This window comes from Tissierella sp. (assembly GCF_031460495.1).
GTDB lineage: Bacteria > Bacillota > Clostridia > Tissierellales > Tissierellaceae > JAVKTS01.
In genome coordinates, this window is sequence record NZ_JAVKTS010000003.1 from 57,672 (window position 1) to 288,357 (window position 230,686).

Sequence of the window (230,686 nt, forward strand, 5' to 3'; positions counted from 1 at the left end):
ATCCATTTGTTATAATACCAGCATCATATTTAACTCCATTTTTATCGCACAAGGCAATTATTTTCTGACTCATTTGGTCTATCCTCTTACACTCTAAAAGAGGTTCACCACCATACCATGTAATACTTAATTCTTGAATGCTATTTATTTTAGAGTTAATAAAACTAATAATCTTAGCTTCTACATCATCTGTCATAACTTTGTTTTCTAAAACATTCTTTTCGTAACAATAAGGACATCTGAAGTTACAATCTGCTGTAGGAGCGATTGTTAAATTTAAACTTTCTGATGAAAATCGTTCTTTATACATATCATGTTTAATAGATGCAAGTTCATCAAATTGATCTAGAATCAAAAAACCTCCATATAGCAGATTTTGCTTAAGATTATTATCATATTCTTCATTTGGGTTATCTAGTATTTTTAGAATTGAATCATATTGTTGATGTGATACTTCCGCTAAAGCAGATGTGCGAGAATTATACGCTAGAAAATTATCATCGTTTTTTATGAATATATTGTATTTTGAACTTTTCATGAAACTCCCCCATCCAATAAAGTATTTTTTTTAAATTATCATGAAATTATTCTTAGTGAAGCAATGAATAGAATGTTTTTGCACCTAATAAATAGATTAAATACAAGAGTAAAAGCTAATATTAGATATTCAATTGCCTATCTAAAAATATGCAAGTTAACTTGATTAATATCCTAAGTTAAAGTATCAATCTTAAAGTGCCAAAGTTAATATTTTTAAGAATATCACTAAAACTAAAATCAGTAGTATCTGTTAATTATTCTCCAGTTTATTAAGATGTAAAAAAATATAAAAATAGTAGCATAACTATATGTATTCTAAAGGAATACAAGATGTATTTATGGCACCATATAGAATTGGTGGTTCTTCAGGATCACTTACAATTACAGCTGAAAATAGAATAAATGAATTGAGAATGATTACTATAGACATCAAAATAAACCTAGAACATCTTAGTCGTTTTTCCATATTATTACCTCCTTCGTGAATTTAATTTACCCATCTTAGGTGTTTTTAATAATACTGTTTGAATTGTTTCACTTTTTTGTTGAATTTGATTTACCCTTATTATATATTAATTTTATTCACTTTTCAATTTGAAATTTTCGACAACTTATTACATGATTTGATAACACTAGAATACTATATTATACTTCAAAATCAATATTGATTAATCATAAACAATTTGATATAATATGTAAATGTAATTCACAATCGGAGGTGATTCAAATTACAACAAATCTAACATTTGGACAAAAAATTAAAAAGGCACGATTAGAAAAGAATTTTACTCAAAGTGAGTTGGTAGGGGATTTTATTACAAGAAATATGCTAAGTAAAATAGAAAATGATGCTGCTAATCCATCATTAAAAACAATTGAATATCTTGCATACAAGTTGGAAAAGCCAATTTCCTATTTTCTTGACAATTCATTAACTATTGATAATAAAAAAAAGAATAATATTGAGTTAGCATTTGAACACTCAGCCTACTTATTTAAAAACAAAGAATATAGTAATTGTATAGATTATATAGAAAATTTATTAGAAGAGTACGACCGCTCAATAGACAAGATAATTTATCCTAGAACTTTAAGCATTCTAGGAAGATGTTATATTCATGTAGACAAACTTGATAGTGCATTAAAAGCTATTGAAGAGTGTATTAAACTACTAGATATAAATAAAGATCATTATTATCTTATTGTTTCATACTTAAATCTTAGTTACATTTATTTTAATAGCAATCAATTTGTTAAATCAGAAAATTCTTCTAGAAAAGCTATAGAGATTCTTAATAATTCCCCTATAGATAGTGAATTGATTGAACTTAAGCTGTATTATGTTTTAGGATACTCTTTATATAAGCAGCTTAAGTATAATGAAGCAATACCCCCTCTTCTATATTCTTTAGAAATATCAAAAGAATATGATTGCTTCTATAATGTTGGTAGTATTCACATGCTTTTAGGTATAGTATATGAAAAAAATAATAGTATTAGAAAAGCAATATTTCATACACAAAAATCAATTACTTTTTTTGATTTTTCAGAAAAACTCGAACTTAAGTGGGCAAGTCAAATTAACTTAGGTAATCATTATATTAAGAATGGTGATTATGAAGAGGCAAAACTATGTTTATATGAATGCCTGAAATACTATGAACAAATTAATAATCTGCTAAAAGTAAATACAATAAAAACTGATATTATAGAAGTCTTAACCAAAGAATGTAAATATATGGATGCAATTGATTACTCAAAAAAAATAGATATTGATATTATAAAAGATACTGATAGAGCTTCCATATTTAAAAACCTGGGTAAGTGCTATATATCTTCCAATAAATTAGTCGAAGCAGAAAGTTATCTTCATAAAGCTTTAGAAATATTAAAAGAGAATGAACGACTTGATATTATTTATGACACCTTAACATTTTTAGCAGAATTATATTCTTTAGCTGGTGATTTCAAGAAAGCCTATGAGTTTTCTAATAAATCGAAGGAAATACTTGAGAAATCTTCTAGAGATAATAAATAGTAGAAAAGGTCCTCTAGGGACCTTTTCTTTAATCATTCCATCTATTGTTTTTCTTAGAAGTATTTTTCTTTGGCTCATTGCCTCTTCTTTCTCTTCTTATCTTGCCAGTCTTAGGAGGCTTTCCTTTAGAATTACTGGAAGATGAAGGTTTGGATGAAGAAGGCCTTCTATTGGATTTTGTCTTTGGTGTAATAGTTGTATCCATCAATGGATAAGGATGGTCTTTCACTTCTGGTATTGTTTTTGATATTAACTTTTGAATATCACGTAGCAATGATTTCTCTTCAAAATCACAAAACGAAATTGCTATACCACCAAGCCCTGCTCTTCCTGTACGGCCAATCCTATGAACATAAGTCTCAGGTACTTCTGGTAAATCAAAATTAAACACATGAGAAAGTTCTGCAATATCCAGTCCACGAGCTGCAATATCTGTGGCCACCAGTATTCTAGTCTTTCTTTCTTTAAAATTTTTCAAAGCTAATTGTCGTGCATTTTGAGACTTGTTTCCATGAATAGCTTGTGCTTTAAGTCCTTCTTTTTCTAAGGATTTAACTATTTTATCCGCTCCATGCTTTGTCCTCGAAAATACTAAAGCAGAGATAATGTCCTTATTTTTTAGTAAATCAATTAGTAGATTTACCTTATTTCCTTTGTCTACGAAATATACTTCCTGCTGAATAATATCAACTGTAGATGACACAGGAGTTATTTCTACTTTTACAGGATTCTTTAAAATAGAATTTGCAAGCTTTGCAATTTCATCAGGCATGGTAGCTGAAAAACACATCGTTTGTCTCTCTTTAGGTAGATAAGTAATAATTTTTCTTACATCCTTCAGCATTCCCATATCAAGCATCTGATCTGATTCATCCAATACAAAATATTTAACTTGCTTTAAACTAACGAATCCTTGGTTTATTAAGTCTAAGAGCCTACCTGGAGTTGCCACTAAGATGTCTACTCCCTTGGCTAGTTCTCTAGTTTGTGGATGTTGAGTTACTCCACCATATATTACTAATGTTTTAAGACTTAGGTATCTTCCATATGCCCTAAAACTATCTCCAATTTGAATAGCTAATTCTCTAGTAGGTGCTATTACCAATGCTTTTATTTCTTTTCGTCCCTTTGATGATCTTTGTTCGTATGATAAACCTTGAAGTATAGGAATAGCAAAAGCCGCAGTCTTCCCTGTACCTGTTTGAGCACAACCTAACAAATCTCGCCCCTCAAGTAATGGAGGAATAGCCTGTATTTGAATAGAAGTTGGTTTTGTATATCCTTCAGTTTTTAAAGCCCTCTGAATAGGCTCAATTAAATTTAATTTCTCTATTTGCAATATAATTTCTCCTTTTATCTTAATGCATTATACTTAACTTCTTATTATAACACATTATCTCAATTAGGCATAATATTTATACGGGAACCTTAAAGGAGCAAGGAACTATAGTAAGGCATTTCCCGCATACTTGTGCCTCTCCACCTAATTCATTATGAATATTATCGTTTTCTAGACACATGTCAAAGCATTTAAATCTATCAAACTTATCCTTGAATAAAGCATCATTAACACATCTATCTACACAATATCCACAGGAACCATCATATTTATATAGGCAATATTCCCTATCTGGCCTTTGTGTTGCCTCAATTTTCATATTGGTAACTACATTGCCTAAACGACCACAGCAGCCACTCTTTGTAATCAGCATATTATTTAGACCAAAGGTACCAAGTCCTGCAATATACGCCACATGCCTGTTAGACCACAGGCTTATTAACTTTTCATAATCCATATTCAGGGCTGGATTTAGCTTTGCAGCTTTATAGTCCATCTCTTCAATTGATTCAATTAAGTAATCATTAAGACTTCCAATTAATTTATTAGTCTCAATATATGCCCTAGCCCACTCCTTGGAGCTGTTTCTTCCTTCTATATTACTATTTGGAATAGATTCATCAAAAGGTAAAAAATAAGTGATGACAGTCTTAGCTCCATCTAGAATATCCCTAGGGAAAAAATGTTCAGGATTAGCTACTTCTCTTAGCTTATGAAACAGTGGATCCCCTGCATCAGCAAAAGCAATCAGGGGTTTCTTCCATTTAGTCTTTACCTCAGGATTTTCCATATATTTATTTACATAATCACTAATTATCTTTTCAATTGTTTTTTCCATATGACTACCCTTCTCCCATATTTATTGTTTTTGATATTAAGTTAACTCAAAATAATCCATTTTCGATTTTATTTCAAATCCAGTGGATTTATAAAGATTTAATGCATTTTCATTAGATACTGATACTTGCAGCACTATTTCTTTTGAATCTGTTTCTTTTAGTTTCTTGACTGACCAAGTAAGGATATCTCTCCCATATCCCCTTCCCCGATATTCTGGAAGTACGCCTAAACCATAAATTCCTCCAAAATTAGAAATCGTTTCTAATCTAACTTTTCCAATTATTTTATTGTCAATTTCAGCCATATAAGTATTCATACCATCCATTCTCTCTTCATCAGATATCGATGTACTATCTTCATCATATTCTGAATCAAAATATATAGAATTCTGTCTGCTAATTTCTTTTAGATCCTTATCCGCAGCTTTTCTAAAACAAATATTATTTGATAGCTCAAAAGCTCTGCTGTGACTATTATAAAACATTTCATACTCAGAATGAACATGCTTAGCTCCTAAAGAACTAATAAACCCAAGGCCTGTAATTGACTTGCTATCGCTTAGTAAAAGTATCCTTTTAGGTTTTCTATTTTCCCATTCATTTTTTACCAAGCTAAATAATTTTGTGAAAATCCTTCTCCTTCTATACTTAGGGTGTACCATACCATTTACTTCTATGGCATCTCCCCCAAAATCACATATACCGATATATCCAACAAGCCGATTGTCATCATAATAAAGGAACTCATTGATATGATCTAGCACATCTTTTTCTTTATCATTTATACTTAGCTTGTAGTCAATCTCCAGCTTTAATGTGATTTTATCCTTTTCCAAGCATATATTCTGTAGATTGCTTATGTCTACAGAATCTTGATGGTTTATTTTTTCTTTTAATACAATTTTGCTGTTCTTTATTTGCACATAATCACCTCTCTCTTATAACTGGTATTTACTTTAGTTATATTGTATTCTTACTTTTTGGCTATAGCAAGGTAACATTTTCAAATATATTCCTATACATTTCCTATTCGCCACAAATCTCAAAAGTCCTTCTTTTTTCCCAACTTATTCCTCAAATATCCCAAATACATATCTTATATATTGACTCCTTCTCTTATCGAATTTAAATCCTTGTATCATGAATGATTGTAATATATACTTGTCAAGCCTATATGGACCAATAGGACCTTTCAGTTCTTTTATTTTATCCTTGGTTAATTCTAGTGAAAACTTATTAAAGAATACTAAGAAATTCCCTTTAAAAACCTCCATTATTGTAACTGGAGTTTCAAATTCTCTTCCTATAATATCTCCAACAGTAAACAAAAACTTTTCTTCATCATAGTTTGATGCCATTATTGATCTCATCCATCCTGAACTATTCATTATCCCACTCTCCTTTTAATTTTTGATAACAAAAAAGTCTCCTTATCAATAATAAGAAGACATAATATCTTTTCCACCTCCTTATCGTTATTAGCTGGACCACCTTGCAATTATGCAGGTTGGTATAGGGTTATAGAGCTAATTCTCTACCCTAACTCTTGATAATTTATTTAATTGTAGCTTTATTATATCATTATATAGAATATCTTTCTATACCTGGTGATCTTTTACTTTATTAGTCTTAGCGATATTTTTACTCAATAAATATAGGCAATACTGGTTCATACTAATTCCTTCTTGCTTTGATTGTTCTGCTAAATCCATGTGTAAGGATTTGGGAATTCTTAGTTTGAATTGACCTGAATATTTTTCTAATGTATTAGGTTCAGGTATTTCATATTCACTTTCTATTGCTGCTTTTATCCATTCCCATTTTGCATCTTCTATAAGTTCCATGCCTTTTTCTATATCATCAGAAGATGTAATGCATCCTTTTAACTCTGGTATTGATATTACATATCCCCCTTCCGATTCTTCTTTTACAACTTCAATCTTATAATTTAAATTCATATAATAATCTATATTCTTCACGATTCATTCCTCCTCACTCTCAATTATATCTTTTACCATTTTAACATATGTTAATTTTATCGGTTCATCTTTAGGTATAGTAATAGGAGGTTTCCCTTGTTTTCTAAATGTCCAATGGCTACTCCCACTACTAGGATTATTAGCAGTATATCCATAGCTCTCAAGGACCTTTTTAATCTCTGAAAACCGAACATCCTTAGACATACTGTTAATCTTATTTAATAATTTTTGCCATTTGGACACTGTTATCACCTCTTGATTATATTATATATGGTGTCATATTTGGTGTCAACAAAAAAGTCTCCTTAGCTAGTATAAGAAGACTTTTTTACTTATTTAATTATTAATTTGCTCTACTTAGTCCCATTTCTACTATTTCTTTTATTAATTCATCATATTCTATATCTGCAGAATATGCCATCTTACATATATCACTATTATTTTTATCTAATCCAGGTAAAGAATTAATTTCTATCACATATGCCTTCCCATCTCTTAACCTTATATCTACCCTTGCATAGTCCCTTAGTCCAAGACTTTTAAATGCATTGATAGCAGTTTCAGAAATGTTTTTTCTTGTATCTTCATCTACCCTTGCTGGTATATGATAAATGGTATCATCAGCATAATTGAATTTTACTTCAAAGCTATATATTTTATTTAACCCTTTTGGCAATTTAGAAAAGTCTATCTCTAATATAGGGAGTACTTTTATATCTTCGTCATTTCCTATAATTCCTACGGTAAATTCCCTGCCTTCAATATATTCCATAATCATTATAGGTGGATTATATAATTCAAGGCTTTCTTCTACCTTTTTCATCAAAGATTCTTTATCGTATGTTAAACTATCATCTTGAATACCTCTACTTGAACCTTCATCTTTAGGTTTTACTAGCAACGGGAACTTTAGGTCGATATTCTCAATCTCTTCAGTATTATAAACATATGTGAATCCTGGTGTAGGTATGTTTGAAGCCTTAAATATCTTTCCTGAGAATATCTTATTATAAGCCAGACCATGAGCTAAAGGTGCAGATCCCGTATATGGTATACCCTCATACTCCAACATGGATGGTAATTGTGATAGACTTGATTCCCCTTGAATTCCATTACATAGGTTAAAGACTAGGTCAACTTGTTCTTCATTAATATTTTCTATTAATTTTTTGTCCATAACTAGGTTAATGACTTCATACTCATCTGATAATGCTTTTTTAATATGTTTCATAGTTACTTTATGTTGCTTATCCTCTTGTATTCCTTCTTCCCCTGGAAGAAACTCTACTCTTGGTTGATCCGTCACTATTGCAATTTTCATATTTACAACTCCTATCTATGTAAATATCATATCACAATCTACAGTTAATCCAAAATTCTCACAGTAAATGATAGTTATCAATCTAATATTGTTATCTCTATCCTTCTATTATTTGCTCTGCCTTCTGCTGTGTCGTTTGAGTCAATTGGCCTTTGTTCACCAAATCCACTGACTGATATTCTTTCTTCACTAATACCCATATCATCAATCATAAATTTTGCTACTCCAATCGCTCTAGCCACTGATAGTTCCCAGTTTGATGGAAATTCACTAGTTTTTATAGGAACATTGTCTGTAAATCCTTCAATTATTATTAGATTAGGTAAGTTCTGTATTTTCTCTGTTATTTCATTTAGGACAGTAAAACCTCCCTTAGAAATACTTGCCTCTCCACTTTCAAATAATACACCATCTTTAAATCGAATAACCATACCTTTGTTGCCTTCAATTATATTTACAGATTCCATTAGGCTGTTTTCTTTCAAGAAATTTAGAAAGCTGTCAGCTGAGTCTGGTATATCATTCTCTTCCAATAATAATGAATATAAGGATTCTTTCTCTTCCTTCAATTTTTCATTCTCTTGATTCAAGCCATCTACTTGTGAAGTCAAACTTTCTTTAATGGTTTCTAGCATACTAGCTTCTTCTGCTGTAAATGTAAAAAACACAATAAAAAAACACAGAATAATTGTTATCATATCACTATAAGTTATAAGCCAAGATCCACCATAATCAACTTCATACTTTTTATTAAAATTCTTTGAATTCATAGTTTTCATAATCCCTTTCCTGGCTGTAATCCCTAGGATAGACTAACCGTTTATTTTCCTTAAGCATTACATTCATCTTGTCAAATACATTTCTGGTTGAATCATCTTTTGAAATTAGAAGAATTCCTTCTTTAATCATTCTATATTGCAACAATCTTTGTTCTGTCTGTTCCTGTATTCTAGCCATCAGTGGAAATGCAATAAAATTGGAAACTAGAGACCCATATAATGTACTAACTAGGGCATATGCCATATTACCCATAATCTCTTGGGGACTATTGAGCTTAGCAAGCAAACCTATCATTCCTACTAAAGTACCCACAAGTCCAAAAGCAGGAGATATATTGGCAACCATTTTCATTACATTATAGGGTTTAAATAGCTCCATATGTCTTGACTCTATATCATTGTCCATGATATCCGCTATTACTTCTGTCCTTTTATAATCATTCAATAAAATCATTGCATCTCTTAAAAAAATGTCATCTTCATATTCTATATCACTTTGAATAGATAGTAATCCTTCCTTCTTAATTTTTATGGATAAGTTATAGACTTTGTTAATTGTTTGCTCATAATCAATCTCTTCAGTAAAACTATCTTTTACTGAATTTACAGTATTTATTAATACCTCCATTGGGAAACTAATAAAAATAGAAATAAAAATTCCAGCAAAAATAATTTGAAATGCATTTAAATTAAATAACATTTTATAAGAAATAGTTCCAATTAGGGCTTGTATCATTATTGCCATAAATACTGCCATAATTGGAATCTTAATATTCTTCCCTTTTAAATCAAACTTTCTTTTCTTGTAAAAATCCACTATCTATGTCCCCCTTTATCTTATATCAAACTTCTCTATGGGCTCAGGGCCTCTTAAGACTGCTTTGCTAATCTGTAAAATTCCTTCTTCATTTACTAAAGTCTTCCATCTGATTAGCTGAACATTACCCTCTGATATTTCAATTCCACTTATTATTGATGGATAAATGCAACATCCAGTGTTAAAATATGGCAGCTCCCTTTTTCTTGGAAATTTGAATCTATGAGTATGTCCACATATAAGCATCTTCTTGTTTTTTCGAATCCATTTATTATAATTTCTTTCAATTTTATGGCGTTTATAAGTATTCTTAACTGGGCTGGCAGGGTTTTTTATGCCAAAGGAATGCAAGTGTTTCCAGAAATACTTTAACGATAGCATAGTCATAGACCAAAGTTGATCGTTGGCAAAATCCCCCTGATGGCCATGTACTACAAATATTTCTTGATTAGTATTTTTGTTCTTTAATACCACTGCTTCACAAGGTTTTAATCCTGGTAAAAAATCAGATGTTTCTTCTTTATATTCATTATAATGGCTATAATAATTTCTCTTTACATAATCTTCGTTTTTTAGGTAAATATTATGATTTCCATAAATCATGATAAATCTATCAGCATTATGAAACTTTTTTATAGTTTCAAATATATCAAAATGTGCATTCTTAATATCCTTAACTCTAGGATATTCCCACAGTTCATCCCCATCTCCTGCTTCTACATAGGTATAACCATTTCTAAAATAGTGTTCAAGGGCATATTTAAAAACATTCTGATTTTTGCTAAACTCATCAGCATGGCCTCCTGTCCCTCTATGACAGTCACTAAAAAAAATATATTTGGAATTTTTATCGAAGTATTCAATTCTAGCGCTATTATACGCATTAGTAAGTCTTTCATCTGTTCGCATGTTTATCACCTCTTATTATTTCAATATATTTTATTATATCCCTAATCTTTAGATATATTTAAATATAATTGCTAATAATTCCAAATCATGAGTGAACTTGTATAATGGAGTTTCTTTTAGCTTTTCTCTTAATGTACTTCTTCTATTCCATTCTTTTTTGATATATAAATACTTCTAAGTATAACGGCAGTAATTACTATTACACCACCTATTACAGCATAAATACCTGGCTTTTCTCCAGAAAAAATATATACCCATACTGGATTTAATAATGGTTCTATTACTGTAAGTAGTATTGCTTCCAATGCTCCTAACTGTTTTGATGCATAAACATAAAATATATAGGATATTCCAAGTTGAAATATTCCCATTATAACGATAAAAAACAAGCTTCTTATATCAGGTAATCCTTTTAATATAAATGGTATGGCTATAGCAAAGGTTAATACATTTCCTAACAATGTGGTTTCAATAGCTGAGCCATCTTTTTGCATTCTTAAAGAGATTGTTACAAATGCTAGTGTAAGTCCAGATAGAATTGCTAAGATATTACCTAGCATATTGCCTGAGCTCACATCATTAATAAAAAACATAGCCATCCCCAATATTACGGCTAGAATTGCATATATATCATAGGAATGAATCTTCTCTTTTAATATCCATATACCTAAAACTGCTACAAATATAGGTGCAGTATATTGTAAAAGTATTGCATTTGCTGAAGTAGTCAACTTGTTTGCCATAACATATAATATAACTGTTAATGCATAGGCTATAGCCCCTAGAACCTGGGGTTTTGATTTAGTTATTTTGGGCTTTCTTATGTAAGCCAATAAAACTAGTGCGGCTACAAAGCTCCTTGATCCAGCTATAGCCACTGGATTCCACTGAACTAGCTTAATTAATATACCTCCTGTACTCCATAAAAAAGACGCTATTAAAGCTGCTATAATACCCTTATATCTATTGCTGATTCCATGGATCTCTGTCAAAATATTCACCTCATATTAGTATGATTATACTAGATTAATTGTATTCTATATATAGAATACATAAAAATTTTAGCATTGTCATGTAATTTTTTATTTATTATTAAATATTAAAATCTTCTTACTCTAAGAATAAGAAGATTTTTACATTATTTTAATTTATTTATGCTCGTTTCTCCAAAGCACTTCGTATCTAATTGCATTTTGCTTTACTGTTTCTATCTGCTCTAGGCTTACTTCTTTTTTTACTTTTCCTGGTGATCCCATGACTAAAGAATTTGGTGGTATTACTGTTCCTTCTGTAACTAAAGCTCCAGCCCCTATTATACAGTTGTCACCTATTACTGCACCATTTAAAATAATTGAACCCATTCCAATTAAAGAATTATTCCCTATTTTACAACCATGTACTACTGCATTATGTCCTATAGTCACATAGTCTCCAATCTCACATGGTTGATTAGTATCTACATGGACACTGGCATTATCTTGGATATTGGTACATTTTCCTATAATAATATAGCTCATATCCCCACGTGCTACGGAACTATACCACATACTACTTCCTTCACCTATGGTAACATCCCCTAATACATCTGCTGATTCTGCTATAAATGTATCATCGTGGATTTTAGTCTTTTTTTCCCTTAAATCTCTTATCATTAACATCTCTCCTTACTGTGCTTTCTTAGCTTCTTCCAAATATTTCACCGATAGATTCCAATCCTCATATCCCTTTAATAGTATTTGATAGTAGTGATCAGGTGGTAATTCTAAGTTTTTTTCTACCATAGCATAAGCGAAGGCATCATACTTGTTGCCTTTTTCATCTTCTACCTCTATATCAATCCTATCATATAAATCAGGATAACCCTCTAATTTATCTAATTGCTCCAAATGCTGCTTAGAAATTACATAAATTGCTCCAAATACATCTTTTTCCTTTTCAGCTACTATATCAGCTAATTGGTTAAATACTAATTTATAATCTTTTAGTACAGCTCTCTTGACAGGTGTTGCATCAGGGCATCTAGATAACATATATTCCTTACTTAAATTACTCGCATAAGCAAAATACAACATAAAATACACCTCCTATTTTGTGCCAAATCTTTGCAACCTTATTAGCATTATACCCCAAAACTTACTAATGTAAATGTTTGAATAGAAAAGTATTGGGTTGTAATATCTCCTTATTCATTTGCCCTATTTACATTACGCAATCTGCCCTTAATAGGTGTTGTTTGCAATCTTTCTAATACCATCTCGCCTTTATTATTCAAAATCTCCACAAATGTAGATATATCCAATATATTGATAATCCCTATATCATTAGCTGTCATACCTTCAATATTGCAAAGTGTACCTACAATATCCACTGCTCTCATTTTTGTTTTCTTTCCAGCGTTAATGTGTATTTTCATAATCTCTTTATTGAGTTCTTCACCTTTACTATCTTTAATTTTTAATCTAGTACTCATCTTTTCTTCAAATGAGCCCATTAAACTATTCACTGTTTCTTTCTCAGGTCTTTCTTTTAGTGGGATATCCTTATCTATATAACTCATGATAGCATTTAGATACCTTTCTTCTTGACCAGTAAGAAAAGAAATTGCTTTACCTGTACTATTTACCCTTCCAGTTCTCCCTATTCTATGAACATAGGATTCAGTTTCTCTTGGTATATCATAGTTAATTACATGGGTTATATTATCCACATCAATTCCCCTTGCTGCAACATCTGTAGCTACCAAATATCTAAAATAACCTTGTTTGAAACTTTCCATTACCTTAGTTCTATCCTTCTGTTCCATTCCACCGTGGATTTTATCACAAGAATAGTTAGCCCTTTTAATCTCAATATAAACTTCATCTACCTTTTCTCTTGTATTACAAAATATTATACAACTATCTGGATTTTCGATTATGGTTATGTCTTTCAAAAGTTCTATTTTATCATTTTCATTTACTATATATCTTTCCTGTATTATTCTATCTACCGTTAAATTCTGCGCTTCTATGTCTACATATACTGGATCTTTCATATGATTGCTACTTAAAAATTCTACAGTTGAAGGCATGGTAGCAGAAAATAGCATTGTCGTACGTTCCTTTGGCAAACTATCTATAATGGTTTCCACTTGTTCAAGAAAACCCATATTAAACATTTCATCTGCCTCATCTATGACAAGGTATTTAATATTTGATGTATCAAAGCTACCTCTTTCTATATGGTCAATTATACGTCCTGGTGTACCAATTACTATATGAGTTTTCTGTTTTAATTCTCTTTCTTGATTATAAATAGGTGCCTTTCCATATACTGCTAATGCCTTTAACCTTTTAAATCTACCAATATTAAAAAAATCTTCTCTTACCTGCATCGCTAATTCTCTAGTTGGTGTAATAATCAATGCTTGAGGTTTATTTTCATCCCAATCTACTAGTTGGCAAATAGGTATGGCAAATGCAGCTGTTTTTCCACTTCCGGTCTGAGACTTTACTACTATATCTTTTTCTTTCAATGCAATAGGTATAACCTGTTTTTGTACCTTAGTTGGCCCTTTGAAATTTAATAATTCAATTGCCTTTAGTAGTTCTTTACTTAAGTTATAATCCTTGAAATTTATTTCCATCATTTAATCAACTTTCCTTTCCCTTTAAGGATAACCTTACCATATTAACAGTACCACCTTTATTATAAGCATTATATCATAATTACATCCTAGTCCATATCACCAATTATCTAGAGTTATAATTTTAACCTATTATTACAATAAAAAAGCTGCAGTTATGAAGAATTAAATCCTTCACGACCACAGCTACTGATAATTTTACTAACCAAAAATCTTTATATCGCCTACCTAAATTGTTCCCTTGATTGCTGCCTGAGCTACACTTAATGGTGATGCAAGATAAATTTCTGCTTCTTTAGCACCTATTCTCCCAGGTGAATTACGAATAGTGGTTGTAATAGCCACATCATTAGAGGACAATAATCCAAAATGTTTTCCCGGACAAGGTCCACATCCTGGTGGCATAATAACTGCTCCACTATTCCTTAATGTTGAAGTCAACCCCATTTCATCCATTTCATTAGCAATCTTACTGGAAGCAGGGGTAATTATTAAGGTAACTTCGGGATGAATAAACTGCCCCTTCAAAACATCTGCCACTGCTACCATGTCTTCCAACCTACCAGCCGAACAACCACCTATAATGGCAACAGTAATCTTCTTTCCTTCTAAATCCTTAAGAGATCTAACAACAGTAGGTCCCGGCGGAATAGCCACCATTGGTTCTATTGAGTCAACATTGATATTAATCACATTTCCTTCTTCCTCTGAATCTTCTGGAAGGATAAAGGCTGTAACCACACCAGCTTCAGGAAGTAAGTTGCATAATGTCATCTTGCTGTCGATACTAGCTTTTTGAATAAAAGAACCTTTTAGAGCTACGGCTTTTCCTTCTATTTCCTGATTACCTAAAATGTAAAGAGCAATATCTCTAGCCATCGTATCATCTCTTAAATCTCCATCCAGATTTATGATAACAACTTCAGGAACTTTTAAATTATAATTGCCTGTTTCCAATACTGGAACAAGTTCTTCAGCAGATACTGAAAAAGCAAGTGCTCCAAAGGCACCAGAAGTTGCTACATGTCCATCTGCTCCTACAATGATCATGCCCCGTTGAATGTCAACATTCTCTGCAACTACTTGATGTAATACCCCCTCACCGTGATTGTAAAGTTGGCAGTTTTTTTCCTTACAGACCTCAGCCATTTCCTGTTGAAGGGCACGATCCTCTATAGTAGGTGCAGGGAAAGCATGATCTACTGTAATTAAAAATTTATTGCCTTCAGCCATCTTATATTCTCCCTGTTTCCAAGCAGAAAGCATTTTTGGCCATGTTCCATCATGTCCTAGAATCAAATCAACTTTAATGCTTATTTCCTGCCCCATAGCAACTTCAGATAAAGATGCGGCTTTTGCAAGAGAATGCATGAAATGTTTCACTGTCATAATCATTCCTTTCTTTTCACTCAAATCATTGAGTATATAATAATCAATATCTTATCATAGCAAACCCCAGATTTTATAGAAAAATCTAGGGAGCTCACTACTTAACAGAAATAAAATATATTTTATACAATTCTAAATACTGTAAACAGTAACCAACAAAGAATCGAACCAACTATGGACATTGCGAATCCCCATGCCATCATCCCTTTATATAACGGTTTTGAATCAATATGGTCAGGTGAACCAGAAATAAAGACTGCACCTGTAGTGGAAAGTGGGCTCATATCAGTTAAATGTCCAGCAACTATAATAGTAGAAATCAGCGGCATCAAATCAGTTGCAGGAGCACCGATCTGTGCTAACAATAGTGGTGCCATTGGCAAGAAAGCAGGCATAATAACACCAGAAGTACTAGCATAAGCAGAAACGATGGCTGCGAAGAATCCTATAACCAAGGTAGCTGTAAATGGAGTGGAGAAGTTAGCCATAATATCTGCAAAGAGATCCATTCCACCTATATCTTGCATAAGTTTAACCATTACAGTTACCCCAGTAACTAATATTATAGCTCCCCATGGCATTGTTTTAAATGCAGCTTTTTCATCTCCAGCTTTCATAAGGATAAGAATAGAGCTAAGTACAAAGGATGTAAATCCAATATCTAATTTAAGTATAAGAACTGCAATCACTAGTAATCCTATTGCACTTAAAGTAGCCATTTGTTGGAAACTAAAAGGCTCAACTGTCATTGTCGCTAAGGCATTGACCTTATCATTATCTTTAACTTTCCATAATTTAAGTCCTCCATATAGAAAATAAGCAATTGCAGCTACAATAATATGAACAATTAGCATATTCATCCAAAGAGTCATTTCCATACCTACTATTCCCATTTCTGCCAAAACACTATTACCTACAATTCCATTTGGTGCTAATGGGGACATTGCTCCAGCTTGGGCACCATTACCAACTACAAGGGCCATAAGAAGGGGTGGTATCCCTACTTCAGCAGCTAAAACCATAGCAGGCGCAGCCAAAAGCGCAGAAATAGCAATTTGTCCTGGTCCAAGGGAAGAAAGAATAAAAGCTAAAACGAATAAAACTATTGGAAGGAGTGCTACTTTTCCTTTTACCATTTTAACCGAATACTTAGTTATCTTATCTAAAGTACCGTTACTCTGGGCAATACCGAATAAAAAGGTAACACCTACTAACATCAGTAAAAGACTTGCTGGATAACCTGCAATTAAATCCTTAACCTTCATTCCACCTATTAAATGACCAACTACATATGCCAACCCAAGAGACAAAATCCCAAGATTGATGTTTTTCCAAATACTAATAATAATTGCTAATACCAACACTACTAAAGAGAGTATATCTAAATGACTTGCTAAAAATTCTAACATAATAACACCATCCTCCTTATTTAACTTCTGTAAAAACTAAGATTTAATAAATGACTTTTATCCTCCTTTCTGATTGGTTTTTTATATTTATCCTTCAATAATAAAAGCATTATTGAGGAATAGAAAACAATTTTAAATCAATTATTTTAAGAAGGTTTGTCCCATTGATTGTGCAGCTGTTCCAAGTTTGACCTTATATCCAAGTTCAAATAAAGTCATTTCTATGGCACCTAGAACTGCATAAACATCTAATTTATAAATAGCACCTAAATGTCCTATCCTGAAAATCTTTCCTTGTAGCTTTTGAAGTCCACCACCTATGACCACACCATATTTTTCTTTTAATATTCTTGCAAACTCCTTATACTGTATCCCGTCAGGCATATTAACAGTAGTTACAGTATCAGATTCATATCCTTCTTCCGAAAATAGTCTCAGTCCCATTGCCTTCATTGCATTTCGTGTTGCTTCTGCCATTAAAGCATGTCTGTCCCAGATATTTTCCAAACCTTCTTCTTCAATAATGTTCAGGGACTCCTTTAACCCAAACAACAATGTCGTTGGAGGTGTATAGGGAAATTGCTTCTCTCCCATTTTTGCCCTTACTGCTTTATAATCCCAATACCACTTTGGCATTGTAGATTTCTCTGAAAGTTTCCAAGCCCTTTCACTTACAGCAACCATACTAAGCCCTGGTGGAAGCATAAATCCTTTTTGAGATGCAGTTATAGCAACATCTACTCCCCATGCATCCATTTCAAATGGAATGCATGCAAGGGAACTAACTACATCTACAATCAATAATGCTGGATGTCCACTTTCCTTCATCATTTTTCCAACTGATTCAATATTGTTTACAATTCCAGAGGTTGTCTCATTTTGTGGTATACATACTGCTCTTATCTTTTTATCTACATCTTTCTTGAGAACTTCTTCGATCTCCTCAGTCTTTACAGCCTGACCCCATTCCTTTTGAATTCTAATAACATCAACACCATATTTTTTTGCTATATCCGCCACTCTTTCACTAAAGACTCCATGACAAGCAGCTGCTATAGTATCTCCAGGTGAAAAGAAATTAACTATGGCTGATTCTAAAGCCCCGCTACCTGAACTTGGAAACATTAGAATGTCATTTTCAGTCCTATATACCTTTTTCAAGCCTTCTACACAGCATGTTATTAATTTTTCAAATTCTGCCCCTCTATGATTTATAAGCGGCATTGAAAGGGTTCTTAGTATTCTCTCTGGTATATTAGTTGGTCCTGGAATTTGTAAATATTCTCTTCTCTCCATGTCTTCACTCTCCTATAAATTATCAACAATGTCTTCTATTATTTTAATTACCTCATAAATATGACTTTCTTCAATTCCATAATGAGTTATCATCCTAAAAGATGTTTTAGAAATTCTTTTAGCCTTGATACCGTTTTGCATCAATTTATCAAGAAATGCTTCAATTGTAACTGGTAAATCTTCAACTGAACCTGTAATTATATTTGTATGGATTCTTGATATATCCACATTTAACCCATTGATTTTTGCTAATCCACTTCCTAAAATTTGAGCATGTTTATGATCTATTTCAATCTGCGGCATCATTGTATTTAGTGCAACAATTCCAGGTGCAGCTAAGAAACCAGCTTGCCTACATCCTCCACCTATCCTTTGTTTCATCCATCTTGCCTTTGCAATTATATCCTTATTTCCAGCAAGTATGGCTCCATATGGTGCAGCAAGACCTTTTGTCAACGCAAACATAACTGTATCTGCATCTTTTACAATCTCTTTTACTGGAGTTTTAGAGGCAACTGCCGCATTAAATACTCTTGCACCATCAAAGTGAACATATATATTATTCTTTTTTGCTAAGCTGCAAACATCATTTATATTCTCTTGTGGTACAATAAATCCTGCATTAAGATTGTTTGTATTTTCTATGCATATTAGTGAAGTTTTTGCTCTTTGGATACCCTCCTCTTGAATTAAATCCTCCATTTTATTGATATCATATACTCCATTTGGCACTTCTATGGCTCTTGTTTGAACCTGAGAAATTGCAGCAAGTCCTCCAACTTCCAAATTATATATATGTGAAGTGTCCCCTATGATTACTTCCTCTCCACGGTTTGTTAAAGCCATAACTGCTATTTGGTTGCCCATAGTTCCTGAAGTAACAAATAATCCCTCTTCCTTCCCTAGTATATCTGCTGACATTCTTTCCAGCTCTCTTACCGTTGGATCTTCCCCCATAATATCATCTCCAACTACGGCATTATACATTGCCTCTCTCATCTCTTGAGAAGGTTGTGTCACCGTATCAGAACGAAGATCAATAAAACCTTTCATATTATCACCTTCCATTTCTCATTAATGTTCTCATTAAGCCAAGTTTTATTATAACTTACCTATATAATTATATTTTTAACAATACAATTATATAAAGCAAGAACCATGCCAAATCTTGGCATGGTTCTTATCAGCAGTATTCATCCGATGTTTTAGACTTTGATATAGTTGTATTCCAGATGCCCTTCATTTATTGAAACATTTTCGTTTCAGATATGTTGCATCATTTGAAACATTTTTGATTCAATTTCAAGATTTTATTCTATCGTGACAGATCTAAATCATATTTTTTTATTTTTCTCCATAAGGTGGTTCTAGATATCCCCAATTCCTTTGCTGTCAAATTAATTATACCCTTATTTTCTTCTAAAGCATGTAAAATTGCGTCTTTCTCAGAAATATAGTTCTTTTTATATTCTTCTAATTCTACATTCTTCTCATTAATTATTGTTTCTTTATCATCTAATTGATATATAGTTGTATCACTTTTAGTATCTTCTACTGTAATAAATTTGTTTTCAATATCTTCACGTTCTATACATTTCTCCTTTGCAACAACCATTAATCTTTCCACAAAGTTTTTAAGTTCCCTAATGTTACCAGGCCAGTTGTACAAACTCAAATATTGTATTGCCTTTTCACTTAGAGTTATTGATGGTCTATCTAATCTCTGGCTGTAATATTGGATAAAATGATTTATAAGATATGGAATATCTTCTTTTTTATTTCTCAAAGGATACATCTCTATCTTTAACACATTAAGCCTATAAAATAAATCTTCTCTAAACTTTCTTTCTAATACTAGGCTATGAAGGTTTCTGTTTGTTGCAGTAATAACTCTTACATCTATGGGAATTACCTTATTATCACCAATCCTCATAACTTGTTTTTCTTGTAACACTCTTAATAATCTTCCCTGAATCAAGGGATTCATTTCACATATTTCATCTAAGAAAATCGTTCCACCATGGGCAAGCTCAAACAAACCTCGTTTCCCTTTTCTATCAGCCCCAGTAAATGATCCAGGTGCATATCCAAACAGCTCAGATTCTAGCAGACTTTCCGAAAGTGCTGCACAGTTAACTGCTACAAATGGACCATTAGCCCTGTTACTATAATTATGTATACTTTGAACCATGACTTCTTTACCTGTTCCTGTTTCACCCTCTATTAAAATCGTCGAATTTACCTTTGCATATTCCTTACCTATTCTTATTGTTTCTTTTGATTCTTTACTAACTCCAATAACATCATCGAATGTGTATTTAGCATAAAGTCCAGTAGTAGAGATTTCTCTCCTTATCTGCTCCTCCATCTGCTGAATCCTATTTACATCCTGCAACATTGCCACGGCATCAACGACTTCTCCATTCACCTTTATAGGTATATTAGATACCATTATCTTATTTTCCTGAATGTATTTAATAACCTCCATTTCACCAATACCACTATACAATATATCAGTCAATTCAAGCTGTGGAAGTACATTATCTATATGCTTACCAACAACATCTTTACCATTTAATTTTAACAGTTTTTCAGCTGTTGAGTTAAAAATGCTTATATATCCATTTCTATCAACTGATATAATCCCATCCTTAGAGTTCTCTACTATTGTTCTAAATCTTTCTCCTCTTTTATTCTCCTCACGGGTAGCTATTGCTACCCTCTTTGCCTCCTGGATTGCACTAATAATAGCTTCTCTTCCCGTTTTTATAACTATCGGTTTGATATCATATTTAGGAGCATATCGAACAATAATGCCTCCCCCAATCACAACTTTGACTCCTCGGCTTGAAATATCAGCCATTTTTTCCTCGACTTCTTTTTCATTGGTGACCTGTATTACCTGATATCTTATTCCTGATATCTTTATGAAACTTTCACTTGCCGTAAGCATATTATCAAAGGCTATTATTGCAATATTATCATTCACTTTTTCAGCTTCATTAATAGCATTAAATATGTCCATTACTGTTATTGGAATAGGCACGGTAGGTATATTTAAGCCACAATTCTTTAATAGTAGCTGTGTACCACCCCTAGCAATAATAACATCGAATCCCTTACCCTCATACTCTTTTGCTAATTCAAGTCCTATTTCCATGGAACCTTCAATTATATGGATACTCTCCTGAAATTCAGAAGCTGCTGCTTTCGCTATCTTTAGCAAATCCTTTGGAACTATTATTGCAATTTTAACCATAAGAACCTCCTAATATATTGACTAATAAGTTATTGAAACAAGATATCTTTATAGAAACTATTTTTTACATTAGAATATAAGACATACGATAGTAGCATGTCTTAATCAATTATACTCAATATACTCTACTTAAATTATAACACAGATTAAAATTAATACTAAATCCGTATTCAACTTAATGATTAATATACAAAACAAAAGGCAGCCTATATCCAAGTATCTCCAATGGCTATAGGCTGTTTTTTATTTGTTAAAGTTTAACTGTTGATACTATTTCTTCAAGCTTCATAGATACTTCTTTATTTCCTTCCATTATTGTATTTATATTATTTATAGCCTCAACTATATTCATATTCTTTTCAGCTATAGTTGTAGTTGCAACTGTTGATTCTTCAACTGTAATAGATATCTCCTTCATTGATGTGGATATTTCATTTACTGTAGCAGCTAACTCTTCAGAAGTTGCACTTAAGTCTGAAATTATATTATTTAAGAAATATCCATCCTCTTTATAATTATTTACAGCGTCTACCATCAAGTCATAGTCCTTCATAACATCTATTTCTAAGAAATCCATTACTGATGATACTCTGTCTATAAGCTGCTCCACTGCTTTAGTTATATTATCTGTTACAGCTTGAATCTCTCCTACTGTTGAATTAGAATGTTCAGCAAGTTTTCTGATTTCATCTGCTACTACTGCAAATCCTCTTCCTGATTCTCCTGCTCTTGCAGCTTCTATAGCTGCATTTAAAGATAATAATGAGGTTTGTTCTGATATAGATAATATTGCATTTGACAATAATGTTATCTTTTCTACCTCTTTCGATGCTTCTATTGCTTTTCCGATTTCTCCTCTTGCCTCTTCATAGATATTCACAGATTTATCTTTTGCCATGATAAACTGATGTCTTAGTTCTTCAGCTTTAGTGCTAATTTCAGAAGATGTATTATATCCGTCTTGAACTTTTTCAGCAAAATCAGTTATTGCCATATCTATTTCATTAGCGGATTCATTGATGGATAAAGTGGCTGCAGCTGTTTCTTCCATTCCAGCTGAAAGCTCCTCAGTAGTAGCAGAGGTATCTTCTGCTTGCAATACTAAGAAACCAAGCTTGTCTAAAGTCTCTTTATATACTTCATGATTAATTTCAATTGATGAATCCATCTCTTTCATAAACATTCTCAGTTTTTCAATAATCAGTTGATAGGATCTATACATTTGTCCTATTTCATCTTTTCTTTCAAGTTTACTTTCTTCAATAGATAAGGATAAATCCAAATCACTTATATTTTCTGCAATATTAACTGAATTTATAATTGGTTTTGATATTGTCCCAGCTATATAATTTGCAAATACAAGGGCAATAGCAACTACAACAATTGTTGCTATTATAGTATATCGGATAACCATATTGATAGTTCCCATGGCTCTATCACTAGGAAATCCTACTCCTACTTTCCAATTTGATTCTACTACATCTGCATAGAAGAACATTCTATCTTCATTATCAAAGTCCTTCACTCTTCTTTCCCTAATACTCAAATCTTTAGACATAATACTTTGAATCTTGCCATCTAATACATCGCCTATATTTGTTAATTTATCTTCAGTAGGATTAAAAGACTCATTAATATGAGTAATTATATTTCCATTATCATCTAGTAAAAAAGAATAAGCACCTTCTCCAAGGTCTACATTGGATATTAAATCTACTATAAAATCAATTGTAATATCTGATGCCATTACTCCTTCTTTACCACTAGAAGTTTTGAAAAGCTTTGATATGGTAATTACCATTTTACCCATATCTGAATCCAAATAAGGTTCAGTAATATGGATGCCATCCGTTTCTTTGGCTCCTACATACCAATCTCTTGTAGTAGCATCATAGCTACTATCAGGTATCCACCCTGACCCAGCTATCAAGGACTTGTCCGAAAAAGCAACATAATACTCATTCCCATCATTCATCTTGTTTTTATCAACAAAATACTTATGCACATAATTATATTCATAATTGTTATTATATAGGAGTCCTTGAAGTACTTCCTCTAAGGAATCTTTTTGTAATGCCATCCATTTATCAGAATCCTTCGCAATATTTACAGTTTCAAGTTGAATGTTTTTATTTACCTCTTCTTCTAAATTTTGAATAGACAAATTATAATTAATCAATGCAATTGCCATAACACTAATAATACAAACCAAAACTGAAAATATGACTAGTTTCCCTTTTAATTTCATAGACATCACTCCCCTTATGTTTTTTTACACATATTTCCACATTATTATACATTAAAACACAAATGTATTCAATGAGTCTTTCGACTAGAATATCAACTTAAAAGAAGAGTCTATCTCAAAATGATGACAATCATTTTAAGATAGACTCTTCTTGATTTTTATAAACTTCCCTTTAATCCTATCTCTTCTGCTACTTTTCTCATAGCATTTATTGTTTCTTGAATAACATAATCCTTTTCCATTCCTAGCATATTAATACCATTTTCTATAATAGTTCTATCTACTCCTGCTGCAAATTTGCTATCTTTCCACTTTTTCTTAACTGATTTTGGCTCTAGATCTAACACAGATTTACTTGGACGAAGCAATACTACTGCTGTAATTAATCCCGTCAATTCATCTATGGCATATAGAACCTTCTCCATCTTTTCTATAGGTTCAATATCACAACATATTCCATAACCATGACTTGCTATGGCTCTTATATAATCTTCTGGATATCCTTCTTCTTTAAGTATTTCCTGCACCTTTATACAATGTTCATCAGGATACATTTCATAATCTAAATCATGAATCAATCCTACTATTGTCCATTTTTCAACATCAGGCTCATTAAGGAGCTCTGCAAAATGTTTCATAGTAGCTTCAACTGACAATGCGTGTCTAAGCAGGCTATCACTTTTATTATGTTTTTTGAATAATTCCAAGGCTTCTTCTCTAGTTGGTTTTTTACTTGTCATTTGTATACCCTCTTTCTTTATCGCTTTAGTATATATAATAATAGAGTAGGCTTGTGGTGTCAAGCCTCTCATGGATTAGTACTAATGTCTATTTCAACCTTTGGTCGTATAAAACCCATTTGAAGAAGATACATAAATTTTGATAGTACCTCACCATCTTCACCATTATTTATAAATGCCTTACATGCTAGAAAATAAATGTATAAATATTTTATTCATTTCTATTGCAAATTATTACCAAATAGTATAATCTAAGTAAATATATTATCATATTTAATGGTAATATGTGGGATTTTGTTACCAGGGTAAGGTCGGTCTGTTAAGTAAAATAGTGAGGGGAAAATATCATAGTAGAGGGGATAATAGCATGGAGCTGGACTTAGTGTTTGAAAAATTAGTTAAGGCACAAGCGAAATATGAGTCAGCTAGCCTGGGTCTGAATCTGTTAATTACCAGGTTGCAGAGAAAGTATTCTGCTAATCAGTCAACGGAAGAATTAAATAACTGTTTGCAGGAAATAAAAGCATTTTTTAAAAAATATGCTTTAGTAGTAGAAAAAGATATCGAAGCATTGAAGAAAATATAGGAGGTAAAGACCATGTTTGTTAATCTTGATCAGGCAACAAAATTAGTCCAAGAAGGTAGAATTTTGCATATTGCAGCTGACGAGTCTTTGTTGAAACAATTACCGAAGGGCAAATGGATTGCGGGAACTACTCCATATTTTATTACGGAGCAAGGCGGTATCACTTGCAAAGATAAATTATTTATTAATGAAATAGTAGATGCAGTGGATTGTAAAACCATAGTGTACGATAGAAATAATATATTAGACATAACAAAGGATTCCTATCTTAACGGGATGTCATTTTTAATTATGCCTTTTGCGAGTGATGTTGCTGTATTTTATGCTAAGGAAGCACCAAATTCAATTGATATATTAATGAATCCAACAATTGGTTGGATCTCAGGTTTTGATCTATCTACCAACTCTAGTGCGAAGGTATATGATGGCGTTACTGGTGTATCATATGACGACAAAGCGGTTGCATTACACATTTCCTTGCCCGATGATAAGGTAGCATCCCTTGGAATAGTAAATATTTTTAATATTGACGAGAATGATACGAAAATCGAGTTTAAGGAAGATGCTTTATCAGTAAAGAAATGCTTAGTTAACGGAAAAGAAGTTTTATTTTCAGATTATTTATCCGAAAATAATATTAATACACAATTACCATTAGTAGCAGATTATAACAGTGTATTGGTAAATGTGTCTATTAAATCCGTTTCTGAAGAAAACAAGACTGTTGATTTTTATGCTCCTGTATTTGCAGGAAAAGAGTATCGTTTTGCTCACCCTGTCAATAATTATGGTACAAGCTTCACAGAACATTTACAAGGGTTTGAAAATATTAAACCAATCTTTTCTTGCAACTGTATCCTCAATTACCTTTATGGTGAACTTGATGGTAAATCAACAGCGCCGTTTGCAGGACCGGTAACTTTTGGAGAAGTCGCATACCAGTTACTAAACCAAACACTAGTATATGCAGAGATAATTAGTAAATAACAAAAGATTATATGAAGTGTCCTATAGGATTAATCTCCCGTAGGGCACTTTCTTTTTAAGACAATATATAATTACAAGATTGGTTACAAAAAATTGATATAAGCCAAACATTCCACATAGTATACTTTTTGCGAAATAGTAATGCTTACATCAACATACGATCCAATTACTATGATACAATCACCCTCTTTCTTTAGTGCTTTACTAAATATAATAAAGTAGTAGCCTCATAGTGTAAAGTCTTCTATAGGATAAAAGCTTACTTTTCTAGAATAGAAAAAAGAATCTACAGTGTATCTGATATAATACCAAGGATTCTTTCTTCTATTGCTTCAACAGTAGTATTTAATGGAAGTGCCAATTCTGAGAATAGAATATTTTGAACTGAAATTAAGAGTTTCTTATCTCTTTCATCAAATTTCTTCCCATTGTTTTCTGTTTTAATCTTTTCCCTCATCAAAGTATTGACTATCATAGAAATTTCTTTACGATTCCCCGTCTTTACAATATTTGAATATACTTGATTTCTATGGTTTACTTTATCAATCCATTCTATTCCTGCTAACTTAAAGGTTTCTATAATCTCTTCGGCTTCTTCTCTATCCATAAGCCTTAGCATCACTACATCTTGACTATCTACAGGGATGCTAATTTTCAACTTATCATTTTCAACGGGGTGCAAAACATAATAGCTTTTAGTGACACCAAAGTATTCTCTTTCACAAATCTCATCTATACAGCAAATTCCCTGGCCAGAATAGATAATTAAATCTCCAATATCAAACATTTGAGTTTCTCCTTTACTAATTCTTTACCATTTAATGTGACTTCATTCAATATAGTTTGCTATAATCAAATAATCCTTAAGATTCTTTCTTAGTTTTTTTTGTTGCAGTCTTTTTTGTTGTTGTTGTTTTTGTTACGGTCTTCTTTGCAGGTGCCTTTTTTGCTGTTGCTTTTTTTAATGCTTTTTTATTTTCTATCTCAGCTAGTCTTAACTCTTCTCTTAATTCAATAGCTATTCGTTGTCTTTCTTCACGCTCTAACTCTAGTCGTTGTATTTTCGCTTTTAGTTCTCCTTGGATATAATCTGCCAATACTAAATTTTCAGTCTTTAAAAATTTATCAAAAGCCTCTGGATATTGAAATGACTTAGTTCCAATATCACCTTGAAAATCTACCAATACCTTGTTGTCTTGCATTTCTTTCACAATCCCTGAACCAAACTTAATATGTTCTACACTTTCATTTAACAAATTCATTCTTTATACCTCCATAATCTATTTCATGTTTTATAATATTAATGATTTTCAACCATGCAGATATGTTTTATATTTAATAAGGAATTCTTACACATGATTTTTTACATAATTTAACGCAACATATCTTAAATAACTCTCTTCCTATATTTTATCACATTGAAAAAGTTAAATGTAAGTAAAACTTTTAGTATATAGCTTATTCTAGGCATTATATATTATACCCAAAAGGATCAATTGATATTATTGTGCTTCGTAAAGTTCTCTATAATAACTGCCTTTTTTCATGAGCTCATCATGATTTCCTATCTCAATAATTTTACCCTTGCTTAATAAAATTATTTTATCTGCATTTCGAATTGTAGATAGTCTATGAGCAATAATTAAAGTAGTACGATTTTTAGATATATTCTCAATAGATTTTTGAATTAATTGTTCTGTCTTTGTATCAATGTTGGCAGTTGCCTCATCCAGCACAAGAACTGATGGATTGTGGGCAATAGCTCGTGCAAAGGATAGAAGTTGTCTTTGCCCTGCAGAGAAGGTGCTACCCCTTTCCCTTACAGGTTCATTGATTCCAAGGGGTAATTCATCTATAAAATCCGATGAACATGATAATTCCAAGGATTTTGATATTTCATCATCAGGGATATTAGTATTAAGACTTATATTACTTTTAATATCTCCTGAAAAAAGAAATACATCTTGTAAAACTACTGCTACATTCTTTCTTAAATCCTTCAGCTTATATTCTTTAATATTTACGCCATCAATTAAAATTTCACCCTTCTGAATCTCATAGAATCTAGAAATCAGATTAATAATCGTAGTCTTCCCTGCTCCTGTAGCTCCTACAAAAGCTGCAGTCTCACCTGGTTCAATATTAAAGCTTAGGTTTTTCAATATCCATTCCTCTTCATTGTAAGCGAAATAAACATTCTTAAATTCAATTTTTCCCCTAAAACTTTCTATAGGTAAACCTGCATCTAAATCTTCTAGTATATCCTCCTGATCCAACAACTCAAATATACGATCTGCAGATACTATGGCAGACTGGATAGTATTATAGTTTTCTGCTAAATCATTAATAGGTGCAAAAAACTGCTTGATATAGTTTGTAAATGCAAATACCACACCTAGCTCAAGAGTTTGGTTCATAATCTTGCCCATGCTATACCATACTAATACAGCAATAGTTACATTTTGCAATATCTCAATTATAGGCCTTAGCAAGCTATTCATCTTTATTTGAAATAGTGTGGCTTTATGATATTCATCATTTAATTCCTTGAATTCCTTTTGCTTTTCTATTTCTCGATTAAATACTTGTACCAATTTCATTCCAGACAAGTTTTCCGCAAAAAAACCATTTATTCTACCAATCAAGCTTTTTACCACTTGAAAGTTCTTTTTGATTTTATTCTTGAAATAATATGTTACTAAGAAAATAAGTGGTACTGCTACAAATCCTATTAATGCTAAGCTTACATTCATTTTAAACATTATAACTACAATTCCAATTAATAAGAATATATCTCTAAAAAGATTAATCAAAACATCAGTAAACATTTCGTTAAGAGCTTCAACATCATTAGTAGCTCTTGTTATTAACCTTCCTGAAGAAAATTTATCTAAATAAGATAATGGTAGATGTTGTATATGACTGAAAACTTTTTTTCTTAAATTGCTAACAATATTCTGCCCAACACGATTCATAAGATTTATCTGTGCAAATGTGAACAATGAGCCTAAAGCTATGATTACCATATATAGGATACCCATGGAAGTAATAGAATAGAACCCTATCTCAGGCCTTTTAAGAATTAGGAAATCATCTATTACAATCTTTAAAATAATTGGTTTTAAAAGCTCTGCTCCATTTGCTAATAGTACGCAGATAGCTGCCAAAACTACGGTTCTCTTGTGGGGTATCATTAACTTTAATAATCTTAAAACACTATGACGCTTCATGGTTCACCTTCTCTCGCATTTCTTCTTTATATTGCTCCTCATAAATTTCAAAATATGCTCCTTCTTTTTCTAGAAGCTCTTCATGGGTTCCACTCTCTACTATTTCCCCATGGTCCATTACAATAATTTCATCTGCATGTTTTATAGCTGAAATACGATGAGCAATAATGATGCCTGTCTTACCAATTAATATATCTTTAAAATGGTCAATAATGCTCTCCTCTGTTTTTGTATCAACAGCAGATAAAGCGTCATCCAAGATAAGTATACTTGGATTTTTTACAATTGCCCTTGCAATTGAAATCCTTTGTTTTTGACCTCCAGAAAGATTTACTCCCCTTTCACCTATTACAGTATCAAATCCATTAGGAAAATCTATAATATTATCATAAATGCAGCTTGATTTAGTAGCATCTTCAATTTCTTCATCCGAGTATATATCTCTAAAGAACTGAATACTTTCTTTAATAGTGGATGAAAAAAGGAAATTATCTTGTGGTACATATCCTATATTTTCACGAAGAACTTTCAAAGGATAATCATTGATATCTTGCCCATCTATGAATATCTTTCCTCTTTCAACATTATAAAGCCTTAGTAAAAGGTTCACCAAAGTAGTTTTTCCACTACCCGTTTTACCTATAATTCCTACTGTTTTTCCTTCACTAATTTTAAAACTAATATCTTTTAAAGCTAACTCTTCTACTCCTGGATAATTAAATCTTAAATTCTTTATTTCTATACTCCCTTTTATTTCTTTTAAAGACTGATCTCCAGTTTCATGAGTAATATCTGATTTTGTTTGAAAAATTGCATCTAGTCTTTTAAATGAAGCTAAGCCTTTTTGAGTTATATTAATTACTCTACCTATTGATGTAATTGGTTTTACAATCAAAGTAAGATATCCATTAAAAGCAATAAAATCTCCAAGGGTAATTACATTGTTTTTCACCATATTACTACCGTAGATAAGACTAATCATAAAGCTTATACCAAAGCACAGTTCAATCATTGGTGAAAGAATAGAAGAAACCCTAACCATTTTTATATTAGATTCTTTCATTTTTTCATTTAAATCATCAAATCTATGAACTTCGTCCTTCTCCTGTACATAGGATTTGATTACTCGAATGCCTGAGATGTTTTCTTGTACACGATCTGATATAGCTGCAAAATTTTCTTGAACTGTTCTAAACCTCTTTTGTACTAGTCCACCAATTTTAATCATTAAGAGCAAGATTACTGGAATAGGCAAAAGAGCTAATATAGTTAATCTCAAGTCTATGGTTCTAGCCATGGATGCAATAACCACTATACACATTCCTGTACCGTGAATTATATGGGCTAAACCTGGCCCAAAGGACATTCTTACTGCAGAGATGTCATTAATAGCATATGCTAGTAGATCTCCCGTTTTCCTCTCGTGATAGAATTGTACTGGAAGTGTTTGAAAATGGGCAAACAAACTTTGTCTCAAATAACACTCCATATTTCTTGAACTCCCTAAAATGAGATATCTCCATATATATCTTGTAAAAAATGCTGCTACTGCAACGACGATCATCATCCATAAATAGAAGAATATTTGCCCCCTATCTATATTTTCTAATCTTAATAGGTCTATAATTATGCCCAAAAGCTTAGGCCCAAAGGTCTGGATATAGGTACTTAACATTAGAAATACAACCCCTATGGTGTAATGTATCCAATGCTTCTTGAAAAAATTTATTATAGCATTTCCTTTCATATGTTGCCTCCATTATGTATAAAATTTGTTTAGACTCTCTAAATATTATATCATAATATTATAATAATTGGGATTTTTTATATAATAAAAAATTTTCTTGCACATAGGTAGTGAGAGAAGGTGTGTAACTGTAACCATATTGTTACTGGATTAATGCTGATAAAATAGAATATACTATTGTTAATAAGTAAAAGTGAGGGGATAATAAAAGTGAAAAAATCTATATCATTTCTACTATTGTTAATAATTTGTGTTTCTATATTTTCTTTTGTAGTTGCAGAGGATGATTATACTGTAAAAAACAGTACAATTACTGAGACAGGAGATTTTTTAAGTATTAATATCTCTGTACCTTATTTTGATGGCTTTAAGGGTGCTGACAAGGTAAACAAGGAAATTGAAGTCCTAGTTAAAAACTCCATAGAGGATATCAGAGCTACGGCGACTTTAATGAAGGAATATCATGAAGAGAATCTTGACAGCAGTGCGGTATTCTGGACTCAAAAAGCTATTTTAGATATTTCCTATGACTATTTTTTGAACAAAGATTTACTATCTCTACAATTAAACTTCTCTAGCTATTCAGGTGGTGCCCATGGAATGTATTATGTTATTCCTATAAATGTCAATACTTTTACTGGTGAAATATACGAATTTAAGGACTTATTTAAATCTAACTCATCTGTTGAAGTAATAGAAAAAAAGATTATTGAAACTATGGATAAATCTCCGAATAATTATTTTGAGGACTATGATAAAGTAGTAAAAGACAAGAATGGTGATTTTTTATTCTATATTGATGGAGACAAAATAGTTGTTTATTTTACCCTTTATGAAATAGCTCCTTATGCAGGAGGAATGCATCGTTTTGTATTTGAGGGAAATGAATTAAAGGAACTACTAAAGGATGAGATTTATAACTCTATGAAAGAAGAAAAATCTCTAGATGCAATTAGGTTTAATGGTCTTAGTTTATCTGCACAAGAAGTTGTATTGGATGATTATGTTCCTATGATTCCTCTTCGTGTTGTTGCTGAATCTCTTGGCTATAAGGTTGATTGGAATAAGAAAGATGGCCCTACTGTAGCAGGTAAGCCTCTTAACGATATTGAATATAAAACAATAAAAGGCACTAGCTATGTTCCTATGGAATATTTTACTGAATTATTAAAAGAAAATGTAAGTTTCGGTACTTCACAATATATTAATACCAATAATAAAAATTATGATTTAATTGATAGCACTATTATAAGGATATTTAAAGAAACTAATTAATTTTAATATATAAACTAGAAAATATCAAAAAGGGATAAATAGCTAATTAAAGCTATTTATCCCTCTTTGATATTAAATATCTATTCTATGCTTGTTTGCCTTCTGCTTTTTTCTCATATTTCTTTACTTCATTGTTTTTATAAACAAAAACTCTAGTACCATCTTCTAATACTTGTTCTTCCATTTTCTGTCCATTTATATAGCTTCCATCTTTATTCACTTGTATATCTAAATTTCTATCATCCATAGCTAATTTATAGTTTCCAATTGATGGTACCAATGAATTATAACTATCAAAAACAGGAACAACAAACACACTAACTTGAGTTGCATCTATTTCAACAGATGTTGAAGCATCTCCACTTGTGTTAGGTCCAGAAATACAACTTCCTGATATATCTTTGTTAAATGCATTTGATTCTGCACTGGCTTCTACTTTAATACTGTTACTAAGATCTATTTCACATGAACCTTGTTTCCCTGGTCTTTTCCAGCTATTGCAAGGATTGTTATTATACCAAGAGCCATAGTTTTGAGGTCTAGCCATACTAATATAATTATCATTGTTTTCAGTTTCAGTTATCCACATATGATATCTTTGCTCATCCATTTTTATTCACCCCCTTTCTATGTAAGATATAAACTATTAGTTGCTCAGAAAAAGGGTTTTTTATCTTTATAAAGTATTCATCTATTATATATTATGGTATGTCTCAATTTTTGTGCATTATTTTTTACTATCTACATAAACAATGGCTATGGAAATGGAATTTACTCCCATTTGCATAGCCATAACCTGTTCTATTTTACAGTATATTAATAAATTTTTTTATTGCCTCATTATCCCCTTAATACTTCAACTTCATATCCGTCTGGATCAGTTACAAAATAAAACCTAGGTGGACTTCCTGGAAGACCCATTAATTCTGTAACTTCATATCCCATTTCCATATGTTTTTCTCTAGAAGCTTCTAGATCATCTACGGAAACTGCTATATGACTAAACCCATCACCTATTACATATGGTTTTTCTGGATTATAATTATATGTTAATTCTAATTCATATTTTCCTGATTCATCTGATAGATAAACTAATGTAAATTCATCTTCTGGATAATCCTTCCTGCGTGTTTCTGTTAATCCTAAAGCTTCTGTGTAAAATTTAAAGGATTTTTCTAAATCCATTACTCTTATGCAAGTGTGAAGCATTTTGCATTTCATAAAATAACCACTCCTTTTTTATTGTTAATTAGCTTATATACATATTATACCCTTAATAATATCAAATAAATAGGGAATAATAATTTAAAACTATTAGGAGGAGATAATATGTCAATTTTACAAATAGATACTAGTGGCTATACTGCAAGCGATGTAAACAGTGTTGTTTTACGTACTTTTAGTTCATTGCCTGTAGGTGAGAAAATGATGTTAATAAATGATAGTGATCTTTCACATGCATTTAAGCAATTAGAGGAAAACCAGTATGGTAAATTTGAATGGGAATATATCGAAGAAGGTCCTGATGTATGGAAGGTATCCTTGGCAAAGAAATATCTTAATTATATATAATATTTTAAATAGATAGCATCTTAGGATTGCTATCTATTTTCTTGTTATTAAAAATATTTATACAAACTCCTCTATCATTGATAATATTAATGGTATATAATATATATTGCTTGCATTAATGTAAATCATAGTAAAGAAGGGAATTTTATATGTTTAAAGTAGTTGATTATGAAGATATAGATGAAAACAGAATAGATGAAAATCACATATTAATAGACCTCAGATCTCCTAGTGAATACAATTCTGAGACTATACCAGGTGCTATTAATATTCCAATTTTCAACGATGAGGAAAGAAAGTTAATAGGAACAATTTATAAGCAAGAGAGTATAGAAAAGGCAAAAAAAGTTGGCATGGAGACAGCATCAAGGCGACTTCCAAGTATTTATGAAGAGGTGAGCGCCCTAGATAAGGAATATGGCAATCTGATTTTTTTCTGTGCAAGAGGTGGTTTTAGGAGCAGTTCTATAGTTTCTCTTTTTAGATCTATAGGTATTAATTCTATTAAACTTAATGGTGGATATAATGGATATAGAAGATTTATCAATGAAAATCTCCCTACTATTATGAATGAAATCCAGTTTGTAGTTCTTTATGGAAATACCGGGACAGGTAAAACTCATATATTACAATCCCTTAAAGCAGAAGGAATGGATATTCTAGATCTTGAGGGTTGTGCTAATCATAGGGGATCCCTCCTTGGTGGCGTTGGATTAGGTGAGCAGAACACTCAAAAAATGTTTGAATCACTTATTTACGAATCTCTGAAAAACAGAAAATCAAATCTTGTGTTTTTAGAGGGTGAAAGTAAAAGAATAGGTAAAGATATAATACCTAATTATCTATATGAGGCCATGAACAAGGGGATTAACCTAAAAATTGAAGCTAGCATAGAAAGAAGAGTTGATATTCTCCTAAAAGATTATGTTCATGGAATTGATGATGAAATAATAACTTCCATAAACTTTCTGAGAAAATACTTAGGCGATGCTAATATTGATAGATATATAGATTCTATTAACAAACATGATTATAGACCAGTAATAGAAGAACTGATAATTAAATATTACGATCCACTTTATGGACATAAAAATAGGATTCATCATGCAATATTTCATAATGAAAAAACTCTTGTAACAGCCAAAAATATTATTGAATGGGTTAATGATATGAAAGAAGATTCTAAATAATATTATTTAGAATCTTCTTTATGTTTAATAGTTTATGAAGCAAATTTTGCTAAATCTTCATCTACCTCTAATAATTTATATATGGACTTAGCTACTACATACACCAATATCATAAATATATTAAAAGCTAAAAATGTAGTTAGGCTATAAAACCTTGGTGACATATTGCTTGCAAAGAACGCCTTGGCAAAAGGTGGTTCTATTAAATAACAATAGTTTGATTTAGCAAATATATTAAATGTATAAATTAATAAATGATAAATATTAGTAAAATATAATATAGATTTCAGGCTAATTTTATTAATCCTATATTCATCAACTACTAAGATATATAGTGTAGACCATAACAACGCTATATGCCCTAAGAAAAAGGATATATTGGTATAATGTGGAAATGAGAATGGGTCTAAGTCAGTAGGCATCACCAGAGCTAATATAGCTCCCGCAACCCCCCAGTAGCATCCTACATTTTTAAATATCTTTTTATCTGTTATCAACGCAAGAATTGTAAATATAATGGCAATTCTACAGTTATATAGTGGTAAGCTCTCTTTTATAGTAAAGTAACCAGAAAAGCTATACCACAAATACAAAACTATCTGCTGTAAACTCAATGCTATAATCATAGCAATTTTAAAATATTTACCTAACTGAGAATTTCTAAGTTTTCCTTTATATTTTATTATAAATTCCACTCCAATAAATGCAATAAATATCAATGCAAGATGTTTTAGACTCCATATTGGAAATACATAACCATCAGGATTGCCCCTAAAAAAATATCTTATCCACTCCACAATTTAATCCTCCTATTTAGGTATAAATCCTACCTTTTTATAGACCTTTCTAAGTGTCTTCATAGCCTGATATTCAGCCTTTTCTGCTCCAGCCTTATATATCTTTTCTAAATAATCCTTATTTTTTATAAGATAATCATATTTCTCTTGAATAGGTGAAAGTCCTTCTGTAATCAATTCTGCCAAGTCTTCTTTGAATTTTCCATATCCCTGTCCTTCATAACGACTAATTATTTGAGGTATTTCTTCCTTTGAAAATATAGAGTAAATGGTCAGTAGATTCTTTAATCCTAGTTGCTCATCATTATAGGCCATTATTCCCAAGGAATCAGTGACTGCTCTTTTGATTTTTCTTCTAATAGCATCTTTATCATCTAAGATTAATATATATCCATTTTCATCAGAATCAGATTTACTCATCTTTGATTCTGGATCTTGAAGACTCATTATCCTAGCTCCAACTTCCTTGATTAGAGGATCTGGCACTTTGAAAGTATCACTATATTTATTGTTAAATCTTTCTGCTAAGTCTCTCGCTAACTCTAAATGTTGTTTTTGATCGTCCCCTACTGGAACTAAGTCTGCTTGATATAAAAGTATGTCTGAAGCCATCAAGACAGGATAAGTGAATAAGGCTGCATTTAGATTTTCCTCAGATTTCTTAGACTTTTCTTTAAATTGAGTCATTCTATTTAATTGTCCCATATATGAAATACTATTTAACACCCAAGTCAACTCAGCATGGGCCGGCACATGGGATTGTATGAATAATGAAGTTTTTTCAGGATCAATACCACAAGCTAAGTATACTGCTAAAAGCTCTAATGTCTTTTTTCTCAGTTCCTTAGGTACTTGTGGCACTGTAATAGCGTGCATATCAACTATACAATAATAACAATCATATTCATCCTGTAATTCCACCCAATTTTTTATAGCTCCTATATAATTACCAATGGTCAATGCCCCTGATGGTTGAACTGCACTAAATACAATTTTCTTTTCCATGATATCCCTCCTAAAATATAAATAAAACCCTTCATCTCTTATAATAAGAGACGAAAGGTTTAGTTCCGCGGTACCACTCTTTTTGCTAAATAGCCTACTCAAATCATATAAGGGTGATTAGCCCTATATCCTACTTATTTCAGATATATACTCCCAAGTCCATTCATCATAATAGTATCACTAGGTTCTCACCATCCCTAGTTCTCTTTAGACCTTTATTATGATTACTATTCTTGTTCATTGTTATTATATATTATACTCTAGAATAAAGATTTGTAAACACTTTTTTATAAACATCGAACAATAGGGACGGTTCTTTTTGTTTTATACTACATAAAACCAAGTGTTTTGTTTTTTTCTAATTATCCTAGCTGGTGCTCCTACTGCTGTAGCATATGGTGGTATATCTTCTAGTACCACTGAATTGGCACCAATCTTAGCCCCTTTACCAATTGTGACTGGTCCTAATATTTTAGCACCAGCTCCAATTACCACATCATCTTCTATAGTAGGATGTCTCTTGGCATTTTTTTCTCCACCTATTCCTCCTAAAGTTACTCCATGATACATTAGCACATTATCCCCTATTTCAGCAGTCTCTCCTATGACTACACCCATTCCATGGTCTATAAATAATTTTTTACCTATTTTAGCTCCAGGGTGTATTTCTATACCTGTTATTCTCCTAGCTCGTTGAGATATTATCCAAGATAATGTAAATCTTTTCTTCTTATATAGTTTGTGTGCAATTTTATGATAAGACATTGCCTTTATACTGGGGTAAAAAAACATGGCGGTAAAAAGATTCTTAGCTGCTGGATCCTTCTCCATTATATTTCTTCCTTCTTCTACTAAGAACTTAAACATAAAATCACTCTCCATTAAAGAGATCTGTAGATAAATACCTTTCTCCTGTATCTGGAATAACAGTTAGTACTCTTTTCCCTTCTCCTAATCTTTTTGCTATAATTGATGCCGCAGCTATATTAGCTCCAGCTGATATACCAGAAAGTATTCCTTCTTCCATTGCCAATCTCCTTGAATATTCATAGGATATTTGTTCATCAATATCTAATACCTCATCTACTACTTCTTTATCATATATACCAGGAATAAAGTTTGCACCTAAACCTTGGATTTTATGACCTGATGGAGCACCTCCTGTTAAGACAGGAGATTTCGCTGGTTGAGCTGCAACAATTAGTATATCCTTATTTAATTCTTTCATTTTTTTACCTACTCCTGACACAGTGCCTCCTGTTCCAACCCCCGCTACAAAAGCATCTATATTCCCCTCTGTATCTTCTAATATTTCCATAGCAGTTGTTTCATAGTGAGCTATTTTATTATTTTCATTTCCAAACTGATTTGGCATAAAATAATTATTATCCCTAGCTAATCTTTCTGCTAGCTCTACTGAACCTATCATTCCCTTTTTGCCTTCAGTTAGTATAATCTTTGCTCCATATGCAAGCATTAGTTTTCTTCTTTCAATACTCATAGTATCTGGCATAACTAAAATCACATTGTAGCCTTTTGCTGCTCCTATCATAGCAAGACCTACTCCAGTATTTCCACTAGTGGGTTCTATTATTGTTCCACCTTTAGTTAACAAACCTTCTCTCTCTGCAGCTTCTATCATGTATAAAGATGCTCTATCCTTTACGCTACCTGATGGATTAAAGGATTCAACCTTTACCAGTATTTCTGCTGCTCCTTCTTCCTTTAAGTTATTTAGTTTAATGATTGGTGTTCTTCCTATTGCTTCGTAAATATTATTTAATATCATTTTGTTGCCTCCTTTTATATAATTTGCCCTTTTCCTCAGTCTCTAAACTCAAATTTATTCACTCCCTATCAGTCGTGTAAATTTGGTTCTCGTTGCGTTTGACCTACTAAAACTCACTATCGTTCGTTAAGTTAGGTCATAAAAATAATTAAAACCTTCTGCCCATGTATATATAAATATACAGAGGCAAAAGGTTAGTTTCGCGGTTCCACTCTGTTTGGGATAAAATCCCAGCTCAATTCAAGTACTTTCATACTCTAGTTCTATAACGGGAACCACCGTATAAGTCTACTAAACTTTTCGACTTAACGCTCCTTGGTGCACTTCAAATATATATTGTACAGATTCCTCTCAGCAATGGAATCCTCTCTGTAATACTTTATATAATCTACTTTACCAATTCATAGCATTTTAGTATGTTTTAAATATTATATTCAAATATAGCATAAAAGTTTACAAAAGTAAAGTATTATTTTATCTATAGTTTTATTTTTCTTGGGTAATATTATTATGAGGTGATTAAACTTGGATTACATAAACATTTTATTAGTAGAAGATGAAAAAAATATTTCCGATGTTATTAAAGTCTATTTAGCAAAAGAAAAATATAATGTCTTTTTCGCTGATGATGGAGAAATGGCTCTAGATTTATTTAATACTAATCATATTCACTTGATTATATTAGATCTTATGATACCAAAAATTTCAGGTGAAGAAGTGTGCAAAAAAATAAGATCTATTTCCGATGTGCCAATTATTATGTTAACTGCTAAAACTCACGAAGATGATAGAATTGAAGGCTTATCCATAGGAGCAGATGATTATGTATTAAAGCCTTTTAGTCCTAGGGAATTAATTAGTCGAGTAAAAGCATTACTTAGAAGATCTTATCCTAATTCTAGACCTTCAGCTGAAAAACTTAGTTTTAATAATGGAGATTTGGAAATTGAAGTAGATAAAATGATAGTTAGAAAGAATAAGGAAAGTATTACCCTTACAACAAATGAATTCAAAATCTTATTGGCTCTTGTATCTAACTCAAACCATGTTCTTTCAAGGGAGCAACTAATTGAATTTTCACTAGGTCATGAGTACAATGGGTTCGACAGAACCATAGACACTTATATAAAAAACATTAGACAAAAAATTGAAAGCAATCCCAAATCACCAGAATACATTCATACAGTATATGGAACTGGATATAAGTTCGGGATAGATAAATAAGTTTCATTTTTGGTGCCTGGCACCAAAAATGAAACTTATTATCTGTTCTATCTTCCCCAGCCGTTACCTCTCATCATACCCATGCCTCTACCTTTACCAAAACCCTTTCCACCACATCCGCCTGCTATGAATCCATTTTCATTATGGAATTTTTCCATGTAGGTAAAATGTTCTTCCCATTCCTTTACTTCTTCTTCTGTAATCGTTCCATTTTCAAGTGCTTTCTTAATTTCTTCCCTCTTATACTCAGTTCTTTCTTTAAACCATGCTTCTCTATCTTCTATAGTGATATTTGCATTTCTGTTGTTAGGAATTACACTTGGTGTTTTTACTGTGTCAGCATATGCAGCTAGAGAACCAACTCCTAAAGTTAATGCTAAGGCTCCTACTAATAATGATTTTTTCATAATATATCTCTCCTTTCATTTCTTAATCCAATTATACAAATAGAATGTGAAGGAAATATGGAGAAAAATAAAATAATATAAGAAATCTTCATAATCATTACAAGATTAACTGTTATAATATAATTATCTTATAAAATTGAGAGGTAAAATATATGAAACTTTCTGGAAAGCTTACTCTATCTTTTACATTTATAATCCTTGTTTCCATTATAATCATTAGCTTTATATCAAATCTAATGATTAATAATAGGTTTGAAAATTATCTTGTAGAAGAGCAACAGAGTAAACTTCAACAAATACGCGATGAGATAAATGATTTATATAATAAAAATGGTTATATACTCTATGAAAGAGAAATTAATTCCTATGCTTCTCTCGAAAATGTATATATTGAGATTAGGGATTTAAGTGGTAATATCCTATATACATCCACAAATAGAAATGGAATGGGTGGTATGCATAGACGAATGATGAGAATACATGATATGCCTGAAGGAAATTATGTAGAAAAATCTGGTCCTCTCCTTGAAGGAGATAAAGAGGTTGGTAAACTAATTATTGGATATATTGATAATGCTTATTTAAGCGAATCTGCTATTATTTTTAAAGACACTCTTAGTAAATCTTTTTTCGTATCAGCTATACTTACTGTTCTCCTTGGATTAATAATTAGTACCATATTATCTAGATCCTTGACTAGACCATTATTAAAAATTAGAGATACGGCAACTGAGATACGTAAAGGTAATCTTAATAAAAAATCTAATGTAAATACTAACACAATAGAAATTCTAGAATTATCAGATTCAATTAATTATTTAGGGGAAACCTTAGCTAGACAAGAGAATATTAGAAAAAAATATGCCTCTAATATTTCCCACGAGCTTAGGACTCCCCTCACCACACTTAAAAGTCATTTGGAAGCCATTATGGATGGAGTATGGGATCCTAATGAAGAACATTTAGATATCTTAATGAAAGAAATAGACAGGTTATCTAATTTGGTTGATGACCTCAAAGATTCCTTTCGAGCTGAGGAGTTGGAATTTGTTTTAAATAAGACTAGATTTAATATTTCTAATGAACTTAATGATATTATAATGTCTTTTATTCCTTTATATAACAAGAAAGGATTTGCAATTGAAAGTAGTATAGAAGATCATATTGAAATCATTATGGATAAAGATAAGCTTAAACAAATAATGTACAATCTCCTCTTCAATTCTATTAAATATCTGGACAAAGATGGTAAGGTCCTATTGGAATTAATAAAAGACAAGAATAATGTTATTATTAGAGTAATTGACAATGGTATCGGGATAGAAAAAAAAGACCTACCTTTTGTCTTCGATAGGTTCTATAGGTCTGATATTTCAAAAAATAAAGATACTAATGGAACAGGTCTTGGATTATCCATTGTAAAATCCATAGTTGAAGCTCATAATGGTACAATAAGTATAGAAAGTATATATGGAGAAGTAACGAAGGTTTCCATAACCCTCCCCTTAGGTTTTTAATTTGATAACTTCTCTTGTTTTTCAAATGTCTTTCTTCTAAAGAAATATACTATAACAGCTATTACAGGAATACCCAGATTAAATATACTATTATAAATATATTCCAGAAGCTTTGGAACAGCTATCTCAAGCCATATAGGATTTATATCAGCAAAATAGTAAGTTATAGCAGCAGACACTGCAATTATCGCATATGCAGATATATTTATCTTTTTCTTCTTAAATATTTCTTTAAAGGCAGCACTTGAAATATAAAGATAGGAAATAATCCTGATGGTCATTGCTGATAACCATGTAGTTAAGAAAGCAGACTCTATTCTCTCAAATATGGAGTAGGTCCTAACCATTCTAACATATGTTAGAAATGGATAATTAGAATGCTTAGCTTGCTCTATCCCTAAAGAGGTTTGTGTTACTACTATCATCATCAGTATAATTAATAGAGAATATGTAATACTTTTTATTACAATTTTAATTAAATCCTTTTTATTTTCAAGCTGTGGACTATTCATAGCCAATATATATATATCAGTAGATAAGATAGCAATTTCTATGGCACCTCGATTAATACTTAAAAAGCCTGAATCCCTGTATACTGGTAATAATATGGTTAAATCAATATTATTAAATCCGAGGAGCATGAAAATAATGAGGCTGACTATAATTATAGGACCAAATAATTCTCCAACCCTAGCTAAAACCTCAAAACCCTTGGGAATTGAATACATGCAAACCGCCATTAAAATTAATATAATTATAATTGGAGCCATTTCTGTCATAAAGGTAGTTCTTATCATTTGAATTGTTATATAGTAAAATACTATTGCAGTCCTTATGAAAAATATTCCGTAAAGTATTCCAATAACTTTTCCGATTATCTTGCCAAATATTTTTTCCATATATCCAACAATTGTTAAGTTACTAAACCTACTAGATAAAAATAATATAGGTATAATTAATAAAATACCATAGAAAACGGAAGCTAGAACCATTATCCATATATCTTGGTTGGCAGGCCCCATGTGAATTATAGGCATAATAGTTATAAAATTGGCTATTCTACTAATAATAATAACAAAGATTACTTGCCTTGTTGATATTTTCTCCATCATTATACCTATCTCCTTTTCCTTACATTAGCAGGAGTGTTTATAAGACCTGATTTTACCATTGTAGTCTCCACATTCACATCATAACTTATTTCTGGAAATATCTCCTCCCAATTCTTTCCTATTTCCTTCCATAGCTTAGGATGTTGTTGATGAACCACCACACCAGTGCTAAAATTGTCCTGTTTAAACTCTTTTTGACCTTTATCTAATGTAGCTGATATAAGTTCCTTAACCTTTTTAGAACAAGCCTCCTCAATCCTAGATATGGTTTCAGGGTTACTTGCATTTATTGCCTGATTTAATTCATTTAATTCTACCCGTAGTTTGACATTTACACTTAGATGTATTTCACCATCTTTTACACTTATATGTCTTTTTGTCTTGGATTTTATAATATTTACTGTAGTAAACTTTCCATCTTCTCCAATAATTGAAACGCCTTCCTTTGAACCATCAGGAGTTCTAAATACAATGGAACCTCCTCGTATTTTACTTACAATAAAATTAAACCCTATCATTTCATCTGCAGTGAAATATCCCAATAAATAATCTCTTTTTAGTGCTGCTCCACCAGATACATCTAAAACCTTTATTGTAGGCTCTTTTTTTTGTATTTCTACATCAAATTGCTTTACTTCTTTAATTTGAACAACACCAATAACTGGCTCATTACTTACATCATAAAAATACCTATAAATTTCTGCAAAGCTAATGTTAATACTTTTTGCATTATATGGAAAATTATTTAGGATATCATACAGATAATTCCCTGTAGCTTTTCCAGCCCCAACCTTAACTCCTATGATATCATAAGCCTTAGCTCCCTTGGCAACTACTACATACATATCTTCCCTTGGTTCATTATCTCTCATAAAAAAATCCATTAAATCAGTTATACCTCTTTTAGCTAATTCTTCTCCTATAATAAGTAAATTACTATGAGATAGAAATATTTTTTTATCAAAATGTAGGTTTATGTCATTTATCGCTTCCCTTACTGTATCTCCCTTACCCTGTGGATATACAAAGGATTGTGAACTTGAATTACTTGATGCAGAATTATTGGAATTGGCACTGGATGGGGGATTTACTACTTCACATGTGACCACTACCTTCCCATCTTCAATATCAATACCTAATAATGTGACTATAGCTATTCTATCTATCTCTTTTCCTCCAATCTCTGTGACACAACTGGATAGAAATGTAGATGATATTACTAGATATATAACTATAATTAACTTATTAATAGTTTTATTTGTTTTCATCATTTCTTTCATTCCTTTTTCTCTGCTTTTTATTTGCAATATTTCTTGGTCTATAATTCATTTCCTTCATAGGTCTCATCATAATGAAATCCTTCATACCTTCTCTATCATAAGGGGCTATAGGATACATATAAGGAACCCCAAAGGATCGCAGAGAAACAAGATGTACAATTGTTATTACAATTCCACAGATAATTCCAAATAATCCCAATATCCCACCTAGAAAAAGATATACAAGTCTATAAATTACTATGGTTTCCTTATCACGTGGAAGAATAAATTCTGCTATACCAGTGATTCCTACAGTAATTACCATAATAGGTCCTACTAATCCCGCTTGTACAGCTGTCTGCCCCAATACCAAACCACTAATGGTAGTTACTGCTGGTCCTATATTACCAGGTATTCGTAATGAAGATTCCTTCATAAATTCAAAAAATAAAATCATCAAAAGTGCTTCTATTAATGATGTAAACGGTACTCCTTCTCTACCCATAGCCATAGACATTAGGAGTTTAGAAGGAATCATTTCATGATGAAAGGATTTTAATGCTACAACAAATCCTGGCAAAAATGTGGATATTAATAATGCCACAAGTCTTAGCAGTCTCATATAGGTTCCATACTGAGGTTTAAAAGAATAGTCCTCTACTGTATGCAATTTCTCTATAAATATCCTTGGTAAAGTTAGAACTATTGGTGTACCATCACAGATAATTGCAATTCTACCTTCTAGTATCTTTGCGGCTACTATGTCAGGTCTTTCAGTATATGAAATAGTTGCAATCACAGATTTTGGCGAATCTTCAATCTCACGTTCTATATATCCTGAATCTAATATATGACTTAAACTAATCTTTCGTATTCTTCTTCTTAACTCATCTAAAATATCTGGATTTACTATATTATTCATATATACTAAGGAAACTTCAGTATTTGTTTCTGTACCTAAATTATACTTCTCAAATACTAAGTTAGTATTTCTTATCCTACTTCTTATAAGTGATTTATTTACATTAATGTCCTCTACAAATCCTTCCCTTGATCCTCTTATTAGCCTTTCACTAGTTGGTTCAGATATTGCCCTTCTCTCAGTGAAACCTAAGTCAAATAAATATGCTACTTCCATATCTTCTATAAATAAGACCAGACTCCCAATCATAATGCACTGTGAAATTAACTTCATATCATATACTTCTTCTGTTCCTGAAATAGGAACTGTTGATAATACATCATTGGGAGAAGTCAAATCCTGAATCAATGGCTTTATCAAGCTATTCTGTAATCCATTTTTGTCTACAATCCCTTCAATATATCCAACCATAGCCTTTGAGCTACATAAGGTATCAAACTCATATAAGACTAAATCACTAGAGTTATTGAATATACTTTTTAATTCTTCTCTATTCTTTTCTAAATTTTTCGAAATCATATTTTCCACCTTTTGGCATCATTAATAATTAGGATTATTACCAATTAATGCAAAAAATATAATAGTCATTAGGATTTACCTAATGACTATTATATTGGTTGGAAGGACACAGGGGTCCTTCCCTACTTTTATCTATTCATTAAATCTTTGGCATGTTTTTCTGCCATGAATTTTATTTTCTCTACATCTAATGTCTTTATTTCCCTTTTTTCCATTATTATATTGCCATCTACTATGACTGTGTCCACATCTGATGCTTGGACTGAGTAGGCTAGTGATGAAATTATATTATGATGTGGGTAAAGATGTGGTTTATCTGTATCTATCAATATCATATCTGCCTTTTTACCTGCTTCTATTGAGCCTATTTCTTTATCCCATTGCAAAGCCTTTGCACCGTTTATAGTTGCCATCTCTAAAGCTGATATGGCTGGAACTGATACTGCATCTAGATTTACTGCTTTATTGATTATAGCTGCTAGATTTATTTCTTCAAACATATTAAGGTTATTGTTACTTGAAGATCCATCTGTACCTAATGCCACTGAAATTCCTCTCATTAGCATCTTATCTACTGGTGAAAATCCAGAGGCTAGTTTTAAATTGCTACCTGGGTTGTTTACAGGAAATACATTTTTTTCTTTGATTATCTCTATATCATCATCATCTATGTGAACACAATGAGCTGCTATAGTAGGTAAATCTAATAATCCTAAATCATATACATGCTTTATTGGTGATTTCCCATGTAGTTTAAAGCTATCTTCTACTTCTTTCTTAGTTTCAGAAAGATGTATATGGATACCTGTATTTAATTCTTTAGCTAGACTGACAGCTTCTTGTAAAAAATCCGGACTACAAGTATATGGAGCATGTGGTGCTACCATTACCTTAATTCTACCATTAGCCTTTCCGTGCCAATCCTTATATAATTTTCTTGTTACATCAAGTTTAATTTGATTTTTCCCTTCTTCTTCTATCATTCCCCTAGTGAGGACACCTCTCATCCCTGATTCTACTACTCCCTTACCTACTTCATCCATGAAATCATACATATCACAAAATGCTGTTGTTCCTCCCTGAATCATCTCAACCATACTCAGGAGTGATCCCCAATATATATCGTCTTTATTCATTTTAGCTTCTATTGGCCAAATCTTTTTTGTCAGCCAATCATAAAGCGGAAGATCATCTGCAAAATTTCTGAGTAAAGACATACCAATATGTGTATGGGAATTGATTAATCCAGGCATTGCTAATTTGTTTTTTCCATCAATTATTCTTTCTACTTCCATATCTTGTCTAACTTCACCAATATGCATTATTTCATTATTGCAAATGTAAATATTTGTGTTTTTTATTACTTCATTTTTTCCATCCATAGACACTACATCTATATTCTTAATTAATAGACTCATATTTTCCTCCTGTTTTTCTAATCTAAATCTATAGTTGTATATTTTACGATACTATATATCAAAGTTGGTATCAGAACCAGTTGAATTATTATACCAGGTAATCCAGTTGTTACCCCTCCTATAATAAAAGTCATAGGGTCTAATTGTATTGAAAAGAATGCTGCTAAAACGAATACAACTACACCTACCATTACCCTTCCTGCTATCATAGAAACAATCAATGAAATTATTGAAGGAACCCTTAATTGTCTATACATAACTGATGCCACAAGTCCGTAAATACCTAATTCAAAAATCATTATTACTGCCATAGGAAATAGAGCTGGCATACCTGTAATTAAAGAATTAAGTATTGGTGTTAGCATACCTAATAATAAAGCCAGATGAGGCGGTAGTAGAAAACCACCTATTAAAACAGGTATATGCATTGGCAAAAATGTTTGTCCTGGCAATCCTGCTGAATGAAATATAGTTGGTACAATAATTCCAATAGCTAATAATAACCCCGCTATAACTAATCTTTTAACATTATTTCTTTCGTTCATCGAATATCTCCCTTCTATTTTTTAAATGATGCAAAAAACTCCTTTATGGATTGCAGAAGCAATGCTGGGTCATCTGTATCCAAAGAAAGTTTTTCTATTGGACAATAAGAAGTTTTATCTTTATTCATAATATATTGACAGGATTTCTCCATCTCATATGGTATATTATATTCTCCTAGGGCAGCTATACCACCTTCAGAAATCAAGTCAGTATATACTTCTTTTATTTCAACATATCCACATAAAAGAGCAGCCCCTCTACCTATTACCTTATCCGCAAGTGATGCCCCTTTGGCTTCAGATTTCATTTCTGTAGACAAGATATACATAGGCTTTATGCCTTTTTCTACACTTTTATATATTACTTCCCCATTTTTTACTACAACTAAGGCCTGATTTTCATCTATTAATAATTTTTTGGCTATTTCAATATCCTTCAAGGGAAATCATCCTTTCAATATTTTATTAATCTACTAATATTTCAGCCTCAAAGATATCCTTCCTTTTAAAATATATATAGGAGAATAAAAGTCTGAAGCACATATCTAGCCCTATTCCTACCCATATCCAAAGTATATCTGCCTTAAATACAAAGGCCATTGTTAAAACAAAAGGCACTCGTATGAGCCAAAGTCCTATTCCAGCATTAAACATAGGAACCTTTGCATATCCTGCACCTCTAAGGGCTCCATTTAGAACACCAGAGATATTTTGAGGCAATTGAGTTAACCCCATAACAAATAAATACATAGCTCCTACTCTAATTACTTCAGGTTCCTTTGTTAATAAGCTCATTATTTGACTAGGAAAAAATATTAAAACTCCTCCAGCGAATATTGTTATAACAATTGTATATCTAATTAGCTTGTTGAGATACTTCTTTCCAATTTCTCTATCTTTGCTACCTAATGCTTGCCCTATAAAAGTTGTGGCTGCAATTCCAAATCCAGTAGCTGGCATATATGAAATTGATTCTGCTTGCAAACCTAGTTGATATGCCGAATATGCCAATTCTCCATATGTAAGGATAGCTCTTGTAAGAAATATTGATGCAGCTTGCCAAAATGATGTTTCGAAGGAAGTAGGAAGTCCTAGTTTAAGTATCATCAAAGCTTCATTGCCTTTGAACTTCAACTTAAGCTTATCACCGATATTGGTTAAAATTCCTCTTCTACCAAATAGCATAATTAAACCAAATGAAGCAGCAGATATATAAGCCATATTATAGGCATATCCTGCACCTCTTAAGCCCATGGATTCAATACCCACTTTACCCGTTATCAACACAAATCCTGCAATAATATTTACAATGTTTAATAATCCTACAGCAACCATAGGGGTTCTAGCATTGCCCATACCTTGCAGTATACCTGATACTAATAATATAATAGCAGCAAATGGCAAAGACCAGGATATTATTTTAAGATATATTTCCCCATTGGCCAGTAATTCTGCTTGAGGATTAAATACAGTCAATAAGGGTCTAGCGAACCAAAAAAGCAGTTGTTGAAATACTATGGCAGCTCCAATTGAAATAATAAATGATTGTTCCGCTATGGATTTCAATTTATTATAATTACCTGCTCCATAGGATTGTGCTATTAATACTGAAGTACCAGTAGCTATGCCTTTAAATATTCCCCATAATATCCTATAAAGAACTGTAGCAATACCTATGGCTCCTACTGCATATGCATCATATCTTCCAATCATAGCCATTAAAACTATACCAGCAGTCATCTGCAACACATTTTCACCAGTGATAGGTAGGATCATAGATAATATTTTGTTTCTTATAACCTTGTTTTCGTCTAAATATCTTTCTGCCATTCTACTTCCCCTTTATATAATATAATCTATATAATTATATAATACTTCGCCACTCTAAACAAGCAACTAAAAAATATTTTTTTATCTATAGATTACCTAATACTATATCATTTTATTGATATTTTATAAACATAAATTGATTTCCATAATTGGTTTGTTATAATGATTCTTGTATGATAAAAACAAGGAGGCTGAAAATATTGGAAATTGTTAAAACGTCTAGATTAGTTAAGTCAGAAGAATTAAATCACCATGGTACTTTATTTGCTGGAAGAATGGCAGAATGGTTTGTTGAATCTTGCTTTATATGTGGAGCTAAAGCTACCCAAAAACCAGAAAATATCGTATGTGTAAATATCCATGGATTAAGTTTCAAAATACCTGGTAACAAAGGTGATGTAATAAACTTGGAATCACGAATAGCAAAAGTTGGCAGAACTAGTTTTATAGTATATGGAAAATTAACAAGAAATAGCGATTATAATACCATTCTATCAGATGGATACATAACTTTTGTCTTTATAGATAAAAACAATAAAACTATACCCCATGGATTAGTATTGGATAATCCCATGGACGAGGAAGATATTCGTATAAGAGAAGGAGCAGAAAATCTAAGATAATAGAAAACATACTGCATATTGATAATAATTATCATTTACTTTTTGTTTGATTTATGATATATTATAGTCCGGCTCAAAATTATCGCGGCAAATAATTTTGATGGAGATGAAAATATTGGCTAAAATGATGGGACCTAGATTCAAGCAATCTAGAAGATTAGGATTAAATGTATGTGGTCATCCAAAGGCAATGGAAAGAGCCACTAAGGGCACATCTAGAGCAGACAAAAAGCTTTCCGAGTATGGAATGCAGTTGTTAGAAAAACAAAGGCTAAGGGCGTATTATGGTGTGATGGAGAAACAATTTGCAAAGTATGTTAGGGTTGCAAAAAAATCTCAGGATCAAACGGGTCATGCTCTTATAAAAATCTTGGAGACAAGATTAGATAATTTAGTATATAGATTAGGGTTTGCTTCTTCAATTAGGCAGGCTAGACAAATGGTAGTACATGGACATTTCCTTGTAAATGGAAAGAAGATAGATATTCCTTCTTATCTAGTTGAAATAGGAGATACTATTGAATTAAAAGAAAAATCCAGAAGTATAGAGCTTTTCACTGAAAACTACAACTCATTTTTCTTAAATCAATATCCTTATTTAACTAAGGATGAAAATAAAATGTCTGGTACTTTAATTAAACATCCAGAAAGAAATGAAGTTCCTATAGAAATTGATGATCAATTGGTCGTTGAATATTATTCAAGAATTATGTAATATAAACAAAAAGAACCGTCCTCAGTGTTTGGGCGGTTCTTCTTTGTTTTATTCTAAAACTTCAAATTGTTTTATGATTAATTTTTTTAGTATGAAGAATAGTATAATTGATGAAATGATAAATATTCCAGCTAAGAGTCCATAGATTAAAGTCATATCAATCTTATTTATCATCTTAAATACTAGATATCCTACTCCTCCTGCATATAAAGTCCCAAGGCCCATGCCAATTAGTACATTTAGATTTTGCTTCATGGCTCTTTGAGGGTTATCCCATGTGAGATATGGTCTTATTATATCTATTACCATACCAATCTGAGTCATTGGAATACTGCCTAATAGACCAATAACTGCTATTAAAATTATAGATGAAATATGAATATCAATTATAAAGGCTGCACTAAGTATTAAGGCGATAATCCCTAATAACTGTACTGCCAAAGAGGACAATACTCTGCCTGTTATTTGATCCTCTGCTTTGATAGGTAATGTTCTTTGTATCCAGAAGCAATTTCCTTCCCTTGAAAAAGTAGTTGGCCCTATACTATTTAACATACCTAATGCCACTACAAAACCTATACCAACTAAGGTAACTAAATCCATATTATTTCCTAGATTACCTACTACAGCACTTAAGGATTCATCTCCTCCTGTTGCAGAAGTCATGACCATAATAATAGGCACTATAACTACTCCTCCAACGGCGTTCATCAAATAAACTGGGGTTTTAAATAGCATGATAATTTCTTTCTTTGCTAAGGCTATATAAGGCTTTGTTTCTCTAGCAGTCCTTTTTATGGATACTTCCTTTCCAGATTTCCCTTTGGATGCTGAAACCTCAATATTTCCTATAAGCCCTCCAAAGAATAGTCCTTCAGATAAAAATAACATAATAAAGAAGCTTATGATCCCTACCCCTATAAAGGATAATAGGTTAATTAACCCTAAAGAATTTGAACTATTTGCTAAAGCCAAGGCACCCCATTGTGATGGTGGAAACCCTAGTCCTAGTTTCTTAAGTAGCAAATTTGAATCTGTTACTAAACTTACAAAAAAATCGTCTCCTTGAAGCAAAGCTTTCTGTGTTATAGTTTGAATTTTCATTTGTATATAAATCATGACTACAATAAACAAAGCTGCACCAATTACTCTTATTAAATCCTTTTTTGCCCCTATATTTGTATACTTCATAAATATCATAATTATTATAGAAGCTAGTACTAGTGGTATTACTGGTAGAGTAGCCACTAATAAAAATGCATATATCCAATAGAGAAGCCCTTCTCCACCTTTAGTTCCGTATATATATACGAATGGCAGTATAATAGGCAAGGATGTTAGGTATTCACTAACCATCAAAGTAACAAACTTAGAACCCAGTATATAGGAAGGTTTGATTGGCAATGGCACTAAATGAGTCAAGTCATTAGAGAAATAATATTTAGACATTACATAAAGTAATCCAAATACAAAAACCATTACCTGAGATACCAAAAATCCAGATAATAGAAACATGGATTTTTGACCAATCTCATTGTAAATATCATACATTCCATTTAACCCTTTTATCATGAGTATATATGTGGGTATAAGAGACAACATTGCTATGAAAAAGACTATAATTTGCCATCTGTTTTTCTTGTTCTTAAAGCTATATGCTATAGAAGACAGACCATAGGTAATATTCAAATCAGTTTTAATCAATGAAATTATCTTTTTCATCATTCAGTCAACTCCAAGAATATATTCTCTAGGGATTCTCTCTCCTTAGCATGTGATCTTAGCTCTTCCATTGTCCCTAAAGCAACAATTTTACCTTTATTTATTATTGCAATTCTATCACATAGTTTTTCAGCTACTTCCAGTACATGGGTGGAGAAAAATACAGTTTTTCCATCATCACACATATTTCTCATGATTTCCTTCAAGTTGAATGCAGACTTTGGATCTAATCCTACCATAGGTTCATCAAGAATAAATAAATTTGGGTCATTTAAAAGTGCTGATGTAAGTACAAGTTTTTGCTTCATACCATGGGAATAGCTACCTATTATATCTCCTATAGCATCTTTTATATTAAATAATTCCAGGTAATAATTCATCTTTTCTTCTCTTTTATCTTTTGAAATTCCGTACATATCTGCAATGAAATTTAGATATTCAATTCCTTTGAGCTTATCATATATTTCAGGATTGTCAGGTACATAAGAAATCATTGATTTAGCCTCCAATGGATTTTCCCATGCATCTACATTGCCTACTGTTACTTTTCCACTATCAGGCTTTAGTAGTCCTACTATCATCTTTATAGTAGTAGTCTTGCCTGCTCCATTGGGCCCAAGAAATCCAAATATCTCCCCGGGTCTGATATCTAGATTAATATTATCTACTGCTTTTATTCCACCTTTGTTATAAGATTTAGATATGTTTTCTAGTTTTAACAAATTCTCTACCCCCTCTTTTTGTTGTTATTTTAATTGTATGATAATTAGAACTTTATGGCAATGACTAATTTTGACAAAAGAAAAGGAATGGATTTAACCATTCCCTATTTTTAATTTCTAGGATTTATTTAATACATTCTTCAAAAAATGTCCTGTATATGATTCTTTGACTTTGGCTACTTCCTCTGGAGTTCCTGTAGTTACAATAGTTCCTCCCTTGTCTCCACCTTCAGGACCTAAGTCTATTATATAGTCTGCTGTCTTGATTACATCTAGATTATGTTCTATTACTATTACTGTATTTCCACCTTCCACTAATAGATTTAATACCTTAATTAATTTATGAATATCTGCTGTATGAAGGCCTGTAGTTGGTTCATCTAGTATATAGACTGTCTTCCCTGTTGACCTCTTAGATAATTCTGTGGCTAATTTTACTCTTTGGGCTTCTCCTCCAGATAATTCTGTAGAAGATTGACCTATTTTAATATAACCCAAGCCCACATCAAACAAGGTTTCCAGCTTTCTAGATATCTTAGGTATATTTTTGAAGAACTCTACTCCCTCTTCCACGGTCATATCTAATACATCGGATATGGACTTTCCTTTATATTTCACCTGTAATGTTTCTCTATTATATCTTTTACCTTTACATACTTCACATGGTACATAGACATCTGGTAGGAAATGCATCTCTACCTTTAATATTCCATCACCACTACATGCATCACATCGTCCACCCTTTACATTGAAACTAAATCTACCCTTTTGATAGCCTCTCATCTTTGCTTCATTGGTCATAGCAAAGACATCTCTTATATGATCAAACATTCCTGTATAAGTAGCTGGGTTCGATCTTGGAGTTCTACCTATAGGTGATTGATCAATATCTATTACCTTATCCAAGTATTCTAATCCCTTTATACTTTTATATTTTCCTGCTTTTGATTTTGCTCTATTTAATTTTTGTGCTAAAACCTTGTGTAATATTGAATTGACCAAAGAAGATTTACCTGAACCTGATACTCCTGTGACACAAGTAAATAGTCCGATTGGAATTCTTACATCTAAATTTTTAAGATTGTTTTCTTCTGCACCAATTACTTCGATCCATTTCTCATTAGGTTTTCTTCTTTCTTCAGGAATTTCAATTTTTCTTTTTCCTGATAGATATAATCCTGTAATAGAGTCTGGATTATTCTTTATATCTTCAACAGTTCCTTCTCCAATTATATATCCACCATGTATACCTGCTCCAGGTCCTATATCTACTATATGATCGGCAGCATACATAGTATCTTCGTCATGCTCAACCACTATTAATGTATTTCCTAAATCAGTTAATTTCCTTAATGCCTTTAAAAGCATTTCATTATCTCTTTGATGTAATCCGATACTAGGTTCATCTAGGACATAGGCTACACCCACAAGGCTAGATCCTATTTGAGTTGCCAGCCTTATCCTTTGGGATTCTCCCCCAGATAATGAACCTGCCATACGAGATAAGGTTAAATAGTCTAATCCTACAGTCTTTAGAAAATTTAGCCTTTCCTTTATTTCTTTTAGGACTTGTTCACTTATGATTTGTTGTTTTTCTGTAAGCACTAAGCTATTAACAAATTCTAATCCTTTAATGATGGATAAATCAGTAAACTCTGCGATGTTTTGATTGTTTATCCTTACTGCTAGTACTTCCTCTTTCAATCTTTTCCCATGACATGTTGGACAAGGATTTTCTTCCATAAATTCTTCTATTTTATTCCTCATATAATCAGAATTAGTAGAAGTATATCTTCGTTCAAGATTAGGGATTACCCCTTCAAATTTACCCTTGTATTCTCTCTTACCTTCTTCATCAAAATGACTAATGAATTCAAAAGATATTTCTCTATCAGTACCATATAATATTTCTTGTATAAGTCTCTCTGGGGCTTCACTGAGAGGTCTGTCTGCACTAAAACCATTGTCCTCTGCCAATGTTTTAAATATTTGATAATAATATGTTGATTCATTGGCATTAGAATGTGGTGCTATTCCACCTTTATCAATACTTAAGTCTAAATTTGGTATAATTAAATCCTTATCTATTCCTTTGTGAAAACCTAATCCACTACAAGTAGGGCACATTCCAAAGGGACTATTAAATGAAAACATCCTAGGAGACAATTCTTCAATGGCAATATTACAATCTGGGCAGGATAGTTTTTGACTGAACATAATCCTTTCCTTATCTATGAAATCAACAATTACAAGTCCATCTGCTAATTTTAATGCTGTCTCTAAAGATTCAGATAGTCTACCTTCGATACCTTCTCTCACTACTATTCTATCTACTACTACTTCAATAGTATGGTTTTTTGTTTTTGCTAGTTTTATTTCCTCCCCAATATCAAACATTTCCCCATCAATGAGTACCCTAACAAAACCCTCTTTTTTTATGTTTTCTAATACCTTTATATGCTCTCCTTTTTTCCTTCTAATAACAGGAGCTAAAATCTGAAGTTTAGTCTTATCTTCTGAATCCATTATTTTATCTACCATTTGTTCCACTGTTTGGCTAGAAATTTCCTTTCCACATTTATGACAATATGGAGTGCCTATTCTAGCATATAATAGCCTTAAATAATCATATATTTCTGTAACTGTACCTACAGTTGAACGAGGATTCTTTGATGTAGTCTTTTGGTCTATTGCTATGGAAGGTGATAATCCTTCTATATATTCTACATCAGGCTTATCCATTTGCCCTAAGAATTGTCTTGCATAGCTAGATAATGACTCCACATACCTTCTTTGCCCTTCGGCATATATGGTATCAAAGGCTAAGGAAGATTTTCCTGAACCAGACAATCCTGTAAAAACTATAAATTTATTCCTAGGCAACTTTAGAGATACATTTTTCAGATTGTTCTCCTTAGCTCCCCTTATTATTATTTCTTCTTTTATCATTATATCGCCCCTATCTTAACTTCTTCTTTAGGTCTAGTATCTTATCTCTAATCTCTGCTGCTTTTTCAAAATTTAGCTCTTCTGCTGCTTTTAACATCACAGTTTCTAGACCCTCTATCATACCCTGAATTTCTTCCTTAGTAAAGGATTCTTCATATTTTACTTCTTCCTCTGCTACCATTGTAGCTTCTATAATTTCCCTAATACCTTTCTTTATAGACTCTGGTTCTATGTTATGTTTCTTATTATAATCATCTTGAATTTCTCTTCTTCTATTAGTCTCATTTATGGCTTTCTCCATAGACTTAGTTATCCTATCACCATACATAATAACTTTTCCAAATACATTTCTTGCGGCTCTTCCTGATGTCTGAATAAGGGATGTTTCAGATCTTAGGAATCCTTCTTTATCAGCATCTAATATGGCAACTAAAGATACTTCTGGTAAATCTAGCCCTTCTCTCAGCAAGTTTATACCCACAAGTACATCATACTTACCAAGCCTTAAATCTCTAATTATTTCCATCCTTTCCATGGTTAGCACATCAGAGTGAAGATAAGTAACTCTTATTCCAATCTCTTTAAAATAGTTAGTCAAATCTTCAGCCATTTTCTTAGTTAATGTAGTGACCAATACCCTCTCTTCCCTAGCTGCAATATTTCTAATTTCATTAACTAAATCATCTATTTGATGTTCTGTAGGTCTTACTTCTATAATTGGATCTAATAACCCAGTAGGCCTAATAATTTGCTCTACAGTGTTTTCAGTATGCTCTAATTCATAAGGTCCCGGGGTGGCAGATACATATAATATCTGATTTACCATGGACTCAAATTCTGTAAATTGCAATGGCCTATTGTCCAATGCAGATGGAAGTCTGAATCCATATTCTACTAAGTTTGTTTTCCTTGCCCTATCGCCATTATACATACCTCTGATTTGAGGTATAGTGGCATGGGACTCATCAACAATTATTAAAAAATCCTCTGGGAAATAATCAATTAATGTAAAAGGCTTATACCCTGGTGGCCTATTGCTCAAATGTCTAGAATAGTTTTCTATGCCTTGGCAAAATCCCATTTCTCCAAGCATTTCTAAATCATATCGTGTTCTCTGTTCTAATCTTTGAGCTTCCAATAACTTTTCCTTATCCTTTAACTCTTTAAGTCTATCATCCAATTCTTCCTCTATGGTTTGTATTGCCCTTTCTACATTTTCCTTAGTAGTCGCAAAGTGAGAAGCAGGAAATATTGAAACATGAGACCTGTATCCTATGATTTCTCCTGTTAAATAATTTGTTTCCACTATTCTATCTATCTCATCACCAAAGAACTCTATTCTAATAGTATTTTCACTGGATGACGCAGGAAATATCTCTAGAATATCTCCCCTGACTCTAAATGTCCCTCTGACAAAATTAATATCATTTCTTATATATTGTATATCTATTAGTTTTCTCATTACTTCGTCTCTGTCCTTAACCATACCAGGTCTTAGAGAAACTACAAGATTTTCATAGTCTATTGGGTCTCCTAATCCATAAATACAGGAAACTGATGCAACTATGATTACATCTTTTCTTTCAAATAAAGCTGCTGTAGCAGAGTGACGAAGTTTATCTATCTCATCATTTATTGAAGCATCTTTTTCTATATAAGTATCTGATTGTGGTACATATGCTTCTGGTTGGTAATAATCGTAATAACTAACAAAATATTCCACTGAATTGTTGGGGAAAAATTCCTTGAATTCAGAGGCCAATTGATAGGCTAAGGTTTTATTATGTGCTATAACTAGAGTAGGTTTTTGAACTTTCTCAATTATATTTGCCATAGTAAAAGTCTTACCAGAACCTGTAACTCCAAGTAAAGTCTGATGTTTTAGATTTTTATTTAATCCATCCACTAGTTTTTCAATAGCTTCTGGCTGATCACCAGTTGGTTTATAATTTGATTCTATTTTGAATTTATTCATTCTAACACCTCAGTTTTTTGAACATTTGTTCCTAATATATAATATTATATATTATTATATCCTTTTGTCAAAACATATTATATAAAACTATTATTGAACAAATCAAGTTATTGTAGTAAACTATCCATAAGGAGGCGACTTCAGTGAAAAAACTTTTATTTATGATTTTTACATTAATATTAACCCTTAGCTTAGTGGCTTGTAATACTAAAGATGGAAATCTTGTAGAATTAAAAGATAATATTACTTTTGAAGAAGAAGAAATTAGCTATGAAATAGAGCAAATACTTTTCTCTAAAAGCTTCCAATCCATTGATTCATCTGTTGAAATAATCACCAACAATAATAAATTAAAGGTATTGGCTTCTTTAGGCTTGACTGAGTGTTCAAGTGTTAATGTGAATAGTATAACCAAAAAAGGTAGCGAAATTAATATCCATGTAAGTGCCAGATATAGTAAAAATAGCCTTCGCTTAGCAGTGCCCCAGGTATTTATGGAAATAGATAAATCTAAACTTAAGGGTATTGACAATCTAAAGTTTAATATAGTTTATGATGATTACAATCCATTGAAAATCAAATTTGGTATTAATGAAGTATTAAACAAACTAGAAGCTAATTATAAATTATCAACAAAGACCTCTCCAGTATTTACACTATCTAGATCGGGTGAATCTTTAGTATGGAGTATTACATATAATAGCATTTTCGATAGAGAAACTCCTGAAGTACCTTTAGTCAATTTGTTTGCCCAGGTAGATGCCATAAGTGGAGATATAATTGAATCTGAGAAAGTAAATATTTCTTCAGCTTTAGATGAAGGTCATGTATTAAATTATATATCAGATGATTTAATACTCTACAAGAAATCAATAGTTGATAATGTAACTAATAAGACAAAAGAACAATTATGGTTATATAATACAGTTAATAATGAAAAAACAATGATTTTCTATTCTAATTATAATATTCATTCAGTAGAACCTAATAAAAATCGAGAACTTATTTCTATTGTGGAAGTGAATGATAATGGATCAGAATTATATATTGTTTCATTAGAAGATAATAGGACATATAAGATAAATTTAGAAGAAGAATTCAACCCGTCTATAATGAGTTGGAAAGATGAAAATATATTGTATCTTGTAGACAGTAATAAATATGGTACAGTAATCTATAGCTTTGATATAGAAAGTAACAAATCAACTCTAGTGACCAAATTCCAAAGAATGATTGAATATTTAGTTTCAAATGGTAAAAGTTTCTTAGTAGTTGAAGACTCTGAGGAAGATAATACGAAAAGAATTTCTATTACTACTGATTGGAGAGATTTTAATATTATTGGTAATGGTTTTTTACCAAAGTACATTGATGAAAACCATATCGCTTACTTAAAAAAAGATAATACTCAGGATAGCAGTACTCTAATTATATATAATATTGGAGAAGGGAGAACAATTCGTAGAATAGAGGAGAACATAGTAAACTATAGGGTTATTTCACCCACTAATTTAGTCTATATTGTGAAGAATTCTATTAATAATTATGCCTTGATAAATTATTCCCTAGAAAATAAAAGTTCAACAAATATTGCTAACTTAATTGATCAGAAAATCTACTATAATGAAAATGACTCACTTGTATATCTAAATACTATATTGCCTTTTGAAAGTGATAAAAGAGAAATGATCTATATAATAGATTTAAATAAACTAAATTAAAAATCCCTAGGGACTATAACAAGTCCTAGGGATTTTCTTTTTCCATAATATCTTTTAGTGGTTAGCCCAGTTTTAATATTGAAGAATTCAACTGTTATTTTATTTCTCCTGCCTCTCATTATATCTTCCATGTCTTTTCTGTTCTTTACCTCTATACCATTTATTGAAAGTAATATATCCCCAGTTTTAATATTCAATTTTCTAGCTATACTATTAGGATTTGTTTGTAATACCTTTACTCCCTTATGTGGAGATATAAATATTGGCTTTCTTTTTTCTTCACTAGCTTTGTTCTGTAAAATAATATATTCATGGCCTAGTAAAGCAAACAGTGGTGATAGAAAAAGATTATCTAAATTCTTAGAAATATATAATAGAATAAGACTATATATAAATAGATTTAATGATGTTTTCAATACCTTCTTCCTAGGATAAGATGAGAAGGAATAATCACCATAGCTTAGTATTGCAATCAAAGTAATAGGTTGTATTAGGCCATCCCCTATGAAGATTACAAAGGGTATAGGCCAGAATCTATTCATATTAAATCCACCAACTAATTGATCTTCTGACTCTATTATAATAGGTAAGTTAGACCTTCCTCCATCAAATAAAATAAGTATACTCTCTATTATATGAAGCACTGCAACTACAGACATGACTTGAGATATTTGTATACTAGGATATCCTGTGATTAAGCTAAATAAGGACACTATTCCTCCTCCATATGCAAAACACATATATCTAGGATTAATGACTGATAGTATAATTACCGTTGCTAGAATATACATGAAATCCTTAGGTATAATTACTACACCTAAATAAAGAAATACTACTGTAGCTATTATTCCTCCAACCATTCCAAATCCAGCAGATATAATAAGCTTTATAATAACAGCTCTCCTATACCCTATATTCTCCCTTTCCAATTTCCCTAATTTTCTATATTGGAAGTATATAATACAGAGGACTACAATAAAAAAAGGAGATTTTAAAGTATTTAAGATATCTATTATTGTAAATAGCACAATTTGATATAGACCATACATACCTTGACTCTCCTTCTTTTATTATTTAATTTTTAATTTTATTTCTTCTATAGCTCTTTTTAATTGATTGTCTTCCTTTAGATTTTCTACTCCTATTGTTTCTACACCTTCTGTTAATTCTACAACTATATCAGGCTCTATTCCAATTCCGTGGATATTTGTTCCACTAGGTGTAAAGTACTCAGATATTGTTAATTTTAATCCTGTTCCATCCTGTAAATCTCTAATTCTTTGTACTACCCCTTTACCAAAGGTAGTTGTTCCAATTAACATACCTCTATTATGATCCTTTATAGCACCTGCAAGAATTTCAGATGCTGATGCAGATCCATTATTTACAAGTAGAACCAGTGGATAATTAACCATAGATTTCTTGGATTTTAAATATTCTCTTTCACCGCTTTTGGTTTCTGTATATACGATATCTCCCTCACCTAATAGTTCATCAGCTATTTGTGCGCATATATCCAATAATCCTCCTGGATTATTTCTTAAGTCAATTATCAATCCCTCAATATTGTTCTTCCCTAATTTATCTAACTCAGTCTTAAAGTCCTTGTATGTTAAATCATCAAATGAAGTAAGTTTGATATATCCAATATTTTCATCAATAATACTTGACTTAACAGTAACTAATCTTATCATTTCTCTGATTATTTCAATATCTAATACTTGATTTTTCCCTTCATTATCTTTTCTCATTATGGTCAAAACTACTTTAGTATTTGGTTCACCCTTCATCACCTTTACAGCCTTATCCATATTTTCTCCTAGAAACTCAACACCATCTACCTTTATTATCTTATCTCCACTCTTAATCCCTGCTCTTTCTCCTGGTGTATCTTCTATTGGTGAAACAACTGTAATAAGATTGTCGTCTCCTGGAGTAACTACAACACCAATTCCCCCAAATGTTCCACTTGTTTGTTGTATCAGTGAAGCAAACTCATCCTCATTCATATAAGCTGAATATGGGTCTTCTAAAGATGCAAGCAATCCTTTTAATTGTCCGTCAATTAACTTGCTTTCATCTACATCTCTTAAGTAATTAGACTTAACATAATTCTCTACTGCCATTACCTTTGAAAACTTACTATACACTGATTTGAGTTGATTGTACTCAGCTTTTGGAATATATGCTTTATTGTTGAATGTAACACTCATTAAGTTTGTTAGACCAAAAGTGGTTAGATTTGTGATTAATAATAAAACAACTATTAAACTTATGACTTTCTTCTTGGACATTTTCTCACCTCATAATTTTAGGTTATACAGCTATTGTATTTATTTTACATAAAGATTATACCACCCAATTTACTACATTACAAAGGATAGTATAAAAAAAAGGGGATTATTTCCCCTTTAGCCACGGCATTGGATCCTGATAAGCTCCGTCCTTCCTTACTTCAAAATGACTATGTGGTCCAGTAGACATCCCTGTGCTTCCACATTTAGCTATAGTATCCCCTCTCTTTACATTGTCTCCTACTGATGCAACTAATTTTGAATTATGTCCATATAGTGTAACTATTCCACCACCATGGTCTATCATTATAGTCTTGCCATAACCACCCAAGGTTCCTGAATATATTACTTCCCCTGCAGCTCCAGATACAATTGTTGTTCCTGTAGGTGAAGGTATGTCTATACCAGTATGGAACTTTTTAGTCTTTAGAATAGGATGATTTCTATATCCATAAGGCGAACTGATTCTTGAATATCCTGGAACTGGCCACTCCATTTTGCCTCCTGAATATGGTCCTGTTTTTTTCTGTAATTGCACTATTTTTGACTCAATTTCTTTAGCATATTCATTTAATTTATCAACTTCTGCTTCTAAGCCCTTCATATTCTTTGCTAATCTACCCATATAGTCTTCTTTCTCTCTTGTAGCTTTAGCCAAATCACTTCTTCTTACCTCTAGCTTATTCTTGGATATCTCTACTTCTTTTTTCTTAGTTTCTAATTCCACTTTTTTAGTATCTACGATATCCCTTTGTTCCTTCATATATGATATTAACTCCGTATCATGTTTTGCAATGGCTTTAAGCATATCTTGTCTTGACAAAAAATCTTTTATACTAGAAGAAGCTAAAAGCACCTCAAGATATCCTACATTTCCAGTCTTATACATTACTCTAATTCTTTTGTTAAATATTTCTTTCTTATCATCAATATTTTTTTCTGCTTCAACAAGCTCTATTTCTGTCACTTCAATACTTTTTTCTAAATCTTCAAGTAGTTTTTCTACATTGGAAAGTTCAATTGTAGCATTATCCATTTTTACATCTAAATCTTGTATTTGCTTGGAAAGATTCTTTGATTCTTTTTCTAAACTCTTTATTTCATTTGCCTTTTGGTCAATTTTTTTATCGATATTTTTTTGTTCATTTTTCAGATCTTTTACATTATCTGCAGCATAAACTGTAATGAAATTAAATACTAGTATTACAGCCAATAGTAAGAATGTTATTTTCATTTTCCTAGACATTAATTTTCTCCCCCTTATACATTAAGAAAACGTTTTAAAGATACAATACTCCCTAACGCTCCTATACCCACACCTATTGCTGTAAACATAATTGCAATATCTTTTACCAATAGGGTTGGTGAAACTAAATATACTGTAAACAAAACATATAATTGATCACTTACTGATTTGAAGAAGTACTCATAACCATAATTCAATAGTACTATGGAAAGAACTGCTCCAATCAAACCAAATAATATTCCTTCAATAATAAAAGGTCCTCTAATATATCCATTGGTTGCACCAACATATTTCATTATATTTATTTCTCTTTTTCTAGAAGCTACTGTAATTTTAATGGTATTGGAAATTATAAATACAGATACTAATACTAAAATACCTATTATAACAATTCCACCAAACCTAATGTAATTGGCAAATATCATAAGCTTGTCTATAATGTCCTTATAATATTTTACATCCTCTACTCCATCAATTAATTTGACTTTTTCAACCACTGCATCAGCATATTCTATTCCTTTTAATTGAACAATATAAGAATTTTGAAGTGGATTATCATCTTCTAATCCTTCTAATATGTAGCTATCTTCTTCCCATTCTTCTTTTAATATCTTCAAACCCTGATCTTTAGATTGAAAAATAACTGATAATACTCCTTCATTTTCCTTAATAGAATCTTCTATAGAGTCTAATTCATGTTCTGTAAGTTCAGTTTCATAATCTAAATATACCTGAACTTCATCAAATTTTGTCTTAACTTCCAGTACAAGATTGTTTATTGTCAAAATCAATATTAATACCATACCAAGTATCATAAGTACAGCTGATATTGAACCAATGGAAGCCAGTCCCATCCCTCGATTTCTCCACATACCTTGAATTCCCTGTTTGGTAATATTTTTAATTATACGAAATCCCATCGCCATACCCACCTTTCTGTTCATCTCTGACTAACAAGCCGTCATGGATTTCTATTACTCTTTTCTTCATGCTATTTACTATGTCTTTGGCGTGGGTTGCCATTAGTATTGTTGTACCTCTTCCATTAATTTCATTTAATACTCTCATTATTTCCCTAGCAGTATCTGGATCCAAATTTCCCGTAGGCTCGTCCGCTATTAAAACAGGTGGATTGTTGACTATTGCCCTGGCAATAGACACTCTTTGGTGCTCTCCTCCAGATAATTGGTCTGGAAAACTGGATGCTTTTCTGCTTAAATCCACCATACTAAGTACCATAGGCACCCTTCTCCTTATTTCCTTTGGATGTGATCCAATTATCTCCATTGCAAAAGCTACATTTTCATATACAGTTTTATTAGGTAGCAATCTAAAATCTTGGAAAACTACTCCGATATTTCTCCGAATAAGGGGGATTCTTCTATTTTTCACCTTTGTAATATCCATATCATTTAATATTATTTTACCCTCTGTAGGTTCTTCCTCTTTTAGTAACAATTTTATTAAAGTAGATTTACCTGCTCCACTTGATCCTACTAAAAATACAAATTCTCCTTTATGTATTTCTAAATTCATATTAGTTAAAGCTCTAACATTATTATCGTATTCTTTGCTTACATTCATAAGCTTTATCACCTATATCACCTCTAATTTCTACAATATAATATATGAAATATTAATAAATCTTCAATATTTATTAATTATTGCTTATTACTTATTGTTAATTTAATGCTTTTTATTTTTTACATTAGCTTATTAGTATATTATAATATAAAATGAGAGATAAATAAACCATAAGAGGTGATTATTTTGGATAAAAAAATTTTAAGGAAAGAAATTTTGCAAAAAAGAGCTAAAATTACAAAGGAAGATAATGATAAGTATAGTAATATCATTGCAAATACACTATATGAAATGAGCCCTTATAAAGAAGCTAATACTATTATGTGCTTTATTAGTTTTGCTAATGAAATAAATACTACAGAGCTAATTGAGACATCAATAAAGCATGGAAAGACTGTTGTTATCCCTATTACCATACCTGAAACTAAAGAGCTGAAAGTATCACAAATCTTAGACTTTTCAGAGCTAGAGAAAGGATATTATAATATTCTCACTCCTAAGGAAGAGTTTATAAGATATGTAGATCCTAGTACTATAGACCTAGTTTTAGTTCCTGGTGTTGTTTTTGCTGAGAATGGTTATAGAATAGGCTATGGTGGAGGATATTATGACAGATTTTTGTCTAAATTAGATGAATCTGTAGCTAAAATTGCAATAGGCTTTGACTTGCAGGTTGTAGATGAAGTTCCTACAGAAAGCTTTGATATACCTGTAGATATGATTATAACCGAAAAAAGAATAATTAAGTGTAAATAAAAAAATTGCGACAAGTATCCATTTTTCATGGACACCTGTCGCAATTTTTTTAGATCTATATGCAATTTATCTTTTTATTTTTTACCTGCTGCTATTTTAATCATTTTCTGATGCTGTGGATCTTGCTTTCCATCCATATGTCTTGTACTAGCTGCAAAATGTATATCAAAATGACCATCTATTCCGTTGCCCTTTATGTAGTCAAGATTGATTCCTGTTCCATATCCTCCAGATCTATTTTTTGTAGTTATGCCACCTGCCACATTGTCTAATCCTGCATGGGGCATGAAAGTTACACTAGCAGCTATCCTTCTTCCACCATATTCCACAATGGCAGGTCTTCTCTCCCAACTAAAACCACCCCATATTGACTTCATAATATTTGTGTCTTCTTTTGTCAATGTTTCGCAATCTGCGTGATTAGTCCCTACTGATCTATTTACCATATATGATTTTCCAGTATAAAAATCTGTAACTTTAAAATCTGCTCCTCTAGGGATTATTTTATCTACCCCTCCAAACCAGCTAATATATTCTCCATATTTGCTATCTTCTTTTGTATCTGTATTTACTACTTCTGCTTTTGAGGATTGTCTATCTACTGCTCCCCTATTTACAGAAACATTATCTCCTTTTCCAGGAATTTGCACTGTTTGTCCAGGATAAATTATTGTTTTTCCTGTGGCCTTATTTTCTTTTAAAATGCTATCCAAAGATACTCCGTATTTTTGAGATATCTTCCAAAAGGATTCTCCTTTCTTTACAGTATGTGGAGCTGCAAAGCTAGCTCCGTTTACTCCAATAGTTAATACCATGGCCCCTATGGCTACCTTCGTTTTATTCTTCATTTGTTTCTCCCTTCTATTCAATAAATTTACTACTCTATATATTAATTCGACATAATTCTCAAAAATCCTTCCGGTAATATTATCCAAGTGAATGAAAAAGGGAGCCCATAGCCCCCTCTACTACCTTATCCCAAATATTGGATTTTATTCATTGTATTCTATATCTAGATGCACTTCTTCAGGCATAACTTTTAAGTTAGTTTTGACTACAATATATGGATAACTGTACTCTTGCTCTACTATTTCATTAGGGTCTGGGTCAGTAAATCTTGCATGGACAACTAAATTAAATACATCTTTTGAGAATTTTTCCTTAATTATTTGATCTATCTCTACTATATATCCCTGAGTGATTTTTTCTCCCCTAGTGACTACAACATAAATATCATCTCTATATTTACAAGTTAAAGCCCTTTCCTCTGTTAAATATCTAGGCAACATTTCAGATATTTTATCCGGTATATCTTCCTCTGCTACGATTTTAAATTTTATTTCTCCCTCACTACTCTTTAAAATTTTAGGTATAAATACAATTCCAATGATTAATATAATAGCTAATGCAATAATATGTGTTTTTTTCAATCCAATCCCCCCAATAATTAATCTTATATAATTAATATTCTATTGGACATAGGATTATGAATATTTAATTAAGAAAGACCTCTGATATTTTATAAACTCAGAGGTCTTTGTCTACAATATTTCTTTAGCTTTATTTACTATATTCTCTACATTAAGTCCATATTTTTCTAGTAGCTTGTTTCCATCTCCAGACTCTCCAAATGTATCCAGAGTACCAATTCTAATGACCTTTGTAGGATGTTTTTCAGATACTACTTCAACAACAGCACTACCTAAACCACCTATTATGCTATGCTCTTCTACTGTGATTATTCCTTTTGTTTCCCTTGCTGCTTTTAATATTATATCTTCATCTATTGGCTTTATACTTGCCATATTTATTACTCTGGCAGATATACCTTCTTCAGCAAGCTTTTCTCCTGCCTCTAATGCCTTTGCAACCATAACACCTGTTGCGATAATAGTTATATCTTTTCCATCTTTTAACTCTACACCTTTACCTATTTCAAATCTATAGTTTTCATCAAATATCACAGGTACTTTTGCTCTTCCTAGTCTAATATATACAGGTCCATTATGCTCGGCTGCTTTAATAATACATTGCTCTGTTTCTATTGCATCTGCAGGGCTTAGGACTACCATATTTGGCAGAGATCTCATTAAACTAATGTCTTCTAAGGCTTGATGAGTCGCTCCATCTTCTCCAACTGTTAATCCAGCATGAGTTGCTGCTATCTTTACATTTAACTTTGGATAGCATATGGAGTTTCTAATAATCTCAAAGGCACGCCCTGTAGCAAACATAGCAAATGTTGATGCAAAGGGTATTTTCCCAGCGGTTGATAATCCTGCTGCTGTTCCCATTAAATTTTGTTCTGCTATTCCAACATTAAAAAATCTATCAGGATAGGCCTTTGCAAAAACTGATGTTTTTGTAGATCCAGAAAGGTCAGCATCTAATACGACAATATTTTTATTTGTTTTTCCTAATTCTTTTAATGCTTCTCCATATGCATCTCTTGTAGCTATCATATTAGTCATCTAATCCACCTCCTAGTTCTTCTATTGCTTTATTTGCTTCTTCATTACTTGGAGCCTTTCCATGCCAGCCTACTTGATTTTCCATAAAAGAAACGCCCTTGCCTTTAAATGTCTTCGCTATGATTATTGTAGGCATCCCTTTAGTAGTTTTTGCTTTTGCTAAAGCATCTAATATTTCATCAAAGGAATGTCCATCAATATGCAATACATTCCATCCAAATGCTTTGAACTTCTCATCTATTGGATCAATATTCATGATATCCTTATTTCTACCATCTATTTGCAGTCCATTATGGTCTAAAAATACAGCAAGATTATCTAATTTGTAGTGAGCTGCTAGCATAGCCGCTTCCCAGATTAACCCCTCTTGACACTCTCCATCCCCTATAATTGCATATACTCTATAATCCTTATTATCTAGCTTTCCTGCTAGAGCCATTCCATTTGCTGCAGCTAAACCTTGCCCTAGAGAACCAGTAGTCATATCTATACCTGGAGTTCCCTTCATATCTGGATGTCCCTGTAGCATTGAATCAATCTTTCTAAAGTTATTTAGTTCCTCTCTAGGAAAGAATCCTCTTTCTGCTAATGCTCCATAGATAACTGGAGTTCCATGACCCTTCGATAGTACAAATCTATCCCTGTCCTCCCATTTTGGGTTAGTAGGGTCTATTTTCATTTCCTTAAAGTATAATGCTGTTAAAATTTCAACGGATGATAAAGAGCCTCCTGGATGGCCTGATTGAGATTTCTCTAACATGGTAATAATATCAACTCTAATCCTACGTGCTATTTCTTGTAATTCCATTATATTTCTCCCTCCTATTTATTTTCTATTATATGTGAATCCTTCACCTAATGCTTCATACATTTCTGATACCATGACAAAAGCTTTAGGATCTATCTCCTTTACTATTTCTTTTACTCTAGCAAATTGAGATCTAGGTACTACGCATAACAATACTTCTTTGTCTTCCTTGGAATACATACCTTTCCCTTTTAACAAAGTTACTCCTCTATCTAATTCTATCATAAGTCGCTCTGATACTTCTACTGGATGATTAGTCACAATAAAAAATCCCTTTAAATACCCAACGCCTTCCAAAATCATATCTATTACCTTCATGGAAGTATACATGGCTATTATAGAGTATAGTGATATTTCAATTTTCCTTTCTACTAAACCTGCAAAAACAACTACAAATAAGTCAATTATGGTCATAAATGTTGCTGTGCTTAAACTTGGAAATCTTTTATTTAAAATAGATCCTGCTAAATCTGTTCCTCCTGTAGTTCCACCAAATTTAAACACTATACCTAGTCCAACCCCAACTAATACTCCTCCAAATAAGGATGATAACAATAAATCACGAGTCAGTATATTTGGTGGTAGAAATCCTAAAATCAAAGACAGTAACAACGTTGCATAAAGTGTCTTTATAGCTGTTGATTTTCCTAATATTTTATATCCAAAAATAAATAATGGAATATTTATAGCTAAGTTAGTAATATATATTGGTATTTTTGTCATTTTTTCAATGACTACTGCAAATCCAGTTACGCCTCCCGGCGCTATGGTATTAGGCGCAAGAAAATATTGTAAAGCTACAGCCAACAGTGATACACCTATACCAATTAATACATAGTCTAATAATATCTTATACCACTTTTCACTTTTGTCCATAGCTTTCTCCTCCTTATTTTACAGCATTCTTTGAAAATAAAACCTTCAGCATAAATTTAGGTATGACAATTTGTCTTTTAATCCGAGATGGCTGTCTTATTAATCTATGAAGCCACTCAACACCAAGTTTTCTAAATATTTCAGGAGTCATCTTCAGATTCCCTGCTAGAATGTCCAAGACGCCACCAATGCCTAATATAACTTTTCCCTTTATCCTATGTCTATTCTTATCAATCCAAATTTCTTGTTTTGGAAATCCTAATCCAACAAAGATTATATCAGGATTAGAAGAATTAATATCTTCTACGATTTTAATCTCATCTTGTGAATCATCATCTCCAGTATGGCTACCTTTAAAGTACCCATGATGATATCCTGCAATTTCAATATTAGGATATGTATTCTTTACCCTTTCCGCAGCAGATTTTGCTACTCCATCTTTGCCACCAAGAAAATATATTTTATAATTATTTTCATTAGCTATCTCTAAAAGCCTTATAGACAAATCATATCCTGTAACTCTTTCACATATAGGTTTTCCTTTAATCTTTGAGGCATAAATCAATCCTATTCCATCAGCTGTAACTAAGTCACCTTTGTTGATCAATTCTCTTAGATTACTATTATCTTTAGCTCCCATAACTATCTCAGGATTAGGAGTATATACAGCCTTTAGTTCATTTCCCTTTAAAAAATTCTCCAATTCTTTTATGGCTTCATCAAATCTAATATTATGTATCTTAACCCCAAATATTTCTATGGTTTCCATAGTATCACCTACCCTTAATTTAAAAGTTGAGTAATTATCTTTTCATTTTCACTTAATCTATCTTTTAATCCTTTTACATTCTTGTGAAGTATAAGTTTAAATTCTTCCTCTTTCGTAATCTTGTTTTTTATTTCTTCCAACAAGGATTCATATGTCAATTCATCTATATTACAAAATATAGGTTCATCTATGGATTCCATAAAATTTGTAATCTTAGGATCATAGGATATTGCAGTCATTGGAGTGTTCATTACAGCACTAAATATAAGCGAATGCAACCTTATACCAACTAACAAATCCAAATTACCTACCATGCTTAACATCTGATTTAGATCATATTTGTCTTTAAAAAATATAGCCTTGTTTTTCATGTTTTTTTCTATATCACTTAATATTCTTATATCTTCTCCGTAGTGGAAAGGAATAAAGGCCACATTAACTCCCATAGTATCTATTATTTCATCAGCTACTCTAGATATTACATCTACAAGATTCTTATCTTTATCTCTTCCCCTTAAAGCAAATCCAATTGTAGGCTTATTTTCATCCCATATCTCTGATTGAACTAACATCTCTTTTCCCTGAATAGTATCCCTTTTTTTTAATCCAATTACAGGGTCTGCTGTAATGCAAATATTGTTGTTTTTTATCTTCATTTCTTTAAGTACCTTTTCAGACTTTTGGTCTCTTAAGGTAATATAGTCAACTTTATTTAATACATGTTTAGTAAAATGTCTATTTAAAGGTCTGTTAATTGGTCCAATCCCCTGACTATATACCATAACCTTTTTACCGAAGAGTATTCCTATCGTCATTATTATTAGATAATATATTATACTCCTATTACTTGTTACATCTTGGAGGAGGCTCCCCCCTCCACTTATTAATAAATCACTTCTCTTAATTTCTCTAATTATTTGAAGAAACTTACCTCTACCTATTGAATTGACTTTATGTTTATTATAAGTTAATTCAGGATCCTTTGATAATACAGTTATTTCTATATCCTTAATACTATCTTTTAAGTTAGATATAATTGCTGTAAGTATAGATTCATCTCCTAAATTGTTAAATCCATAGTATCCTGAAATTACTACTTTACTCATTGAACCATTCTCCTCTCAGGGTCTTTACTAATTTCACCCCCGTATCTAGTATAATTACATAAATAACACCTAGAACTATTCCAAATATTAAGCCATAGAAAGTTCTAAATATTGATAAATACATAGGTGTTCTTAAATGTGTGAAAGTATTAACTATGGATGTCTGTCCTATGACTACTGCAAGCCCTGCTAAATATACTAATAGTTTTTTTCTGTTAATAGCAGCATATATACCCAATATTATTGCAGGAAAAGCTACTATAAATTCTTTAATCCTTGGTCTAGCGATTAATTTCAACTCTAAAAAGTTTCTACCTATCATTTCAAGGTCAGATGGTTGAACATTGGTCTCATGTCCTGTTCTAGCTAGATATACATATCCTGCAGCCGCAACAACAATGAACAATACTAGGAAATAAATCTTTATATTATCCACTAATATATCTTTTATATCTGAAATGTTAATCTTTGTAATAGATTTATCTTTTTCTTTTCTATACCCAAAATATCCCAAAAATGTCATAGAGTATAATAGTATAGGTATCAATTGGCTTATTTTAACTCCTCTGAAAATATCCATCTCCAATAAAAATTCTGTGCTAGAAAGTAGAGATGCTACATACAATGCCCCTATGGAGGAAATTAATGCCATAGTTACAATTAATCCTAGTCCCTTTAATATGCTTTGCTTCAGAGTGCTATGATTTCCACTGAAATAGCTTGCTTTTGTCCTACTACAGAAATAAATCATACTTAAAGTAGGAAACACTACTGCTGCTAGCATAGCATAAATTTTTACGGAAAAATATGGGAATGCAAAAGGAAATACTATGATGAACAAAATTCCAGCTATAATAAGAAGTTTTTTAAATTTCTCATTTATATTAAACATGCCCTCCAGCATTATTATACCACCACCGAGAATTCCTAATCCTATAAGTATTTTAAATATAATATTTACTGTATTATTTGGCATTACACTGGCATCACCTAATACCATTCCATGTTCTGCTATTCTCTCTTCAAAGCTCTCAAACATTCTCTCGTATTCTTCATAATTTGTTACATAAGAGTTATTATCATACTTAAATGGTCTAAAGAAAACAAGTCTAATATTTCTCTCTGTTACTGCCCTATAGATAGTATTTTCAATTTCTTCTGATCCACTGTAATTATAGAACTTATATCTTTCTTGGATATAAGGGGGGATACTGAAGACCCTAATTGCATTGTAATCTAATACTTCCGTTAGTTCATCTAACCCCTCTTGCTCTATATGACCTCTTTGTACGCCTGATTCAATCAAGCCTATCTTAGTATTATTCTTTTCCATGAATTCTCTAACTATATCAATATTTGCAGGGTAACCCATTACCTCTTCCCCAGAAAATATCATATATTTTGCTTTTACATCGAATCTTGCATAATCTTCTAGATTTGCATTAATATATTTCTCTCCACACCAACTTGGATTATAACTCATAGGTCTTAGAATTACTTCTAATCCTGCCTCTTTTATTGTCTTTATCTTCTCTTCATCAAATCCTAAGCCCAGTCTTATAAGTTTTGAACTGATTAATTCTTTCTTGTCTATATATGGCTTGTTATAATTATTGACAAGTACAGGAGGTCTAATAAATAATGCGTCTCGTACAGTAGCATCTAATAGAAAAATAAAATCATTTTGAGATTTAAATACTTCAAATAAATCTTCCTCATATCTTCCTTTTAATCCATCTTCAATAGAAGTAAAAAGGGATTCTGAATTTGTAGTGACTACTACATCATACTTATCTACACCATTTTTTTCTATATAATCAATGAAGTCTTGTGGATACTCATTCTTCCAATTCATATCTGCTACAATATTTCCAAGCATTTTAACTTCTATAGGCTTGTAATCATCCATCATTGCTTCAAAGGTTACTTCATTAAGAGTAACAGATCCTACACCCAAATCTTTGAATTTTCTAAGCCACCAACTTAAATCTTCATCTGACTGTCCTGCAAGCTTTTCAATCTCTATTAAATCTAGTGTAAAATCTATAGTCTTATTATCTGATTCAATACCTATTCTATTGAAGGATAATATAAAAGAAGAAATTATTCCAATTAAAATAAAGATAATCATCAATCTGCTATTTTTCATTAATTCACATCCCTTTCTTTGCTTTATTGTATAAATATTCCTACTTAATATCATAATCTCCCTTTACAAGGAAGAAACATTTCGTTATAGTACTTGCTCCTCGTCCATCATCTCTAGGTATAATAAGGAGGTGATCCATTGAAATCAGTTCATCCATCTTTAGATCTTTACCATCTGTTACATCTGTAAGCCCATTGTCAATAATTGTTTCAACACCATTTTTAACTTCTATTGTAACTTTTGATATAGACCTGGCGTCACCAGATCTTAGTATGATCTCAGTACCTTCTTTACCAATTAGTGATTTACCGGCAGCTACTTCAACTACTTCCCAAGTAGTCCTTGACCCAGTGCTTGTCCCATTTAGCTTTTGATCCACATAATATTTAAGTTGATCAATTTTCTTCTCTACATAGCTTAAAGTTACTAATGGATCATTTTCAGAACCTGGCTCTGAAAAAACTACCGTCGCTCCAAACAATACTATTACTGCTCCTAACCCAATTCCTATTCTTCCAAATTTATTTTTCATATGTATTGACCTCCTAGAATTCAATTCATTATTCACTGCTTTTAATTATACTATATAATCAATAAAAAAATAAGCATATAGTAATGCTTATTTTAAATATGTATGTATTAATTTTTATAAATCTACAAGGCCTAAGCTTATTCTCAAACATTCATCTACAAAATTCATCATTTCTTCATTAAATCTACCTATTCGTTCACGCAGTCTTTTTTTATCTATAGTTCTTATTTGCTCTAATAAAACTACTGAATCCTTTGGTAGTCCATATTCTGGAGCATTAATCTCAACATGAGTAGGTAGTTTAGCTTTATTTATTTGGGATGTTATGGCAGCAATAATAATAGTAGGACTATATTTATTGCCAATATCATTTTGGACAACTATAACAGGTCTTACTCCACCCTGTTCTGACCCAACAACTGGGCTTAAATCTGCATAAAAAATATCACCTCTTTTTACCATCATCATAAACCACGCCCTAAAAGTCTTGCCTCATACATGGCTAGATCAAGATTATCTTGTTCTATACCCATTTCAGCAAAATCTAAATTTATTTGACTCATCGCTTTATACCCTTCTTTCAACTTCTCGATAATTTCTACCTTCTTTTTCTCTTGAATAAAAAGTTTCATAGCATCTATAACACACTCTGACCTATTTTTGTACTCCATTGGAACCATTACATCAACTTCCTCAAGGAGGCTATTAGGTAAACTAACAACAATCCTTCTGGTTTCAACCATAATTGTACACCCCCAAATACTATAGAATCATGAATAAAATATAAATAAAAGAAAGCCTTAATCAATTATATATTCTTTTAGATGCTTATGTCAACTTATTCTTAAAGTCTTAATCTAATAGATAATCTATTATCTTAACAATCTTTCCATTTGTCATATATACTCGAGGTACTCTCCTACTAATCATACAAACTATTTCATAATTTATAGTACCAATCTTTGCTGCTATTTCATCCACAGTAGGACAATCTGGCTCAGATCCAAAAAGTATTACCTCATCCCCTAGTTTTACATTTTCAATATCTGTAACATCTATCATACATTGATCCATACATATTTTTCCTACTATTTTGGCTCTTTTGCCATTTACAAATACTTCAGCCTTACCCGTTAAAAGCCTAGTATATCCATCTGCATACCCTATAGGAATAGTAGCAATTATAGATTCTCTTTCAGTAGAAAAAATCTGACCATAACTTATCCCTGTTCCTTTGGGTACAGTTTTAAGATGAGATATCTTTGCCTTTAAAGTCATAGCAGGCTTTAATTTAATATTCTCTTTATCTACATCATCAGATGGATAGTATCCATAGATCATTATTCCACCTCTTACCATATTTAAATTAAAGTCTGGCAAGTCTATGATACTAGCACTATTAGACACATGTTTTATAGGTATAATTAATCCTCTTTTCTCTATAGCATTGACAAAATCTGTATACTTTTCATATTGGCCTCTTACATGAGATTTATCTATTTCATCTGCCTTAGCGAAATGCGTAAATATACCTTCTATATAAATATTTGGTAACTCTGAAATATTTATTACTTCTTCTATGGATTCTTCTGTAGGTAAAAGTCCTATTCTCCCCATACCACTATCTATTTTAATATGAATGGTAGCTTTTTTATTCAGTTCTACTGCTTTCCTAGATAAAGCCTTGGCATCTTCATAATTATATATAGTTTGAATAATATTATTTTCTAATACTTTTTCATATTGAACTGTAGGGGTATAGCCTAATATTAAAATTGGCTCTTTTATATTACCCTTTCTCAACTCTATTGCCTCACTTAAAAGGGCAACAGCTAATCTATCTGCTCCATTGTCTAAAAAAGTTCTAGAGATTTCTACAGAACCATGACCATATCCATTTGCCTTCACCACGGCAGTAACTAAGGAATCTTCTCTTGTATGCTTTCTAACCTCTCTAATATTATGGGCTAAATTATCTAAATCTATTTCGACCCAAACTGGCCTAGTTTCATCTAAAGTAAACATATATCCTATTCCTCCTTCAATCTTCCTGAATATTTCCTTCTCTAGTTATTTAGTAAACTTAAATTCCTCATAGGCAATTTCTACTTGAACTGAACCTTTTTCATCATATATATTTAACTTATGTGGAGTATGTCCTTTTTTCTTTATCCAAATCCTAGCAGATTTTCTATATTTATTTTGTTCCTTAAGCTTAAAATCAAAAACCAAATAATCTTCTTTATTAATTTCCTCAGTATCTATTAATTTGACCTTAGATATTTCTTCAAAAAAATCTCCTACGAGAAGCTGACTATTTATAGTTTTTATGGTTACTAAAGAAATAGATTGGTCTATTGAAGGATGTTCCACAAAGACCTTATCATCTGTATTCAAAATGATTATCCCTTTACTTTCCTTAGGACTTAAAATTTCTAATTTATATTTATTGGGTTTATCATAAGTCTCTTCTATTAAGTATATTGATTCCTTTTCTCCTGAAAATATTCTTATATTGGCTTCACATTTATATCCTTTGTGTTTTTCATATGTTCTTTCTATCTTAGATATAACTCTTCTATTATTAGACCAATTACAAGATGTCAATAAGACCATAATAATCAATATAAATAATATTAACTTTTTCAATTATCACCCAACCCTTACCCTTGAATTTTTTTAATGCTGTAAGGTATCTCTTCTAAAACATCTGTAGCAATAACACCATATTCTCCTTTATCTAAGCTGGCTAAATCTCCAGCCAGTCCATGACAATATACTCCTAATCTTGCTGCATCATATAGTTTTAATCCTTGGCCAACAAAAGATGCGATAATTCCTGTAAGCAAATCTCCGCTACCTCCAGTAGCCATTCCTGGGTTTCCAGTGGTATTTACATATAAGTCTCCCCTAGGTGATGCAATTATAGTATTAAGTCCTTTTAGAACTACTATTATATTATATTTCTCTGAAGCGTATTTAGAATAAAAAATTCTATTTTCCTGAATTTCTTCTATAGACTTTCCAAGGAGTCTGGCTAATTCCCCAGGATGGGGTGTAATTATTATTGATTTATTATGAAGTAGAATATCAGGATTAGTAGATATACAATTTAAGGCATCTGCATCTATTACTATGGGCTTATTATAATTAATTAAAATTTGCTCCATAATATATAGCCTTTCATCATCTACGCCAAATCCTGGTCCAATACCTAATACATCTTTATCTTCTATTATCCTTAAGATATCTGATAAGGAATCTCTAGTAAAATGACCTTTTCCATTATCCTCTGCAGATTTAACTATTGATTCTGTTAATTTTATACTCATAATAGGATCCAGTAGATTTGGAACGACAGTATATACAAGTCCTGACCCAGTTTTAAGAGCTGCTTGAGATGCTAAATATGGAGCCCCTGTCATTCCCTTGCTGCCACCTATGATCCCTACTCTGCCATATGTTCCCTTATGACTATCCAATTTCCTTTTAGGCAATAAAGTTCTAAATGCTTCCTCAATATTTATACTATCACTATCCTTACTATCGCTCACATGTCCAATAGCAATGGCTACTGCATAATCTTCTTCATGTGAAATAGATAATTCTATGGAATCTAGACATAATTCTCTCATTATTTCATTTCCATTCCCTGCTACATTTACATATGGTTTTCCATTGTCATCATGGACTATCTCTATGTCTTTCCATCTTACAAACCCAATGCCAGTACCAATCACTTTGCTAATAGCCTCTTTAGCTGCGAATAAACCTGCTACGGTAGTTGCTTTATGACCACTATTTCTTATATATTCTATTTCTTTTTCTGTAAATATTTTATCATAAAATCTGTTTCTTTTCTCTGATAATATTTTTCTTATTCTATTAACATTTACTATATCTATCCCACTAATTAAATTCCCTTTTTCTTTCATCTATCCCAATCTCTCTTTATCAATCTTATCTATGATCTCTCTACCTAAGATTCCATGTAAAAAGGTATATGTTTCATTTATCCATTCATCATAATCATGCTTTGTATCAATAGCTTCTGTTAGTCTCTTTTTTAGACTCTCTATTTCTTCTACAGATTGATCTACTATCTTCTGCTTATATTTTAATTCATCATAACCATATTGAATAGTGGCATTTAGTAATTTTATATTAGTCTCTTTTATATCTTTTGGAATAATTTCTAATTGAAATTTTAGTTCTTCAAGCTCTTCATTTATATTGTAAATTCTTTCTTTATACTCATCTAAAAGTGAAACATTTTCAACCTTATTCTCATTATTCACTGAATCTGATACACCCAAGATCATTTTCATATACTTGGATTTTTGACTTTGTAGTTTTTTAACTTCATATTCCATTTCCTTTTCCTTGGCTACTAGCTGCATAAGCTCTTCCTTTGCAGTTTGAATATTTCTATCATCAGTCTTTCCAAATAACTTATTCCAAGATGGGTCCTTATATAATATCGGTACTCTATTCTTAAATTTAGTGTTTTTATCTATATTAATATGTTTATTAAACATGAAATAACTCACTCCCTATATTATAATTCTACTAATTTTCTCATAGTTTTACAAATAATATTATTCTTTATTTATTGTGAAAATTATTATATAATATTTCTAGAATCGAAATATTATAATAGAAGGTGTATTAATTGACAGAAACCCCCTTAACACTTGACTCAAACCTTAATTATAACAAAAGAATTAATATTTTTAACGGAATCTTGGCTACAGTTGCTGCAAATTTGGTTAACCCTTATTATTCAAAGTTTGCTGAAAGATTAGGTGCTACTGATTATCAAATAGCATATTTAACATCATTACCCCACTTTGTTAGTATATTAGCCTTTATACCAGGGGCAATATTGATTGAGTCCTTGAGCAACAAGCAGAAAACCATAGGCAGTACAATGTTGTTACATAAGTTTTTCTTTTTGTTCATCGCTATTATACCATTTTTAAATGTAAATCAAGCTAGTCTATTTGTCCTAATGGTTGGGCTTATGAATTTGCCTGGTTCCATTGGAAACATGGGCTATCAAGCCAGTATGGGCGATGTGTTTTCTGTAAAAGATCGTGGATTAGCCATGGGACTTAGACATAGATATTCTTCATTTATAGGAATAATCATCACCTTTATCTCAGGAAAGCTACTTACATCGATCCCTAAAAGCAATGAAGGCACAATAAAATTATATCAAGTTTTCTTTGTACTTGCTTTTATTATATCACTATTTGAAATCTTTTTTTTCTTTAAATTTAAAGGTTTTACAATAAAAGACAAAAATGAACCAAAATATCTAGATTCTTTTAAAAAAGTAATAAAAGAAATACCTAGTAACAAGAAATTCCTTATGTTTACTTTTGCCTCTTTATTTTTCCATATTGGATGGATAGGAGCTCAGCCTTTATTTAATATTTATACTATAAAAGTACTGGGAGCAGATGAAACTTGGCTATCTGCCATATCAATTGCTTCTGCACTTTCATCTATTTGGGCTTATACGAAATGGCCAAAGTTTGCTGATAAAAAAGGAAATAATCTTGCATTAGCTGTAGCTATTATAGGTATGGGCATTACCCCATTACTTTATGCCCTATCTAAGCACATATTTATGCTAGTAATATTTAATATATTGATCGGAGTATCTGTAGCTGGTACAGTATTATTATTATTTAATATCTTACTAGAGATAATCCCAGATGAAAACCGAACTATTTATATAGCTATATACAACACTATTATAGCTATAATATCAGGTGTTTCACCTATACTTGCAGTAAAATTAATGGATATGACTAATATCTATATTGGATTAATAGCAGTTGCTGTAATAAGACTTACTTCAAGTATATTCTTCTATGGAATGTCTGGAAAAAGAACTGCATAATAAAAATGAGTCAAATAATTATTTGACTCATTTTTATGTGGATCATTCCCCTTATCTTATGCTACCACCTTGTTTTTCACTACAAAAACCTTATCATATCTTTCTTTGGTTTCCTCAAATATAACATGAGATACATTTACTATAGTTACACCATCCAAATCCAGTAATGTCTTTTCTATTTCTTTAGCTACTTTAGAATCTAAGCTTGCGAAGGCTTCATCAAGAAATATTATATCTGATTTTGCTAGAAGTCCTCTGGCTATGGCTACTCTGGACCTTTCCCCACCAGAGATATTCTTTCCGTTATCATAGATCGTGGTATCCAATTTGTCTTGCAATCCTTCTACAAAATTGCTTAAACCCGCTCTTTTAATTGCAAGATCTATTTCCTCTTGGCTATAGTCTTTATAGAGAGTAATATTGTTTTTCAATGTATCTTCAAATAAAAACACCTGCTGTTCCACATTCGATATATTGCTAAAATAACTAGCCTTTTTAATATCTTTTAAATTCTTCCCATCAATTAATATTTCACCCTTTGTAGGATTGAAGTATTTTCTAAGTAGCTTTAATAATGTTGACTTACCTCCACCACTAGGTCCTACTACAAGATACTTTTCTCCCTTTATTAAATCCATATTAATATCTCTTAAAATTTCATTATCCCCATAAGAAAAACTAATATTTTTTAGTTCTATACTATTACTAAATAAATCCATATCAATAGTTTCCTCATAATTATCAAGATTCTTTAAGCTATTATCCATTTTTTCAAATAATGACTTTACAGAAAATATCTTTGGAAACCATTCTGATAAATTCATCAAAGGGAAAACTACTCTACTCATATTGTTTATTATTAGAATTACAGCACCTGCAGTGATAGAACCCTTTATGGCCATAATCACTGATATAATCAATATGCCAAAGATGGATGAATTCATAATTAAATTTTGCAAGGCTAAGATATAAGTGTAGATTTTATCTATTACATAACCTTTATTCTGAATATCTTCACTTTTTTTGTGAAAATCTTCTTTTACTTTTTCATTTAAGTTATTAGTTTTAATGATTTGAAAGGCACCAAGGACTTCTTTTATATAAGATGTATATCCCCCAAATAACTCAGATCTATGCTTTTCGTGTCTTTGTAATGGCTTACCAACAACCATTGATAATAGCACCGATACAACAGATATTCCTATCCCTATAAATAATGCAGAAGGGCTTACTGAGGCTATAACTATAAAAGATACTGCAAATCCTAAAAAGCAATATCCCACTTCATATATTCCCTCTAAGTATTTTTTCTCTATGGTATTCATATCGTTAGTCATTGCTGATAAATACATTGCATTGTTTTCAGCTTGAAACTCATTAATATTTTTTCCAAATAACTTTTCAACATAAGCCACCTTTGTTTTCACCAAGGATTTTAACAAATATAATGATCTGGTATAAGAGGCTAATATACCTATAGGAAGTGATACTACTACAACCACAAGAGCTTTTATAGCTTCTTGTTTAAATAACTCCATATCATTTGCCATAGCAGAATCAATTATTCTCATAATTTTAATAGTTATATAACCATCTAATATTATTGCAATAAGCATTACTATAAAAGCTAATCCTAAATATGGCCAAGATTTCTTTATGGTTTTTTTCATATTGCCACCTCCATAAAGTATTCATTTGCATTATATTGATTAATCTTATTGTCTACAATTTCCAATACATAATCATACTTTTCTGTTATTCCTTCATAATACCTATGAGAAATTGCTATAACTGTACTGTTTAAAGATAATATAGTGTCTTCAACTGTTCTTCCCAATTCCTCGTCCAAACTTGAAGTACCTTCATCAGCAAAAAGAATTTGACATTTCTTAACTACTGCCCTAGCAATAGAAATCCTTTGACGCTCACCGCCTGATAAGTTCTTTCCATTTTCCATTAGCATCTCTTGAATTCCATTTTCCTTCTTCCCTAGCAAGTTTTTCAAGCCTGATTTTTCTGCTGCATTTAACACTTCTTCTTCACTATATGGTTTAAATAATGCTATATTGTTAAATATACTGTCTTCAAATAGAAAGACATCTTGATAAATAAAAGCAACATTATCATTTAAAGTGTTTTCTTTTATCTTCCTATAATCTACACCATCTACTATTATCTCACCTTCATAATCATCGTAAACCATTGAAAGTAATTTAATTAATGTAGATTTCCCTGCACCACTTGCACCCTTTAATAAATACTTTTTATCCTTTTCAATCTTAAATGATACATCTTTAAAAACTTGCTTTCCTTCATAACTAAAGTTTAGATTTTTAACTTCTATTTGCTTATCAAACTTAAAGTCTTTTTCTTTTTCCACAGTACTTGTGGTACTTTCTGTACCTGTGGTAATTTTATCGTATATATTAACAGATGATTTCAATTCATTGAAAAGAGGTAAAATAGAAGTAATATTCCATATGCAGCCATTTGCAGATTGTACCATAAAGGTTATCTTAGTTAGAGATACGCCTTTCCCCATTAATACGCCTAAATAAATCATAGATCCTATTAAAAATCCAAATCCTAAGAATTCCATAACCCTTCTTTGACTATCTGTATATACATTATAGCTAAACTTCTTTCTCTCAAGCTTAGTTACAGAATTTAAAGATTTTGAAAGGAATTTGTCTTCAATGTTATTTAATTTAAGTATTTCCAAGCCATTGAAAGTATTGGACATATCAACAGCGAAATCTTCATTATATTGTGATACATCTTCTTGAAGGCTAACTGTCTTTTTCTCAAAACCTTTACTAATAAAAAACAATACTATAGATACTAAAAATGAAGCAATCCCAAATTTATAATCCATAATGGTGATTATTGTTAATGAAACTAAATACATCCCACCTCTGAATATAACATTAATCAATTTTAAGAAAAAGTTACTTTCAAATAAGTTAATATCATTTATCAAATTTGAAATATAGCTATCTTTTGACTTCATACTAAAACTCTTATAAGATGATTTTAATATCTTATCAAATGCTGCAAGCCTTACATCCAATAAGGTATCCCTCATAAAAGAAATTCGCATAAATCTTGAAACAACATACATTATTGAAGTAAATAAAATAACTCCCGCTGAAAATAAGACTACCCTTGTAAAGTGGTCCATGGTACCGATCTCAATACTACCAATCAGCATTGAGATAATTAAGTTTATCAACAGATCACTTAAAACTGGTATAAAACAGGCCAATATATACAGAAAAAATCTCGATTTCCGTTTAAGTAAAAGATCCTTCATTTAATCCCCTCCCTTGTTAATAATATAATAGTATTTTTTGTTAAAAATGTCAATACTTATATTAATATTGTTAATTTCAAAATTAATAATATTAATATATGGTTTTAATATATCAAAGTTAATAACAGAAATGTGCTCTATATCATAAAAATTATCTTACTTCTTTGAGAAAATATAATTTGATAATTAATTATTATATAGTAAATACTATTTATTAATGGAGGCGATTTACATGATTGATAAAAATATAGACAATATTAATCAACCCTATTATACTGAACCTGTTGAAAACAAGCAATCAATCTTGCCTGATAATATAAAAAACATGGAGAAAACAGGTTTTTATCAAAACAGCGAAGCCTTTCCACCTAGAGGAAGCTTTATCAATGTACCAGCAGAACTACTATTTGGTCCTAATGCAAAATTATTAGATCTAGTATTTGACGATAAAGATAACAATATTTCTTCAGATCTATATAATAGAACTAATGATATTAAATAGCAAAAATGTACTTTGCGACAGGAGAATGCTTCTCCTGCCGCATTAATATATTGTAGGAAAGGACACAGAAGTCCTTTTCTAGGATAGCATTCTACCCATAGATAGTTTGTAAAAAGAATAAGTCATTATTAGATGGTTCACGATTATAGTGCTCTTTAAATTTACTTATTGCATCGTCTGATGTACTGCATCCTTTAGTGATTTCTAGACCCATCTTTAGTTGATCAAAATACCACATCATTTCCTCTTTTGTACAGATTGATTCGTGAGAACATAAATAATAATCTGCTTCGTATGCACCAATTTCAGCCATCATAGATATTAGCTTTTGACTATCAAAATAACTTTGACCATTTTTAGTACATCCATATGCAGCATCTCCTACAAATACTGTCTTTTCTTCTGGCACATATAAAATTGTTCCATCTTCTCGATGTGGATTTACAATTTCTTTTAAAAAACAAGTAACTCCTCCAAGATTTATTTCCAGTTCATCTGAAAATAGCAAATCAAACTGTATATCTTTTAATTCAGTTTGATTCCCAAATTCCTCTTTCACTAACTTTATTGCAATATCATCAAAAATATTATCTTTTTTTGCAGTTTCTAAAGAGCTTTCATCTAATTTAATTCCTTTATAGACCTTTGATAACTCACTAGTCTTATTACTTGCTATCTTTATTGCATCAAATCTATCTATTCCAAATATATGGTCCCAATGGTGATGAGATACAACAACATACTTTACTGGTGGAAAGTTCATCTTTTCAATTTCCTTTAGAAGAATATCAGCATGTGTAGGAGAATTACCTGCATCAAAAACTAAACAACAGCTATCACCTTTAACAACTCCTAATGCTGGTCTCTCATTTTTATCCTCATTCATTAAATAGTAGATTCTTTCAGTGACTTTTTCTAACATTACATTCATCCCCTTTGATTATCTTCTAAGCACTTTAATAATTCTAATAGTTAATTACCTCTTCACTAAAATACATTATCTAAAAATCTTGTTATATAATATTCTACAAAATTTCCCAAATTCCTTCTTTTCAAGTTAATATTTTATATGAAAAAGGTAAAGTGTTTTCTTACCATCATTCCCTATAGGATTGTATCATCCATCAAAATATGGTGCTCAAACTATATTATATAAAAGATTGCTTGAACATAATACATCAAAAACAATTAATATAAGTTCTCAACAAAAAAAGATTCATCTTTTTAGTATTAGATGAATCTTTTTTGTGCTTTATTTAGAGTAAATAATTCTTTTAATGCTTTCAATAGAAAGACAAAATTCCTTTGCAAGTTGTTCTAAATCTAGCCCTCTAAGAAACTTATCACGAATTTGACTATTTCTATGATCTAAATATACTCTATAACCTGAGTTTTCTCCCCATTTCTTTCGAACTCCTTCAGGGTTGGGGATATAGATTAATTCCCCTTGGACATATTTCTGTATTTGCTTTAATAATTCTTCTGGAAAAATACTATCTGCTTTAATATATCTCATTCTACTCCACTCCTTAAAAATTTAAATCTAAGGAAGCAAAGTCTACATTATAAACAATTTATAATTATAAATAAGTTAGAATGAATGCTATAAATTATACCATCAACTCCATACAAACAATTACCATTGTTTATCTTGCATGACTTTGCATGGAGAATCTGCTTGTGTAATTCTTAAGTATAGCAAAACAACACCACCTTTGTAAATCTATTATCTAGCTGAAAATCATATTTTTATATTATAATAGATTCTTTGAAAAAGCAAATTTAAATATAGAAACAAAATTATTCTTTCACTTTATTATATTTTTAAATGTTCTAATTCTCAATTATATAATATAGATAACTGATTCTAGATTGATTAAAACTCCAAATAAATTAGAATCTAATCTACACTTTTTCTTATGTATTCTCTCTTCAAGATTGACATAATAATTCCATCTTCTAGTTTTCCCTTTATTAAATCTCTTTCTCTGACTATTCCCTCTTGAGCAAAATTTAGTTTTCTTAATACTTTAACAGATGCATCATTTCCAGGTGTTATTGTAGCTTCAATTCTATTTAAATTCATAAGGTTGAATCCAAAATCAATAACTACTCCTAATGCCTCTGTTGCATATCCTTTACTCCATTCTCCTTGAGTTATATCATAACCTATTTCAGCTCTTCTAGCACCTTCATCAAAGTCTCCTAAGCAACATGTTCCAATTAACTTATTAGTCCCTTTTAATATAATTCCCCAAGTAATTTCTTCATTTTCCTCCAATTCCTTCTTATATCGTTCTATAAACTTCATTACCTCTGCTTTTGATGTTACTGGATAAAAATAATCGTATTTTGCTACTTCAATATCACTTAACATTTCATACAATGGTTCCACATCTTCATCATCAACTTGCCTAAGAATTAATCTTTCTGTTTCTAATTTTGGAAATGGAATAAAAATTTTATTTATCATCAAAATCACTCTCCTATACTGATATACATTGTTGGTCCAACATTCTTCAATATTATATATACCATGGAATCTACAGGTTGTTTTCAGCATATTCATCAATCTATCATTGTTACGACTTGGTATCTCATATGCATACTTATAACTTTCCATATATAGAGCCTTCATTCCTGGAAAATGTTCACCTAGCCTTATATAGAAATAATCCCGATTTACTTCTTGAATCTCAATAAATACAGCCATGACCACATCTACGGTATATATTCATTCCATTTTGAGCTGATAAAATACCTTTTACCTCTGTTTCATGCATAATATTCTCCTCATTTTAAATTACTTCTGTTGCTTAACTGATAATCTACAAGAAGCACTTGAATTGTATTACAATAATTTAATTCATTAAGTATGCTATACCAAACTCAAGTTTTAATTTTTCATATCTTTTCTTTTCATGTTCTATAATTTCAAATGTAGGATTATATAGACTATGCTGCAATACATCTGCATCTACTAATACTTCAATAAAATCAGAATGCACGGCTTCTTTTTCACTATGGCTATAAATGGCATCGCAAATCATTTTAGTTTCATCATCACTTGTTATCTGTAATGATGTCAATATTTCTCTTGCCAAGACAGCACCCTTATGTGCATGGTCTTTTGGGTCCTTTTTAGCATAAGTGTATATATCATGAAGCATACCTGCCATTGTTGCTAGTTCAGCATTCTCTCCACGCTTCAATGCAATTAATGTGCAAAATTGAGCAACACCATATAAGTGTAAATAAGCACATCTCCGATCGAAATCATCCGTCATATTCAAAATTATCTCATCAATATATTCTCTTAAAATTTCTATTCTGTTCATAAACACTTCCCCCATTAAATATAAAAAATTTACATATTAATATTACTCTTTATGATAGTTTATTCTGTGTATCCTGCAAACTGTAAGCCTATAATTTCTTCAAGTGCATTTATAATTCCTAAACTCTCTCCAACATAAAGAACAATAATATTGTCCTTTTTAAAAAAGTGTGGGTATGAAACCCAACTAATTTCATAAGCATTCTCCCCATTATTATAACTGGATCCCCCTTCATGTATATAGGAGGCATCTTCTTCCATCTTTTCATTACTTTCATAAAGATAAACAGATATATTTTCATTTTCATTAATAGTTAACCATTTGCGTTGTCCTTGAAGTATATCCTCATCAACATCTTCTGCAATTACATTAAAATCCATTTCTTCAAGACTAGTGATTAAATTATTATATGCAGTGTCTGAAGTTTGTTTTGAACAACTTAATAGAGATATTGTCGCAACAAGCATTAAAATAATTAAAACTATTTTTTTCACTTAAATAACCTCCTATTATTACTAATTGCAATAATTTAACTTCACATTTTACTACTGTTACGAAGATAAAAATAAGAGTACGACATAAAAAACATACAATTTTGCTAAACTTAATTCATCTCTACATATTAGAATTTGCAGACTTTGCATTATACTTAAATGACACAGTTATGGCCACAGACTCCAAACCCAAAACTCGTTAGGAGAATAGCCGTTTTTAATAGCTTCTTCTCGCTTTTTTAAAACAAAATCTTTCCATTTAGGATTGCTCCAAGCAGATAGTCGTTCTGACCATATTAGTTCATTTTCAAGATCTTTAGAAAATAAATCAACATCAGGAAGAAGGGCATTTTGGCTGATATAGTCTTTTAAAAACTCTATTATATCGTGTAATATCTCAACTCTTTTATTCCAGTCATATTCAGATAACAGTGATTCTATATATTTAGCTAGTTCTGATTTGGAAATAGAAAGATTGTTAAATGCCCAATCCAGATGAATACGCCATGGATAATAGCTTTGAGTCATGGTAAAAGCAATATGATATATTCCATTAAGAACATTACCGAAAATAATACTAGATTCCGCAAAGTTATGTCGTTTAACGCTTTTTAATAATTCAAAATAGTCTTCTAAAATTAACTGTTTAAGTTGAACCAGTAGCATCTTTCTCCATAAATTCAAAGGATAACATTGCTCTGATGTATTATCTCGTAAAAAGGATAATACACCTTTAGGGTCAAAAGCTATTAAATTATTCTGTATAGTAAACAATGTTTCAAAAGCAATGTTTTCCCAAGGGATATCATTTTTATTATTAAGAACTTTACCTGCATTTCCATCAAGCAGCCAAGATATAGGATGAACACAAATAATTGAACCTTCCGCTTTCCACTGATTAGTCTTAGATAATAATTGATTCAATGATAGTTGAAGTTCCCTACCATACTTACTCCAAGATTCATCATTCAAATAAACAGCAGCTTCGAAATCAGATAATTCATCATCGATTCTAAGTCCTACTGAACCCAGAATCATTACGCTCATTTCGTAATAAACAGCAGGATATTGGGCTTTGATCATAGGTAAGACAGTATTCTCGAAATATATATCTACTCTTCTCATATATTCACCTTCTTTTTTAATTAGTCAAAATATAATAATTTGTAGTTCAAATTCCTATTTATTGGTTTTGAATATAATTGCAGCTTTTTACTGTTATTCATTACTTAATATCAATCAATTTTAGACATTCACCATTCAGAACTGTAATTATATTTACAAAATAGATATTTAATAAATAATATAAATCAAAATTACCTAATATAATTTTCAAGCACTAGAAGAGCTTTTTCATAATTTTTATTTTCATATCCTCCTAGCCCACATTCTGAAATTATGTTAAACCCAGCCTTTTTATAAATGTTTATAGCCTTATAACTCCATGTTTGCGTATGTAAATAGACAGCTCTATTCCCTTCGATTTTTTTTGTATTCATCATTGCTTTAAATACAATTGCTTTACCTAATCCGAGACCTTGATTTTGTGGACGAACTGCCATCCAATGTATCCAAGGATCTCGCTTTTGCTCAGTATAATTCCACCAATTTGTAATCGTTGCAACTTTAATCCCTTTCTCATCCTCAACAAATATACATCTTTGTTCAAGTTCATCCAAATGTGGTAAATATATATCCTGAAAATACCTTAAAGCAGAATCTACATCCTCAAATTCATCAACTGAAGTTTCAATTTCTGCCCAACTTTTTTCATCCCCTAATTTAAAAAAACTAAATCTAAAACCATGTGGAAGTGATGGATTAGGAATTATTACTCCTATTTCTCTTTTCATAAGTACATCATAATATTGCATAGATTTGTCTAGCATAAAACCCCTCCAAATGCGCTGTTTAAAATTGCATCTTATTAGTGATTAAAAATCTACCGTTGCCATGCTAAAAATAAAGTATGCGATTTATTAATCATTTAAAATCTGTTCAACATACTTTTTCTGCTTTCGTATTCTACCCTTATTCCATTCAGCATCAATATCAAAATTTGCTTCATAGGCAATTTCAAATAATAAAAATAACATATCGTATACTTGATGATTCATCCTATTTGGCTCATTTATAAACTCTTTTAATATATTAAACTCGTCCTCAAGCATTTTAACTTTTCCATCAATGTCGCTATTCTTTGCTCCTATCTTTTCAAGAAAATCTCCTGCTTCATCTCTATAATTATTTAAACTCAAACTAATTCCTCCTCATTTCTATTTCGCAATAAACTACAAATATGTCGTAGCCAACTCCTTAATATATCACTCTTTTCAACATCCATGAAATGACTCCGTGCCCTTGTTGAAATACTTTTAATTATATTTTACTCTATCCCTAGTAATTCATTAAAATAATTATATGAGTCAACTAACCAAGGATGTAAAACTTTAAGGTTTTGCTGATTTTCATATAGGTATTTGATAAAAGCAAACACTCCTTTTTCCAGACATTCACTTAAACCTTCTTGTATATCTTTTAAGTATGGTGGTATTCCTTCTTGATCCCATTTCAGCTTGTCTGCAACAAACAGAATCATATCTAATCGACTTGGATTGCTCTTTAGAGTTGTGTGACAACAAATGGCATTTAGAATTTCTTCATTTGCTATTCCAAATATTATCTTTGCGATTTCTTTTGATAATTTCTGGTGAATGATTGAAGGAAATTCTCTCTCCTCTGGTAAGATATCTATGTATAAAGATTCAGCAACTTCAATCTTTTTATCATCTGAAATAACTGCACTAATGTCATGTAAAATACCAGATACTCTTGCATTTTCATGATTTTCTGCAAATATATTTGCAAGTCTTTCTGCCTCAATTGCTACACCTTTGGAGTGTCTAACAACTATATCCTTGTTATATTTGTTAAGTAGATTTATGCTATCTTCAAATATATTATTATGGTTAATTTCTAAATGTTCCTTTAGTTCTAGCAAAAGAATATGAATATAGACTCCTCCTTTGATTTCTTTAAACCCTCAACTATATAAATTTTCACCAAGGCTTTCTTGTATCAAGCCATCCGTTTTTTAACCAATGTTCTTTATCGGTAGGATTCCAGTTGTTTGCTTTTTGACTCATTCTCATAATCTGAAACATTAACTTTGTTTTTATTCCTGGTTTTGTCTTGCCAATCTGTTTTGAAATTTTGCTAGCTATTTGAGTAATTTCTTTTTCAATTTTTTGCTTCTTTTCCTGTTTTACAGTTTCCCAGCTTAGAGCACCTACATTTTTACCATAACTATAAATTTTAGGTACTCCCCAATAGAACAAATTATCTTGCAACGATTTTGTTACTCTTTTTGTACCTGCACCTGCAGCAGTGGAGATAACCAATCCAATTTTGCTGAACATTTTAGGATGAGGGCGATGTGCCATCCATCGGTAGCCCATATGGTCAAGAAATGTCTTAAGTTGACCAGTCATTCCGAAAACATAGCAAGGTGATTCTAAAATTAGTAGATCAGCTTCTTCAATAGCCTTTGCAATTGGTTGAACACTATCAGAATGTGGACATTGCTCCTCTCCCTTTGTAAAACAATTAAAACATCCTATACAGAAGGATGGCGCATCCTTTGGCATATAAAATTCAGTTATTTCCGTACCCGCATCTGAAAGCTTGTCTAAAAAAAGTCTCGTAATATTATATGTACTCCCTTTATGCATTTGCCCATGCAAAACTGTAATCCTCATCTTACTTCTTCCCTTCTTGAAAAATTGTAATTCCTCTTATTAAACTATTTTTATCAAACAAGTCCCAAGCGAATATCTCTGATATCATAAATTTTCATTATTGCTGTACAATATCTTAAGATTAGGCTCTGTGTCATTGTGGACATGCATTGTTATATAATATTTGCCTCTGATCCCAGTAACTCCCTAAGTTGATTTCTGATAAATTATATTCATTTTTTGTATGTCACAATCATCTTTGGTGAAAGATATTTTCCAATTCTATAAACTAGTTTTCCAAATACTTTTTTATGTATAGGTAGTGGTATTCCTGAAGCATATCTCATACCAACATACTGTTTCCAAAAAACTCCGTCTTGTGTTTCGTATTCTGTTCCAGGCGCATATTCATCACACATGGCTTGAAATAAATTGAAAGGAATTAAAACTCCAATCTTCGGAGAATGAAGCTTCTTTGATTTTAAATCCATATAAAATGCATTAGAAATTTTATAAACCTTTTTGATGTGTTTTTCTGATGGCTTATAGTCATTCCAACTTAATGCAACTATGGGCAATTGATAGCATTTATTAAATCCCCATCCTGGTAGAGTATTGGCTAAAGATTGTGTAGTACTATTTGCAGAAACACCACCTGTAGTTGAGATAATTAAAGCCTTTTTATCAAAGTATCTTGGACGATGAAGTAAAAATGCTAAATGATCAGTAAGGTTTTTTGCAATGGCAGGAATAGCCCCTTGAAAACAAGAAACACCAAAAATTACCCCATCACATTCTGCAATTTTATCCATGATGGGTTGGATATATTGATTATGAGGGCAAAAGCTATGTCCTTTTCTAAAGCACAAACTACAACCTATGCAGAAAGGAATACTCAATTCGGTTAAATGTATCTCATCAAATTCTACTGTATCATCAAAAGCTTCTATGTAATCTTTTACTTTCTCTGTTAATCGCCAAGTATTACCTCTATGTGGACTGCCGTTGATTATTAATATCTTCATTTCACATATCCCCCATTTTTTAATAGATAATTATGTATAACAAGCTGAGGCTTGAAAAGTCCATCAGCTTTCACAAAGATCATAAGACTTGATGCTAAATCTTTCTCATCATAAAACCATAACCCAAAAATCCATCTCTCCAATTTCCGATATTCTTTTAAAAGAATTAACTTTTTATATCCTATTCTCTCATATACTTTTATTGCACATTTATTATCGGTTTTATATTAGCTTCATAATGCTCTTCATTGAGTTTTACTACTACTAGTTCTTTTATACTCTCATTCAACTTTAACGCTAAACTTTCAATTCCAAAGAATTCTGTGAAAGTATGACTCCCAATGATAAGATTTATCCCTTTAAACTTAGCATATTGAATGGTATACAAATTATGTTCACCTGTAATATATAAATCACACTTGTTCTCAACGGATTCCCTAAGAGCAGCTGTTGAACCTCCATTACCGCAGACTAAGCCTACTCGCTTCACCTTTCTGTCATTAAACTGCCAAAATTTCACTGGTTCTTCAAGTAGCTCTTCAATGTTTTTTACTAATTCATAAAATCCTATTTCTTCATCATATTCTGCGACTCTCCCAAAATATAAACCTTCCCACTCATGGGTTTTTTTAATATCTTTAAAATTTAACTTTTTCAATAAACTTTCGTTTGTTCCAAAGTCACAATCATCAAGTGGTAAGTGATTATAATAGTGACTTATGCCATACTCTGCTAGTTTATTTACACACGCCTCTTTTAATCCATAGATTTCATCCCATGCATCGTGATGTGTGATCATCATATCAACTCCATAAATTCTTGCTTCCTCTATAGTTTCAAGAGTTAAGTTAACACAATATCCTATTTTTTTAACTTTTTTATCTGCATTGTATGTTATCCCAGACTCGCTAAAATAGATTTCTTTGCTTGTTACATTAAAAAGATCATTAATTCTCTCAACTATATATGTTACATCCATATATTTACCCCCTCAATTTCTCTATATCTTGCATTAATATATATTCTCATTTAAAACAGTTTTCAACATCTACTAAAACTACCATATGTTCTAATATTAATCTAACCTCTTTACACAGTAATTCATGATTTCCAATGATTTTGTATTTACTTCATTATGTAATTAGAATAATGTTGAGTCTAATATGATGAACAATTCTCTGTAAATAAATATATTAACTTATTAATAACTCAGTAATTAATTCTACTTCTTTCTTCCAATAAATAATCCATGCTCACTTGTTCCAATTATACTTTTATCTTCACATGTTTTAAAATGCATATCCATCCATTTGGCAAATTCTAAATCACTCAAATTGTTTATAGTATCTCGAATTACAAATTTTAAACCATCAGTTGCAATATTATAAATCATATCTACATTTTCATTTTTAAGAGTTGATTCAACTTCTTCTGGGCTGGAGGCATAAAAAATACTATTCTTTGAATGAAACCCTTTCTCAAGATAGTCATAAAGCATTCTAAAATCCTTTACACAGATATCCCTATATTTAATGATGTTTGCATATCTGTTTATGTATGATACCGCATATATACCATTTGGCTTTAATACTCTTAAGCTTTCAACAATAGATAGTTTTCTTTCATGGGCATCAATCAAATGATAAAATGATCCTAGATTTAAGACAACATCAAAAGTATTATCATCGAACTCTGATAAATCTAAAATGCTACCCTTATATATTTTTTCAAGTAACTTGTTTTCTTCTTGGACATCTTTCATTAAACCTACATTTTTTTCAATTAAGTCTCCTGCAGTAACTTTATGACCATTTGAGGCCAGATAAAAGGCATAAACCCCAGTACCAGCACAGGCATCTAATATTTTAGAATTTGGATTTATTGCTTTTTCTAAATATCTGGTTGTTGTTAAGAATTCTATTCTATTCACATTTGTTCTTTTCAATCTCATATCCTCTTCTGTATTTTCATAAAAACTATATATATCCATATCCTTTAAATCCACTTAATCATCTCCACTCTAAAAATTCTTCACATAACTTTTGTTACTCTAAATCTTCCTTGCTTTTATGATGAACGACAGCGGAAGCTTCTGGGCTTTGTAGGGCGAGTAATATTCAGAAGAAAAATCTACTGATCGTGTTAAAGTTTCTTTGTTAGTTTCTTCAACAAGTTGTTCAATCATAAATCCTGCTTTTGCAAGAGTATTTATGTAGGCTGACATATTGCGGTTTCTAAGTGTGACTGGATTTCCCCGTTGAATATAAGAAAAAATATGTTCATTAAGATAACTTCCTTGTAAAATAATTTTCTCATCCTGAATATCAACACAGCGCATAAGTGGGTGATCCCATGAGAAAATGAAAATTCCATCTTTTTTGAGGTATGTGGCAATATTATTAAATGTCGTTTGCAAATCTACAGTCCAACCAATAGCATAGATTGAATATACCACATCGAAATATTCATTTGGTATTCCACAGTCTGATTCCATAGGAGAGTTAATCAATTTTGCTGTATAACCATTTCCATTTAAAAAATTCCTTGCATTTTCAATTTGCTTTGTTGACATATCAAGCCCCCAAAGCTCAGATGCACCTTTATCTCCACACCATTTTAGTGAATGCCCACTTCCACAACCAATATCAAGTACTTTTTTACCCTGTATATCAGGAAATAGCTTTAACTCATCTTCAGTAGGGATAAGACAACCATATGTAGGCAATGCAGTTGTACCGAACCAGCTATCTGCCATAGCATCCCAACTTTTTTTGTTTTGAATCAATATATTTTCAGCCATATTACCACCCTCCACTTTAGTTTAATTAGAATTTGAAAACAATTCTTTTACATAGGGAGACCCATAGAACAACTCCAATGTCTACTAAGTCTATGTTATAGGATAATTCTACAATAGTCTTTTATCATTTCAATTTGTATATTTCTCCAATTTCCCTCATTAACTTCTTACATACTTCTTTTGCTTCTACAGTTTTTACTTGAATATCATTTAGTGAAGAAATTTGATAATAATATTCAAGCAGCTTCCTATCTTTTTCAGGTATATGGTTAGATATGTGTATTAAATGCAAATCAAAGTACTTTGGTGTATATTTTAATCTAACTAATTCAACCAGAGGATCAGCTACATACTTAAGATAATAAATAAAAGCTTCAAGATAGTTCTTACGCTCAACATATTTTAATACTCTTGAATGCTGCTTATATTTACTCCTGATTTCATCTAAGGCTTTCTGCATTAAATTTATATCTACCTGTTCATAATCTTTTATTATTGTGATAACACCTGATTTATCAAATATTACCTTAGGAAATTCTAGAATATCTCCTTCAACAAATCTAACCTCATCCTTATCTCTACTATGGCTTTGTATACAGAAGTCAATTATCAGATATTCACTAGACCCTTCAATATGGTAGTAGTTTTGATGTATCTTAGGGTGACTATGATCTACATTGAATTTAAAATCCAACTTTCCTAACTTAGAAAATTCCTCTTCAGCAATCTGAAAAATTTTATCTTCATACCCATCTTCTACATCAAGCCAAATATCTATGTCTGAATATTTATCAACGGCATTTAATCCATCTGCACCTTCTAACCAATATGCATGTACTTCCTTCACAGAAATAAACCTATCTTTAATTAAATTAATTATCATGTCTCTATCTATCTTACTCATATCCCTTTTCTCCCAACAATATATTTTCTAAAGGTTTTACCACTAATACTATTCAACAAAACTTTCCAAATTCCTTCTTTTATTAGTTAATATTTTTATTTAAGTGGTGAAAATAGCTTTTAACCTTATTTGTGTAAAAAGAGAAGCTATATTCTAGCTTCTCTTCATCACTCTTATCGTTGTTAGTCTCTATTTAATCTTGCTACTCCTTGGAATTCCTGCACCCTTTATTTTAAACTCAGTACTAATAATTGAGTAAATTTTCTCACTTATAATCAATATTTTAAATTTCTGAATTGCTTATTTGATTTGTATATAATTTCATACTATTTCAATAATAACTAAATCAAAGAATTAATAACTTTAGGTCCCTTAATAATCAACCAATAAAAATGCTCAAAAGTTGTAGATAAACGGTCAAATGTTTTAACAGATGCGGGACTCAGTGCATTCTCCCATTCATCTCGTTTTAATCCTGTATCACAACCTGATAAATAAACATACTGAAGACTTGCACTTATATTATTACTCTCAACATTTTCAGGTCCATAGAAAATGTTATCTTGAAGTATTATATACCCTTCTGATCCATGAGATGCAACAAATATAAAACGTCCATTCTCCAAAGCATAATCTATTGTATTGTTATTCAAGGGTACAACGGCAACACTATTGCCTCCCCAACGATTAATAGCGATAGTTGAATCAAAATAAAATCCAAGAGTAAATACCCACCTTGGTATATACCCCATATCATCATATAATAGAAATATCTCTGCTCCTTCTACCTCTGTTTGAGCTATAGAAGATGAGTGAATTGCTACTATAATTATCAATATAATTAGAAAGTGATGGAATGCTGTTAATACTGTTGAAAACCTTGTATGAGTAAAATTTGAAAATAGCGATATTCTCGGATCACGCCCAATTATTGCACTAACAATTCCTCCTAGCCAAATGATTAAACATATAAATAATAAGCAACCCAATATGTAGAAACAAAGCTCCATTGGTATAGTTAATGCAAGATTACGATAAAAATACACTATAAATGTTTGTATACTAAAACAAATAAAAAAGATTATAAAACTACAGAATAGCAGAAAGTTTATAGCTAATGCTTGTAAGTAATGATAATTCTTCCTAGGTTTTCTATGTTGAATAGCATTAAATAACCAGTGAAATGGTATAAAACCAATATAATAACTAATATTTAATAATTTTTTATACATACCTTCTAACCTCTCTCATCAAAATAATAAATTTCTTTCTTCATAAAAGTATCTAATAGAAAAACATGAATCTATGATTTTTAAATAAGGCTCTACATCTTCTAAAATCTCAACTCCAATTTGCCTTTAGGTAAAAATTTTATTATTTCATATAATCAATAAAAGTATATTAGAAGTAAAATCTAATTAGTCTAGTTTTAGAATAAGCCCCTGCACTTTCCATGCTCTTTTTCGAGTTGTGATTATAATACCAACACCCTGAAAATGCTCTAAATCCATTGTTTTGGACAATGTGTTTCAGGTTTTGTAATATATTTGCTGCTATTCCTTGACAACGGTATTCTTCACAAACATACATACCTATGCTGGCAACATCTTCTATAACTCTTCCATATTGAATAACACCGAAACCAACAACCTTGTTATTATACTCAGCTATGTATATTTTTAGAAAACCAAGTCCCTTCCGAATGCTTTCAATTTCCCCGTTTAGAAAATCGCCGCTTAGTTTCAATATCTGATGATCATTATCAATGTCTGCAAGCCTTAACTGCAATACTTTCTGACGTTCTTTAATTATTTCCTTATCTGTATAAACTGCAAAATATGCTTGTTTTTCAATTCTTGCAAAACTATCAATGCAGTGACTAAGGAAAAATTCATCACCAGTTACAATCATTGCATTTGTAACTGATTCATACTTCTTGACTTTAGCAAATAGCTCTTGTGATTGATTTGCATAATGATTAAAAACATTAAACAGTGTGATTGTAGAACTTTCATGAATAGAGAAATACCCAACAATTTCATTACATAAAGTCATTTTATAATGATTGCTTTCAAGAACATGGTCTTCCCAAAAGGAATCAACCACAATGTTGTTCTTTCTTAGATAATCACTAACAATTTTATGAATTTCCTCCCACCTACACAATTTAAATTCGATTTCTGATATTCCTTCCAAATTACAACCTCCATTCTAGTACTTTTCAAATTACTTAATATATAATGTTTTCATCTAATGTCTGGTTTGCCCGACGCGTCTCTTAATCTGCAAATAATCTGTATAAACTTTTATCCCTTTGTCTTTTATATAATCCATCATTAATTTCCTCCTGGTTATTCTCTTATTTAGAGCCCATACAAATGTTATTGAACTATGCCTTTATATACAAGGAAGCCAGCAATGATGAGTACAATGCTTACAAGATATAAAGCTACAGATGTAACTTCATTTCCTAAATATTTACGTAATAATTTTGTGTTAAAAAAATCCCAAAAGAAACTATATTTTTTATATGTTATAAAACTAAGAAAGAAACCAATTAATATTAGTGTTATGCCACCTCTAACATTATCCATATTAATCCTCCTAATCTCATTTTGGTTTTATTATATATCTATTTAGATAATTATCTCATAGAAGACTTTGATTTTTACTTATTTGTCTACATTATCTGGTTAATTTATTGTTTCTGCTGCTCCTGTATCTCTTACAATATTATTGCCCTCTTTACAGGAACAATATAATTATACCTTTCCCTTAAAGAAACACATATAGGTATCATAGCCTTTATATCCAACTAAAGCAGCACTTTCACTTTCTAAGCCTTCAGGTACGAAATTGAAAATTTTTGTTAAGTTTTCATCCATCCAACTTTTGGTGCTAATATAAAACAGTTCAGCCAACACTTGTTTGTTCTTGTAAGGATCTAGAACCTTACAACCGTATATCTCACCTGAATCTTCTGTTTGCTTCATGGTAAATATACTACCTATAATTTTGTTGTTTTCTAATGCAATATGAACCTTCCACCTATCCATAACTCCATAAATACGATCTGAAAGCCAATAATAATCATGATACTGATTGTCATGAAAGTCCTTATAATCTTCCATTCGCTCTTCACTTAGAAGTTGTATGTTAAACTGAGGTTCAATCGGTACTAATGCATCTTTCGTAACTGACATTTGAATTGTATCATCAGTACATAAAAAGCCGCGAGATTTAAAAAATTCTTGTGAAAGCACATTTGGTTTTGTAGTTCCAATATAGCATTTAAAGCCCTTGAAGTTAGATTCTATATAATCCATCAACTCTGATGCAATTTTTCTGTATTTATGGGATTTATGAATATAAGGACCTTGTACATTAAGAGATTGATCATTTTCATCTACAAGTATTAAAGCCACTCCTTCAAGATTATCTTCTTCCCAAACCCCTAATAGATGACTGCTTTTATACTGCAAACATTTTGAAAGATGAGTTTCAATATCTTTTGCATCTTGATATGGAGGGGTAGTCCTTTTATTTTCATCTTGATATACATCCCAGATATACTCTGAAATAACATGAATATCATCTATCATTATTCTTTTAATCATTTACTTCCTTCCTTCCTTCCATTAATCTATTCTTACTATACCAATAATATTTTGTTGAGATTTCACAAACTAAATCACTATGTCTTATAAAATCTCTATGCTCACGACATCGATGAAACGGACCTAAAAGCTAGACCACCTTGGGAGTGCTCGCACCCGGAGAAGTGATGTAGTCTGACTTGCTCCTTGAATGTTCCCACTAAGACCCTTGAATGAACATGTTGTTATGTGTAGGACTAGTGTAAGCTACTGGGCTATCCATCATAATTTAATTTTATCATTTTAGCAACTTCATATTATACTTATAATAAATACTAGAATTCGAATGTTGATTGCCCAATGTCATTAACAAAAATATCAATCTTATCACCATTACTTAAATTTGGTTTATCCCATAACAAGTAACTTTTACTATGGTAATTTTTGTCTTTATATGTATAGGTATAGTAAACTATGAACGGTGGTTTTTTACCAAACTGTGTCCCTTTTTGTAAAGATATTCTTTCTACTGTACCAACAATTTTAGTTCCAGTTGAAATTAATTCACTATGTAACTTTGCTTGTTTATAGTTAAAAATTCTGAATACTGCTTGTATAACACAAAAAGTTGTTCCCAAAAAACAAAATATTTGTCCTAACAAAATCTGGTCTTGCACAAGTGAATGCGCTGTGGGTTTTATAATATTTGCAAAGCTTAAACAACCAAAGATAATAAATGCCAATCCTAAACACAAAAATATAAATGCTAATAAGTCACTCTTATATTTAGGCTTCTTCATAAATACACCTCTTTCTGTTATATAAATAATCTTTGCTAACTTAATAGCAATTTTTAATACTCTAAACTATATTTAATCTAGTAAAGCTTTATATTCATCTAAATCATCAAATTTATCCCCAAAACTAAAGAGTGTATCATTATTACTAACATTTTTCATGTTAATTGGTTTCCCATCATTTAGCTTACTAATAGCTATCTCAAAAAAATTATCATCGTTTAATTCTACTTCAAAATTTTGCCTGTTACTTTTTATTCTATATAAATTTGCATTAACTTTTTCATAAGTTCCTTTGTCAACCTCTCTATTATCAATCCATTCAATAAAACTATTATCTTCTTCTCGAATTTGTATTTGAATAATATGATTCCCAATCATTTCACTTTGATAAAATCCTTTTAAATGTGGATCTTCCTTAGATAACAATTTCCACAATATCAAAATAATTACCATAAATAAAATAAGAAATTTTAACCTTTTCACAACTTTCCCCCTTGATTTTTCCTTGAATACTGCTACTGCTATATCGCAACATTTTTCAAAATATCCATATGCAGTTCCTCAATATATGTCTCTCTTTTCAACCTTTTTTCAACAAGACTGTAAAAACTTGAACGCTAGCACGAACGATCATGCTTTGTTAGAGGATACCTTGACCACTTAAATCTTATGTTACTCATCAAAAATATATTATTAAAGATATTTCTTAAACCAATCTACTGTCAAATTAACCAATGTATCAAGATGATTAAGAAAACTATGGTCTGCTCCATTAATAACTTCTATTTGAGAATCTATTGAGAGTAAATCAATTGCTTCTTTTGATCTTTCATAAAGTAAAATTTCTTCTTCATCATTATCTCCATGAATTAGTAATACTGGACATTTGACTTTTCTCAATAATTCATTTTGATTAATTAGTTCAAATCCTTCTAATATTTTTCTATCTATTATTATCGTCTCTCTTTCTTCTCCAGAAATATTTTCTGTTATATATCCTTTGTCCTTCAATTCTTCCATTTGTTCTTTTGTAAAAAACTCATTCCAGTTATATTTCATAGAACCAGTTAAAGCTCCTGATAAAACCATTGTTATTATTTCAGGAGTATAGCTTTTCAAGCAAATTAGAGTTCCAAGACTGTATCCATATAATGCAATTTTTTCATACCCTTTTGATTTTATATATAAAATAGCAGATTTTAAATCATCTACTTCTTTTTCAATAGTCAAACTATCATTATCACTTTCTCCACAACCACTAAAGTCAAAAGCTAAAGCACTAAAACCACATTCGTTAAAAGCTATGGCAAGCTTTTCAAAACGCCCTCTTGAATACTTATTCGACATAAATCCATGGCACATTATGATTATATGTTTTGAATTGGATTGATATAGATTTCCAACTAATTTTAAGTTTCTTGAATTTCTAAATACTACTTGTTCCATGCTTTTTCCTCCTGAAAATCTGTTCTGATATTAAGGTGTCTTGTAATGTTCCTGCTTACTGATGTCCCTAAGCTTTAAGCTCTCAATTATTACTTACTAAAAAATACATAGTTTCAATTCTTGTCCCAAGTATTTAGAGCATACTACTAAACCCCATTTTTTGGCACTATACTATATGAATAATTTCTTTACTAAACTCTTCTACAATCGAACCATCATCAATTTCAAATACCTTACACGATATAAACCCATTTTTCACCAATATCTGTTTCGATGCTAAATTATTAGGATCTGTTATTGCAATCACTTTTTTTATCGTCTTTATCTTTTCAGCCTTTTTAAGTAACTCATATATAATTTTGCTTCCGTATCCTTGGCCCCAGTACTCTGGGAGTATCATATATTCAATTTCTGATTCTGTTAACTCGTTATTTATTGTTATCGAACCTAATCCAATAAAAATGTTTTTATTCTTATTAAAAACCTTGAAATATCCAAAGTCTTCATGCTTCACATTGTTTTTCAATATTCCTTTATAAGTTAAATTTGCTTCCTCTAATGAAAATACCCTTCCATAATTCATCACCATTACTTTTTCATTTAAAACTAACTGTAAATAATATTCAAAATCAGCTTCAGAAAGATACTTTTCAAAGTATATCCCATTATGCATTTTCTCTCCCCCTTTGCCTATGAAAAATCGTCTATCAATTATACTTAATAAGTTTTAAATCAACAATTTAATTTTTACTAACTTTTGGATATCAATTAATGTTCCGTATTTGCGATATCCCTGAACGGGACCAATGCATTACCCCATATTGGGGCTCTGCTCCAGGTGAAGGGATATGGTGCACAATGCCCTAAGATTACGCCCGAGTGCACCCTTGCGCAAATATATTGTTAGGTGAAGTGTCTCTACTGTTTCACATGTGAAGCATATCATTTAATAATTAGTTTTCTAGCATCTTGTGCTTGTACAACTTTAAATCCTATGTTTTCATATAGCTTTAGTGCTTTTTCATTACTAGCTAATGTATTCAAATTCACACTTGTTGGATTCTGTTCTAAACCTCTATTTATTGTAAATTCTAAAATTTTCTTACCATAACCTTTGCCTTGGTACCTGATACTAACAAATAATAAATCAATCTCAGCATTTTTAACCATTGAGGCTCCTACAATTTCATTGTTTTCAAAAAATAGATAAATATTGTCTTTTTCTTGAAGTGTTGCTCTTCTATTATTTTCAATCGCCTCTTTACTCGCACTTAGATACCAATTATATGGTTTAATATCATTTTCCCTTCTTAATACTGAGAAGGATTCACTTTCAAGCCTTATCTTATCCTCGTAATACTTGTCTTCATATTTTACTGCACGAATATCAGGTTCATTAAATCCATCTCCCTTATATTCAAAACGATATACAGAATACCAATATTCAAATCCAATTTCATCAAATAACTGTTGCCAATTTATGTTATCTTTCACATGAAAAACTTTAATAGAATTTATAGATCTCTCTGTAAAAAGTTTTTTAGCTCCTTCCCATAGTTTTAAGCCCACAGGTCTTATTAGTTCATTAGATATAACGCCCATTTCCATATAGCAATAACTACCATCCAAAACTAAATGCATAAACCCTTGAATTCCATTATTATCATATACCAAGATTTTAGATGCAGATTTTAAAGCTTCAATTTCTTCAGGCATTGCCTTGTATTCTAATGTATATATCCTAATTATTTCATCAATCTCAGATTGTTCGTAATCTCTAATCATACTTATTCCCCTTTTTCTTTAATTAACTTTAATTTGAATAATGTATAGCAAGTTTCCTACCAATCACTACCATATACTATTCAACAAAACTTTCCAAATTCCTTCTTTTTTTAGCCAATATTTTTAAATAACTTATTTCCTTATTAAAATAAAAAAGAAGCTATCAATTTTAGCTTCCTTAGTCCCTATTATTGTTAATTATTTATCCTCTATTTCACTTGCACCATCTATAATTTTAACGCAATTATTTTTTAAACTAGGAATATCATACTTAACGGCTTCCCAAACTACCATCTTATCGATATTACCATATTTATGGGCCATTATATTTCTCATCCCTTTGATATTTCTCCAAGGGATATTGTTATGAACATCCATAAACTCCTCACTTAACGAACCAGTTAATTCACCAATTTGAAGAATACACATTGAAACTGCATTTCTGTAAATATTATTAAGTTTAAATTTATCAAGGTCATCCCCAAAATATTTTACAGTCTCATTTATCTCATTACAATATTCTATTATTCTCTTTATTATATTTATGTCCCTATTTCTAATGTCCATAGACAACTATCTCCTCCTTGCTAATTAGTTCAAGGAAACTACTATCAAGGCTATCGGTTGTTACAACATCAACTTTCTTATTTAAGGCATCTTCTAACTCCAAATAAAATCCAGATAACTGAAATAAGCCTTTAATTTCACCCCTATCAATTCTCAAATCAATATCGCTCTTAGGACTAGCATCTCCTCTAGCATAAGAACCAAATAAATATACTCTTTCAACGCCATATTCAATTGCAAGCTTATTCACCACTTTTTTTATATCTTCAATCTCTAATACTCTGTTTCCCATAATATCACTCCAATATTGATATTAGTTTCTTTATCTTAATTATACCAAAGATATTAAAGAATAAACACTATTTCCATTACTTAATCTTCCTACTTCCAGGCTTTACTATAGGTAATCCTTCTTTGCATAGTTGGCAATCTTCTACATCATAGGTTTTTATTTCTAACTTAGTCCCACCATATATAGGATATTTAATATCTCCATTGGATCTATTTGCTAGACATGCTATACCTACTACTATTCCACCATATTCTTCTACTACTCTAATAGCTTCATATGCAGATTTGCCTGTGGTTACCACATCTTCAGCAATAAGTACCTTTTGCCCTTTTTCTATATGGAAACCTCTTTTTATTTTCATTTCCCCTTCTTCTCTTTCAGTGAAGATAGCAGGCTTTCCTAGCTGACGACCTAGTTCATATGCTACAATAATTCCACCCATTGCTGGTCCTACAACAATGTCAATATCAACATCCTTAAGCTTTTCTACTACAATAGATAAGGCTTTTGCAGCCTTGTCTGGATATTGTAATAGCTTTGCACATTGTACATATCTATCACTATGTTTTCCTGATGATAATAAGAAATGTCCTTCCAGCAATGCATTAGATTCCTTCAATAATTCAATTATCATTTTAAAACCTCCCTATTATTCCCCTAATTTCCTCCAGTGACTTAACTCCTTCTTTTTCCATAAACTTCTCTATTCCTTCAATGATATCTATAGAAATAGTTGGGTTCACGAAGTTTGCACTACCTACTTGGATGGCCGTTGCTCCTGCCATAATGAACTCTATGGCATCTTCTGCAGTCATAATTCCACCTAATCCAATTATTGGTACATTCACCACTTGGTTTACTTCATATACCATTCTGAGGGCTATTGGTTTAATACATGGACCTGATAATCCTGCTGTAATATTATTAAATATAGGTTTTCTTTTGTAAATATCAATTGCTAAGGCATTAAAAGTATTTATAAGAGAAAGTCCATCAGCACCTGCTTCTACACATGCATAGGCCATATCCTTAATATTCTCTGCATTGGGGGATAGCTTTACTATCATTGGTTTCTTTGATATCTTTTTAGCTTCCTTTACCACTTGTGATGCAGTATCGCATTTTATACCAAAGGCCATGCCACCTTCTTTCACATTAGGGCAGGAAATATTTAGTTCAATCATATGGACTGATGTTTCATTTAATAGTTCTATTCCCTGCAAATAATCATCTAGAGTGCTTCCTCCTAGATTAGCCAATATTACAGTGTCTTTTGATTCCATAAATGGAAGTTCATCTTTTATAAATCCACTTACCCCAGGGTTTTGCAAACCTATACTATTCATCAAACCTGATGCTGTCTCATATATTCTAATTCCTTTATTTCCATCTCTTTTATTCAAGGTAAGACCCTTAGTAGAAATACCACCTAGTTTTTCTATGGCATAGTATTCTTCAAATTCCCTTCCAAATCCAAAGGTTCCCGAAGCAGCTATGACAGGATTTTTAAATTCTATACCACAGATATTTACCTTAGTCATGTAATACTACCTCCTCACCTTTGAATACTGGTCCTTCTTTGCATACTCTTTCCATACCTCTTGTGGTCTCTACAGTACACCCAAGGCATGCACCTATTCCACAAGCCATACGATTTTCCATAGAAACATATACAGGTACTTTTCCCTTACACATCTTCATCACAACTTCCATCATGGGAGTTGGTCCACAGGTATAGACTACATCATATTTACTAGGATCAAATAATTCAGTTACAAAACCTTTATGTCCTGTAGAACCATCCTCTGTAGCAATAAAAGTATTCTTTACATAAGGTCTTATTTGATCTAAGAAATATGCATTACTCCTAAATCCACTGAAAATATCAATTTCTGCAAAAAGATTTTTTGCTAAATATAACATAGGAGCAATACCTACTCCTCCAGTAATTAGGGCAATTTTCCCTTCTTCTTTTATGTTAAAGCCATTTCCTAATGGCCCTAGTATACTTAATTTATCTCCCTTTTTAAGCTTAGATATTATATGAGTTCCCTTGCCCCTGACCTCATACAATAATTTAATTCTTCCATTCTCTAGGTCAGCGATACTTATTGGTCTAGGCAAAAATGGATCTAATCCATTCCATCCTCTTACCATATAGAATTGTCCTGGCTTTCCTTCAAAATCTCCTTCTAGGATTATTTCATATATATTTGGGCTGATTTCAGTATTTGAGTAAATAATACCATCCTTATATGTCTCTGCCATATCCTATGTCCTCCCTCATATTAAGCACTGCCTCTCTTGTATATCTTTCAAAGTTTTCTACTCCATCTTCATGTTTTTTGTAAGCAGTGATTATACCCCTTGAGGAATTTACAACTCCACCATTTCCTTCATTTAGATAAAGCTTTACATCTTCACCCTTAGCACCTTGTGCTCCATATCCTGGTATCAAGAAAAACATATTTTTATATCTGTCTCTAATTGATTTTGCCTCATCTACATGAGTGCCTCCTACTACTCCACCAATAAGACTATATCCAGATTCACCAATGTACTTTCTTCCCAATTCTTCCATCTTATCTCCTACATGATAATATAGGCTTTTTCCATTGACATCTAGATACTCAATGTCCCTTGCTCCCGGATTAGAAGTTCTAAGAAGTACAAATATACCTTTATTACCTTCGTCAAGGTATTTGAAATATGGAGTAATACTGTCGAATCCCATATAAGGATTAAGAGTAATAAAATCAGTTTCAAAATCCCCTTCAAAATGTGCTTTCCCATACATATCTGCTGTAGATGCAATATCCCCTCGCTTTATATCCCCAATGGATAGTGCCTTTATGCTCTTCAAATATTCTAATGTCCTTTTATAGGCTAGAAGTCCTTTTATTCCATAGGCTTCATAAAAAGCAATCTGTGGTTTGTAAATTGTAGTAATATCCTCTGTGCAATCTATTATTCTCTTATTGAATTGAAAGATTATCTCATCTATATCTTGATACCTTTCTTTCATTTCATTTGGGATATAATCCAGATGAGAGTCTAGCCCCACACAGATATTGCCCTTATTTTGGACTTCCTTGTACAGTCTATCTATTATCATTTACTTACCCCCTATGAATTTTTTATTGATGTACTTGATTTCTCCATCCTTCAAAGTCATAACTACTTCTCCATAGAATTTCATCCCATTAAATGGAGTATTTTTTCCTTTGGATAGAAACTTGTTTCCATCTATGGTTATTTCCTTATTCAAATCTACAAGAACTATATCTCCATAATAGCCTTTTTCTATCTTACCTTTTTTTACTCCCATTATCTTCCCTGCATTAGCCGACATGATTTTGGAGAGTTTGCTCAAGTCTATCCTGCCACCCCTAACTAATCTTGTATAAGAAACTGGAAATGCTGTTTCTATACCAGATAAACCTGGAGCACCATTTTCCTTATCTTCTATGCTATGTGGTGCATGATCTGTAGCTATAGTATCTACTGTACCATCTATTATACCCTTAATAATCCCCTCTACATCAGTCTTTGTCCTAATTGGTGGATTTACCTTGTAATCATTATCCCAAAGGGCAATATGATGGGGAGTCACCTCACAGGTAAGATTAACTCCCTCTAACTTTGCTCTCCTTATCTCTTCAATAGCCTCTATTGTACTAACATGAGACAAATGAAGTCTTGCTCCAGTTACTTTAGATAAATAAATATCCCTTATGGTAATAATATTTTCAGATATCCTATAATCAATTGGAGTCAAATCATCATCCTCAGCATGGGTCATGATGATTAATCCTTTTTCCTTAGCTATAACCATAGCATTGTACATTGTTATATTGGATTTTACACCTTTTCCATCATCAGATATAAACTTTACTTTATTATCTAAGCTATCTAAATGTTCTAAGGTCTGACCATCAAAATCCTTAGTAATAGATACGGTCTGATGAACATCAACTAAATCAAGATCTCTTGCCCTATTCAACACATAATCCACGGTCTCCATTGAACTACAAATAGGATTCGTATTCCCCATTAAATTAACTAAGGTATATCCTCCCTTCAATGCTGCTAATCCACCAGTATATAAATCTTCTTTATGAGTGTAACCTGGTTCTCTAAAATGTACATGTAGATCGATGAAGGAAGGCATAAGAACTAAGCCTTCTCCATTTATAGTTTTACAATTAACTTCTAGATTTTCTCCAAAATCTTCTATTAATCCATCCTTTACATATACATCACCAATGAAATCCTTAGATTCATCTACTATTCTTGCACTCTTTATGAGAATATCCATTTTATCCCTCCCAGGAATATATCTGATTACAGTATTCGCATTTATATCTTCCTTTGTTCTCATCAATTAACTTAAATCTATGAACAATTCCTCTTTCACTTGATGTAACGCATCTTGGGTTTTTACATTCTATAATACCTTCCACTCTATCAGGTAGAGATAAATTTATCTTTTCAGTTATTACTTCATTTTCTATTACATTTATTGTAATGTTAGCATCCATAAATCCTAGCATGGTCAAATCAATATCAATCTCATTTTCAATCTTTATGATATCCTTTCTACCAAGTTTCTCACTAACAGCGTTCATTATTAAAGCTACTGTAAAATCAGCCTTATTAAGCTTCAAATACTCAAATATTTTTATACCATAACCGGGTTTTATATGGTCAATTACTATTCCCTTTGTTATACTATTTATATTTAACATTATTTCACCCCCAACAATTTACAAATCAATGCCATTCTTACGAACATACCATATTTCGCTTGCTTGAAATACCAGGCTCTTGGGTCATTGTCAACTTCCATACTAATTTCGTTGACCCTTGGTAGGGGATGAAGTATTATTAATTCTTCTTTTGCAGATTTTAGCTTGTCATTATTTAGTATATAGCTATCCTTTAATCTGATATAATCTGCCTCATTGAAGAAGCGCTCTTTTTGTACTCTGGTCATATATAATATATCTAACTGGTCCATGACTTCTTCTAGTCTTTCTACTTCAACATATTCTATAGACTTCTTATCTAAAATCTCAGATTTAATGTATTCAGGTATTTGTAATTCTTGTGGGGATATAAGTATAAATTTGATGTTTGCATATCTTGACATTGCTTTTACTAAGGAATGAACCGTACGGCCAAATTTTAGGTCTCCGCATAGTCCTATGGTTAAATTGGCTATTTCCCCTTTTGCAACTTTAATAGTTAAAAGGTCTGTTAATGTTTGAGTTGGATGTTGATGTCCACCATCTCCTGCATTTATTAGGGGAACATCACAATAAAGTGAACTGTATTTTGGTGCACCTTCTTTTGGATGACGCATTGTAATTATATCTGTATATGCTGCAACTGTTCTAATAGTATCTGCTAAATTCTCTCCCTTTGTGACTGAACTGGAACTTGGCTCAGAGAAACCAACTATTTTACCACCTAGTCTTAGCATAGCAGACTCAAAGCTTAATCTAGTTCTAGTACTAGGTTCAAAGAATAAAGTACCCAAAAGTTTACCATCGCATAGGTGAATAAAATCTTCTGGTTTTTCCATAATATTCTCTGCTAATTCAAAAATCTGGTCTAGCTCCTCTACGGTAAAGTCTTGCGAATCAATTAAATGTCTTCCTTTCAACATACTTTCCCTCCTTTAGTTATATATTCCCTCAAAGGATTTGTGTATAAAAAAAGCCTTCCATAAAGGAAGGCATAGTTATACAAAGCACATTATTTACGCTCTCCTTCCTAACCTCACAGGATTAGATTAAAGGTATATATTTATATAATAATACCATAAAGGAAATAAAAAGTCTAATAATTATTTTATAAAACCCTAACTAAATTCTAGCTAGGGTTTCATATGATACTACTTCATTTGTTGTGGGCTATTTATAGCACTGCTTAAAGTAGTTTTTATTTGATTTACATCATTTTTATTAGCTGGAGGAGCAGGTACATAATAACCCTTTTGCTCTGCTATTTGATATAATTGATATTGCATTTGTTCTGCTTCATTTCTTAATGTTTGTAGAGTTGATCTTAGTTGTTGATTTGAGCACTCCATAATTGCTGTTGTATAACAATTTATACTAGCTTTAGCTCCACCTAAAATATCGTTTACTATATCTCTTTCTTGCATCTGTTTAACCTCCTATAGTGAATTTATTAGATTTGTAGCAGTCGTTTTCGCATCTGTACTTGATTGTTGCAACATTTGTTTTAATTGGGGATCTTGAACTTGGTTTGCATAGTCTGCAAATTTGCAACTCATAGTCAAATGTTCTCCTGCTATTTCCTTTACTGAATTAAGTTCTTGTTGAGTTATAGTATTTAAATTAACAGTGTTTTTAAGTGCCATTAATAAGCTCCTTTCAAAATATTATTTTTATCCTTAATATTATGTGTCGAAAAATCTATATTATCCTTCCAAAAAATGTTTAAATATTAATTAGCAAATTGGAAAAACTAACATTAGGAGGTGGAAAAATGGGGAAAATTTTTGGCACTGTAAATGAACCTGAATTCAATATATATTATAGAACTGAAGATCTAGGAAATACAGATTTTCCACAACATGAAAATCTTGATGTTCGAAAGCCTGACGCTTTTGTAGGTTTATCTAATAATATATTTTTAAATCCAATTATGCCTTTAATTAATGCTGATAATAATGATGATGATTTAGATTGGTATGAATAAAACATAAATAATTTATCAATAAAAAGGTTGACAAATTATAAAATTCGTATTAAGATACTCTTTAAACACAAACTGAATATAACTCTTATCAAGAGTGGTGGAGGGAATGGCCCGATGAAACCCAGCAACCTATATTATTATAAGGTGCTAAATCCAGCGGTATTTATACCGAGAGATGAGAGAGGAAATTTTAAACCTCTTTTTTCTAAAGAGGTTTGTTTTTATTTTAAGGAGGAATTAAAATTATGATTGTAATCGAAAATCTATCAAAATCTTTCATAAATGGTAAAGAAAAATTAGTCGCTGTAAGAAATATTGACTTGAAAGTAAATAAGGGAGAAATATTTGGAATTATTGGTTTAAGTGGTGCAGGCAAATCCACTTTAATCAGATGTATAAATAGACTAGAAGAACCTACAGAAGGAAAGATTATCATTGATGGTGTAGATATAACTAAGCTTAGCAAAGAAGATTTGAGGAAAGAAAGAAAAGATATTGGAATGATATTCCAACATTTTAACTTATTATCACAAAAAACCGTATATGAAAATATTGCCTTTCCCTTACAGTTGGAAAATATGGATAATAAAGAAATTTTCAAAAGAGTTGATGAGCTTTTAGAATATGTGGATCTAAAAGATAAGAAACATAATTATCCTAGTCAACTGAGTGGTGGGCAAAAGCAAAGAGTAGCCATAGCTAGGGCCATAGCCAACAATCCAAAAGTCCTCCTCAGTGATGAAGGAACTTCTGCCTTAGATCCTAAAACTACAAAATCTATTCTTGCTTTACTAAATAGGATTAGAAAGGAATTAAATATTACTATAATAATGATTACCCATCAAATGGAAGTAGTAAAAGAAATATGCGATAGGGTAGCCATTATGGAAGATGGAAATGTAATAGAAGAAAACACTGTAGAAAATCTTTTTAGTGAACCTAAAACTAAAACTGCACAATCCTTTATAAATTCAATGCAAAACAATATCCAAGAAGAAATCATAAACATAGAGGATTTTGCTGGAAAGATTATTAGACTTAGTTTCCTTGGAGATAGTGCTAAAAAACCAATAGTTTCTAAAGTTATTAGAAATTTTGATATAGATGTAAATATATTATCAGGTAATATCAACAAACTACAAGAATCTAGTGTAGGACATCTAATACTTGAATTAATTGGTGAAGATGAAGAAATAAATAAGGCTCTTTCATTTTTAAAAAATGAAAATGTCCATGTGGAGGTGATGTAATGGCTGAATTAGTTATACCTTCTTTACTTGAGACTTTGTATATGGTATTTTTCTCAACAATATTTTCTTTGTTAATAGGATTTCCTTTAGGTATTCTATTGGTTATCACAGATAAGGATAATATCTGTGAAAGACCTTTATTCAACAAAATATTAGGTAGTATTATAAATGTACTAAGATCCTTTCCTTTTATAATATTGATGATCTTATTATTTCCACTATCTAGATTGTTAATAGGGAAAACCATCGGTACAACCGCCACAATAGTTCCTTTATCCATAGCAGCAGCTCCTTTTGTTGCTAGGATAATTGAAGGAAGTTTGAGAGAAGTCAATAAGGGTGTAATCGAATCTAGCCTTGCTATGGGAGCTACAGTATCTCAAATAATTAAAAAAGTTCTTATCCCGGAATCACTTCCATCCATAATCTTAGGGATAACCTTAACCATAATTAATATTATTGGATACTCAGCAATGGCTGGTGCAATTGGAGGAGGTGGTCTAGGGGATCTAGCTATTCGCTATGGATACTATGGCTTTCAAACAGATGTAATGATAGTAGCTGTTTTGCTTATAGTGATTTTAGTTCAAGGAGTACAATTTTTAGGTAATTATATTTCTTTAAAAATAAATAAAAAATAACAAAAAAATAAATTGGGGGAATTAAATTGAAAAAAGTATTATCTGTATTATCAATATTCGTATTATCTCTAGTACTATTAACAGGATGCACTCAAAAAAAATCAGGGTCTAATGAAATAACAATTGGTGTATCACCAGAGCCTCACGCAAAGCTTGTTAATTTAGTAATAGAGGATTTGAAAAAAGAAGGTATAGAAGTTAAAGTAATTGAATTCACAGACTATGTAAAACCAAATATAGCTTTAAGTGATGGAGAATTGGATGCTAACTTCTTCCAACATGAACCATATTTCAATGAATTCAAAGCTAGTAAAAACTTAGATTTAGTATCCTTAGGAAAGGTTCATGTAGAGCCAATGGCATTATACTCAAATATTTCTAAGTCTCTTGATGATTTAAAAGATGGGGCTGAAATAGCCATCCCAAATGATACTGTTAATGGAGGCAGAGCCTTACTTCTATTAGAAGCAAATGGATTAATTAAATTGAAAGATGATGCTGGGATTGAAGCTACTGAAAAAGATATAGTCAAAAATCCGAAAAACTTCAAATTTACAGCAGTCGAAGCTGCTGGATTACCAAGAGTTTTAGATAGTATCGATGGTGCAGTAATCAACGGTAACTATGCTCTTGAAGCAGGACTTAATCCAGTAAGAGATGGATTGCTAGTGGAAGGAAAAGACTCTCCTTATGCCAACCTTATAGCTGTAAGAACTGGAGAAGAAAAAGAAGATAAATTTGTTAAACTACTAAAAGCATTACAATCTGATAAGGTAAAAAAATATATCGAAGATAATTATGATGGTGGAGTAGTACCAGCATTCTAAGATTAAAGATAAAAAAAGATTCTCTATCCTTTTGGGTAAAGAATCTTTTTTTATCTTTAATCCTTGTATACTTAATATTATTTATATTCAGAGAATGTAATCTTCCACCTTTTTTCCCTTATATTATAAGTGTATTATGTTTTCAATATATTCTTTTGCTTCGTTAAATGACTTGTCACTAAACTTTTCATATCTTTTATGAACTTCTAAAATCTCTTTTACTATATCATTAATTAAATCTTTGTTTTCCCAATCTTTTATAGCTTCAATTACCTTTTCAAGGCATCCACTTTTATAACTTATTTGCCCTAATACATGTATTAACATATCTCTAACTCTTCGATTTGTTTCATTCCGTGCATCAAAAAGTATAGGTAAAACTTCTTCTGGGTGAGTTCTTCCTCTAAGCTCAATTCCATGTATTACCTGTCTGCGTACTTCAGGGTCTTCATGATTATAAAACTTTGCTGCAAATTCTAATGTAGGTTTAGGGTTTTTATTACCCATTTGCTTTAACGCTCCAATCACAGCATTTCTTACTGAATGATGTACATCATCTAATGATTTTTCAAGCAGTTGGGAAACTTTGTAGGCATCAATTTTACCTATTTCACCTAATGAATAAGCAACAGTTTGTCTGATATATTCATTTTCATCTTTAAAAAGTATATCTAATGTATTTAATATTTCTTCCCTTAAAGCTTCATTGTTTTTATATAGCTTTCCAGTGGCTAAATAAACTATCTTTCTAATGTATGTATCTTTATCTGCTGAAAACATAACTATATTCTCATAACTACCATTTTGATAATCATCAAATATTAAGCTTTCAATATGTTCCGAAATTCTTTTTCTCTCTTCTTTTGAATTATCATAAAAGCTCATATTATCTTCCTCTCACGCTCTTTTCAATTTGTTTTTTGCAATACTTATCATTATTATTGCTTAGTCTACAAATCTCTTCAATTCATCTAATTCAAATGTCCATTCAGGGGTCACTAACTTTTCCTTGCCTTTCAATGAATACCACGGACTTATAGTATCATCCATAGGATTAATAAGTATTTGAGTTTGTTGAGCTGGCATATAGGATTGAGCTAGAATAAACACTTTTTCATTATCATCATCTACAGCCATATCTACAACAATAACTGCATGTCCTGGACTTCCTCCTATTATAAATACATCTCCGATTTCCATATCTTCTATATCAACTGATTCTAATTCTTTCTCTAAGGACAATGTACTGGCATAAGACATTACCATAATCATGTATTTTCTAAAATCCTCATATGTATTCGATGGTTCCGTAGCTTTATAATAACTAACATTATTACCTTCAACTTTTATTCTATATCCTGCCATCCACTTCTCATACTCTGCTGTAAAGCCTGATACAAAATCAAAGCTAATATCTTCATATTTACCTATTGAGTAAAGATATTCTGCCCTTAAAAGCATAACAGCATCAGCACATTGATGCAAATCTCTGTCACCAATATCAACATCAATTACACTATCATAAACGCCTTTTTTAGTTTTCTCCCTACCATCATAGTATAAAACTTTTTCGCCATAGGGTTTAAGTTTCTGATTTCTTAAGAATTCACCAAAGCTGTCCTTGTCTACCTCTACTCTACTATAGCCTTCCAATGTTAAGTACCTTTCTTCAATAGTTTGGCCTTCTGTGTTAATGTAGCTAGCCTCTTTATTGCCTTTTCCTTCTATAGGAAGATCTATAGATGATTGAGATTCAACATCACCTTTCATTGCTTTGCAACTTGTCATTAGCATTGACACAATAATAAGCAAGAGTATCCACTTTGATTTATTCATTCCCTATCCCCCCTTCTTAAGGTATCATTATCCTAGTCCTTAATAAGTTACAAGGTGTTTTTGATTTTATTTTAATGTCTAATTCTATATCCTTATTGCTAATACTTATAACTAAAAGTTCATTGGGATTCAATATTATTTCCTTATCATCAGCTATGAAAGAAATGCTCATTTCATGAGAATAAAAAATTTCGAACTCTTCTTGATAATTCACATTAGTAGGTAGGATTTTTATGATAGATTCTTCTTTTACCCTTTCATTTATCAAATATCCTTTGGCTCCATTTGCTAACATCAAATTAAAATCTATGACTTTCCCAATACTATATGTACTCATTTCACCATCAAATTCATATATTTCATAGGGTTTTAGTTCTATATACTTTTGTAAATCATGAGTTAATCTTAGTTCCTTATTTAAAGGAGTAATAAATCTATTTACTTCTTTTAATTTAGTGAATTCTGATTCCTCTAATTCTACAGTAGCAGAACTTATCCTACACTTAAAGTCCATTGACTTATAGTTAGAATCCTTTGGATAAATAAACATCTCAGTAGTTTTTCCACCTGACCATTCAGATGTAATAAATTCATCTTCCTTGATTATTATCATTTCAGTAAATCCCACACTTTCCTATTAAATTATTTGATTTTTAATCCTAACTTTTATCTTCAAAACATGTTCTAATAAATACTAGTATTTTGTTTATACTATTACAATTGGAGGTGTTTTTATGATAATTTTAAAACCAACCATTGCTTTTTTATTATTGTTACTCTTGGCTCGCTTACTGGGAAAAAAGCAAATGAGTCAGATGACTTTCTTTAATTATGTAACAGGTATAACCATTGGCTCTCTTGCTGCAAATATAATTAGTTTTGATGATAAGACTATATGGGATGAAATAGTAGGACTAATATGGTGGTGCTTATTAACTGCCTTACTAGCCTATATTACTCTCAAATCCTCAAAACTAAGAAGGATAATCGATGGCCAACCTGCTATACTAGTCAAAAATGGTAAAATGGAAGAAAAGGAATTGAAATCTTCAAGAATTAATTTAGAAGAATTATCTATGATGCTTAGAGAGCAAGGTATATTTTCCATTAAGGATGTTGACTATGCCATATTAGAGCCCAATGGAAAACTAAGTATCTTGAAAGTCCAAGAGGAAATAAATGTTACTAGAAAAGATATGAAAATCCCCACTACTAAACCTAAATACTTACCTGCTGAGATAATTATAGATAGTAGAATAATTCATAAAAACCTAATTAGCTATAATTTAGATATACAGTGGTTGGAAAATGAGCTTAAATATCAGCGGATAAATAGTATTGATGATGTTTTTTATGCTGAAATTCAAAGTGATGGTTCTTTGTATATACTTCTTAAGCAAAAATAATTGTGTTTGTAAAATCCAGCTTAATCAATTAGCTTCCTCTAAATATTCCTCTGCTCTCCTTGTTGCATTTTCATATATCTCAACAGGATAGCCAAGATATTTTAATATTGCTATGGCATTTCTAGTTGAACATGGACCTTCTCTGAGAATATAATCAAACTTTATATCATTAGTTTCAATAGTTTCTTTAAAATGATAATTATTAAATCCATCATTAACTAAATTTGTAAGCTCTAAATCATGAGTTGCAGCTAAAACACAGCAATTTCTTTCAATCATATAATTTAATGATTCCCTTGCTGCACTAATTCTCTCTGCTGTATTAGTACCTCTAAATATTTCATCCAAGATGCATAGAACAGGTTGTTCTGGATGAAGTATATCTATTATTCTTTTTAGAGATTTTGCTTCAGCCATAAAATAGCTATCTCCATGGACAATACTATCTGTAGTGCCAATTGAGGTTAATAATTTAAAATAAGATGACTTATAGCTCTTAGCCAATACTAAGTTTAATGTTTGAGCAAAGATAGAATTGATACCTATAGTTCTTAAAAATGTGGATTTCCCTGAAGCATTAGAACCAGTGACCAAGGCTCCCTTATTATCAAATTCAATGGAATAAGATATTGGATTCTCTAATAGAGGATGATAAATATCCCCTGTCTCTAGGTAGAATTTCAAATTGTCTTCTATAAAATTTGGTTCAGTAAAATAGTCTACTCCAGCTTTATATGATGCCACAGAAATATATGCATCTATTTTTCCTATCAAAGTATATATCTTAAAGAATTCAATTTTATATTTATTAATCAGTCTTACAAGTCTATAAAATGCTTTTGGCTCCTTCAAGACAATCATATTATAATAACTTATCATAAGCTCTGCTTCAGATCCAAACTTCTCGTTGAAATTAATCTTAGCAAGATTTCGTCTTAAAGGTTTTACTTTTTTTAGCAAATCTCTTATTTCATCTTGATCTAAATCTATAGTGCTTAAGTCTAGTTTCATTATGTCTTCAGCAGTCTTAATTAATCCTCCCAAGTATCTAAAAGTATCCATTTCTTCATATACCTTTTTCTTGTTAAGTTGATATGCCAGCATATTCAACATCATAACTACCGGGAGGGATATAACTGCAAATGCTGGATTAATGAGAAATAATCCCAATACTAGGTATGGTAAATATGAAAGGAAAACATAAATAGGAAAAAGATGTATCTTTATATTCACACCATTTTTAAAATACTTGAATATACCTTTGCCTTCTTTTTTCCCTAGCAATAAAAGTAGATATTGTATTTCTTGGGAAATGTTTTTCTTTTCTAAGAAAGAATTAATTCTTTCATTTCTCTTTTTAAGTATATCACCATTAAGCATTAGTTTCCTAAGCATATCATATAAATATTGCATACCTGGTAGGGACATTGTATGGTCAATTTTGCTAAATACTGAGTCCATATTCAAATCTCTCCAAGTGATATTGTCTATACTGAAATTAGTTTTCTCTTCTTCTGATAAGTATTTATAAAGCTTTTCAATATGTACAAAGTCTCTCTTCTCAATATGTTCTTTTCCCCACTGCTCTTTAATTTTTTCTTTATTAGCCTTCATTAGTCTTATCTTCTTAAATTTCAATGATATTATTAAAAGTGGAATAGCAACTATAGTCATTATGAAAAATCTATAGTCTATCTCTATTCCTAATGCAGCTCCTCCAAAAATTGCAAAGACCAATACTGTATCAATTGCAGTTTGAATTATTCTCTTTAATCTATAATTCACTAGATCACATCCTAACCTGTTATTTAGTATCACTGATATTGTTATAAATTCTAATTAACATTATTATAACCATATAATGCCATTAAGACAAGAATTCTATAACATAAAGCAGAGGAGTCAGTTGAACTGACCCCTCTGCTTTATGTTATATTGTCCATTCCCCATGAACTATGGCTACTAAATATAGGATGCCATTTTCTTCTTCAAATACTAGCTTTAGGCTCCTCCAATCCATTCCTTCATATTGGGGATCAATTTCCTTGAAATGAAATTCTATAAACTGACTATTTGGGTAAACTTCTTTTGTATTATCTATAGTATTTCCCTGCCCTATAGCCACATTATTACCTATAATTTGTGGATTAGCAAAATCCTGATCATATATAAATCTCTTATAATAATCATCAAAATTTAATTCAATAGGATCACCAGTACCATCGTAACTTCCCCAAGTATATACTTGATTGCTTTTATCTAGACCCCTTACCTCTTCTATTGTAAATATTTTCATCCTTTCAGCATCTATATAATCATAAGGGCTAAATCTAAGTCCCCTTGTGGGATGAACATAAGATGATAGTCTTTCAGTATCTTTGGCCTTAATAGAATCCATCACATCTATAACTCTCGATAGTAAATTATCTGCTGATGGTTGATTAGAAAACTTATCTAATTCAGATTCAAGTTCCTGAATCTTACCTTCTAGCTCCGATATCTTGGCATCCTTCTCCTTTAAACTAGCATCCATACCTTCATTTACTGATTCCTTTGGACTACATCCTACTAGACTAACCATAATGATTAAAACAACAAATGCTATAAGTAGAAACCTTTTTTTCATTTTATCTCAACCTTTCATATGTATATAATTCCATTCTATTTTAATTATATACATTTATACAAAATTTTCCATAGTTATTAATCTATTACTATTCTATTTCTTCCAGTATCCTTTGCCTTATATAATCTTGTATCAGCTTGATTTACTAATCTTTCAACTGTTAAGATATCTCTTTCAATTTCAGCAGGCTCGGAAATCCCACAGCTAAAAGTAATCTTAATTTCATTGTTTTCAAAGTTAAAACTAGTTTCCCTTATTCTTTGTAGAATCCTGCCAATTATTTGTGCTGAAGATTGCTTGTTTGTATCTTTCAATAATAATACAAATTCTTCTCCCCCATATCTTCCTAATATGTCATCAGTTCGAATACTTTGAGTAAGTATTTCTGCAAATTCTTTCAATATATAATCCCCAGCTTGATGCCCGTAAGTATCATTAACATTCTTGAAAAAATCTATATCGATGATTGCTAAAGAAAACATTTGTCTGTCTATTTTATTTAATTTCACTATTTCACTTAATTTATCAAATACATACCTTCTATTATAAATATTGGTTAAAGAATCCCTCCGTGAAGTTTGCTTTAATTTTTCTTCTAAATACTTTCGCTGGGAAATATCTTGTTTTATAGCTAAAAAATTGACTATATTTCCTTCGCTATCTATTATAGGTGTAATTCTAGCTTCTTCATAGTATAAGGTTCCACCCTTACGTTTGTTAATCAATTCTCCTTCCCAAGCCTTTCCTCCAGTAATGTTCTTCCACAAATCTGCAAACACAGGGTCAGGTGTTAATCCGCTTTTTAGGATTCTTGGATTCTTTCCTATTGCTTCCTCCAGTGAATAACCTGAGATCTTCTCAAAAGCAGGATTACCATATTGGATATTGCCATCCTTATCTGTCATAATAACTGTTACTGATGCCTGTTCAATAGCTGTTGTCAGTTTTAACTTTTCCATTTCATTATTCTTACGCTCTGTAATATCAAAAATTAATCCAAACATCATGATAGGTTTTCCATTTTCATCCCACTTTATAGTTTTACCTCTATTATGTACCCAAATCCAACTTTCATCTTTATTTCTTACTCGTAAATCACAATCGTAGTATTGTGATTTACCTTCAATCTGTTCTTGTAGATACTTCTTAACCTTTTTCCTATCTCCTTCATGTACAAATTCTTTCCATGCATCCAAGGAAAAAGGAGTTAACTCATCCAATCTATAGCCAATTACACTAGCATATCTTTTGTTTATTACTACATTTCCTGTTTCTATATTCCAAATCCATATACCTATATTGGTAGCATTGATAATTGCCTCCAGAATTTTTTTGTTTTCCAGATTTAATTCACCCAAATTTGAAGTTTCATTGCACATATTATTATATTCAGAAAAATCCATGTTCTTATTTGTGCCCATAATATCTCTCCTAAAAAATAATTGATTAGAACTTTTGTAGTATATACCCATTTAATCAATTTTCAATAAATATTCAAAAAATATAGGGCAGATAGTAATCTCCCCTATATTTTCATTTCTATTATATAGTAATCACACTTATATTACTTCGAAATCAGTCCTCTCCCCGCTGCATCTTCAATCATATTCTCTACGTAATTCCATAACTCATTAGATGATTTTCTTACTGGATCAATTCTTTTGTAAATATCTGTTTTAGCTACATCAAATTTTCTCCAGGTGCCTCCATTATTATTGTAATTACTTAGCATAGGCTGAAGTCTATCCATAGCAGCTGCAAATAATGATTCTGGAGTCTCCATCTCCTCAAATTCATCCCATAAAGCTCTCAATTCTCTTCCCTTATCTTCATCTAACATTCCAAATATCTTTTCAGCAGCTATTAGCTCTCTTTCCTTTTTATCAGCATTCCCTGCTTTATCATAACAGAATGTATCTCCAGCATATATTTCAATTAAATCATGAGTTAAAAGCATCTTAATTACTTTACATACATCTACTTTTTCATTGGAATATTCAGCTAAAACCATTGCCATTACAGATATATGCCAAGAATGTTGGGCATCGTCTTCTCTTCTATCTTCACCTATTATACTAGTCTGTCTTAAAATGGATTTCATTTTATCTAATTCTACTATGAAAGCCATATCTTTTAATAATCTATTACTTACCACAAAATCATCTCCTAATTTAAGCTTATAGTCCTTGGATATTGGTTAAAGCATTTGTAATTGGTGGGACTACTTGCTTCTTTCTTGATAGTACTCCTGGTGCATTGAAGGAATTATTTACAAGAGTCTCTCCAAAGGCCTTTGCTATAAGTTCCTTATTGTGACCTACTACAATCATTTCTGAAGCCTGATCAAATATATCCGTTAGCATTAGTATAAATATAGAATATTCATCCTTTTTAGCCCTTTCCTCCATCAATTCTATCAAATCAGATTTCATATCCCTTAAACTAGCTGGATCCATGGTATATACTTGTGAAATCCCTACTTTATCTTCTCCTATGGTAAATGCCTTAAAATCTTGACTAAGTAATTCCTGTGGTGTCTTTCCAACTAAAGAAGTTCCAGCTTTAAACATTTCCATAGCAAATTTATCAACATCTAAATCTGCAATTCTTGCTAGTCTCTCCAGTACCATCTTATCTACATTGGTGGATGTAGGAGATTTAAAGAGTAGTGTATCAGAAATTATAGCTGCAGCTAGTACTCCGGCCATTTTCTTTGAAGGTCTTCTACCATTTTCAAATAATATTGAAGCGATTATGGTAGATGTGCTACCTACTGGCTCATTTCTAAAATAAATTGGATTTCCCGTAAACACATCTGCTACTCTATGATGATCAATGATTTCTAATATTTCACATTCCTCTAGACCATCGACAGATTGGCTTCTTTCATTGTGATCAACTAAAATCACCTTCTTCTTCATACTAGAAATCAGATGATACCTAGATATCAAGCCTACCACTTTATTGTTATTGTTATCATCTATTACTGGATAAGTTCTGTACCTTGTCTGAGACATTTGTACTTTCACATCATCCACTAAATCATCAAGTGCAAACATTACTAAATTGTCACGAGTCATTACATGTTTTATAGGCACAGATTGAGTTATCAATCTAGATGTTGTAAAAGTATCATGAGGTGTGGATATTATGGATATACCTTTTTCTACAGCAAGATTTATGATTTCATCATCTACCTTAATATTTCCAGTCACAATCATTAGAGAAATATCACTATTAATGGCAAGCTCTTGGGCATCTTTTCTATCTCCGCATATAACTATATCATTTTTTTCTATGTATTCTACTACAGACTTTGGCTCCATAGCTAGGACCAAGAGTTTTCCTGTAAGTGCTTTCATCTTACTTGGAATATTAATAGACTTAGCAGAAAGAGTATCTATAATATTATCTATAGAAGTACCTGATTTCCCCAAAATAGTATTATCCCACACATCTATATAAGAACCTATTATATCCGATATGGTTACAATTCCTACCAGCTGTTCGTTTTCATCTATAACTGGAAGGCTGTTTATATTATTCTTTTTCATTAACTCCAAGGCCATACGCAATGATATATCTGAACTAACAGGAGCAATTTTGTCAAAATCTAAATCCTCAACACTTAATCTTGCTGTTTCTAAAAGAATAGGAGCTTCAACTCCAAAATAGTCTAAGATAAATTTAGTTTCTCTATTTATTTCTCCAAGCCTTACAGGAATAGCATTAATATTTCCATTGGCATTTTTATATTCTGCATATGCTAAAGCTGCACATATTGAATCTGAATCAGGATTCTTATGCCCCGTTATATATATATTATCTTTCATTAACTTACCTCCTCCAAGCTTCATCTTTGGTTCTGTATATGAACTATTATACCATTAAATCCAGTAATGACATCCAAATATTATATATAATTTACCAAAAATAAGAAACCAAAGCAATACTCATATTCTTGCCTTGGTTTCGAACTTTTTATTCATTATTTTTACTCTTCCCTTTTTTCCTTTGCTTTACACTCTCCGTTAAGAGATATTCAATTTGTCCATTGATTGAACGAAAATCATCTTCTGCCCATGCAGCTAAATCTTCCCAAAGGGATGATGATAGCCTTAGCAAAACTTGTTTTTTCCCATTCTCTTTCTTTTCCAAGCATCATCCCTCCTTAGTCTTCTTAGTATATGGAGCCACTGTTGACTATAGGTTGAGCATCCTTGTTTCCACAAAGTACAACAAGGAGATTGCTAACCATAGCTGCCTTTCTTTCCTCATCTAAATGGACAATATCATTTTCATTTAATTTAGCAAGGGCCATTTCTACCATTCCTACTGCTCCTTCAACAATCATCTGTCTTGCATCTATTATTGCCGATGCCTGTTGTCTTTGAAGCATAGCAGCAGCAATCTCTGGAGCATAAGCTAAATGTGTGATTCTTGCTTCTAAAATTTCTAAACCTGCTACATCCACCCTTGATTGAATCTCAGTTTTCAACTTTTCTGCAACCTCTTGACTACTTCCCCTTAAAGATTTCTCATTATCTTCCTCAGAAACATCATATGGATAAACTCGAACAATGTCCCTAAGGGCAGAGTCTGTTTGTATAGATAAAAATTCTGTATAATTGTCTACATTAAAAACAGCTTTTGCAGTATTTACAACCTTCCAAATCACAACAATACCGATAATTATAGGATTACCTAATTGATCATTAACCTTTTGCTTATCATTATTCAATGTCATAGTTTTAAGTGAGATTTTCTTTTCAACTTTAGCTGGTAAAGTAACTTCTGTACCTCCAGATTTTTTTTGATCAACACTTAGTTTCCCTGTGGATGTTTCCTTTGATGCAGGGTTAACAGAACTAACAAAAGGGTTAACAAAGAAAAATCCTTCACCTCTAAGGGTTCCATAATATTTACCAAAAAGAGTAAGGACAAGAGCCTCGTTTGGCTTAAGTATCTTTAGTCCAGCAAATAATATAGGTCCAACAACAAGAGAATAAGCAGCTCCTATAATTATTAACAATATTCCATAACCATATCCAGTATCAGCTAAATAAATTCCATAAATAAGTGCAGCTATACCTGCAATCATCAGTATAATATTCAGCAAAAGTACAGCTAGCCCATTTGATGATTTTGGTATAATTTCTTCGTTGTGTTGTTTTGATTGATTATTATTGACCATATCGGACATTCAAAGCCCCCCTTTATTTTTTAAAGCATGATATCATTTTGATATCAATTTCATATTATAATAATATTTTCCATTTGTCAACTCTTTTTTAAATAAAAAAATCTCCCATTATATAATGAGAGATGAGAATATGAAATTAATTATTTAATTGATAATTCATTGCTTGAGAATTAAAGAGTTTATAATACAAACTATCTTTTTTCTCCATTAAATTTCCATGGCTATCATAGTCTACTACTGTACCATTTTCTATTAGTAAAATTCTATCACAAAATACAGAACTGGACATTCGATGAGAAATGTAAATAGCAGTTTTTCCTCCTACCATTGAATTGAAGTTTTCATATATATCTGCTTCTGCTAAAGGATCTAAGGCAGATGTAGGCTCATCAAGTATGACCAAGGGAGCATCTTTATAAAGAGCTCTTGCTATGGCTACTTTTTGACTTTGCCCACCTGAGAGTTCTATACCCTTTTCTTCATAGGCTTTGCCTATGAGTGAATTGATGCCCTCTGGTAATTCATCTATTTTATCTTTTAATCCTACTTCCTCTACTATTTTCATTACCCTTGGATCATTTTCAAAATCCTCATTACAAGTAATATTTTCTCCTATGGTAAAAGCTAATAGTTTATAGTCTTGGAATATAGCTGCTATTTTTTCCATATAGGATTTGTGCTCATATTTATAGATATTGTGTCCATTAATGAATATTTCACCTGAAGTAGGCTGATAAAGTCTACATAGTAACTTTATTAAGGTAGTTTTTCCAGCACCATTTAGACCAACTATGGATATCTTCTCCCCACCTTTAATTTCAAAAGAAACATTCCTTAGTACCTCAGTATCTGCCCCTGGATATTTAAATGAAATATCTTGAAAAACAATGGAATCAATCTTATCTTCCATAATTAGACTTCCGCTTTGTTCTTCAATCTCTGGCAAGGATGTAAACTCCATATAAGAATCTAAATATCCTAGCATCTGAAAAATACGGGTAATATTTTGTCCTAGATCCACAGTAGTCTGAGAAAAGCTAATGGCTGTGGATACATACATGGTGAAGGAGCCAATGCCTATAGTAGGACCAAATTTACTACTTATAACTCTTAGACCTACATATCCGTAGGCTATGGCTGCTTGTAGATCATTAATGACACCATTTAATCCTGAGAATTTACCTTGCTTTTTAGTGTAAACACTAAATTCTCTCATTATCTCTAAACTATAGTCCGCTACTCTCTGAGTTAACATAGGACTCATATCATATAAGCGAATATCCTTGTGCAACTTATCATGAAAACAAAGGCTTACATAATATCCATACTTTCTGTTAACTGGTATCAAAGATTGAAAAAATCCCTGTTGATAATTCATGAAATAACTATAAGCCCATAGTGATAAACCAATAGTTAATATTAAAAACAATACCAGAACCCAGCTCAAAGTAAATAATATTGTAATCAAACCCAAGATAGTAGATATGTTTTTTATTATACCTGCTAAGCTGGAAATTGTATTTTCAAGGGCAGATTGATTATTTATGGCAAAAACTGCTCTCTCTTTCAAATCCAAATAATAAGGATTCTCTAGATAAGAAAATTCCACATTCATGATTTTTTCCGCCATAGCCTTACTCATCTTTTCTGACATATCTATTTTCTTGATTGTCATGGTTCTCTTCATGAAATTTTCACAAAGCCCAAAGATTACATTAGATATTACTATTAATGAACCCAATAACAGAAGTTGATTATAATCTTTGCTTCCAAGTAGTTCATCTATAAGGAATTTTGGCAATATGATATTGACCATAATTCTAGCAGTGGATAAAATTGCATCTAGTATTAACAAGAGGATATAGGATGGTGATAATCTCCATGAGAGTTGCACAAATGATTTTATTTTATTATACTGTTTCAACTAACTCAGCCCCCTCTTGATAATATTTGCCTTGGATAGTAAACATTTTATAATATTCACCCTTTTTATCCATTAATTCTTCATGACTTCCGTATTCCTTTAATCCTTCTTTATCAAACAATGCAATAGCATCACAGAACTTTGTACTTGCTAATCTATGGGATATATATACAGCTGTTTTTCCTTGGGTTAAATCACTGAAATCTTCATATATTGCAGCTTCTGCCAATGCATCCAAGGCAGATGTAGGCTCATCCATGATTACCATATTACCATTCTTATATAATGCTCTTGCAATAGCAAGTTTTTGACTTTCTCCACCTGAGAATTCCGTCCCTTCTTCATCTATGACCTTTAGCATTGTTTGGGATAAGCCTTTTTTTAGAGAATTTACCTTTTCCCCTAGACCTACCTTATTTAATGCTTCTATTACTCTTGATTCATCTACATTATCAGTTTTACAGGCTATATTCTCTTTTATTGTATAGGCTAATACATTTACATCCTGAAAGAGGACAGAAAACATTGAATGTAGGTCCTTTTTCTTGAAGTCGCCAATAGGAATACCATTTATTAAAATTTCTCCTTCATCTACTTTGAATAATCCTGTCATTAACTTTATTAAAGTAGATTTCCCTGCTCCATTTACCCCTACTATTGCCAGCCTTTGTCCCTTAGGTATAGTTAAATTTAGATTTTTAAATATATACTTGTCAGTCTTAGGATATTTGAAGCTAACATTACGGAATTCAATCTCCAAAGTATCATCTTTAATAGCTTCAACATTTCCACCTTCTTGACCTAGATCCTTATCAAGGAAGAGGAATAAATCGTGGACATAGGCTCCCTCATTGTAGATAAATGAAAGATCTTCTGCCAAAGTCCTAAGTAGTATAGATAATTGAAGTATTAAGGCTAGATACATGGAAAAGTCAGCAATACTCATACCATGGACAACTTTGTAAATTAAAGTTCCATATAGAATTCCCTGGCTAATCAGTAAAGTAAATAGTCCTAAAAATCCTAATAAAAACTCTCTATTCTTAATAAGCTTATGAAATCCTATATATCCCTTAATTTCCTTCTCATAGTTTTCTAAAACTCTTTCCTTTAGATTATATAGTCGAATTTCTTTTCCAAATCCAAAATCATGAGTTGTCTCATAATAGTATCGTTTTTTTCTACTTTGATGAGCAATTTCTTTTTTCATTCCATATTCATATAAATGAACCTTTCTTTGAATCCAAAGACTTACACCAATATTTAAAAGAAGTCCCAATAAAATTAATATACTAACAGATCCTATCCAAATAGAAAGTAGTATTACGGTCAAAAATACTGCAAGCACTGAATAAAGCTTATGATATACTCCTTCTACTCCGTTATTATTACTACTGGTAGATTCTAATGCCCTATCATTTTCTTCATAAAATCCAGCATCCTCTACATATTTATAATCCATTCTTGATAATTTATAAAATATATCCTTTAAATAACCCAATCTAAGATATGAAATCTTAGTATAGCAAATTTCCTTTACATAGGTTCTTATATATCCAATAATGCCAGTTGATAGAAAATAAGCTAAAACAATATATATGATTATTTCTAATCTAGCCTCCTCACCTAGTACTAGCTCACCTATTAGCAGCTTAGGTAGGATAATAGAGAAGAAGGGATAAACTGTAGCTGTTAAAGTATAGATAGCAAAATACAAAAATAATCTTGGATTTTGATTTGATACATTTTTTAATAGCCTTTTAATTGTTTTAAACAATGGATATTTGGTTGATGCTTCCACTTAAGTCCATCTCCTCTCTATTTTCACTAGCTAGATTTGTGATAATCTCTCCCAGTTCTGCTAATTTTCTTTCATTGGGCTTATAATATATCTTTTTAGCCTTCCTTTCATCTAAAATAATTGTGATTAATTCAGATTTAAGCAATATATTAACATGATGTGATATGGTAGCAGGTGTCAAATCTAATTCATCTGATAACTCCTGAATATACATAGGTCTCTTAGCAATTCTATTTATTATATTTAATCTCGTTATATCCCCTAAAGCTTTTAAATCTGTAACTAAACCGTTACCTTGAGTTTTGTTTGTGTCTTTTAATTCACCTAATGTAAAAAAGTACATTCCTATGGAATAGGTCAATATATCGTATTTATATCTTACTGATAATCGGTTAAAAGGAAAAATAGTTAGTCTAATATTTCCTTCTACATCTTTTAGGGTTGTTAGATTTACTATTTGATCCAATATAGAGTTTAACTTTTCTAATCTTTCTATTTTATCCACATATCTTTTATAATCATCTTCAATAATAGTGTAATGTTTTTGAAAACTAGGGATCACCTCTTCAAGGAATTTTTTTATTTGTTCTACTATTTCGTATCTATTTTGGTAAAGATATATTACTCTCAATTTATTCCCATCTGATAATTTTACTTTTTCAAGAATTTCAATTGTTTGAGATAAAGATTGAATCTTAGTATCTTCATCTAAGTCTATTCCAAAATCCTCCACCATATCAAATATACATTCTCCAACTAATTCATCGACTTCTTCTTTTGACAATGATTTTTCTAATTTTTGCTCTAATAAAATTATTAGATAATAGCCTAAATCAAAATCATATTCCCCTTCATCTTCCATCTGGAAAATCTTTTCCAATCTAGGATATTTCCTGTAAATTGGAAGAACTTCTTTCAATAATACCTTCTTGTATTCCAGATATGATGCAAATAAATCCAGCATCTCTTCTTCCTTTTTGCCAAAGCTATGATAATTCTCAATAACCTTTTTTTCACTTTCCCTTAGCATTTCATATAAAAATCCCCCTGCCTCTAATGCCAAATTAGGACTATGATTAATATTGTATTTCCTACTCATTCCATCACCCCTTCATATCTTTAATTTGATTATAAAATTATATTAGATGATTGTCAACTATTATTTCCTTTCATCTAATATCTTAGATGATTATAATATTGTACAAAATGAAAACTGCCCTAAGAGAGATTATCTCTATATGGCAGTTTTATGTGTAATTATTAACTATATTGCTAATGCGCTTGCTCCATATCATCAACAATTTTCTTCAAATAATATTCTATAACATGGTTGCTAGTTCCCTTTTCTAATTTAACTACTAAGGGTCCCTTTAAGAATATTTTTTTATTCTCTACTTTGTCTTCTAGGAAAATACAATGACTACACAAAATCTTATCCTTATGTTTAATCATATTCATAGGATCATAGCCACAAATATAAAAATCACCCTTATATTTTTCAAAGGATTGATTAAAGAAATCTTCAAATTTCTTTTCTGTTTCCTTCTTATATTCTATATAATACCTTTCTAGCTCTAAGTTTTTTATATCATCTATCTTTATTGAACTATATCCTACCTTATCTGCCACCTCTTCAAATATATGCTGATGCTGGCCATGTATTTCATGTGTAAAAGATATATCTAAATCTTCCAAAAGGAGTAAAAATAAAGTTCCACTATAATAGCAGCTCCTTCTAATATCAAATATTTTGGATATATCCTTTGAAAGAATTCTTTTATATCTTTCTATTCTCTTTTCATAGACTTCTTTAGATATCTGTCTAAGAGCCTTAGCTCCACAATACTCAGCACTACCTTCAACTGTTTCAATTGCAAATTCATACTTTATAATATCTCCATAATTTTGTAACCTGAAGATTCTAAGTCCAATAATTTCTTTTAACATATCATACTTTAAATTTCTATCATTACTACTAAGAGCTTCAACCAATAGCATGTTTTCTCTATACTTAATTTCATAGTTTTTTAAGTCCATGGGATAATCTAATCCTTTTAAATCATTGGGAAAGCGTGATTCATTATTTAAAAATTGATATGAGTGAAACATTTCATGTACTATATTGGAAGCCAGTTCTTCTATATTCTCTTGACTGGTGTCCTCAATATACCAGATGGCTAATTTATCTCCATTGTAATCAATACTTGTATTACCTAAAAATCTTTCATCATGAGATATCACATCATCCTTTAAAAAGACCTTTGATTTATTATAAATTGCAAACTCTGTTCTAGAAAATCCTGACCATATATCATTGAAATTTACCTTATCTAGTTCCACTTCTATATCACTATATAGTTTTCTCATTTCACAATCCATTTCTTTCATCCAAAATGCATCCCCTTTTCATATAGATTATTATAGTTTTGCTGTGGCTAAAATATCTAAAATCTCTTGAACTCCCTCAACTTCTCCCGTTATAATAAACCTTGCCTTTTTGTACTCCTCTTGAAATTGAAAAGAATAAGTTATATGACCTGTCTTTTTTCGAAGATTAACAACTTCTAATAGCTTTTTACTCAGATCTTCTATTTTGTCATAGCTTTCGCATGGATAGTCAATGATAGAGCATATATTAATATCTTTAGCTTCCTTATTTTTAATAAAATCAATTACAATTTGGTTTTTTGCTTCATCTACTGAATTAGAAAAATCTTTATCATTAAAAAGTTCACTTATATTTTCTTCTGTAAATCTCCACTGTACTCCGATTTTCTTCCCTTTGAGTTTCCCATCCTTAAGGTAATTTCGTATAGTTCTAGAAGTTAAGCCTGTCATCTTTGCAATATCCTCAACAGTATATAATTTTTCAAACTCCATATCATATCCCCCTTTCATTCATCTGTTTTCATTTTATTTCATATGTTTTCATATGTCAATATAGAAATAAAGATAATAAAGAATTTGAAAGTTTCTCTTGACATTCTTCTGTTAAGGTATTATGATAATCTTTAATATTTAAAAATGCTTTGATGGAGAGAAAAATATCATTGATTATTCAAAGAGAGTTGGGAAGGGTGAGAACCAACAATAACAAGATATATAATATACACTCCTAAGCAGATTCGTTCAACGCTTCGGCAAGTAGACGAATCCGAAAGCCCATCGTTACAAGGGATAAGACTGTTAGGTCTGATTGAGTGATGACTTCTTGTCATAATTAGGGTGGTACCACGGATATATAATCTTTCGTCCCTATAAGTATAGCTAATGCTGTATTTATAGGGGGGGAAGATTTTTTTTATGAACTAACACAACGAAACGAAGTTGAGTTGTTGTAAGTCAAACGCAATGAGCACCAAATCTATACGACCGATAGGAGTAAATAGATTTGAGTTGCGAAACTGTGGAAAATAACCTACTTATATAAATCCTTTAAACTGAGCTAACATTCCATCCAACAAAAATCTTAAGGAGGATAAAAAATGAAAAATTTCAAAGTCACCAAATTAATATCATTATTACTAATAAGTTCAATCACATTAACAGGTTGCACAGGTGCCAAAGAATCAAACGCCAATCCTAGCGAAACAAAGTTTAAAATTGGAATTAGCCAATTAGCAGACCATCCTGCATTGGATGATGCTCGACTTGGGTTTGAAGATGGACTAAAAGAACTTGGTGTAAATGCAGAAATAATATACCAAAATGCACAGGGAGATATACCAACTTCCCTAACCATTGCTCAAAAGCTTACAAAGGATAAGGTTGATTTAATATATGCCATTGCAACACCAGCAGCACAGTCGGCCAAGCAGACTACATCAGATATACCAATAATTTTTAGTGCAGTAACTGATCCCGTAATTGCAGAGCTAGTAAATTCAATGGAAAAACCAGGTAGGAATGTAACCGGTACATCAGATGCAAGTCCAATGGATAGACAATTACAATTATTCAAAGATATTGATAACACTATCATAAAAATTGGAGTCATCTTTAATACAGGCGAATCGAATTCACAAATTCAAGTTGAAATGGCAAAAGAATTAGCTACTGGACTAGGTTTAGAAATAATTGAAGTAGGAGTATCTACTATAAACGATATACCACAAGCTGTAGATTCTATAATTAAGAAAGTAGATGGAATATATACGATTACAGATAATATGGTGGCTTCTGCAATAAATATAGTATCTGAAAAGGCCATAGCCAATAATCTAATTACAGTAGGTGCAGAAGATTCCCATGTAAAAGGTGGAATCCTAGTAACTGATGGCCTTAGCTACTATGAATTAGGAAAGCAATCAGCTAAAATGGCAAAAGAAATATTAGTAGATGGTAAATCCCCTTCAGATATACCTTCAGAGACTTCTACCAATACTAAAAAGGTTTACAATGAAAATACATTAAAAGCTTTAAATATTGACATAAATAACAAAGCATTTAAAGGTGCAGCAAAATCTGATTAAAAACTGGAGTGATATACAATGAGTTCATTAATGGTTACATCCTTAGAGCAAGGACTGATATTTGCAGTTTTAGCTATGGGAATATTTTTAACTTACAAAATATTAGATATAGCGGATCTTTCAGTAGAAGGAACCTTTCCTTTTGGAGCTTTTATATTTGCTAAGTTTATTTCAATGGGAGTTAACCCAATAATAAGTACTTTAATGGCTTTCTTCTTTGGAACTTTGGCAGGATTACTTACTGCTACACTCTTTACAAATTTGAGAATAAAACCACTATTGGCCGGGATATTAACTATGACCATATTATATTCTGTAAATCTAAAAATAAATGGAAAATCTAATATGCCCCTTTTCAGTTATGGCTCAATATTCGATTTAGGCTCAACTTTAGTAGTATTAGTTGTCATTGTATTGTTGGTAAAAATAATCTTAGATCAATTTCTAAAAACAGAAACAGGTTATTTGTTAATAGCAACAGGAGATAACGAATCCCTAGTAAGATCTCTGGGAGAAAATAGCAATAAATACAAGACAATAGGACTAATGATAGCCAACGGATTAGTAGCTCTTAGTGGGGCATTGATGGCTCAATTCCAAGGCTTTGCAGATATAACAATGGGTAGCTCTATTATAGTTGTAGCCCTTGCCTCAATAATAATAGGAGATACTATAAAAAAGAATTCAAATAAACTCAAGAATACAACAAGAGCAATATTAGGAGCAATAATATACAAGATTATTGGTGGAATTGCCATAGACCTTGGATTAAACCCCAATGACCTTAGAGCAATAAATGCAATAATCGTAATAATATTCATATCCTATAATAATTTTGCAGTAGATATCTTTGGGTTATTCAAAAATAAGGGAGGGGAAAAAGATGTTAAAAATAGCAAATCTATCAAAGAGTTTTAATAAAAATACGGACAACGAAATAGACATCTTTAGCAATTTCAATTTAGAAATAGAAGAAAATAAATGCACAGCAATTATTGGTTCAAATGGCTGTGGGAAGTCTACACTCCTAAATATAATAGGTGGTAGTATATTAGCAGACCAAGGAAAGATTGCCATAGATGGAAAAGATATTTCAATGCTAAGAGAAGAAGAAAGGTCCATTCACATAGGTAGGGTACATCAAGATCCGTCTATGGGAGTATCCCCTTCATTAACCATATTGGAAAATATGTCCTTGGCAGATAAAAAGGGTGAAAAATTCACCTTAAGAAAGCTTGTAAAAAAGAATAATATTGATAAGTATGTAGAGCTATTAAAAGATTTGGACTTAGGCCTTGAAAACAAATTAAATACTAAGGTAAAATTTTTATCTGGTGGACAAAGACAATCTCTTTCTCTGATAATGGCTGCTATGAAACATCCTAACTTGTTGTTACTTGATGAGCACACAGCAGCTTTAGACCCAAAGACTTCTCATGTTATAATGAGAAAAACAAAAGAATTAATAGACAAATATTCAATAACAACCATAATGATATCCCACAACATGAGAGATGCCATCGAATATTCAGATAGGATAATAATGCTGGATAAGGGGCAAATAGTATTAGATAAACCAAGTAAAAATGTAACAGAAACAGAATTAGTCCAAATCTATAAGGAAAAGTTTGTACAAATAGTAGCATAAAATAAATCTGAGGTCAATTGGAATGGCCTCAGATTATATCATTTATAGATATTTGCAATGTCTTGTGCTTTAATAGGCAAGGCAGCATTAAACATAGGAATAGGTAAAAACTTATGACGACTATATTTATGCATACTATCAATCTTCTCTTTTATATCTTCATCTTCACATATTCCTTCTCTAATATAATTATTTAAGACTTCATAAGAAAACCCAAATACTTCTTCATCCACTTTCCCTGTAAGTCCATCACTTGGTTTCTTTATAATAAATTTAGAAGGTATCTCAAGAAACTCTCCAACTTGTATAACTTCATCAGATGTTAGCATTCCCAGCGGAGAGAAAGCTCCTGCTGTATCTCCATATATGGTAGCATAGCCAATCCAATCTTCGGAAATATTGCTAGTATTTATGACCCTACTCTTATCTATAGACTGAGAAATAGCATAGAGTAAAGTCATTCTAACTCTTGGTGGAAGATTTAGTTTAGTTTGCTTTGAAACATCTGGAATCAACCCCTTATCAATATCTTTCAAAGCATGTAAAAAAGATTTTGTCATTTCTTCAATATTTACTTCTATACTTTCAATCTCCAAAACCTTGCAAATCTCTTTAGAATCAGAAATATCATGTTGGATTCCATCAGGCATAAGAACACCTATAACATTTTCCTTTCCCAAAGCTCTAACGCAAAGAGCAGCTACTACAGAACTATCCTTTCCTCCAGAGATCCCGATAACAGCCTTATCTCCACCATTTTTCACCATACTGTCTTTTATCCATTGAATTAAATCATTAGTTAAATTTTTTAAAGCTTCACTTGATAATTTCATCCTTTTCTCTCCTTATTTCCATTCCTAAAGCTTCCATTATTTTTAATGCTCTTTTATGATCCTTTTCATTTTTGCTCATACAAAGTGATTCATGTATAACAATATTTGCCTGAGGGAAAGCACTTTGGAGACAAATGGCATTTGCAAGAACACAAATATGAGTCTCTATCCCTACAAACTCAATTTCTTCAATAATATGATTTTGCTCCTTAAACCTTCTTTGAATTTCAAATAAAGTTTCAGGGGGAATAGCATAATATGATTTCTTAACCTTTTCATGTTTATCCAAATAAGATTTTAAAAGTTTATATGGCTCACAACTCCATTTTTCTTCTTTATCTGATTTCATTTCTTGAATTTCTATGCTTTCTATATCATTAATGAGATTCTGTTCACTATTTTCACCTTTAAAGTTATTTTTTTCAATAGGAATATCTACAGTATGAAATATATATTCCCCTTTTTCCTCAGTTTTTTTTATCTTATCTATGATTCCATCTACCATCTTTTCAGAATCCTTTATATATCTTTCTCCTTTATCCTTATCTATATAAGAGTTTTGCATATCTATAATAAATAACACATTCCACCACCTATTAAGAATAATTAAGTATAGAATGTATTATGCCCATTAGTAATCAATTATAAATGATTAATCCTAAGAAAATAGATTGCTTGAATACTTTCTTAGGATTAATGTAAATTATTTAATCTCGATATATATTTTTTTTCCTAGACTTTTTGCAACTTTAACTAGAAAATCAAGTGATGGATTGTAAGAGCCACTTTCTAATCTTGAAATATTTGATTTTTGAGTTCCTACTCTTAAGGCTAACTCTTCATCCTTCATCAATTTTTCTTTTACAAAATCAAATTTCACACCCGCTTTACTCATCATCACACCTTCTTTCATAATCTATTTTGTACCTTCTCGCTCTTTCTAATTCATGATCTCGTGTCTTGTTGCTTTTCTTTACGAATCTGGATCCTTATATGAATTTTCTATTGCATATTTGTCTGGATAAAGCATGCGATAAATTTCTTCCTCAGATTTGTCTTTAACATCATTAAAGGTAATACCGAGGCTGTCAGCAATATTAAATACATCACTAACAGAGTTTTTAGACATATGTCTTGTACTAGCTATTAAATTATGTGACATATGTGCTGAACGAAGCTCAAGAATGAGCTTCACTTTGATTCTATTAGCCATAACATTTCCCCCCTTTCTGTAAATTCAGTAGCATAAGCTACTTCTTTATTTTACAGAAAGATCTGTGAAAGTGGAATCATCGTGCGAATTAATCTAAAGAATTATTGGTGGCATCATCATGAGTATTAGTGGATCTCTAATGCATATCGCTGGATCATATTCAGCGATATAATCATTAAACCAAATAACAATTATCCCATCAGCCTCAGGCATACTTTCAATTAACAATACCTTATCATCATCAAATATATCCGTAACTATTTTAATCCATTTAACTTCAACCATTTTTCAATTGACAAATACATCCCTATTCTAATTTAAATATTTAAAGAGTTGTATTAAACTACCGAGTTGTAATTGCTTCATAAAATTCATCTAAAGTAAGACCCAGACACGATGCAATTCTCTTAGCTGTTTTCATAGAAGGCAACCTTTCCCCACTTTCAATCAAACTATAAAAAGCAGGACTAATCTTAATTGCCTCGGCAATATCTTTTTGCAACAATTCTTTACTGATTCTAATTTTCTTCAAACTTTTTCTCATTTCATCCCTCCATTTTTATTTCTTACTTAACAAATAGAAATAAAACGTGAAAGTTACTATGGGTAATTTGGTGAAAATAAAAAAATAATCTTGATATTATTATCTATCAAGATTATCTTTAAAATTAATTTTCAGTTTCGGAAAGTCATCTATCATTTCATTATCTGGTGTTATAGGTTGTATACTCATGTAACCTCACGGGCATCCTCATTTTGAACCTGTAAGTAATTCTTACTAGTTTAACTTTCTTCAAGTTCTCCTTATTCATAAACATCTTTTATATGTTCTTTAATGATATTAACTCCTTTTGTAATATAAGAACTTTTCTTCAATAGTAGTTATAAGTGCTTCATAGGATTCATTTACAGTAATACAAATTGACTCTGCAATATCTTTTCTTATTAAATCTTTACTGATTCTATTTTCCTTTAAGATCTTTTTCAACTCCTCCCTCCATTTCTATTTTTTACTTAGCAAATAAGATGGAAAAGTTAATATGAGTAATTTTAGTGATTTTATTTAGTTGTTGATGTAATCATAAACTATTAGTAATATTCTGGTTCATACAGTTTTTTGTATTCTCTTGAGGCATATTGATCTGTCATACTTCCTATATGGTCGCAGATTAATCTTACAAATTCCGAATCACTTTTTAAATCTCCAATATTATCTGCAATATTAAACCTATTAAATTCTTTTCCCTTTTTAATAAAATACCTATTTAAAATATAATCAGGTAGTTGTTGCGGATGATTAAAATATGCTTTAAATAACCTTTTAATTATATACTCAGCTTTTAAGTCTGATTGTGTTACCTGCTGAGAAGCAATAACTAATTTAGTTATTAAGTTACTTAACTCTTTATGTAATTCTTCTGTTTCTTTAGAAAAAGAAACAATTTGCTCTTTATATACATCTTCAAGGCTTGTGTACTTAGGAATTCTGTTTTCATTTTTTAATTTAGATAAATTTTCACTAGTTGTTTTGCAAACATCATTAATTAATTCACCTACCATATATTTAATTAGCACATTTCTAACATCTACAGTTTCTACTAAATCATCTAAATTAATTTTTCTCTCCGAACATATTTTTTTAATTAATCCATCATTTTTAAAATTCTTTAGATCTATTATTTTTGCTCTTATCCCATCTTCTAAATCATGAGTACATTGAGCTATTTCATCTGCGATTGCAACAACCTGTCCCTCCAAAGTAAATGAAGGCTTATCTATAGATATTCCATCAAGATTAAGTGTTGAATAACTAACTTCAACCTTTTGACTGTCTAAAGAATTTCGACTTGCAATATCCTTAGGGATTCTTATTTTAGAACCAGTATGTTTTAGAATACCCTCCCTTACTGCTAATGTTAGATTTATACCATTATATTCATTCGATCTTTTTTCCATATTATCAACTATCTGCAGACTTTGATAATTATGCTTAAATCCCCCAAATTTATTATGGTTAAATTCCCCCTCATTATCTTTAATATCACCCGATATTAACAGGTGTAACGTCCTTTCACCAATATGCCCAAATGGCGTATGACCTAAGTCATGACCTAAAGCTATTGCTTCTGTTAGTTCATCGTTTAGTCCTAAATTCTTACTTATAGACCGAGCAATCTGATTAACTTCCATAGTATGTGTTAATCTATTCCTATAATGGTCACCCAAATTAGCATTAAATACTTGTGTTTTATGCATTAGTCTTCGAAAAGCCCTTGAGTGTATAATTCTATCCCTATCCCTTTGAAAATCTAATCTCTCTATAATATCCTCATTGGGTTCAAAATTACGCCTTTTAGTTAGGCAAGATGGATTACTTTTAACAGCAAACTCACTTAAATATAACATTTCTTTCTTAAGTAATTCTTCTCTATTCATAATATCCCTCCAAATTATATTTTGTAGTATTTAATTTAACAGTTCTTCCACAAACGACATTTTAGCAATACATCCCCTTCATTATCTGCTGGAATAGAAATATCAATATTTATAAAATCCCCCATTGCTCCGCCCACAAAGCCTTAAACACAGCATCTTCTGGAGAACTATAGAAAATTAAATTAAAGGCTCCAACTAATTCTGGTGGTACTGACCCTAGATCTGCTGCTGAAGTTAGAGGTAACAATACTTTTTTTGCACCACTATTTAAACATACTTGTAGGGTATTGGCTAATTCATCTACCTTAATAGCGTTCCTCCTATACTTATATCACCTAATATAGCCATACTACTTAAAGATGGCTTTCCTAATGCAATAGAGGATATCGCTACCATTGTTGGTAATGTTAATCCTGTAATCATACCTATACCATTTGAATCCTGAACATTTACTAAATAATCCTTTGTAGTAGTGCTTATATTTCCACCAATACTTTTACTATTGGCTTTCAGATATTTATATGCTGTATCAACAGCTTCTTTAGATTCTGAATTTTTATCCTTATAATATTTCCTATATAACAATTATTTTATGAATTCAGTGATTTTATTTAGCATAGTCTTAGCTCTAATGTTACCTTTATTCATCTCTTCATCTAATATTTCTTTAACTATCTGATAAACAGATATATTATTTGAACAACCTGATGAAATAATTTTAAATTGATCCTCAGTATAATTTTGTAATATCTTATGTACAAGGTCTTTATATATCCCGCAATATATGCTTCTTGATTCAGGTTTTATTTCATTTCTATACATTTTCTTATATCTTTCTGTATTTCTTGTAGAATCTATATTTTTATCCATACCAAACTTTTTTTCTAAATTTAATTTTTCTTTGTATTCTTCTATAAAGTTTAAACTTTCAGCTTTATAAGACTCATCAAAATCCGACTCAATAGTTCCATCTAAGTTTATAATTAAAATATCTACTGGATATGTCTTATAGAACATCCTATCCATAACCATTTCATTTGTTTCTTTGTCTTCAAATACAAGCTTTGCCATCATAGTAATTGTTGTGCTTTCTACATCTAGAAACAATTAAATCCATAAACCTTTTAAATTTATTGATTTTTATGCTTTTAATCTTCATATTTTTTATCCTTTCACATTTATTATCTATATTACTTTATTGCATCCTTATTTATCTATTTCAATAAAATAATATTTTTAATTTATTGGTAGATAGCTAATATCTCTAATGTTATAAAATCTTCATTAATACTAATATTATTTATACCGTCTATTTTGTTATTACCTAATTGCCTTCTAATTGCCCTTCCTATTCCGAATAAATCCTTCATTACATCATAAACTACAACAGGTTCACTTTGAATGTCTCTTCTAAATAAAAGTTTTGCAATTATAGTAACATCTTGATTTTCAAAGTCCTCTAAATTAGCCATATCACAATGTAAGTAATTTGAGTTAATTTTCGAAAAACCTAATCTGTTAGACAGAACTTGATCATTTTCAATAAATATTGGAATCTTAGTACTGTCCTTTCCTAATAAACTATTTAATAAATCACTTTCATCTTTTGAATTAGTATCTACACTTCTTATCAAAATTGGTTTAAATTGATTTATTAAATCTAGCATGTCAAATTCTGGTGGGATTTCAAAAATAGCATTAAAATGAATAATAGATGATCTACTAATTGTTTCAATATCAAAATTGTCATTTTTAGTAAAGTCATAATAGTCATCTCTATCCTTTAGTAAATTCTCAAACTCAGCACAATCAAGTAAATAGTTGCTTAAAATTTCACCATTCATTTCACTTCTTCCTGTAAATTCCCCTGATAAAACTGGTATTTGAGCTTTTCCTATCTTTTCACTACTTATTTTAACATTATTTAGTGAAATTGCCTTTTTTCCTTCAATCAATGATTTGTACTCTGTTATCTTTTTATTGTCAAAATATATTAAAGTTCTAAACAAAGTTATTCCTCTCCTTTAAATATATATATTGAGTTTAATTACATAACAAACATTCTATATAGTATTCATTGTATTATATTCATCATAAAATCCAAATTTCCTTTATTAGTTTATAATCAAATATCATATTATTATTCATACTTACAAGATTTATCCACTATATCCAAACATCTTATCCCCAAAATACTCCCTTAATTTCCTATCACTCTGCTCCATTATCCATTTCTTCTCATCATCACTAAGCTTTTTCAAAATATGTCTACCTATTTCTATATACTCCAAGTCTTTATTCCTTTTTATGAAATTCATATCTTCAAATCTTTTAAAAGGGTTAGTAAAGATATTGTTTTCTACTTTTTTTCTTGTATATTCTCTTAAGTAAAGGCAAGTCTTTTTCTCAACTACTAATCCTTTTTCTCTTCTATCTTCATAATAGTCAATGAAATAGTCTACTAGATCTTCAACCCTTACCCTTCCCTTATCATCTATATTTTCAAATATAGCTTTTAATAGTACCGGTTTGTATGAATAGCTCATACCCATTTTATCTACTATCTTCTCACCCCTAGTCTTCTACTGGTATTGTCAATGAAAAGAATTGTCATCCATGCTCGATATTATAACTTATTTACCATACCAATAATATTTGGTAAATAAACAATTATTATAGATATAATAGCTGCTAACCAAAATATTACCTTGGTGGTTTTACTTGATCTTTTCTTTTCAATAATACTATAGGACCAGTATAGCAATCCAGCCGTAAGGATTACAAACAATGGCTTATACTTAGTCATATTTGAAAAATATGCACTGCCAACTGCCCCCAAACCTAGAGGCGCTAGTATTAGCCCACCTGTTCAGCATAGGGTTGCAAAAATAGATGTGAAAATTGATAAAAAACTAAGCACTTTTTCTTTCATGAAATACCTCCAATATATCTTTTGTACTAATTATTCTATTACCTCTACTAACAATAATCCTTCCTTAAATCTACCTCTTTTGATGTTTTTCTTTTCTCTTATTTCATTAAATTCCTCTAGACTAATACCTTTGTATTCTAGGATAGCTTGTACTACTTCTACTAAGTCTGCTAGTTCTTCTACTTCTCCTGATTGTTTATATTCATTTAGTTCTTCAAACAACTTCATATTTAACAAGTTTAGCAATTCTTCTCCTTCTACTTTCTCAACTACAGCCTTTTTCCCACTAGCCTCAATTATTTCTGGTATTCTATCTCTGATTAATTTATTATACTTAATTGTTTTCATACCCAATTCAACCCCTTTATCCAACACTTTTTAACTATACTGTATCACTTGTTAAATACATTTTATCATAATTTTCAAAATTATTATACAGTCCCCAATAGTATTAAGTATAAAAGGCATACAATTCTTTATGATATAATATTTTTAAAAAATGAACCTTTCTTCATCTTTTTCCGTCTATAGATGTGAAAGCGCTTTTAATATGAGAATGGAGGTGAGAATATGGATGATAATGAATTTAATTTGTTGTTAAGTAATTACAAAAATTCCATTGAACGCTTTATTTATTACAAGATGCCAAATAAATACGATGCTGAAGATGTATTGCAGGAGGTTTTAATAACTGGGTATCAGTCCTTGGATAAATTAGAATCTAAGGATAAGTTTAAATCTTGGATGCTATCCATAGCTGCAAATAAGTGTAAGGATTATTATAGAAAAAAGCTTAAGCTTCTTGAAGTGCCAATAGATGAGCTTTATAGCTATGAGATTTCCTCTGGAAAAACTGGAATTACTGTTAAGGAAATTGTAGATGATACCCTTGAAAACCTTAATGATGAAGATAAAAAAATCCTAGTTATGCACTATATTAGAGGAATTGATCAAAAAAGCATATCATCAATACTTAATATCCCAGTTGGCACAGTAAAAAGCAGATTATTTAAAGCTAGGCAAAAATTCAAAGAAATATATCCATATCCACCAAATGTGAAAGGAGAGTTTTTAATGAAAGAATCAAAGTTTCCACAAATTATGCCTGAGATTATTATAGCTAAATCTAATTTACCTGAATTTGAAGTAAAATGCGAACAGGATATAGGTTTTTTTATCATCCCTCGATTAGAAGAAAAATCACATTATGCCACCTATGATTTTGATGATTGCCCAAGAATGAAGAAAACAAGTGAAACTAATGTAAAAGTCATAGGAAAAGCTGTTATCCATGGAATTGAATGTGTTGAAATAGAAGAAGAAATGGTAAACGAAGATGGAAGCAAATATGGCTTTACAATGTTTGAAAGACTAACAGATACACATTTGCAAACTGTAGCAGCTATAGATAACCATAATGGTTCAAAAAATATATCTACATTTTTAGATGATGATTTCCTTAATTTTTGGGGATATGGTGAAAATAATTGTGGTGTAGAACTACTTCAAAAAAGAACTGGAATCATTGAATGTAATGAGAATGGTGAACTATATAAGGATAGTACAGATATTCATAATTCTGATATTGTTGGTAGATATCTAGTTAAGATTGGAAGCAAAGAATATGATACTGTTAGGCAAGTATATTTCAATAGTCATGGAGAAATTGTTGAAAATTATATTAATACTGATGGTAAAGTAGTTCTATTTAGACGATTTAATAAGTTTGACTGGAGATATGGAAAGGGCTATGATAAGCTTTGGACTGAAATGTTTCCTTATTCTGATAGAATCACTTTAAATGGGGATATTTATGTTCACTGGTATAATTGCTTACCTGATTATGTAATTGCTTAGAAATTAGAAAAATCTAGAGGCCACTTGAAAAAGAACTTTTTCAGTGGCCTCTGTAAAACATCAACTTTTATATTTCTAATTCATTATAATCGAAAATAATTTGCTCGCCACCATTTACAACTATACAGGGTAGTCCTACTCTTCCTGCTTCCCTGACTTCTTTAAATTCATCATAGTTATCTCTATACTTTAAAAACATCTTTAAATTTAACATATTCTCTGTAATATCTAAATATACAAACTTAATATCATGATCGGAAAGATACTCTTTCGCTGGCTCACAGCCTGATCAATGCTTACTTCCAAATACAATTATTTTTCTCATTTGATTCCCTCCAATTTCAATATATATCTTCATTATATACTGTTGGCGCTAATCTTTCCATAGTAATAGTACATTAGGTCATCTAAAAACCAAGGTTTTACTTAAACTATCATAAGCTATTATTGTATTTACAAATATGTCCCTCGCATTGTTACTATATAATTCTGGTTCATCCATTGCTGTACTAAAATGAGTGAGCAATAGTTCACATACTTTCCCTTTATATGCCAACTCTGCAGCCTCAGCAAAAGTCATATGCTTGTTTTTTATGGCTTTTTCAAGGTCTTCGTTATCACCATAAGTTCCTTCACATACAAATAAATCACTTTCATTAATAAAACTTGGTATTGCATCTATTGGTCTTGTATCAGTTATGTAGCTAAGTTTTATACCTCTTCTTTCTTCCCCTAATACCATACTAGGTTCATATACTTGATTTTCATGAGTTACAGTTTCACCATTTTGTAGTCTTCCCCATATTTCCTTTGGTACTTTATTTAGTTCTGCCTTCTCTGGATAAAACTTAGGCTTTCTTTGTAAATAAAAACTATATCCTAGACATGGTGCTGAATGTTCAAGTTCTAATGAAGACAATATAATCTCTTCATTAGAAAAGTCCTCCACCTCTTTTACCTCCAATATGCCTGATACGATACTAAGACCTAGTGAACCTTCAGGACTTTCTATTATATGTAAATCATAAGGAAGATATGGAAGAGCTACCATGATACTATTTATTACATCTGCTATACCAGCTGGCCCTATTATTGTAATAGGCTCAGTTCTATCACTATTCCCAATAGTCGATAGAAGCCCTGGCAAACCAAATATATGATCTCCATGACAATGGGTTATACATATTACATCAATGGATTTAAATCCACTATTAATTTTTCTCATGGCTACTTGCGTACCCTCTCCACAGTCTATAAGAATCTTCCTTCCTTTATAGTTTATAAGTAAAGAAGATAGAAACCTATCAGGCATAGGCATCCCGCCACCAGATCCTAATAAAGATATATTAAGCAATTAAATCATCCCTTTTAATTAGTTATATTGGCTTTATTATACCCTTATTGAGTGAAGTTAGATATATTAATAGAAAAAACCAAAACAAAGTATAGATATTTGTTTTGGTTTCTATATTGTTAAGTTATATTTTCCAGATCATTATATCTGTATATACTGCGAAAGTAGCTTAAAATAATCATCACTATATCTAAAAAAGCTTCCCTCATATATCATTTCTCTTAATTCTTTTGCATTAACCCATTTAACATCATCTACTTCTTCTTTCTGTAAGGTGATGTCTTCTAGCTCAATGTCTTGTTTCACAACCCAAATATCAGTTAAGTCATTTTTGCGTTTATGCCTTAGAGGTTCTAACATAGAATTTAAATTAACTTCTATGCCTAATTCTTCTTTTGTTTCTCTACAGGCAGCCGTAATACTATCTTCACCTTGAATAGCAGATCCTCCTGTTGTAGCCCATACTCCAGGGGCGAACTCTAAATGCTCTGGTCTTTTTTGAATCAATATTTCCCCATTGCTATTAACAATCCATATATGAACTACCAGATGATATTCATCTGCTTTTAATTCTTCTCCTCTCATAATGGTTCTTCCTGTTAGATTCCCATTTTCATCTAATATGTCCCATATCTCCATAGTAATAAACTCCTCCACAATTTTCTTATTAAAATAACTCATCTAGAAGAATATAGTAATCAACTTTTTCCCAATTAGGTTCTATACCTAGGTATTTAAAAAGTAAATCTGTATATTTATCTGTATCATAATTATGTTTCAATGACCTAACACATAAAGCTATATCCTGATATATATCTGCTATTCCGCCTCTCCCTAAGTCTATGAAACCATTAACTTTATTGTCTTTGGCAATAATATTAGGAAGGCAATAATCTCCATGAGCAAATATAGGGGTAAATTCTTTAGGCTTATTTATCCTTAAATATTCCAGTAACTCCATAGGAGTATTAAATCTGTTGTTTTCCTCCCAATCAGACATATCAACGAGATTATTATTTATATTATCTAATGCCTCCTCTAATTTTATTTCAAGGCTATTATCAAATGTGCAATTTTCAATTGAAATAGTTTCTAGCATCTTTATTCCATCTGCTAAAAGTTTAACTGTCTTTTCTGGATTGTTAAGACAATATTCTGAGCAGAGCATTTCTCCATTAACTTCTGTCATAAGTAAATAATCGAAGCCATTATATGAGTCAAAGTATATTATTATAGGAACTGGTAGTTTGTCTTGTAACCACTCCATAATTTTTAATTCTCTATGAAGTCCCTGAAGAACAGGTTGAATCTTTAGATAATAGGATGTCTTATTATTATAATATCTATATACTCCAGCCGTAGAACGACCAATATCGTCCACTTCACAAGTCATCCCTTCTAAGAGCATCTGCAAATCTTTTGGAAATTGTTGTGCATTCATTTCATTTCACCTAAACTACATCTAGAAATCTAAATGACTTTATTACCTTTACTGGATCGAATTCTATTAGTTTAATAGTTTCAATTTTTACATCGAATGGCTTAAAATCTTCTTTGACAACTTCAAATGCCTCGGGCATTTTTGACTTGGCAATATTCATTCCTAGTGTGCAATGAGGATGCCAAAACTCAGGTAAATAATACTTTGATTGTCCTTTGATATTTTCCATATGTTTGTGTAACTTTTTATGGAAGTTTATTAATATATCTGAAGGGTCTGGAGATATAAATAATACCCCTTCGTCTGATGGAAAACTCCCTAGATTAGACATCCTTATATTAAACTCACTTTCATCCTTAACTACCTTTTCAATTATCATTTCCACCTCTGAAATGTTAATATCATCAATTATAGCCAATGAAATATGCGGGTACTCTCCAAATTCATCCATATAATCTGATATACCTCTTTCTTTTAGCTTTTTCCACATGTTTTTAACAATCAGGCTGCTCTCCTCATCAAAGTTCAATTCAATAGAAAATGGCATAAGCTCTCCCTCCCAAATTTAATCTATCTGTATATTAATATAAGTTTCATTTTGTATTACATCACAAAACTTTATGGACATATCTAGACGATACTGTAGCTTGATTCAAGCTGAGATCTTAATCTCTCAAAAAATTGTGTTTGAAATGTAATTTTATCAACCCACATATCAGTTCCAGTTTTAGTGGCTAATTCCATATCCTTGTACTTATTTAACTTTTCTAGAACTACAGCTACATATTCCATTTGCTCTTCATAGCTAAGTCCTGAAAATGATTTATATTCTAAACCTTCATAGATTCTAAAAGCATCAAATCTGTCAATATTGTCACAATCTCCAATACTTTTTGCCAGCGCTGTTCTTTCACCAGTGAAATCTGATTCATCATCAACATGGATAGCTATACCATAACAAATTTCATCTACTTGTCCACTACTTAGTTCCAATGTTTCTAGAAATGGTCTTGCTATTTTAGCGGCGTTTCTCCCATGATCTAGCCAATCTTTTTCTGTACGGAATTCATCTATATAGCTTATATCGTGCAAAAGACAGCCAATGATTAGTGATTCTTCATTCAAGCTCTCTTTCATTGCAATTTCTTTTCCTATATTTGCTATACGAATTGTATGCTCCAGTCTATATTTTTTGTCTTTTGGATTTCTTGACATATACTCACTCATATTAAATTGTTCCTTTATAAAATCAATAGTTTTGATTATGTTGTCCCCCATTTTTTACCTCCTCAATTTCTTATTATTTCTATCTTTTATAAACTAACATAGAATATACCTATGCTTTATTACTCATATTGTTTATTCTTCTGGTTTAAAATAATTCATGATCCAATCATAGCAATCTCTTAATTCGTTCTCAGTTAGAATCTCTGAGCGGTGCTCAAATAATACCTTTACATCTTTGTTTTGGGAAGATATTATTTCTAAGAATTCTCCAATATTACCCCATCCATCCTGTGTATTTAGACCTATCAATGCGGGATAATGCCCATACTCAATTATATCTATAACCTTAATATTAGATATATGAAGTAAATATGTATACTTAGCCATGTCCTTTATAAATCCATTTTTGTCAAAGCTTTTATCTATTTTACTCAAAACATGAATCCTTGCACTATCTAAACATAGCTTTATATCTGAATACTCCTCTAACAAATCTTTTAATAAGTCACCCTGATATAAATACTTATTTAGCATCTCTATTTCCAATACTATTTGAATTTTATACCTTCTGGATAATTCAGATAGTGTTTTTAGTGTATCTTTACATTTATCTGCAAATATTTCAAAACCATAATAATCTTCACTAATAACTTCATTTTTATGAGAAAAATTACATTTGTCCCAGCTAAGTTTTTCATTAACTACCATAGGTTTAGGGAAATGTATTAGCAAATATTCTGCCCCTATCTCTGATGCATATTTAATTTCATTTTCAACAGCTATAAATGCTTCTACAACTTCACTTTCATCAAGTGATAATAATAATGGATCCCTATATTTATAGCTTGTCTTTCTTAAGGGAAAATGCACCCCTATTTTAAAATTATCTCTTTTAGCTATCTCAACTATTCTTTGTACTTCTTTTTCATCAGTGAAATTACAAAATTCTATTCCTGAAAATTCCGATGAAAAATCTCTATTATACTTTGTATCATCAAATTTGCAATGCATTCCTATAAAATACTCTACCATCAAAATCCCCTTTTCTCTATTAAGTCTTCAATAATTCATACTAAGATTTCTCTCCTTAAATTGTTCTACTTATATATTCTACTTAATTTGTAGAATCCCTTCTTTTTTTAGAACTTTTTATCATATAAAAATGACTTTTTACCAAATTCCTAGTAAAAGGTCACATAAATGTATCTAATCAATAATCATTAATTAATGTGTATAAATCAAAATTATTTCATTTTAGAGAATGTTTTAGGATAATCCATCTATCAATCCTCTTAATATTTCACTTGCTTCGTCAATAGAATAGGTTTTTGCTCCATTAATTTTATCTATTTCAGCATCACGCAATTTTTCTCTTAAATCTAGTATTTCCTTTCGCAAGGAAGTTGAAGGTTTGATTTTCATATTATCACCTCGTATAGTTTTCTATGTTTAAAAAAATAATTTAGATAATGATTTATCTGTCTTTTATTATTTTTCTACTTTTTTCTCTTAAATACTGCTATTGCATCCCTACTATAACCTTGGGCCGCATTTGCTGTAAAACAGGATACTAGCTCCCATCCTTGTTCTCCTAGTTTGTTAAGTTCATAATCAAAATCTTCTATTTCTAATATTCCTCCACTAAATCCCTTCAATCCAAATTTAATAGTCTTATATTCCCATCTCTCCAATTTTTTCCCCCCTATACATTATCTCCCTTTTTTACTTTTAACTACTTGTGTCATATTAATGAATCATTTGAGGCTTCTTACCATCAATAAACATGGGCTTTGTTCTCCCCAGATTTCTTTAATTTCTTCTAAGGGATAAAATCCTGATTTGTTATAAAATTCTCTAGTTTTCCTATAGTTCTTATCTGGATGACTTTCTCCAAGGGTTTTTACCATTAAAAATTTATAGCCATTTTTTTGAGAATAGCTTGCTGCTCTTTCAACTAATTCTCTGCCGATTCCTCTATTATGATATCCCTTCAAAACACCCATAGCATATATTTCAGAGGTATATTCATTGTTAATCTTTAGGCTTAAAAACCCTACTGCTTCATCATTATGAAAAGCTGCATAAAATATCATTTCTTTTGATTTGTCAACATATTCTACAATAGCTTCCTCTATTCCAAACCATTCAGGCAATTGCCTAAGTATTAAATCAGTAATGTTTAATTTCATTTCTGCATTATCTATGGATTTAATAAAATAATCTTTGTTAATAGTTTTAGTCATTACAACACCCCCAAATAATTTCAACTAATATAGAGATACTAAATCTCCTATTACTTAATTCTACATATTTTGTCAAAATCCTTCTATAAATCAAAATACTTTTTGTATATTCAAATATTCTTTTAATTAGAATAAGGCAGTTCCTAGACCGCCTTATCCATCTAACTCCTATAAATTTCAATAGTTATATATTTACTTGCCTAACGGGTCTCGCTTCAATATATCCTCTATATCCCATAGGCATAAGCTGAAATCTCGGTGCATCTTCATCAGCCCATCTAAATCCATAGATTTCTGGATTATAGATTTTCATTACCTCCCATAGTTCACCTATGGCATCTTGAAACTTATCATCGTCATAAGGCTGTCCTTGAAATACCATCATCTTACATGGTAGCAAGTCTATGATATCAAAGCCTTCAGGTATTCCCCCTGTATAATCCATAGGAACTTCTACGCCTTGTGCATATAGTGATGTACCAGGTATCTGCATGTTTTCAGGTAACCATATTCCTATAGGCTCATATAAGGCTTCTTTAATGCTGGAAATTATACCCCATACATCACACCCAACTTCCTCACAATATTCGAAGTAATGTGTAGCTTTAATTCCTCTCTTTAATATCAACTTTCTTGCTGGTCTATCAACTACTTGAACAAACACTGTACCAATATCAGGTTTTTGTTTCATAATACCCTCTCCTCTTTGTAAAGTAAGATAATAGTCACGGATACGATTTGGCATAAATAATTTTACCGGGGGAGTGTTCTTGAAATAATATTTAGGAGTCATACCAAAGTACTTAGAAAATGCTCTTGTAAATCCCTCATGAGAATCAAATGCAAAATCTAAAGCCACATCAATAATTTTAATATTTTCGTCTCTTATTTTTACAGCAGCTTCTGAAAGTCTGAGATTTCTAATATACTCAAAAGGAGTTTTTCCGATCAATTCCTTAAATACTCTTCCAGAATGCCATGGTGAATAACCAGCAGCTTGTGCTAATGCATAAAGAGTAATTGGCTCATTTATGTGTTCTTCGATATAATCCTGCATACGCTGAACTGCGTTTATTTTTTCCCAACTCTCCATGTTATCATCTCCTATGTTGAGAATACAACTTTAAGAAAAGTTTTTCTTGACTTGGCTTGCTAAGAAGTCATAATAGTATCTGGTTAATCTTTTCTTTAATATTATTTCTAAGCTCTTCATTAGTTGCTACTGGTTGTCTTCTTGTTCCATAATATCCTTCCTCTATCAATATCTCAACCCCGTGGTCTTGCATTACTCTTTTCATTGCTTCAATTGTAAACCCCATACTTAAGGAATCTGGGCCAGCACAAGTCCCAATTATAATGGATTTTATTCCCTTTGAGTCTAACTGACTGCTCCAGCTACCACTTCCAAAATCAAATAGTGAAAAAAGTCTATCAAGAAATATTTTCATATATGGAGTAACATTATAGTTGTAAGAAGGTGAACCTAAAATTATTCCTTCCGCAGTTTTAATTTTATCAATTACTAAGCTCATATCATCATTATATTTACATTTCTTATTTCTGATACAAGACTCACAACCATTGCAAATGTTCTGCTCAATTTCACTTAATACAATTTTATCAACTTTTCTTCTTTGTTTTTCTAATTCCTCTATGTAATAATCCATTATGCTCTCAGTATTTTTTCCTCGTCTTGGACTACCTAATATTGCCATCCATCTTTTTTCCATAATGCATCCCCCTTAGATAAGATTATTAAAACAATCCAAAATACATTATCTCTTCTTAATCTTTATAATTGAATTAATCACTATGGCTATCAATGGCCCTAGTATAACTCCTATGGGTCCTAATATCATGGCTCCTAATATTGTTGCAATGAAAGTATAAAGCGGTCTAACTCCAATTTCCTTACCTACAATCTTCGGTTCTATAAATTGTCTCACGATAACTAATACAACATAGATAATGGCTATATTTGCACCCATATCTTTATTTCCTACAATAAAGCTAATTATAGACCAAGGTATCATAACAATACCTGCTCCCAGAACAGGAATAATATCTAATATTGAAATCCCTGCAGATATCAATATAGGATGTGGGGCAGCTATTATCGTTAGACCTATGCTTAGGATTATAAAGGTTATAAACATAAGTTTAAATTGAGCTTTCATATAGCCCTTAATACCTATTCCAGTATCACTTATTATTTGTTTTAAAAAATCTTTTTTGTTATTCATTTATATTATCTCCTCCCAACTATCCTAACCAAATAACACCATTATTTGGAATTATATCATATTTCTGACTATCCACTCACATTATTTCTTAAACTGAATAAAATATTGTAATTAATAAATTAAGGAGGTAAAATAAATGTTACCATTATTAGGATGTCATAGAATACCTCAGATAACTGAGCTTGTATATGATGCCATTGTGGATGAAGCAACTGCAGCTGAATTCTATGGAAGATTATTGCAAGAAGCACCAAATGATTTGCATAGGGAATTTATTCGCGATGCCATGGAGGATGAATTAAATCATTTACAAAAATTCACTACACTTTATTGTTATCTTACTGGTTATATGCCTCAATATGTCATCACTCCTATAGTATATCCAAATTACAAAGAAGGAATCTTGATGGCTTTAAAGGATGAATTAGACGCAGCTTCATTCTATAGAGATGTACAACTTTCTACTACAGATCTATTTGTAAGAGATACCTTTTACTATGCTATGGTAGAAGAATTAGAACATGCTACTCGATTTAGCACTTTGTACAATACTCTTTAATTCTCATCAAAAAAGCATATCAAGTTGATATGCTTTTTTATAACAATTTTATTGTTACAAATAATGGCAGCAAGCATTAGAATATTTTATCCATATAAATAAGAAACTATATTACTAAGAAGTAAATCTCAGCAATATAATGGAGGATTTTTATGGATAAAGTAAAATATACTATTTTCTCTCTTAGTTTAGTCTTAGTATCATCAAAAGCTTATTCTAATAATGTTAAAAATTATCTAAAATCAAAAGACAATGGAATTAATATTAGTAAGGATGTAGAATATCAGTTAAATAAAAGAGATAATAATTATGATATACCTACTATCTCTGGGGAAGTAACTAATATGCCTTGGAAAAATGATAGTGATTTTTTAAAGGCTAAGGAAGAAAACAATACACCTCTTCTCATTGCTGGCTTTTGTTCAGTTCTTAAAAATCCTTTGCCTGGAGAAGAATACAATGTTGGTCTCGCTTGTAAAAAGGCTAAAGGTCAGATAATAAAATCATCTGATATCTTTTCTCAAAATATTGCCATAGGACCTTATACAAAGCTTAGAGGTTTTAAAGAAGGTGCATCTTATATAGGTGGAAATATCATCATGACTGAAGGCGGTGGAGTATGTAAGATTGCCACTACTCTTTATAATCTAGCAGCATTATCTAATTTAGAAATTATAGAAAGACATAATCATTCTATGCCAATTAATTATGTCCCTTATGGTCAAGATGCTACTGTTGCCTATGGTGTGAAAGACTTCAGATTTAAAAACACTACTGACAATACCATATTAATTTGGTCTGAAATGATTGGCAATAGATTGTATATGGGATTCTATGGTAGTGAGAAACCACCAAAGGTAACATGGAATCATGAAATTACCAATGTAGTTAAACCATCTGTAAAATATATTAAAAACGAAAGTTTAAATTCTGGTGAAATGAAAACTGTACTAGATGGAATGGATGGAGCTACAGTTAATTCAACTATTACCATATTTTACAATGATGAACATTATATTATCAAAAACATGGGCACTAGTCACTATTCTCCACTACCTCGAATAATTGAAAGCAATTGATGTATGCTTTATTAATTAATGGGTATAAGTAAATCAAGTATAAATAAGTAAGGAGGCATTTATATGAATGAAGATAAGAGAAGTTTGAACATTAGAAAAGAATATAAATCAGCAAAAGGAACATATGAAAATGATACAGATCCTGACTTTGGATATTCTCCAACAGATATATATTATAAAACAGAAAAAAAATTACCTCATTCCAAAGTATCCATTCCAACATATGATGCAGTAATAGAAGCAAAGGAATGGGTAGACGATATAAACAAAAAATAGCTCTTAATTGAGCTATTTTTTTTGAATTCACCCTTGACTATGAACATCTGTTCTGGTAATATTATACTAAACAAATGTTCGCATATGGAAAGGAGGTAGTTTTCATTAATGGTAGAATAATATTTCATATAGATGTTAATTCTGCATATCTTTCTTGGGAGGCTGCCTATAGGATACAGCATGGTGCAGAAATTGACTTAAGAGAAATTCCATCTATTGTTTGTGGGAATCAAGAGAAAAGACACGGTATAATATTGGCTAAATCTATTACTGCTAAAAAATATAATATAATTACTGGTGAAAGTGTGCATTCCGCATTACAAAAATGCCCTCATTTAACTATGGTTCCTCCCAATTATGAACTTTACATAAAAGCTAGTGATGCCATGAAGAATATACTAGAGGAATATTCACCAAGTATACAGCGTTATTCCATAGATGAATGTTTTCTTGATTATAGCCATGGAAAAAAACATTGGATTGATACCACCTATGAGATAAAAGAAAGGCTTAAGAAGGAACTGGGTTTTACTGTAAATATAGGAGTTAGCTCTAATAAATTACTAGCTAAAATGGCTTCTGATTTTAAAAAACCAGATATGGTACATAGTTTGTTTCCATATGAAATTAAAGATAAAATGTGGCCTTTGCCAGTGGGTGATCTTTTTATGGTGGGTGGCAAAACTAGAGCAAAATTAAATGGTCGAGGCATATTTACTATTGGGGAATTAGCTAATCTGGATAGGGATTATATACACTCCTGGCTAAAGAAACCTGGCCTTCTTATTTGGGAGTATGCCAATGGAATAGATAATTCTTTAGTAAGAAATAATCCCCTTCCTATGAAATCTGTAGGGAACTCCACCACCATATCCTTTGATGTAGATAATAGGAAAGAAGCCCATATGGTTTTACTGGCCCTATCAGAAAAAGTAGGTATGCGAATAAGGAATATAAATCAATGTGGATATGTAGTATCTATTAGTCTAAAAAACAATGATTTTTTTTATTCTTCACACCAAACCAGATTAGACATACCTACAGACTCTACAAATACTATATATAGAACTGCAAAAAAGTTGTTTGATGAACTCTGGAAAGGAGATCCCTTGAGACATATTTCTTTATCTATATCAAACCTTTTAGATAATGACTTTTTTCAACTTTCTCTATTTAAAAGTATTAATAAGAAGGAAGAGATTTTAGATAAAACTATAGATAAAATTAGAGCAAAATTTGGCCAAGAGTCTGTCTTTCGATCCTGCTTTCTATATTCAGGAATCGATCCTCTCATAGGAGGAGTTATAATGGAGGAAGAATATCCAATGATGTCTAGTAAAATTTAAGGGAGATGTAAGTTTATGAAAGTTTTAATGAAACCTATAGAGATGATTGCTTGGTTTACTAATGATGGATATCCAATTCCTTTAAGATACAGGCTCACGGATGAAAATATGTCCAATATAGTAATTAGTGTAAATAAAATATTATTTAAAGAAGAAGAAAAAATTGCTGGAAACAGAATGGTGTTATATAGATGTGAATCCGTCATAAACCATACTCTAAAATTATTTGAGCTTAAATATGAAATTGGAACTTGCAAATGGTTTTTATTTAAAATGTAATAGTTTTTTATTAAAATGTGATAATTTTTATATTTAATGCCATACTAATCCTATAAAGATATGAAAGGATGATGGTATGGAAAATCCAAGAGCTATTGCTGAAATATTAAATCAAGCAAAGAAAATAGAGGATAATAACTTTTCTAATATGGAACATTTTACAAGCATTAGTATGTTACTTAATGCAAATGATTTAGGGAGAACAAAGGATAGGGAGTTATCAGATAAGTTTAATAAGCTCAATAAACAGATGGAAGATATCAACAAGTTAACATCAGATTTGTTAAATGATTTGGCAACTAGACATAATTAAAGTGATGGATTTTTCCATCACTTTAATTTATTCTATGGGATAATTTTTATAAAAATCTACTCGTTCTTCTAATGTAGGATGACTATAATACCATATTTTATATATATTACTTGGTCTAGGTAATCCTAGACTTTGCTTATATAACTTTTCCATGGCAGATACTGCTGACTCTCTATCTTCTGTGAGCATTATCTCATAACCATCTGCTTCGATTTCCATATATCTAGAAGCATAATTTGTAATTGGGGATCCAATAAAGGAATAAATGTTTAATACTAGTAGCAATAAAGGAAGTGCTGCTATATCCTCAAGCTTTCTAATGCCAAAAGATCCATTAGATGAATTTAGTATCCAATTAGATGTAATATATGTTAAAAACAATATAATTAAAGTACCTAATCCACCTAATAAAATGCTCTTCCAAATATGTCCCTCTACATAATGGCCTATTTCATGGGCAGTAATACTAAGTACCTCTTCCTCTTCTAGATTATTGATTGTGTTGTCCCATAGGACTATCCTCTTTGAATGAAATACCCCTGTCATATAAGCATTCATAGTCTTAGTATCTTTACTCTTATCGACCTTATATATATTAGCATCTTCTATATCTGCCTTATGAAGAAGTTGTGTAATCTCTTGCCCCAATTTCTCATCTTCTATTGATGTATATTTGTTAAATATGGGATCTATTATAAAGGGAGAAATAAAAACCATAAATACAATAACAGGGATGGCTAATATTGACATTTGCAGCCACCAAATCCTTGGACTTCTTTGTATTATATAAAATGGAATAAATATAAAAAGAGATATAATTAAATCATTTATTACAAAACTCTTTAATGCAACTTCAAGCCACCTATTAAAAGTCTGATTTGATAATCCGTATTTATGACCTAGATGAAAAGAACTATAATAATTTAGTGGAAGATTAATTAAAAACATTATGGTGAAAAATATAGCACCGTACAATAATCCTGTAAGAAACAATGACTTATTGTTCTCAATACTAAATCTTATCCTATATGATATCCTAGAAGTTAAAAATAATAGAGGAATAAGGAATTGCAAAATCAATCTAATTGCCCAGATATTCAAGCTATCTTTCCTATAACTATAAGCTTCCTCAGATAAGTTCGGGTATTCAACTCTTAATTTTTTCATATTCATATATTCACTACCTACTACTATAGCAATAAATGCTACTAAAAAAACGAAAAACAAAATGATCGTAAGTTTAAGTTTTTTATCCACAATGTCACCTCTCATATTAGACTTTGTCCCTTAATAATACTATTCTATTAAGTCTTAAAATATTATCACAATATCTATATTATAACAGATAATTCTAAGAGGATACTTATATTAGTAAATATATTTTTGTAATCTTCAGACAACAAAAAACCAGTAAAGATTCCCAAAATATCTTTACTGGTCCATAATTCCCCTGCCCCTTTGATTTTCTCTATATAATAATTATAGATCTATTTTCTTTTCTATTAAATATCCTGTACTTAAAAATGCACCTACACTAGCTAAAACATGGCTTAGTACTGAAGCAATGTTCAAATATCCATTGAAATTATTGTCAATTAATATTATTTGTTCTGCACCTGTTACGAAATCTGGTAGCATACTTAACTCATAGTAATGTGAAATACCAAAGCTGCTTAAGTTTATAAAATATGGAATTGCTCCACTAATTTTTAATATAATATAGCTTAGTACCGCATTTAGAATTAAAAATATTACAAACCATAATCCACCTATTTTCTTATTCCTAATACTAACACGACTCAAGGCCATTGAAAAATAGATTAAAATCAAGGTCATTATTGCTGACAAGCCCGATATTAATACTACTGATATCCAAACAGAATTAACCATACCCAATGCTTGTTTTACTATATTAAGCCATTCTGAACCATATAATATAATGGCCAATAGCATATTGAATAAAAATGTTCCTATGCCTAAGACTGCAAACCACATAATTGCTACTATTAGCTTTGCTCCTAGTATTTTATTTCCCGTAAGCGGTAGTGTAAAAGTTAAATAGCCCCTATCCTCATATAACTCTTTTTTAAATGAACCTATTATATGAAAGAATGCTGTTAAAAATGCTCCAAAGATAACTAATACAGATACAAATAGCATAAGTCCTTTAAATCCAGTGACATTCTGTGGAGTATTTATGTTGTCAAATTCAACGAATTTAGATACATTCATTTGTATAATAGTTGAAGCAATTATCAAGATAGATAAAATCCCTAGAATAAATTTGTAACTTCCCTTTATTTCGTATTTCATATATTTTCTCATTTTATCCCTCCTATTCTCCGAATATTTCTTTGTAAAGATCATCTATTTTCATGGATTTTTCTTCCCTTAAAGCCTCAGCGTTTCCTGTTGAGTGGATTTCTCCTTCTCTTAAAAAGATTACATCATCAAATATATTTTCCATGTCCCGTACTAAATGAGTAGTGATAAGCATTGTACTATCTTCGTTATAGTTATTTATTATAGCATCAAGTATCTGATCTCTAGCTACTGGATCTACTCCTGCTATTGGCTCATCTAATACATATACCTTCGCCTTCCTTGATAATACTAGAGTAAGGTTAAGTTTCTCTGTCATTCCCTTGGAAAGAGAACTTATTTTCATGTTTCTATCTAATTTCATGAACTTCAATAAGTCATATGCCTTGTTCTCATCAAAATCTTGGTAAAAATCTTTATAAAAATTAATAGCCTCTTGTATATTCATCCAATTATACAGGAAGTTTCTATCAGGTAGATAGGAAATAACTGATTTAGTAATTGGTCCCGGTTTATTGCCATCTATTAAGACTTCTCCTTTTGTCTCTCTTAATATCCCTGTAATAATCTTTATTAAAGTGGTTTTTCCACTTCCATTAGGCCCTAAAATCCCTACTACTTTCCCTTTTGCTATATTCAAGGATACATTATCCAATGCCTTTTTATTAAAATAGGATTTAGTAAGACCTTTGATTTCAATAATATTCTCCATTATTTATCCTCCTTTACCTTTTGATTAATTAAATCTACTATTTCATCCTGATTAAATCCTAATGATTTCATCTCTGCAACAAAATTTCCTACAATAGTAGAAGCCATTGTTTTCTTTAAATCTTTAATGATCTCCACATCCTCTGTTACAAAAGTCCCCATACCTCTTTGTGTAAATACTAAATTTTCTCTCTCTAGCTCTTGATATGATCTCTGAATTGTATTTGGATTTACTTTAAGTTCTGTAGATAATTCCCTGACTGATGCCATTTTATCTCCCCCTTTTAATTCCCCTGAAATTACTTTTTTCTTTATGAAATTCATGATTTGCACATAAATTGGTAGATTATCATTAAATAACATATTTTTCACCCCTATTCTTATTGTTCTAGTGTATTAATTATATAGTACACTAGTATTATATGTCTGTCAAGGATATTTGTTAACTTTTTATAAAATATTTTAGATAATCAAAATCAAAAGAGCTAAAACCTGTTTAAATACACATTTTAGCCCTCAATTAATTTATTAAATTTGCTAATATATTATATGGCTTAATTTACATCTATTCCACCCATCAAAATGAAACATTTGATTTTTAATATTGGTGCGTTAGGATCTGTATTGTTCCTTGCTTTGTTCTCCCATGCTCCAAGCAGTGGTACGCCAGTAACTTCAACTCGCCAATCACTAGGTACATAAATTTCTATTCCACCCATTATTACATTCAATTCTAAAAAAGCTTCATTGTTATATAGTACTGCATCCCTTAAGTCTAGGTCTATTCCACCCATTACTACAGTTGCTTTTCCACCTTTGAATTCTTGTGATTGGTTGTTTGTTTCAATTGCTCCCATCATGGTAAATGCATCAATGGTATCCTCTAAAGTTATGTTATTCATTTTTTTTTTGCCTTTTGAACCATCCATATTAAAATTAGTCCTTACTTCAACAAAACCATTTTTTGAAAAGATAACACTTAGTCCTACTAATATTAAAATAATAGGCCAAATTAATTTATAAACATTTATGTCTAGCAAATCTAGTTTATCAATTTGAATTAAACCACCAATTACTATTAAAATTAAATTTCCAGTCTTAGATGATCCCCTATCAAATAATCCTACTAAGCCAAGCAAAATCAATAAACTTGGCCAATATACTCTAAACATGTCACCAAAGGTAATAATATCAAATTGCTCCAGCAAGAAACCTCCACCTATTAGTACCAATATAATACCCCAGAAATACTTACCATTCATCTTCTCAAATCCCCCTTTTACTCACTTCTAGCTATTCACTGATTTTTCTTGACTTGTCTCCACATACCCTCATTGCCTCAATAATTGCTGTTCTAAATCCTTTTTCTTCTAGCTTAGCTACTGCTTCTATGGTAGTTCCTTTAGGTGAACATACATTGTCTTTTAGCTGCCCAGGATGTATTTCAGTTTCTAAAACCATCTTTGCTGCCCCAAGGACTGCTTGAGCTGCCATATTATATGCCTGTTTTCTAGGTATTCCCTGTATTACACCCCCATCTGCCATAGCTTCAATCATCATAAAGACATAAGCAGGAGACGAACCACATAAAGCAGTAAATCCATCCATTAGAGATTCATCTAATATTTCAGCTCTGCCAAAGCTATTAAATATTTTTAGAATCTCTTTTTTACTTTCTTCATTAATGCCATCTCCAAAGGTTAGAGCAGTCATACCTTCTCCTACCATAGCTGGAGTATTTGGCATAACTTTAACAATTAATACTTCCTCTCCCAAAGCTTTTTTCATAAAGTCTATACTAATTCCTGCTGCTATTGTAATAACTATGCATCCTTTTTTTATTTCATTCTTTATCTCTTTCAATATTTCTTCATGCATATATGGTTTTACTGCTATAACTAGATAATCTGATTCTCTTGCAACTTTTTTATTATCTAATGTAGCTCTGATTTTATATAATTTTTCTATCTTTTCTATTGTTTCTTTAGACCTAGCGGAACCCATTATTTTATCTGGAGTAATTATATTCGACCTCAATATCCCTCCTATAATTGCACTTGCCATGTTGCCACAGCCAATAAACCCAATATTCTTTTCCATTATGACACTTCCTTATTATTTAATATCTAATACTTGTGATTATAATATATCACAAGTATCCAGATTCAGTAAATAAGAATAGCTTCTAAAAAAATTTAAAGTAGCTCTTCTTGAAACTCATTGACGTAAAGTTCTAAAATGAAAAGATTAAATAAGTAGAACTTTCCTATTCGTTATAAGAAACAATCAACTAAAGACTGAATAGTTTGTAAATCTATTGACAATCTTATTTTTTTGTGAATATAATAAAGTATATACAATAATATTTACATGGCAAAGCTTATTAGAATAATATCTTAACTGAAAGGGTGATATTATGAATAAGACCAAGCTTTTTAATATAATTTCTATTATAATCCTAATCCTAATTCTTTTCGTAGGATTTTCTTATCAATTTGCTTTTTCTAAAAATGAATTTCCTAATGAAATAATATCTAAATTTCAAAGTTTTCTCTATGAATACACTAGTTTTGATGATGAATTACCTGTGCTTTTTGCTGATGATAACAATAAGTCTCAAAGCAAACCATCTTATATTACAAAAAATGATGCCCTGGAAGATATAGATTATCTATTTAGCTTGTTAAAATATGGTTACTCTGGTTATGAGTATTTTGGAGGGGATGAGAAATTTAATTCCGCTAAAGATAATATGATATGGTCAATAACTGAATTCAATGGAAAAACTATTTGTCCTAACAAACTCCTAGATATTATATATTCTGAACTAAAATTTATCCAAGATTCCCATTTCACTATAGGCAGTTATAGAATGTGTCAATTTACCAAGTATTTTTCTAGTAGAAAATATACATTTAACAGAAATGCAGATGGATTTTATACTTCTATTGATAATGAAGTTTTTTATCTAAATACAGTTAACAATGGTGATCCAGTTGATTATTTGAAATTGTCTCTAGATGACGATGGGAATATTATCTACAATCTTGGAATTTTACATGATGCTGAGGATATTTCTATATCTGTTGATATTTCATTAGTATCCAAAGATAATGCCAAAAATGAAAAGGTAAGTTTGTTTGAATACATACCAATATATAGAGAAAAGTATAATAGCTATAATTATTATGAAATAGATGATATTCCTATCTTGGAAGTAAATTGTTTGTGTAGAGTTACCCCTGAGGATAATACTATGGAAGAATTTATTAGTCATAGCAACAAATTAAGAGATAAAGAAGCAATCATCATAGACTTAAGAAACAATGATGGTGGAAACCTAATTAATGTTGAGGAATGGTACAAGGGTTTTACTGGGGAAAAACTTAGGAAAGATATTGTCAAAACAGGTCTATATACAAATACTAGTCTTACTCTAGCTAAACATAAGTTTGAAATTAAAAAAAACGAAACCGAACGAGTAAGGAATGAATGTATAGAAACTATACTTGATTATGAAAAGGAAGATTACTTTCCTGGATGGAGTAGTATAGAGTATGAAGACTTTGAACCTGTAGAAAATAATGTAAAAATATATATTTTAGTAGATAAAAATACTTCTTCTGCTTCAGAATTTCTCACATATTATCTTAAGAAATTAGATAATGTCGTTGTTGTAGGAACTAATACCAATGGATGTGTATTGACTGGTAATTCTAACTCAGCTTATTTACCACATTCAAATATACCCCTAAATATCTCCCATATAATTTATATGACAAAGGACTTTGATGATATTGAAGGTATAGGAATTCTTCCAGATTTATGGATAAAACCTGATCAAGCATTAGATAGATTAGTCAAATATATTAATAATAACAAGCAAAAATAAAGGTACATTTATCTATTTTAATAGATAAATGTACCTTTTTCTATAGCCTTCTTACTTTCGTATTTTCTGCGCCATAGGGTCAGCTATTATTTCATATCCTCCCATGCTGGCTACTGTTATCATTAATGCATTGACAATGGAAAGTATAATACCTTGAATACCGCTTGATTCTCTAGCAAATACCATTGTAAGAACTAAGGCTACAATAAAAGCATATAGTCTTACAACAGAATCACCAAATCTCTTCTTTACAATGGATTTTGTAAATTGTACTATTATTGTTACAGCAGTTGTAAGTCCAACAAAAGTAGTCAAGATATCCAGATTCATAAAATCATCAAACATTCCAAGGCCCCCCTTTAATAATAATCCTTAATTGATATTATGCTTATATTAAAGGGCTTATGATTAAATAAATCCTCTTAACCTCTCATTCCATAGATTTTTCCAATTGGTAGAGTAAACATTAAACCTACCCCAGGCTTCTCCATATCTCCTAATATTTCTTGAACAGCCTTAACCGCATTTTCTAATACTTCTTCATCTTCAATAACAGTAAATATAGTTTTATTATACGGTCTAGCATTATCTAATAAGGATCTTAATGCACCGAAAAATGGTTGATCCTTACCACCATTAGTTAAAGCACTACCCATTCCTTGACTATCCAATATTGTCGCACCTTTTACGCCTACTTCAACAAATGCATCTAATATATCGTCTAGGTATTCCGTTTCATTGAGGACTAAAAATAAAGCATCCATAATCTCACCTATCCTTTCAAAATTAAGCTGTTTTTTCCTTTTTTGCTTTTTTTATGTTCATACCATCTACTTCTCCAGCCTTTGTGATAGCAATTTTAGCTAGTATTGGTCCAACTATTTCGTATATTAGAACAGAAAATAGTATTACTGTAATAATAGAATCACTTAGCTGAGGCAATTCTTTTCTAACTATCATTGATAGACCGATTGAAATCCCACCCTGGGTAAGTAAACTCATACCTAAGTATTTAACTACCTTTTCCTCTGAATTCACAGCCTTTGCACCTATGGTTGCCCCTATATATTTACCAGATGCCCTTGCTATAATATACCCAATACCTAGTATTCCTACAGTTGATAAAACTTTAATATTTAAGCTTGCACCTGCAATTGTAAAAAACAGAAGATTAATAGGTGGTGTAAATTCATTGATTGTATTAAATATTCTACTAGAATTCTGTTTCATATTAACTAAAGTTGCTCCTATCATCATACAGGTTAAAAGAGGAGAAACATTGAAAAAGTTAGCAGCACCATTTCCTAGCAAAATAAATCCAATAATCATTGTAAGTAATTCATCCTTGTTTTTTGCCTTTTTAACCACATAAGTCATTATTATACCTATAACAAATCCAAGTGCTATAGAACCAAATATTTCAGCTAATGGATTCATAATTATTTGAATTGCAGTATAGCTTGCCACACCTGAAACCATCTTAGCTAGAGATAAACATACTCCGAATACCATAATCCCTAGTGCATCATCAATAGCTACTATTGGTAAAATAGTCTTTACAAGAGGTCCATTTGCATTTAATTCTCTTATAACCATTACTATACCTGCTGGTGCAGTTGCTGCAGACATGCTTGCTATTACAAGACTAAATGCCATCGATTGCTTCAGAGGAAAATACATTGCTAAAAAAACTATTACAAATGCTCCTATTACTTCAGCGACAGTAATAATAAATACACTTTTCCCCACTTTTTTCATGTCCTTCAGCAAAAACTCATTTCCGATGGCAAATGCAATAGCTGCCAATGCCATTTCATTTATTATATTAAATGATTCTATATCCTGTGAAGTTACTAAGTTTATAAATGAAGGCCCTATAAATAGCCCTGCCACTATGTAACCAGATACATTAGGAAGCTTGAAATAGTTAGCCAACCTTCCCCCTATTATGCCTACTACAATTATTATGCCAAGTTTGAAAAGCAAATCCAATCTAAACATTCCTCCTTAAAATATTTTTATTTCAACTCTTACGAGATAAATTATATTAAGTCCATACACATTGTGAATTAAACCCATACACATTATACAACATAAAAAAAGATAAGTAAACTTAACCACCTATCTTCTCCCCCTAAATTACCCTTTTATATCCATTCTTTTCTATGATTTCCCCTTTATTATTTATGTTTTATTATATTAATAGTTCTCCACCAGCTATATGAGTTGCAGATCCAGTCATATAGATTCTATAATCTTCATTAAGTTCTACAGTCAAGCTCCCACCTTCAGTATTCACTTGAACTTTCTTGTCCAATTTGTTTAAAATATTTCCTATGACTACAGATGCACAGGAACCTGTACCACATCCAAGGGTTCTACCAGCGCCTCTTTCCCAGGTATAGATATTAATATTATTAAAATCTATGACTTCAATGAAGTTCACATTTGTCTTTTTAGGGAAAAGAAAGTGATTTTCAATCTTTTTTCCTAAGTCATTTATGTCAATTTCACTGACATCCTGCAAAAATATGACTACATGAGGAACTCCTACTAATAATGCTGAGTATTCATAGGTTTTATTATCTATTTCAATGCTTTCTCCTATTATATTTTCCTTATCCAAGTCAACAGGAATTTTCTTTCCTTCAAATATTGGATATCCCATATCTACCTTAATCAACTGAACCTTATGATTTTCGTTAGTCTCTATATCTACATATTTTATTCCAGCCAAAGTTTCAATGGAAATATTATCCTTATCTACAATGTCATAATCATAAATATATTTTGAAAAGCACCGAATACCGTTGCCACACATTTCTCCCTGAGTTCCATCTGAATTATAATAAATCATCTTTATGTCTGCTACTAAACTATTTTCACATACCATGATTCCATCTGCACCAATGCCAAAATGTCTATCACAGACTTTTAATGCTAATTCGCTATAATCTTCCATGGTTTTTTCCATAGCATTGAAAATAATAAAATCATTACCTGCAGCAACTAATTTATCGAATTTCATATATTCCAACTCCTTATGAAATAAATTGATTATAAATAATTATATCATAATATTATATTGCATCTATATAATACTTAAGATATATATATCTTGGGCAAAAAAAAGCTTGTAGCAATGGCTACAAGCTTAGTTTTAGTGATATTTTCGTTTTATTCCAAAAAGTTCATCCTTTGTATACATTGCTATTTTATAAACATGGTCTGCAATTCTTTCAAGATTACCTATCATATCTATAAATAGAACTCCTGAGTCCACACTACAAGTTCCTTCGTTTAATCTTCTTATGTGATTTTCTTGGAATACTTCGCTCAAATCGTCAATCTTATCTTCAAGCTCAACGATCTTTTCTATGTATTTATTTTCACTTTTCTTTAAAGTAATAGATGTGTTATTAAAAATTTCAATTACAATGCCCTCTAGTTCCTTTAATTCATTAATAGCATTATCAGTAAATAAAAGGTTTGCATCAATCTTTTTATTATATAGTGAAGCTATTTCAATTACTCTATCTCCAGACCTCTCGATATTGTTCATGCTACTTATTATAGCTGGAACCATTAGGGATTGACTTTCAGTTAATTCCCTTCTCGATATCTCTACAACATAAGTGGTCAAATCCTTCTGCATACGATTTATAATATCCTCATTATCTTCAATAGCACTTAGTTTTTTTGTATCACCTGTATATACTAATTCCATTACATCTCTAATCATCTTCTCTAATATTCCAATACCTCTAATAAGTTCAGCTCTTGAAACTTCTAGTGCTGCAATAGGCGTATCCAAAAGCAGTTTATCTAATACTACTTTTTCTCCATTTCCATCATGCTTTGGTTTTATTAATTTGTAAAGGAATCCTACATAATATTTAGTTAGTGGTAAAAATAGTAATGCACTCAATAAATTAAACAAAGTATGAGAGTTTGCAATATAAACTGATATTCCTGCATTTGGAACCATTTTATCCGATATCCATATTACTATATCCATAAAAACTGGCAATGCTAACCAGGTAATTGCAACTCCAAATATATTATAAAGGGTATGAGCCCATGCAGTACGCCTTGCATTTATATTTCCTGTCATACTGGCTAGTTGTGCTGTAAAGCAAGTTCCTATATTATCTCCTAGCATTATGCAAATTGCTGACTGTAAATCTAATAATCCAGCTTGGCTAAGAATCATTACCAGTCCTACTGTGGCAGCACTACTATGTACCATGGCAGTTACGACTATACCTAATATTACTCCTACCACTGGAATGGATGCATATTTAGCAAAGAAATGTCTTAAAGCTTCACTTTCCTGCATATAGGGAATACCACTATTTAATATTTTAAGTCCTAAAAACATAAATCCAAAACCCATCAAGGCTTGACCAATATTTTTCAACTTTTTATTTTTTGAAATTGCAAATATTGCAAAACCTATTCCCAAGACGGGAAGTGCTATGTCTGTAAGCTTGAATTTAAAGCTAAATGCCATAAGCTGAGCTGTTATTGTGGTTCCAATGTTGGCACCATATATAATCCCTACAGCTTGAGATAAGTTCATAAGCCCTGAGCTTACAAATCCAACAGTTAATACTGTTACAGCAGTACTACTTTGAACAATTGCAGTAACAAAAATACCTACTAAAAATGCGCTCCAGACCCTACCTGTTAAAACAGTAAGAACTTTTTTCATCGTCTCTCCAGAGGCCTTTTCAAGACCCTCTCCCATCATGTCCACGCCATACATTAATAGAGCCGTTCCGCCAATAAGTCCAAATATTAATTCCTGCATTTTTATTCCTCCATTAACTAATTATTAATTTGTAATAGTTAGTTTTTTATCTAATTTCTCTAGGTTAAATTCATAATAAATTATACCATAGTTAACTATTAAATAATATACATAATTTAAAGCATTTTATAAGCAATATTATTTTACTTTTCGTACACATAAAAATATGCTCCTCTTTGTAATAAACAGTTCTTATTACTTAAACTGTCTACTACAAAGGGAGCATATCATAAGGGATTAATCAATATAGGTCTTAGATACTTATATCTGATTCCATAGTGCCTGACTTCTTGGCTGTATCAAAGATAGTTTTAGCTGCTTCTAATGCTTCTATAGCACTATTTATTTCCGTTTGCGTAGCTTCGCCATTTTGCATCTCTTCTAAAGCCAAGGACACTACAGCTTCGTAATCAAGCCTATCTGCTTCCGTTACCCATTTATTACTTGTTTCTATATCTGATCCATCTACACTAATACTAACTGATCCTAAGTTCATGTTTGCTTCATTGATTGCTCGTTCTAATGGCTCTTTAATCCATTCTGGGTAATCTGATTCTCCTGGTTCTTCTTGATCTCCTAGTTCTTCTTGATCTCCTGGTTCTTCTTGGCCTTCTGGTTCTTCTTGGTCTTCTTGGTCTTCTGGTTCTTCTTGGTCTTCTAGTACTTCTGGTACTTCTGGAACTTCTGGTAATTCTGGCTCTGGTGCTGGTACAGAAATAGGTGGTTGCGCTACAACAGTGTTTTGTCGCATTCTCTCTTCTTCTAAGGCTTTTCTCTTTGCTTCAAAAGCTGCTCTTGCTGCATTATCTGCAAGCTTCTTTGCATATTCTTCCGCTGCTTTCTTCTTCGCCGCTTCCTCCGCTAATTGCTTTGCAGCTTTTTGTTTCTCCAGTTGTTCCTTCAATTTATTACTTAATTGTTCATTTTGTTTTTTCAATTCTTCTTGTTTTAATTTTTCTTGTTCCATCATTTGTTTTCTTCGTTCTTCTAGTAATTTAATTTGTGCCTGTTTTTGCTTTTCTTGTTCTGATAATTGCAACGGTTTTACTTGGTTCAAGTCAATCTTTTTAATTAATTGTTCATTAACTTCATCAATTATTTTTTTGATTATATCCTGACTCACTTTATTTTGTCCTATGGCACTTTTAACAATGTTACCTATTAAATTTTCTAAATTATTATTAATCCTTTCAATTTCAGCTTGGTTTAGGTTTTGATCTTGCTGCTGTTGTGACATTAAATTTTGCAAATACTCTTCATTTTCCTTATCCATAGCTTGCTTACTCTTTAAAATTGCTTCGATAATCGCATTACTTGTATTACCAATTAAACTATCAAGATCTGCAATGTTCCTATAGTCCTCAAAATCCTCATCCATATCTCCTTCTATGCTTATCTGCTGAGATGGAAATAAAGTTGTACCACTTGAATCATCTGTATCTTTTTTTGATACATAACCAACTCCTGAAGCTATAAAGAACTTTGACTCCCCAGTTTCTGGATCTACACCTACGAGTAGAGTTGTGCCTTGAATATCCATAAATCCTTCAGGTGTCTCAATTTTAAACTCATCTTCAGAACTGGCTAGTGAAGAAGCTTGTATCCACACCGAGCCACTCCAAATGAACACTCTAGTTTTCTTAATTCCTGAGATATTACGCAAGTCTGAAATATATAACTGTGCCTTTTCTCCAATTGTTACTTCATCTTCGCTATCCAATACTTTAAATACTAAACTAGAATTTGCTTCTGTCGTGATATGGTCTCCGTGGTATAGGGCCATCCCTTTAAATACTCTAATTTTTTTGACACCACCAGCTCGACTAAGCTCTACGATCCCAACCACATCTTCCACCCGAGCCTCTCTCAAAGACTCTACAGGATGTTCCATTTTTCCCTTAAATTCTATTTCAGAGCCAATTTCCCTCAGAATAACTGTCTGATTCTCATGATCCCACTGCACATCCAGATTCATCTCTTCACTAAGAGCTCTTAAAGGCAAGTAAATTACAGATTCATCAATAAAGGGTGCTATTTCTATAGTTTTTTCAGTTTTGCTAGTGCCTTTTTGTATGATAATCTTAGTATCGTCTATTGTAAACTCTATTGTTACATCACCATTTATTACATTAATGATCTTTTCACCATCAGGGATTTCCACTGAGTATCCCATTTCTTTCCCATAGGTCAAAATCGGAACCATCATACGTCCATCAACAATTTTTGTAAGTGTATCTAATACAACCACATTGGAATCCTTAACAATCTTATTCTGTTTATCCTGTGGTAAATCCTTCGGCAGTTGATACAAGGTGAATTTACGAATCAGATTATTATAGCTGTCAGCAACTATTATACTTCCATCTTCCAAGACAAGGACATCCGTTGGGTTATGAATTTGGTTATATCCATTAATCCCATCTGCATTCCCATATCTACCCCTGGAATCTCCTATTAATGTTGTGACACATCCATTAAGCAGGTAACGAATTCTATGGTTTAAACTATCAGCTATTAAAAGCCCTCCCTCTTCTGTTACAGCTAAGCCTTTTGGAAAGTTAAATGATGATTCCAAAGCAGCACCATCTGAAAATCCTCCCTCTGCATACATTACATTAGTCTGTGAACTAGAAACACTCTTTTGTATATTTCCCGCTACGGTTGTAACGGTATTAGCCTCAAAATCAATATAGCGTAGTAATTGATTCCCCGAATCACTAACATATAGATTTCCTTTACTGTCAAGGGCAAGACCTGAAGGCTCATTGAATTTAGCTTCTTGAAGATTACCGTCTAAGTAATCACCTGCTAATTCAACCAAACCATCCATGACTTCTACAGCTCTTTGGGAAACCGCATTAAGAGTTGACACTTCTCCTTCAGTTGTGATTTTACGGATAAGATGATTTAATGTATCAGCTACATATAAGGTCCCATCTTTAGCAACAGCCACATCTAGTGGATTATAAAACCTAGAATTCTTCCCTGCTCCGTCTTGATGACCAATTAATCCATCTCCAGCTACTGTAGTTACCTGCCCATTAGATGAGATTACACGAATACTATTATTCCCTGCATCAGCAACATATACATTACCTCGCCTATCTGCTATAAGTCCTGAGGGATTGGAAAATACTGCAAGGTTGCTACTTCCATCAGACCAACCTCCTAAGGGATTGCCATATATGTCATCTTCAAAAGTAATCCCTGCATATGTTTTAACTTGTCCATCTTTTATTTGGCGTATCCGCTGGTTCATACTATCAGAAACCACTAGGGATCCGTCAGGCAATGTAGCCACACTATAAGGGGAGCTAAATGAGGCAGAAAATGGACTTCCATCCTCTAGGGTGAATCTTCCATTCCCTGCAAAAGTATCTACTCTAGATAAAACTTCCTTTTGACTTCCTGTCAAACCTTGCCCAGGAGATACAGTACCTACTGCTGTACTGCTGACTAAGACGATTACAAGCAATGCATAAATGATTGTTTTGTATGTTCTTTTCATAGTACCCTCCCAATTTATTGGTATTGTCAAAGATTAAAACATAGGATCTCTGGCAACCCTTGATTTAAAACTTGTTAATGATTGAATATTTGTTGATTGTAAATTCTTTGTTATCTAGGAATATAAAATAATAAAGGAGATATTAGAAACCAAACCTCATTCTTTTATAATGCCTTATATTTACTTAAACTGAATATGTTGGTAATTATAGTTTGTTTATTACATTTATTACCCAAATATCCTTATTAAATCCCAAAGTTTTCTGGTCTTAAATACTTGTTTGCGTATATGTCTTAATTATACGGAACCTCTCTTATATGCATAAAAAAAAGACCTATAGAAAAAATCTATAAGCCTTGATCTTACCATGGCACACCCGGAGAGACTCGAACTCCCAACAACCTGGTTCGAAGCCAGGGACTCTATCCATTGAGCTACGGGTGCATATGTAAAAAAAAATTGGCATAAGCCAATTTTTTGTGTTTGGTGCGGGAAAGAGGACTTGAACCCCCACGTCAATGACACTAGATCCTAAGTCTAGCGCGTCTGCCAATTCCGCCACTCCCGCAAGTAATCCTAAAAGGATTAATGGTGATCCATCCGCGACTCGAACGCGGGACACCCTGATTAAAAGTCAGGTGCTCTACCGACTGAGCTAATGGATCATGGTAAAATGATAAAAGTAATATGGGGTGGATGATGGGACTCGAACCCACGACCTCCAGAGCCACAATCTGGCGCCCTAACCAACTAGGCCACACCCACCATATAAATTTATCTTTGTAGCAATAACTTCCTGGGTCGAAACCATATTCCAAAAGCACTTTCCTAGTACTACCGAATTATCTCCTGCCTAGCACATCGCTGGAGCGGGTGAAGGGGATCGAACCCTCGCAGCTGGCTTGGGAAGCCAGTGCTCTACCACTGAGCTACACCCGCAAGTGAACTCAAGTTGTAATCGCTAACAATTTAAAATTATATCAGCTTCCCATGATAATGTCAATAGTATATTTCCTATTTTATTTCAATTATTTTTTCTTCAGCTAAATCACCCAATAGAAGAATTCCAACAGTGTTTTTCTTTTTATATCCTCTTGGCAAAACTGGACTCCCTGGATTCATTAAGACAATTTTTTCTGTTCTTTCTATAATTGGGATATGAGTATGTCCAAATAGCACATAATCAGCACCTACTTCTTGTGCTTTGTAATACAAATTTGAGAGCCCAAAGTTCACATTATAGTTATGACCATGGGATAAAAATATCTTCTTCCCATTTAATTCGACGATTTCATCATCATTAAAATCTAGGCTATTATAATCTCCATTTCCCCTTACTATTGTTGTTGGTATATTTAGCTCGTCCCTTAATCTGATTCCATCCTCCACATTATCCCCTAAGTGAAAAATCATATCAGGTAATCCAATAGTTTTAATACCCTGAACAACATTGTCAATATAGCCATGAGTGTCAGATATTACAAGTATTTTCATCTACTTATCCTCAAGTAATTTTATTAATTCTATTTTTAAATTTTCCAATGCTTTTGCCCTATGGGATATCTTATTCTTGATATTGTCTCCTAGCTCTCCAAAGGTGTTGTGAAAGCCTTCTGGCTTAAATAAAGGATCATATCCAAATCCCTTGTTTCCTCTCAACTCAAAGCCTATGGTGCCCTTACATTCACCATAAACCGTCATAATATCCTTTTCTTCTGTAATTAATGCTATAACTGTTTTAAAACTAGCATTTCTTTGTTCTAGAGGAAAATCTTTTAATTCTTCTAGAAGTTTAATATTATTTTTTTCATTGTTTCCCTCTTCTCCAGCATATCTTGAAGAATAAACACCTGGCTGCCCATTTAATACATCTACGAATAATCCTGAATCATCAGCCAAGACAATATAATTCGTCTGCTCCGATAATGCCTTGGCTTTCTTTATACTATTTTCTTCCAATGTATTTCCATCTTCTAAAACATCTATATGCCCTAATCCAATATCCTTCTTTGATACTACTTCTATAGGTAGGTCTTTTAGTATTTCTCTTATTTCTTTAACTTTATCTAAATTACCTGTAGATATCACAAGTTTTCTGTTCTTCATACTATTTATTAACTCCTTTTATTTATCCTATTAATTTTCCAATATGACCAAGTACATCTTTTTGAATATCTACTAACTTCTTTATGCCGATTTCAGCTAAATCTAGAAGTTCATTTAATTCTTTTCTAGTGAATGTAGCTTCTTCACCAGTACCTTGGATTTCTACGAATTCACCTTTATCTGTCATTATGACATTCATATCTACTAGGGCTTTGTGATCTTCTTCATAACATAAATCTAATATAGGTCCATTTTCACCTATGCCAACACTAATTGCTGCTAAATAACTTGATATTGGTATCTCTGATAATTGTTTGTTTTCATATAACTTATATAATGCATCTACCAAAGCTACAAAACTGCCTGTAATAGCTGCAGTTCTTGTACCACCATCTGCTTGTATTACATCACAATCTATCCAAATAGTTCTCTCTCCTACCTTTGATAAATCCACAACAGACCTTAAAGCTCTACCAATTAGCCTTTGTATCTCTTGAGTTCTTCCATCTATTCTTCCTCTAGTTGAGTCTCTAACTTTTCTTGTAATTGTTGAGGCTGGAAGCATTGAATATTCAGAAGTTATCCACCCTTTATTAGTTCCTTTTAAAAATGGTGGTACTTTTTCATCTATCATTGCGGTACATATGACTTTTGTATTTCCCATCTCTATAAGTACTGACCCAAATGGGTGCATTAAATAATTTCTAGTAATTTTTACATCTCTTAATTCGTTAAATTCTCTAGTATCTACTCTCATCTTCTCATCTCCAATTATTATACTACTTATATTCTACCAAAGATTGATGATATTATCTATAAATAATATAGCCTTGATAAAAAAGAAAGATCCTTCCTTTCACTCAGGATGACAAAATTGTCATTCTGAATGTAAGGAAGAATCCCTATAATTCTAAGCGCAGCCAAGAATCTATGTTTTAACTATTCACTATTCACTATTAATATTCGTTTGCAAATACAGGTATAGCAGTATTTATTATCTCACCGTCTATAAGTAACTCAACATTTTCAATTTCTTCAAATTGACTTAATGTTAATCCAATATTTTTAATTAAATCATCAACTATTTGCTCCCCTGTAGAACTTAAATAACTGTCATAGGATATATCTACATATGCTGTTCCATCTTTTACTTCTACTCCATGGAGCATAATATCCTTAGGTATATCTGAAAATAATCCTGCTACTTCTGGTGGTCCATCAAATAGTAGATCTAAAGCTGAATATACATTAGTCATTGGTGCAAGAGTAGGTATAGTAACTGGGATGTAATATTCAAATTCTTCATCATTCATTCCCTTATAATAAACTACTACATTTGATCTACCTTCTCCTTTGTCTCCAATTAGATTAATATCTTTTCTAGCTAAAGGTTTACTAATATCTCCACCAAATTTTAATGTTGGAGATGTTTTTCCACCTATTAAAATTTGTACTTCTTTAATAGCTGGAAATTCTGTTAATGTATATACTATACCTTTAATAAAGCTTTCTTCTTCTTTATCACTTTGGTTCTCTAGTACAACATTCTCAGAAAAATCAACCTTGCATAAACCAGTTTCTTCATTGATGGATATACCTCTTATTTCTGTGCCTGCAGGTAAAATAGGCAATAGACCTGTAGGACTTAATACTTCTCTAAGTTCTGGGCTATCAATCATATTTTTCAGTGTTACTTTTGCAATTCCTTCTTCCCAAGGAATCTTTCTCATTACGGGAACTAAATATCCTTCAGTGTTTTTAAAGTACAAAACTGTCTTTCTCATTCCATCATCTTCTTCTACGACGATATCATTTTCATCTGAGCGAACCATCTGAACTTCATCATCATCAGTTGATAGCCTCTTATCGATTATACCTTTCCCCATACTAAGGACCGTTAGACCTAAGACTATTATTAGTCCAAATAATATTATTCTTCTATTTACCATCATCAACCCTCCTAAATTGTACTATTACATTATATTAGAATAGTTGTCAGACTATGATTATTTTATCTTTTACTTTTTTAAAGATACAAATATGTAGACATTAAAAAAGTGAATCTACAAATATTAAGTTATCTTCCTAATATTTGTGATTCACTTTCCTGTGCTTTTTATTAATTAGCTTCTAGGTATTTTTCTATACCCCTTATTATTGAATCTATAATTTTATTTTGATAGTCTTCAGTAAATACAAGTTTTTCCTCTGCTGCATTTGATAAAAATCCTACTTCTACTAAAACAGCAGGCATTTTTGTTTCTCTTAGTACTACTAAGTTTGGTCTTTGAATGATTCCCTTGTCCACTGCACCTGTACCCTTCAATAATTCATCCATTATGCTTTTAGCGAAAGGATGCTGATCTACTTCTTTTATCTCAGATTTAGTTGCTGGACAATATAGTACTTGAATACCAGCTATCGAATTGTTATTATGAGCATTGCCGTGGATACTTACAAAGACATCTGCATAATTATCATTGGCTATTCTAGCTCTTTCATATAGATCTATAAACTCATCGGTATTTCTAGTCATTATTGTGTTATAGCCTAATGATTCTAGCTTATCATTTAACTTTAGAGAAATACCAAGATTTAAATCTTTTTCCCTTTTCTTTGTTATAGATGTAGCTCCTGGATCCTTTCCACCATGTCCAGCATCTATTACAATTAATCTGTCTGCAGAAGTTGTATTTTCATCTTTTCTTATGACTAGTGAAATCTTGCTATCTATTTCATTAGAAAGTAAAGTATATTCAATACTTCTTCTAAATTTGACTAATAGTTTCGTCTCTATTTCATCTTTTACAACTTTTATTTCATCTACTAAACCATCCTTTATAACTACTACCCCTTCATTTAAATCTACATTCTCTGTTGGAATAATTACTTCTAATTTCTTAGAGGCAGAGTCAAAATTTACTATATAATTAGTTTCAACAAGATTGTCTATGGATAAAAGCCTGCCTTGCTCATCTAATGTATAAGAAATATTTTCCCAGATAGACTTCTCAGGGTGGATAATTATTTTATCTTCAAAGGTATCTATTTTTATATTAGGGTCTGATACTCCGTCTTTAATATCTAATACTATTCTAACTATTTGATCTGAAGAGCTATAGTTGTTGTCAGCTAAAAATTGGGATACTCTAACTCCTTTAACGAAGCCTAAATCATAGCTATAATTGGCAAAACTAGTTCCCTTTAAATTTGAATCCATTAAATCAATTACGATTCTTTCAGGGTTGGTAAGTTTCATAACATTCATCTTCGCATTTCCTGCACCATTTACAACAATAACTTCTTTTCCATCAATTGTATCTTTTTTAATATCTTCTATAATATTTCCTCCGAAAGAAACTATTAAACCCTTACCATTGCTTCCTGGTACAATATTATATTTACTTTGACTTTTTAGATTAATTACTACTCTAGTAGTAATAGGTTCATATGAATATTGAGAGTATTGAACATTTGAGATAATATCATCATCTACAGATATGATACCAGGTGCATCTCCTGTAGCCAAAGCAAGCTTAGAGCTTTGTATGTCTATAACCAATTTATTAGAATCTGATAAAAGCATAGTTTCATATTTTAGTTCCTTACCACTATTAATAAATAATTTGTTTATATCAGTACTTCCTTTGCTAGCATAAATGTTATCTATAATACTTATGGAGGAATTATCAGCTGGCTTTTCTTCTGATGGTTTATTTTCCTCACCCTTAGTTGTATTTATATATGGAACTTTGTTCTCATCATCCCAGCCCACATCAAATCCCAACACTTCCGCTATAAAGGATAATGGTACCATGGTCTTAACTTCATTGTTTTCAAAAGTAACTAATCTTGGAATAGAGTTTTTATCTAATACTAGTTTCTCACCATTTATCACCGCAATTGCGCTATCTATGGTTAATCTTATTTCTTTGTCTTTACTAGTAATTATAGCAGTTTTTGTTTTTTGATCCCAATCTACCTTTGCACCATACTTTTCAGATATAAACCTTACAGGAACTAAAGTTCTGTCGATATAGATAAATGAAGGGGTTTCCGTACTCATAGCTTGTCCATCCATTATAATAGGTACCTGTGATACAGACACATTGTTCCCATTCATACTTACTAAAATCTTCTTGTTGCTAGCTGCATGTCCAAATTGACTAAATAAAATCATAATCATAAATAAGGACAGCATAATCTTCCATTTCTTCATTCATTCTACCCCCTTGTGTCATCTCATCTTAAGTGAAATCTGTCTATGTTATTTATATCATTTAGCCATTTAGCATGTCAACGCATTCTAAGATTTGTAATCATAATGTAATATTATTTGTCGAATATCAAGGCTTTATATAATTCATCAGATGTAGGTGGCTCTACATTAAATACTTCACCATCTTTTTCCAATAAAATTTCTTCTTCTATTACTTCACCAATGACTGTAGAATTTATATTAAGAGCATCTAGTTCCTCTTGAATCTTTGAGATGTTTTTTTCTTCGCAAATTACCAGCATTGAACCGCTAGATATTAATTTATATAAATCGATCCCTACAATATTTGCAATTTCTCTAGTCACATCTTTTACAGGAATCAAAGACTCATAAACCTTAATTCCCTTTCCAATGGCTTTCCCAGCTTCCCATATTGCTCCTAGGATTCCTCCCTCGGTTATATCATGCATATAATGAACTCCATTTTTCCCGCATATGATACCTTCTTTAACAACACTAATCATAGTATCCATATTTTGGGCTTTAGTTAATTTATCTTTTCCTATTTTATCAATCAAGACATCTTCTAGTTCTTTAGCAATTATTGATGTTCCTTCTATTGCTGCATATTTAGTAATTAAAACCTTATCACCAAGCTTTATCTTGCTTGAGTCAGGTAAATTTTCTTTATGTTGCTTACCTATGACAGTCGTACTGATTACTACTCTATTTACTGCATCTGTAATCTCAGTATGCCCTCCAATGATTTCAATGTTTAATTCTTCAGCAACTTCACCTGCATCCTTCATAATGTTTTCTAAATCTTCTTCTGTAGTAGCAGGTGGTGCTAGTATGGTTATTAAGACTCCTAGCGGCTCTGCACCGCTAGTTGCTACATCATTACATGAGATATGTACTGCTAATTTTCCAATACCTTTGGTAGCGCCTGTAATAGGGTCTGTACTCATTACGCATAATTCTTTACCAAAATCAATTATTGCATTATCCTCTCCAACTGCTGCTCTAACTAATACTTCTTTTCTCTTGTTTTTTATATTTGATAAAACTATTTTTTCTAATACATCATTAGGCAATTTTCCAATTTCCAACTTTTTTCCTCCTTGTAAAACTAAAAATTTATAAGTATATTGTATCACATGCATAACAGATTTCATACATTATGGATACACTTTTAAAGTACTATTAATAATATTTTAATGTATTTTGGATAGAATAACAGGAAGAACTAATAGTGAAAAGTGAATAGTATTCACTGAATTTGAAGGAGGTCTATATTTGATGATAACTTGTTCAGAAAAATGTATATATGAAGATGAGGGATTATGTACTTTGAAATCAGTTATCCCTCCATCTAAGACTCCAATCAAGGATTGCCCATATTATTCAGAAAAGGAAAAGGAAAAGAAAATTCAATAAGGAGCCCTTAGGCTCCTTATTTTTTATCTTTCATTAAGCATATCTGTAAGCATTTTATTAACTAGCTGTGGATTAGCTTTTCCCCTTGATGCCTTCATTATTTGTCCAACTAAAAATCCTAAAGCTCTATCCTTTCCATTTTTAAAATCAATGATAGATTGTTCATTTTCATCTAAAATCTTTTCAATTATGCCTTTAAGTTCGCCCTCATCACTAATTTGAATTAAACCTTGCTCTTTAACTATTGTTTCAGGGTCTTTTCCAGTGTCAAACATTTCTTTTAGGACTTTTTTACCTGTGTTGTTATTAATTTTACCATCTTTCACAATAGATATTAGCTGCCCCAAAGCCTTTGGAGTAAGGGATACATCTTCTATTTCCACCTCTTCATCTTTTAACCTTCTTAAAACATCTCCCATTATCCAATTGCTAACTAATTTGGGGTCATTTACATACTTAATAGTTTCTTCATAAAAAGCTGCTAAATCCTTAGATGCTGTTAGTACCCCTGCATCATAAGGTTCTAAATTATATTCATCTATAAATCTTTCTTTTTTATCATGAGGTAACTCTGGAAGATTTGACCTTATGTCCTCTATCCATTTATTATCAATTACCAATGGAGCAAGGTCACCATCTGCTGCAAATCTATAATCTGCTACCCCTAATTTTTGTCTCATTGTTATTGTTTCGTTTTTTACTTCATCCCATCTTCTTGTTTCTCTAACAGTATTTTTTCCTTCTTTTAGAAGTGCAATATGTCTTTTCTCTTCAAATTCCATAGCCTTTACTGCTCCTCTAAAGGAATTCAAGTTTTTAATTTCTGTTATATTGGTTTTTTCTCCAGTTTCAGAGTCTACAACATTTATATTGACATCACATCTCAAGGATCCTTCTTCCATCTTACAATCTGATACCTCTATATATTTTAGGGTTGCTCTTAATTTTTCTAGAAATAGTCTAGCTTCTTCTGGTGTATTCATATCTGGCTTTGTAACTATTTCTATAAGAGGCACTCCAGATCTATTATAATCAATTAAAGTATCCCCTTCTGTTGTATGGGTTTGTTTTCCTGTATCCTCTTCAATATGGATTCTCTGTAAATTTACTTTTTTTGTTCCATCTCCTAATTCTATTTCTATGAAGCCACCTTCACATAATGGCAAATCATCTTGAGATATTTGATATCCTTTTACTAAATCAGAATAAAAATAATTCTTTCTATCCATTCTTGTATTAGTTATTATATTTGAATTAAGTGCAATCCCTGCTTTTATTGCATATTCTATTGCTGTTTCATTAATCACAGGCAAAGCACCGGGTAATCCTACACATACTGGACAACAATTTGTATTAGCTTCATTTCCAAATGAATTGGCACAGGAACAAAACATTTTAGTTTTGGTCATTAGCTCAGTATGAATTTCTAATCCAATTATAGTTTTATAGCCCATTTTTTAGTCCCCCTTCCAATCCTAAACCCGCTTTAAATATATTGGCTTCTTTGTATTTATCCCCAATTAATTGTATTCCAACTGGTAAATTATCTACATATCCACATGGAATACTCATAGCACATAGGCCAGCAAGATTAACTGGTACAGTAAATAAATCTGCCATATACATAGATAAAGGGTCTTTGATTTCTCCAAACTTGAAAGGTAATACCGGTGATGTCGGTGATAAAATTACATCATATTTACTAAATGCTTTATCGAAATCATTTTTTATTAAAGTCCTAACCTTCAGAGCCTTTTTATAATGCTCATCTGCATATCCACTACTTAATGAATAAGTCCCTAACATTATTCTTCTCTTAACTTCTTCTCCAAAAGCTTCACTTCTAGAATTTATATATAATTCATCTAGGGTATTATACTCTTTTGCTCTATAACCGTATCTAACCCCATCAAATCTAGCTAAGTTGGAGCTGACTTCTGACGTAGATATAATATAATAAGCTGCAAGAGAATATTCTAAATGAGGCAAGGATATCTCCTCAATTTCAGCTCCTAATGCTTCAATTATATTAATTGACTTAGTTATTTGATCTTTTATTCTAATATCAATTTCATTTCCAAAGATTTCTTTTGGAAGCCCTACTTTCATTCCCTTTAAGTAGTTGTTGTAATCAATTTCTTCTGGGAAGCTACCAAATATTATGGTTCCCTCTGGATTTTTAAAAGATGTAGAATCTTTTTCATCATAACCTGTTATAGATGATAGCATTAATACAGCATCTCTAACATCTCTACCAAATACTCCTACTTGATCCAAAGTATTGGCCATAGATACTACTCCATATCTAGATACAATTCCATATGTAGGTTTTATACCTACTACATCACAATAAGAAGCTGGTTGCCTTATGGAACCGCCAGTATCAGTGCCTAATGATAAAGCAACTTCACAAGCCTTAACTGCTGCTGCTGAACCTCCAGAAGACCCTCCTGGAACTCTTTCTGTGTCTATTGGGTTTTTAGTATTGCCAAAATAGGATGTCTCTGTAGATGATCCCATGGCAAACTCATCCATATTAGTTTTTCCCATTATTATTCCGTCTGCTTCTTTAATTCTATTTACTATAGTAGCATTATAAGGAGGAATAAAATTTTCTAGCATCTTAGAACCACATGTAGTTCTAATCCCTTTGGTCATAATATTGTCCTTTACACCTATGGGAATTCCACCTAGTAAACCTACTCTTTCTCCATTTCTTATCTTTTCATCCACTTTATCCGCTGATTTTAAAGCTTCTGTTTTATCAAGGGTTATAAAAGCATTTATATTTCCATCTATTTCCTCAATCTTATTAAAATGTGCTTCAATTAATTCTCTACTAGTTATTTCTTTTTGATGTAGCTTCTTTTTCATTTCAAATGCTGATAATTTTGTGATATCCATTCTTCAACCCCCTTAATCCAATATATTAAATAATTTAAAATATCCATATTGTTTTTCTAATGTATTTTGTAGTACTTCTTCTCTTGTCAATCCTTCTTTTACTATATCTTCTCTAAATCTTTGATTATATTCATATACTTGATATGTGGGTTCAACTTCTGCTGTATTAACCTCGTCTAATTTTTCTATATACTTTACAATATCAGAAAACTTATTTGTGAACTTGTCTATTTCTTCATCAGAAAACTTTAGCTTTGCTAAACTAGCTATATGCTCTACTTGTTCTTTCGTAATCATTTTAATACCTCCCTTAATCTGTCTTCATTTATTATCTCGATTCCTAATTCCATAGCCTTAGTATATTTCGAACCTGCTTCTTCACCTACTATTACATAGTCCGTCTTTTTACTAACTGAGCCCGTGACTTTTCCACCCATTTTCTCTACCATATCTTTTATTTCATTTCTACTTAAACCCTCTATAGTTCCTGTAATGACTACAGTTTTATTTGTGAATATGGATTCTTTTTGTATTCCTATTTCTTCAAAATATGGCTCAACACCTTCAGATAATAATTTATCTAAACTAGATAAAATTCTATCATCATGGAAAAATTCTATAATACTATTGGCTATTATCTCTCCAACTTCTCCTACTGTCAATAATTCTTCTAGACTAGCTTCCTTAAGCTTATCTAAGGATTTGAAATGGTTTGCTAAGTCATTAGCCGTTTTTATACCTACATTTGATATTCCCAATGCATATATAAATGATGCTAAAGGTATATTTTTACTCTTTTCAATAGCCTCTAACAAATTATTCGTTTTTTTAGCCTTAAATCCTTCAAGATTAATTAAATCTTCATATTTTATTTCATATAAATCTGGTAATTCTCTTAAGTTAAGTTCCTCTAATAGTTTTTCTGCAGTTTTCTCGCTAAATCCTTCAATATTCATTGCATCACGACTGGCGAAATGAACTAACCTAGATACTAACTGGGGCTTACACGATAATGAATTCGGACAAAATATATGGACTCCATTTTGAACCAATTCAGATTCACAGGCTGGACAATGAGTAGGTTTTTCTATTTCAAAGGTCTCATCATCTGTATCTACAGTCCCCAATATTTCTGGTATGACATCATTAGATCGTCTTATAAGGACTCTAGAGTTTAACCTTACTCCCTTTCTCTCAATATCATCATAATTGTTTAAGGTGGCTCTTTTAACTGTAACACCACCAATATCTACTGGTTCAAGTATTGCAGTTGGTGTCACCTTAGAAGATCTTCCTACATTCCATACTACTTCTAGAAGTTTAGTTGTGGTTTCCTCTGCTTCAAATTTATACGCTATGGCCCATCTTGGAAATTTATTTGTATATCCAAGGACTTCTCTAGTTTTTATATCATCAATTTTTATTACTAAGCCATCTGTTAAAAGATCTAATTTATGTCTTTCTTCTTTGATAATTTCAATTTCTTCAATTATATCTTCTATTTTGTCAAATTCCTTTGCATATGGGAATACTGGAAATCTATTTTCTTTTAAAAAATCTAATATATCCCTATGATTCTCAAAGGTTTTTCCTTCTATATATGCGATATTGTAAAAATATCCAGTAAGATTTCTTTCAGCTGTTACCTTTGGATCTAAGTTTCTAAGTGCTCCCGCTGCTGCATTTCTAGCATTTTTCAATGGCTCCAGTGCATGAATATTATATTCTTCTAGAGCAGATAGAGGCATCAAACCCTCTCCGTGGACTTCTATAGTACCTTTAAAATCAATCTTTAAAGGAATAGCTTTTATAGTTTTGATTTGTGGTAAAATCCCTTCACCAATAGTACCATTTCCCCTAGTAGCACCTTGTAGCAAAAGCCCATCTTTGTAGGTAAGGTTAATTGTAAGACCATCAAATTTATATTCCATTATATATTTGGGCTCAGGAAGTTTATGGCCATTATCTCTATTATAATCCCCTATAGATTTTCTAACTCTATTGTCCCAGTTTATTAATTCACCTGTATTTTGACATTTGTCCAAACTCCATAGCCTGCCTAAATGCATATGCTTCTCAAACCTATCCACTAATTCTCCTCCAACTCTTTGAGTTGGAGAGTATGAATGTATAATCTTTGTTTCTTCCTCTAGATCTACCAATTCATCATATAGTATGTCGTATTCTGCATCACTTACCTTTGGATTATCTAAGGTATAGTAACAGTAGTTTAAATCATTTATTATCTCAATTAACTCATCTATCCTTTTTTCTTTCTCCATAAATATCACCTCACTACTTCTATTGGAGCTATGGAAAGCAATAGTCTCTTTAATCCTTCTGTATCAAAAGCAATTACAACTTCTTTATCATTATCCCTGTCTTTTAGCTGAACTACTGTACCTACTCCCCATTTCTTGTGTCTCACCTTATCCCCAATATTTACTTCTTGATTTTCATTTCTTTGAGGCTTAGGTTTTCCTTCAATAACAAATGGTCTAGGAGAAATAGGTTCCTTGTAGTATTCCTTCCTTCCAGTAAAATCATTCTTGGATGTAAAGTCTTTGACTGCTATTAGTCTCTCTCTTATGTTTTCTTTTTCTTTCTTCTCTATGCCGTCCCCCATCTCATCAATAAATCTGGAGGGTATGGTGTAATTTACATTACCATAAATTGTTCTAATCTTTGCATTAGTTATAAATAGAAGCTTCTCTGCACGAGTCACAGCTACATAGCATAGTCTTCTTTCTTCTTCTAAATCTGATTCATTATCTAATGCTCGAGCTATGGGAAATAAGCCTTCTTCCATTCCTACTAAAAACACTACTGGAAACTCCAAGCCTTTGGCACTATGGACAGTCATCATTGTAACTACATTTGTACTATCTGATGTCTTATCTACATCTGAAAGCAAAGCAATATTAGCTAAAAACTCTTCAAAGCTACTATCAGCAGTCCGTGCTTCATAATCAATAGCAACAGATATAAATTCTCTAATGTTTTCTAGTCTTGTCTGAGATTCAATGGTATCTTCCTTTTCTAGCTCTCTCCCGTATCCTGTTACATTGATAACTTCCTCAATAAGATCCTTTACTCCCATTATCTCCTTCATAGCTATAAGCCTATTCATCATATCAGCAAATGGCTTTAAACTATTCTTTGCCCTAGAATTCAAATCAATATTATCAAGGGATAATAATGCTCCATAAATAGAATCATTGTTATCTGATGCATATTTTTCTAATATATCTATAGTAGCGTTTCCTATTCCTCGCCTTGGAGTATTTATTACTCTCTTGAGAGAAATATTATCTACTGGGTTTTCTAATACTTTTAAATAAGCAACAATATCTTTAATTTCTTTTCTATCGTAGAACTTAAGTCCACCTACTATTTTATATGGAATATCCTTTCTTATGAAGGATTCCTCAAAAGAACGGGATTGTGCATTGGTTCTATAGAGTATTGCAAAATCAGAAGGATTGTACCCTTTGCCTACTAGCTCATCTATTTTTCCAGCTACAAACAAAGCTTCATCCTCTGAATCCGATAACTCATCATATATAATGGGATCTCCCTCATGGTTATCAGTCCATAGACTCTTATCTTTTCTTTCGTAGTTATTTTTTATTACCTTATTTGCTAGATTGAGTATGTTTTGTGTAGACCTGTAGTTTTGTTCTAATAAAATAGTTTTAGAACTTTGGTAATCCTTTTCAAAGTTTAGGATATTACTAATGTCTGCCCCTCTCCATCCATAAATCGACTGATCCCCATCCCCTACCACGCATAAATTATTGTGTTTGCCTGATAGAAGCTTTACCAATTCATATTGCACCTTGTTTGTATCTTGATATTCATCTACAAAGGCATATTTGAACCTTTTCTGATAATAATCAAGTATAGATGGGTTTGATTTTAGCATTTCAACAGTTTTTATTATCAAATCATCAAAATCTAAAGCATTGTATTGTTTAAGTTTTTCTTGATACAATGCATATAATTCCCCTATGTTTCTAAGATAATAATCCTTGTAGTTTAAATTAATATAAGTATCTGGATCAGTCATTGCATCCTTTAATTTACTAATCTGTGCTAATACGGAACTCTCTTTATATGTATCTTTATTAAGGTTCCTTTCTTTCAAGCATTCTTTTATTAATGTTATCTGGTCATCTCTGTCATATATTGTAAAGGATCTATTGTATCCAATTTTGTCAATATCTCGTCTTAGTATCCTAACACATATGGAGTGGAATGTGCCCATCCACATATCCTCCACATGAGTCGATAAAAGTTTTGCTACTCTATCCTTCATTTCCTTTGCTGCTTTGTTGGTGAAGGTTATTGCCAAAATATTTCCCGGGAAAATTCTTTTTTCTTCTATTAAATATGCTATTTTATGAGTAATAACTTTTGTCTTACCTGAACCTGCACCTGCTAATATAAGTAAAGGTCCATCTGTATGTAATACAGCCTCTTTCTGTCTATCATTTAATCCCTCTAGATAATCCATTAAACTCCACCTTCCTAAACATTTGTTTCTTCTTTATTTATTATATAGTATTGTACTTGAAATTTCCATTAAAAAAAGAACTCCTTCGAGTCCCACTAATAATATCATTGTTTATGTAAATTTCTAATGCTATAATAAGAGTAAATTTAATGATTTAGGGGGTTTTTTTATGAAATTAAATTACAAGCGGACCTTTTTTATAGGACTAGCATTTTTATCTATTTCTTCATTTTGGCAATTATATGATAATATCATACCACTCATTCTACAAAACACCTTTGGTATTGGTGAAACTATTACAGGATTTATAATGGCTGTTGATAATATTTTAGCTTTATTTTTACTTCCTTTTTTTGGCACTTTATCTGATAGAGTGAATACAAGGCTGGGAAAGAGAACTCCTTTTATTGTTACAGGAACGACTATAGCTGTTATTTCTATGGCTCTAATACCTGTAGGCGATAATACACAAAACTTTCCATTGTTTTTTGTATCTTTAGGTATAGTATTATTATCCATGAGTTTCTATCGTTCTCCTGCTGTTGCTTTAATGCCTGATCTTACGCCTAAACCTCTTAGGAGTAAGGCAAATTCCATAATTAATCTTATGGGAGCCGTTGGAGGAATCTTTACTCTTGCAATGATTAAATTACTAATTCCAAAAGAAGCTTCACCAGATTATTCAAATATATTTTTGGTTGTTTCCATTTTTATGGTTCTTGCTGTTAGCATTCTTGTAATTGCTATTAGAGAAAATAAATTAGCAAAGGAATTATCTCCTGATTACTCTGAAGCGAAAGAAGAATCCGTAAATAATTTAAGTAAATCCACATCTTTGGACAAAGATGTAAAACGAAGCCTTGGTTTTTTACTTGCATCCATATTCTTATGGTTTACAGCTTACAATGCTGTTACTACTGCTTTTTCTAGATATGCTGTAAAGGTCTGGGACTTGCAGGGCGGTGGCTTTGCAAACGCTCTGATGGTTGCAACAGGTGCTGCAATTCTTTCTTATATACCTATAGGAATTATATCTAGTAACATTGGCAGAAAGAAAACTATCATTGCAGGTATTATAATTATGAGTATTTCTTATTTCTTTGGATTCTTGTTTAAGACTTATTCACCTTTAATAAATGTTGTTTTTGCATTTACTGGAATAGGCTGGGCTGCTATTAATGTGAATTCATATCCTATGGTTGTTGAGATGAGCCGTGGTAGTGATATTGGTAAATATACAGGTTTATATTATACTTTCTCTATGGCTGCACAAATTTTCACACCAATATTATCTGGATTTTTATTAGAAAATATATCTTATAAAACATTATTCCCTTATTCTGTTGTATTCTCTGTGCTTTCCTTATGTACTATGCTTATGGTCAAACATGGGGATTCTAAACCTGAAAAGAAAAAAAGCACATTAGAGCATTTTGATGTGGAAGATTAGTATATAGGAGGCATTTAATGTTTTTATATATTTTTATAATTATGATCATTTTGTACCTTGTAGCTATTATGCCAAAGATATTGAATCGCCCTAATACAGATTTGTTTATGGGAAGATACTATGCTCATAGGGGGCTTCATGCTGAACAGCATATTGCCCCCGAGAATTCTATGGCTGCCTTTTCTTTGGCTATTGAGCAAGGATTTGGAATCGAATTTGATGTTCAACTGGCCAAGGATGGTGTTCCAGTTATATTTCATGACTTTAATTTAAAAAGGGTATGTGGTATAGATAAAAATGTTAATGAATTGACATTTGATGAATTGAGACAACTATTTCTCTTTGAGTCCAAAGAGAGAATTCCTCATTTGCAAGAATTAATTGATTTGACCAATGGACAGGTACCATTGATTGTGGAGATTAAAAGCAATGGTAATGCTGCTTTAACTTCTTCTGTCGTTGCTGATGCTTTAAATGATTATACTGGGGTCTATTGTGTAGAATCTTTTAATCCTTTCGTTGTTCTTTGGTACAAAAAAAATAGACCTACTATTATTAGAGGTCAGCTTTCTATGAATTACCTAAAGAATAAACCTAAGCAAAACAAATTGCTTTCTTTTATATTACAATATCTAATGACTAATTTTATTACAAAGCCTAATTTTATTGCATATGATTATAGATACTACAATAACTGCTCTTTGGTTTTATGTAGAAAACTATTCAATATTGTTACTGTAGCTTATACTATCCAATCAAAGGAGGAACTAGAATATCATTCCAAACACTTTGATTTACTTATATTTGAAAATTTCTTGCCAAATAATATAAATCCTAATGATTAACTATACTATTATATCTACTATTTCAATATTCTGAGGGTTAAAGAAGTTTATAAAATCTTCACCGGCTTTTACTATAACTTTAGTTTTATCCTGTGGGTGAATATATATAATCTTACCTGTTTCACCATTGCTAAGCAATACCTTGTTACCTACATAAAATCTTGATATGTTTTCAAGAAAAATATGTGACAAAAATGGATCTAAGGAGTCGAAGCTCTCATCCTTGATATAATCTGCAACCTTTAGTGGATTTTCTCTTTCTTTATATGTTCTTTGACTCACAAGGGCATCATATATATCACATATTGTGATTACTTTAGCGTAGGGGTGTATTTCATCCCCTTTGAGATTATTAGGGTACCCTAATCCATTTATCTTCTCATGATGATGTAATACTCCTAGTAAAACATTTTCATTGAATTTTTCAGTTTGCACCAGTATTTCATGACTATATAATGAATGTTTTTTAACTATGTCATACTCCTCAGAAGTCAGTTGTCCTGGTTTATTTATTATCTTATCTGGAACTCTAAGTTTCCCAATGTCATGAAACAGTCCTGTAATTGATAAATCGAATATTTGCTCTTTAGTGAAATTCGCCCATTTCCCTAGACTTATGGCCAATATGCTTACGGATATACTATGATTAAATGTGTAGTCATCTTTTCTATGAAGTAACCTTAATTGAGTAAGGATATCCCTCTCCTTAGATACCTCTATTGCAAAACCTTCCATCTCATTAAACACTTCATCTACTTCTACATGATTCCCATTTCTAATATCATCAAATAAGCTATCCAATTTTTCTTCAACTCTAGAATAAGAAACCATTAATTCTTGATTATAAGTATAACTATTCATTTGTTCTTTTATACAAATGGTATCTATTCCATAGATAGATAACTTTCTAATCAGGGATTTTGTCATCACTGTATTTTGAGCTATTAATACTACTCCTGTTTTTTGATTGATTACATCATTTTCAACAATCATACCAATCTCTAATTCATTAACAGTTAGGACTTTAGGCATTTTCTCACTCCCAAGACAATATATGGTAATTATTATATCACACTATCTATTATCAAAATAGGGTATAAAGTCTTATTTTTTGACAAACTTTCCTATTTCTTGATCCATCTTGCCTACATGCAATATGAGCCATTTTATAAGCTTTACGCCAAACTCTTGTACCTTTTCCTCTGAATATCCATCTTGTTGAAATAGCTCAATATGTGTATTAATCCATTCTTTGAATTTTCTATGGGTGTTCATATGTATTGTTACATCTGGATAGTTAATTTCCTTCATATAGGCTTCTTCACCATCAAAATGAAAAACTACATATTCTTGCATAAATGCCATTGTCTTTTTGACTTGCTCTAATTTTGCTTCCCAACTTCTCTCATTCTGAATAACTTCTATAAAATCTTCAGCTCGCTTGAAAAGTTCTTTGTGTTGCTCATCTATTAGCATTACACCTACTTTGTACTTATCTTTCCACATTATGGAGTTCTCCTCTTTCTTTAGTAATATTAGTTATGTACTTTCATATTTACCCATAATTCGTCAAAGCATAACATGGATCCTAAAATATAATCATTTCATAAGGTCTTAGACTCTGAGTATTTATTCTAATTAAATAAAAAAACTTCTATGTCTAATATAGATAATTAAACATAGAAGTTATGAAACTAGACCTTAAATCTATTAATAACGGTTTGTAGATTCTGCGCTAAGTTTGCTAATTCCTCACTAGCACTTGCAATTTCTTCTATAGAAGAAGATTGTTCTTCCATAGCTGCTGTTACTTCTTCAGTGGCTGCGGAATTTTCTTCTGCAATGGCGGAAAGGTTTTGCAAGGTGTCCAGTATTTCATTTTTCATCTTTTCCATTTCTTTTCCAGAAGAATTTAATACTTCAACTTCATTTTCTGATTCTTTCATAGCTTCTGATATTAATATATATTTATCCTTATTGTCTATTACACTCTTTGTTTGTTCATCAGTTATGCTAGCCAGTTTTTCCATTGTTATTACAGCATCTTGAGAATTTCTTTGCAAATCATTCACCATTTGGTCAATATCCATTGTTGAAGATGAGGATTGCTCCGCTAATTTTCTAATTTCTTCTGCTACTACGGCAAATCCCCTTCCTGCATCTCCTGCTCTTGCTGCTTCAATAGCAGCATTTAAAGCTAGTAAATTGGTTTGCTCTGCAATAGAGGCAATTACATTACTAGCCTGTCCAATTTTACCAGAGCTTTCATTTGTTTTTAGAATAACTTCGTAGATTGCCTTTGATGCGTTATTGCTTTCTTCTGTTATTTTAGATAAGTTGTCAATTTCTTTTAAACCTTCATTTACGACTTCTGTTACCTTATTCGATGCACTGGTTAAATTTTTCATATGATTTTGGTCTTCTTCAATGATATCTCCTAATAAAATAGCCTTTGATGAACCTTCTTCTGTATTTCTAGCTTGATCAGATGCACCTATAGCTATTTCTTCTGCAGTTTTTGCAACCTCTTCAGATGCAATAGCTGATTGTTGTGTAGTGGCTGTTAATTCTTCAGATGTAGCAGCCACTTGTTCTGAGGACTGGTCAATTTCTTTTACAATCTGTCTGAGGCTATCTGTTAGCTTTTGCAATCCTATTGCTAAAGAACCAATTTCATCTTTCTTTTTAAGAAAAACTTCAGGAATATCTTGTGTAAGGTCAAGACTAACTATTTTTTCTGAATGCTGTACTGCCATAATAATTGGTTTTGCAATTACATTTCCTATAAAATATGTGGCACAAACACTTATCAATAAAATGATAGATACAGCTATTATAATACCATTTCGCATTGTAGGAATTGCATCCAATACCTCTTCTTCATTAGCTGTAATAACTAGTATCCAGTCGCTTCCTTCTATAGGTGTATATCCAGCATATAAGTCATTTCCTTCAAAGAAATAATCACTGACTCCGGTTTTTTCTGCAAGCATTCTTTCAAATAATGTAGCTACTGATTGTTGGTTTTTATCGTTTTTCGCTTCCTCAATTGGGTTGTATTGATTAGCTACTCTATCTCTATTAGGATGAGCAACTACTATACCTTTGCTATTAATTATATATGCATAGCTCTTCTCTCCGAATTTAACATCATCTGTTATATTACTTAATTCCTTTTCATCTCTACGACCAATTAAGGCTCCAACTACTCTACCTCCACTTTCAATAGGAGTAGCAAACATCATTACAATTTCATTGGTCACTTTGCTAACCATAATATCAGATACATTTGTCTCACCTTTTAAAGCTCTTTTTACATATTCTCTCTCCCCTAGTTGGGATGTGGATCCATCTGAATAACGAGCAGTTCCATTAGTATCTACTATCCCAAGTTCAAGGAAGTTTGTTCTTTGTAATTGTCTTTGTAATGCGGGTCTTTGTAATATCCAATCCATACTTTGAATATCTTGCATTCCAGCTATAACTATTAAGTTTTGTTTCTGTGTTTCGATTCTACTCTCAGCAACCCTTGCACTCTCAAAAACTATTGTCTCAAGCCCAAGCTCTGCCTCATGAATAAGTGTATCACTGGCTCTCCCCACAGAGATAACACCTACGGTAATAGATGATAATAAAACCAATACGGAAAAATACACAACAAGTTTTGTTTTAATACTTTTCATTTTAGCCCTCCTCTTTAGTTTTAATAACTTTAGTTTCTTTTAATGGTTTGCTACAATATTCACAATTTCTGATATCTTTCTTCCATATTATATATTACTGTTGTAAAATCATTGTTGTATTTTGTAAATTTAATGTAAAAGACAACCTATATTTATAGGTTGCCTAAAATTCACTATTATTGATTTCTTTGAGTTTGTACATAGCTATATTAAATTCACTCTTTAATTCTTTAAATAATTCCTTTATTACATAGATATCTTTATTCTTTATATTGTCTTTCATCTTTTCTAATACACTGACAATATTACATCCACCAAAATTAGATATACTACCTTTTAACTTATGAATCTGCTTACTTAGCTCTTTCCAGTCTTCTTTCTCTATAAATACATCTATATTACCCAAATGTTCTTTTTTATAATCATCACTAACCACATCTTCTATTATCTCTTTTAGCATATCCTTATCCCCATCTATCCTATCTAGTAACTGTCTAATATTGATGTCTTCTGTTTTCCCTTGGCTTGCCATTACATCAATTATAGTTTGATAGACTACATTTGATCTAATTGGTTTTGAAATATATCCATCCATACCAATCTCCAGACCTCTTTCTTTATCTTCCTTCATTGCCGAAGCTGTTAGAGCAATTATAGGAATATGTCCCCCCCTTATCTTTTCTCTTTCTCTGATAATCCTTGTCACTTCAAATCCATTTATTTCTGGCATACAGATATCCATTAAAATTATATCTATACTATTGTTTTCCAAACATTCTAATGCCTTCTTCCCATTTGATGCAAGATTTACATTCCAATTGTTTTTCTCTAATATAGTTTTAATAATTTTTTGGTTTATCAAATCATCTTCAACAATGAGAATATTGAGTGGATAATAAATTTTATCTTTGTAATACCTATCTAAATCAGGAGATTTTGCATTAGCGTCTTCTGATTCCCCCTTTAGAAACTTCAAATTAAAACTAAATATGCTCCCTTCTCCTTCTTGTGATTTCACTTCTATATTTCCCCCCATAAGCTCAAGGAGTTTTTTTGAAATTCTAAGCCCTAGACCAGTCCCCCCATATGTATTTGCATCTGATGAGTCCAATTGATTAAAACTTTCAAAGATCCAATCTATCTTTTCATTAGGTATCCCTATTCCCGTATCTATTATAGCAAACCTAAATTCTACAGTTTCTGCATCTTCGTAGTTCTTATCTACCTCAAGACTGACAGACCCTTCTTCAGTAAATTTTATTGCATTTCCAATAATATTAAATAGTATCTGATTTAATCTATCTAAATCCCCAATAATATTATCAGGAAACACTTGATTTATTCTATAGTAAAATTCCAAGCCCTTTTTATTTGCCTGTAATTTAAAATATTTATCTATGTCACTAAGATATTTTGATAAATTAAATCTATTATTCATTTGTTGGATTTTTCCAGCTTCTATTTTAGACATATCTAATACATCATTTATAATTGATAGAAGCCTGTCTGCAGAAAATTTCAACATATCAATATATTCATTTTGCTTACTATCTGTCTCTGTATCTTCTAATAATTCTATGAGGCAAATAATTCCGTTCATGGGGGTACGTATTTCATGACTCTTCTTTGCTAAGAATTTAGTTTTTAACATACTTAACTCTTCTGCCTTATTTTTTGCTCTGTCTAACTCCTTTTGATACTCCATCATAGTTGTAATATCCTTGAAAGATAATATTACTCCTTCTATGCCTCTATCTGCATTGAGCAAAGGTGTCGCAGTTATAAGAAAATATATAACTTGTTCCTTTAATTTATATTGAACTTCATAAGTATAATAGTCTTCGCCACTTTTTATTTTTGCCATAGGACAATCCATTGAATTACAAATGGGATATGTAAAGAATTTATAGCATTTTTGATTTAACAATTCACCTTTTGCTACTCCAAATAAATTTAGCAACCTTTTATTAACCTCGATTATATTAGAGCAATTATCTATTATACACATTCCATCTGCTGCATTCTCAAATATCTGTTCTAATAGGATATATGCATTTTTTAGTTGTTCTTCACTCTTTATTTTAATCAAATATTTCACCTCAAAATTTTTCATCTAAAAATACAATCATTAAACATTTTTCTATAATTATACCATCTTTCTACTTTCTTTAAACTAATCCACTTTTTGTCTTTTATGGCTGTTTTGACTAAAGTAATTTCTTGGATTATAATGAAATAATGACTTTAATCAAATAACATGGAGGAAGTAATTATGGAAAATCAAGTACTAATAGTTGAAGATGATATTATAAATTTAAAACTCTTAAATTCAGGATTAAGTAAATATGGGTTTGATGTATTAAAAGCAAAGACTGGAAAAGAAGCTATAGAGCTGCTAGATGATCATAAAATAGTTGCGTCTATACTTGATTTAAATCTCCCAGATACCAATGGATTTGAACTACTAAAGTATATTAGAAATCATCCAATTCACAAAGATTCTGCCATATTAATAGTTACAGAAAATGATGATAAGTTGGATACTATCCTAGGTCTTGAAATGGGAGCAGATGATTATATAACAAAACCATTTCATCGCAGAGAACTAATAGCTAGATTAAAATCAGCCATAAGGAGAGTTGGAAGTATTATCAATAAAACTTGCATTCTAATAGCTATCTATGATTTGAAAATAGATATGGAGAGAAGAACAGTTATGAAAGATAATGAGATTATAAACCTATCCTTTAAGGAATTTGAGATATTATATTTGTTAGCATCTAATCCTGGTAAGGTCATATCTAGACAAACCATATTAGATACAATGGGAGGTATAGATTATAGTCCAGACACTAGAGTTGTAGATATGCATATTTCTTCTATTAGAAAAAAACTTAGGGATACAAAAACACAAAAACAATATATTGATACTGTTAATAGCGTTGGTTATCGTTTTAGACAATGAAAAAGGCAATATCTACTATAATAGTTATCGCCCTGAGTTTGTATTAATTAAATTATGATGTCTAATATTTCAACATCTTGTTCCTTTTGAAAATCAATAAACTCTTCTCCTACTTTAACCATTGGCTTAGTCTCGTCTTGAGGGTGTATATACACTATTACCCCCGTTGTACCGTTACTTAGCAATACCTTATTACCAACATAGAATTTAGATATGTTCTTCAAGAATATCTGAGTAATATAAGGATCTAATGAAGAAAAACTCTCTCTTCTTAAACAATCCGCTGCCCTAAGTGGTGAATCCTTATCTTTATATACTCTTCTAGATGTAATTGCATGATATATATCACATATAGCTATTATTTTTGCAAATTCATGAATTTTATCTCCCTTAACACCATTTGGATACCCTGAACCGTCAATCCTTTCATGATGTTGTAATACTCCCAGTAAAATATCATCGTTGAATTTATTAGTCTGTGCAAGCATCTCATAGCTATAATAAGAATGCTTTTGCATTATTGAAGATTCTTCCTCAGTCAATTTGCCTGGCTTTTTAACTATTTCATCTGGAACTCTAAGCTTTCCAATATCATGAAATAATCCTGCAATTGATAAATCTAAGATCTTTTCTTCTGAATAATCTAACCATTTCCCAAGAGCTATGGCTAATACACTCACACCTAGACTATGGTCAAAAGTATAATCATCTTTCTTATGAAGTAGCCTCATTTGTGTCATTATATCTCTCTCAGAAGAAATCGCATTTACAAAATACTCCATTTCCTTTTCTATATTTTCTGATTGTATGTTCTTACCGCTTTCAACCTCAGTAAATATATTATCTAAAGATTTTTCTACTTTAGAATATTCCTTTGCTAGTTTTTCATTTTTCCATCCTTCTGGTATTACCTCATCTCTAATAAATATAGTTCTTACTCCATTCATGACTAGTTTGTCAATATAAGCTCTTGTCATTGCAGTTCCACTTGGTACTAGAATTGCTCCAGTTTTACCATCCATTAAGTCTCTATCCAAAACCATGCCTATATCTACTTTATCAATACTCATTAGTTTACTCAACATAGCACCCCCAAGCTAACTATATCACTATAGACTTGTCCATATAGTTAGAATTAATGTTTCTTCCATGCCCATTTATGTTTAATAAATATTATGAATGATTGCCTATTCTTCTTCTATTACACCCAGTTTTTTAAGAATCATATTATATCCTTCTGCACCATAGTTTAGTGACCTATTAATTCTACTTATTGTCGCGGTACTAGCTCCAGTTGCATTTTCTATCTCATTATAAGTCTTATTGGACTTAAGTAACTTTGCTACTTCCAGTCTTTGGGCTATTGCTTGGATTTCTTTTATTGTACATATATCTTCAAAAAACCTATAACATTCTTCTGGGTTATCTAGCTTAAGTACAGCCTCGAAAAATCCGTCAACTTGACTAGATTTTATCTTTGAATTAAATTCCATTTTTATCCTCCTTCAGTTATAACAAAGGCTGGGGCTAAGCCCAGCCATCTTTTTAGAACAATCCTACAATTTCACCATTTGGTAATATATCTATATTGTTTGCAGCTGGAACTTTAGGTAATCCTGGCATTGTCATTATTTCTCCAGTTAAAGCTACTAAGAAACCAGCACCATTTGATACTTTTATATCTCTAACTGTAATCCTGAATCCTCTAGGTCTACCTAATAAAGTTGGATCATCGGAAAGAGAATATTGTGTTTTTGCCATACATATTGGTTTCTTATCTAAACCTAATTTTTCTATATTAGCTATTGTCTTTTCACAAGATTTTGTGAAGTCAACTCCATCTGCACCATAAACTTCTTTTGCTATTGCTTCTATTTTAGCCTTAATTGAAGCTTCTACATCATATATAGGGCTGAATTTAGATTCTTTAGTTTCACATACCCTTACTACTGCCTCAGCCATAGCTATTCCGCCTTCTCCACCTTTGCCCCATACTTCTGATAGAACAGCCTCTGCTCCCAATTCTTTACATCTATTAAGAACATAGTCAACTTCAGCTTGAGTATCTGTTGGGAAGTTATTTAATGCAACTACTGCTGGTACTCCAAATTTATTTACATTTTCTATATGTTTCTCTAGGTTTTCAAATCCCTTAGCCAATGCATCTAGATTTTCTGTACCTAATTCATCCTTCTTAACTCCACCATTATATTTTAATGCTCTTACAGTAGCTACTATAACTGCTGCATCTGGTTTTAATCCACCAAATCTACATTTAATATCAAAGAATTTTTCAGCACCTAAGTCTGCACCAAATCCTGCTTCAGTTACAGTATATTCTGCCATTTTTAATCCTAATTTTGTAGCTAACATGGAGTTACATCCATGAGCGATATTTGCAAAAGGTCCGCCATGTATAATTGCAGGCGTGTTTTCTAAAGTTTGAACAAGGTTAGGATTAACTGCATCTTTCATAAGTAATGCAACTGCACCTTGAGCATTTAGGTCTTTAGCAAATACTGGACTTCCATCGAATTTATATGCAACTATTATTTCACCAACTCTAGCTTTTAAGTCTTCTAAATCTTTTGATAGACAGAAGATAGCCATAATTTCTGAAGCAACAGTTATATCAAATCCATCTTGTCTAGGCATTCCATTTGGTTTGCCACCTAATCCTACGACAATATCTCTTAATGCTCTATCATTCATATCCATAACTCTTTTCCAAACAACTCTTCTTGGATCTATATTTAAAACATTTCCTTGATGGATATGGTTATCTAATAAGGCTGATATAAGATTATGTGCTGAAGTTATTGCATGGAAATCACCTGTAAAATGTAGGTTAATATCTTCCATAGGCACAACTTGGGAATATCCTCCACCAGCTGCTCCACCTTTAACTCCAAAACTCGGTCCAAGAGAAGGTTCTCTAAGAGCTGTTATGGCAGTTTTTCCTATCTTATTTAATCCCATTGAAAGACCTATATTAGTTGTAGTCTTTCCTTCTCCAGCTGGTGTAGGATTGATTGCCGTAACCAAAACTAATTTTCCATCTGGTTTGTCCTTCATTTCTTCTAAAAGGCCTAAGGAAACTTTTGCCTTATACTTACCATAATGTATTAGTTTATCTTCATCAATTCCCAACTTTTCTGCCACCTGAGAAATTGGTAACATTTTCGCCTCTTGAGCGATTTGAACATCTGTTTTCATGTTGATTCCTCCTTGAATAATATAATTAATACTACAATAAATAGATTGAGTATATACCTAAAAACATATACCCTATTTTGTCATAATTCAACAATTTGTCACAAATTTCATATACAGGAATATAATACTACACTATTATATAGTATTATATCAGAACATAACAATTTTGGAAATCTTTTTAATAATTAAAAAACAGGATAAATCCTGTTTTTTAGAAACTACTAATTATTTTATTATCTCCAATATCTCTTCTATAATACATACCTTCAAATTTTACTTTATTTATATTGTCATAAATCCTTTCTCTAGCTTCATCAATAGTTTTTCCTAAGCTAGTAATAGATAAGACTCTTCCTCCATTTGTAACTAAATTACCATCAGAATACTTTGTGCCATTATGAAATACTATAATATCTTCATCTAATTCATCTATTCCTGTGATCTTATGACCTTTCTTATATTCATCAGGATAGCCTTTAGATGTAATTACAACAGTGGAACAAGCCTCATCTTTCCATGATAAAACAGATTTATTTAAATTGCCACTGATTACCTTTTGAAATATCTCTATGATATCTGTTTCTAATCTAGGTAGAATAACTTCTGTCTCAGGATCACCAAATCTTACATTAAACTCTAATACCTTCGGTTCTCCTTCTATAATCATAAGTCCAATAAATAGTATTCCTCTAAAATCCATGTTTTCTCCTTCAAGACCATGCCTTATAGGATTTAATATATCCTTTTCTATCTTCTTGCTTAATTCTTTATTAAATAATTTACTAGGGGATAAACAGCCTATTCCTCCAGTATTTGGTCCCCTGTCTCCCTCATATATCTTTTTATAGTCCTGAGCCGATTCCATTGGAATAATTACTCCTTCAGTAATTAGGCATAGAAGAGATGCTTCAACACCATCTAAGAATTCTTCTATAACTACTTTATCTCCTTCTTGACCAAAGGATTTGCTTTTAAGAATATTTTCTAAGGTAGCAATAGCTTCTTCTTCTTTATGGCATATAATTACTCCCTTACCAGCACATAAGCCATCAGCTTTAATGACTAAGGGAAAGTTAAAATCTTTAAGCCCAATAATTGCCTCATCTAAATCTGTATAAGACTTATATCTTGCTGTAGGAATATTATATTTCTCCATGAATTTCTTAGAAAAGTCTTTGCTGCCTTCTAGTTTAGCACATTCTTTATTTACTCCAAATATGCTCAATCCCTTTTCTTTAAACCTATCTACTATACCTAGTACAAGAGGCATCTCTGGTCCTACTACAGTTAAGTCAATCTTGTTTTCTATAGCAAAGTTTAATAGTTTCTCAATTTCATCTACATTTATGTCTATGTTCTCTGCAATTTCAGATGTTCCTCCATTACCGGGAGCACAATAAATTTTTCTAACTCTTTGACTTTGAGCTATCTTCCAACATAGTGCATGTTCTCTGCCACCACTACCTATTACTAGTATCTTCATATTCAAACCTCCTAAAGATTAATGTTTAAAATGCCTCATGCCAGTAAATACCATAGTCATGTCATTTTTATTTGCTTCCTCTATTACTTCCTTATCCTTTATTGATCCTCCAGGTTGTATTACTGCTTTTATATTTGCTTTAGCTAAAGCCTCAATTGAATCCTTGAAAGGGAAAAAACCATCTGAGGCTAATACGCTTCCCTCTATTTTTACTCCTGCCCGTTCTATGGCATTTTGCACTGCCCATACTCTATTTACTTCACCTAGACCTATACCTACAGTTCCTTTGTCTTTTGCTAATATTACTCCGTTGGATTTCACATTTTTAACTGCTTTCCAAGCAAACAACAAATCCTCTATCTCTTTTTCCGAAGGTTTTCTATTGGTGACTACTTCTAATTCTTCATTAAATAGCAAATTGTCTCTTTCCTGTACTAAAACTCCACCCAATACTTTTTTTATATTTAGCTCTGTGTATTTTTTATCAGTTATATCTTGAATTTGCAAAATCCTAATATTCTTTTTTCTAGATAGTATATCTATTGCTTTTTCAGTAAATGAAGGTGCAATTATTACTTCAATAAAGATTTCAGCTATTTTCTTGGCTACTTTTTCATTTACTTCCCTATTAAAGGCTACAATTCCTCCAAAAATAGACTCCTTATCACATTCATAGGCCTTCTCAAAAGCATCTACTACATCTTCTCCAGATCCAATGCCACAAGGATTAGTATGTTTTACTGCAACTACTGTAGGTTCACTATATTCCTTGATAATTTCAATTGCACCATTGGCATCATTAATATTATTAAAGGAAAGTTCCTTTCCATGGATCTGTATTGCCCCTGCTAATGTACCATCTGTCTTTTCTACTTCCTTATAGAAAGCTGCCTTTTGATGTGGGTTTTCTCCATATCTTAACTCACTCATAGATTTATATCCTAAAGTCAGTAGCTCTGGAAAAACTACTTCTTCTATTTTATTGAAATAATTTGAAATCAAAGTATCATAATAAGATGTATAGTTGAAAACCTTTCTTGATAAATACCTTCTCGTAAAGAGTCTTGTATCACCATTCTGCTTTAACTCTTCCAATACAATTTCGTAATCCTTTGGATCCACGATAACTGTCACATATTCATAGTTTTTTGCTGCAGCTCTAATCATAGAAGGACCACCTATATCAATGTTTTCAATTATTTCTTCATGGTTTACTCCAGGTTTTTTTATTGTATCCTCAAAGGGATAAAGGTTATTTACTACCATATCAATGGATCCAATTCTCATATCATTGATGGTTTTTACATGATTTTCATCATCTCTTTTATATAATAATCCTCCATGAATATATGGATTAAGTGTCTTTACTCTACCATCTAATATCTCAGGAAAATCAGTAATATCCTGTACTTCTCTTACTCCGATTCCTGCTTCTTTTAAGGTCTTAAATGTTCCTCCAGTTGAAATTATTTCCCAACCTAACTTGCTTAATTCCAAGGCAAATTCAATAATTCCTTCTTTGTTGTAGACACTAATCAATGCTCTTTTCATCATATCACTCCTAATAAGTAATAACTTTTCTTCCATCAAGGCTTATTCTTTTATCACAATATAATTTTACTGCTTGTACTAATAGCTTATGCTCTACATCAAGGACCTTTTCCTTAAGACTAAGGGCAGTATCTTTACTATCTATACAGACAATGTCCTGAAGTATAATTGGTCCTGTATCTGTTCCCTCGTCAACAAAGTGAACTGTAGCACCTGTTATTTTTACTCCATAATCTAATACTGCTTGATGTACTTTGTCACCATAATATCCTTTCCCACTAAAGCTAGGTATCAAGGAAGGATGAACATTTATTATCCTTCCACTAAATTCTTGGATGAATTTCTTGGATAGTACTTTCAAATACCCTGCAAGTATAATTAGTTCTATATCTCTTGCTTTAAATAGTTTGATCAATTCCAGATTATATTCTTCTTCACTATGGAAAGACTTTCTATCTAAAAACAAACTATCTATTCCTGCATTGGCTCCCCTAGTTAATCCATAGGCTTCTTTTCTATTGGATATAATGAGCTTTATTTCTCCATTTATATTTCCAGATTCAATATTATCTATTATAGCCTGAAGATTAGTTCCTCCACCAGAGATAAGAACTCCTATGTTTAGCATAGGACTACACCCTTATCTCCTTTTTTAATCTGGCCTAATACTACATATTCCTCTCCTACTTTTTCTAAATAGCTTGTAATATCCTTTAGTTCATCATTCTTTACTGCCATGACCATACCAATACCCATGTTAAAGGTTCCGTACATCTCATCATGCGCTATATTGCCCCATTTCTGTAATAGCTTAAATATATTTGGAGTCTTTATTTTAGAAACATCTATATGAGCTGTTAGCCCATCTGGTAGCATCCTAGGTATATTCTCATAAAAACCACCTCCAGTTATATGGCATAAACCTTTAATATTAAATTTTTCTATCATATCATATACAGGATTAGTATATATTCTAGTTGGTTTTAGTAGTTCTTCACCTAAAGTGCATTCTAGCTCATCAATATACTTATCTAAGGATAAATTTTCTTTATCAAATATTATTTTTCTAACAAGGGAAAATCCGTTGCTATGAACTCCACTAGAAGGTAGTCCTATAATATGGTCTCCTTCTTCTATGGTAGAACCATTTATTATTTTTTTCTTATCTACTACTCCTACGCAAAATCCTGCAACATCATATTCTTCATCTTGATAAAATCCTGGCATCTCAGCAGTTTCTCCGCCTATTAATGCACATTTGGCCTTTATACAACCATTAGAAACACCCTCTACTATACTGGCCATTTTCTCAGGTACTAGCTTCCCTGTGGCAATATAGTCTAGGAAAAACAAAGGTTTAGCACCTTGGCAAAGTATATCATTGGCACACATGGCTACACAATCTTCTCCTATGGTATGGTGTTTATCCATCATAAAGGCAAGCCTTAGCTTGGTACCTACTCCATCTGTTCCTGACACTAATACTGGCTCTTCGTATGATTTAGTGTCTAATTGAAACAATCCTGCAAATCCGCCTATATCAGATAAAACTCCAGGAATATGAGTCTTTTTTATCATACCCTTTATAAGTTGTACCTCTTTATATCCAGCTTCCTTATCTACTCCTGCATCCTTGTATGTTAAGCTCATGGTAAATCCTCCTTTTCTAGTGAATAACTAACAACTCTTCACTCTTCACTTTTCACTCTTCCCTATTGGATAGTCCCCACTCAAGCATCCTGTACAAAAATCCTCTCCGCCTGCGGACTTTAGCAAACCTTCTAGAGATAAATAGGCCAAGGTATCTGCACCTATTAACTCTCTTATTTCATCTAATGACATTTGAGCTGCTATTAGATCTTTACTATTAGGTGTATCCATACCTAGATGGCAGGAGTGAAGCACTGGTGGTGATGATATCCTAACATGGATTTCTTTAGCTCCTGCATTTCTTATCATTTGAACAGTTCTCTTGATAGTAGTACCTCGAACTATGGAATCATCTACTAAAATTATTTTTTTACCTTCAACATTTTCCTTCAATACATTGAGTTTAATTCTAACTCCTTGTTCTCTTAATTCTTGAGTTGGTTCTATAAAAGTCCTTCCAACATATCTGTTTTTAATTAAGCCTTCTGCATAAGGGATTTTTGATTCCTCTGCATATCCTATAGCTGCAATGGTACCAGAATCTGGAGCACCGATTACAATATCTCCATCTACTCCTGTTTCTCTAGCAAGTTGTTTCCCTGCTTCTATTCTTGATAGATAAATACTCTTTCCATCTAACTTACTATCTGGCCTTGCAAAATATATGATTTCGAATAAACATAGTTTCTTATTTTTCTTTTCTTGCTTTATGGATTTTAGTCCATCTTCGTCTATTACTACGATCTCTCCTGGTTCTATATCCCTGATGAATTCTGCTCCGATAGTATCAAAGGCACAGGTTTCCGACGCTAATATATAGTCATCACCAAACCTACCTAAGGAAAGAGATTTTACACCAAAAGGATCTCTTGCACCAATAAGTTTATCTGTTGTCATCATAACTAATCCATAGGTTCCTTTTATTGTATCTAAAGCCTTAATTATAGCGTCTTCTACATTATCCTTATGATATCTTGCGATTAAATTAGCTATTACCTCTGTATCCAATTCTGATTGAAATATGGCACCGCCATCCTCTAGTTCGTCTCGTAAATTTTCAAAATTTACTATGGCTCCATCATGAGCTAATGCAAGAGCACCCTTCTTATATCCTACAACTAAAGGCTGTGCATTTGTAGTAGTTGTATCACCTACAGTTGCATATCTAATATGCCCTATACCTAGATTTCCCCTAAGTCTTTCCATGGTTTCCTTTGGAAACACCTCATGTACTAAGCCTAAATCCTTAAAGTAATCAACGAAACCATTGTTATTGACTGCAATCCCAGTACTTACTTGCCCTCTATGTTGAAGTGCATATAATCCATAATATATTATCTTCGATACATCATTTCTTTCTTTGCTGTAAATACCAACAACTCCACTCAAGCTTACACCTTCCTCTATATTATGAATTTAATTCTTTATCCATTTTATCTGATTCTTCTGCTATTTCTTTTTTATATTGCTTGAACTTTTCTCTTAATTCAGGGTATTTTATGGATAGCATTTGTACTGCTAAAAGTCCTCCGTTCTCTCCTCCGTCTATGGCTACAGTAGCTACTGGGACACCCTTTGGCATCTGTACTACTGAAAGAAGAGAATCTAATCCATCCATGGTGGAGGATTTAGCTGGGATGCCTATCACGGGTAAGGGAGTCACTCCTGCTAATACCCCAGCTAAATGTGCTGCTTTTCCAGCAATTGCTATAATTACCTCCGTACCATTTTCCTCAGCCCTTTCTGCAAACTCAATAGCCTTATATGGTGTTCTATGGGCCGATATTACTCTTGTTTCATACTCTACTCCAAATCTGTTTAAAATTTCACTTGCCTTCTCTCCAATTCCTCTATCTGATATACTTCCCATTAATATGCTTACTTTCATTATATTCAACCCCTATTTAAAGTAATTTACACCTGATTCAAATATCTTATGTTTACCTAGTTTTTCTGAATTCTTATATAATCCATCACCAATTCTATCTATGGAAGAAATAGTACCAAGGACTCTTCCATCAGGGCTAGTCATGGATTCTATATTGAATAAGGATCCCGTTAGATTTTCATCAGCAAATTGAGTTGATATTTGAGCTTTAAAGTTTTCTACATCCCCTATTATCCTACCTTCCTTTGTAGCTATTGGAGCAGTAAATATATCTCCAACTGTCATTTCATTAAACCAAGGAGATAGATTTGAACTGACTTTTACATTTACCATAGATGAGATGAATTGACCTCCTTTATTATAAACAATGTTCATTCCATCTGTATCTGCGATAATTCCATTTTGAATCAATCCTAATTTCATCAATCCCAAGAACCCAGCACCTATACCAAGTATAAGTCCATCCCTATTGACCAGATGATTGTTGATTTCTTCTTTTATATATGAATTACTCAGTATAAGTTTCATTAATTTTCCACCAGTCTCCGGTTCATCTCCTAATAATGAGCCATTTGGGAAAGCAATTATTTGATAATCTTTAATCCTTCTTGCTAATTCTCTATAAGATTCTTCCATATCCTTTAAGGATAAGGTCTTAAATATGAAGGACTCCACCTCTGCCCCAGCAACTTCAAAGGATCTAGTCATATCATATTCTCCGTGGCTTCCAGTAAATATTGGTATTAAAACTTTTGGCTTGGCTATAGATATTTTTCTTGTGATTATATTACCTTCTCTATAATCAATTTTCTCTATACTAGACTTTTCTCTATATACTGGAAATACTTCTTCCAATGGTTCTTCAAAGTCTCTAATCAAGGAATCTATCTCAATAATTTCTCCATTTAGCTCTATATGCTCTTCCCTTGAGGTTCTACCCAAGACAAAGACTGAGGACGATCCTTTTTCTTTGACAAAATTTAATGATTCTCCTCCATTCTTTAACTCAACTATTATTGATCCATATAATGGTTTAAATAAGATATCTTTACTTGTTTCATCAAATTTAAACCCGATTTTGTTACCCATAGCCATTTCAGCAATTGACCTAGCTATTCCACCAAATTTAACAGTAGAAGCTGAAATTATTTCTCCTTTATTTATCAATTCCTTAATTATAGAGTAGTTTGATTTCAGTTGATTAAAATCAACCATACCATTTTCATCTACATCTAATTTGATTAAAGCAATAGTTGAACCAATATTCTTAAACTCAGGGGAAATAATGTTTTCTACTTTATCCGTAGTTACTGCAAAGCTTACTAAAGTTGGTGGAACATTAATATCCTCAAAAGTACCACTCATACTATCTTTTCCACCTATACTTGGAGTATCCAATTCTTTTTGTACAAGAAAGGCACCCAGTAATGCAGCAAATGGCTTACCCCATTTACTTGGATCATCGCCTATCCTTTCAAAATATTCTTGGAAGGTCAGTCTTACTTTCTTGTAGTCCCCACCCATAGCTACTATCTTTGCAATAGATTCAATAACAGCATAATAGCCTCCATGGAAAGGACTCCATTTTGAAAGTTTTGGCTCGTAGCCATAGCTCATTAAAGAGCAGGTATTTGTCTCTCCTTCTAATACAGGTATTTTAGCTACCATTCCTTCTACTGGAGTAAGACTATGTTTTCCTCCTAAAGGCATCAATATTGTACTAGCCCCTACAGTATGGTCAAATCCTTGAACTAGACCCTTTTGACTACAAATATTCAAATCTCTCATGTTATGAATAAATGCTTCTTTAATACCTTTTTCTTCAACATGAGCTGGAAGTCTATTAAAATATAATTCTTCAATAGGTTGTTCTATTTTAACTTTATTCTTTTTTCTTATTCCATTGGTATCTAAGAAATCTCTCTTGATATTGACAATAGTCTTTCCTCTCCATACCATTTTAAGTATCTTTTCTTCTGTAACTTTGGCTACTACTGTCCCTTCTACATCTTCTTCTTCCACAAAGGACATGAATTTTTCTAGATTTTCTGGAGCTATGACCACTGCCATTCTCTCTTGAGACTCTGATAGCGCAATTTCTGTACCATCTAAGCCTGGATATTTTAGTGGAACCTTATCCAATTCAATAAAAAGACCATCTGCCAATTCTCCTATAGCTACGGAAACTCCACCAGCTCCAAAGTCATTACATTTTTTTATCATCTTTGATACTTCTTTATTTCTAAATAGTCGAACTATCTTTCTTTCTACTGCTGGATTTCCTTTTTGTACTTCTGCTCCACTAGTGTGTAGAGATTCCTCTGTATGCTCCTTAGATGAACCAACTGCTCCACCTAAGCCATCACGGCCAGTCTTTCCCCCGACTAAGATTATTAAGTCTCCTGGCTCTGAATTTCCCCTATATACAGCTTCCTTTGGAGCTGCAGCAACTAATGCTCCTAATTCCATTCTCTTAGCCACATATCCTGCATCATATATTTCTCTCACAAAGCCTGTTGCAGCGCCTATTTCATATCCATAGGAGCTATATCCTGCTTTAGCTGTCTGAGTAATCTTTCTTTGAGGTAATTTCCCAGGTAATGTATCTTCATATCTTTGTCTTGGATCTCCTGATCCTGTGATTCTCATAGCTTGATATACATAAGCTCTTCCTGATAATGGGTCCCTTATGGCTCCTCCTAAACAAGTGGATGCACCCCCAAAAGGCTCCATCTCTGTAGGATGATTATGTGTTTCGTTTTTAAACATCAATAACCATCTTTCATTTTTTTCGTCAACATCCACATCAATTTCTATACTAGCAGCATTGACTTCATCAGATTCTTCCTTATCATCTAATAATCCTTTTTTCTTTGTTTCCTTCATATTGATAGTAGCTAAATCCATCAAGCAAATTGGCTTTTCTTTATTTTCATAAACAAATCCTCGAGATGCTATATATTCATCTAATGCCTCTTGAAATAAAGACTTGTACTTACCTTCTTCCATCTCAATATTAGTAATCTCTGTCATAAAAGTAGTATGTCTACAATGATCTGACCAATATGTGTCTATTAGCTTTAACTCCGTAATTGTAGGGTTTCTATCTTCTTCTTTAAAGTATTTTTGGCAAAACAATATATCTTCTATATCCATACCAATACCATATTTTGATTTAAAAGATAGGATATCCTCTTGGCTTGCACTTATAAAACCTTCTATTACTTCTATCTCTCCACTTGCTTCTTCTTCCATTTCAAGATTAAAACTATTAATATCTACTTCTTTCATCTCTATTGGATTTATATAATATTTCTTTATCTTCTCTAATTCGCTTTCATTAATATTCTCTAAAATTACTATCTTTGAGTTTCGAACTATTATATCTTCTTTTTTTAGTAACATTCTTATCATTTGATTTGTTGAATCTTCTCTTTGATTATATTGACCTCTCAAATACTCTACTCTAAATAGTCTTTCATTTTCTCCTATTTGAAGATTGTCATATCTATAGTCTAGTCCTTTTTCAAATAGTATTTCATTTACTATTGTTTCCTGCTCTTCTTCTGTACAATTAATTAAATCATAGACATTAAGAATCCTGACATTCTTCAAAGCTTTAATACCTAAATACTCTCTAAAATCTTTTAATAATATTTGTCCTTCAGTATTACATTGTTCCCTTTTTTCAATAAAAGTCCTTTTTGCGTTCAATTTAACCCTCCTCAAAAAATTAAACATGCCCAGCCGGGTAGGCTAAGCGAAACCTACCCGACTGGGCTTTTATCCCTTCGGTGTAATACTGACCATGCAGTATCTGTACCGCTCGGTCCAGCAAGAAAAACTCTTCGGAACCCTAGGTACACTTTCGCTCATAGATAAATGATTTTCGGTCATTTGGTAGAAACGCCCCAACCATATTATGGGACTTATATGAGCAACATATTCATTATACTTACATATTAACAACAGAATTAATATAAGTCAAGAATTGTTTGTTGAAATATCTATATTTATTACTTAAATAAAAGGCAGATAGTCGAGGCCATTGAAAAGTCAATATGATACTTTTTCAGTGGCCTACAGATAATCTGCTTTTTTTCTTATGTTTTATAGTTCGTTTATTTCTCTAGCATAGTGACATGCAACAAAATGATTTGGCATAATTTCTTCAATCACAGGGTCTACACTGTGACAATTCTCTTTTGCATGAATACATCTTGGTGCAAATCTACATCCTGGTTTTGGATTAATAGGTGATGCAAGCTCTCCTTTTAAAAGTACTCTTTCTTTTTTATTTTTTAAACTTGGTACTGGTATTGCAGATAAAAGAGCCTTTGTATATGGATGTAAAGGATTTTTAAATAAATCCTTTGAATCTGTTTTTTCTACTAACTGACCCAGGTACATTACAAGTATATCGTTTGAAATATGTTTAACAACAGATAAATCATGAGTGATAAACATATAAGTTAGATCCATTTCTTTCTGTAAATCTTGCATCAAGTTTAAAACTTGAGCTTGTATAGATACATCCAAAGCTGATACAGGCTCATCACAAACTATAAAGCTTGGCTTAAGTGCTAATGCACGAGCTATACCAATTCTTTGTCTTCTACCCCCGTCCAACTCATGAGGATAAGTGTTTACAAGTCTCTCTGCTAATCCTACAGTATCCATTAGTTGACCTACTCTTCTATCTATAGACTGTTTGTCTTTTAGAACCTTATGAATAACTAAAGGTTCTTTGATTATTTCACTAACAGTCATTCTAGGATTAAGTGAAGAGAAGGGATCTTGGAAAATTATTTGCATTTCCTGTCTCAATTGTCTAAACTTTTCATTATTTACTTTAGTTATGTCTTCACCTTTGTAGAATATTTCTCCATCAGTAGATTCAAGTAAGTGGAGAATAACTCTACCTAATGTAGACTTTCCACAGCCTGACTCTCCAACTATTCCAAGAGTATGTCCCTTATCAATTTTAAAGGAAACCCCATCTACTGCATGAAGTAGCCCTTTAGGAGTGTTGAAATGTTTTTTTAGGTTTTTTACTTCTAATATTGTATTCATATTATTTCATCTCCTTTGGTTGAACTTCACCAGTATATATTAGACATTTAACTTTATGTCCTGGTGATACTTCTACATCCTCAGGATGTTTTGTGGCACAAATAGGTTGAGCATGTGGACATCTTGGATGAAATTTGCATCCAGTAGGTAACTCTGTAGGGTCTGGCATTAATCCTTTAATTGGTTTTAATCTATCCACATCATCAAAAAGATTTGGAATAGAACCAAACAATCCAGCAGTATATGGATGCTTTGTATCTTCAAATAGTCCTTCAACATCTGAATACTCTACTATTTCTCCAGCATACATTATTGCTACCTTATCACAAACTTCAGCTACTACCCCTAAGTCATGAGTTATCAAAAGCATAGCTGTATTAAATTCTATTTTTAAGTTTTTCATTAGTTCAAGAACTTGAGCCTGAATAGTTACATCAAGGGCTGTTGTAGGTTCATCTGCTATTAAAAGTCCTGGATTACAAGCTAGAGCAATTGCTATAACAACTCTTTGCTTCATTCCACCTGAAAACTGATGTGGAAATTCATTGGACCTAGCTTCAGGTATACCAACTAATTCTAGCATTTCTTTTGCTTTCTTTTCTGCTTCTTTAGCAGAAACATTTTCATGAATCTCGATAACTTCTGCAATTTGTTCTCCTACAGTCATTACCGGATTTAAAGATGTCATAGGATCCTGGAATATCATTGATACCTTTTTACCTCTTATCTTTCTCATTTCTTCCTCTGACTCTAATAAAACATCTTTTCCTTCTAAGAATATTTCACCTTCTACTATCTTTCCAGGAGGATTTGAAATAAGTCTTAAGATTCCTAATGCAGTTGTTGTTTTCCCTGCTCCAGTTTCACCAACAATTCCTAAAGTTTCTCCTCTATTTAACTCTATATTAACACCATTTACTGCATTAACTGTACCTTCATCAGTTATATAATGTATGTGTAAATTTTTTATATTTAAGAATTCATTGTTCATTATGTTTCTCCCTTCCTATTGTTTTAATCTAGGATCAAGAGCATCTCTTAGCCCATCACCAAGTAAGTTTAGTGATAAAATTGTAATCATTATAGCTATACCAGGGAATGCTACTACATGTGGAGCGTCTCTTAAAAATTGTCTACCACCTGAAAGCATTGCTCCCCATTCAGGTGCTGGTTTTTCAATACCTAATCCTATGAAACTAAGACCAGCCGTTGAAAGTATGGCTCCTGCAACACCTAAGGTACCTTGTACTATTACAGGTGCCAAGGAGTTTGGTAATATATGTTTAATTATTATTCTACTATCCTTTGCTCCGATTGCTCTAGCAGCCTCTATAAATTCCTGATCTTTAATAGACAGAACTGACGCTCTAACTATTCTAGCATAACTTGGAACAGAAGAAACTCCTACTGCAATCATTAGATTTAGCATAGAAGGGCCGAGAGCCGAAACTATACTAATAGCTAATAAAATACTAGGAATAGATAAAAATATGTCCATGATTCTCATTATGATATTATCAAGTTTTCCACCGTAAAATCCTGCAATAGCTCCTAATGTTCCTCCAACAACTATTGCAATACCTACAGCAATTATACCTACTTTTAATGATACTCTAGCACCATGAACCATTCTAGCAAATATATCTCTACCTAATTCATCAGTACCAAGTATATGATCTTTGCTTGGTCCTTGAAGTCTTATAGGTGTATTCATCTTTATTACTACATCGTCATAATCTGCTATAACATCTGCAAATACAGCAAGCAGTATTAAAGTAACTAAGATTCCTAAACCTATCATTGCCATTTTATTTTTTTTCAGCATTCTCCATGCTTCATACCATTGTCCACGTTTTTTCTTTTTATCTTTAGTCTTTACATTATCAGACATTTTTCTACCTCCTTACATTAAATTTAAGTTTATCTATATTGTGATTTAATTCTTGGATCAATATATGCATATAGGATGTCAACAAGTAGATTAACAACACTAAATGTAACAGCTATAAAAATTACAGATGCTAAAACCATAGGTGTATCTTGTTTTTTTATGGAATCAACCATTAGTTTTCCTACTCCTGGCCATGAGAATACTGTTTCAGTAAGAACAGCACCACCTAATAAGCTTCCAAATTGTAAGCCAACAACAGTTACTACAGGTATCAATGCATTTTTAAGTGCATGTTTGTTGATTACTTTCTTTTCTAATACTCCCTTTGATCTTGCAGTTCTAATATAGTCTTGTCTTATTACTTCTAGCATAGATGATCTTGTCATTCTCGTAATTATAGCTGTAGATCCTATGCCAAGACTAAATGCAGGTAAGATTAAATGCCTTAGTGTTTCTGATCCACTAGAAGGCAAAATACCTAAATTAACAGAGAATACTAAGATCAACATAAGACCTAACCAGAATACTGGCATGGAAACTCCCATTAAGGCCAAGATCATTGTAATACTATCTGTCAATGTATATTGTTTAGTAGCAGATATAATTCCTATTGGCACGCCTAAAACCACAGCCAAAACCATAGCTGCCGCTGCAAGTTTTAATGTTGCTGGGAATCTAGTAAATACCTCATTAAACACAGGTCTTTTTGATGCATATGACCTTCCAAAGTCTCCTTGTACAGCCTTAGTTATATATCTTATATATTGCACTGGCAATGAATCATTTAATCCCATTTCTTCTCTTAGGGCTTCAACTTCTGCCTCTGGCGCTCTTTCACCAAGCATAGTCTGAGCAGCGTCTCCTGGCGTAAAATGCATAATTGTAAAAACTAAAAATGTAGCCCCTAGTATTACTGGTATCAATAATAACAATCTTTTTATGATATATTTATGCACATTTTTCCCCTCCTTATTATTAAAAATTTCGATTAATGCTTTATTTAGCAGATAAGAGAAGTAGGCGTTTCTGCCTTCTTCTCTTATTTACTTTTAATTATTATTTAAAAGATACGTTGTATATTGAGTGATGTCCTGCTGGATGTAATTTAAATCCTGTTATATTATTTTGTATACCTACATTATCTTGTGAGAAGTATAAGAATAATTGTGGTGCTTCTTCAACAATTATTTCTTGTGCTTCTTTGTATGCTACTATTCTTGCATCTTGATCTGGTTCTGTTTTACCAATATCTAGTAACTCATCTACTCTTGCATTACTAAAGAATGTTCTATTTCCTGATCCGCCTTGTTGTGTACTGTGATATAAAGCATATAGACCATAGTCAGCATCTCCAGTAACAGTTGTCCATCCTAAGATAAACATATCATGCTCTCCAGCAGCTGTTCTTGCTAGATATGCACTCCACTCTACAGTTTCTGTTCTAGCTTCTATACCTACTTCTTTAAGTTGAGCTTGTACCATTGTAGCTATTGTTTCTCTTACTGGGCTATCATTAGTCCAGATTGTAGTTTCAAATCCATCAGGATATCCTGCTTCTGCTAATAATTGTTTAGCTTTTTCTGGATTATATTCATATCCTTTTAGATCTGAATTAGCTCCAAATATTCCTTCTGTTAAAGGTCCATTTGCAACTACTCCCGCTCCTTCTAAAACAACATCTATTATTTCTTGTACATTTACTGCATAGTTAATTGCTTGTCTAACTTTTACATTATCAAATGGAGCTTTATTCAAGTTATAACCTAAATATTGGCTTGATAATGATGGTCCTTCAACTAATACAAGATTTTCATGTTCTTCAATTTTTCCTTTATCAACTGGCTCAATATCATAAGCTATATCAATTTCACCTGTTTCAAGTCCTATAGTTCTGTTTGTTCCTTCAGGTACATTTCTGAAAATTACAGTTTCTATTGCAGCAGCACCTTGGAAATAATCATCAAATCTTTTAAGAGTTATCTTGTCTCCTGATTGCCAATCTTCAAATTTGAAAGGTCCTGTTCCAACAGGTTTTTGACCATAATCTTCTCCTGCCTCAGTAACTGCTTTTTCATTAAGAATAGAAGATGCAGTATGAGTAAGGTGAGCAAGTAATGGTGCAAATGGCTCTGAAGTAATTATACGAACTGTATAATCATCTACTACTTGAATTTCTGTAACTGGTCCTAGTATATGAGCTACTTGCTCTGAGTTAAGCATTCTTTCGAATGTAAACTTAACATCTGAAGCTTTAAATTCTTCACCATTATGGAATTTTACGCCTTCTGCAAGTTTAAATTCCCATGTTAATGGGTCAATTGATTCCCATGTCTCTGCCAAAGCTGGCACTAATTCCATTTCCTCAGTAGCAAATACTAAGGTATTATAAATTTGCTTAGAAACCCTTGAAGCTGGTTGGTCATTAGTTCCATGTGGGTCAAGTGTTGGTGCATCTGCCCCTTGTGCAATAACTAAAGTGTCTTTTGCTTTACTAGCGCCTCCACCATCTCCACTACCACAACCTACTAGAGCAAAACTGATTACCATTGTTGCAATTACTAACCATAGAATTTTCTTGTTCTTAAACATCTAATCACTCCTTATGTTTTTTTATACTATAACTATTTGTACTATGAGCACTAGTTTTTTCCTCAATATCAATAGTGAATCCCTAGAATATAATAGATATAGTAATGCTATGCTGATAGATTAGAACTAGGGTACATTATACTGTATTTATGGTTTTTTGACAAACAATGATTCTCAATTCCATTTTCTATTTTTTTACTTAGAACCTAGTATGCATCATAGCTACAGCGAATATTTTTTGTTCAAAATTTCAATATATTACCAATTCCTTAAAATAAAAACAAACAGCCTGTGATCCAAAATTTATGGATCAAGGCTGTTTGTTTCTTTAGTCTATCTTCTACATTTGTTTTATGAATTTTTTAAACAAATTTCTTTTGAAATCTCTTATTTTTGTTGTATCATGCTTCATTGAATATGCTCCAAAGATTATCATCGCAATACCTACTCCCATTCCGAAGCAAGAAATACCATCTGGTACTTCTATAAAATATTTTAAACTCATTGTAATACTATTGATAAGTAAACCCCAGATTATATACTTATTCATCTGCTTATCTCTCATCTTCTATCCCCCTGACTATAATTTTTTATGATAATAAATTTTAAAGAATCCTTTGATTAATGCTGTAAATAATGTGGCTCCTAGTAGTGTGAAGAATACAATTTCATTGAAAAAACCAGATATTACAGTGGCAGATCCTAAACCAATAATGCATATTGCCATACCCATAGCACCTGTCTTTTGCATTATCATAACTGTACGCTCATCATTTTCCTCGATATATAATTTTTTCAATGACTTTTCACTCCTTATAGCCATTAAATTCTTAAGTATATCGACAATAAGTAGAATTTCAATCCCAAATAATACTCCACCATGAAAACTCATCATAAAATCAGGCATTTGTGGTAGTTTATCTTGCTTTAAAAACAAAATAAGATAACTAATCCCTAAGCTTATACCAACTACCATGAGCCATATTATTCTATAACGAATTTTCTCTCTAAATTTTGCCATATCAAATTTCCCCCTCTTCAGAAAAGTCAAATACTTCCTCAATAGTCAGTCCAAAGTATTTTGCAATCTTGTAAGCCAGAACTAAGGATGCTGTATATTTCTCACATTCTAAGGAAGTAATTGTTTGCCTTGTTACACCAACTGCATTACCTAGTTCTTCTTGGGATAATTTATGTTGCTTACGCAGCTCTTGAATTCTTGTCTTCAAAAAATCACCTCTTTGCAATGTTTGCTTTGCAATTTTAGTATAGTACGCTTTGCATTATTTGTCAAGTGTACTTTGCAAAAAAATAAAAAGTAGTGAATTTTTCACTACTTAGTTGTTGAAAAGAACTACATATTCATATTTCTATATTTTTCATATTAGTAGCACCGCTCTCTATTATAAATCTAGCTCCAATTGATGTAATTTATATATAGCCATTTCATAGGTTTTTTTATTATAATATCCTTCTTCTTTAATTCTATCTACTTCTCGAAAGTTGCATTTTTCTAATAATTTAATTGACTTAATATTGTTTACTTCTGTATATGCATACAAATCCTCTAAATTCATCTTATGAAATCCATAATCAGCTACATTCAGTAGTGCTTCCTTCATTAATCCCTTACCCTGGTAATCAGGAATTATTCCATACCCTAATTCTCCACTTCTTTCTTCCTTATTTAGATTCCAAATACTGATTGAACCTATTACTTGACTAGATTCTTTTAACTCAATAGCCCAAATTACCCATTGATTATCATCAATTCCCTTATTCATTTTGTCCACATATGCCTTAGTTTCATCAATACTTGCGTCTATTTTCGAATCTGTAAATTCAATCATTCTAGGATCTTTTCTCATTTCAAACAAATCGTTTATATCCCCATCTTCCATCCTTCTTAATTTTAGATTTTTAGTTTCAAGTCTTTGCATATTATCACAAACCCCCTTATCATAAGTTATTTAATTTAACTGCAAATAAATTCTAAAGAAAATAATCCTCTCCATTATTTTCTATATAAAAAACATAAGCCAAACAAACAGCAAACTTGGCCACCAACACTTTTTAGCTTTTATAAATATCCATCCGAAAACTAAAGAAAATGCACAAATCCATAGTCCGCTAATTAATCCATGTATAAGGTGACTAATTCCCCAAGTAAGCAACAGCCCGATACCTCCATAAGGGAAGCTTTGGCTCTTAAACCATATTTCTCCTGCTCGCTGCATTAATGCAAGTAGTAGCACTACAAGCATTGATTCTATGACATAATATATGTTTTGAAAAAGCCACACTATGGATCCTATAGAACCATGATATTGAACAAATTTTTGATATTCTTTAAAAAACTGAGGTAGGGAAGAAGAAAATATTAGTGATTCAAATATAGTGAGTGAAATACTTCCTACTGCAGCGATAATAAGAAGATAAACTAAATTATTATTCCACTTTATTGAAATCACTTCTTCAACTACATTTTTCTTTATTAGAAATTTAAATGTTAATAATCCGCCTATTATCCATAGTGCAACTACTATGCTCCAATGAACAACTAATACATACCAAGGATTTTGAAAAAATGTATTAACTTGTAGCTCACTCCCCCATATGAGCCTATCTATAAGTATAACAAACAAATCCATCCCTAATGCCAAAAACACTAATAATCCTAAGGAAAAAAAACTAAAACCAGACATCTTTTTATTTTTAATCATATCTCTATTCTCCTTTCAAGTTCACGCTAGCTTATTATAAAGCCAACCCTGTTAATTGATATTATATTTTAGTTTGACTTGGATTCAGTTTCCCAAACCTTTTTCTAATTGCATAAGTACAAGTTCTTTGAAATCCATGGGCTAACATAGGAATTATTATATTTCCTGCATCTTGATATAGGATACCAACCCATATTGAAAACCAAAATGATGCAATCAGCTCTGGCAATATATTAATAGAAAGCTTCTCTCCTTGGATAATCTCTTGTACAATAATAAACTGTAGCCAGATTATAGCATTTAGCAGTATATTTAATGGCACTAAACTATAACTAACTATATTGACTCCTAAAACAAGAAATAAATTTTGAACTAATAGCCTTTGAGGTATTTCCATTGTTGCACCATCTAAAAAATGTTTTAGCTTAAATGAATAATCAGGTTTAATTTTATGACTATTGTAAGCAATTATAGAAGTAGGAATTATAGAGACTAAAAGTAGTATTATGTTTTTCCAATTAAGTAAATTGTGGGTACTAAATATTGAAATATTGGATTTGCTATATAGCAACATTATTATAAAAACAATAAAACTCAATATTTGAAATAAATACTGACTTATAAAATCCTTTTTAAATCTCTTCTTAATGATTGAAGATGTAAATACTGTAGCACCAAAGATTAAACTAATTACAAGTGACACACCAATATACTTCAATAGTATTTTGAAAATCATATTATTCACTCCTTAAAAGTCTCTATTATACTTATTCACTAAGATTTACTTATAGAATCATTCCTATTTCTCTTTTCTTTTAATAATTCTATAATATAATTTGATTTTTCGTTTACAAAGTCATCCATTTCCTTTGCTGTAAAATATGTATATTCTCTTTCTGGATTACCATCATGTTTAGTATAAAACCCAATAATGTACTTTAATTGCCTCTCTATTGCCCCAGCAGGGTAATAATCAAGGTAATCAGGGAATGATTCTATATTTTTAAAAATCCTATGGAATATGCTGTTAGGATTTTTTCTAAAGTATAGATGATCTAAATCATACCAATCCTTTTTAATAGTCCATATAAAACTTTTATCAGTTTCTAATTTCTGATACTTTTGATCAGTTTTTTTCTTCTCATCTACCAAGTTTCCCCAATGGATATCTGTTAATAAATGGACATAGTAGCCTAATAAAAATGAATATAAGTTATTATCTTTTATTTCTTTATTTAGATATTTGTCGTAAAACTTTTCAGCTTCAGTAATATTATCTTCATTAATCCAATGACTAACTGATTTAGACGGTGAAAATTCACTCCAATCTTCATTAGGTTGTCCACAATCCGGTCCTATATTACCTACAAGAAAAGATTCTTCATCCAAACTGCAATCTACATTAAGTATAGCTTCTGCTATTCTAACATGTGCTCCCCATGTCGCCATAATACTCCTCCCCTTTATGATTAGCTTTCTATCTTTTAAGTTTTAAATAATTTTCCAATCTTTCAATTTAAAAATAACATAATTCTCTTAAATAAATATGGTTGAATCAAAGGATAGGTTAGGCTTTGAGGTAATGTATCAAATAATCTAATTTCACCTATTTCAGAAATCGGTAATTCATCAAGACTTTCTACTTGGGAATAAAATAATTGTCCAAAGGACTCTATGCCATCTCTATTTACTGAATATATACAAACTGGACTAATTTTAAAATCCTTTGCTCCAGTTTCTTCCACTAACTCTCTTGAGGCAGTAAAATTAATATCTTCATTAGTTTCCCTATGTCCACCTGGAATTTCCCAAGTCAATCTCTCCTTATGTCTTACAAATATCCATTTCCCTTCATATCTTGCCATAATAACTGCAAACTTCAACTTGTTATCTTCTATTGTATTTAAGTCATGAAAACACACTGTTAACATAATATGATTTTTCTCCCCTTTAAGCTTGTTATATTCCATTACTTTTCAATTTCTTAACTGAATGTATAAATTTTTAACTAATTTGTTTTATAAATTGACAACTTGTAAAGATACTACCTTTTTACCTTGAGCAACTGTTTGTTTTCCAACCTCCACAAACCCGAATTTCTCATGAAACTTTAAGGATCCATGATTAGGAGGATTAATATCAATTTCAGCAGCTACATAAGGTACTCCAATTAGCTTTGCATGATTAAATACCGACTCATATAAAATATTACCTAGTCCTTTGCCTTGCATTTTCAAAGATACTACGACTCTATCTATATATATATAATGGTCATAATGATTAGAAAACCAGAGATAATTGACACTATCATATTCTTTGCCCTCTTTTAATGTCAAAACAAATGCTTCAACACGACCATCTACTTCCATTACATTAGTTATTTCACATTGAGATATGATGCTTTCAAGTTTATCTTTTGTCAATGATGATAGAAAATGTACCGACTCATCATTTAATTGAAGTACTCTATCATGATCTTTTTTTTCTAACTTTCTTATTGTCATTTCTCTCATTTCTCGGCTCCTTAACTGTATTTTTATTGTCACTTCTAAGTATAAACATCCTTATCCCTTACTTATTCAACTTAGCACCTTCATGAAAATCCTTGTACTTCTCCCTATTTAGTTTGAATGTTAGCCCATCGTATAATTGACCTCTTACAATCCTAAATCCATGCTCTCTATTACACTCTTCAAAACCAATCTTTTTCATTAATCCTAATACTCTCTCATTACCAGACCAAGTTTGAGTATATATATCTCCTATTCCATTTGATAGCAAGTAATCAATAAATAAGTCCCAAGAAGCAGTTGCATAACCCTTCCCTCTGGAAGATAAATCTGGGATATCAATTCCTATAGTACAATATCCATCTTCCTTGGTATATCTGTAATTTCCATCAATATCATAGGCATTAATCCAACCAATATGTTTTCGACTCTCATCATTGATGCATATTTGAAAACTCCAACGAATCCTATTTTCATCCTTCTCTTCTGCCAGCCACTCTAGCCTTTCCTTGCGATATTTATCTGAATCAAATACCTCATTTTCATTATATTCCCAGGGAGCATCCCATAACTGCCATTCCATTTCTACAGTTTCCCAATATATTCTATCGTCTATATCAGATTCTACAAAATCTCTTAATATAACCTTATCATTTTTTATTTCCATTTACTTAAAAACCTCCCAGTACATAATTCAATTAGTTATTATTATTTATTAAATTTCCCCTAATTTTATTTGATAGTTTTTCTAGTTAAAGACAAATATAAAATTCCAACTATGGAAAGTAGTAGGAAAATAATAGTAAAATAAAAAGAAGATTGCCCAGCAGCCAGAAAAATCGATGTTGGTCCATCTGCACCACCTATGATACCTATGGAACTTGCTTCTTCTGTTTTAAAATTAAATTTAAATGCTAAATAGTTAGGCAATAAACAATTAAAACCTATGCTTATAATAGTAAGTAATATTGAAATAACAGTAAATACAGTAATTAATTTTCTTAATCTTTGATTTTTCAATTCTTTTTTTCTCCTTCTAAAAAATAATATCTTTCTATTTCTATCTTTAAAATTCTTTAATACAACTTAGTCTCCCTAAGTCCTTGCTTCCTTTATCAAATATTAATGTCATTACCTGTTTAGATTAATATAGTATCAGATTTGAGTAATTTATCTGTTATTCTTATTTCTTCAATATCTTCTCCCTTATATGAAGTTAAAGGAGATATCTCAACAGTCTTTTCATGAAGCAGACTTGCATTCACGCCACTATCCAGTAACCATTTTTTATGTAAATCTAATACCATCTCTTTAGCAGTGTAAGGGCTATCCTCACCTTCCTTATTTTTTACTGGAGCAAATTCCTCTTCTCTAGCAACCTTTAATGCTGCCATATCTGATATATGAAAGAAAATATCAAATATAAAACTTTCAAATTTATAACCATTAGGTTCCTCTGGATATTCAGTATCACCATTGATATTGGTGTATGGAATTTTTTTGTGAGCTACATGAAAAGGAATTTCATAATTAAAAAACTCCTCAAGGACTTCAAGTTTTAATAGATGATTTATTATATTAGCATTGTCATATATTAAATTTCCATCATCGTCCCTCTTCTGTGACAATTCTATAGGTAATTCCGAATACTCAACTATGGCTGGTCGCCCATCTTGGTAGCAAAGTATTCCTGTCTTTTCATCTGGATATTTTTTTGCTACTACTTTACTCCCTGATGATAATCCTGTTTCTATTGTAAAACCTAAGAAATATGGATCCGCTACTTTTACAAGGGCATTATCTATACCATTTATAAATATCCATTCAATACCTTTCTCCTTCATTTCTGAAAGTATACCTTTATCTTTAAGTGCTAAAAAACAACCACCATTTCCATTAGGTGACATACTAATTTTATCTCTTTCCTGAAGAAGTACTTTACCATTACCATCAATTGAAGGAAGCATATCTTGCTCAAAGAATGTAATATTTTCTTTAGGATAATTGAAATATTTGCTATCTTCAAAAAAACTTACTGTCTCGTGGTGATTAGCATGGTTGGTCATGATATACCAATTAATATACTTACCACATTTCCTCGATATATTTGCTATTTGTTCACATTGTAGCTGAAAAAGAGATTTATGAGATGGCAAGCCAATATCAAAAGTTCCCTTAGGTCCTGAACATCCTAGTCTTGTTCCTTGCCCTCCTGCTAGAAGAACAACTGCAACTTTACCTTCACTCATCTTCTCAATTCCAACATCATATAAGCGTCCTCTATCTTCATTATCTATATCAACCCAATTATATGCTTTGAGAGGTTGTAAATCCTGTTGATTTTTATTTATTTCAGGATTTGTCATTTTCTTATATAAAGAGCTTATTAGTTCAAAATCAATTGACAAGATTTGGTTCAGCAAACTTTCTTTTTCTTCATCTGCAAGCTCATGAAAATATCTTAATAGATGTTCTTGTCCATATTCACATACAATGCTTTCTACTTCTTGTATTTTTTCTTTCATTCCCTATCCCTCCAACCCAGCCTTATATAAAGATACATTATTATTTCTATTTCAAAAATGTATTCTTCTTTACTAGCCTATAATCCTCAATTCATCTGTATATTCACCATTACTATAAGCAAATGCCTCATGATGAATATCACTAAAAAATAAATGAAGATACTTGTCCATATTAGGTGCTAATTTCATAGTTAACAATTGGTCCCTGTTTACCCAAAATACTTTCCCTTCTCTTGTTTCATTTATTAATTCACCGGAGTACTTATCTGTTTTATAAAGAAAGCACATCCATCTTTCATAATTCTCAGTATTAAAGTAATTTACTATGCCTGAATATTGTAAGTCAGTAACATTAAGTCCTGTTTCTTCTTTCACTTCTCGAATAGTAGATTCAATAAAACTTTCTCCATACTCTATATGTCCACCTGGAAATGTTATTCCTCCCCATCCATCCTTTGGCAACTTATCTTGAACTAATACCTGATCACTCTCTTCATTATAGACCATGCACATATTGTATAGTTTATAACTTGGCAAAATATTCACTCCTTCATATTATTAGAATCCAAACAAAAAGAATCGTCCTTCTATTTGGGTTACTTACATTCAACTATCTTTTGATTCCATGAATACTGCCCTACTTGTTACTTCTAGTCCACATTTTTCATATAGTTTTTGCGCATGTATATTATCCGTATAAAGTCTAACCTTAATTGCTTCTGTTTCTCTTTGAACTTCATATGCTTTTTCCATAAGTTTCATAGCAATTCCCTTCCTTCTAAATTCAGGGTCTGTCCACAATTCTTCAACGAAAACTACTCCTTTGCTCCACTTCCCTATCTTAGGTATATATACTAGCATTATCCATCCAACGAATCGACCTTCACAAAGGGCAGCAAAAACATAAAAACCTTGGTGTTCAAGTTCTAAAAATGCATCCTGGAAATTTAAATTTTTATTCTTTTCTTTCTCTTCCTCAGTCCTTTCAAATCCATTCGACCTCCAATATACCATATCATCAAACATATGATAATTACCTTTGGTAACTTGTTCAATGACTATATCTAAACTTTCCATTATTTTATCATCTCCAGAATTTTATTGACTGTACTCCTTACACTTATATTTGTAGTATCTATCTTTAAGGTATCCATATCATCATAAAGTCTTAAATTATTAATGCTATTTTCAATTTGCTCTTCTGTCCTTCCATCTTCTAGCATTCTTTTTCTAAGAAGTTCAGAAGAAGATGTTAAAGATATTTTATAAAGTTGAAATTCCAAATCGTCTAATTCTCTTAGTATTATTTCAAATATCTTTTTATTTCCAATTACCCAATTAAAAATCACATATTTGTAAGAGGAATTATTTAAGTAATTCTTTAGTAAGAAAGTGATATTTCCCTCAACCATCCTCTTGTTTTCTTCATTAACAACAAAAGGGTTCATCATCCAGCACCAGTCACCATCTAACCATACTGAGTTAAAAATTGATTTATAAAGCTCTTTACAGACAGTGGTTTTTCCAACCCCTGCTACCCCATTAATAATAATTAGCTTTTTCATAATACATTTCCTCATTTAATATAATTTTCATCTTTTATTCAATATATAATTAATCACACCCTTCACACTGGAAGAAAAATCTGGAATGTGAATTCTTCTATTTCTTTAAGATTCATGCCTTGATAACCTTTTCTGGTAGTTTATCAAATAGAATACCAAGAGATTCCCTATTATGAATCCTTGAAATAGCCTCTGCAAAAAGAGGTGCAACTGATATAATTTCAATCTTATTGGAATCGTGAATACATGGGTTTACAACTGTATCTGTACTTATAACCTTCTCGATTGGACTATTTTCTATCTTATCTACTCCTTTTGAATTGAGAAGTATATGAGATAAACATGCAAATATTTTCTTAGCACCTCTTTCTTTCAAAAATCCTGCTAATTCTACTAAGGTTCCGCCGCTTATGCTAAAATCATCTACAATTATGGCATTTTTATCTTTAACATTTCCAATTAGTTCCAATACTTTAGCCTTTTCATCATGACCCTTTCTAGTCTTATCTCCTATTACTGTAGAAACACCTAAATGTTGCGAAAACTCTCTAGCTTGTTTTGCATAACCAGCATCAGGAGAAACAATAACATAATCATCCATATCCATATTCCTTATATATTCACATAATACTGGTAATGCAAATAAATGATCCACTGGTTTCTTGAAGAAACCTTGAATCTGAGGACTATGTAAGTCCATTGTAACTATCCTATCTGCTCCAGATAGCTCTATGGATTCTGCACATACCCTTGCCCTTATGGATACTCTGGGCTCATCTTTTTTATCTCCTTTTGCATAGCTGAAATATGGCATTATTGCCGTTACTGAACTGGCACTTGCTCTTTTAAATGCATCCATCCAAAATAAGATTTCTACAAATTCATCATTTGGATTCAGACCTATAGATTGTACAAGATATACATCCTTGCCCCTTACAGTCTCCCCAATCCTAACAAAGGTATTACCTTCTGAGAATGTAATTACCTCAGATTTACCAAGTTCAACTCCTATATAATCACATATCCTCTGAGCAAAACCTTTACTTGAGCTTCCACTAAAGATTTTTATTTCACTACTCATCTTAAATCCTCCTATTTCTTTCTATTCCCCTCAACATTAAAATTTACAATATCTTGAATTAAATCTGCATCTAAATCTCTGTCATTAGGTATTTGAATTGTGCCATTGGAGGTCTTGTAGCTTTGGAGTTTTTCACTAAAGAATTGAACTGCTTCTGCTCCACTATATAGACCAATATGTTTTTTATGTGCTGCAAAATGGATCACATTGCCCTTGAAGTAAAAGGTAGGCATACCCCAGCTAATTTTCTCTGTCAATTCCGATGATGCATCTAAAATGATCTTCCTAAGTTTTATTAGTTTAGGTTGAATTTCTTCTGAACATGTAGCAATATATTCATCAATAGTTTTTATTTTTGTGTTCTCTCCCATGTTTCTCTCCTTTTTTAGGTCATTCTTATAAAATGTTAAGTATGAAATCTATCAGTTAATCTTCATAGTATTTTAATGTTTTTGGAACATGGATTTCTGGATAAACTAACATACCATTGAATTGCCTATTTACTGGTAAATCTATGATATGATGAGGTATCTGAATATCAATAGATAGACTGTTATCTGGCACAGTTTTAAAATCAACAAATACTGTTTTATTTCCATAAGCTTTCATTAGATAGGAAATCAAAGAGCCTGCTCTCAATTTATCATCTGCTTCATAATTAAAAGAGTCTGGTCTGTAAAGATTAGAGCGGATTTCACCCTTATATGTATTACAAAAGAAACTATAAAGGCCATTTGGATCATCCTTATATCGCTCTTTTAATCGCATACCGAGCCATTGAAAGCTATCATCTTTAGTTACATTCCAATGCAGTATCAATTGGGCATGCCATGCACCAGCATTCACTAACAATTTTTCACCTTCCTTTGATTCATCAATTGCTTTAAATACATATTTTTCTATAAAATCTTCACGATCAAAATCATCCCAATTAGCAAGAATCTCTGCTGATTCTATTTGTGCTTCAGTAATATACTTTATTTCTTCTAGCTGTTCTGCATCTATCCCTTTGATTTGTCCCTTTTCTAAGGCTTCTTTTATCTTTAAAGCATCACTATTATAAGAAGTAAATGTATGAGACGGAAGCTGATATAGACTGATCATATGTGCTAGGGCTGTCTGGTACTCTGTCCTCATATGGTTAAGATCAAAACCAACATATGATATTTGTTCTTCTTCTCTCCCTTCTTCTCTCAATCTTTGATTGAAATTAGCCAACTTTTCAATCATTATAAAGTCTACAAATTTTTCATCTGCTTCTAATGTACTTAACTTTCCTTTGATATAGTAGTCGATCATCAATCCACTTGAGCTACTGGTCTCTTGCAAATAATATCTGAATCCATGGTCGTGTAAGCGCTCTAGTAAGCTCCCCATCATTTCTTGATGTTCTTGAACATAATGCATTTCTCGAAAGAACTACTTTATAATCAGAGAGTGTATCTACCAATTCATCTGGAATGCTGTTACTTGTATTATCAAAATCAAACACAATAGCATTTTCTACACAATAGTCAACTATGTCCTGTGGCTTTTTTATTAGCCCATCATTGAACTGAGGCTGGCTACAACTAGTCAATATAAGTAATGTAATACAAATATTTAGAACAATTAAGTTTTTTATTTTCTTTTTCATATTTAATCTCCCTCGCTTATGTTCATTTATGTAGAAACATATTAATTCTCCATTATTACTTATTCTACATATTTCTTCATATTCCTTCTTTTGTTAAAAAATAAATTCGGACAATTAAAATAAAGAGTCCCCTAAACTTATAGTCTAAGGGAAATAAATATATTTCTATATTCTAATTTACCAATATCCTCTATTTCCAATCAATAACTCTCTTACCTAGATATATATCTGGCTTTCCTAATCCGTTTGCATCTGGCATAACACCTATGATTTTATATCCTAATTTGAAATAAAACTCATACGGATGCCCCTTAAAGTTCTTAATATCTCTAATCCTTTCAAATAAATTATCATATATATCTACATTGGATAATGATGTCATATTGTTTTCATCATCACTCCCTACTTGAATTGTAATGCCCCCTCTTTCCCTTACTTGCTCTTCCAAATCTTTAACTAGCAGCTTTCCTATCCCTTTCTTTCTATTCTTCATGTCAACTACTATGGGATGTAACTCCCATACATTCCCGTCATACTGGCTTATTCCACCAATCCATCCTACAAGATTATCATTTTCATCTATAGCAATACGACATATTCTATCTGAACTTAAACATTCCTCAAGCTCTTCCAATGCAGATTCTAGATTAGGCCATGCATCTGGCCAGTCCTTTTTAAAGCCCTCTACTAATAGTTGAGCTGCTTGGAGAATATATTTATCATCTTCTCTTTGCAATGTTTTAATTTTCATTGTTTCCCTCCATTTATCAGCTTGTTCATCCCAGAGTTTTCCATTCCCTTTTTAATAATCCATATACAACACAATTCACATAACCATCACTAAGCAATTCTCCGTCTCTTATAATACCTTCTTTAGTAAATCCAAGTCTTTCAGGTATAGCTCTACTTCTAAGGTTCTCCTCCGCACATCTAATTTCTATCCTATTAAACTTATAATTATTAAATGCAAAATTAATGAGCTCCTTGCAAGCTTTTGTCATTATCCCATTCCCTAGATATCTTTCATTTAACCAATAACCTATACTTATTTCTTTGATAGTCCTATTTATGCTATGAAATCCAATAACCCCAGCTAATTCTCCCTTATACCATATGCCTGCATCAAAGCCATTGTTAGCTGCGTATTTACTTTTAGTACTCTCTATAAATACTCTTGTATCATTTACAGATATGGTATTGTCTACCCAAGGTAAGTACTTTCTCAAATGGTCTCTGCTTGAATCTATTAAATTAAACATTTCTTGCGAGTTCCATATCTCAAGCAACCTTAGTTCAACATCTTCATCTATTATATGTCTAAACATTATCTATCACTCCATTCTGCTCTTAATAAATCCAATGTAATCTTTTACTAACTCTTTATCATTAATTTTTGAAATTGCTTTCCAATTTTTAATAGCAAGTATTACAATTATTCCCTCAGAAATAGTTAGATAGCAATCCTTTAAATCAAATACAAAAAAACCTTTTAATAATATATAATCTAAGCTGCCATTCCAGAAAATCTTATCTATTAAGGAGCATATAGCACCTGAAAAGAAAAAGACTTTTATTATATTAATTATTTTCTCATTTATATTTTTGCTTTCTAAATATTTTAAAACAGAATAAACAAATAATACAACGACTAAAACTAAGACTATATGAAAAGCCTTACTCCAGCCAAATTGAAATATAGAATTAATCCATGAATAATTATCATTTAGTACAGGCATAAAATACAATATGTTCTCTAGTATTGGAATTCTTACTCCATAGTAATTCTTTACTATGATCTTTATTCCTTGCTCTAGGGCTATTAATATTAAAATAATGACTGGGATAATTTTATTTCTTGATTTTATTAGTATCACTCCAATATTATTATTCTAGGTGGCAAGTATTTCCTTCATAAAAAAACTTAACTGATACTTCTCTGTAAAACCCACTTTTTTATACAAATTAATTGCTTTTTCATTTTGTGCATTCACACAAAGTGTAATGGAATCAATAGAATTAAATGAAAACAACCATTTTAATCCCATAGTTAATAAAATCTTACCTACACCTTTACCTCGTTGCACTTCATTTACTGCAAAAAATTCAATATTCCCTTCACCAAACTCTGGCTCTGCTTCAACATAAATATAAGCGATTAGTTTATCAGCCTCTTTACAAACGAATACTTTTCTATGATTGTTTAATCTTGATATTATCTCTTCTCCACTGTAATAGGTATTTGGAAAAGATTTATCATGCAATTTCTTCATGGCTTCATAATCTTTAACATCCAATTCCAATAGGTTTACTTCATCTAAACTGTCTATATTCTCTCTATAAAATTTTAATATGCTTTCTTCGCTTTTCTTACTGAAGTCAAGGATATCTGCTAATTTTAGACAGTTTGAATTCTTATTGTTAATGAACATACTAATTGATTCTATCTTCTCTGGAAGTATTTCCATCATCTTTTCCCACATATCAGCTGCAATACTCCAGTTTTCTTTTTTTATAAAAGGTCCCCATATTTCAGCACTATTTCTTTCCATATCTGCATCAAATCCTAGTACCCCAATCACTTCATCATCTTCTCTAGCAATTATAAAACTTTTATCAAATTCTATATCTGTTATATCCTCTATTAATGAATTTGCTATTTCTTCACTATTCACGCCACAATATGCAATATGGCTCTCTTCTATTATATTTAAATCAGCTATGAAGTTACTGATTTTGTTTATCTCTTCCTTTTTAGCTAATGCGTATTTTACCATAGTCATTTCTCCTAACTTTTAGCATTGAACTCCTCCAAGAGTATTGAATACATTCTCAAATCTTTAAATCTTCCATTTTTAACTACATCCTGCCTACGGGTTCCTTCGTACTTCATGCCCATTTTTTCCATTACTCTCCACGATCCCTTGTTGGATTCAAAGGCCAAGGCATATATT

244 protein-coding genes, 5 tRNA genes, 1 pseudogene, 3 riboswitches and 3 other annotated features (2 of these 256 only partly in view) are annotated in these 230,686 nt (G+C 31.5%); of the genes and pseudogenes, 34 read left to right on the forward strand and 216 right to left on the reverse strand.

Annotation, left to right across the window (positions count from 1 at the left end; all coding sequences use genetic code 11):
• Nucleotides 1–538: the beginning of a radical SAM/SPASM domain-containing protein gene (locus RIN63_RS07860; protein WP_310444163.1), read on the reverse strand. The gene continues 782 nt to the left of window position 1, outside the view; 538 of the gene's 1,320 nt are visible here — the first part of the coding sequence; its start codon is at nt 536–538; its stop codon lies beyond the left edge, outside the window.
• Nucleotides 539–844: 306 nt separating this feature from the next.
• The gene (locus RIN63_RS07865) at nt 845–1,006 is read right to left on the reverse strand and encodes a hypothetical protein (protein ID WP_310444164.1); all 162 of its coding nucleotides are present in this window, start codon (nt 1,004–1,006) and stop codon (nt 845–847) included.
• A gap of 252 nt (nt 1,007–1,258) precedes the next feature.
• On the opposite strand from RIN63_RS07865, the gene RIN63_RS07870 reads away from it, so the two are divergent.
• Nucleotides 1,259–2,578 carry a helix-turn-helix transcriptional regulator gene (locus tag RIN63_RS07870; RefSeq protein ID WP_310444165.1) on the forward strand — a complete coding sequence of 440 codons (1,320 nt, stop codon included), beginning with the start codon at nt 1,259–1,261 and terminating at the stop codon, nt 2,576–2,578.
• Between the two features lie 28 nt (nt 2,579–2,606).
• Here the strand turns inward: RIN63_RS07870 and RIN63_RS07875 are convergent, their stop codons facing one another.
• The 21 genes from RIN63_RS07875 to RIN63_RS07975 form a co-directional block, all read right to left on the reverse strand.
• Nucleotides 2,607–3,917, reverse strand: a complete 1,311-nt coding sequence (locus RIN63_RS07875; RefSeq protein ID WP_310444166.1) for a DEAD/DEAH box helicase — start codon at nt 3,915–3,917, stop codon at nt 2,607–2,609.
• 76 nt (nt 3,918–3,993) lie between these two features.
• Nucleotides 3,994–4,755, reverse strand: coding sequence for a hypothetical protein (locus tag RIN63_RS07880; RefSeq protein WP_310444167.1), 762 nt, complete (start codon nt 4,753–4,755; stop codon nt 3,994–3,996).
• A 36-nt stretch (nt 4,756–4,791) separates the two neighbouring features.
• Nucleotides 4,792–5,679 (reverse strand): GNAT family N-acetyltransferase, encoded by an 888-nt coding sequence (locus RIN63_RS07885; protein WP_310444168.1) that lies wholly within the window; start codon nt 5,677–5,679, stop codon nt 4,792–4,794.
• Nucleotides 5,680–5,823: 144 nt separating this feature from the next.
• On the reverse strand, nt 5,824–6,144 hold the full coding sequence (locus RIN63_RS07890) for a hypothetical protein (RefSeq protein WP_310444169.1): 321 nt from the start codon (nt 6,142–6,144) through the stop codon (nt 5,824–5,826).
• Nucleotides 6,145–6,200: 56 nt separating this feature from the next.
• Nucleotides 6,201–6,314, reverse strand: a riboswitch (SAM-I-IV-variant riboswitch).
• 40 nt (nt 6,315–6,354) lie between these two features.
• Nucleotides 6,355–6,735: a toxin-antitoxin system HicB family antitoxin gene (locus tag RIN63_RS07895; protein ID WP_310444170.1), complete on the reverse strand. Its 381-nt coding sequence runs from the start codon at nt 6,733–6,735 to the stop codon at nt 6,355–6,357.
• A gap of 3 nt (nt 6,736–6,738) precedes the next feature.
• Nucleotides 6,739–6,978: a toxin HicA gene (locus RIN63_RS07900; protein ID WP_310444171.1), complete on the reverse strand. Its 240-nt coding sequence runs from the start codon at nt 6,976–6,978 to the stop codon at nt 6,739–6,741.
• A gap of 100 nt (nt 6,979–7,078) precedes the next feature.
• Complete coding sequence (locus RIN63_RS07905; RefSeq protein ID WP_310444172.1) at nt 7,079–8,056, reverse strand: ATP-grasp domain-containing protein; 978 nt, start codon at nt 8,054–8,056, stop codon at nt 7,079–7,081.
• Nucleotides 8,057–8,133: 77 nt separating this feature from the next.
• Complete coding sequence (locus RIN63_RS07910; protein ID WP_310444173.1) at nt 8,134–8,835, reverse strand: flagellar motor protein MotB; 702 nt, start codon at nt 8,833–8,835, stop codon at nt 8,134–8,136.
• Complete coding sequence (locus RIN63_RS07915) at nt 8,807–9,652, reverse strand: MotA/TolQ/ExbB proton channel family protein (protein ID WP_310444174.1); 846 nt, start codon at nt 9,650–9,652, stop codon at nt 8,807–8,809. Before RIN63_RS07915 ends, RIN63_RS07910 begins: the two co-directional genes overlap by 29 nt.
• A gap of 15 nt (nt 9,653–9,667) precedes the next feature.
• Entirely contained in the window at nt 9,668–10,561 is an 894-nt protein-coding gene (locus RIN63_RS07920) for a metallophosphoesterase (protein WP_310444175.1), read from the reverse strand.
• A gap of 128 nt (nt 10,562–10,689) precedes the next feature.
• The gene (locus tag RIN63_RS07925) at nt 10,690–11,553 is read right to left on the reverse strand and encodes a DMT family transporter (protein WP_310444176.1); all 864 of its coding nucleotides are present in this window, start codon (nt 11,551–11,553) and stop codon (nt 10,690–10,692) included.
• Between the two features lie 156 nt (nt 11,554–11,709).
• Complete coding sequence (locus tag RIN63_RS07930; RefSeq protein WP_310444177.1) at nt 11,710–12,213, reverse strand: gamma carbonic anhydrase family protein; 504 nt, start codon at nt 12,211–12,213, stop codon at nt 11,710–11,712.
• A gap of 12 nt (nt 12,214–12,225) precedes the next feature.
• Nucleotides 12,226–12,633, reverse strand: a complete 408-nt coding sequence (locus tag RIN63_RS07935) for a gamma-glutamylcyclotransferase family protein (protein ID WP_310444178.1) — start codon at nt 12,631–12,633, stop codon at nt 12,226–12,228.
• Nucleotides 12,634–12,743: 110 nt separating this feature from the next.
• Nucleotides 12,744–14,189 carry a DEAD/DEAH box helicase gene (locus RIN63_RS07940; RefSeq protein ID WP_310444179.1) on the reverse strand — a complete coding sequence of 482 codons (1,446 nt, stop codon included), beginning with the start codon at nt 14,187–14,189 and terminating at the stop codon, nt 12,744–12,746.
• 225 nt (nt 14,190–14,414) lie between these two features.
• Nucleotides 14,415–15,599, reverse strand: coding sequence for an aconitase family protein (locus tag RIN63_RS07945; protein WP_310444180.1), 1,185 nt, complete (start codon nt 15,597–15,599; stop codon nt 14,415–14,417).
• A gap of 98 nt (nt 15,600–15,697) precedes the next feature.
• Nucleotides 15,698–16,984, reverse strand: a complete 1,287-nt coding sequence (locus RIN63_RS07950; RefSeq protein WP_310444181.1) for an SLC13 family permease — start codon at nt 16,982–16,984, stop codon at nt 15,698–15,700.
• A gap of 141 nt (nt 16,985–17,125) precedes the next feature.
• Complete coding sequence (locus RIN63_RS07955) at nt 17,126–18,280, reverse strand: alanine--glyoxylate aminotransferase family protein (RefSeq protein ID WP_310444182.1); 1,155 nt, start codon at nt 18,278–18,280, stop codon at nt 17,126–17,128.
• Between the two features lie 12 nt (nt 18,281–18,292).
• Nucleotides 18,293–19,333 (reverse strand): GntG family PLP-dependent aldolase, encoded by a 1,041-nt coding sequence (locus RIN63_RS07960; protein ID WP_310444183.1) that lies wholly within the window; start codon nt 19,331–19,333, stop codon nt 18,293–18,295.
• A 262-nt stretch (nt 19,334–19,595) separates the two neighbouring features.
• Nucleotides 19,596–21,539: a sigma 54-interacting transcriptional regulator gene (locus RIN63_RS07965; RefSeq protein ID WP_310444184.1), complete on the reverse strand. Its 1,944-nt coding sequence runs from the start codon at nt 21,537–21,539 to the stop codon at nt 19,596–19,598.
• 250 nt (nt 21,540–21,789) lie between these two features.
• Complete coding sequence (locus tag RIN63_RS07970; protein ID WP_310444185.1) at nt 21,790–23,787, reverse strand: methyl-accepting chemotaxis protein; 1,998 nt, start codon at nt 23,785–23,787, stop codon at nt 21,790–21,792.
• Nucleotides 23,788–23,945: 158 nt separating this feature from the next.
• Nucleotides 23,946–24,527 (reverse strand): HDIG domain-containing metalloprotein, encoded by a 582-nt coding sequence (locus tag RIN63_RS07975; RefSeq protein WP_310444186.1) that lies wholly within the window; start codon nt 24,525–24,527, stop codon nt 23,946–23,948.
• Nucleotides 24,528–24,894: 367 nt separating this feature from the next.
• Between RIN63_RS07975 and RIN63_RS07980 the strand changes: the two genes are divergently transcribed.
• Nucleotides 24,895–25,113, forward strand: coding sequence for a hypothetical protein (locus RIN63_RS07980; RefSeq protein ID WP_310444187.1), 219 nt, complete (start codon nt 24,895–24,897; stop codon nt 25,111–25,113).
• Nucleotides 25,114–25,125: 12 nt separating this feature from the next.
• Nucleotides 25,126–26,100, forward strand: coding sequence for a DUF6976 family protein (locus RIN63_RS07985; RefSeq protein WP_310444188.1), 975 nt, complete (start codon nt 25,126–25,128; stop codon nt 26,098–26,100).
• A gap of 286 nt (nt 26,101–26,386) precedes the next feature.
• Here RIN63_RS07985 and RIN63_RS07990 read toward each other — a convergent pair whose 3' ends face one another.
• The 4 genes from RIN63_RS07990 to RIN63_RS08005 all read right to left on the reverse strand — a co-directional run bounded on the left by RIN63_RS07990 (nt 26,387) and on the right by RIN63_RS08005 (nt 31,077).
• The gene (locus RIN63_RS07990; RefSeq protein ID WP_310444189.1) at nt 26,387–26,887 is read right to left on the reverse strand and encodes a CarD family transcriptional regulator; all 501 of its coding nucleotides are present in this window, start codon (nt 26,885–26,887) and stop codon (nt 26,387–26,389) included.
• Between the two features lie 76 nt (nt 26,888–26,963).
• Entirely contained in the window at nt 26,964–27,362 is a 399-nt protein-coding gene (locus RIN63_RS07995; RefSeq protein WP_310444190.1) for a hypothetical protein, read from the reverse strand.
• 240 nt (nt 27,363–27,602) lie between these two features.
• A complete protein-coding gene (locus RIN63_RS08000) occupies nt 27,603–29,330 on the reverse strand; it encodes an ABC transporter ATP-binding protein (protein ID WP_310444191.1) in 1,728 nt (575 codons plus the stop codon).
• Nucleotides 29,317–31,077, reverse strand: a complete 1,761-nt coding sequence (locus RIN63_RS08005) for an ABC transporter ATP-binding protein (protein WP_310444192.1) — start codon at nt 31,075–31,077, stop codon at nt 29,317–29,319. The genes RIN63_RS08000 and RIN63_RS08005 overlap by 14 nt, the downstream gene beginning before the upstream one ends.
• Nucleotides 31,078–31,287: 210 nt before the next feature.
• Between RIN63_RS08005 and RIN63_RS08010 the strand changes: the two genes are divergently transcribed.
• Nucleotides 31,288–32,352: a PdaC/SigV domain-containing protein gene (locus RIN63_RS08010; RefSeq protein ID WP_310444193.1), complete on the forward strand. Its 1,065-nt coding sequence runs from the start codon at nt 31,288–31,290 to the stop codon at nt 32,350–32,352.
• A gap of 85 nt (nt 32,353–32,437) precedes the next feature.
• Here RIN63_RS08010 and RIN63_RS08015 read toward each other — a convergent pair whose 3' ends face one another.
• Both RIN63_RS08015 and RIN63_RS08020 read right to left on the reverse strand, forming a co-directional pair.
• Entirely contained in the window at nt 32,438–32,962 is a 525-nt protein-coding gene (locus RIN63_RS08015; protein ID WP_310444194.1) for a hypothetical protein, read from the reverse strand.
• Between the two features lie 230 nt (nt 32,963–33,192).
• Entirely contained in the window at nt 33,193–33,573 is a 381-nt protein-coding gene (locus RIN63_RS08020) for a VOC family protein (RefSeq protein WP_310444195.1), read from the reverse strand.
• 108 nt (nt 33,574–33,681) lie between these two features.
• On the opposite strand from RIN63_RS08020, the gene RIN63_RS08025 reads away from it, so the two are divergent.
• Nucleotides 33,682–33,924 carry a DUF2249 domain-containing protein gene (locus tag RIN63_RS08025; RefSeq protein ID WP_310444196.1) on the forward strand — a complete coding sequence of 81 codons (243 nt, stop codon included), beginning with the start codon at nt 33,682–33,684 and terminating at the stop codon, nt 33,922–33,924.
• Between the two features lie 149 nt (nt 33,925–34,073).
• A complete protein-coding gene (gene mnmH, locus RIN63_RS08030; protein ID WP_310444197.1) occupies nt 34,074–35,114 on the forward strand; it encodes a tRNA 2-selenouridine(34) synthase MnmH in 1,041 nt (346 codons plus the stop codon).
• Nucleotides 35,115–35,146: 32 nt separating this feature from the next.
• Here the strand turns inward: mnmH and RIN63_RS08035 are convergent, their stop codons facing one another.
• From RIN63_RS08035 to cysK, 4 genes are all read right to left on the reverse strand, one after another.
• Nucleotides 35,147–35,911, reverse strand: coding sequence for a TIGR02206 family membrane protein (locus RIN63_RS08035; protein WP_310444198.1), 765 nt, complete (start codon nt 35,909–35,911; stop codon nt 35,147–35,149).
• A 12-nt stretch (nt 35,912–35,923) separates the two neighbouring features.
• Nucleotides 35,924–36,916, reverse strand: coding sequence for a tryptophan--tRNA ligase (gene trpS / locus RIN63_RS08040; protein WP_310444199.1), 993 nt, complete (start codon nt 36,914–36,916; stop codon nt 35,924–35,926).
• Between the two features lie 43 nt (nt 36,917–36,959).
• Nucleotides 36,960–37,166 (reverse strand) — a binding site (T-box leader).
• Nucleotides 37,167–37,240: 74 nt separating this feature from the next.
• Entirely contained in the window at nt 37,241–37,783 is a 543-nt protein-coding gene (epsC, locus tag RIN63_RS08045) for a serine O-acetyltransferase EpsC (RefSeq protein ID WP_310444200.1), read from the reverse strand.
• 4 nt (nt 37,784–37,787) lie between these two features.
• The gene (gene cysK / locus RIN63_RS08050; protein WP_310444201.1) at nt 37,788–38,705 is read right to left on the reverse strand and encodes a cysteine synthase A; all 918 of its coding nucleotides are present in this window, start codon (nt 38,703–38,705) and stop codon (nt 37,788–37,790) included.
• A 179-nt stretch (nt 38,706–38,884) separates the two neighbouring features.
• Nucleotides 38,885–39,119, reverse strand: a binding site (T-box leader).
• Between the two features lie 111 nt (nt 39,120–39,230).
• Between cysK and RIN63_RS08055 the strand changes: the two genes are divergently transcribed.
• Entirely contained in the window at nt 39,231–39,929 is a 699-nt protein-coding gene (locus RIN63_RS08055) for a response regulator transcription factor (RefSeq protein WP_310444202.1), read from the forward strand.
• A gap of 47 nt (nt 39,930–39,976) precedes the next feature.
• Here RIN63_RS08055 and RIN63_RS08060 read toward each other — a convergent pair whose 3' ends face one another.
• A complete protein-coding gene (locus tag RIN63_RS08060) occupies nt 39,977–40,336 on the reverse strand; it encodes a hypothetical protein (RefSeq protein WP_310444203.1) in 360 nt (119 codons plus the stop codon).
• A gap of 152 nt (nt 40,337–40,488) precedes the next feature.
• Here RIN63_RS08060 and RIN63_RS08065 point away from each other — a divergent pair, with 152 nt between their 5' ends.
• Entirely contained in the window at nt 40,489–41,853 is a 1,365-nt protein-coding gene (locus RIN63_RS08065; RefSeq protein ID WP_310444204.1) for a HAMP domain-containing sensor histidine kinase, read from the forward strand.
• Here RIN63_RS08065 and RIN63_RS08070 read toward each other — a convergent pair.
• The 7 genes from RIN63_RS08070 to RIN63_RS08100 all read right to left on the reverse strand — a co-directional run bounded on the left by RIN63_RS08070 (nt 41,850) and on the right by RIN63_RS08100 (nt 49,458).
• The gene (locus RIN63_RS08070) at nt 41,850–42,965 is read right to left on the reverse strand and encodes an endospore germination permease (protein WP_310444205.1); all 1,116 of its coding nucleotides are present in this window, start codon (nt 42,963–42,965) and stop codon (nt 41,850–41,852) included. The genes RIN63_RS08065 and RIN63_RS08070 overlap by 4 nt on opposite strands.
• Before the next feature lie 5 nt (nt 42,966–42,970).
• Nucleotides 42,971–44,245, reverse strand: a complete 1,275-nt coding sequence (locus RIN63_RS08075; RefSeq protein WP_310444206.1) for a Ger(x)C family spore germination protein — start codon at nt 44,243–44,245, stop codon at nt 42,971–42,973.
• The gene (locus tag RIN63_RS08080; protein ID WP_310444207.1) at nt 44,220–45,665 is read right to left on the reverse strand and encodes a spore germination protein; all 1,446 of its coding nucleotides are present in this window, start codon (nt 45,663–45,665) and stop codon (nt 44,220–44,222) included. Before RIN63_RS08080 ends, RIN63_RS08075 begins: the two co-directional genes overlap by 26 nt.
• A gap of 128 nt (nt 45,666–45,793) precedes the next feature.
• Complete coding sequence (locus tag RIN63_RS08085; protein ID WP_310444208.1) at nt 45,794–47,083, reverse strand: amidohydrolase; 1,290 nt, start codon at nt 47,081–47,083, stop codon at nt 45,794–45,796.
• A gap of 17 nt (nt 47,084–47,100) precedes the next feature.
• Entirely contained in the window at nt 47,101–47,628 is a 528-nt protein-coding gene (locus tag RIN63_RS08090; protein WP_310444209.1) for an ECF transporter S component, read from the reverse strand.
• 14 nt (nt 47,629–47,642) lie between these two features.
• Complete coding sequence (locus RIN63_RS08095; protein WP_310444210.1) at nt 47,643–48,068, reverse strand: DUF1893 domain-containing protein; 426 nt, start codon at nt 48,066–48,068, stop codon at nt 47,643–47,645.
• A 25-nt stretch (nt 48,069–48,093) separates the two neighbouring features.
• On the reverse strand, nt 48,094–49,458 hold the full coding sequence (locus RIN63_RS08100; protein WP_310444211.1) for an MATE family efflux transporter: 1,365 nt from the start codon (nt 49,456–49,458) through the stop codon (nt 48,094–48,096).
• Nucleotides 49,459–49,658: 200 nt separating this feature from the next.
• On the opposite strand from RIN63_RS08100, the gene RIN63_RS08105 reads away from it, so the two are divergent.
• Together RIN63_RS08105 and rpsD are read left to right on the forward strand one after the other, a co-directional pair.
• Nucleotides 49,659–50,081 (forward strand): hotdog domain-containing protein, encoded by a 423-nt coding sequence (locus tag RIN63_RS08105; protein WP_310444212.1) that lies wholly within the window; start codon nt 49,659–49,661, stop codon nt 50,079–50,081.
• Between the two features lie 115 nt (nt 50,082–50,196).
• Entirely contained in the window at nt 50,197–50,796 is a 600-nt protein-coding gene (gene rpsD / locus RIN63_RS08110) for a 30S ribosomal protein S4 (RefSeq protein WP_310444213.1), read from the forward strand.
• Between the two features lie 48 nt (nt 50,797–50,844).
• Here rpsD and RIN63_RS08115 read toward each other — a convergent pair whose 3' ends face one another.
• From RIN63_RS08115 to uvrB, 4 genes are all read right to left on the reverse strand, one after another.
• On the reverse strand, nt 50,845–52,521 hold the full coding sequence (locus RIN63_RS08115) for a putative ABC transporter permease subunit (RefSeq protein WP_310444214.1): 1,677 nt from the start codon (nt 52,519–52,521) through the stop codon (nt 50,845–50,847).
• Nucleotides 52,518–53,240, reverse strand: coding sequence for an ABC transporter ATP-binding protein (locus tag RIN63_RS08120; protein WP_310444215.1), 723 nt, complete (start codon nt 53,238–53,240; stop codon nt 52,518–52,520). Before RIN63_RS08120 ends, RIN63_RS08115 begins: the two co-directional genes overlap by 4 nt.
• Before the next feature lie 117 nt (nt 53,241–53,357).
• The gene (gene uvrA, locus RIN63_RS08125) at nt 53,358–56,189 is read right to left on the reverse strand and encodes an excinuclease ABC subunit UvrA (protein WP_310444216.1); all 2,832 of its coding nucleotides are present in this window, start codon (nt 56,187–56,189) and stop codon (nt 53,358–53,360) included.
• A 10-nt stretch (nt 56,190–56,199) separates the two neighbouring features.
• On the reverse strand, nt 56,200–58,164 hold the full coding sequence (gene uvrB, locus RIN63_RS08130; RefSeq protein WP_310444217.1) for an excinuclease ABC subunit UvrB: 1,965 nt from the start codon (nt 58,162–58,164) through the stop codon (nt 56,200–56,202).
• 143 nt (nt 58,165–58,307) lie between these two features.
• Between uvrB and RIN63_RS08135 the strand changes: the two genes are divergently transcribed.
• Nucleotides 58,308–59,885 (forward strand): hypothetical protein, encoded by a 1,578-nt coding sequence (locus RIN63_RS08135; protein ID WP_310444218.1) that lies wholly within the window; start codon nt 58,308–58,310, stop codon nt 59,883–59,885.
• On the opposite strand, the gene RIN63_RS08140 is transcribed toward RIN63_RS08135, so the two are convergent.
• From RIN63_RS08140 to ftsE, 5 genes are all read right to left on the reverse strand, one after another.
• Entirely contained in the window at nt 59,882–60,934 is a 1,053-nt protein-coding gene (locus RIN63_RS08140) for a PDZ domain-containing protein (protein ID WP_310444219.1), read from the reverse strand. The two genes, RIN63_RS08135 and RIN63_RS08140, sit on opposite strands and share 4 nt — an antisense overlap.
• Nucleotides 60,935–60,955: 21 nt before the next feature.
• Nucleotides 60,956–62,179: a S41 family peptidase gene (locus tag RIN63_RS08145; RefSeq protein WP_310444220.1), complete on the reverse strand. Its 1,224-nt coding sequence runs from the start codon at nt 62,177–62,179 to the stop codon at nt 60,956–60,958.
• 106 nt (nt 62,180–62,285) lie between these two features.
• Nucleotides 62,286–63,425 carry a peptidoglycan DD-metalloendopeptidase family protein gene (locus tag RIN63_RS08150; RefSeq protein ID WP_310444221.1) on the reverse strand — a complete coding sequence of 380 codons (1,140 nt, stop codon included), beginning with the start codon at nt 63,423–63,425 and terminating at the stop codon, nt 62,286–62,288.
• A 14-nt stretch (nt 63,426–63,439) separates the two neighbouring features.
• Nucleotides 63,440–64,345 (reverse strand): permease-like cell division protein FtsX, encoded by a 906-nt coding sequence (ftsX, locus tag RIN63_RS08155; RefSeq protein ID WP_310444222.1) that lies wholly within the window; start codon nt 64,343–64,345, stop codon nt 63,440–63,442.
• Nucleotides 64,326–65,021, reverse strand: a complete 696-nt coding sequence (gene ftsE / locus RIN63_RS08160; RefSeq protein ID WP_310444223.1) for a cell division ATP-binding protein FtsE — start codon at nt 65,019–65,021, stop codon at nt 64,326–64,328. The genes ftsX and ftsE overlap by 20 nt, the downstream gene beginning before the upstream one ends.
• 174 nt (nt 65,022–65,195) lie before the next feature.
• On the opposite strand from ftsE, the gene RIN63_RS08165 reads away from it, so the two are divergent.
• A complete protein-coding gene (locus RIN63_RS08165) occupies nt 65,196–65,765 on the forward strand; it encodes a 5-formyltetrahydrofolate cyclo-ligase (protein WP_310444224.1) in 570 nt (189 codons plus the stop codon).
• Between the two features lie 74 nt (nt 65,766–65,839).
• Here RIN63_RS08165 and RIN63_RS08170 read toward each other — a convergent pair whose 3' ends face one another.
• From RIN63_RS08170 to RIN63_RS08240, 15 genes are all read right to left on the reverse strand, one after another.
• The gene (locus tag RIN63_RS08170; RefSeq protein ID WP_310444225.1) at nt 65,840–66,613 is read right to left on the reverse strand and encodes a LysM peptidoglycan-binding domain-containing protein; all 774 of its coding nucleotides are present in this window, start codon (nt 66,611–66,613) and stop codon (nt 65,840–65,842) included.
• Nucleotides 66,614–66,757: 144 nt separating this feature from the next.
• Nucleotides 66,758–67,195 (reverse strand): protease complex subunit PrcB family protein, encoded by a 438-nt coding sequence (locus RIN63_RS08175; RefSeq protein WP_310444226.1) that lies wholly within the window; start codon nt 67,193–67,195, stop codon nt 66,758–66,760.
• A 111-nt stretch (nt 67,196–67,306) separates the two neighbouring features.
• Entirely contained in the window at nt 67,307–68,236 is a 930-nt protein-coding gene (locus tag RIN63_RS08180) for a transketolase family protein (RefSeq protein ID WP_310444227.1), read from the reverse strand.
• Nucleotides 68,229–69,044: a transketolase gene (locus RIN63_RS08185; protein ID WP_310444228.1), complete on the reverse strand. Its 816-nt coding sequence runs from the start codon at nt 69,042–69,044 to the stop codon at nt 68,229–68,231. Before RIN63_RS08185 ends, RIN63_RS08180 begins: the two co-directional genes overlap by 8 nt.
• Before the next feature lie 18 nt (nt 69,045–69,062).
• On the reverse strand, nt 69,063–69,920 hold the full coding sequence (locus RIN63_RS08190; protein ID WP_310444229.1) for a YitT family protein: 858 nt from the start codon (nt 69,918–69,920) through the stop codon (nt 69,063–69,065).
• A gap of 13 nt (nt 69,921–69,933) precedes the next feature.
• On the reverse strand, nt 69,934–70,689 hold the full coding sequence (locus tag RIN63_RS08195; RefSeq protein ID WP_310444230.1) for a WecB/TagA/CpsF family glycosyltransferase: 756 nt from the start codon (nt 70,687–70,689) through the stop codon (nt 69,934–69,936).
• Between the two features lie 14 nt (nt 70,690–70,703).
• The gene (csaB, locus tag RIN63_RS08200) at nt 70,704–71,795 is read right to left on the reverse strand and encodes a polysaccharide pyruvyl transferase CsaB (protein WP_310444231.1); all 1,092 of its coding nucleotides are present in this window, start codon (nt 71,793–71,795) and stop codon (nt 70,704–70,706) included.
• The gene (locus tag RIN63_RS08205) at nt 71,788–73,944 is read right to left on the reverse strand and encodes a DUF5693 family protein (RefSeq protein WP_310444232.1); all 2,157 of its coding nucleotides are present in this window, start codon (nt 73,942–73,944) and stop codon (nt 71,788–71,790) included. Before RIN63_RS08205 ends, csaB begins: the two co-directional genes overlap by 8 nt.
• Before the next feature lie 40 nt (nt 73,945–73,984).
• Nucleotides 73,985–74,476, reverse strand: a complete 492-nt coding sequence (locus RIN63_RS08210; RefSeq protein WP_310444233.1) for a hypothetical protein — start codon at nt 74,474–74,476, stop codon at nt 73,985–73,987.
• A 114-nt stretch (nt 74,477–74,590) separates the two neighbouring features.
• Nucleotides 74,591–74,941: a type II toxin-antitoxin system PemK/MazF family toxin gene (locus RIN63_RS08215; protein ID WP_310444234.1), complete on the reverse strand. Its 351-nt coding sequence runs from the start codon at nt 74,939–74,941 to the stop codon at nt 74,591–74,593.
• The gene (locus RIN63_RS08220) at nt 74,941–75,219 is read right to left on the reverse strand and encodes a CopG family transcriptional regulator (protein WP_310444235.1); all 279 of its coding nucleotides are present in this window, start codon (nt 75,217–75,219) and stop codon (nt 74,941–74,943) included. Before RIN63_RS08220 ends, RIN63_RS08215 begins: the two co-directional genes overlap by 1 nt.
• 109 nt (nt 75,220–75,328) lie before the next feature.
• Nucleotides 75,329–76,501 (reverse strand): alanine racemase, encoded by a 1,173-nt coding sequence (alr, locus tag RIN63_RS08225; protein ID WP_310444236.1) that lies wholly within the window; start codon nt 76,499–76,501, stop codon nt 75,329–75,331.
• A gap of 45 nt (nt 76,502–76,546) precedes the next feature.
• Nucleotides 76,547–77,125 (reverse strand): outer membrane lipoprotein-sorting protein, encoded by a 579-nt coding sequence (locus RIN63_RS08230; protein WP_310444237.1) that lies wholly within the window; start codon nt 77,123–77,125, stop codon nt 76,547–76,549.
• Nucleotides 77,126–77,139: 14 nt separating this feature from the next.
• A complete protein-coding gene (locus tag RIN63_RS08235) occupies nt 77,140–78,411 on the reverse strand; it encodes an NAD(P)H-hydrate dehydratase (protein ID WP_310444238.1) in 1,272 nt (423 codons plus the stop codon).
• Nucleotides 78,412–79,014 (reverse strand): hypothetical protein, encoded by a 603-nt coding sequence (locus tag RIN63_RS08240; RefSeq protein ID WP_310444239.1) that lies wholly within the window; start codon nt 79,012–79,014, stop codon nt 78,412–78,414.
• 134 nt (nt 79,015–79,148) lie between these two features.
• Here RIN63_RS08240 and RIN63_RS08245 point away from each other — a divergent pair, with 134 nt between their 5' ends.
• Nucleotides 79,149–80,387 (forward strand): MFS transporter, encoded by a 1,239-nt coding sequence (locus RIN63_RS08245; protein ID WP_310444240.1) that lies wholly within the window; start codon nt 79,149–79,151, stop codon nt 80,385–80,387.
• 56 nt (nt 80,388–80,443) lie between these two features.
• Here RIN63_RS08245 and RIN63_RS08250 read toward each other — a convergent pair whose 3' ends face one another.
• Both RIN63_RS08250 and RIN63_RS08255 read right to left on the reverse strand, forming a co-directional pair.
• Nucleotides 80,444–82,057 (reverse strand): ABC transporter ATP-binding protein, encoded by a 1,614-nt coding sequence (locus tag RIN63_RS08250; protein WP_310444241.1) that lies wholly within the window; start codon nt 82,055–82,057, stop codon nt 80,444–80,446.
• The gene (locus RIN63_RS08255) at nt 82,054–83,700 is read right to left on the reverse strand and encodes an ABC transporter ATP-binding protein (RefSeq protein WP_310444242.1); all 1,647 of its coding nucleotides are present in this window, start codon (nt 83,698–83,700) and stop codon (nt 82,054–82,056) included. The genes RIN63_RS08250 and RIN63_RS08255 overlap by 4 nt, the downstream gene beginning before the upstream one ends.
• Nucleotides 83,701–83,932: 232 nt before the next feature.
• Between RIN63_RS08255 and RIN63_RS08260 the strand changes: the two genes are divergently transcribed.
• Nucleotides 83,933–84,202 carry a hypothetical protein gene (locus RIN63_RS08260; RefSeq protein WP_310444243.1) on the forward strand — a complete coding sequence of 90 codons (270 nt, stop codon included), beginning with the start codon at nt 83,933–83,935 and terminating at the stop codon, nt 84,200–84,202.
• Nucleotides 84,203–84,293: 91 nt separating this feature from the next.
• Here the strand turns inward: RIN63_RS08260 and RIN63_RS08265 are convergent, their stop codons facing one another.
• The 35 genes from RIN63_RS08265 to RIN63_RS08435 all read right to left on the reverse strand — a co-directional run bounded on the left by RIN63_RS08265 (nt 84,294) and on the right by RIN63_RS08435 (nt 111,377).
• A complete protein-coding gene (locus tag RIN63_RS08265; RefSeq protein WP_310444244.1) occupies nt 84,294–85,124 on the reverse strand; it encodes an MBL fold metallo-hydrolase in 831 nt (276 codons plus the stop codon).
• Nucleotides 85,125–85,454: 330 nt separating this feature from the next.
• The gene (locus RIN63_RS08270; protein ID WP_310444245.1) at nt 85,455–85,718 is read right to left on the reverse strand and encodes a CD3324 family protein; all 264 of its coding nucleotides are present in this window, start codon (nt 85,716–85,718) and stop codon (nt 85,455–85,457) included.
• A 384-nt stretch (nt 85,719–86,102) separates the two neighbouring features.
• Nucleotides 86,103–86,915 (reverse strand): GNAT family protein, encoded by an 813-nt coding sequence (locus RIN63_RS08275; protein ID WP_310444246.1) that lies wholly within the window; start codon nt 86,913–86,915, stop codon nt 86,103–86,105.
• A 148-nt stretch (nt 86,916–87,063) separates the two neighbouring features.
• A complete protein-coding gene (locus RIN63_RS08280) occupies nt 87,064–87,540 on the reverse strand; it encodes an HD domain-containing protein (RefSeq protein WP_310444247.1) in 477 nt (158 codons plus the stop codon).
• A 59-nt stretch (nt 87,541–87,599) separates the two neighbouring features.
• Entirely contained in the window at nt 87,600–88,034 is a 435-nt protein-coding gene (locus RIN63_RS08285) for a hypothetical protein (RefSeq protein ID WP_310444248.1), read from the reverse strand.
• 168 nt (nt 88,035–88,202) lie between these two features.
• Complete coding sequence (locus RIN63_RS08290) at nt 88,203–89,159, reverse strand: DUF4037 domain-containing protein (protein WP_310444249.1); 957 nt, start codon at nt 89,157–89,159, stop codon at nt 88,203–88,205.
• Nucleotides 89,160–89,350: 191 nt separating this feature from the next.
• Nucleotides 89,351–89,923: a GNAT family N-acetyltransferase gene (locus tag RIN63_RS08295; protein ID WP_310444250.1), complete on the reverse strand. Its 573-nt coding sequence runs from the start codon at nt 89,921–89,923 to the stop codon at nt 89,351–89,353.
• Nucleotides 89,924–90,013: 90 nt separating this feature from the next.
• Nucleotides 90,014–90,292 (reverse strand): hypothetical protein, encoded by a 279-nt coding sequence (locus RIN63_RS08300; protein ID WP_310444251.1) that lies wholly within the window; start codon nt 90,290–90,292, stop codon nt 90,014–90,016.
• A gap of 128 nt (nt 90,293–90,420) precedes the next feature.
• Nucleotides 90,421–91,035, reverse strand: a complete 615-nt coding sequence (locus tag RIN63_RS08305; RefSeq protein ID WP_310444252.1) for an HD domain-containing protein — start codon at nt 91,033–91,035, stop codon at nt 90,421–90,423.
• Nucleotides 91,036–91,093: 58 nt separating this feature from the next.
• Entirely contained in the window at nt 91,094–91,792 is a 699-nt protein-coding gene (locus RIN63_RS08310; protein ID WP_310444253.1) for an NAD(P)H-dependent oxidoreductase, read from the reverse strand.
• Nucleotides 91,793–92,004: 212 nt separating this feature from the next.
• Nucleotides 92,005–92,796 (reverse strand): NAD(P)H-dependent oxidoreductase, encoded by a 792-nt coding sequence (locus RIN63_RS08315; RefSeq protein ID WP_310444254.1) that lies wholly within the window; start codon nt 92,794–92,796, stop codon nt 92,005–92,007.
• 199 nt (nt 92,797–92,995) lie between these two features.
• Nucleotides 92,996–93,775, reverse strand: a complete 780-nt coding sequence (locus RIN63_RS08320) for a Nif3-like dinuclear metal center hexameric protein (protein WP_310444255.1) — start codon at nt 93,773–93,775, stop codon at nt 92,996–92,998.
• A 243-nt stretch (nt 93,776–94,018) separates the two neighbouring features.
• On the reverse strand, nt 94,019–94,801 hold the full coding sequence (locus RIN63_RS08325) for a class I SAM-dependent methyltransferase (protein WP_310444256.1): 783 nt from the start codon (nt 94,799–94,801) through the stop codon (nt 94,019–94,021).
• 45 nt (nt 94,802–94,846) lie between these two features.
• Nucleotides 94,847–95,596, reverse strand: a complete 750-nt coding sequence (locus RIN63_RS08330) for a class I SAM-dependent methyltransferase (protein WP_310444257.1) — start codon at nt 95,594–95,596, stop codon at nt 94,847–94,849.
• A 124-nt stretch (nt 95,597–95,720) separates the two neighbouring features.
• Nucleotides 95,721–96,500, reverse strand: a complete 780-nt coding sequence (locus RIN63_RS08335; protein ID WP_310444258.1) for a hypothetical protein — start codon at nt 96,498–96,500, stop codon at nt 95,721–95,723.
• A 341-nt stretch (nt 96,501–96,841) separates the two neighbouring features.
• The gene (locus RIN63_RS08340; protein WP_310444259.1) at nt 96,842–97,732 is read right to left on the reverse strand and encodes a hypothetical protein; all 891 of its coding nucleotides are present in this window, start codon (nt 97,730–97,732) and stop codon (nt 96,842–96,844) included.
• Nucleotides 97,733–97,901: 169 nt separating this feature from the next.
• Nucleotides 97,902–98,696: a GNAT family N-acetyltransferase gene (locus tag RIN63_RS08345; protein WP_310444260.1), complete on the reverse strand. Its 795-nt coding sequence runs from the start codon at nt 98,694–98,696 to the stop codon at nt 97,902–97,904.
• A gap of 185 nt (nt 98,697–98,881) precedes the next feature.
• A complete protein-coding gene (locus RIN63_RS08350; RefSeq protein WP_310444261.1) occupies nt 98,882–99,094 on the reverse strand; it encodes a hypothetical protein in 213 nt (70 codons plus the stop codon).
• A 168-nt stretch (nt 99,095–99,262) separates the two neighbouring features.
• Nucleotides 99,263–100,117 (reverse strand): GNAT family N-acetyltransferase, encoded by an 855-nt coding sequence (locus tag RIN63_RS08355; protein WP_310444262.1) that lies wholly within the window; start codon nt 100,115–100,117, stop codon nt 99,263–99,265.
• Nucleotides 100,118–100,431: 314 nt separating this feature from the next.
• Entirely contained in the window at nt 100,432–100,896 is a 465-nt protein-coding gene (locus tag RIN63_RS08360; protein WP_310444263.1) for a hypothetical protein, read from the reverse strand.
• Nucleotides 100,897–100,968: 72 nt separating this feature from the next.
• Nucleotides 100,969–101,379: a hypothetical protein gene (locus RIN63_RS08365; RefSeq protein ID WP_310444264.1), complete on the reverse strand. Its 411-nt coding sequence runs from the start codon at nt 101,377–101,379 to the stop codon at nt 100,969–100,971.
• Between the two features lie 210 nt (nt 101,380–101,589).
• The gene (locus RIN63_RS08370; RefSeq protein ID WP_310444265.1) at nt 101,590–102,342 is read right to left on the reverse strand and encodes an alpha/beta fold hydrolase; all 753 of its coding nucleotides are present in this window, start codon (nt 102,340–102,342) and stop codon (nt 101,590–101,592) included.
• Between the two features lie 166 nt (nt 102,343–102,508).
• Nucleotides 102,509–103,015 (reverse strand): GNAT family N-acetyltransferase, encoded by a 507-nt coding sequence (locus tag RIN63_RS08375; RefSeq protein ID WP_310444266.1) that lies wholly within the window; start codon nt 103,013–103,015, stop codon nt 102,509–102,511.
• A 269-nt stretch (nt 103,016–103,284) separates the two neighbouring features.
• Complete coding sequence (locus RIN63_RS08380; protein ID WP_310444267.1) at nt 103,285–104,127, reverse strand: GNAT family N-acetyltransferase; 843 nt, start codon at nt 104,125–104,127, stop codon at nt 103,285–103,287.
• Nucleotides 104,128–104,325: 198 nt separating this feature from the next.
• The gene (locus tag RIN63_RS08385) at nt 104,326–104,694 is read right to left on the reverse strand and encodes a HepT-like ribonuclease domain-containing protein (RefSeq protein WP_310444268.1); all 369 of its coding nucleotides are present in this window, start codon (nt 104,692–104,694) and stop codon (nt 104,326–104,328) included.
• Nucleotides 104,684–104,986: a nucleotidyltransferase domain-containing protein gene (locus tag RIN63_RS08390; RefSeq protein WP_310444269.1), complete on the reverse strand. Its 303-nt coding sequence runs from the start codon at nt 104,984–104,986 to the stop codon at nt 104,684–104,686. The genes RIN63_RS08385 and RIN63_RS08390 overlap by 11 nt, the downstream gene beginning before the upstream one ends.
• A 76-nt stretch (nt 104,987–105,062) precedes the next feature.
• On the reverse strand, nt 105,063–105,620 hold the full coding sequence (pyrE, locus tag RIN63_RS08395) for an orotate phosphoribosyltransferase (RefSeq protein WP_310444270.1): 558 nt from the start codon (nt 105,618–105,620) through the stop codon (nt 105,063–105,065).
• A 1-nt stretch (nt 105,621) separates the two neighbouring features.
• Nucleotides 105,622–106,527, reverse strand: a complete 906-nt coding sequence (locus tag RIN63_RS08400; protein WP_310444271.1) for a dihydroorotate dehydrogenase — start codon at nt 106,525–106,527, stop codon at nt 105,622–105,624.
• Complete coding sequence (locus RIN63_RS08405; RefSeq protein ID WP_310444272.1) at nt 106,520–107,254, reverse strand: dihydroorotate dehydrogenase electron transfer subunit; 735 nt, start codon at nt 107,252–107,254, stop codon at nt 106,520–106,522. Before RIN63_RS08405 ends, RIN63_RS08400 begins: the two co-directional genes overlap by 8 nt.
• Nucleotides 107,238–108,101, reverse strand: coding sequence for an orotidine-5'-phosphate decarboxylase (pyrF, locus tag RIN63_RS08410; RefSeq protein ID WP_310444273.1), 864 nt, complete (start codon nt 108,099–108,101; stop codon nt 107,238–107,240). Before pyrF ends, RIN63_RS08405 begins: the two co-directional genes overlap by 17 nt.
• Nucleotides 108,102–109,304: a dihydroorotase gene (locus RIN63_RS08415; RefSeq protein ID WP_310444274.1), complete on the reverse strand. Its 1,203-nt coding sequence runs from the start codon at nt 109,302–109,304 to the stop codon at nt 108,102–108,104.
• Nucleotide 109,305: 1 nt separating this feature from the next.
• Entirely contained in the window at nt 109,306–109,734 is a 429-nt protein-coding gene (locus RIN63_RS08420; RefSeq protein WP_310444275.1) for an aspartate carbamoyltransferase regulatory subunit, read from the reverse strand.
• Entirely contained in the window at nt 109,734–110,657 is a 924-nt protein-coding gene (pyrB, locus tag RIN63_RS08425; protein ID WP_310444276.1) for an aspartate carbamoyltransferase, read from the reverse strand. Before pyrB ends, RIN63_RS08420 begins: the two co-directional genes overlap by 1 nt.
• Before the next feature lie 228 nt (nt 110,658–110,885).
• Entirely contained in the window at nt 110,886–111,158 is a 273-nt protein-coding gene (locus RIN63_RS08430; RefSeq protein ID WP_310444277.1) for a spore coat protein, read from the reverse strand.
• Between the two features lie 12 nt (nt 111,159–111,170).
• Nucleotides 111,171–111,377: a hypothetical protein gene (locus RIN63_RS08435; RefSeq protein ID WP_310444278.1), complete on the reverse strand. Its 207-nt coding sequence runs from the start codon at nt 111,375–111,377 to the stop codon at nt 111,171–111,173.
• A gap of 128 nt (nt 111,378–111,505) precedes the next feature.
• On the opposite strand from RIN63_RS08435, the gene RIN63_RS08440 reads away from it, so the two are divergent.
• The 4 genes from RIN63_RS08440 (at nt 111,506) to RIN63_RS08455 (ending at nt 114,436) form a co-directional block, all read left to right on the forward strand.
• On the forward strand, nt 111,506–111,718 hold the full coding sequence (locus tag RIN63_RS08440; protein WP_310444279.1) for a hypothetical protein: 213 nt from the start codon (nt 111,506–111,508) through the stop codon (nt 111,716–111,718).
• Between the two features lie 82 nt (nt 111,719–111,800).
• Nucleotides 111,801–111,900: riboswitch (SAM riboswitch) on the forward strand.
• A 63-nt stretch (nt 111,901–111,963) separates the two neighbouring features.
• Entirely contained in the window at nt 111,964–112,968 is a 1,005-nt protein-coding gene (locus tag RIN63_RS08445; RefSeq protein WP_310444280.1) for a methionine ABC transporter ATP-binding protein, read from the forward strand.
• On the forward strand, nt 112,968–113,609 hold the full coding sequence (locus RIN63_RS08450; RefSeq protein ID WP_310444282.1) for a methionine ABC transporter permease: 642 nt from the start codon (nt 112,968–112,970) through the stop codon (nt 113,607–113,609). The genes RIN63_RS08445 and RIN63_RS08450 overlap by 1 nt, the downstream gene beginning before the upstream one ends.
• Before the next feature lie 26 nt (nt 113,610–113,635).
• Entirely contained in the window at nt 113,636–114,436 is an 801-nt protein-coding gene (locus RIN63_RS08455) for a MetQ/NlpA family ABC transporter substrate-binding protein (protein ID WP_310444283.1), read from the forward strand.
• Between the two features lie 123 nt (nt 114,437–114,559).
• Here the strand turns inward: RIN63_RS08455 and RIN63_RS08460 are convergent, their stop codons facing one another.
• From RIN63_RS08460 to RIN63_RS08470, 3 genes are read right to left on the reverse strand one after another with little or no spacing between them, the layout of a single operon-like run.
• A complete protein-coding gene (locus RIN63_RS08460) occupies nt 114,560–115,321 on the reverse strand; it encodes a HEAT repeat domain-containing protein (RefSeq protein WP_310444284.1) in 762 nt (253 codons plus the stop codon).
• Between the two features lie 60 nt (nt 115,322–115,381).
• On the reverse strand, nt 115,382–116,272 hold the full coding sequence (locus RIN63_RS08465; RefSeq protein ID WP_310444286.1) for a DUF4846 domain-containing protein: 891 nt from the start codon (nt 116,270–116,272) through the stop codon (nt 115,382–115,384).
• A 16-nt stretch (nt 116,273–116,288) separates the two neighbouring features.
• Nucleotides 116,289–116,885, reverse strand: a complete 597-nt coding sequence (locus tag RIN63_RS08470; RefSeq protein WP_310444287.1) for a HutD family protein — start codon at nt 116,883–116,885, stop codon at nt 116,289–116,291.
• 121 nt (nt 116,886–117,006) lie between these two features.
• Here RIN63_RS08470 and RIN63_RS08475 point away from each other — a divergent pair, with 121 nt between their 5' ends.
• On the forward strand, nt 117,007–117,678 hold the full coding sequence (locus RIN63_RS08475) for a DUF421 domain-containing protein (protein WP_310444288.1): 672 nt from the start codon (nt 117,007–117,009) through the stop codon (nt 117,676–117,678).
• Nucleotides 117,679–117,702: 24 nt separating this feature from the next.
• Here RIN63_RS08475 and RIN63_RS08480 read toward each other — a convergent pair whose 3' ends face one another.
• The 12 genes from RIN63_RS08480 to RIN63_RS08535 form a co-directional block, all read right to left on the reverse strand.
• Nucleotides 117,703–119,463, reverse strand: coding sequence for a MutS-related protein (locus RIN63_RS08480; RefSeq protein ID WP_310444289.1), 1,761 nt, complete (start codon nt 119,461–119,463; stop codon nt 117,703–117,705).
• A 145-nt stretch (nt 119,464–119,608) separates the two neighbouring features.
• Nucleotides 119,609–120,304, reverse strand: a complete 696-nt coding sequence (locus tag RIN63_RS08485; protein WP_310444290.1) for a hypothetical protein — start codon at nt 120,302–120,304, stop codon at nt 119,609–119,611.
• Between the two features lie 77 nt (nt 120,305–120,381).
• The gene (locus tag RIN63_RS08490) at nt 120,382–121,725 is read right to left on the reverse strand and encodes a diguanylate cyclase (protein ID WP_310444291.1); all 1,344 of its coding nucleotides are present in this window, start codon (nt 121,723–121,725) and stop codon (nt 120,382–120,384) included.
• 143 nt (nt 121,726–121,868) lie between these two features.
• Nucleotides 121,869–122,459, reverse strand: coding sequence for an HD domain-containing protein (locus RIN63_RS08495; RefSeq protein WP_310444292.1), 591 nt, complete (start codon nt 122,457–122,459; stop codon nt 121,869–121,871).
• Nucleotides 122,460–122,481: 22 nt separating this feature from the next.
• Nucleotides 122,482–124,137 carry a putative manganese-dependent inorganic diphosphatase gene (locus RIN63_RS08500; RefSeq protein ID WP_310444293.1) on the reverse strand — a complete coding sequence of 552 codons (1,656 nt, stop codon included), beginning with the start codon at nt 124,135–124,137 and terminating at the stop codon, nt 122,482–122,484.
• 148 nt (nt 124,138–124,285) lie between these two features.
• Complete coding sequence (locus RIN63_RS08505) at nt 124,286–124,462, reverse strand: PTS ascorbate transporter subunit IIC (RefSeq protein WP_310444294.1); 177 nt, start codon at nt 124,460–124,462, stop codon at nt 124,286–124,288.
• Nucleotides 124,463–124,484: 22 nt separating this feature from the next.
• Complete coding sequence (locus tag RIN63_RS08510; protein WP_310444295.1) at nt 124,485–125,507, reverse strand: SPFH domain-containing protein; 1,023 nt, start codon at nt 125,505–125,507, stop codon at nt 124,485–124,487.
• Between the two features lie 136 nt (nt 125,508–125,643).
• Nucleotides 125,644–127,431 (reverse strand): ABC transporter ATP-binding protein, encoded by a 1,788-nt coding sequence (locus RIN63_RS08515; protein ID WP_310444296.1) that lies wholly within the window; start codon nt 127,429–127,431, stop codon nt 125,644–125,646.
• Nucleotides 127,418–129,232, reverse strand: coding sequence for an ABC transporter ATP-binding protein (locus RIN63_RS08520; protein WP_310444297.1), 1,815 nt, complete (start codon nt 129,230–129,232; stop codon nt 127,418–127,420). The genes RIN63_RS08515 and RIN63_RS08520 overlap by 14 nt, the downstream gene beginning before the upstream one ends.
• The gene (locus RIN63_RS08525; protein ID WP_310444298.1) at nt 129,201–130,331 is read right to left on the reverse strand and encodes a metalloregulator ArsR/SmtB family transcription factor; all 1,131 of its coding nucleotides are present in this window, start codon (nt 130,329–130,331) and stop codon (nt 129,201–129,203) included. Before RIN63_RS08525 ends, RIN63_RS08520 begins: the two co-directional genes overlap by 32 nt.
• Before the next feature lie 173 nt (nt 130,332–130,504).
• Nucleotides 130,505–131,620 (reverse strand): hypothetical protein, encoded by a 1,116-nt coding sequence (locus tag RIN63_RS08530; RefSeq protein ID WP_310444299.1) that lies wholly within the window; start codon nt 131,618–131,620, stop codon nt 130,505–130,507.
• Nucleotides 131,621–131,650: 30 nt separating this feature from the next.
• A complete protein-coding gene (locus tag RIN63_RS08535; protein WP_310444300.1) occupies nt 131,651–132,112 on the reverse strand; it encodes a helix-turn-helix domain-containing protein in 462 nt (153 codons plus the stop codon).
• 140 nt (nt 132,113–132,252) lie between these two features.
• Nucleotides 132,253–132,492 (forward strand) — a binding site (T-box leader).
• Nucleotides 132,493–132,717: 225 nt separating this feature from the next.
• Here RIN63_RS08535 and RIN63_RS08540 point away from each other — a divergent pair.
• The 3 genes from RIN63_RS08540 to RIN63_RS08550 are packed head-to-tail and all read left to right on the forward strand — an operon-like array spanning nt 132,718 to nt 135,352.
• Nucleotides 132,718–133,704, forward strand: a complete 987-nt coding sequence (locus RIN63_RS08540) for an ABC transporter substrate-binding protein (RefSeq protein WP_310444301.1) — start codon at nt 132,718–132,720, stop codon at nt 133,702–133,704.
• A gap of 18 nt (nt 133,705–133,722) precedes the next feature.
• Nucleotides 133,723–134,622, forward strand: a complete 900-nt coding sequence (locus RIN63_RS08545) for an ABC transporter permease subunit (protein WP_310444302.1) — start codon at nt 133,723–133,725, stop codon at nt 134,620–134,622.
• Nucleotides 134,588–135,352, forward strand: coding sequence for an ATP-binding cassette domain-containing protein (locus RIN63_RS08550; RefSeq protein WP_310444303.1), 765 nt, complete (start codon nt 134,588–134,590; stop codon nt 135,350–135,352). The genes RIN63_RS08545 and RIN63_RS08550 overlap by 35 nt, the downstream gene beginning before the upstream one ends.
• Nucleotides 135,353–135,390: 38 nt before the next feature.
• On the opposite strand, the gene nadE is transcribed toward RIN63_RS08550, so the two are convergent.
• The 15 genes from nadE to RIN63_RS08625 all read right to left on the reverse strand — a co-directional run bounded on the left by nadE (nt 135,391) and on the right by RIN63_RS08625 (nt 143,114).
• The gene (gene nadE, locus RIN63_RS08555) at nt 135,391–136,185 is read right to left on the reverse strand and encodes an NAD(+) synthase (RefSeq protein WP_310444304.1); all 795 of its coding nucleotides are present in this window, start codon (nt 136,183–136,185) and stop codon (nt 135,391–135,393) included.
• On the reverse strand, nt 136,169–136,768 hold the full coding sequence (locus tag RIN63_RS08560; RefSeq protein ID WP_310444305.1) for an isochorismatase family protein: 600 nt from the start codon (nt 136,766–136,768) through the stop codon (nt 136,169–136,171). Before RIN63_RS08560 ends, nadE begins: the two co-directional genes overlap by 17 nt.
• Before the next feature lie 120 nt (nt 136,769–136,888).
• Complete coding sequence (locus RIN63_RS08565; RefSeq protein ID WP_310444306.1) at nt 136,889–137,080, reverse strand: helix-turn-helix transcriptional regulator; 192 nt, start codon at nt 137,078–137,080, stop codon at nt 136,889–136,891.
• 78 nt (nt 137,081–137,158) lie between these two features.
• Nucleotides 137,159–137,398 (reverse strand): hypothetical protein, encoded by a 240-nt coding sequence (locus RIN63_RS08570; RefSeq protein ID WP_310444307.1) that lies wholly within the window; start codon nt 137,396–137,398, stop codon nt 137,159–137,161.
• Nucleotides 137,399–137,491: 93 nt separating this feature from the next.
• Nucleotides 137,492–137,683, reverse strand: a complete 192-nt coding sequence (locus RIN63_RS08575; RefSeq protein WP_310444308.1) for a phage replisome organizer N-terminal domain-containing protein — start codon at nt 137,681–137,683, stop codon at nt 137,492–137,494.
• Between the two features lie 58 nt (nt 137,684–137,741).
• Nucleotides 137,742–137,942, reverse strand: a complete 201-nt coding sequence (locus tag RIN63_RS08580) for a helix-turn-helix transcriptional regulator (protein ID WP_310444309.1) — start codon at nt 137,940–137,942, stop codon at nt 137,742–137,744.
• Between the two features lie 297 nt (nt 137,943–138,239).
• The gene (locus RIN63_RS08585; RefSeq protein ID WP_310444310.1) at nt 138,240–138,386 is read right to left on the reverse strand and encodes a hypothetical protein; all 147 of its coding nucleotides are present in this window, start codon (nt 138,384–138,386) and stop codon (nt 138,240–138,242) included.
• A 101-nt stretch (nt 138,387–138,487) separates the two neighbouring features.
• Nucleotides 138,488–139,834, reverse strand: coding sequence for a dGTP triphosphohydrolase (gene dgt / locus RIN63_RS08590; protein WP_310444311.1), 1,347 nt, complete (start codon nt 139,832–139,834; stop codon nt 138,488–138,490).
• Nucleotides 139,835–139,943: 109 nt separating this feature from the next.
• A complete protein-coding gene (locus RIN63_RS08595; protein WP_310444312.1) occupies nt 139,944–140,081 on the reverse strand; it encodes a hypothetical protein in 138 nt (45 codons plus the stop codon).
• Nucleotides 140,082–140,134: 53 nt separating this feature from the next.
• Complete coding sequence (locus RIN63_RS08600; RefSeq protein WP_310444313.1) at nt 140,135–140,419, reverse strand: hypothetical protein; 285 nt, start codon at nt 140,417–140,419, stop codon at nt 140,135–140,137.
• Complete coding sequence (locus RIN63_RS08605) at nt 140,420–140,941, reverse strand: hypothetical protein (RefSeq protein ID WP_310444314.1); 522 nt, start codon at nt 140,939–140,941, stop codon at nt 140,420–140,422.
• 134 nt (nt 140,942–141,075) lie between these two features.
• Nucleotides 141,076–141,843 carry a hypothetical protein gene (locus RIN63_RS08610; RefSeq protein ID WP_310444315.1) on the reverse strand — a complete coding sequence of 256 codons (768 nt, stop codon included), beginning with the start codon at nt 141,841–141,843 and terminating at the stop codon, nt 141,076–141,078.
• A 150-nt stretch (nt 141,844–141,993) separates the two neighbouring features.
• Entirely contained in the window at nt 141,994–142,380 is a 387-nt protein-coding gene (locus tag RIN63_RS08615) for a hypothetical protein (protein WP_310444316.1), read from the reverse strand.
• An 80-nt stretch (nt 142,381–142,460) separates the two neighbouring features.
• Complete coding sequence (locus RIN63_RS08620) at nt 142,461–142,640, reverse strand: hypothetical protein (RefSeq protein WP_310444317.1); 180 nt, start codon at nt 142,638–142,640, stop codon at nt 142,461–142,463.
• A gap of 156 nt (nt 142,641–142,796) precedes the next feature.
• Nucleotides 142,797–143,114, reverse strand: coding sequence for a nucleoside triphosphate pyrophosphohydrolase (locus RIN63_RS08625; RefSeq protein WP_310444318.1), 318 nt, complete (start codon nt 143,112–143,114; stop codon nt 142,797–142,799).
• Nucleotides 143,115–143,336: 222 nt separating this feature from the next.
• Here RIN63_RS08625 and RIN63_RS08630 point away from each other — a divergent pair, with 222 nt between their 5' ends.
• A complete protein-coding gene (locus RIN63_RS08630; protein WP_310444319.1) occupies nt 143,337–144,623 on the forward strand; it encodes a sigma-70 family RNA polymerase sigma factor in 1,287 nt (428 codons plus the stop codon).
• Nucleotides 144,624–144,690: 67 nt separating this feature from the next.
• Here RIN63_RS08630 and RIN63_RS15385 read toward each other — a convergent pair.
• From RIN63_RS15385 to RIN63_RS08695, 13 genes and pseudogenes are all read right to left on the reverse strand, one after another.
• Nucleotides 144,691–144,894 (reverse strand): annotated as a pseudogene (locus RIN63_RS15385) (glutaredoxin); the annotation flags it as partial.
• Nucleotides 144,895–145,026: 132 nt separating this feature from the next.
• On the reverse strand, nt 145,027–145,977 hold the full coding sequence (locus tag RIN63_RS08640) for a ribonuclease Z (RefSeq protein ID WP_310444321.1): 951 nt from the start codon (nt 145,975–145,977) through the stop codon (nt 145,027–145,029).
• A 141-nt stretch (nt 145,978–146,118) separates the two neighbouring features.
• Nucleotides 146,119–146,658, reverse strand: coding sequence for an NUDIX domain-containing protein (locus RIN63_RS08645; RefSeq protein ID WP_310444322.1), 540 nt, complete (start codon nt 146,656–146,658; stop codon nt 146,119–146,121).
• Nucleotides 146,645–147,418: an APH(3') family aminoglycoside O-phosphotransferase gene (locus RIN63_RS08650; protein ID WP_310444323.1), complete on the reverse strand. Its 774-nt coding sequence runs from the start codon at nt 147,416–147,418 to the stop codon at nt 146,645–146,647. The genes RIN63_RS08645 and RIN63_RS08650 overlap by 14 nt, the downstream gene beginning before the upstream one ends.
• 10 nt (nt 147,419–147,428) lie before the next feature.
• Nucleotides 147,429–147,965, reverse strand: coding sequence for a 2'-5' RNA ligase family protein (locus RIN63_RS08655; RefSeq protein ID WP_310444324.1), 537 nt, complete (start codon nt 147,963–147,965; stop codon nt 147,429–147,431).
• An 83-nt stretch (nt 147,966–148,048) separates the two neighbouring features.
• Complete coding sequence (locus tag RIN63_RS08660; protein ID WP_310444325.1) at nt 148,049–148,696, reverse strand: HD domain-containing protein; 648 nt, start codon at nt 148,694–148,696, stop codon at nt 148,049–148,051.
• Between the two features lie 81 nt (nt 148,697–148,777).
• On the reverse strand, nt 148,778–149,677 hold the full coding sequence (locus tag RIN63_RS08665) for a hypothetical protein (protein WP_310444326.1): 900 nt from the start codon (nt 149,675–149,677) through the stop codon (nt 148,778–148,780).
• A gap of 234 nt (nt 149,678–149,911) precedes the next feature.
• Nucleotides 149,912–150,067 (reverse strand): hypothetical protein, encoded by a 156-nt coding sequence (locus tag RIN63_RS08670; protein WP_310444327.1) that lies wholly within the window; start codon nt 150,065–150,067, stop codon nt 149,912–149,914.
• A 74-nt stretch (nt 150,068–150,141) separates the two neighbouring features.
• Nucleotides 150,142–150,336, reverse strand: a complete 195-nt coding sequence (locus RIN63_RS08675; RefSeq protein ID WP_310444328.1) for a DUF4177 domain-containing protein — start codon at nt 150,334–150,336, stop codon at nt 150,142–150,144.
• A 63-nt stretch (nt 150,337–150,399) separates the two neighbouring features.
• Complete coding sequence (locus RIN63_RS08680; RefSeq protein WP_310444329.1) at nt 150,400–150,888, reverse strand: GNAT family N-acetyltransferase; 489 nt, start codon at nt 150,886–150,888, stop codon at nt 150,400–150,402.
• Nucleotides 150,889–151,072: 184 nt separating this feature from the next.
• The gene (locus RIN63_RS08685; RefSeq protein ID WP_310444330.1) at nt 151,073–151,981 is read right to left on the reverse strand and encodes an AraC family transcriptional regulator; all 909 of its coding nucleotides are present in this window, start codon (nt 151,979–151,981) and stop codon (nt 151,073–151,075) included.
• A 67-nt stretch (nt 151,982–152,048) separates the two neighbouring features.
• Nucleotides 152,049–152,618: a flavodoxin family protein gene (locus RIN63_RS08690; protein WP_310444331.1), complete on the reverse strand. Its 570-nt coding sequence runs from the start codon at nt 152,616–152,618 to the stop codon at nt 152,049–152,051.
• Between the two features lie 45 nt (nt 152,619–152,663).
• Nucleotides 152,664–153,131, reverse strand: a complete 468-nt coding sequence (locus RIN63_RS08695; RefSeq protein ID WP_310444332.1) for an AI-2E family transporter — start codon at nt 153,129–153,131, stop codon at nt 152,664–152,666.
• 136 nt (nt 153,132–153,267) lie between these two features.
• Between RIN63_RS08695 and RIN63_RS08700 the strand changes: the two genes are divergently transcribed.
• The 6 genes from RIN63_RS08700 to RIN63_RS08725 all read left to right on the forward strand — a co-directional run bounded on the left by RIN63_RS08700 (nt 153,268) and on the right by RIN63_RS08725 (nt 156,983).
• The gene (locus tag RIN63_RS08700; RefSeq protein ID WP_310444333.1) at nt 153,268–153,690 is read left to right on the forward strand and encodes a ferritin-like domain-containing protein; all 423 of its coding nucleotides are present in this window, start codon (nt 153,268–153,270) and stop codon (nt 153,688–153,690) included.
• A gap of 152 nt (nt 153,691–153,842) precedes the next feature.
• Nucleotides 153,843–154,769, forward strand: a complete 927-nt coding sequence (locus RIN63_RS08705) for a VanW family protein (RefSeq protein ID WP_310444334.1) — start codon at nt 153,843–153,845, stop codon at nt 154,767–154,769.
• A gap of 63 nt (nt 154,770–154,832) precedes the next feature.
• Nucleotides 154,833–155,045: a DUF3787 domain-containing protein gene (locus RIN63_RS08710; RefSeq protein ID WP_310444335.1), complete on the forward strand. Its 213-nt coding sequence runs from the start codon at nt 154,833–154,835 to the stop codon at nt 155,043–155,045.
• Nucleotides 155,046–155,119: 74 nt separating this feature from the next.
• A complete protein-coding gene (locus RIN63_RS08715; RefSeq protein ID WP_310444336.1) occupies nt 155,120–156,391 on the forward strand; it encodes a DNA polymerase IV in 1,272 nt (423 codons plus the stop codon).
• Nucleotides 156,392–156,406: 15 nt separating this feature from the next.
• The gene (locus tag RIN63_RS08720) at nt 156,407–156,670 is read left to right on the forward strand and encodes a hypothetical protein (protein ID WP_310444337.1); all 264 of its coding nucleotides are present in this window, start codon (nt 156,407–156,409) and stop codon (nt 156,668–156,670) included.
• Between the two features lie 76 nt (nt 156,671–156,746).
• On the forward strand, nt 156,747–156,983 hold the full coding sequence (locus RIN63_RS08725; protein ID WP_310444338.1) for a hypothetical protein: 237 nt from the start codon (nt 156,747–156,749) through the stop codon (nt 156,981–156,983).
• 27 nt (nt 156,984–157,010) lie between these two features.
• Here RIN63_RS08725 and RIN63_RS08730 read toward each other — a convergent pair whose 3' ends face one another.
• The 6 genes from RIN63_RS08730 to proC form a co-directional block, all read right to left on the reverse strand.
• A complete protein-coding gene (locus tag RIN63_RS08730; protein ID WP_310444339.1) occupies nt 157,011–158,240 on the reverse strand; it encodes a M48 family metallopeptidase in 1,230 nt (409 codons plus the stop codon).
• 222 nt (nt 158,241–158,462) lie between these two features.
• Nucleotides 158,463–159,308, reverse strand: a complete 846-nt coding sequence (locus tag RIN63_RS08735; RefSeq protein WP_310444340.1) for a hypothetical protein — start codon at nt 159,306–159,308, stop codon at nt 158,463–158,465.
• A gap of 10 nt (nt 159,309–159,318) precedes the next feature.
• Nucleotides 159,319–160,017, reverse strand: coding sequence for an ABC transporter ATP-binding protein (locus RIN63_RS08740; RefSeq protein WP_310444341.1), 699 nt, complete (start codon nt 160,015–160,017; stop codon nt 159,319–159,321).
• Nucleotides 160,017–160,379 (reverse strand): GntR family transcriptional regulator, encoded by a 363-nt coding sequence (locus RIN63_RS08745; protein WP_310444342.1) that lies wholly within the window; start codon nt 160,377–160,379, stop codon nt 160,017–160,019. Before RIN63_RS08745 ends, RIN63_RS08740 begins: the two co-directional genes overlap by 1 nt.
• Before the next feature lie 191 nt (nt 160,380–160,570).
• Nucleotides 160,571–161,278 (reverse strand): LiaF transmembrane domain-containing protein, encoded by a 708-nt coding sequence (locus RIN63_RS08750; RefSeq protein ID WP_310444343.1) that lies wholly within the window; start codon nt 161,276–161,278, stop codon nt 160,571–160,573.
• Nucleotides 161,279–161,309: 31 nt separating this feature from the next.
• Complete coding sequence (proC, locus tag RIN63_RS08755; protein WP_310444344.1) at nt 161,310–162,116, reverse strand: pyrroline-5-carboxylate reductase; 807 nt, start codon at nt 162,114–162,116, stop codon at nt 161,310–161,312.
• A gap of 316 nt (nt 162,117–162,432) precedes the next feature.
• Here proC and RIN63_RS08760 point away from each other — a divergent pair, with 316 nt between their 5' ends.
• Nucleotides 162,433–163,908 carry a S41 family peptidase gene (locus RIN63_RS08760; protein ID WP_310444345.1) on the forward strand — a complete coding sequence of 492 codons (1,476 nt, stop codon included), beginning with the start codon at nt 162,433–162,435 and terminating at the stop codon, nt 163,906–163,908.
• Nucleotides 163,909–163,959: 51 nt separating this feature from the next.
• Here the strand turns inward: RIN63_RS08760 and RIN63_RS08765 are convergent, their stop codons facing one another.
• The 17 genes from RIN63_RS08765 to RIN63_RS08845 form a co-directional block, all read right to left on the reverse strand.
• Complete coding sequence (locus RIN63_RS08765; RefSeq protein WP_310444346.1) at nt 163,960–164,253, reverse strand: hypothetical protein; 294 nt, start codon at nt 164,251–164,253, stop codon at nt 163,960–163,962.
• A gap of 77 nt (nt 164,254–164,330) precedes the next feature.
• Entirely contained in the window at nt 164,331–164,672 is a 342-nt protein-coding gene (locus tag RIN63_RS08770) for a P-II family nitrogen regulator (protein WP_310444347.1), read from the reverse strand.
• 22 nt (nt 164,673–164,694) lie between these two features.
• On the reverse strand, nt 164,695–165,909 hold the full coding sequence (locus RIN63_RS08775; protein WP_310444348.1) for a cation:proton antiporter: 1,215 nt from the start codon (nt 165,907–165,909) through the stop codon (nt 164,695–164,697).
• Between the two features lie 193 nt (nt 165,910–166,102).
• Complete coding sequence (dapF, locus tag RIN63_RS08780) at nt 166,103–166,936, reverse strand: diaminopimelate epimerase (RefSeq protein WP_310444349.1); 834 nt, start codon at nt 166,934–166,936, stop codon at nt 166,103–166,105.
• Between the two features lie 132 nt (nt 166,937–167,068).
• Nucleotides 167,069–168,721 (reverse strand): Na/Pi cotransporter family protein, encoded by a 1,653-nt coding sequence (locus tag RIN63_RS08785; RefSeq protein WP_310444350.1) that lies wholly within the window; start codon nt 168,719–168,721, stop codon nt 167,069–167,071.
• A 253-nt stretch (nt 168,722–168,974) separates the two neighbouring features.
• The gene (locus RIN63_RS08790; RefSeq protein WP_310444351.1) at nt 168,975–172,229 is read right to left on the reverse strand and encodes a stalk domain-containing protein; all 3,255 of its coding nucleotides are present in this window, start codon (nt 172,227–172,229) and stop codon (nt 168,975–168,977) included.
• 368 nt (nt 172,230–172,597) lie between these two features.
• Nucleotides 172,598–172,673, reverse strand: a tRNA-Arg gene (locus RIN63_RS08795).
• Between the two features lie 40 nt (nt 172,674–172,713).
• Nucleotides 172,714–172,797 (reverse strand) — tRNA-Leu (locus RIN63_RS08800).
• Between the two features lie 21 nt (nt 172,798–172,818).
• Nucleotides 172,819–172,894: transfer RNA gene (locus RIN63_RS08805), tRNA-Lys, on the reverse strand.
• 23 nt (nt 172,895–172,917) lie between these two features.
• Nucleotides 172,918–172,994 (reverse strand) — tRNA-His (locus RIN63_RS08810).
• A gap of 100 nt (nt 172,995–173,094) precedes the next feature.
• A tRNA-Gly gene (locus tag RIN63_RS08815) sits at nt 173,095–173,168 on the reverse strand.
• A 75-nt stretch (nt 173,169–173,243) separates the two neighbouring features.
• Entirely contained in the window at nt 173,244–173,723 is a 480-nt protein-coding gene (locus RIN63_RS08820; RefSeq protein WP_310444352.1) for a metallophosphoesterase, read from the reverse strand.
• Nucleotides 173,724–174,335, reverse strand: a complete 612-nt coding sequence (gene rdgB, locus RIN63_RS08825) for an RdgB/HAM1 family non-canonical purine NTP pyrophosphatase (protein WP_310444353.1) — start codon at nt 174,333–174,335, stop codon at nt 173,724–173,726.
• 22 nt (nt 174,336–174,357) lie between these two features.
• Nucleotides 174,358–175,092, reverse strand: coding sequence for a ribonuclease PH (rph, locus tag RIN63_RS08830; protein ID WP_310444354.1), 735 nt, complete (start codon nt 175,090–175,092; stop codon nt 174,358–174,360).
• 199 nt (nt 175,093–175,291) lie between these two features.
• Nucleotides 175,292–176,284: a GerMN domain-containing protein gene (locus tag RIN63_RS08835; RefSeq protein WP_310444355.1), complete on the reverse strand. Its 993-nt coding sequence runs from the start codon at nt 176,282–176,284 to the stop codon at nt 175,292–175,294.
• A gap of 170 nt (nt 176,285–176,454) precedes the next feature.
• Nucleotides 176,455–178,554, reverse strand: coding sequence for an N-acetylmuramoyl-L-alanine amidase family protein (locus tag RIN63_RS08840; RefSeq protein WP_310444356.1), 2,100 nt, complete (start codon nt 178,552–178,554; stop codon nt 176,455–176,457).
• Nucleotides 178,555–178,667: 113 nt separating this feature from the next.
• A complete protein-coding gene (locus RIN63_RS08845) occupies nt 178,668–179,663 on the reverse strand; it encodes an AIR synthase family protein (RefSeq protein ID WP_310444357.1) in 996 nt (331 codons plus the stop codon).
• A gap of 187 nt (nt 179,664–179,850) precedes the next feature.
• On the opposite strand from RIN63_RS08845, the gene RIN63_RS08850 reads away from it, so the two are divergent.
• On the forward strand, nt 179,851–179,991 hold the full coding sequence (locus RIN63_RS08850; protein ID WP_310444358.1) for a hypothetical protein: 141 nt from the start codon (nt 179,851–179,853) through the stop codon (nt 179,989–179,991).
• 23 nt (nt 179,992–180,014) lie between these two features.
• On the opposite strand, the gene gatB is transcribed toward RIN63_RS08850, so the two are convergent.
• The 5 genes from gatB to pcrA are packed head-to-tail and all read right to left on the reverse strand — an operon-like array spanning nt 180,015 to nt 187,411.
• Nucleotides 180,015–181,445 (reverse strand): Asp-tRNA(Asn)/Glu-tRNA(Gln) amidotransferase subunit GatB, encoded by a 1,431-nt coding sequence (gene gatB / locus RIN63_RS08855; RefSeq protein ID WP_310444359.1) that lies wholly within the window; start codon nt 181,443–181,445, stop codon nt 180,015–180,017.
• Entirely contained in the window at nt 181,435–182,895 is a 1,461-nt protein-coding gene (gene gatA / locus RIN63_RS08860; protein WP_310444360.1) for an Asp-tRNA(Asn)/Glu-tRNA(Gln) amidotransferase subunit GatA, read from the reverse strand. The genes gatB and gatA overlap by 11 nt, the downstream gene beginning before the upstream one ends.
• Before the next feature lie 12 nt (nt 182,896–182,907).
• Nucleotides 182,908–183,192, reverse strand: coding sequence for an Asp-tRNA(Asn)/Glu-tRNA(Gln) amidotransferase subunit GatC (gene gatC, locus RIN63_RS08865; RefSeq protein ID WP_310444361.1), 285 nt, complete (start codon nt 183,190–183,192; stop codon nt 182,908–182,910).
• Nucleotides 183,189–185,177: an NAD-dependent DNA ligase LigA gene (ligA, locus tag RIN63_RS08870; protein WP_310444362.1), complete on the reverse strand. Its 1,989-nt coding sequence runs from the start codon at nt 185,175–185,177 to the stop codon at nt 183,189–183,191. Before ligA ends, gatC begins: the two co-directional genes overlap by 4 nt.
• 5 nt (nt 185,178–185,182) lie before the next feature.
• On the reverse strand, nt 185,183–187,411 hold the full coding sequence (pcrA, locus tag RIN63_RS08875; protein WP_310444363.1) for a DNA helicase PcrA: 2,229 nt from the start codon (nt 187,409–187,411) through the stop codon (nt 185,183–185,185).
• A 169-nt stretch (nt 187,412–187,580) separates the two neighbouring features.
• Between pcrA and RIN63_RS08880 the strand changes: the two genes are divergently transcribed.
• The gene (locus RIN63_RS08880; RefSeq protein ID WP_310444364.1) at nt 187,581–188,861 is read left to right on the forward strand and encodes an MFS transporter; all 1,281 of its coding nucleotides are present in this window, start codon (nt 187,581–187,583) and stop codon (nt 188,859–188,861) included.
• Between the two features lie 17 nt (nt 188,862–188,878).
• Nucleotides 188,879–189,706: a glycerophosphodiester phosphodiesterase family protein gene (locus RIN63_RS08885; RefSeq protein WP_310444365.1), complete on the forward strand. Its 828-nt coding sequence runs from the start codon at nt 188,879–188,881 to the stop codon at nt 189,704–189,706.
• Here RIN63_RS08885 and RIN63_RS08890 read toward each other — a convergent pair whose 3' ends face one another.
• The 4 genes from RIN63_RS08890 to RIN63_RS08905 all read right to left on the reverse strand — a co-directional run bounded on the left by RIN63_RS08890 (nt 189,707) and on the right by RIN63_RS08905 (nt 195,478).
• A complete protein-coding gene (locus RIN63_RS08890; protein ID WP_310444366.1) occupies nt 189,707–190,738 on the reverse strand; it encodes an HD-GYP domain-containing protein in 1,032 nt (343 codons plus the stop codon).
• A 72-nt stretch (nt 190,739–190,810) separates the two neighbouring features.
• Nucleotides 190,811–191,212, reverse strand: coding sequence for a hemerythrin domain-containing protein (locus tag RIN63_RS08895; protein WP_310444367.1), 402 nt, complete (start codon nt 191,210–191,212; stop codon nt 190,811–190,813).
• 188 nt (nt 191,213–191,400) lie between these two features.
• Complete coding sequence (locus RIN63_RS08900; protein ID WP_310444368.1) at nt 191,401–193,389, reverse strand: methyl-accepting chemotaxis protein; 1,989 nt, start codon at nt 193,387–193,389, stop codon at nt 191,401–191,403.
• Between the two features lie 163 nt (nt 193,390–193,552).
• A complete protein-coding gene (locus RIN63_RS08905; RefSeq protein WP_310444369.1) occupies nt 193,553–195,478 on the reverse strand; it encodes a response regulator in 1,926 nt (641 codons plus the stop codon).
• A gap of 183 nt (nt 195,479–195,661) precedes the next feature.
• Between RIN63_RS08905 and RIN63_RS08910 the strand changes: the two genes are divergently transcribed.
• Nucleotides 195,662–196,354 (forward strand): response regulator transcription factor, encoded by a 693-nt coding sequence (locus tag RIN63_RS08910; protein ID WP_310444370.1) that lies wholly within the window; start codon nt 195,662–195,664, stop codon nt 196,352–196,354.
• A gap of 47 nt (nt 196,355–196,401) precedes the next feature.
• On the opposite strand, the gene RIN63_RS08915 is transcribed toward RIN63_RS08910, so the two are convergent.
• The 39 genes from RIN63_RS08915 to RIN63_RS09105 all read right to left on the reverse strand — a co-directional run.
• A complete protein-coding gene (locus tag RIN63_RS08915) occupies nt 196,402–197,436 on the reverse strand; it encodes an HD domain-containing phosphohydrolase (RefSeq protein WP_310444371.1) in 1,035 nt (344 codons plus the stop codon).
• A gap of 105 nt (nt 197,437–197,541) precedes the next feature.
• Nucleotides 197,542–197,847 (reverse strand): YerC/YecD family TrpR-related protein, encoded by a 306-nt coding sequence (locus tag RIN63_RS08920; RefSeq protein WP_310444372.1) that lies wholly within the window; start codon nt 197,845–197,847, stop codon nt 197,542–197,544.
• A 52-nt stretch (nt 197,848–197,899) separates the two neighbouring features.
• Nucleotides 197,900–199,570 carry a formate--tetrahydrofolate ligase gene (locus RIN63_RS08925; RefSeq protein ID WP_310444373.1) on the reverse strand — a complete coding sequence of 557 codons (1,671 nt, stop codon included), beginning with the start codon at nt 199,568–199,570 and terminating at the stop codon, nt 197,900–197,902.
• Nucleotides 199,571–199,781: 211 nt separating this feature from the next.
• A complete protein-coding gene (purD, locus tag RIN63_RS08930) occupies nt 199,782–201,053 on the reverse strand; it encodes a phosphoribosylamine--glycine ligase (protein ID WP_310444374.1) in 1,272 nt (423 codons plus the stop codon).
• Between the two features lie 18 nt (nt 201,054–201,071).
• Entirely contained in the window at nt 201,072–202,604 is a 1,533-nt protein-coding gene (gene purH / locus RIN63_RS08935; protein WP_310444375.1) for a bifunctional phosphoribosylaminoimidazolecarboxamide formyltransferase/IMP cyclohydrolase, read from the reverse strand.
• Nucleotides 202,605–202,614: 10 nt separating this feature from the next.
• Entirely contained in the window at nt 202,615–203,232 is a 618-nt protein-coding gene (gene purN, locus RIN63_RS08940) for a phosphoribosylglycinamide formyltransferase (protein ID WP_310444376.1), read from the reverse strand.
• Nucleotides 203,226–204,254: a phosphoribosylformylglycinamidine cyclo-ligase gene (gene purM, locus RIN63_RS08945; RefSeq protein ID WP_310444377.1), complete on the reverse strand. Its 1,029-nt coding sequence runs from the start codon at nt 204,252–204,254 to the stop codon at nt 203,226–203,228. Before purM ends, purN begins: the two co-directional genes overlap by 7 nt.
• A gap of 45 nt (nt 204,255–204,299) precedes the next feature.
• Nucleotides 204,300–205,643, reverse strand: a complete 1,344-nt coding sequence (gene purF / locus RIN63_RS08950; RefSeq protein ID WP_310444378.1) for an amidophosphoribosyltransferase — start codon at nt 205,641–205,643, stop codon at nt 204,300–204,302.
• A gap of 19 nt (nt 205,644–205,662) precedes the next feature.
• Nucleotides 205,663–206,142 carry a 5-(carboxyamino)imidazole ribonucleotide mutase gene (gene purE, locus RIN63_RS08955; protein ID WP_310444379.1) on the reverse strand — a complete coding sequence of 160 codons (480 nt, stop codon included), beginning with the start codon at nt 206,140–206,142 and terminating at the stop codon, nt 205,663–205,665.
• A gap of 12 nt (nt 206,143–206,154) precedes the next feature.
• Entirely contained in the window at nt 206,155–209,856 is a 3,702-nt protein-coding gene (locus RIN63_RS08960) for a phosphoribosylformylglycinamidine synthase (protein ID WP_310444380.1), read from the reverse strand.
• 141 nt (nt 209,857–209,997) lie between these two features.
• Nucleotides 209,998–210,099: riboswitch (purine riboswitch) on the reverse strand.
• Between the two features lie 153 nt (nt 210,100–210,252).
• Nucleotides 210,253–211,215 (reverse strand): oligopeptide/dipeptide ABC transporter ATP-binding protein, encoded by a 963-nt coding sequence (locus RIN63_RS08965; protein ID WP_310444381.1) that lies wholly within the window; start codon nt 211,213–211,215, stop codon nt 210,253–210,255.
• A gap of 1 nt (nt 211,216) precedes the next feature.
• Nucleotides 211,217–212,206: an ABC transporter ATP-binding protein gene (locus RIN63_RS08970; protein WP_310444382.1), complete on the reverse strand. Its 990-nt coding sequence runs from the start codon at nt 212,204–212,206 to the stop codon at nt 211,217–211,219.
• Nucleotides 212,207–212,221: 15 nt separating this feature from the next.
• Entirely contained in the window at nt 212,222–213,106 is an 885-nt protein-coding gene (locus RIN63_RS08975; RefSeq protein WP_310444383.1) for an ABC transporter permease, read from the reverse strand.
• Nucleotides 213,107–213,135: 29 nt separating this feature from the next.
• Entirely contained in the window at nt 213,136–214,062 is a 927-nt protein-coding gene (gene nikB / locus RIN63_RS08980; protein ID WP_310444384.1) for a nickel ABC transporter permease, read from the reverse strand.
• Between the two features lie 100 nt (nt 214,063–214,162).
• Nucleotides 214,163–215,695: a glutathione ABC transporter substrate-binding protein gene (locus RIN63_RS08985; RefSeq protein ID WP_310444385.1), complete on the reverse strand. Its 1,533-nt coding sequence runs from the start codon at nt 215,693–215,695 to the stop codon at nt 214,163–214,165.
• Nucleotides 215,696–216,035: 340 nt separating this feature from the next.
• The gene (locus RIN63_RS08990; protein ID WP_310444386.1) at nt 216,036–216,260 is read right to left on the reverse strand and encodes a hypothetical protein; all 225 of its coding nucleotides are present in this window, start codon (nt 216,258–216,260) and stop codon (nt 216,036–216,038) included.
• A gap of 15 nt (nt 216,261–216,275) precedes the next feature.
• A complete protein-coding gene (locus RIN63_RS08995) occupies nt 216,276–216,716 on the reverse strand; it encodes a hypothetical protein (protein ID WP_310444387.1) in 441 nt (146 codons plus the stop codon).
• A 1-nt stretch (nt 216,717) separates the two neighbouring features.
• Entirely contained in the window at nt 216,718–216,924 is a 207-nt protein-coding gene (locus RIN63_RS09000; RefSeq protein WP_310444388.1) for a helix-turn-helix transcriptional regulator, read from the reverse strand.
• A 174-nt stretch (nt 216,925–217,098) separates the two neighbouring features.
• A complete protein-coding gene (locus tag RIN63_RS09005; RefSeq protein ID WP_310444389.1) occupies nt 217,099–217,635 on the reverse strand; it encodes a GNAT family N-acetyltransferase in 537 nt (178 codons plus the stop codon).
• 81 nt (nt 217,636–217,716) lie between these two features.
• A complete protein-coding gene (locus RIN63_RS09010) occupies nt 217,717–218,418 on the reverse strand; it encodes a hypothetical protein (RefSeq protein ID WP_310444390.1) in 702 nt (233 codons plus the stop codon).
• A 61-nt stretch (nt 218,419–218,479) separates the two neighbouring features.
• A complete protein-coding gene (locus RIN63_RS09015) occupies nt 218,480–219,154 on the reverse strand; it encodes a hypothetical protein (RefSeq protein ID WP_310444391.1) in 675 nt (224 codons plus the stop codon).
• A gap of 38 nt (nt 219,155–219,192) precedes the next feature.
• Nucleotides 219,193–219,867 carry a zinc dependent phospholipase C family protein gene (locus RIN63_RS09020; RefSeq protein WP_310444392.1) on the reverse strand — a complete coding sequence of 225 codons (675 nt, stop codon included), beginning with the start codon at nt 219,865–219,867 and terminating at the stop codon, nt 219,193–219,195.
• Between the two features lie 62 nt (nt 219,868–219,929).
• Nucleotides 219,930–220,349: an NUDIX domain-containing protein gene (locus tag RIN63_RS09025; RefSeq protein WP_310444393.1), complete on the reverse strand. Its 420-nt coding sequence runs from the start codon at nt 220,347–220,349 to the stop codon at nt 219,930–219,932.
• A gap of 87 nt (nt 220,350–220,436) precedes the next feature.
• On the reverse strand, nt 220,437–220,931 hold the full coding sequence (locus RIN63_RS09030; protein WP_310444394.1) for a GNAT family N-acetyltransferase: 495 nt from the start codon (nt 220,929–220,931) through the stop codon (nt 220,437–220,439).
• A 58-nt stretch (nt 220,932–220,989) separates the two neighbouring features.
• Nucleotides 220,990–221,595, reverse strand: coding sequence for a GNAT family protein (locus tag RIN63_RS09035; RefSeq protein ID WP_310444395.1), 606 nt, complete (start codon nt 221,593–221,595; stop codon nt 220,990–220,992).
• A gap of 65 nt (nt 221,596–221,660) precedes the next feature.
• Nucleotides 221,661–221,948 carry a sodium ion-translocating decarboxylase subunit beta gene (locus RIN63_RS09040; protein WP_310444396.1) on the reverse strand — a complete coding sequence of 96 codons (288 nt, stop codon included), beginning with the start codon at nt 221,946–221,948 and terminating at the stop codon, nt 221,661–221,663.
• A 119-nt stretch (nt 221,949–222,067) separates the two neighbouring features.
• Nucleotides 222,068–223,453 carry a UDPGP type 1 family protein gene (locus tag RIN63_RS09045; RefSeq protein WP_310444397.1) on the reverse strand — a complete coding sequence of 462 codons (1,386 nt, stop codon included), beginning with the start codon at nt 223,451–223,453 and terminating at the stop codon, nt 222,068–222,070.
• 72 nt (nt 223,454–223,525) lie between these two features.
• The gene (locus RIN63_RS09050) at nt 223,526–223,990 is read right to left on the reverse strand and encodes an 8-oxo-dGTP diphosphatase (protein WP_310444398.1); all 465 of its coding nucleotides are present in this window, start codon (nt 223,988–223,990) and stop codon (nt 223,526–223,528) included.
• A gap of 69 nt (nt 223,991–224,059) precedes the next feature.
• The gene (locus RIN63_RS09055) at nt 224,060–224,530 is read right to left on the reverse strand and encodes a GNAT family N-acetyltransferase (RefSeq protein WP_310444399.1); all 471 of its coding nucleotides are present in this window, start codon (nt 224,528–224,530) and stop codon (nt 224,060–224,062) included.
• Nucleotides 224,530–225,018 carry an AAA family ATPase gene (locus RIN63_RS09060; RefSeq protein ID WP_310444400.1) on the reverse strand — a complete coding sequence of 163 codons (489 nt, stop codon included), beginning with the start codon at nt 225,016–225,018 and terminating at the stop codon, nt 224,530–224,532. The genes RIN63_RS09055 and RIN63_RS09060 overlap by 1 nt, the downstream gene beginning before the upstream one ends.
• 112 nt (nt 225,019–225,130) lie before the next feature.
• On the reverse strand, nt 225,131–226,099 hold the full coding sequence (locus RIN63_RS09065) for a ribose-phosphate diphosphokinase (RefSeq protein ID WP_310444401.1): 969 nt from the start codon (nt 226,097–226,099) through the stop codon (nt 225,131–225,133).
• 11 nt (nt 226,100–226,110) lie between these two features.
• Nucleotides 226,111–226,470, reverse strand: a complete 360-nt coding sequence (locus RIN63_RS09070) for a DUF1801 domain-containing protein (RefSeq protein ID WP_310444402.1) — start codon at nt 226,468–226,470, stop codon at nt 226,111–226,113.
• A gap of 55 nt (nt 226,471–226,525) precedes the next feature.
• The gene (locus RIN63_RS09075; RefSeq protein WP_310444403.1) at nt 226,526–227,428 is read right to left on the reverse strand and encodes a hypothetical protein; all 903 of its coding nucleotides are present in this window, start codon (nt 227,426–227,428) and stop codon (nt 226,526–226,528) included.
• Complete coding sequence (locus RIN63_RS09080) at nt 227,412–227,735, reverse strand: hypothetical protein (RefSeq protein WP_310444404.1); 324 nt, start codon at nt 227,733–227,735, stop codon at nt 227,412–227,414. Before RIN63_RS09080 ends, RIN63_RS09075 begins: the two co-directional genes overlap by 17 nt.
• A 190-nt stretch (nt 227,736–227,925) precedes the next feature.
• Nucleotides 227,926–228,486: a GNAT family N-acetyltransferase gene (locus tag RIN63_RS09085; RefSeq protein WP_310444405.1), complete on the reverse strand. Its 561-nt coding sequence runs from the start codon at nt 228,484–228,486 to the stop codon at nt 227,926–227,928.
• Nucleotides 228,487–228,511: 25 nt separating this feature from the next.
• A complete protein-coding gene (locus tag RIN63_RS09090; protein ID WP_310444406.1) occupies nt 228,512–229,060 on the reverse strand; it encodes a GNAT family protein in 549 nt (182 codons plus the stop codon).
• A 6-nt stretch (nt 229,061–229,066) separates the two neighbouring features.
• The gene (locus RIN63_RS09095) at nt 229,067–229,609 is read right to left on the reverse strand and encodes a signal peptidase II (RefSeq protein ID WP_310444407.1); all 543 of its coding nucleotides are present in this window, start codon (nt 229,607–229,609) and stop codon (nt 229,067–229,069) included.
• 15 nt (nt 229,610–229,624) lie between these two features.
• Nucleotides 229,625–230,509, reverse strand: coding sequence for a GNAT family N-acetyltransferase (locus RIN63_RS09100; protein ID WP_310444408.1), 885 nt, complete (start codon nt 230,507–230,509; stop codon nt 229,625–229,627).
• A gap of 11 nt (nt 230,510–230,520) precedes the next feature.
• Nucleotides 230,521–230,686: the end of a GNAT family N-acetyltransferase gene (locus RIN63_RS09105; protein WP_310444409.1), read on the reverse strand. Its footprint extends 389 nt past the window's final position; only the last 166 of its 555 coding nucleotides appear in the window; its start codon lies beyond the right edge, outside the window; it ends in the stop codon at nt 230,521–230,523.

Excerpts from the sequence above, each read along its gene's own strand:
- RIN63_RS07865 (WP_310444164.1), bottom strand. The coding sequence starts at position 1,006 with ATGGAAAAACGACTAAGATGTTCTAGGTTTATTTTGATGTCTATAGTA.
- RIN63_RS07880 (WP_310444167.1), bottom strand. The coding sequence starts at position 4,755 with ATGGAAAAAACAATTGAAAAGATAATTAGTGATTATGTAAATAAATAT.
- RIN63_RS07890 (WP_310444169.1), bottom strand. The coding sequence starts at position 6,144 with ATGAATAGTTCAGGATGGATGAGATCAATAATGGCATCAAACTATGAT.
- RIN63_RS07905 (WP_310444172.1), bottom strand. The coding sequence starts at position 8,056 with ATGAAAATTGCAATAGTGACGGATCAACCAAGAGTAGAGTTTCTTCCA.
- RIN63_RS07910 (WP_310444173.1), bottom strand. The coding sequence starts at position 8,835 with ATGAAAACTATGAATTCAAAGAATTTTAATAAAAAGTATGAAGTTGAT.
- RIN63_RS07920 (WP_310444175.1), bottom strand. The coding sequence starts at position 10,561 with ATGCGAACAGATGAAAGACTTACTAATGCGTATAATAGCGCTAGAATT.
- RIN63_RS07930 (WP_310444177.1), bottom strand. The coding sequence starts at position 12,213 with ATGATAAGAGATTTAAGGGAAAAAAAGACTAAAATCCACGATGATACA.
- RIN63_RS07935 (WP_310444178.1), bottom strand. The coding sequence starts at position 12,633 with ATGTTGTATTTTGCTTATGCGAGTAATTTAAGTAAGGAATATATGTTA.
- RIN63_RS07940 (WP_310444179.1), bottom strand. The coding sequence starts at position 14,189 with ATGATGGAAATAAATTTCAAGGATTATAACTTAAGTAAAGAACTACTA.
- RIN63_RS07950 (WP_310444181.1), bottom strand. The coding sequence starts at position 16,984 with ATGTTAGAATTTTTAGCAAGTCATTTAGATATACTCTCTTTAGTAGTG.
- RIN63_RS07955 (WP_310444182.1), bottom strand. The coding sequence starts at position 18,280 with ATGGAGAGAAGAGAATATTTACAAATTCCAGGACCAACTAATATACCA.
- RIN63_RS07960 (WP_310444183.1), bottom strand. The coding sequence starts at position 19,333 with ATGAAAGGTTTTATTGATCTTCGTTCTGATACGGTGACACAACCTTCT.
- RIN63_RS07965 (WP_310444184.1), bottom strand. The coding sequence starts at position 21,539 with ATGGTTAAAATTGCAATAATAGTTCCAAAGGATTTGCTAAAGATAGCG.
- RIN63_RS07970 (WP_310444185.1), bottom strand. The coding sequence starts at position 23,787 with ATGAAATTAAAAGGGAAACTAGTCATATTTTCAGTTTTGGTTTGTATT.
- RIN63_RS07975 (WP_310444186.1), bottom strand. The coding sequence starts at position 24,527 with ATGACAAGTAAAAAACCAACTAGAGAAGAAGCCTTGGAATTATTCAAA.
- RIN63_RS07980 (WP_310444187.1), top strand. The coding sequence starts at position 24,895 with ATGGAGCTGGACTTAGTGTTTGAAAAATTAGTTAAGGCACAAGCGAAA.
- RIN63_RS07985 (WP_310444188.1), top strand. The coding sequence starts at position 25,126 with ATGTTTGTTAATCTTGATCAGGCAACAAAATTAGTCCAAGAAGGTAGA.
- RIN63_RS07990 (WP_310444189.1), bottom strand. The coding sequence starts at position 26,887 with ATGTTTGATATTGGAGATTTAATTATCTATTCTGGCCAGGGAATTTGC.
- RIN63_RS07995 (WP_310444190.1), bottom strand. The coding sequence starts at position 27,362 with ATGAATTTGTTAAATGAAAGTGTAGAACATATTAAGTTTGGTTCAGGG.
- RIN63_RS08000 (WP_310444191.1), bottom strand. The coding sequence starts at position 29,330 with ATGAAGCGTCATAGTGTTTTAAGATTATTAAAGTTAATGATACCCCAC.
- RIN63_RS08005 (WP_310444192.1), bottom strand. The coding sequence starts at position 31,077 with ATGAAAGGAAATGCTATAATAAATTTTTTCAAGAAGCATTGGATACAT.
- RIN63_RS08015 (WP_310444194.1), bottom strand. The coding sequence starts at position 32,962 with ATGGATGAGCAAAGATATCATATGTGGATAACTGAAACTGAAAACAAT.
- RIN63_RS08020 (WP_310444195.1), bottom strand. The coding sequence starts at position 33,573 with ATGAAATGCAAAATGCTTCACACTTGCATAAGAGTAATGGATTTAGAA.
- RIN63_RS08025 (WP_310444196.1), top strand. The coding sequence starts at position 33,682 with ATGTCAATTTTACAAATAGATACTAGTGGCTATACTGCAAGCGATGTA.
- mnmH (WP_310444197.1), top strand. The coding sequence starts at position 34,074 with ATGTTTAAAGTAGTTGATTATGAAGATATAGATGAAAACAGAATAGAT.
- trpS (WP_310444199.1), bottom strand. The coding sequence starts at position 36,916 with ATGGAAAAGAAAATTGTATTTAGTGCAGTTCAACCATCAGGGGCATTG.
- epsC (WP_310444200.1), bottom strand. The coding sequence starts at position 37,783 with ATGTTTAAGTTCTTAGTAGAAGAAGGAAGAAATATAATGGAGAAGGAT.
- cysK (WP_310444201.1), bottom strand. The coding sequence starts at position 38,705 with ATGATATTAAATAATATTTACGAAGCAATAGGAAGAACACCAATCATT.
- RIN63_RS08060 (WP_310444203.1), bottom strand. The coding sequence starts at position 40,336 with ATGAAAAAATCATTATTAGTAGGAGCCTTAGCATTAACTTTAGGAGTT.
- RIN63_RS08065 (WP_310444204.1), top strand. The coding sequence starts at position 40,489 with ATGAAACTTTCTGGAAAGCTTACTCTATCTTTTACATTTATAATCCTT.
- RIN63_RS08070 (WP_310444205.1), bottom strand. The coding sequence starts at position 42,965 with ATGATGGAGAAAATATCAACAAGGCAAGTAATCTTTGTTATTATTATT.
- RIN63_RS08075 (WP_310444206.1), bottom strand. The coding sequence starts at position 44,245 with ATGAAAGAAATGATGAAAACAAATAAAACTATTAATAAGTTAATTATA.
- RIN63_RS08080 (WP_310444207.1), bottom strand. The coding sequence starts at position 45,665 with ATGATTTCGAAAAATTTAGAAAAGAATAGAGAAGAATTAAAAAGTATA.
- RIN63_RS08085 (WP_310444208.1), bottom strand. The coding sequence starts at position 47,083 with ATGAGTCTATTAATTAAGAATATAGATGTAGTGTCTATGGATGGAAAA.
- RIN63_RS08090 (WP_310444209.1), bottom strand. The coding sequence starts at position 47,628 with ATGAACGAAAGAAATAATGTTAAAAGATTAGTTATAGCGGGGTTATTA.
- RIN63_RS08100 (WP_310444211.1), bottom strand. The coding sequence starts at position 49,458 with ATGGCAGAAAGATATTTAGACGAAAACAAGGTTATAAGAAACAAAATA.
- RIN63_RS08115 (WP_310444214.1), bottom strand. The coding sequence starts at position 52,521 with ATGATGAAAAAGATAATTTCATTGATTAAAACTGATTTGAATATTACC.
- uvrA (WP_310444216.1), bottom strand. The coding sequence starts at position 56,189 with ATGATAAAAGAAGAAATAATAATAAGGGGAGCTAAGGAGAACAATCTG.
- uvrB (WP_310444217.1), bottom strand. The coding sequence starts at position 58,164 with ATGAATAAATTCAAAATAGAATCAAATTATAAACCAACTGGTGATCAG.
- RIN63_RS08140 (WP_310444219.1), bottom strand. The coding sequence starts at position 60,934 with ATGTATGGTCTATATCAAATTGTGCTATTTACAATAATAGATATCTTA.
- RIN63_RS08145 (WP_310444220.1), bottom strand. The coding sequence starts at position 62,179 with ATGTCCAAGAAGAAAGTCATAAGTTTAATAGTTGTTTTATTATTAATC.
- RIN63_RS08150 (WP_310444221.1), bottom strand. The coding sequence starts at position 63,425 with ATGTCTAGGAAAATGAAAATAACATTCTTACTATTGGCTGTAATACTA.
- ftsX (WP_310444222.1), bottom strand. The coding sequence starts at position 64,345 with ATGGGATTTCGTATAATTAAAAATATTACCAAACAGGGAATTCAAGGT.
- RIN63_RS08170 (WP_310444225.1), bottom strand. The coding sequence starts at position 66,613 with ATGAAGAATAAAACGAAGGTAGCCATAGGGGCCATGGTATTAACTATT.
- RIN63_RS08180 (WP_310444227.1), bottom strand. The coding sequence starts at position 68,236 with ATGACTAATATGATAGCTACAAGAGATGCATATGGAGAAGCATTAAAA.
- RIN63_RS08185 (WP_310444228.1), bottom strand. The coding sequence starts at position 69,044 with ATGGAATTACAAGAAATAGCACGTAGGATTAGAGTTGATATTATTACC.
- RIN63_RS08190 (WP_310444229.1), bottom strand. The coding sequence starts at position 69,920 with ATGGACAAAAGTGAAAAGTGGTATAAGATATTATTAGACTATGTATTA.
- RIN63_RS08195 (WP_310444230.1), bottom strand. The coding sequence starts at position 70,689 with ATGGAAACCATAGAAATATTTGGGGTTAAGATACATAATATTAGATTT.
- csaB (WP_310444231.1), bottom strand. The coding sequence starts at position 71,795 with ATGAGTAAAGTAGTAATTTCAGGATACTATGGATTTAACAATTTAGGA.
- RIN63_RS08205 (WP_310444232.1), bottom strand. The coding sequence starts at position 73,944 with ATGAAAAATAGCAGATTGATGATTATCTTTATTTTAATTGGAATAATT.
- RIN63_RS08210 (WP_310444233.1), bottom strand. The coding sequence starts at position 74,476 with ATGAAAAATAAATTTGGAAGAATAGGAATTGGGTTAGGAGCAGTAATA.
- RIN63_RS08215 (WP_310444234.1), bottom strand. The coding sequence starts at position 74,941 with ATGATGGTAAAAAGAGGTGATATTTTTTATGCAGATTTAAGCCCAGTT.
- RIN63_RS08220 (WP_310444235.1), bottom strand. The coding sequence starts at position 75,219 with ATGGTTGAAACCAGAAGGATTGTTGTTAGTTTACCTAATAGCCTCCTT.
- alr (WP_310444236.1), bottom strand. The coding sequence starts at position 76,501 with ATGTTTACTTTAGATGAAACTAGGCCAGTTTGGGTCGAAATAGATTTA.
- RIN63_RS08235 (WP_310444238.1), bottom strand. The coding sequence starts at position 78,411 with ATGAAAGAAAAAGGGAATTTAATTAGTGGGATAGATATAGTAAATGTT.
- RIN63_RS08240 (WP_310444239.1), bottom strand. The coding sequence starts at position 79,014 with ATGTTTAATAAACATATTAATATAGATAAAAACACTAAATTTAAGAAT.
- RIN63_RS08250 (WP_310444241.1), bottom strand. The coding sequence starts at position 82,057 with ATGAAAAAAACCATAAAGAAATCTTGGCCATATTTAGGATTAGCTTTT.
- RIN63_RS08255 (WP_310444242.1), bottom strand. The coding sequence starts at position 83,700 with ATGAAGGATCTTTTACTTAAACGGAAATCGAGATTTTTTCTGTATATA.
- RIN63_RS08260 (WP_310444243.1), top strand. The coding sequence starts at position 83,933 with ATGATTGATAAAAATATAGACAATATTAATCAACCCTATTATACTGAA.
- RIN63_RS08265 (WP_310444244.1), bottom strand. The coding sequence starts at position 85,124 with ATGTTAGAAAAAGTCACTGAAAGAATCTACTATTTAATGAATGAGGAT.
- RIN63_RS08270 (WP_310444245.1), bottom strand. The coding sequence starts at position 85,718 with ATGAGATATATTAAAGCAGATAGTATTTTTCCAGAAGAATTATTAAAG.
- RIN63_RS08275 (WP_310444246.1), bottom strand. The coding sequence starts at position 86,915 with ATGGCTGTATTTATTGAGATTCAAGAAGTAAATCGGGATTATTTCTAT.
- RIN63_RS08280 (WP_310444247.1), bottom strand. The coding sequence starts at position 87,540 with ATGAACAGAATAGAAATTTTAAGAGAATATATTGATGAGATAATTTTG.
- RIN63_RS08290 (WP_310444249.1), bottom strand. The coding sequence starts at position 89,159 with ATGAGAAGAGTAGATATATATTTCGAGAATACTGTCTTACCTATGATC.
- RIN63_RS08295 (WP_310444250.1), bottom strand. The coding sequence starts at position 89,923 with ATGCTAGACAAATCTATGCAATATTATGATGTACTTATGAAAAGAGAA.
- RIN63_RS08310 (WP_310444253.1), bottom strand. The coding sequence starts at position 91,792 with ATGAGGATTACAGTTTTGCATGGGCAAATGCATAAAGGGAGTACATAT.
- RIN63_RS08315 (WP_310444254.1), bottom strand. The coding sequence starts at position 92,796 with ATGAAGATATTAATAATCAACGGCAGTCCACATAGAGGTAATACTTGG.
- RIN63_RS08320 (WP_310444255.1), bottom strand. The coding sequence starts at position 93,775 with ATGGATGTAACATATATAGTTGAGAGAATTAATGATCTTTTTAATGTA.
- RIN63_RS08330 (WP_310444257.1), bottom strand. The coding sequence starts at position 95,596 with ATGGCTGAAAATATATTGATTCAAAACAAAAAAAGTTGGGATGCTATG.
- RIN63_RS08335 (WP_310444258.1), bottom strand. The coding sequence starts at position 96,500 with ATGAGTAAGATAGATAGAGACATGATAATTAATTTAATTAAAGATAGG.
- RIN63_RS08340 (WP_310444259.1), bottom strand. The coding sequence starts at position 97,732 with ATGTATAAAAAATTATTAAATATTAGTTATTATATTGGTTTTATACCA.
- RIN63_RS08350 (WP_310444261.1), bottom strand. The coding sequence starts at position 99,094 with ATGGATAATGTTAGAGGTGGCATAACACTAATATTAATTGGTTTCTTT.
- RIN63_RS08355 (WP_310444262.1), bottom strand. The coding sequence starts at position 100,117 with ATGATTAAAAGAATAATGATAGATGATATTCATGTTATTTCAGAGTAT.
- RIN63_RS08360 (WP_310444263.1), bottom strand. The coding sequence starts at position 100,896 with ATGAAGAAGCCTAAATATAAGAGTGACTTATTAGCATTTATATTTTTG.
- RIN63_RS08370 (WP_310444265.1), bottom strand. The coding sequence starts at position 102,342 with ATGGAACAAGTAGTATTTAGAAATTCAAGAAACTTAAAATTAGTTGGA.
- RIN63_RS08375 (WP_310444266.1), bottom strand. The coding sequence starts at position 103,015 with ATGCATAATGGGATATACTTTGAAAAGTATCTTTCTGAAGCTGATTTT.
- RIN63_RS08380 (WP_310444267.1), bottom strand. The coding sequence starts at position 104,127 with ATGATTAGAGATTACGAACAATCTGAGATTGATGAAATAATTAGGATA.
- RIN63_RS08385 (WP_310444268.1), bottom strand. The coding sequence starts at position 104,694 with ATGGACATTAGAAATAGGGACATAAATATAATAAAGAGAATAATAGAA.
- RIN63_RS08390 (WP_310444269.1), bottom strand. The coding sequence starts at position 104,986 with ATGGGAAACAGAGTATTAGAGATTGAAGATATAAAAAAAGTGGTGAAT.
- pyrE (WP_310444270.1), bottom strand. The coding sequence starts at position 105,620 with ATGATAATTGAATTATTGAAGGAATCTAATGCATTGCTGGAAGGACAT.
- RIN63_RS08400 (WP_310444271.1), bottom strand. The coding sequence starts at position 106,527 with ATGACTAAGGTAAATATCTGTGGTATAGAATTTAAAAATCCTGTCATA.
- RIN63_RS08405 (WP_310444272.1), bottom strand. The coding sequence starts at position 107,254 with ATGGCAGAGACATATAAGGATGGTATTATTTACTCAAATACTGAAATC.
- pyrF (WP_310444273.1), bottom strand. The coding sequence starts at position 108,101 with ATGATAATAGATAGACTGTACAAGGAAGTCCAAAATAAGGGCAATATC.
- RIN63_RS08415 (WP_310444274.1), bottom strand. The coding sequence starts at position 109,304 with ATGGATATTCTCATAAAGAGTGCAAGAATAGTAGATGAATCTAAGGAT.
- RIN63_RS08420 (WP_310444275.1), bottom strand. The coding sequence starts at position 109,734 with ATGTTAAATATAAATAGTATAACAAAGGGAATAGTAATTGACCATATA.
- pyrB (WP_310444276.1), bottom strand. The coding sequence starts at position 110,657 with ATGTTGAAAGGAAGACATTTAATTGATTCGCAAGACTTTACCGTAGAG.
- RIN63_RS08430 (WP_310444277.1), bottom strand. The coding sequence starts at position 111,158 with ATGCAAGAAAGAGATATAGTAAACGATATTTTAGGTGGAGCTAAAGCT.
- RIN63_RS08435 (WP_310444278.1), bottom strand. The coding sequence starts at position 111,377 with ATGGCACTTAAAAACACTGTTAATTTAAATACTATAACTCAACAAGAA.
- RIN63_RS08440 (WP_310444279.1), top strand. The coding sequence starts at position 111,506 with ATGGGGAAAATTTTTGGCACTGTAAATGAACCTGAATTCAATATATAT.
- RIN63_RS08445 (WP_310444280.1), top strand. The coding sequence starts at position 111,964 with ATGATTGTAATCGAAAATCTATCAAAATCTTTCATAAATGGTAAAGAA.
- RIN63_RS08450 (WP_310444282.1), top strand. The coding sequence starts at position 112,968 with ATGGCTGAATTAGTTATACCTTCTTTACTTGAGACTTTGTATATGGTA.
- RIN63_RS08460 (WP_310444284.1), bottom strand. The coding sequence starts at position 115,321 with ATGAGCTTTTATGATAATTCAAAAGAAGAGAGAAAAAGAATTTCGGAA.
- RIN63_RS08465 (WP_310444286.1), bottom strand. The coding sequence starts at position 116,272 with ATGAATAAATCAAAGTGGATACTCTTGCTTATTATTGTGTCAATGCTA.
- RIN63_RS08470 (WP_310444287.1), bottom strand. The coding sequence starts at position 116,885 with ATGATAATAATCAAGGAAGATGAATTTATTACATCTGAATGGTCAGGT.
- RIN63_RS08475 (WP_310444288.1), top strand. The coding sequence starts at position 117,007 with ATGATAATTTTAAAACCAACCATTGCTTTTTTATTATTGTTACTCTTG.
- RIN63_RS08485 (WP_310444290.1), bottom strand. The coding sequence starts at position 120,304 with ATGAAAAAAAGGTTTCTACTTATAGCATTTGTTGTTTTAATCATTATG.
- RIN63_RS08490 (WP_310444291.1), bottom strand. The coding sequence starts at position 121,725 with ATGGGCACAAATAAGAACATGGATTTTTCTGAATATAATAATATGTGC.
- RIN63_RS08500 (WP_310444293.1), bottom strand. The coding sequence starts at position 124,137 with ATGAAAGATAATATATATATAACGGGGCATAAGAATCCTGATTCAGAT.
- RIN63_RS08510 (WP_310444295.1), bottom strand. The coding sequence starts at position 125,507 with ATGTCCGATATGGTCAATAATAATCAATCAAAACAACACAACGAAGAA.
- RIN63_RS08525 (WP_310444298.1), bottom strand. The coding sequence starts at position 130,331 with ATGAGTAGGAAATACAATATTAATCATAGTCCTAATTTGGCATTAGAG.
- RIN63_RS08530 (WP_310444299.1), bottom strand. The coding sequence starts at position 131,620 with ATGAAAGAAATGGATTGTGAAATGAGAAAACTATATAGTGATATAGAA.
- RIN63_RS08535 (WP_310444300.1), bottom strand. The coding sequence starts at position 132,112 with ATGGAGTTTGAAAAATTATATACTGTTGAGGATATTGCAAAGATGACA.
- RIN63_RS08540 (WP_310444301.1), top strand. The coding sequence starts at position 132,718 with ATGAAAAATTTCAAAGTCACCAAATTAATATCATTATTACTAATAAGT.
- RIN63_RS08545 (WP_310444302.1), top strand. The coding sequence starts at position 133,723 with ATGAGTTCATTAATGGTTACATCCTTAGAGCAAGGACTGATATTTGCA.
- RIN63_RS08550 (WP_310444303.1), top strand. The coding sequence starts at position 134,588 with ATGTTAAAAATAGCAAATCTATCAAAGAGTTTTAATAAAAATACGGAC.
- nadE (WP_310444304.1), bottom strand. The coding sequence starts at position 136,185 with ATGAAATTATCAAGTGAAGCTTTAAAAAATTTAACTAATGATTTAATT.
- RIN63_RS08565 (WP_310444306.1), bottom strand. The coding sequence starts at position 137,080 with ATGAGTAAAGCGGGTGTGAAATTTGATTTTGTAAAAGAAAAATTGATG.
- RIN63_RS08570 (WP_310444307.1), bottom strand. The coding sequence starts at position 137,398 with ATGGCTAATAGAATCAAAGTGAAGCTCATTCTTGAGCTTCGTTCAGCA.
- RIN63_RS08575 (WP_310444308.1), bottom strand. The coding sequence starts at position 137,683 with ATGGTTGAAGTTAAATGGATTAAAATAGTTACGGATATATTTGATGAT.
- RIN63_RS08580 (WP_310444309.1), bottom strand. The coding sequence starts at position 137,942 with ATGAGAAAAAGTTTGAAGAAAATTAGAATCAGTAAAGAATTGTTGCAA.
- dgt (WP_310444311.1), bottom strand. The coding sequence starts at position 139,834 with ATGAATAGAGAAGAATTACTTAAGAAAGAAATGTTATATTTAAGTGAG.
- RIN63_RS08615 (WP_310444316.1), bottom strand. The coding sequence starts at position 142,380 with ATGAGCTATTCATACAAACCGGTACTATTAAAAGCTATATTTGAAAAT.
- RIN63_RS08620 (WP_310444317.1), bottom strand. The coding sequence starts at position 142,640 with ATGACTAAGTATAAGCCATTGTTTGTAATCCTTACGGCTGGATTGCTA.
- RIN63_RS08625 (WP_310444318.1), bottom strand. The coding sequence starts at position 143,114 with ATGAAAACAATTAAGTATAATAAATTAATCAGAGATAGAATACCAGAA.
- RIN63_RS08630 (WP_310444319.1), top strand. The coding sequence starts at position 143,337 with ATGGATGATAATGAATTTAATTTGTTGTTAAGTAATTACAAAAATTCC.
- RIN63_RS08645 (WP_310444322.1), bottom strand. The coding sequence starts at position 146,658 with ATGAGTTATTTTAATAAGAAAATTGTGGAGGAGTTTATTACTATGGAG.
- RIN63_RS08650 (WP_310444323.1), bottom strand. The coding sequence starts at position 147,418 with ATGAATGCACAACAATTTCCAAAAGATTTGCAGATGCTCTTAGAAGGG.
- RIN63_RS08655 (WP_310444324.1), bottom strand. The coding sequence starts at position 147,965 with ATGCCATTTTCTATTGAATTGAACTTTGATGAGGAGAGCAGCCTGATT.
- RIN63_RS08660 (WP_310444325.1), bottom strand. The coding sequence starts at position 148,696 with ATGGGGGACAACATAATCAAAACTATTGATTTTATAAAGGAACAATTT.
- RIN63_RS08665 (WP_310444326.1), bottom strand. The coding sequence starts at position 149,677 with ATGGTAGAGTATTTTATAGGAATGCATTGCAAATTTGATGATACAAAG.
- RIN63_RS08670 (WP_310444327.1), bottom strand. The coding sequence starts at position 150,067 with ATGAAAATCAAACCTTCAACTTCCTTGCGAAAGGAAATACTAGATTTA.
- RIN63_RS08680 (WP_310444329.1), bottom strand. The coding sequence starts at position 150,888 with ATGACTAAAACTATTAACAAAGATTATTTTATTAAATCCATAGATAAT.
- RIN63_RS08685 (WP_310444330.1), bottom strand. The coding sequence starts at position 151,981 with ATGGAGAGTTGGGAAAAAATAAACGCAGTTCAGCGTATGCAGGATTAT.
- RIN63_RS08690 (WP_310444331.1), bottom strand. The coding sequence starts at position 152,618 with ATGGAAAAAAGATGGATGGCAATATTAGGTAGTCCAAGACGAGGAAAA.
- RIN63_RS08695 (WP_310444332.1), bottom strand. The coding sequence starts at position 153,131 with ATGAATAACAAAAAAGATTTTTTAAAACAAATAATAAGTGATACTGGA.
- RIN63_RS08700 (WP_310444333.1), top strand. The coding sequence starts at position 153,268 with ATGTTACCATTATTAGGATGTCATAGAATACCTCAGATAACTGAGCTT.
- RIN63_RS08705 (WP_310444334.1), top strand. The coding sequence starts at position 153,843 with ATGGATAAAGTAAAATATACTATTTTCTCTCTTAGTTTAGTCTTAGTA.
- RIN63_RS08710 (WP_310444335.1), top strand. The coding sequence starts at position 154,833 with ATGAATGAAGATAAGAGAAGTTTGAACATTAGAAAAGAATATAAATCA.
- RIN63_RS08715 (WP_310444336.1), top strand. The coding sequence starts at position 155,120 with ATGTTCGCATATGGAAAGGAGGTAGTTTTCATTAATGGTAGAATAATA.
- RIN63_RS08720 (WP_310444337.1), top strand. The coding sequence starts at position 156,407 with ATGAAAGTTTTAATGAAACCTATAGAGATGATTGCTTGGTTTACTAAT.
- RIN63_RS08725 (WP_310444338.1), top strand. The coding sequence starts at position 156,747 with ATGGAAAATCCAAGAGCTATTGCTGAAATATTAAATCAAGCAAAGAAA.
- RIN63_RS08735 (WP_310444340.1), bottom strand. The coding sequence starts at position 159,308 with ATGAGAAAATATATGAAATACGAAATAAAGGGAAGTTACAAATTTATT.
- RIN63_RS08740 (WP_310444341.1), bottom strand. The coding sequence starts at position 160,017 with ATGGAGAATATTATTGAAATCAAAGGTCTTACTAAATCCTATTTTAAT.
- RIN63_RS08745 (WP_310444342.1), bottom strand. The coding sequence starts at position 160,379 with ATGTTATTTAATGATAATCTACCAATTTATGTGCAAATCATGAATTTC.
- RIN63_RS08750 (WP_310444343.1), bottom strand. The coding sequence starts at position 161,278 with ATGAATGGTAAGTATTTCTGGGGTATTATATTGGTACTAATAGGTGGA.
- proC (WP_310444344.1), bottom strand. The coding sequence starts at position 162,116 with ATGGAAAAGAATATTGGGTTTATTGGCTGTGGCAACATGGCAAGTGCA.
- RIN63_RS08760 (WP_310444345.1), top strand. The coding sequence starts at position 162,433 with ATGAATAAGACCAAGCTTTTTAATATAATTTCTATTATAATCCTAATC.
- RIN63_RS08765 (WP_310444346.1), bottom strand. The coding sequence starts at position 164,253 with ATGTTTGATGATTTTATGAATCTGGATATCTTGACTACTTTTGTTGGA.
- RIN63_RS08770 (WP_310444347.1), bottom strand. The coding sequence starts at position 164,672 with ATGGATGCTTTATTTTTAGTCCTCAATGAAACGGAATACCTAGACGAT.
- RIN63_RS08775 (WP_310444348.1), bottom strand. The coding sequence starts at position 165,909 with ATGTTTAGATTGGATTTGCTTTTCAAACTTGGCATAATAATTGTAGTA.
- dapF (WP_310444349.1), bottom strand. The coding sequence starts at position 166,936 with ATGAAATTCGATAAATTAGTTGCTGCAGGTAATGATTTTATTATTTTC.
- RIN63_RS08785 (WP_310444350.1), bottom strand. The coding sequence starts at position 168,721 with ATGCAGGAATTAATATTTGGACTTATTGGCGGAACGGCTCTATTAATG.
- RIN63_RS08790 (WP_310444351.1), bottom strand. The coding sequence starts at position 172,229 with ATGAAAAGAACATACAAAACAATCATTTATGCATTGCTTGTAATCGTC.
- RIN63_RS08820 (WP_310444352.1), bottom strand. The coding sequence starts at position 173,723 with ATGAAAATACTTGTAATATCTGACACTCATGGCTATATTGACAATGTT.
- rdgB (WP_310444353.1), bottom strand. The coding sequence starts at position 174,335 with ATGAAGAACAGAAAACTTGTGATATCTACAGGTAATTTAGATAAAGTT.
- rph (WP_310444354.1), bottom strand. The coding sequence starts at position 175,092 with ATGAGAGTAGATACTAGAGAATTTAACGAATTAAGAGATGTAAAAATT.
- RIN63_RS08835 (WP_310444355.1), bottom strand. The coding sequence starts at position 176,284 with ATGGTAAATAGAAGAATAATATTATTTGGACTAATAATAGTCTTAGGT.
- RIN63_RS08840 (WP_310444356.1), bottom strand. The coding sequence starts at position 178,554 with ATGAAGAAATGGAAGATTATGCTGTCCTTATTTATGATTATGATTTTA.
- gatB (WP_310444359.1), bottom strand. The coding sequence starts at position 181,445 with ATGGGCTATAAAACTATAATTGGATTAGAAATTCATACTGAGCTAATG.
- gatA (WP_310444360.1), bottom strand. The coding sequence starts at position 182,895 with ATGGATATCACAAAATTATCAGCATTTGAAATGAAAAAGAAGCTACAT.
- gatC (WP_310444361.1), bottom strand. The coding sequence starts at position 183,192 with ATGATTACGAAAGAACAAGTAGAGCATATAGCTAGTTTAGCAAAGCTA.
- ligA (WP_310444362.1), bottom strand. The coding sequence starts at position 185,177 with ATGGAGAAAGAAAAAAGGATAGATGAGTTAATTGAGATAATAAATGAT.
- pcrA (WP_310444363.1), bottom strand. The coding sequence starts at position 187,411 with ATGGATTATCTAGAGGGATTAAATGATAGACAGAAAGAGGCTGTATTA.
- RIN63_RS08880 (WP_310444364.1), top strand. The coding sequence starts at position 187,581 with ATGAAATTAAATTACAAGCGGACCTTTTTTATAGGACTAGCATTTTTA.
- RIN63_RS08885 (WP_310444365.1), top strand. The coding sequence starts at position 188,879 with ATGTTTTTATATATTTTTATAATTATGATCATTTTGTACCTTGTAGCT.
- RIN63_RS08890 (WP_310444366.1), bottom strand. The coding sequence starts at position 190,738 with ATGCCTAAAGTCCTAACTGTTAATGAATTAGAGATTGGTATGATTGTT.
- RIN63_RS08895 (WP_310444367.1), bottom strand. The coding sequence starts at position 191,212 with ATGTGGAAAGATAAGTACAAAGTAGGTGTAATGCTAATAGATGAGCAA.
- RIN63_RS08900 (WP_310444368.1), bottom strand. The coding sequence starts at position 193,389 with ATGAAAAGTATTAAAACAAAACTTGTTGTGTATTTTTCCGTATTGGTT.
- RIN63_RS08910 (WP_310444370.1), top strand. The coding sequence starts at position 195,662 with ATGGAAAATCAAGTACTAATAGTTGAAGATGATATTATAAATTTAAAA.
- RIN63_RS08920 (WP_310444372.1), bottom strand. The coding sequence starts at position 197,847 with ATGGAATTTAATTCAAAGATAAAATCTAGTCAAGTTGACGGATTTTTC.
- RIN63_RS08925 (WP_310444373.1), bottom strand. The coding sequence starts at position 199,570 with ATGAAAACAGATGTTCAAATCGCTCAAGAGGCGAAAATGTTACCAATT.
- purD (WP_310444374.1), bottom strand. The coding sequence starts at position 201,053 with ATGAAGATACTAGTAATAGGTAGTGGTGGCAGAGAACATGCACTATGT.
- purH (WP_310444375.1), bottom strand. The coding sequence starts at position 202,604 with ATGAAAAGAGCATTGATTAGTGTCTACAACAAAGAAGGAATTATTGAA.
- purN (WP_310444376.1), bottom strand. The coding sequence starts at position 203,232 with ATGCTAAACATAGGAGTTCTTATCTCTGGTGGAGGAACTAATCTTCAG.
- purM (WP_310444377.1), bottom strand. The coding sequence starts at position 204,254 with ATGAGCTTAACATACAAGGATGCAGGAGTAGATAAGGAAGCTGGATAT.
- purE (WP_310444379.1), bottom strand. The coding sequence starts at position 206,142 with ATGAAAGTAAGCATATTAATGGGAAGTATATCAGATAGAGGAATTGGA.
- RIN63_RS08965 (WP_310444381.1), bottom strand. The coding sequence starts at position 211,215 with ATGAATACAATATTAGAAGTAAAAAACCTAAAAAAACATTTCAACACT.
- RIN63_RS08970 (WP_310444382.1), bottom strand. The coding sequence starts at position 212,206 with ATGAACAATGAATTCTTAAATATAAAAAATTTACACATACATTATATA.
- RIN63_RS08975 (WP_310444383.1), bottom strand. The coding sequence starts at position 213,106 with ATGTCTGATAATGTAAAGACTAAAGATAAAAAGAAAAAACGTGGACAA.
- RIN63_RS08985 (WP_310444385.1), bottom strand. The coding sequence starts at position 215,695 with ATGTTTAAGAACAAGAAAATTCTATGGTTAGTAATTGCAACAATGGTA.
- RIN63_RS08990 (WP_310444386.1), bottom strand. The coding sequence starts at position 216,260 with ATGAGAGATAAGCAGATGAATAAGTATATAATCTGGGGTTTACTTATC.
- RIN63_RS08995 (WP_310444387.1), bottom strand. The coding sequence starts at position 216,716 with ATGGCAAAATTTAGAGAGAAAATTCGTTATAGAATAATATGGCTCATG.
- RIN63_RS09005 (WP_310444389.1), bottom strand. The coding sequence starts at position 217,635 with ATGCAAAGACTTGAAACTAAAAATCTAAAATTAAGAAGGATGGAAGAT.
- RIN63_RS09010 (WP_310444390.1), bottom strand. The coding sequence starts at position 218,418 with ATGATTAAAAATAAAAAGATGTCTGGTTTTAGTTTTTTTTCCTTAGGA.
- RIN63_RS09015 (WP_310444391.1), bottom strand. The coding sequence starts at position 219,154 with ATGATTTTCAAAATACTATTGAAGTATATTGGTGTGTCACTTGTAATT.
- RIN63_RS09020 (WP_310444392.1), bottom strand. The coding sequence starts at position 219,867 with ATGGCGACATGGGGAGCACATGTTAGAATAGCAGAAGCTATACTTAAT.
- RIN63_RS09025 (WP_310444393.1), bottom strand. The coding sequence starts at position 220,349 with ATGTTAACAGTGTGTTTTCATGACTTAAATACAATAGAAGATAACAAG.
- RIN63_RS09030 (WP_310444394.1), bottom strand. The coding sequence starts at position 220,931 with ATGAGAGAAATGACAATAAGAAAGTTAGAAAAAAAAGATCATGATAGA.
- RIN63_RS09035 (WP_310444395.1), bottom strand. The coding sequence starts at position 221,595 with ATGGAAATAAAAAATGATAAGGTTATATTAAGAGATTTTGTAGAATCT.
- RIN63_RS09045 (WP_310444397.1), bottom strand. The coding sequence starts at position 223,453 with ATGAAAGAAAAAATACAAGAAGTAGAAAGCATTGTATGTGAATATGGA.
- RIN63_RS09055 (WP_310444399.1), bottom strand. The coding sequence starts at position 224,530 with ATGGAAAGTTTAGATATAGTCATTGAACAAGTTACCAAAGGTAATTAT.
- RIN63_RS09060 (WP_310444400.1), bottom strand. The coding sequence starts at position 225,018 with ATGAAAAAGCTAATTATTATTAATGGGGTAGCAGGGGTTGGAAAAACC.
- RIN63_RS09065 (WP_310444401.1), bottom strand. The coding sequence starts at position 226,099 with ATGAGTAGTGAAATAAAAATCTTTAGTGGAAGCTCAAGTAAAGGTTTT.
- RIN63_RS09070 (WP_310444402.1), bottom strand. The coding sequence starts at position 226,470 with ATGGGAGAGAACACAAAAATAAAAACTATTGATGAATATATTGCTACA.
- RIN63_RS09080 (WP_310444404.1), bottom strand. The coding sequence starts at position 227,735 with ATGAAAAAGAAAATAAAAAACTTAATTGTTCTAAATATTTGTATTACA.
- RIN63_RS09085 (WP_310444405.1), bottom strand. The coding sequence starts at position 228,486 with ATGAAAATTAAAACATTGCAAAGAGAAGATGATAAATATATTCTCCAA.
- RIN63_RS09090 (WP_310444406.1), bottom strand. The coding sequence starts at position 229,060 with ATGTTTAGACATATAATAGATGAAGATGTTGAACTAAGGTTGCTTGAG.
- RIN63_RS09100 (WP_310444408.1), bottom strand. The coding sequence starts at position 230,509 with ATGGTAAAATACGCATTAGCTAAAAAGGAAGAGATAAACAAAATCAGT.